194 protein-coding genes and 4 pseudogenes (2 of these 198 running past the window's edge) are annotated in these 230,686 nt (G+C 52.6%); 158 read left to right on the top strand and 40 right to left on the bottom strand.

The genetic code is table 11. From position 1 onward, the window contains the following. On the bottom strand, positions 1-840 hold the start of the coding sequence (locus RAC89_RS08580) for an HD domain-containing protein (RefSeq protein ID WP_306613023.1). It extends 1,581 nt beyond the left edge of the window; the window shows 840 of its 2,421 coding nt (coding positions 1-840); the start codon lies at positions 838-840; the stop codon falls past the left edge of the window. 119 nt (positions 841-959) lie between these two features. On the opposite strand from RAC89_RS08580, the gene RAC89_RS08575 reads away from it, so the two are divergent. Both RAC89_RS08575 and RAC89_RS08570 read left to right on the top strand, forming a co-directional pair. Then, positions 960-2,987, top strand: coding sequence for a Z1 domain-containing protein (locus RAC89_RS08575; RefSeq protein WP_306613022.1), 2,028 nt, complete (start codon positions 960-962; stop codon positions 2,985-2,987). Positions 2,988-3,589: 602 nt separating this feature from the next. After that, positions 3,590-4,459, top strand: a complete 870-nt coding sequence (locus RAC89_RS08570; RefSeq protein WP_306613021.1) for a phosphorothioated DNA-binding restriction endonuclease — start codon at positions 3,590-3,592, stop codon at positions 4,457-4,459. 122 nt (positions 4,460-4,581) lie between these two features. Here RAC89_RS08570 and RAC89_RS08565 read toward each other — a convergent pair. The 3 genes and pseudogenes from RAC89_RS08565 to RAC89_RS08555 all read right to left on the bottom strand — a co-directional run. Then, positions 4,582-5,688: pseudogene (locus RAC89_RS08565) on the bottom strand (site-specific integrase); the annotation flags it as partial. A gap of 18 nt (positions 5,689-5,706) precedes the next feature. Continuing rightward, positions 5,707-5,964 carry a helix-turn-helix domain-containing protein gene (locus RAC89_RS08560; RefSeq protein ID WP_306613018.1) on the bottom strand — a complete coding sequence of 86 codons (258 nt, stop codon included), beginning with the start codon at positions 5,962-5,964 and terminating at the stop codon, positions 5,707-5,709. Positions 5,965-6,419: 455 nt separating this feature from the next. Beyond that, positions 6,420-6,791, bottom strand: a complete 372-nt coding sequence (locus tag RAC89_RS08555; protein ID WP_306613017.1) for a helix-turn-helix domain-containing protein — start codon at positions 6,789-6,791, stop codon at positions 6,420-6,422. 153 nt (positions 6,792-6,944) lie between these two features. Here RAC89_RS08555 and RAC89_RS08550 point away from each other — a divergent pair, with 153 nt between their 5' ends. From RAC89_RS08550 to RAC89_RS08540, 3 genes are all read left to right on the top strand, one after another. Beyond that, the gene (locus RAC89_RS08550; RefSeq protein ID WP_306613016.1) at positions 6,945-7,262 is read left to right on the top strand and encodes a hypothetical protein; all 318 of its coding nucleotides are present in this window, start codon (positions 6,945-6,947) and stop codon (positions 7,260-7,262) included. A gap of 66 nt (positions 7,263-7,328) precedes the next feature. Next, on the top strand, positions 7,329-7,841 hold the full coding sequence (locus RAC89_RS08545) for a hypothetical protein (RefSeq protein ID WP_306613014.1): 513 nt from the start codon (positions 7,329-7,331) through the stop codon (positions 7,839-7,841). Between the two features lie 44 nt (positions 7,842-7,885). Next, positions 7,886-8,077 carry a hypothetical protein gene (locus RAC89_RS08540; protein WP_306613012.1) on the top strand — a complete coding sequence of 64 codons (192 nt, stop codon included), beginning with the start codon at positions 7,886-7,888 and terminating at the stop codon, positions 8,075-8,077. Positions 8,078-8,183: 106 nt separating this feature from the next. On the opposite strand, the gene RAC89_RS08535 is transcribed toward RAC89_RS08540, so the two are convergent. Further along, the gene (locus RAC89_RS08535) at positions 8,184-8,630 is read right to left on the bottom strand and encodes a helix-turn-helix domain-containing protein (RefSeq protein WP_306613011.1); all 447 of its coding nucleotides are present in this window, start codon (positions 8,628-8,630) and stop codon (positions 8,184-8,186) included. Between the two features lie 961 nt (positions 8,631-9,591). Here RAC89_RS08535 and RAC89_RS08530 point away from each other — a divergent pair. The 17 genes from RAC89_RS08530 to RAC89_RS08450 all read left to right on the top strand — a co-directional run bounded on the left by RAC89_RS08530 (position 9,592) and on the right by RAC89_RS08450 (position 38,278). Beyond that, complete coding sequence (locus RAC89_RS08530; protein ID WP_306613010.1) at positions 9,592-11,337, top strand: AIPR family protein; 1,746 nt, start codon at positions 9,592-9,594, stop codon at positions 11,335-11,337. Between the two features lie 14 nt (positions 11,338-11,351). Next, positions 11,352-13,817 carry a UvrD-helicase domain-containing protein gene (locus tag RAC89_RS08525; RefSeq protein ID WP_306613009.1) on the top strand — a complete coding sequence of 822 codons (2,466 nt, stop codon included), beginning with the start codon at positions 11,352-11,354 and terminating at the stop codon, positions 13,815-13,817. 9 nt (positions 13,818-13,826) lie between these two features. Beyond that, positions 13,827-16,469: a PD-(D/E)XK nuclease family protein gene (locus tag RAC89_RS08520; RefSeq protein WP_306613008.1), complete on the top strand. Its 2,643-nt coding sequence runs from the start codon at positions 13,827-13,829 to the stop codon at positions 16,467-16,469. Between the two features lie 15 nt (positions 16,470-16,484). Next, entirely contained in the window at positions 16,485-18,149 is a 1,665-nt protein-coding gene (locus RAC89_RS08515) for a UvrD-helicase domain-containing protein (RefSeq protein ID WP_306613007.1), read from the top strand. Positions 18,150-18,265: 116 nt separating this feature from the next. Further along, entirely contained in the window at positions 18,266-19,399 is a 1,134-nt protein-coding gene (locus RAC89_RS08510) for a restriction endonuclease PLD domain-containing protein (RefSeq protein WP_306613005.1), read from the top strand. Then, complete coding sequence (locus tag RAC89_RS08505) at positions 19,396-21,255, top strand: Z1 domain-containing protein (RefSeq protein WP_306613004.1); 1,860 nt, start codon at positions 19,396-19,398, stop codon at positions 21,253-21,255. The genes RAC89_RS08510 and RAC89_RS08505 overlap by 4 nt, the downstream gene beginning before the upstream one ends. A 181-nt stretch (positions 21,256-21,436) precedes the next feature. Further along, the gene (locus tag RAC89_RS08500) at positions 21,437-22,567 is read left to right on the top strand and encodes a DNA cytosine methyltransferase (protein WP_306613003.1); all 1,131 of its coding nucleotides are present in this window, start codon (positions 21,437-21,439) and stop codon (positions 22,565-22,567) included. Positions 22,568-22,683: 116 nt separating this feature from the next. Next, a complete protein-coding gene (locus tag RAC89_RS08495; protein WP_306613002.1) occupies positions 22,684-23,115 on the top strand; it encodes a very short patch repair endonuclease in 432 nt (143 codons plus the stop codon). Positions 23,116-23,554: 439 nt separating this feature from the next. Beyond that, positions 23,555-26,932, top strand: coding sequence for a UvrD-helicase domain-containing protein (locus RAC89_RS08490; protein ID WP_306613001.1), 3,378 nt, complete (start codon positions 23,555-23,557; stop codon positions 26,930-26,932). A 2-nt stretch (positions 26,933-26,934) separates the two neighbouring features. Then, positions 26,935-29,604 carry a hypothetical protein gene (locus tag RAC89_RS08485; protein ID WP_306613000.1) on the top strand — a complete coding sequence of 890 codons (2,670 nt, stop codon included), beginning with the start codon at positions 26,935-26,937 and terminating at the stop codon, positions 29,602-29,604. A 5-nt stretch (positions 29,605-29,609) separates the two neighbouring features. Then, positions 29,610-29,819, top strand: coding sequence for a hypothetical protein (locus RAC89_RS08480; RefSeq protein ID WP_306612999.1), 210 nt, complete (start codon positions 29,610-29,612; stop codon positions 29,817-29,819). 12 nt (positions 29,820-29,831) lie between these two features. Further along, complete coding sequence (locus RAC89_RS08475) at positions 29,832-31,250, top strand: 3'-5' exonuclease (RefSeq protein ID WP_306612998.1); 1,419 nt, start codon at positions 29,832-29,834, stop codon at positions 31,248-31,250. 150 nt (positions 31,251-31,400) lie between these two features. Beyond that, entirely contained in the window at positions 31,401-33,296 is a 1,896-nt protein-coding gene (locus RAC89_RS08470) for a hypothetical protein (RefSeq protein ID WP_306612997.1), read from the top strand. Positions 33,297-34,115: 819 nt separating this feature from the next. After that, entirely contained in the window at positions 34,116-35,039 is a 924-nt protein-coding gene (cysD, locus tag RAC89_RS08465; protein ID WP_306612996.1) for a sulfate adenylyltransferase subunit CysD, read from the top strand. A 1-nt stretch (position 35,040) separates the two neighbouring features. Next, on the top strand, positions 35,041-36,762 hold the full coding sequence (locus RAC89_RS08460) for a GTP-binding protein (RefSeq protein WP_306612995.1): 1,722 nt from the start codon (positions 35,041-35,043) through the stop codon (positions 36,760-36,762). Between the two features lie 300 nt (positions 36,763-37,062). Next, complete coding sequence (locus tag RAC89_RS08455; protein WP_306612994.1) at positions 37,063-37,419, top strand: MmcQ/YjbR family DNA-binding protein; 357 nt, start codon at positions 37,063-37,065, stop codon at positions 37,417-37,419. Between the two features lie 73 nt (positions 37,420-37,492). Next, positions 37,493-38,278, top strand: coding sequence for an adenosylcobinamide amidohydrolase (locus RAC89_RS08450; protein WP_306612993.1), 786 nt, complete (start codon positions 37,493-37,495; stop codon positions 38,276-38,278). Positions 38,279-38,325: 47 nt separating this feature from the next. On the opposite strand, the gene RAC89_RS08445 is transcribed toward RAC89_RS08450, so the two are convergent. Continuing rightward, a complete protein-coding gene (locus RAC89_RS08445; protein ID WP_306612992.1) occupies positions 38,326-38,853 on the bottom strand; it encodes a helix-turn-helix domain-containing protein in 528 nt (175 codons plus the stop codon). Positions 38,854-39,304: 451 nt separating this feature from the next. Here RAC89_RS08445 and RAC89_RS08440 point away from each other — a divergent pair, with 451 nt between their 5' ends. The 3 genes from RAC89_RS08440 to RAC89_RS08430 are packed head-to-tail and all read left to right on the top strand — an operon-like array spanning position 39,305 to position 48,181. Continuing rightward, positions 39,305-41,089 (top strand): right-handed parallel beta-helix repeat-containing protein, encoded by a 1,785-nt coding sequence (locus tag RAC89_RS08440; protein ID WP_306612990.1) that lies wholly within the window; start codon positions 39,305-39,307, stop codon positions 41,087-41,089. Between the two features lie 28 nt (positions 41,090-41,117). Then, the gene (locus RAC89_RS08435) at positions 41,118-47,081 is read left to right on the top strand and encodes a golvesin C-terminal-like domain-containing protein (protein WP_306612988.1); all 5,964 of its coding nucleotides are present in this window, start codon (positions 41,118-41,120) and stop codon (positions 47,079-47,081) included. Next, a complete protein-coding gene (locus tag RAC89_RS08430) occupies positions 47,078-48,181 on the top strand; it encodes an SGNH/GDSL hydrolase family protein (protein WP_306612986.1) in 1,104 nt (367 codons plus the stop codon). The genes RAC89_RS08435 and RAC89_RS08430 overlap by 4 nt, the downstream gene beginning before the upstream one ends. 63 nt (positions 48,182-48,244) lie before the next feature. Here the strand turns inward: RAC89_RS08430 and RAC89_RS08425 are convergent, their stop codons facing one another. Then, on the bottom strand, positions 48,245-48,436 hold the full coding sequence (locus RAC89_RS08425; protein WP_306612984.1) for a hypothetical protein: 192 nt from the start codon (positions 48,434-48,436) through the stop codon (positions 48,245-48,247). Between the two features lie 133 nt (positions 48,437-48,569). Here RAC89_RS08425 and RAC89_RS08420 point away from each other — a divergent pair, with 133 nt between their 5' ends. The 5 genes from RAC89_RS08420 to RAC89_RS08400 are packed head-to-tail and all read left to right on the top strand — an operon-like array spanning position 48,570 to position 56,308. Then, positions 48,570-49,526 carry an ABC transporter permease gene (locus tag RAC89_RS08420; protein WP_306612982.1) on the top strand — a complete coding sequence of 319 codons (957 nt, stop codon included), beginning with the start codon at positions 48,570-48,572 and terminating at the stop codon, positions 49,524-49,526. 9 nt (positions 49,527-49,535) lie between these two features. Then, positions 49,536-50,414 (top strand): carbohydrate ABC transporter permease, encoded by an 879-nt coding sequence (locus tag RAC89_RS08415; protein ID WP_284641964.1) that lies wholly within the window; start codon positions 49,536-49,538, stop codon positions 50,412-50,414. Between the two features lie 57 nt (positions 50,415-50,471). Beyond that, the gene (locus RAC89_RS08410; RefSeq protein WP_306612981.1) at positions 50,472-52,028 is read left to right on the top strand and encodes an extracellular solute-binding protein; all 1,557 of its coding nucleotides are present in this window, start codon (positions 50,472-50,474) and stop codon (positions 52,026-52,028) included. A 60-nt stretch (positions 52,029-52,088) separates the two neighbouring features. Further along, entirely contained in the window at positions 52,089-53,954 is a 1,866-nt protein-coding gene (locus RAC89_RS08405; RefSeq protein WP_306612979.1) for a glycoside hydrolase family 97 protein, read from the top strand. Continuing rightward, complete coding sequence (locus RAC89_RS08400; RefSeq protein WP_306612978.1) at positions 53,951-56,308, top strand: TIM-barrel domain-containing protein; 2,358 nt, start codon at positions 53,951-53,953, stop codon at positions 56,306-56,308. Before RAC89_RS08405 ends, RAC89_RS08400 begins: the two co-directional genes overlap by 4 nt. A 964-nt stretch (positions 56,309-57,272) precedes the next feature. On the opposite strand, the gene RAC89_RS08395 is transcribed toward RAC89_RS08400, so the two are convergent. The 3 genes from RAC89_RS08395 to RAC89_RS08385 all read right to left on the bottom strand — a co-directional run bounded on the left by RAC89_RS08395 (position 57,273) and on the right by RAC89_RS08385 (position 62,038). Continuing rightward, entirely contained in the window at positions 57,273-58,400 is a 1,128-nt protein-coding gene (locus tag RAC89_RS08395; protein WP_306612462.1) for an IS110 family RNA-guided transposase, read from the bottom strand. Positions 58,401-58,680: 280 nt separating this feature from the next. Further along, positions 58,681-60,264 carry a response regulator gene (locus tag RAC89_RS08390; protein ID WP_306612977.1) on the bottom strand — a complete coding sequence of 528 codons (1,584 nt, stop codon included), beginning with the start codon at positions 60,262-60,264 and terminating at the stop codon, positions 58,681-58,683. Between the two features lie 16 nt (positions 60,265-60,280). Further along, positions 60,281-62,038: a sensor histidine kinase gene (locus RAC89_RS08385; protein ID WP_306612976.1), complete on the bottom strand. Its 1,758-nt coding sequence runs from the start codon at positions 62,036-62,038 to the stop codon at positions 60,281-60,283. A 180-nt stretch (positions 62,039-62,218) separates the two neighbouring features. Here RAC89_RS08385 and RAC89_RS08380 point away from each other — a divergent pair, with 180 nt between their 5' ends. The 10 genes from RAC89_RS08380 to RAC89_RS08335 all read left to right on the top strand — a co-directional run bounded on the left by RAC89_RS08380 (position 62,219) and on the right by RAC89_RS08335 (position 76,935). After that, complete coding sequence (locus RAC89_RS08380) at positions 62,219-63,706, top strand: extracellular solute-binding protein (RefSeq protein ID WP_306612975.1); 1,488 nt, start codon at positions 62,219-62,221, stop codon at positions 63,704-63,706. Further along, positions 63,639-64,385, top strand: coding sequence for a hypothetical protein (locus RAC89_RS08375; RefSeq protein WP_306616172.1), 747 nt, complete (start codon positions 63,639-63,641; stop codon positions 64,383-64,385). The genes RAC89_RS08380 and RAC89_RS08375 overlap by 68 nt, the downstream gene beginning before the upstream one ends. A gap of 42 nt (positions 64,386-64,427) precedes the next feature. Further along, entirely contained in the window at positions 64,428-64,976 is a 549-nt protein-coding gene (locus RAC89_RS08370) for a glutathione peroxidase (protein WP_306612974.1), read from the top strand. Positions 64,977-65,265: 289 nt separating this feature from the next. After that, positions 65,266-66,606 carry a histidinol dehydrogenase gene (gene hisD / locus RAC89_RS08365; protein ID WP_306612973.1) on the top strand — a complete coding sequence of 447 codons (1,341 nt, stop codon included), beginning with the start codon at positions 65,266-65,268 and terminating at the stop codon, positions 66,604-66,606. Positions 66,607-66,717: 111 nt separating this feature from the next. Then, complete coding sequence (locus RAC89_RS08360; protein WP_306612972.1) at positions 66,718-68,241, top strand: ATP-binding protein; 1,524 nt, start codon at positions 66,718-66,720, stop codon at positions 68,239-68,241. A gap of 270 nt (positions 68,242-68,511) precedes the next feature. Next, positions 68,512-71,376, top strand: coding sequence for a SpoIID/LytB domain-containing protein (locus RAC89_RS08355; protein ID WP_306612971.1), 2,865 nt, complete (start codon positions 68,512-68,514; stop codon positions 71,374-71,376). A 160-nt stretch (positions 71,377-71,536) separates the two neighbouring features. After that, positions 71,537-71,683, top strand: a complete 147-nt coding sequence (locus RAC89_RS08350; protein ID WP_306612970.1) for a hypothetical protein — start codon at positions 71,537-71,539, stop codon at positions 71,681-71,683. Then, positions 71,664-72,881: an ATP-binding protein gene (locus tag RAC89_RS08345; protein ID WP_306612969.1), complete on the top strand. Its 1,218-nt coding sequence runs from the start codon at positions 71,664-71,666 to the stop codon at positions 72,879-72,881. Before RAC89_RS08350 ends, RAC89_RS08345 begins: the two co-directional genes overlap by 20 nt. A 139-nt stretch (positions 72,882-73,020) precedes the next feature. Continuing rightward, on the top strand, positions 73,021-73,830 hold the full coding sequence (locus RAC89_RS08340) for a hypothetical protein (protein ID WP_306612968.1): 810 nt from the start codon (positions 73,021-73,023) through the stop codon (positions 73,828-73,830). 168 nt (positions 73,831-73,998) lie between these two features. Continuing rightward, positions 73,999-76,935 (top strand): cadherin-like beta sandwich domain-containing protein, encoded by a 2,937-nt coding sequence (locus tag RAC89_RS08335; protein ID WP_306612967.1) that lies wholly within the window; start codon positions 73,999-74,001, stop codon positions 76,933-76,935. Between the two features lie 49 nt (positions 76,936-76,984). Here the strand turns inward: RAC89_RS08335 and RAC89_RS08330 are convergent, their stop codons facing one another. Together RAC89_RS08330 and queC are read right to left on the bottom strand one after the other, a co-directional pair. Beyond that, a complete protein-coding gene (locus tag RAC89_RS08330; RefSeq protein ID WP_306612966.1) occupies positions 76,985-77,917 on the bottom strand; it encodes a methyl-accepting chemotaxis protein in 933 nt (310 codons plus the stop codon). Between the two features lie 96 nt (positions 77,918-78,013). After that, positions 78,014-78,670, bottom strand: a complete 657-nt coding sequence (gene queC, locus RAC89_RS08325; protein WP_306612965.1) for a 7-cyano-7-deazaguanine synthase QueC — start codon at positions 78,668-78,670, stop codon at positions 78,014-78,016. A gap of 159 nt (positions 78,671-78,829) precedes the next feature. Here queC and RAC89_RS08320 point away from each other — a divergent pair, with 159 nt between their 5' ends. From RAC89_RS08320 to yjcZ (RAC89_RS08290), 7 genes are all read left to right on the top strand, one after another. Continuing rightward, complete coding sequence (locus RAC89_RS08320; RefSeq protein ID WP_306612964.1) at positions 78,830-79,444, top strand: hypothetical protein; 615 nt, start codon at positions 78,830-78,832, stop codon at positions 79,442-79,444. A gap of 60 nt (positions 79,445-79,504) precedes the next feature. Continuing rightward, positions 79,505-80,026 (top strand): hypothetical protein, encoded by a 522-nt coding sequence (locus RAC89_RS08315; protein ID WP_306612963.1) that lies wholly within the window; start codon positions 79,505-79,507, stop codon positions 80,024-80,026. Between the two features lie 413 nt (positions 80,027-80,439). Next, on the top strand, positions 80,440-80,529 hold the full coding sequence (locus RAC89_RS08310) for a YjcZ family sporulation protein (protein WP_284641929.1): 90 nt from the start codon (positions 80,440-80,442) through the stop codon (positions 80,527-80,529). 144 nt (positions 80,530-80,673) lie between these two features. Continuing rightward, entirely contained in the window at positions 80,674-80,763 is a 90-nt protein-coding gene (locus RAC89_RS08305; protein WP_284641927.1) for a YjcZ family sporulation protein, read from the top strand. A gap of 149 nt (positions 80,764-80,912) precedes the next feature. Beyond that, positions 80,913-81,485: a TetR/AcrR family transcriptional regulator gene (locus RAC89_RS08300; protein ID WP_306612961.1), complete on the top strand. Its 573-nt coding sequence runs from the start codon at positions 80,913-80,915 to the stop codon at positions 81,483-81,485. Between the two features lie 48 nt (positions 81,486-81,533). Beyond that, the gene (locus RAC89_RS08295; protein WP_373429899.1) at positions 81,534-82,583 is read left to right on the top strand and encodes a flavin-containing monooxygenase; all 1,050 of its coding nucleotides are present in this window, start codon (positions 81,534-81,536) and stop codon (positions 82,581-82,583) included. 135 nt (positions 82,584-82,718) lie between these two features. Continuing rightward, positions 82,719-82,808: a sporulation protein YjcZ gene (gene yjcZ, locus RAC89_RS08290; RefSeq protein ID WP_284641922.1), complete on the top strand. Its 90-nt coding sequence runs from the start codon at positions 82,719-82,721 to the stop codon at positions 82,806-82,808. Between the two features lie 94 nt (positions 82,809-82,902). On the opposite strand, the gene RAC89_RS08285 is transcribed toward yjcZ (RAC89_RS08290), so the two are convergent. The 3 genes from RAC89_RS08285 to RAC89_RS08275 are packed head-to-tail and all read right to left on the bottom strand — an operon-like array spanning position 82,903 to position 84,014. Further along, the gene (locus RAC89_RS08285; RefSeq protein ID WP_306612960.1) at positions 82,903-83,184 is read right to left on the bottom strand and encodes a hypothetical protein; all 282 of its coding nucleotides are present in this window, start codon (positions 83,182-83,184) and stop codon (positions 82,903-82,905) included. Positions 83,185-83,192: 8 nt separating this feature from the next. Continuing rightward, a complete protein-coding gene (locus RAC89_RS08280; protein WP_306612959.1) occupies positions 83,193-83,630 on the bottom strand; it encodes a hypothetical protein in 438 nt (145 codons plus the stop codon). A gap of 57 nt (positions 83,631-83,687) precedes the next feature. Beyond that, positions 83,688-84,014 carry an antibiotic biosynthesis monooxygenase gene (locus tag RAC89_RS08275; RefSeq protein WP_306612958.1) on the bottom strand — a complete coding sequence of 109 codons (327 nt, stop codon included), beginning with the start codon at positions 84,012-84,014 and terminating at the stop codon, positions 83,688-83,690. Between the two features lie 95 nt (positions 84,015-84,109). Between RAC89_RS08275 and RAC89_RS08270 the strand changes: the two genes are divergently transcribed. From RAC89_RS08270 to RAC89_RS08225, 10 genes are all read left to right on the top strand, one after another. Then, positions 84,110-85,666 (top strand): helix-turn-helix domain-containing protein, encoded by a 1,557-nt coding sequence (locus tag RAC89_RS08270; protein WP_306612957.1) that lies wholly within the window; start codon positions 84,110-84,112, stop codon positions 85,664-85,666. Between the two features lie 112 nt (positions 85,667-85,778). Further along, positions 85,779-86,345, top strand: coding sequence for a nitroreductase family protein (locus RAC89_RS08265; protein ID WP_306612955.1), 567 nt, complete (start codon positions 85,779-85,781; stop codon positions 86,343-86,345). Positions 86,346-86,354: 9 nt separating this feature from the next. Further along, positions 86,355-87,308 carry an ABC transporter permease gene (locus tag RAC89_RS08260; RefSeq protein WP_306612954.1) on the top strand — a complete coding sequence of 318 codons (954 nt, stop codon included), beginning with the start codon at positions 86,355-86,357 and terminating at the stop codon, positions 87,306-87,308. Continuing rightward, entirely contained in the window at positions 87,298-88,245 is a 948-nt protein-coding gene (locus RAC89_RS08255; protein ID WP_306612952.1) for an iron chelate uptake ABC transporter family permease subunit, read from the top strand. Before RAC89_RS08260 ends, RAC89_RS08255 begins: the two co-directional genes overlap by 11 nt. After that, positions 88,242-89,000 carry an iron ABC transporter ATP-binding protein gene (locus RAC89_RS08250; protein ID WP_306612950.1) on the top strand — a complete coding sequence of 253 codons (759 nt, stop codon included), beginning with the start codon at positions 88,242-88,244 and terminating at the stop codon, positions 88,998-89,000. The genes RAC89_RS08255 and RAC89_RS08250 overlap by 4 nt, the downstream gene beginning before the upstream one ends. A gap of 21 nt (positions 89,001-89,021) precedes the next feature. Continuing rightward, positions 89,022-89,987, top strand: a complete 966-nt coding sequence (locus tag RAC89_RS08245) for a siderophore ABC transporter substrate-binding protein (RefSeq protein ID WP_306612949.1) — start codon at positions 89,022-89,024, stop codon at positions 89,985-89,987. 117 nt (positions 89,988-90,104) lie between these two features. Next, positions 90,105-90,956: a pentapeptide repeat-containing protein gene (locus RAC89_RS08240; RefSeq protein ID WP_306612948.1), complete on the top strand. Its 852-nt coding sequence runs from the start codon at positions 90,105-90,107 to the stop codon at positions 90,954-90,956. A 154-nt stretch (positions 90,957-91,110) separates the two neighbouring features. Next, a complete protein-coding gene (gene yjcZ / locus RAC89_RS08235; RefSeq protein WP_306612947.1) occupies positions 91,111-91,200 on the top strand; it encodes a sporulation protein YjcZ in 90 nt (29 codons plus the stop codon). Between the two features lie 366 nt (positions 91,201-91,566). Further along, a complete protein-coding gene (locus RAC89_RS08230) occupies positions 91,567-97,098 on the top strand; it encodes a lamin tail domain-containing protein (RefSeq protein WP_306612946.1) in 5,532 nt (1,843 codons plus the stop codon). A 199-nt stretch (positions 97,099-97,297) separates the two neighbouring features. Continuing rightward, positions 97,298-97,387, top strand: coding sequence for a YjcZ family sporulation protein (locus RAC89_RS08225; RefSeq protein WP_306612945.1), 90 nt, complete (start codon positions 97,298-97,300; stop codon positions 97,385-97,387). A gap of 28 nt (positions 97,388-97,415) precedes the next feature. Here the strand turns inward: RAC89_RS08225 and RAC89_RS08220 are convergent, their stop codons facing one another. Further along, the gene (locus RAC89_RS08220) at positions 97,416-98,075 is read right to left on the bottom strand and encodes a hypothetical protein (protein ID WP_306612944.1); all 660 of its coding nucleotides are present in this window, start codon (positions 98,073-98,075) and stop codon (positions 97,416-97,418) included. 203 nt (positions 98,076-98,278) lie between these two features. Here RAC89_RS08220 and RAC89_RS08215 point away from each other — a divergent pair, with 203 nt between their 5' ends. From RAC89_RS08215 to RAC89_RS08190, 6 genes are all read left to right on the top strand, one after another. Continuing rightward, positions 98,279-98,749 carry a low molecular weight protein-tyrosine-phosphatase gene (locus tag RAC89_RS08215; RefSeq protein WP_306612943.1) on the top strand — a complete coding sequence of 157 codons (471 nt, stop codon included), beginning with the start codon at positions 98,279-98,281 and terminating at the stop codon, positions 98,747-98,749. A 96-nt stretch (positions 98,750-98,845) separates the two neighbouring features. Then, positions 98,846-100,066 (top strand): ornithine--oxo-acid transaminase, encoded by a 1,221-nt coding sequence (locus RAC89_RS08210; protein ID WP_306612941.1) that lies wholly within the window; start codon positions 98,846-98,848, stop codon positions 100,064-100,066. A gap of 41 nt (positions 100,067-100,107) precedes the next feature. After that, positions 100,108-101,658, top strand: coding sequence for an L-glutamate gamma-semialdehyde dehydrogenase (gene pruA / locus RAC89_RS08205; RefSeq protein WP_373429898.1), 1,551 nt, complete (start codon positions 100,108-100,110; stop codon positions 101,656-101,658). 47 nt (positions 101,659-101,705) lie between these two features. Then, positions 101,706-102,635, top strand: a complete 930-nt coding sequence (locus RAC89_RS08200) for a proline dehydrogenase family protein (protein ID WP_306612937.1) — start codon at positions 101,706-101,708, stop codon at positions 102,633-102,635. A gap of 16 nt (positions 102,636-102,651) precedes the next feature. Then, on the top strand, positions 102,652-103,566 hold the full coding sequence (gene rocF / locus RAC89_RS08195; protein WP_306612936.1) for an arginase: 915 nt from the start codon (positions 102,652-102,654) through the stop codon (positions 103,564-103,566). A gap of 613 nt (positions 103,567-104,179) precedes the next feature. Further along, positions 104,180-105,166, top strand: coding sequence for a Gfo/Idh/MocA family protein (locus RAC89_RS08190; protein WP_306612935.1), 987 nt, complete (start codon positions 104,180-104,182; stop codon positions 105,164-105,166). A gap of 60 nt (positions 105,167-105,226) precedes the next feature. On the opposite strand, the gene RAC89_RS08185 is transcribed toward RAC89_RS08190, so the two are convergent. Beyond that, positions 105,227-105,991: an SDR family oxidoreductase gene (locus RAC89_RS08185; protein WP_306612934.1), complete on the bottom strand. Its 765-nt coding sequence runs from the start codon at positions 105,989-105,991 to the stop codon at positions 105,227-105,229. Positions 105,992-106,183: 192 nt separating this feature from the next. Here RAC89_RS08185 and RAC89_RS08180 point away from each other — a divergent pair, with 192 nt between their 5' ends. The 8 genes from RAC89_RS08180 to RAC89_RS08145 all read left to right on the top strand — a co-directional run bounded on the left by RAC89_RS08180 (position 106,184) and on the right by RAC89_RS08145 (position 113,323). Further along, the gene (locus tag RAC89_RS08180; protein ID WP_306612933.1) at positions 106,184-106,768 is read left to right on the top strand and encodes a bifunctional transcriptional activator/DNA repair enzyme AdaA; all 585 of its coding nucleotides are present in this window, start codon (positions 106,184-106,186) and stop codon (positions 106,766-106,768) included. A gap of 136 nt (positions 106,769-106,904) precedes the next feature. Then, positions 106,905-107,132, top strand: a complete 228-nt coding sequence (locus tag RAC89_RS08175) for a cation transporter (protein WP_306612932.1) — start codon at positions 106,905-106,907, stop codon at positions 107,130-107,132. A 9-nt stretch (positions 107,133-107,141) separates the two neighbouring features. After that, positions 107,142-107,966 carry a hypothetical protein gene (locus RAC89_RS08170; RefSeq protein ID WP_306612931.1) on the top strand — a complete coding sequence of 275 codons (825 nt, stop codon included), beginning with the start codon at positions 107,142-107,144 and terminating at the stop codon, positions 107,964-107,966. Next, positions 107,967-108,593: a TVP38/TMEM64 family protein gene (locus tag RAC89_RS08165; protein WP_306612930.1), complete on the top strand. Its 627-nt coding sequence runs from the start codon at positions 107,967-107,969 to the stop codon at positions 108,591-108,593. Positions 108,594-108,606: 13 nt separating this feature from the next. Then, positions 108,607-109,965, top strand: a complete 1,359-nt coding sequence (locus tag RAC89_RS08160; RefSeq protein ID WP_306612929.1) for an MFS transporter — start codon at positions 108,607-108,609, stop codon at positions 109,963-109,965. Between the two features lie 63 nt (positions 109,966-110,028). Next, entirely contained in the window at positions 110,029-110,349 is a 321-nt protein-coding gene (locus RAC89_RS08155; RefSeq protein ID WP_306612928.1) for a metal-sensitive transcriptional regulator, read from the top strand. A gap of 22 nt (positions 110,350-110,371) precedes the next feature. Beyond that, positions 110,372-110,572, top strand: a complete 201-nt coding sequence (locus RAC89_RS08150) for a copper ion binding protein (protein WP_284641863.1) — start codon at positions 110,372-110,374, stop codon at positions 110,570-110,572. Between the two features lie 315 nt (positions 110,573-110,887). Further along, on the top strand, positions 110,888-113,323 hold the full coding sequence (locus RAC89_RS08145; protein ID WP_306612927.1) for a heavy metal translocating P-type ATPase: 2,436 nt from the start codon (positions 110,888-110,890) through the stop codon (positions 113,321-113,323). An 80-nt stretch (positions 113,324-113,403) separates the two neighbouring features. Here the strand turns inward: RAC89_RS08145 and RAC89_RS08140 are convergent, their stop codons facing one another. Continuing rightward, positions 113,404-113,640, bottom strand: a complete 237-nt coding sequence (locus RAC89_RS08140; RefSeq protein ID WP_306612926.1) for a DUF6953 family protein — start codon at positions 113,638-113,640, stop codon at positions 113,404-113,406. Positions 113,641-113,716: 76 nt separating this feature from the next. On the opposite strand from RAC89_RS08140, the gene RAC89_RS08135 reads away from it, so the two are divergent. Further along, positions 113,717-114,685: a Gfo/Idh/MocA family protein gene (locus RAC89_RS08135; RefSeq protein WP_306612925.1), complete on the top strand. Its 969-nt coding sequence runs from the start codon at positions 113,717-113,719 to the stop codon at positions 114,683-114,685. Between the two features lie 432 nt (positions 114,686-115,117). Next, positions 115,118-115,546 (top strand): NUDIX domain-containing protein, encoded by a 429-nt coding sequence (locus RAC89_RS08130; RefSeq protein ID WP_306612924.1) that lies wholly within the window; start codon positions 115,118-115,120, stop codon positions 115,544-115,546. Positions 115,547-115,590: 44 nt separating this feature from the next. On the opposite strand, the gene RAC89_RS08125 is transcribed toward RAC89_RS08130, so the two are convergent. Next, positions 115,591-116,880 carry a glycoside hydrolase family 18 protein gene (locus RAC89_RS08125; protein WP_306612923.1) on the bottom strand — a complete coding sequence of 430 codons (1,290 nt, stop codon included), beginning with the start codon at positions 116,878-116,880 and terminating at the stop codon, positions 115,591-115,593. 175 nt (positions 116,881-117,055) lie between these two features. Here RAC89_RS08125 and RAC89_RS08120 point away from each other — a divergent pair, with 175 nt between their 5' ends. The 12 genes and pseudogenes from RAC89_RS08120 (at position 117,056) to RAC89_RS08060 (ending at position 131,910) form a co-directional block, all read left to right on the top strand. Further along, complete coding sequence (locus tag RAC89_RS08120; protein ID WP_306612922.1) at positions 117,056-117,313, top strand: DUF7667 family protein; 258 nt, start codon at positions 117,056-117,058, stop codon at positions 117,311-117,313. Positions 117,314-117,403: 90 nt separating this feature from the next. Further along, positions 117,404-118,342: a TRM11 family SAM-dependent methyltransferase gene (locus RAC89_RS08115; protein ID WP_306612921.1), complete on the top strand. Its 939-nt coding sequence runs from the start codon at positions 117,404-117,406 to the stop codon at positions 118,340-118,342. A 173-nt stretch (positions 118,343-118,515) separates the two neighbouring features. Further along, positions 118,516-119,097, top strand: a complete 582-nt coding sequence (locus tag RAC89_RS08110; RefSeq protein ID WP_306612920.1) for a hypothetical protein — start codon at positions 118,516-118,518, stop codon at positions 119,095-119,097. A gap of 50 nt (positions 119,098-119,147) precedes the next feature. After that, the gene (locus RAC89_RS08105; protein ID WP_306612919.1) at positions 119,148-119,918 is read left to right on the top strand and encodes an NUDIX domain-containing protein; all 771 of its coding nucleotides are present in this window, start codon (positions 119,148-119,150) and stop codon (positions 119,916-119,918) included. A 61-nt stretch (positions 119,919-119,979) separates the two neighbouring features. Next, positions 119,980-120,645, top strand: a complete 666-nt coding sequence (pnuC, locus tag RAC89_RS08100; RefSeq protein ID WP_306616070.1) for a nicotinamide riboside transporter PnuC — start codon at positions 119,980-119,982, stop codon at positions 120,643-120,645. Next, positions 120,645-121,661, top strand: coding sequence for an AAA family ATPase (locus RAC89_RS08095; RefSeq protein WP_306612918.1), 1,017 nt, complete (start codon positions 120,645-120,647; stop codon positions 121,659-121,661). Before pnuC ends, RAC89_RS08095 begins: the two co-directional genes overlap by 1 nt. 103 nt (positions 121,662-121,764) lie before the next feature. Continuing rightward, positions 121,765-122,583 (top strand): copper amine oxidase N-terminal domain-containing protein, encoded by an 819-nt coding sequence (locus RAC89_RS08090; RefSeq protein WP_306612917.1) that lies wholly within the window; start codon positions 121,765-121,767, stop codon positions 122,581-122,583. A 75-nt stretch (positions 122,584-122,658) separates the two neighbouring features. Continuing rightward, on the top strand, positions 122,659-123,345 hold the full coding sequence (locus RAC89_RS08085) for a DNA alkylation repair protein (protein WP_306612916.1): 687 nt from the start codon (positions 122,659-122,661) through the stop codon (positions 123,343-123,345). A gap of 119 nt (positions 123,346-123,464) precedes the next feature. Further along, the gene (locus tag RAC89_RS08080) at positions 123,465-127,358 is read left to right on the top strand and encodes a chitobiase/beta-hexosaminidase C-terminal domain-containing protein (protein WP_306612915.1); all 3,894 of its coding nucleotides are present in this window, start codon (positions 123,465-123,467) and stop codon (positions 127,356-127,358) included. Between the two features lie 71 nt (positions 127,359-127,429). After that, the gene (locus RAC89_RS08075; protein ID WP_306612914.1) at positions 127,430-128,623 is read left to right on the top strand and encodes an MFS transporter; all 1,194 of its coding nucleotides are present in this window, start codon (positions 127,430-127,432) and stop codon (positions 128,621-128,623) included. Positions 128,624-128,832: 209 nt separating this feature from the next. Further along, positions 128,833-129,906: a ribosome small subunit-dependent GTPase A gene (rsgA, locus tag RAC89_RS08070; RefSeq protein WP_306612913.1), complete on the top strand. Its 1,074-nt coding sequence runs from the start codon at positions 128,833-128,835 to the stop codon at positions 129,904-129,906. Positions 129,907-130,765: 859 nt separating this feature from the next. Continuing rightward, a pseudogene (locus RAC89_RS08060) lies at positions 130,766-131,910 on the top strand (IS3 family transposase). Between the two features lie 189 nt (positions 131,911-132,099). Here RAC89_RS08060 and murQ read toward each other — a convergent pair. Then, a complete protein-coding gene (gene murQ, locus RAC89_RS08055) occupies positions 132,100-133,008 on the bottom strand; it encodes an N-acetylmuramic acid 6-phosphate etherase (protein WP_306616068.1) in 909 nt (302 codons plus the stop codon). A gap of 42 nt (positions 133,009-133,050) precedes the next feature. Further along, a complete protein-coding gene (locus RAC89_RS08050) occupies positions 133,051-133,980 on the bottom strand; it encodes a BadF/BadG/BcrA/BcrD ATPase family protein (protein WP_306612910.1) in 930 nt (309 codons plus the stop codon). A 198-nt stretch (positions 133,981-134,178) separates the two neighbouring features. Between RAC89_RS08050 and RAC89_RS08045 the strand changes: the two genes are divergently transcribed. From RAC89_RS08045 to RAC89_RS08005, 9 genes are all read left to right on the top strand, one after another. After that, positions 134,179-135,033, top strand: coding sequence for a MurR/RpiR family transcriptional regulator (locus RAC89_RS08045; protein WP_306612909.1), 855 nt, complete (start codon positions 134,179-134,181; stop codon positions 135,031-135,033). 50 nt (positions 135,034-135,083) lie between these two features. After that, a complete protein-coding gene (locus RAC89_RS08040) occupies positions 135,084-136,463 on the top strand; it encodes an ABC transporter substrate-binding protein (RefSeq protein WP_306612908.1) in 1,380 nt (459 codons plus the stop codon). Positions 136,464-136,679: 216 nt separating this feature from the next. After that, entirely contained in the window at positions 136,680-137,597 is a 918-nt protein-coding gene (locus RAC89_RS08035) for a carbohydrate ABC transporter permease (protein WP_306612907.1), read from the top strand. A gap of 15 nt (positions 137,598-137,612) precedes the next feature. Beyond that, positions 137,613-138,446, top strand: a complete 834-nt coding sequence (locus tag RAC89_RS08030; RefSeq protein WP_306612906.1) for a carbohydrate ABC transporter permease — start codon at positions 137,613-137,615, stop codon at positions 138,444-138,446. Positions 138,447-138,458: 12 nt separating this feature from the next. Beyond that, a complete protein-coding gene (locus tag RAC89_RS08025) occupies positions 138,459-139,568 on the top strand; it encodes an ABC transporter ATP-binding protein (protein WP_306612904.1) in 1,110 nt (369 codons plus the stop codon). A gap of 29 nt (positions 139,569-139,597) precedes the next feature. Further along, positions 139,598-140,335, top strand: a complete 738-nt coding sequence (locus RAC89_RS08020; RefSeq protein ID WP_306612902.1) for a DUF2189 domain-containing protein — start codon at positions 139,598-139,600, stop codon at positions 140,333-140,335. Positions 140,336-140,365: 30 nt separating this feature from the next. Further along, complete coding sequence (locus RAC89_RS08015; protein ID WP_306612901.1) at positions 140,366-141,535, top strand: exo-beta-N-acetylmuramidase NamZ family protein; 1,170 nt, start codon at positions 140,366-140,368, stop codon at positions 141,533-141,535. A gap of 35 nt (positions 141,536-141,570) precedes the next feature. Further along, positions 141,571-143,190 carry a beta-N-acetylhexosaminidase gene (gene nagZ, locus RAC89_RS08010; RefSeq protein ID WP_306612900.1) on the top strand — a complete coding sequence of 540 codons (1,620 nt, stop codon included), beginning with the start codon at positions 141,571-141,573 and terminating at the stop codon, positions 143,188-143,190. Further along, entirely contained in the window at positions 143,190-144,380 is a 1,191-nt protein-coding gene (locus RAC89_RS08005; protein WP_306616067.1) for an anhydro-N-acetylmuramic acid kinase, read from the top strand. Before nagZ ends, RAC89_RS08005 begins: the two co-directional genes overlap by 1 nt. Before the next feature lie 52 nt (positions 144,381-144,432). On the opposite strand, the gene RAC89_RS08000 is transcribed toward RAC89_RS08005, so the two are convergent. The 5 genes from RAC89_RS08000 to RAC89_RS07980 form a co-directional block, all read right to left on the bottom strand. After that, on the bottom strand, positions 144,433-145,263 hold the full coding sequence (locus RAC89_RS08000) for a YitT family protein (RefSeq protein ID WP_306612898.1): 831 nt from the start codon (positions 145,261-145,263) through the stop codon (positions 144,433-144,435). A gap of 29 nt (positions 145,264-145,292) precedes the next feature. Further along, complete coding sequence (locus tag RAC89_RS07995) at positions 145,293-146,129, bottom strand: YitT family protein (RefSeq protein WP_306616066.1); 837 nt, start codon at positions 146,127-146,129, stop codon at positions 145,293-145,295. A gap of 109 nt (positions 146,130-146,238) precedes the next feature. Then, positions 146,239-147,483, bottom strand: coding sequence for a cation:proton antiporter (locus RAC89_RS07990; RefSeq protein WP_306612896.1), 1,245 nt, complete (start codon positions 147,481-147,483; stop codon positions 146,239-146,241). Between the two features lie 2 nt (positions 147,484-147,485). Further along, on the bottom strand, positions 147,486-147,980 hold the full coding sequence (locus RAC89_RS07985) for a cation:proton antiporter regulatory subunit (RefSeq protein ID WP_284641809.1): 495 nt from the start codon (positions 147,978-147,980) through the stop codon (positions 147,486-147,488). Positions 147,981-148,096: 116 nt separating this feature from the next. Further along, entirely contained in the window at positions 148,097-148,459 is a 363-nt protein-coding gene (locus tag RAC89_RS07980; RefSeq protein WP_306612893.1) for a hypothetical protein, read from the bottom strand. A gap of 203 nt (positions 148,460-148,662) precedes the next feature. Between RAC89_RS07980 and RAC89_RS07975 the strand changes: the two genes are divergently transcribed. Next, positions 148,663-149,376 (top strand): HAD family hydrolase, encoded by a 714-nt coding sequence (locus RAC89_RS07975; RefSeq protein WP_306612891.1) that lies wholly within the window; start codon positions 148,663-148,665, stop codon positions 149,374-149,376. 73 nt (positions 149,377-149,449) lie between these two features. On the opposite strand, the gene RAC89_RS07970 is transcribed toward RAC89_RS07975, so the two are convergent. Further along, positions 149,450-150,493 (bottom strand): BMP family protein, encoded by a 1,044-nt coding sequence (locus RAC89_RS07970; RefSeq protein ID WP_306612890.1) that lies wholly within the window; start codon positions 150,491-150,493, stop codon positions 149,450-149,452. Between the two features lie 257 nt (positions 150,494-150,750). Between RAC89_RS07970 and RAC89_RS07965 the strand changes: the two genes are divergently transcribed. Then, positions 150,751-152,478 (top strand): methyl-accepting chemotaxis protein, encoded by a 1,728-nt coding sequence (locus RAC89_RS07965; protein WP_306612889.1) that lies wholly within the window; start codon positions 150,751-150,753, stop codon positions 152,476-152,478. Positions 152,479-152,630: 152 nt separating this feature from the next. Then, entirely contained in the window at positions 152,631-153,095 is a 465-nt protein-coding gene (locus RAC89_RS07960; protein WP_306612887.1) for a YhfM domain-containing protein, read from the top strand. Positions 153,096-153,369: 274 nt separating this feature from the next. Here RAC89_RS07960 and RAC89_RS07955 read toward each other — a convergent pair whose 3' ends face one another. Then, the gene (locus RAC89_RS07955) at positions 153,370-154,242 is read right to left on the bottom strand and encodes an SDR family oxidoreductase (protein ID WP_306612886.1); all 873 of its coding nucleotides are present in this window, start codon (positions 154,240-154,242) and stop codon (positions 153,370-153,372) included. 141 nt (positions 154,243-154,383) lie between these two features. Between RAC89_RS07955 and RAC89_RS07950 the strand changes: the two genes are divergently transcribed. Continuing rightward, entirely contained in the window at positions 154,384-156,267 is a 1,884-nt protein-coding gene (locus tag RAC89_RS07950; protein ID WP_306612885.1) for an MHYT domain-containing protein, read from the top strand. Positions 156,268-156,329: 62 nt separating this feature from the next. On the opposite strand, the gene RAC89_RS07945 is transcribed toward RAC89_RS07950, so the two are convergent. Then, a complete protein-coding gene (locus RAC89_RS07945; RefSeq protein ID WP_306612883.1) occupies positions 156,330-156,851 on the bottom strand; it encodes a Gmad2 immunoglobulin-like domain-containing protein in 522 nt (173 codons plus the stop codon). Positions 156,852-157,006: 155 nt separating this feature from the next. On the opposite strand from RAC89_RS07945, the gene RAC89_RS07940 reads away from it, so the two are divergent. Next, positions 157,007-157,588 (top strand): DNA-3-methyladenine glycosylase, encoded by a 582-nt coding sequence (locus tag RAC89_RS07940; RefSeq protein WP_306612881.1) that lies wholly within the window; start codon positions 157,007-157,009, stop codon positions 157,586-157,588. 276 nt (positions 157,589-157,864) lie between these two features. Next, positions 157,865-158,083: a helix-turn-helix transcriptional regulator gene (locus RAC89_RS07935; RefSeq protein WP_284641790.1), complete on the top strand. Its 219-nt coding sequence runs from the start codon at positions 157,865-157,867 to the stop codon at positions 158,081-158,083. Positions 158,084-158,117: 34 nt separating this feature from the next. On the opposite strand, the gene RAC89_RS07930 is transcribed toward RAC89_RS07935, so the two are convergent. Continuing rightward, positions 158,118-158,495, bottom strand: a complete 378-nt coding sequence (locus RAC89_RS07930; protein WP_306612878.1) for a helix-turn-helix domain-containing protein — start codon at positions 158,493-158,495, stop codon at positions 158,118-158,120. Positions 158,496-158,632: 137 nt separating this feature from the next. Here RAC89_RS07930 and RAC89_RS07925 point away from each other — a divergent pair, with 137 nt between their 5' ends. From RAC89_RS07925 to RAC89_RS07885, 9 genes are all read left to right on the top strand, one after another. Further along, entirely contained in the window at positions 158,633-159,079 is a 447-nt protein-coding gene (locus tag RAC89_RS07925; protein ID WP_306612877.1) for a hypothetical protein, read from the top strand. Between the two features lie 57 nt (positions 159,080-159,136). Next, positions 159,137-159,295: a hypothetical protein gene (locus RAC89_RS07920; RefSeq protein ID WP_284641786.1), complete on the top strand. Its 159-nt coding sequence runs from the start codon at positions 159,137-159,139 to the stop codon at positions 159,293-159,295. A gap of 87 nt (positions 159,296-159,382) precedes the next feature. Continuing rightward, positions 159,383-160,342: a nucleotidyltransferase family protein gene (locus tag RAC89_RS07915; RefSeq protein ID WP_306612875.1), complete on the top strand. Its 960-nt coding sequence runs from the start codon at positions 159,383-159,385 to the stop codon at positions 160,340-160,342. A gap of 20 nt (positions 160,343-160,362) precedes the next feature. After that, positions 160,363-161,154, top strand: coding sequence for a hypothetical protein (locus tag RAC89_RS07910; RefSeq protein WP_306612874.1), 792 nt, complete (start codon positions 160,363-160,365; stop codon positions 161,152-161,154). Next, on the top strand, positions 161,151-161,429 hold the full coding sequence (locus RAC89_RS07905) for a PqqD family protein (protein ID WP_306612873.1): 279 nt from the start codon (positions 161,151-161,153) through the stop codon (positions 161,427-161,429). The genes RAC89_RS07910 and RAC89_RS07905 overlap by 4 nt, the downstream gene beginning before the upstream one ends. Beyond that, positions 161,374-161,889, top strand: coding sequence for a signal peptidase I (locus RAC89_RS07900; RefSeq protein WP_306612871.1), 516 nt, complete (start codon positions 161,374-161,376; stop codon positions 161,887-161,889). Before RAC89_RS07905 ends, RAC89_RS07900 begins: the two co-directional genes overlap by 56 nt. After that, positions 161,883-163,697 carry an ABC transporter ATP-binding protein gene (locus RAC89_RS07895; RefSeq protein ID WP_306612870.1) on the top strand — a complete coding sequence of 605 codons (1,815 nt, stop codon included), beginning with the start codon at positions 161,883-161,885 and terminating at the stop codon, positions 163,695-163,697. Before RAC89_RS07900 ends, RAC89_RS07895 begins: the two co-directional genes overlap by 7 nt. Positions 163,698-163,808: 111 nt before the next feature. Next, positions 163,809-164,528 (top strand): 3-ketoacyl-ACP reductase, encoded by a 720-nt coding sequence (locus RAC89_RS07890; protein ID WP_306612869.1) that lies wholly within the window; start codon positions 163,809-163,811, stop codon positions 164,526-164,528. A 45-nt stretch (positions 164,529-164,573) separates the two neighbouring features. Next, positions 164,574-165,635: an LLM class flavin-dependent oxidoreductase gene (locus RAC89_RS07885; RefSeq protein WP_306612868.1), complete on the top strand. Its 1,062-nt coding sequence runs from the start codon at positions 164,574-164,576 to the stop codon at positions 165,633-165,635. A gap of 62 nt (positions 165,636-165,697) precedes the next feature. Here the strand turns inward: RAC89_RS07885 and RAC89_RS07880 are convergent, their stop codons facing one another. Then, positions 165,698-167,266 carry a methyl-accepting chemotaxis protein gene (locus RAC89_RS07880; RefSeq protein WP_306612866.1) on the bottom strand — a complete coding sequence of 523 codons (1,569 nt, stop codon included), beginning with the start codon at positions 167,264-167,266 and terminating at the stop codon, positions 165,698-165,700. Positions 167,267-167,718: 452 nt separating this feature from the next. On the opposite strand from RAC89_RS07880, the gene RAC89_RS07875 reads away from it, so the two are divergent. From RAC89_RS07875 to RAC89_RS07735, 29 genes are all read left to right on the top strand, one after another. Then, positions 167,719-168,465 carry a YveK family protein gene (locus RAC89_RS07875; protein ID WP_306612864.1) on the top strand — a complete coding sequence of 249 codons (747 nt, stop codon included), beginning with the start codon at positions 167,719-167,721 and terminating at the stop codon, positions 168,463-168,465. Then, complete coding sequence (locus RAC89_RS07870) at positions 168,449-169,117, top strand: CpsD/CapB family tyrosine-protein kinase (protein WP_306612862.1); 669 nt, start codon at positions 168,449-168,451, stop codon at positions 169,115-169,117. Before RAC89_RS07875 ends, RAC89_RS07870 begins: the two co-directional genes overlap by 17 nt. A gap of 269 nt (positions 169,118-169,386) precedes the next feature. After that, positions 169,387-170,277: a UTP--glucose-1-phosphate uridylyltransferase GalU gene (galU, locus tag RAC89_RS07865; protein ID WP_306612860.1), complete on the top strand. Its 891-nt coding sequence runs from the start codon at positions 169,387-169,389 to the stop codon at positions 170,275-170,277. Between the two features lie 14 nt (positions 170,278-170,291). Further along, positions 170,292-170,987, top strand: a complete 696-nt coding sequence (locus RAC89_RS07860) for a sugar transferase (protein ID WP_306612858.1) — start codon at positions 170,292-170,294, stop codon at positions 170,985-170,987. A 29-nt stretch (positions 170,988-171,016) separates the two neighbouring features. Then, a complete protein-coding gene (locus RAC89_RS07855; RefSeq protein ID WP_306612856.1) occupies positions 171,017-172,393 on the top strand; it encodes a UDP-glucose dehydrogenase family protein in 1,377 nt (458 codons plus the stop codon). Between the two features lie 29 nt (positions 172,394-172,422). Then, positions 172,423-173,742 (top strand): efflux RND transporter periplasmic adaptor subunit, encoded by a 1,320-nt coding sequence (locus tag RAC89_RS07850; protein ID WP_306612855.1) that lies wholly within the window; start codon positions 172,423-172,425, stop codon positions 173,740-173,742. Positions 173,743-173,763: 21 nt separating this feature from the next. Continuing rightward, positions 173,764-175,485 (top strand): hypothetical protein, encoded by a 1,722-nt coding sequence (locus RAC89_RS07845; protein ID WP_306612853.1) that lies wholly within the window; start codon positions 173,764-173,766, stop codon positions 175,483-175,485. Positions 175,486-175,494: 9 nt separating this feature from the next. After that, positions 175,495-176,475: a glycosyltransferase family 2 protein gene (locus RAC89_RS07840; protein ID WP_306612851.1), complete on the top strand. Its 981-nt coding sequence runs from the start codon at positions 175,495-175,497 to the stop codon at positions 176,473-176,475. Next, positions 176,472-177,617: a glycosyltransferase family 4 protein gene (locus tag RAC89_RS07835; protein WP_306612849.1), complete on the top strand. Its 1,146-nt coding sequence runs from the start codon at positions 176,472-176,474 to the stop codon at positions 177,615-177,617. Before RAC89_RS07840 ends, RAC89_RS07835 begins: the two co-directional genes overlap by 4 nt. Beyond that, positions 177,598-179,043: a hypothetical protein gene (locus RAC89_RS07830; RefSeq protein WP_306612846.1), complete on the top strand. Its 1,446-nt coding sequence runs from the start codon at positions 177,598-177,600 to the stop codon at positions 179,041-179,043. The genes RAC89_RS07835 and RAC89_RS07830 overlap by 20 nt, the downstream gene beginning before the upstream one ends. Beyond that, positions 179,009-180,334 (top strand): glycosyltransferase family 4 protein, encoded by a 1,326-nt coding sequence (locus RAC89_RS07825; RefSeq protein ID WP_306612844.1) that lies wholly within the window; start codon positions 179,009-179,011, stop codon positions 180,332-180,334. The genes RAC89_RS07830 and RAC89_RS07825 overlap by 35 nt, the downstream gene beginning before the upstream one ends. Continuing rightward, positions 180,334-181,707, top strand: coding sequence for a lipopolysaccharide biosynthesis protein (locus RAC89_RS07820; protein WP_306612842.1), 1,374 nt, complete (start codon positions 180,334-180,336; stop codon positions 181,705-181,707). Before RAC89_RS07825 ends, RAC89_RS07820 begins: the two co-directional genes overlap by 1 nt. A 17-nt stretch (positions 181,708-181,724) precedes the next feature. Further along, on the top strand, positions 181,725-182,594 hold the full coding sequence (locus tag RAC89_RS07815; protein ID WP_306612841.1) for a glycosyltransferase family 2 protein: 870 nt from the start codon (positions 181,725-181,727) through the stop codon (positions 182,592-182,594). 24 nt (positions 182,595-182,618) lie between these two features. Next, positions 182,619-183,761: a glycosyltransferase family 4 protein gene (locus RAC89_RS07810; RefSeq protein ID WP_306612839.1), complete on the top strand. Its 1,143-nt coding sequence runs from the start codon at positions 182,619-182,621 to the stop codon at positions 183,759-183,761. Between the two features lie 13 nt (positions 183,762-183,774). Beyond that, the gene (locus RAC89_RS07805; protein ID WP_306612838.1) at positions 183,775-184,383 is read left to right on the top strand and encodes a serine O-acetyltransferase; all 609 of its coding nucleotides are present in this window, start codon (positions 183,775-183,777) and stop codon (positions 184,381-184,383) included. Beyond that, a complete protein-coding gene (locus RAC89_RS07800; RefSeq protein ID WP_306612837.1) occupies positions 184,380-185,576 on the top strand; it encodes a glycosyltransferase family 4 protein in 1,197 nt (398 codons plus the stop codon). Before RAC89_RS07805 ends, RAC89_RS07800 begins: the two co-directional genes overlap by 4 nt. Next, entirely contained in the window at positions 185,551-186,546 is a 996-nt protein-coding gene (locus RAC89_RS07795; protein WP_306612836.1) for a glycosyltransferase family 2 protein, read from the top strand. The genes RAC89_RS07800 and RAC89_RS07795 overlap by 26 nt, the downstream gene beginning before the upstream one ends. Positions 186,547-186,549: 3 nt before the next feature. Further along, positions 186,550-187,734: a glycosyltransferase gene (locus RAC89_RS07790; protein WP_306612834.1), complete on the top strand. Its 1,185-nt coding sequence runs from the start codon at positions 186,550-186,552 to the stop codon at positions 187,732-187,734. After that, positions 187,689-188,762: an acyltransferase family protein gene (locus RAC89_RS07785; protein ID WP_306612832.1), complete on the top strand. Its 1,074-nt coding sequence runs from the start codon at positions 187,689-187,691 to the stop codon at positions 188,760-188,762. The genes RAC89_RS07790 and RAC89_RS07785 overlap by 46 nt, the downstream gene beginning before the upstream one ends. Before the next feature lie 26 nt (positions 188,763-188,788). Next, positions 188,789-189,814 (top strand): NAD-dependent epimerase/dehydratase family protein, encoded by a 1,026-nt coding sequence (locus tag RAC89_RS07780; protein ID WP_306612831.1) that lies wholly within the window; start codon positions 188,789-188,791, stop codon positions 189,812-189,814. 54 nt (positions 189,815-189,868) lie between these two features. Further along, positions 189,869-191,779, top strand: a complete 1,911-nt coding sequence (gene asnB, locus RAC89_RS07775) for an asparagine synthase (glutamine-hydrolyzing) (RefSeq protein ID WP_306612830.1) — start codon at positions 189,869-189,871, stop codon at positions 191,777-191,779. A 30-nt stretch (positions 191,780-191,809) separates the two neighbouring features. After that, positions 191,810-193,015: a glycosyltransferase family 4 protein gene (locus tag RAC89_RS07770; protein ID WP_306612829.1), complete on the top strand. Its 1,206-nt coding sequence runs from the start codon at positions 191,810-191,812 to the stop codon at positions 193,013-193,015. Beyond that, a complete protein-coding gene (locus RAC89_RS07765; RefSeq protein ID WP_306612827.1) occupies positions 192,996-194,195 on the top strand; it encodes a glycosyltransferase family 4 protein in 1,200 nt (399 codons plus the stop codon). The genes RAC89_RS07770 and RAC89_RS07765 overlap by 20 nt, the downstream gene beginning before the upstream one ends. Further along, entirely contained in the window at positions 194,195-195,358 is a 1,164-nt protein-coding gene (locus tag RAC89_RS07760) for a glycosyltransferase (RefSeq protein ID WP_306612825.1), read from the top strand. Before RAC89_RS07765 ends, RAC89_RS07760 begins: the two co-directional genes overlap by 1 nt. Further along, on the top strand, positions 195,355-196,722 hold the full coding sequence (locus tag RAC89_RS07755) for a sugar phosphate nucleotidyltransferase (protein ID WP_306612823.1): 1,368 nt from the start codon (positions 195,355-195,357) through the stop codon (positions 196,720-196,722). Before RAC89_RS07760 ends, RAC89_RS07755 begins: the two co-directional genes overlap by 4 nt. Positions 196,723-196,748: 26 nt before the next feature. Continuing rightward, positions 196,749-196,937, top strand: a complete 189-nt coding sequence (locus RAC89_RS07750; RefSeq protein WP_284641717.1) for a hypothetical protein — start codon at positions 196,749-196,751, stop codon at positions 196,935-196,937. A gap of 7 nt (positions 196,938-196,944) precedes the next feature. Further along, positions 196,945-197,445, top strand: a complete 501-nt coding sequence (locus tag RAC89_RS07745; RefSeq protein ID WP_306612820.1) for a VanZ family protein — start codon at positions 196,945-196,947, stop codon at positions 197,443-197,445. Between the two features lie 160 nt (positions 197,446-197,605). Continuing rightward, positions 197,606-198,376 (top strand): metallophosphoesterase, encoded by a 771-nt coding sequence (locus tag RAC89_RS07740; protein WP_306612818.1) that lies wholly within the window; start codon positions 197,606-197,608, stop codon positions 198,374-198,376. Positions 198,377-198,508: 132 nt separating this feature from the next. After that, positions 198,509-198,694, top strand: a complete 186-nt coding sequence (locus tag RAC89_RS07735; protein ID WP_306612816.1) for a hypothetical protein — start codon at positions 198,509-198,511, stop codon at positions 198,692-198,694. 36 nt (positions 198,695-198,730) lie between these two features. Here the strand turns inward: RAC89_RS07735 and RAC89_RS07730 are convergent, their stop codons facing one another. Continuing rightward, positions 198,731-199,105 carry a helix-turn-helix domain-containing protein gene (locus RAC89_RS07730; RefSeq protein ID WP_284641709.1) on the bottom strand — a complete coding sequence of 125 codons (375 nt, stop codon included), beginning with the start codon at positions 199,103-199,105 and terminating at the stop codon, positions 198,731-198,733. Between the two features lie 407 nt (positions 199,106-199,512). On the opposite strand from RAC89_RS07730, the gene RAC89_RS07725 reads away from it, so the two are divergent. The 5 genes from RAC89_RS07725 to RAC89_RS07705 all read left to right on the top strand — a co-directional run bounded on the left by RAC89_RS07725 (position 199,513) and on the right by RAC89_RS07705 (position 203,215). Further along, a complete protein-coding gene (locus RAC89_RS07725) occupies positions 199,513-200,385 on the top strand; it encodes a metal-dependent hydrolase (RefSeq protein ID WP_306612813.1) in 873 nt (290 codons plus the stop codon). A 109-nt stretch (positions 200,386-200,494) separates the two neighbouring features. Continuing rightward, positions 200,495-201,499, top strand: a complete 1,005-nt coding sequence (locus RAC89_RS07720) for a phosphatidylinositol-specific phospholipase C/glycerophosphodiester phosphodiesterase family protein (protein WP_306612812.1) — start codon at positions 200,495-200,497, stop codon at positions 201,497-201,499. A 59-nt stretch (positions 201,500-201,558) separates the two neighbouring features. Then, positions 201,559-201,759 carry a DUF6199 family natural product biosynthesis protein gene (locus RAC89_RS07715; protein WP_306612810.1) on the top strand — a complete coding sequence of 67 codons (201 nt, stop codon included), beginning with the start codon at positions 201,559-201,561 and terminating at the stop codon, positions 201,757-201,759. A gap of 11 nt (positions 201,760-201,770) precedes the next feature. Continuing rightward, positions 201,771-202,058 (top strand): hypothetical protein, encoded by a 288-nt coding sequence (locus tag RAC89_RS07710; protein WP_284641701.1) that lies wholly within the window; start codon positions 201,771-201,773, stop codon positions 202,056-202,058. 158 nt (positions 202,059-202,216) lie between these two features. After that, a complete protein-coding gene (locus tag RAC89_RS07705) occupies positions 202,217-203,215 on the top strand; it encodes a globin-coupled sensor protein (RefSeq protein WP_306612807.1) in 999 nt (332 codons plus the stop codon). Between the two features lie 45 nt (positions 203,216-203,260). On the opposite strand, the gene RAC89_RS07700 is transcribed toward RAC89_RS07705, so the two are convergent. After that, on the bottom strand, positions 203,261-205,927 hold the full coding sequence (locus tag RAC89_RS07700; protein WP_306612806.1) for an alpha-L-rhamnosidase: 2,667 nt from the start codon (positions 205,925-205,927) through the stop codon (positions 203,261-203,263). Positions 205,928-206,097: 170 nt separating this feature from the next. Between RAC89_RS07700 and RAC89_RS07695 the strand changes: the two genes are divergently transcribed. Then, positions 206,098-206,955, top strand: coding sequence for an AraC family transcriptional regulator (locus RAC89_RS07695; protein WP_306612804.1), 858 nt, complete (start codon positions 206,098-206,100; stop codon positions 206,953-206,955). 49 nt (positions 206,956-207,004) lie between these two features. Here RAC89_RS07695 and RAC89_RS07690 read toward each other — a convergent pair whose 3' ends face one another. After that, positions 207,005-208,504 (bottom strand): CAP-associated domain-containing protein, encoded by a 1,500-nt coding sequence (locus tag RAC89_RS07690; RefSeq protein WP_306612802.1) that lies wholly within the window; start codon positions 208,502-208,504, stop codon positions 207,005-207,007. Positions 208,505-208,889: 385 nt separating this feature from the next. Between RAC89_RS07690 and RAC89_RS07685 the strand changes: the two genes are divergently transcribed. The 4 genes from RAC89_RS07685 to RAC89_RS07670 are packed head-to-tail and all read left to right on the top strand — an operon-like array spanning position 208,890 to position 211,869. Beyond that, the gene (locus RAC89_RS07685; RefSeq protein WP_306612800.1) at positions 208,890-209,618 is read left to right on the top strand and encodes an amino acid ABC transporter ATP-binding protein; all 729 of its coding nucleotides are present in this window, start codon (positions 208,890-208,892) and stop codon (positions 209,616-209,618) included. A 25-nt stretch (positions 209,619-209,643) separates the two neighbouring features. Continuing rightward, on the top strand, positions 209,644-210,489 hold the full coding sequence (locus tag RAC89_RS07680; protein WP_306616065.1) for a glutamate ABC transporter substrate-binding protein: 846 nt from the start codon (positions 209,644-209,646) through the stop codon (positions 210,487-210,489). 33 nt (positions 210,490-210,522) lie between these two features. Further along, positions 210,523-211,179 carry an amino acid ABC transporter permease gene (locus RAC89_RS07675; protein WP_284641688.1) on the top strand — a complete coding sequence of 219 codons (657 nt, stop codon included), beginning with the start codon at positions 210,523-210,525 and terminating at the stop codon, positions 211,177-211,179. 36 nt (positions 211,180-211,215) lie between these two features. Continuing rightward, positions 211,216-211,869, top strand: coding sequence for an amino acid ABC transporter permease (locus RAC89_RS07670; protein ID WP_284641686.1), 654 nt, complete (start codon positions 211,216-211,218; stop codon positions 211,867-211,869). Between the two features lie 94 nt (positions 211,870-211,963). Here RAC89_RS07670 and RAC89_RS07665 read toward each other — a convergent pair whose 3' ends face one another. Next, positions 211,964-212,104 carry a hypothetical protein gene (locus tag RAC89_RS07665; RefSeq protein ID WP_284641684.1) on the bottom strand — a complete coding sequence of 47 codons (141 nt, stop codon included), beginning with the start codon at positions 212,102-212,104 and terminating at the stop codon, positions 211,964-211,966. 51 nt (positions 212,105-212,155) lie between these two features. Next, positions 212,156-212,929, bottom strand: a complete 774-nt coding sequence (locus tag RAC89_RS07660) for a hypothetical protein (protein WP_306612798.1) — start codon at positions 212,927-212,929, stop codon at positions 212,156-212,158. A gap of 191 nt (positions 212,930-213,120) precedes the next feature. On the opposite strand from RAC89_RS07660, the gene RAC89_RS07655 reads away from it, so the two are divergent. Beyond that, entirely contained in the window at positions 213,121-213,396 is a 276-nt protein-coding gene (locus RAC89_RS07655; protein ID WP_306612796.1) for a hypothetical protein, read from the top strand. Positions 213,397-213,436: 40 nt separating this feature from the next. Here RAC89_RS07655 and RAC89_RS07650 read toward each other — a convergent pair whose 3' ends face one another. From RAC89_RS07650 to RAC89_RS07635, 4 genes are all read right to left on the bottom strand, one after another. Then, the gene (locus RAC89_RS07650; RefSeq protein ID WP_284641677.1) at positions 213,437-214,423 is read right to left on the bottom strand and encodes an ABC transporter permease; all 987 of its coding nucleotides are present in this window, start codon (positions 214,421-214,423) and stop codon (positions 213,437-213,439) included. A 6-nt stretch (positions 214,424-214,429) separates the two neighbouring features. Continuing rightward, positions 214,430-215,944, bottom strand: coding sequence for a sugar ABC transporter ATP-binding protein (locus RAC89_RS07645; RefSeq protein WP_306612794.1), 1,515 nt, complete (start codon positions 215,942-215,944; stop codon positions 214,430-214,432). A gap of 76 nt (positions 215,945-216,020) precedes the next feature. Beyond that, positions 216,021-217,118 (bottom strand): sugar ABC transporter substrate-binding protein, encoded by a 1,098-nt coding sequence (locus tag RAC89_RS07640; protein WP_284641672.1) that lies wholly within the window; start codon positions 217,116-217,118, stop codon positions 216,021-216,023. Positions 217,119-217,375: 257 nt separating this feature from the next. Then, positions 217,376-217,531: a hypothetical protein gene (locus RAC89_RS07635; protein WP_284641670.1), complete on the bottom strand. Its 156-nt coding sequence runs from the start codon at positions 217,529-217,531 to the stop codon at positions 217,376-217,378. 173 nt (positions 217,532-217,704) lie between these two features. On the opposite strand from RAC89_RS07635, the gene RAC89_RS07630 reads away from it, so the two are divergent. The 9 genes and pseudogenes from RAC89_RS07630 to RAC89_RS07590 form a co-directional block, all read left to right on the top strand. After that, positions 217,705-218,601, top strand: coding sequence for an S-layer homology domain-containing protein (locus tag RAC89_RS07630; protein WP_306612792.1), 897 nt, complete (start codon positions 217,705-217,707; stop codon positions 218,599-218,601). A gap of 141 nt (positions 218,602-218,742) precedes the next feature. Then, positions 218,743-219,531, top strand: coding sequence for an alpha/beta fold hydrolase (locus RAC89_RS07625; protein ID WP_306612790.1), 789 nt, complete (start codon positions 218,743-218,745; stop codon positions 219,529-219,531). A gap of 772 nt (positions 219,532-220,303) precedes the next feature. Continuing rightward, on the top strand, positions 220,304-221,626 hold the full coding sequence (locus tag RAC89_RS07620) for a hemolysin family protein (protein WP_306612788.1): 1,323 nt from the start codon (positions 220,304-220,306) through the stop codon (positions 221,624-221,626). 155 nt (positions 221,627-221,781) lie between these two features. Continuing rightward, positions 221,782-222,870, top strand: a pseudogene (locus tag RAC89_RS07615) (serine hydrolase domain-containing protein). 18 nt (positions 222,871-222,888) lie between these two features. Beyond that, a complete protein-coding gene (locus RAC89_RS07610) occupies positions 222,889-223,362 on the top strand; it encodes a GNAT family N-acetyltransferase (RefSeq protein WP_284641661.1) in 474 nt (157 codons plus the stop codon). A gap of 243 nt (positions 223,363-223,605) precedes the next feature. Next, on the top strand, positions 223,606-224,025 hold the full coding sequence (locus tag RAC89_RS07605; protein WP_306612786.1) for an HIT family protein: 420 nt from the start codon (positions 223,606-223,608) through the stop codon (positions 224,023-224,025). Continuing rightward, the gene (locus tag RAC89_RS07600) at positions 224,015-224,575 is read left to right on the top strand and encodes a GNAT family N-acetyltransferase (RefSeq protein WP_306612784.1); all 561 of its coding nucleotides are present in this window, start codon (positions 224,015-224,017) and stop codon (positions 224,573-224,575) included. Before RAC89_RS07605 ends, RAC89_RS07600 begins: the two co-directional genes overlap by 11 nt. Positions 224,576-225,203: 628 nt before the next feature. Beyond that, positions 225,204-226,931 (top strand): annotated as a pseudogene (gene thrS / locus RAC89_RS07595) (threonine--tRNA ligase); the annotation flags it as partial. A gap of 195 nt (positions 226,932-227,126) precedes the next feature. Continuing rightward, a protein-coding gene (locus tag RAC89_RS07590; protein WP_306612783.1) for an S-layer homology domain-containing protein crosses the window boundary here: on the top strand, positions 227,127-230,686 show its 5' portion. 517 nt of this gene lie beyond the right edge of the window; 3,560 of the gene's 4,077 nt are visible here — the first part of the coding sequence; it begins with the start codon at positions 227,127-227,129; its stop codon lies off the right edge, out of view.

The raw sequence follows: 230,686 nt of genomic DNA, 5'->3' as shown, positions 1-230,686 counted from the left end.
CTGAATAGAGCGATGTTTTTGCCATTCCTTTAAACTTATAGGATTGCTAATTCCTAGGTGATCAAACAAAACTTTTGGAGTTCTCTTTGAATCAAAATCTAATATATCAGCTAGTCTTAAGATAATACATATGTACGCAACATTGACATACTGATTAGCCGCAACTAAAACACAGGTTTGTTTATTGATGATGTGATCATTGCTTTCATTATGACTTAAACAAATATCACTTAATATCTCTGCAAAATCAAAATTGCTATATTTAAAGAGCTCTTTTTTAGATAGAACCACCTGCTTTGAACGTGAAGCGTGCGTTTTCCTAATCCACTCTGATAATCTATGCTCTTCTAAAATCTGTGCTTCATCATGTTTATTCTCAGAATGAAATGCTTCAATCTTTTTCTGAAGACTTGGATTACCAGCACAGTATCTCTCGAATGCTCTTTTTTGGGTCTCTTGATTTGTATTGGAGGGATTTTTTCCGCCAGTCCATATATCTACGTCATCTTTACTTGGAGCCATACCAATATCATGGTAAAATGCACTTAGAATTAATAAACCTATCTCCAGAGGGCTGAGTGTATTATCAATAAGATCATTTGGTATTAATAAATCCATGATTTGTAGTACACGAAATAAATGATCTCCGTCATGTAATGTGTACTGTTTCATGTACACCATAATAGTTTTGGTTACCTGGTATGCTTCGCTACAGGCATTGTCAATTAGAGCGAGCAACTCTTTGATAGAATGATCATTTTCTGATTTCTTAACTAAACTTTTATATAATGCTGATTCTTTTAATTGTAGAATTACTTCTTGTTTGGGGTCAATAGTCATGAACAGCACTCCTCGATCGGGTTTCCAATTTATTCATAAGTATTGTACCATATACACTGTATAAATAAAGTCAAATTAGTAAATGCTAGAATATTGAGCTTACCTATGAGGTGATCTATTTGGAATTTCAATCATTGCAAAATGGTATAAATGTATCTTATTTATTAGAAGATCTTACTGAAGAAATTGGTGAAAAAGGTGCTGCTACAGTATTAAGACATGCTCAAAATATTCTAGATAAAGCTCCAGAACCAAAATTGGGCCCTAATCAATCACTTGGTCTCTTATATGGATTAATTCAAAGTGGAAAAACAAATATTATTAATATGATAATTTCATTAGCGGCTGATAATGGGTATAAGTTATTTATACTATTAACTGACAATAATAATGCATTACAAAAACAAACATACGATCGTTTGCATGATTCTATTGAGACGGTTTTTCCATACACCATAAGTTCTTTGAAAAAAGAATCTCTGAATATGTTACAAGCTGTTGTGCAAAATGAAGGTATTGCTATTGTATGCAAAAAAAATGTTAGTGATTTACAGGGTCTAATAGAATACATTAAGTTGCTCAACGCTCAAAACTTGCCGACTATCATAATCGATGATGAGGCTGATGTGGTAGGACTAAATACCAATCAGCGTCTGGAGAATACTTCTCCTAGTTCAATTAATAAGTATCTAGTTAATTTGAAGAGTACTTTTTTGTTGCATCTTTATTTGCAAGTCACTGCGACCCCGCAAGCAATACTACTTCAAGATAATGGGAATGAATTATCACCGAGTTTTATTGAAGTTAGCGAAGCAGGTGATGGTTACGTAGGAATAGATACATTATTCTCTGACCACAAAAAAAACGAGTATGTTAAATATATAAATTCAAAAGAAATTGATATTTTAACGGATGAAACAAATTTATTCATGGATGGGTATCCAGAAACTCTTTTAGAAGCATTGTGTTATTTTTTAATAGGAGCATCAATTAAAATTACTAAAGAAGAAAGATTTCGTAGAAGAAGGTCAAAAAACGAGTTGCAATTCTCCTTTTTAATCCACATCAGTCCATTACAAACCATACATGAAAAGCTTAATAGTCTTTTGTTAAGATTTAAAAGTGACGTCTATGAAGCACTTTCTGATACAACTGACAATGAAATAAAATCTAAATTGCACGCAGCTTTCCTTGAGTTGTCTCAATTTTCTGATGAAAAGATTCATTATCCTGATCTAATTGCAACACTTAAACGTTATGTCAAGGATTATGATGTTAAAATGCTAAATTCCTCTTCAGAAACTACATTGACTGACAGCAAAGCCAAATTCCTTTTCATTATTGGCGGTAATAAACTAGGAAGGGGACTAACTATTCCAAGATTATTAACTACATATTATGGAAGATATACCTCGGCCCCCAAGATCGATACAATATCTCAACATGCAAGAATGTGTGGTTATAGGGAAAAAGATCTTGATGTCACTAGGGTATTCGTCACAGAAGAGATTGCAGATTGGTTACGAGTAATATCTGATCATGATAAAGCTCAAAGGAAAATTCTGAAAAAGAAAGAAAGTCATAAGGTATTATATTTTGACTACAATAAAATAGACCCAACAAGACCAGCGGTAATTCCAAATTTTGTTGGAGTGTATTCTACCGGACAAATTTATATGCCCAAATTACCACAATATGAAAAAGTAAATGGTATTCAGACTGTTACCAGTAATATAGATACTGAGTTATCGAATTATTGTCAAGAATCATTTGAGGTAGTTGATATAAAAACGATAATAAAGCTTATTGAACTAATTCCAATTAAAGAAGAAGGCAGTTGGAAAAAGGATGTAATAGTTTCTTATTTAGATTGGTATGTAAATCATTATAATAAACAGCAAGGATATTTGTTTTATAATATAAAGGGAAGTAAAATCACCAGGAATCTAAACAGAGGGATACCATCTCTACTTTCGGAACAAATGTATGCAAAAGTAAAAAATTTCAATGATAGTGCACCTATATTAGTGTTGTATAAAATAATAGGCTTGAAAGAGAAACACTGGGATGGTGTGGATTTTTGGATGCCGGCTCTACGTTTTCCAACTGACGGAATGCATCTATTATTCAACTTAAATAATGTTTAACAAAGGACTTTGATGGTGCTCTTGCAACCATGACCCGGAGTGTGAACACTCTGAAAATAGTTTTCACACTCCGGGTTATTTGCATTTTATAACTGATGTTATTAAAGAGGAAGGTCTAAAATTACAAAATAGCAATAAGTCCCCAATGAACTAACGTCGAATTACGGTTTATGAAATCATTTGTTAACAGCCAAAAGAAAACCAGGTGTTAATCTCATTTTTCATAAGCCGGGGCACTGTTCATAAAAGCCGCTTAATTGCTTTCTTCATAAACATGTTCACATTTTATGAGTTTCGGATTATCCCATTTGATATAAATTTGTTACTTTTGGGACACCCTTCTCATTTCTGAACACGTAAGGTTAGGACATGCGGATGACATATTCGATTAATACCCTTTGTGAGGTAAGTTTGGTTGTAGTATGATAATTGTAACGGGTGCCGGACCGTTATAAGTAAATAGTTGTGGGCTATCCCACAGAGATGCTGCAATGTTTCGAATGAGAAGAAAGCGGACCCAACGTAAGGCGGTCAACCTTTTTGGCGGTGGGCGACCGCTTTTTTCTTTTTAATATGATCATTTGTAGTGTGAGGTGAAGACAGTGGAGGCATCCGAGTTAAAAGAGAAGATATTAAATCTAACTATATGGAAAAAGAACGGACAACGGGCTCCACATAAACCGTTATTAATTCTTTTGGGTCTAGCTCAACTCCAACAAAATCAAACGATTTTACCATATGATCAAATTAGGGAAAAGTTGGAAAAGTTGTTAGTTGAGTTTGGCCCATCTAGAAAGTCATATCATCCTGAAGAACCTTTTGTCAGGTTAACTACTGACGGAATTTGGACTTTATCCCATTCTATTGATAAAAGAAATTTTTCTGATAAGCAGCTCCTTGGAGAACAAGTGGCAGGAGGGTTTAATAATGAAGTATTAACACTTCTTAAGAATAATGATTTACTTATTCAAGAACTGACTGAACTGCTGTTAAATGAGCATTTCCCGGATAGTATTCATCAGGATATTATTGAGGAAGTGGGACTTGATTTTTCAATAAGACAAAAACGAAAACGCGATCCTAATTTCAGGGACAGAATTCTAAAAGCATATGAGTACAGCTGTGCAGTATGTGGTTTTAATGTCAGGCTAGGAAATAATTTGGTGGCCATCGACGCGGCCCATATTCAGTGGCATCAAGCCGGCGGACCCGACACGGAGGAGAATGGGATTGCGCTTTGCTCACTTCATCATAAATTGTTTGACCGCGGTGTTTTTACTATAACGGAGGAGCGGGAATTGCTAGTAGCTGAACAGGCCCATGGGACAAATGGTTTTGATGAGTGGCTCATGAAATATCATGGTAAGAAGGTCCGGACTCCTATACACCCGTTATATACGCCGAAAGATAATTTTTTAAACTGGCACATAAGAGAGGTCTTTAGAGGGCCGGCAAGATATCTAATTGTATGAGTATAAATATACTGACCGTACTGGAATATACCCAGCACGGTCAGTATCTAACCATTCTTCCTTTCTTTCGTTGGTGGTACCAATGAATCAAGTTTATTCGCAGCATCCCTGTCAGCTGACTATAGGGCATGTCCGTAGACGTTCATTGTAGTAGAAATATTGGAGTGTCCCAAGCGCTCCGATATAAGTTTGGCATGGACGCCTTTATTTATCAATAATGTGGCACTCGTATGACGGAGATCATGGAATCTAATGTATTTTAAGCTGTGTTTTTTTAGGAAACCTCGAAACCATAGATAAGGTGTCTCAGGATAATAGGCCATTCCTTCGTCACTAGAAAAGACAAAAAAATGATCTCCACCTTTCCATGCATCCCCTAGCGCCAAACGTTTTTTTCGTGCCTCCAAGTAATATTCTTTAAGGTGTTCAACTACAGTATCTGGTAAGCTTACCTTTCTTTTAGACTTCACCGTTTTGGGCTCGGAAATGATCCTTTGTCCATTAATTGAGTGGGATATACTTTGCCTTACCTCAAGGATACCCTTATCCAAGTCGATATGCTTCCATTCTAAACCGACAAGTTCCCCTCGGCGAAGTGCTGTAGTTATTGCGAGCATGATCATCATACGCCATTTTAAAGGTTCCTTTTCAAGGAGTTCAAACAGTAAAGCAACTTCTTCTTCATCGTATACTTCTATTTCTTTCCGATTGACCTTGGGCTTTTTGATATCTGCCGCGGGATTATTCCTTATAAGCCTCCACTCCACCGCCCGGGAGAAAATATTTTTAAGTATCCGGTGATTATACTGTATTGTACCTGAAGAAAGCTGGCCAATTTTGCCGTCCTGCCGGTTGCCGTCTTTGCCAAGATCAGCGATAAAATTGACTACATGGAATGGCTGAATCTTATCTAGCCTCATATGACCAAACACTGGAAGGATCCGGTTTTTTAGGAACCGCAAATAGATATCCAATGTCTTGATCCCAAGTTCTGACTCGGCATATTTTTCCCTCCATTCTTCTACAAATGCTGCAAAGGTCATTTTTTCAGGTGCGATGTAGTGGCCAGCCTCGACCTCTGTTTCGAATTCTGCGAGCAGCTTTCTTGCTTCACGAATCCCTTTCGCTTTGACTGTCTTTGTTCGTCTAATCCTTTTCCCATCTGCCCCAATACCAGCTTCCACTACTAAAAGCCATGAATCATTGCCGCGTTTTTGTAAGCTTGCCATATATAGCACCCCTCATTTTCAATGTGTTTCAATGTCCTCTGGACAATAATTTTTTGTCTCCTGTTCTTGGAACCAAGACAGCAAAGTATCTCTTCTAAAGAGGATTTTTGTTCCAACGCGGGTGTGAGGAATTCTTTTAGCTCTGACTTCTGCGTAAAGCTTGTCTTTTGATATCTGGCATTCAAATACCTCTTCCCAAGCCTCTTTAAGGGTTAAGGTATTACGTTTAGCAGCTGGAATATATTCGATGGATAGCTGTCTTGTGGATTCGTTCATATGAAGATACCTCCTTAATAAGAGAGTAAGGCTTCTATAGTAGATCATCAAATTTTGAACAACCCAAATTACTAGGTAAATGGAAGGGTACCGTTGCTGTTTTCATCAACCTCCAATAATTAATAAAATGATTGTTCCCTTGTGTATATGCCTCCGATCGATTGATGGGGGAACCAGGCTAATTATCGTTAAAACAAATTGAAAAGCACAAAAAAGCCCTTTTCAGTAGGATTAAAGCTTACTACCTGAAAAGGGCTTTACTATTATGACGAAAATGTTCGCCAATTTAAATTAAGCATGGAATTAGTCTTAGAATGATTCCCATCCGCCTGGCGGGAACAAGAAATAAAAGGGTGTTGACTGCGTGGTATATCTTAATAATAGAGATAAAAATGAGGCTTGTCAAGAATCAGTGATTATGAGCACTTAGTAAGAAAATGAAAACATGAGCTAAGCTAAGTTTGTATATTAGCAGGTAAAATTTTTAATATCTCCTCAGTAATTTTGTGAATTGCCCGTATCTCTTGTACAGAACGGGGTTTTAATAAGTGATTATGGATAGTTAGAATATAGCCTTTGTTGTGTTCATCCTCCGAGATCGGATTTTTGGTTACTTCTTTCAGATTCAAAAGTTGATCGAATTCAACTCCCAGTGCACAGATAATGCGTTCTAAAGAATCCATCGAAATATTCCGGGCCCCACGCTCAACAGCCCCCACATATTGGTACGTTAGCTGGGCTTTGTCAGCTAGTTTTTCCTGCGTTAGTCCCTTTTCCTTTCGAAGGGTTTTAATTCTTTGACCAATTAGCTTCCTGAAAGTATCCATTGTTCCCCTCCCTAAATAGAGCAGCAATAAATCTCTTAAGATTCATGTGCGATGTTTAAAACTAATTTGGACCTTTTTTTAAATTGGTGATTTATATACTTTTATTATAAGGAGCAGTCGTTACTGTTTCGAATTTTGAGATAGGGAGATTTTATGATGCTAGGAGAACAGTTACAGACGTTAGTATTGATAAAAAGAAACGGAGATAAGAATAGTTTTAAATTTCATAAACTTTGGAGAGAGGACACACAAGAACAACTGTTTCTAGAATTAGAAAAGGGTAATAAAACTTTTCGATTTGCTGTTACTCAAAGTAAAGAAGGGATAACAGATTTAGTTGATGACAAGGGAGAAAACTTCAGGGTTCTGGGCGTATGTCGAAATGTTCCAGCTGTAACACATGAAAAAGAGTACAGGTTTCAAATCGCTGACTCCTATCATAATGCGCTCGATTTAATTAAATTCATCTAATTTCTAGATACAAATTGATATCAGAATTGCATGTTAAACCACTGTTGATAGAAGGGAAGGGTTATAATGTCTTCGTTTGAATCAAAGGCCATAAATTTTATGACCAATGGACCTATCAGGGTCAGAGACCTCTCGGAACTTGGTTTGATACCAACAGGACAAACGGCTTTTCCTACCCAATTTCATGAGATGGGTTGGGCGTCTTGGCTGCCAATGCCATGTATTATGTTATTACCGTTCTTTAGTGATGGAATCGCAAAAGGACTTAACGGAGAAGAACTGTTGTGCTATCTAAAAGGAAAGGTAAGACCGGATACTTTTCTCCTGAATGATCAAGAATTGGGTGCTGCTTCGAGCAAACTTAATGAAGATACTTTACTTATTGAGAGGGAAAACAGGGTTAAAGAAAGATTAGAGTTGAATGGTTTTCGGTATCCGCTGCGTGTAGAGGATGTGGTAGGGCTCTATCTAGAAGTTGGTCTATCAACAAAAATCATTGAACAGACGTGTGGTGCTATTAGTTACGATCTGGTAATTCGCCCACTATCTCATGTGGACTCGATATTATTGTTGAAATAATAAGTTCAAAGTTTACTACAGTGGGGAGAATGGGGGACTGTTGATTGGAAAAAGAAATTGATTTCCTGATAGATTACTTTGTAGACTATATTTCTGAGCTGCAAAAGGAACTTGAATTAGATCCAGATAGCGAATTTATTAAAGGTCAGATTAAAGGTATGAACCAAGCATTAAGAATCGCGAGAATATATAATAAACCTGAACCACCACATTATGTTGATGTAATCATTGAGTGAGTACCGCCAAATTAAGTGCTTCACAATGCATAGCAGTTACAAATATGGCGGTTTAAACAAGGATGTCTTCTCGGCATCCTTGTTAGTTTTGCATAAGATGTTGAGTTTAACGACCAATACGAGATTCAAACCGATCGATTTTTAACCAAAGGGCATCTAGTTTATCTTGAACATTGGACAGCTTCCTTGAAAGATCCCAGTTCATTTCCTCGGCTTTCTTCAAGGCGTCAGACACTGAAGCATACTGGATTAACATCTCGTTGGTAATGCCGACAATTACGCTTATTAACTTAGCCAATCCGTCTCGAGGTGTGTTTGTAATATTTTTATTTGAAAGTAAATCTATCAGCTTGCGTTCCGAGGGAACCATCCCGTAGCAGGCATCTAGAATTTCAACGACCTTCAAATCTGTCTCAGAATATTTGTATCGCCCCCCCTGTTTTTCTGCCTGGATAAATCCCAGATCAATTGCTAGTTGGATCCGTCTGTGAGCCGTTGATTCGGGCAAAGCTAACTTTCTTGCAATTTCTGCTGCGCTGTAAACTGTCCTCATGTTAAAAACCCCATCTTTCTTAGATTTATGCCAGTTTTTTCAGTGGAACGGGCAAACCAAAAAAAGAGTAGGGAAGCTCCGATGTTCGGAGATTGCCTACTCTTGGCTCTCGTTTGAGAGGATTGATATCATAACCCGTGGGTAATTAAGACAATAGGAAACCAGGCATCTGGTCTAATTAACGTTAGAATGGTTCCTGCCGTCTGGCTGGAACAGATAGGGGCAAATCTACAAGATATAAGGATAGTATATTAAATTTCAACTCAGTTGTCTACATCCTGTCCTATAGCAATTCCTACTGAAAATCCAGGTTCATGATCTCATGAAAGAAATGAAATGGAAGCTTGGGATGGTGATTAACCCAGTGACAAAGTGGGTGACAAAGCAGGTGATTGAATCACCGAGATAATCACCTGCTTTGTCACCGTAATAATCACTAGAAATATAAACGAAAAAGGCTTATGCAGCAAGGTTTTCTTAATCGCAGTCTTTAGTGACAAGCGGAAGCCTGCTGGAAAGGTGAATAAATACGTATCATTTTCAAGAGAGGAGAATGAGTTAATGGGCTGTGTCTCTATTGCTGTAAAGTTGGGGGAAAATAAATCTGAAGATGTTTTTTTATTGTTTTAGCCAAGTAAGGGTAGTTAGAATTATTCAAAGATCACCCGGAGATCACCTCAAGGTCACCTCAAGGTCACCTCAAGGTCACCTCAAGGTCACCTCAAGGTCACCCAAATCTCACCGAAAGGTCACCCGAAGGTCATCCAAAGGTCACGTACCGTCATTTAAAAGAAGTTCTAAAAAAAGATTCAGAGGATATATCATATTTAATGTAGAATAGATATATATTTATTCTTTTTAGGCTATAGGAACTACGGCTTGGTGTCGAAAGATAAAAATAACTTCACATAAATGAGTGAAGTTCATTCATTAAAAATTCTAATTGTTCGGGGTCATAAGGATGAGTAAAATCAACACGTATTTTACAGAACTAACAGAGCATGTGGACAATCATGCTGCACTCAACTTTAATCAAAAAATAGTATCATTTGCCACGATCGCCAGTGATCGTCTTGTAGAAGGTGAGGTATTGTCTTCACCACAGGTTTGTGCTTTTCAAAGTGCACGCGACGGCATATCCATTCATGGATACGAGCTCAGCGATGAAATGAACACACTGCAAGTATTTGCAGTTGATTACCATGAAGGGCCAGTACCGAGTGTAATCAGCCGCGAGGAAATAAAAGGATTAATTCAACAGACAGAAACCTTTATATTCGCCGCCGTTTCCGATTTGCTCGGGACTATAATTAACCAGAATAAGTATCCGGAGATTTTCGACTTAAGCCAAACAATAAAACAAAATATTGGCCATATTCGGCATGCCTCCATACATATTATAACGAATCGAATCAGTGAGCTGGATGCGAACCCTGACGACACCATGATTGAGAATGCGAAAGTGACATTTCACATCTGGGATTTGAAAAAGCTTTACGGTTTTGATGTAGAAAATGTTCAGATGGATGAACTGCATATAAAGCTGGATGAGCAGTTTGCTGAACCAATGTGTCTAATTGAAGTTCCCGTAGAAAACGATACGTACAGCTGCTACATAGGGTATGTCTCCGGCAACCTGCTGGCAAAGGCATATGAATTTTATGGTAATCGATTGATGGAGAGAAATGTGCGCTCCTACCTGCAAGCACGGGGGAAAATAAATAAAGGCATCATCATGACGGCTAAGAAAAGCCCGACCATGTTTATGGCCTATAATAACGGCCTGACAACGATTGCTGAACAGGCAGTCTTCTCCAAAAAAGAGGTAACAGGTTTTGTTGAAATCAGTGAACTGATCGGCTGGCAGATCGTTAACGGCGGCCAGACGACGGCTTCACTTTACCGTGCATATAAAGAGGGAGAGTCGTTAGACGAACTGTTCGTACAAATTAAGTTGAATGTGATTAAAGATATGAGCCGGAAAGATGAAATTATTTCAAGCATTTCCGAGTATGCAAACAGCCAGAACAAGATATCCATTTCTGATCTTCGTTCTAACGACGCCTATCAGGCGGAACTTGAGCGCCTCTCTTACGCTGTTACGGTTCCGGATACAAATCCTGCAACCAAGTGGTTTTATGAACGCACCCGCGGTCAATATATGGTGGAGGTTAACCGACAGGGATCGACCTCGGCTAAAAAGAGGGCGTATCAAGTGGAATTCCCAAAAGAACAAGTTATTACGAAAACGGAAGCGGCTAAATATATCATGAGCTGGAATCAGTATCCGAATATTGTCAGCAAAGGTTCGGAAGCCAACTTTCTAGAATTCTGTAACTTCGTCAGAGAAGATAAAATTAAGCCGGACGAAAACTACTATCAAGATATGATAGCTAAAGGAATTCTCTTCCGTGATACAGATAAGCTGATTCAGACTCTGAATTATAAAGGGTATAAAGCCAATCTGGTTACTTATTCAATAGCTGCATTATCGTTATTGAATCCAAAGTTCGACTTCAAACAGATTTGGGCTGCGCAGTCAATCAGTAAGGAACAGAAAGATGAAATGGAAAAAATTATTGAAGTGGTATGGGACCACATTACGGATCCGCCGGTAAAAGGAACAAATGTCACCCAGTATTGTAAGCGCGAAGCGTGCTGGACATCACTGCAGCATAAATTGCAAAGATTGGCCATCATGAAATAGAAAGAGGAAACAAGATGGAAGAGCTGTACTCAGAGCTTCTCATAGCACGAGGGATCGATATTCATATAGATGAAGTTTACAGCAAGGTGATTTCAGGAACCAAAATGATTTTACTTACTGACTGTGAAGTCACATTAAGAGGTCAGTCAAACAGCACTATGTTGAAAGAAAGCATGCTGTATCAGGTTCACATCGATCCGAAATTTCCGTTCACCTCAGCCGCTACATCGATAAAGAACGGGCTTGATTTTAATACGATTAAATCAGAATTGGCCGGTTATTTTCCAACCTTTAATCAAGAGCAGTACGAGGTGGAACACGCAGATCCCGAAGGATCCATCCTTATTACGGCTGGGGCAGGTTCCGGAAAGACTACAGTCATGGTCCAGCGCATTTTGTTCCTGTTAAAGCATGTGAAGGTTGAGCCATCTTCGGTGGCAATGATAACCTTTACGCGGGAAGCAGCTAAAAATATGTTCGAAAAACTAAGAGAAGCCTTGTATTTCCGTTTTCAAATTACGGGCGATGCCGCGTATCTTAAAGATATCGAACATCTAAATGAGCTGCAGATCAGTACTATCGATTCTTTCCTTTACCGGATGTTTAAGAACCTGGGGGGAGAAGTCGGATTGGGTTCTAATTTTACAATCAAAAATTTCAAGTTAGAGCGCAGGGAACTTATTGAACGTGAGATTGATGCGTTTCTCAATAGTTACCAAATTGCCAACCGGATTACATCTGCATTTAAACAGTTTTTAACAGAAATACGGGATTATGAGCTGATTCGGCTCATCGATCAGTTTTGGGCTGACTTTGAGAAAAGGGGTGTAATACCCAGCAGCAAGGAGGTGGTTCAGAAACTGTTTGGACCGGCAGATGAATATTATAAACCATTGCAAGATTTAATAGTCTCTGTCATCACAGCCTGTCACAGTGCTTTTCTAGAAGAACAGCTGAATGAGAATGCTGTCACCTTAAGTTATTTATCAAGCATGCTGGATCAGGCAGTTATGGAACGCCCCGAATTGATGCAGCAGATTCAATTAGACTATGATTATCTATTTATTGACGAATTTCAAGACAGCAGCGATTTCCAAATTCGTCTGGCTCAAAGGCTGGCTGTCCAATTCCAAATGAAATTATTTGTTGTTGGAGATGTCAAACAATCGATCTACCGGTTCCGCGGAGCGGATGATTCCGCCTTCGAAAAATTGCTGGGAGCTGATTATGGGGGCAATAAGTGGCTTCCTGCATATTCACTGCAACAGAACTACCGCTCCTCAAAGAAACTTCTTGAAGTTATGGATCAAAAGTATTTCTCTTTTTGGGGAAGCAGCTTCAGTTATACGGAAAAGGACCGCCTCATTTCTAATAAACCAAAAGAAAACGGCGTGATCCCGCTGAAGGTAACTCCGCTGGCCTATGAAGAGAAGCAGGAATGTAAAGGTACGATTATATCGTGGATGAAGCGCGCCATGCAGCAAGCCGAGGGGAAACAGCCCAAAAAGCACCGAGTGGCAGTATTGACGCGAACTCGAAAAGAAGCGCGGTTAGTGGCCGAATGGTGTGCATCTGAAAAAATTCCATTTCACCTGGATATTGGAGGCACACTGTTTGAGAGTCCATCAGCACGAGATTTGAATCGGTTGCTTCATGCGCTGTTGTTTACAAATGAGCCGGCTTATGCCTGTGAATATTTAATGAGTCCATATAGTTCATATCAGTTAGATCCTTCCTTTTTATTTGAAGCGGACGGGAATCCTGATGCTGTCCGTAAAATAATAGATCCTTATCTTACAGACTTGAAAAGATATCAAAAAGAGATAAGAAGGCTTCCGATTCTGTCTTTGCTTCGGTTAATTATTAACGAAAGTGAACCGGTTAACCGATACTACGAATTATTGATTCTAAAAGGTGCTGAACCGGAAGAGGCCAAACGCCGCGCAACAGCTTACGAACTAAATTTAACCAGAATTATGGACTTGATGGTGCAGAGTCAGGGAGGAGATCATGTCTCATTGCCCTCGATACTGAACTGGCTTCAGATCCAGATTAAAAGCAATCGGGAAGAAGACGAACCAAAGGACGATATTTTTACTTACCACGCCGTGAATATTCTTACCGTCCACCGAGCTAAGGGGCTGGAATACCATACGGTTGTCATTCCATTTACGGATCGTTTCTTTCATGCGTCGGTTTTATATAACAGCGGCATCATTTTTAATAAAGATAAAGCGCAGGCAGGATGGAAGATTCGCTTAAAAGTGGGAAGAGAACAAAGCCAAGATGATAAGGAGTATACCAGCCCGAACTTTAACAGTCTTCAGACCTCGGAACAAAATGCGATTAAAGCGGAAGAGCTGCGATTATTGTATGTTGCGATGACAAGAGCAGAGCAGCAGTTATGGATTGTTAAATGCACATTCAAACCCGGCAAGGAATGCTGGGCAAAATATCTGCCAGTATATGAAAGCGAGTGACAACTCGACATGGAACAAGTTACGGTTTTTACGTATACACATCCCGATGATCCTGTTATTTCGGACATCTGTGACCGGGATCAAGTGCTCCATATATGTGCTACAGCAAGCTTGACTCAGGCGATGACTGTCTGGGACGGCGGCAAACGGAAAAATATTATCTCTGCAAAATGGTTTACTGACGCTGTCCTCGGTAATTGGATGGATTCGTATGTCAAACTGGAACAGTATATTCATCTTTCGGAACTCCTTCGAAAGGGTTCTGCAGATAACCCTGAAGATACACCGATGAAAAAATCCTTTCGAAGAAATAAACAGGGAGTCCTTCTTGCCATACGGACACTTGCTGAGTTAGGGGTAAAACCTCAAGATCTGGAACAATATGCATATACTGCGAATGAGAAAGAGCTGGCCGCCATCTGGGTGAATATGCTTAAGCAGGATGAGGGAGCGAATCACTTTAAGAAGTTAGGACAGGTCATGTTTGCTTTTCGTCATCCAGCGGCTTTTAAAATAATGACGGCTGCCAGACTTAAGGAAAAGTATGCGAAGGATCTGGAATCGGGACAATCATTAGCAGTAAGCGAAGAGAACCTGCATCTGGATGGAGAAGTCATACTTCATGGATTTTATTTCCTTACTCCGCTTCAGCAGCAAATGTTTCAGTCACTTCGCCAAGCAGGAGTGAAAATTACGTTTCTTCAGTACTATCAACCTGATTTTCCGCATACGTTTCGTTTTCTTGAAGAGGTGCTTGGAACATCGAATGATTGGGTTCCGGCTAAAGAATGGAAAGTTAGCCGGTTTTCACAAGAAGCACCTGCTAGCCGTTATTTTGCGGGTTTATTTGAAAATATAAAAGAATCTGCTGAACCATTGTGGACAGACCGGTTCATTATTCAGCATTATCGAAACGTTTACCAATGGATCGCGGAGTTTGGGAACACCGAGATCCAGACTCATCATTTAACGCCTAATTATAATGATTTACAAGCCCGGCTGAAAGAGTTTTTTCCAGAGAGATTTCAAGAAGAACGCAATTTCTTGTACTATCCTGTAGGGCAGTATCTGCTTCATCTGCACAAGATGTGGGACCAGGAAAGGAAACAGCAGTTGGTCAGCATCGAGATGTTAACCGAATGTTTTATTTCCCCTTGGCTCTCTGCAGTCAATCCTCGTACAGGTAAAAAGCAGCCTGCTTCTGATTATGTTCATTTTCTTTATTTACTTAAAGATTTCTTCCCAAGAATGATGTCATTGGAGGAATGGAGAACAGGTATAGGGAAACTGATTGATGAGATTGAAAACGGCGAATTTTTGATCAGAGGGATTGAAGCTTCACCAGAACATTACCGGTTTGTTGATGAAATTCAAAATCCAATCAAAAAAATTGCTCCATATGCGATCCCGCCAGAAGAATTGGCGGGTGTATTAACGATATTGGAGAGTATTTCTGCTCATGTTCAGCTGTTTTTCAAAGATATGAACGAGGGACTTTCGCTGTTTGATTACTTCCAATTGATTCTTTCCTTCATCTACAAACAACAGTCCGAAGTTCAATTTCTAAAGCATGAAGAGATTCTGGTTGATAAAATATGGGAGTTTGCTGATTCCAGCCAGAGTCATCCTAAAGATAAGAAATATCAGATAGAAGATATTTCTGAAGCGCTGCATGTGCTTCTTGCTGCTCATTTGGAAGAAGAGGAAAACCTCCCGCTTGCCAAAACAAATGAGCTTCATGATCTGGCTGAGATCGATGGGATCATCTTTCGTGAGGGAGCTGTACATGTTACAGGCCTTGACGAATTTTCATTTCCGAATGCAGAATCGTCATTGACCTGGCCGCTGACGAAACAGACTGTAGAGAAATTAAGTGAGCGGGTTCCGGCCATGAAGGCCGCGGTATTGAGAGAAAAACATAAAGATGCCATACCACGGTATTTATTTAATATCCTGCTGTCCGGAAAGCAGCAGGTTACATTATCCTGGTTCATGGACTGGAAGGAACAGAATAATTTAGAACCATCTATTTATCTTCGATTACTGATAGATCAGATACCTCAGGTAAATGATCATAGACTGCTTCCTGCCCTTCCCGCTTCAGCGGCGCAAACATTGGCAGGAAATACGAAGGATCTCAGCAAGGTTTTCGGGCATTACTCGGATTATGCATTATCTGAAATTCACATGTGCCCCCGGAGGTTTTTCAGCAGTTATTTGATACGCCCATACAGCGTATATCATTCAGAGTTTCACTACAGTTTCTTTTATCAAAATTTGTATTCTGTACTGGCTCATTTTACGGATACGCCCGGCATGATACTTCAAGATGTATTTCCATACTGGAGCAGCTTTAAGCACATATCAAAAGGGATGACGGCCAACCGGCACGCTTTATCACCCCAAGCTTTCAAAAGTTACGCTTATGCCGGATTAGAGTATCATTGTTTAAGCGGTTTGAAGTATCTCGCCAATCCATCCGGCAGTTCAGCAGGCTGGAAAAAAGCATGGAGTAACAGCGGATATAAATTCACTCAAACAGCGCCTGATTTTACGTTGACACGGCCGAGTTCAAACTGCAAGTATTGTCCTCATTTGAATGTTTGTCCGGACGGACGGCACTCTGTTGATGATGAACAGTATGCAAACTAAGGAGGATCAAGACCGATGACGACGAACAAAGGGAATCTGAGAAAGAACGCTTTGGTCTGGGATTCCTTTTTGAAATGGTCAGCTTCGTCAAAAAGCATTGTTCAAGCAGCCATTAGTTATGAAGCAGACAAGATACTACATAACGTCACGCTGACCAAAAAACAAGTTGAAATTGTTCTCAGTAAGAGTAAGCATATGTTAATTCGCGGCGCGGCAGGAAGCGGCAAAAGTCTGGCTCTTCTCTCCAGAATGGCCGGGAGGATGATCGAAGAAGATAAAGGGCGTTATTTGTATGTATCCTATAATAACAAATTAGTCCAGGATATGAATCATCGTTTCAAGCGGTCTCCTTATTATAAGGAAATGGATGATAAGCACGGTAAATATGACAATATTCATTTTTTCACGTTTCATGATTTAGTGAAGAGGGTTTTAGATGACGCTGGCTTTTCGATACCCAGATTTGAGACAACGCCTCAAGAACTTAGAAGGCGCAATGGCATGATGATCCGGCAAATGCATAGAGTATTGCAATGGTTAGATTCAGAGGAATTTAAGGATCTCCCTCCTATCCATAAAATAAAGAAAGAGCAGAATGTCGATTTTCTGCGGGATGAATTTTTATGGATGAAGGCTAATAACTACATTACTGAAGAACGGTACACTGACCGTAACTTGGAACGTACAGGCCGGGGAAATCTTCCGAATATTTCAAGAGAGCAAAGAAGAACGATCTTTCGGCTTTTTGAAAAGTACAGGGAAGATCAGGTTCATGCATTTCATAACCGACTGGATGCGGAAGACTATGCCTTAAAGCTTATCGAATTGATTGATCAAATTCCTAATTCATTAAAATATGATCATGTCTTTATAGATGAGGCTCAGGATCTACAGCCGATGCAGCTCTATGCACTGACTCTGCTCACGAGGAAGAGCCTTACTGTTTGCGGCGATGATAAACAACGAATCTATAAGAGCAGCCCATACTCTTATCGCAAGTTAGGGATTGAGATTGACCGGGGAAATAATTATATGCTCGAGGGTATTTTTAGGTCTACTCGCCAGATTATGGCTTTAGCCAATGCACTTCAGTTTACTCGTGAAGATGATGATAAGCAGGATAAGGAAATTTACAATAAAGAAGGAACTAAACCAAGGATTCTTCATTTCAGAACCTATAAAGATGAAATTAATTATTTAATTGAGGAAATCTTACGTTTGAAAAATAGGAATCCAGAGGAATCTGTTGCAGTGGTGCACCGCATAAAGGATGAGATACAAGAAAATGATTTAAAGACCAGATTGGGCCGATATTTTTCCGTAAAGAAAGCAGATGATCCCAGTTCAGCCGGATCAGGCAGTCATGTATATGTAACCGATGCTCATCCGATAAAAGGTCTTGAGTTTGATCATGTATTTATCATTAATTTTGACCGTAAAAACTACCCCTTAGAGGATGAGTTCAAGGCATTGGAAAGATATAATGCGGAAGACGTCACGACAAAGATGTATCTCGATGATAAGCGGCAAATCACCGACAGAGAAAAGAGGGTATTATATGTTGCGTTAACAAGGGCTAAAAAGACACTGACCCTCATGTATTATGGCGACTATTTCCAAGATGTTTCCCCATTCAAGTCTGACTTTTATCCAACTGACTTCTTGCATGAAACACATTAAAGAGCCAGAGGATTCTAGATCTTACAGGAATACCTTTTATATAAGAGTTAAGAGAGCTAAAATGTATACGAAGAGTCCATTAACTCAACTCACTTTGCTATGGGAGCTAACATGAGATGCGATTACTATATTCAAATATTTTACCGCTTCGACTGGAAGAGGGACAGCAATCATTTATTGACTATTTCAAAGAAGCAGCCGGAAACTCTGATAGTTTGGAAATAGCGGTTGGTTATGTTTCGAAGGCATCATTAATGGAGCTTCAAAACATTGTTGAAGATAGCGGCATCAACAATGTATGCCTTAATATTGGCATGTACTATTTGGAAGGTATGCCTGAGGGTACATACAATGCAGCTTTATCACTTAATGAGGCATGGAAGCAAGCGGGCATTGGTGAGGTAAGAATTGTAAAAGCGTTTAAATATCACGGAAAGCTTTATACCTTTTACAAAAAGGGGAACCCAGTAGCAGGGATTATTGGATCAAACAACTTGGGTGCTTTAAAACTTGAAGCATCTAATCTGCGGCAGTATGAAATTTCAGCTGTTACTGAAACTCCGGAAGAAATCGAAGAAGTGTCAAATATTATCAGGAAACTAAAGGAGCCGAGGTGCTCTGCTAACATTCAAGAAGTAAGAGTCCCGCTGGTTCGAGAAGTTAATACTGCATTGGTGGGCCAAGAATTTGTGACAAGAATCACCTCGGACGAGGTGGCCGCTTATCAAAGAAACGTAACAGACATCTCATTTGAAATACCTTTGAAAGTTCCAGAAAACCACGCTGATCCAAGGATGAGAGGTTCTAACATAAATGTTTGTTATGCAAGCGGCCGTAAAAGAGTATGGTGGGAAATCGAAATGGTGGTAGGTAAAGAAATTCGAGATTTACCAGGTTATCCTGAACATAATAAACCTTTTATGGCTGTTACTGACGATGGATGGAAGTTTAAGGCATGGACCTGTGGTCAAAACAATAAGAATCTTTACTCAAAAGATGATCTGAAAATTATGGGGCGCTGGATAAAAGGACGTCTTGTTGCTTCGGGTCTAGTGGAACCGGTAAATCAAGTTGAAACTGATAAAGCATTTAAGGGAATGATAACAGAAGAAATTCTTGAGAAATACGGTAGAAATAGTATTACTCTCACTAAAACAACAGTGAAGACAATCGCAGAAGACGGCACGGAAATGGATGTTTGGATGCTTTCGTTTTTACCTAACACAGATGTACAGGAGGTAACAGTTTGAAGTATTTAGACTCATATCTCAAGACTATAATAGATAGAGGGAACCTCCAGCTTGCAGAATCTATAAAAAAAACTGTAAATGATGTTGCGCCTGCGTATTTGGAAAAATTCTCGTTTAGCGATCATGAAATAGGTTTGCTATTTGGCAATGTGCAGTCTGGAAAAACCGGTCAGATGTTTGGAATTATTTCTGCTGCAACGGATTTAGGGTTTCCTGCGTTTATTATTCTAACAACCGATAATGTTGTACTTCAGCAGCAAACCATTGACAGGGTACGAGCGGATTTAAAAGGCTATTGTGTCTGCGACGAATATGATTCGGAGATATTTGCCCAAAACTGCTTGATGAAACCTACAATTATTGTGTTGAAGAAAAATGTTAACACATTGAAGCAATGGTCAAACATCTTATCATCGACCGGTTTTATGAAAGGAAATCCCCTGTTTATTATTGATGACGAAGCTGATGCAGCTTCTTTAAATACCCTAGTTAATAGAAATCAAAGATCCTCTATCAACAGGTATTTGGAAGAAATAAAAACGAAAGCGGCATGCAGCATTTACCTCCAGGTTACCGGCACACCTCAATCTATACTCTTACAAACAATGGCTTCAGGATGGCATCCCTATTTTACTTACTATTTTCGCCCAGGTACTGGTTATCTTGGAGGTGATTTTTTCTTTAAGAAAAACGGATTATCATCATGTATCGCGATCACTGACACGCTTGAAAACCCGTTAAAATCTGCAATTATTCATCATCTTGTGGCATCGGGTCAAATATTGGTATCCAACGGTAAGGTTTGCAATTGCTTGATTCATCCAAGTGTTCGCAAAGCGGTTCACAGCCAATTTCAGAACGATGTGGAGAAAGAGCTCCAATATTGTAAGAACAACATTGATGATCCTGCTTTCATAATAGAGTTGAAGAACGTTTATGAACGTACGTATCCGCAGAAGTTCGAACGAGCAGCATTTGAAGATGTATATACCAAAATAAAAGAACTTTTAACGAGCGGCCAGGTAGAGGTGCTTGTTTTGAATGGTTCTTCAACCGTTACCAGTGATCAATACGAAACAGGCTCAAATATTCTAATTGGCGGAAATACATTGGGGAGAGGTGTCACCTTCCCTGGCTTACAGACAATTTATTATACTCGCACTGCTAAAAAGCCACAGGCCGATACGATGTGGCAGCATAGCCGGATGTTTGGATATGATCGAGATGAAGGTTTAATGCGAGTGTTTATTGATGAAAACCTATATAAATTATTTTCAGATATTAATGCCACGAATAATTCTATTATTTCTCAGGTAGAGCGGGGCCTAAGTAATATTAAAATTTACTACCCGGAAGGTATCTACCCTACCAGAAAAAATGTGTTGGACAATAAAAAAGTGGGTATTATCTCAGGCGGAACAAACTACTATCCATTTTCACCAGAAAATGATTCTATAGAAGAGTTAGATCAACTTCTTGCACGTTTTAATGATACAGAGGAATGCTATCAAGTTAACTTGCGATTCATGATTGAAATCCTCAATCATATTACTTCAGCAGCAGATTTTCGAATCAACACTTTTGTTTCCATTATCAAATCATTATTAACCGAGCAGCCTACAGCGCAGGGAATTCTTATTGTTCGCAGAAATAGAAATGTTGCAAAAGGTACCGGTGCGCTTTTGTCTGCGAACGATTGGCAGCTAGGCGCATCAATACAGGACAAAATTGTTTTGACTGTTTACAAGATGACGGGCGAAAAGGGCTGGGGCGGGAGAAAACTATGGGTGCCTAATATCAAACTGCCAAGTAATATTGTGTACTATGATGTAAATGATGATGATTCGGAAGATTAATTAGTGAAAACATGAGGGGCAGCTCTCCTTCTAGCTGCTATTACGATTTCCGTCAGTTTGCAACGTCGATATACATCGAATCAACCTCTCACTCAGAACAATTGTTCGCAAAAGCTGGTGGAAATCTAGTAAAGATGTTATAATAGAAGAGTAATATCACAGGCAAGAGGGGAGAAACACCATGATTTTTAAAAAGGGTGAGCTTTTCAATGGTCCCGGCGGTTTTGCCTGGGGTGCAAAACATGCAAAGGTTAAACATCCGGTGACTAACGAAGAATTTACTATAGAGCATACATGGTCAAATGACTATTGTGATAGTGCGTGTGATACATATATTCACAATATTTGTCCTGATCGTCCTGATACGGTGCACCGGGGTGATGTACGCTCTCTAAAGATTAATGAACTTGATAAGATCGACGCATTTATATATGGGTTTCCTTGTAATGACTTTAGTCTGGTTGGCGAGAAAAAGGGGTTTGACGGTACTTTTGGTCCCCTGTATTCCTACGGCATTCAAGTGCTGAATCACCATAACCCAAAGTGGTTTATTGCGGAAAATGTTGGCGGTCTGCAGAGTGCGAACGACGGAAAGGCATTTATTAAAATACTTACTGAAATGTCTGAGGCCGGTGAGTTTGGCGGTTACAGATTGACGCCGCATCTATATAATTTTGCTGATTATGGTGTGCCTCAGTCTAGGCAGCGGATCCTAATTGTGGGAATACGTAAAGATTTAAATAAGGAATTCAAAGTCCCTGCTCCTACACATGGACCTGGAAGAGAGTTTCCTTATGAGACAGCATTTGATGCGCTGATGAAGGACCCCTTAGTGGCAGATGCACCTAATCATTATATTCCGGTTCATAAGCCTCGTGTTGTTGAGTTCCTGAAACATATCCCTGAAGGACAGAATGCTTGGTACGAAGGGATTCCGGAAGAGTTGCGATTGAAAGTAAAAGGAGCCAGAATGAGCCAGATCTATCGCCGGCTTGACCGTAATTCGCCCTCGTATACTGTTACGGGAAGCGGCGGCGGGGGGACTCATATGTACCACTGGGAAGAACCAAGAGCTCTATCTAACAGAGAGCGTGCACGTTTGCAAACATTCCCTGACGATTTTGTGTTCAAGGGGACAAAAGAGAAGGTGCGTCAGCAGGTTGGGATGGCGGTTCCGCCAAAGGGCGCTAAAATCATTCTCGAGGCTGTTTTAAAAACTTATGCTGGAATAGACTATGATCATATTCCTTCTAAATGGAATATAGATGAAATGCTTCAAAAACCTAATATGGAAGAGCTTGTTCTTTTGTAAGCTTTCGTGCGTCCCTGAATACGTCCAGGGACGCTTTTTATTTAGGATTGAACTTCCACAGATTTGTCCATCCTTTTATTATAAATATTGGATTTGGTTCGGGGGGCTGCAAATAAATGGATAATCTAACACCGGAAGACCGAAGAAAGAATATGCAGAATATCCGTTCTACGGGAACGAAGTTGGAAGAGCGGATCTCAAAGGCGCTTTGGAAACGAGGTGTGCGTTTTAGAAAAAACGTAAAGAGTCTCCCAGGGAAACCGGACTTGTCTATTAAAAAATATAAGCTTGTGGTCTTTTTGGACTCCTGCTTCTTTCATGGATGCCCCGAACATTATACCGTTCCTAAAACTAACGCAGATTATTGGGTGCCCAAAATAGATCGGAATAGAAGACGGGACCAGGAAATTAATGATCTGTATCGTGAGATGGGGTGGAGGGTAATGCGATTCTGGGAGCATGAGGCAAAGAAAAGCTTGGACGATGTAGTAGATTCTATTGTTAAGACTATAGAAGAACATAAAGCGGCAAAACAAAGAAAAGACTGAAAATGAGTTCGTTAATTGTATGATTAGTGCGGATCTTTTACCGGCAAGTAAATAGAAGTTTATCATCATGCCAATAGAGAGAAGCATGAGGTCGGTATTCTTGTCCCGTTGTTAAGGTGGAGCAGCAATACCTGTAAGCCTTAATTCGGGAAACCGAACATGATAACTATATTATTTTCTATTACGGTCGTCTTCAAACTTCTTTGCTCCCTCATTTTAGTAAACCTCATCATCATAACAATTTCTCCTCAAAATTTCTAAGCCTAATATCTATCGCAACCTACAAAATTCGAGTAAAATCGATATTAAGTCACATGGATTAATCGGAAACGGCAGAGCAATGTTCTGTATTTTCCTAGAATATAGGTCATATCATTCTTCTATAGTTATACGGTAATCAATTAAACTCTTTTACTATTGATGCGCTAAGGAGACACACATGAATCAGGAGCGAGAAAATCAAAAGACGCGTCATATCTCAGAGTATTTTCGGGGCTTGCTCTCGCAGCTTTTGGATGAAGATATTAAAGAAGAACTTACTAATAAAAATCTTACAGAGGCAACCAAAAAGCTGTATAAGAATATTAGTGCGGTTCTAAGGGATTTAGGGCTGCCATACCTCTCTGCTTTCGAAGCAAACGTTAAGTATTCTAAAGAGTTTGTAGATGAGCTTGAACAATATTTTATGAGGCATTCATCCACATTATCTACCCTGTACTCATATTTAGACCGTGCACCTGAACTCGAGGTAAAGGAACCGCTCCTAACGCAGCTGAAAGAGCTGCCTGATCGAAAAGAAAAGGTTTTCCGATTACATACAATAGATTTCGCCGAACGAGATAAACAGAATAAAAAACTTGGTGAAAGAGGCGAAGAGTTTGTCTTAGCTTTTGAAAGGGAGAGACTTACTACGGCGGGAAGACTAGATTTAGCCAAAAGAATTATCTGGACGTCAAAAGTAGTTGGAGACGGTGCTGGATTCGATATTCAATCTTTTGAAACAGATGGTTCCATCCGATATATTGAAGTGAAGACTACAAATGGGGGTATGTTTCTTCCCTTTTATTTTTCACAAAATGAGCTTTCTTTTTCCGAAATTAATGACGCTAACTACTACCTTTATCGTGTATTTGAATATGCTTCAGGGGCGAAGCTATTTATCGCTCAAGGATCTCTGTCAAAAATATCAAATTATTACGTACCCGTTTCGTATAAAGCCGTCATAGATCAACAAAGTAACCGGGACCAAGAGGCAGAAGAGATGAATGAAAAGCAGTCGTCTTTTTCTATTTTGCAAAAGCAAGCGGTGTATTCTGTACTTGCGGTGTGCAAAGCATCCGAGCTTACATCTGCCGATGTACATGTAATAGAATCGGGGTTGCGAAGCGGCATTAAACATATACTATTCTTTGATGATGAGGTTCCGCTGCTTTGGAACAATGAGAAGCTGACCCAGCATCGGAAAAATAACTTTTTGCAGCTGTATCGTATGGATAACCCGAACACAGTATCCATAGGATTCTCGGTGATCGATGGTAAACTGACAGTAGAAGATGAAAAAAAACTTTCTTCTGCAGCACCCAGATTTAATGTTGAGCAATTCGTGATAGAACATGCTGATCCGCATATTCATGTTGCTGTGCGGGCCGGAGCCGGCACCGGAAAAACGACGGTAATGGTGCAGCGCATTATGTATCTGCTGCAAACAGGGGCAGCAGAACTGGATGATATTGCAATGATTACCTTTACTCGAGACGCGTCTCAAGTTATGCTTCGTAAACTGCGCGAGGAATGCTATAAACGGTTCTACATTACTCAGAATGTCCGATATCTTCAATATATTGAACAGCTTCCCTTTTTGCGTGTGAAGACAATTCATTCATTCGCAAAAACCATTCTGCAGGAATTAGGTTCGGTGCTCGGATACGGAAGCACAGTGCAAATTCGTTCCTTTACGATGGAGCGCCGGCGCATTATCGAAGCTTACTTAAACAAAAGCTTAGAGAAATGGCTGGAGAAAAGATCTTTTGCAGGGAAGTTTAAAAGCATCAGGTTGTATGAACTGGTGGGGATAATTGAGAAATATTGGGATGAGCTAGAAAAGAAAGGGTATACCCTTGACGATATTAAGGATATCGAATGGGGGGGAGCCGAGGGTAATAATAAAGCTTTCCATGAAGTTTTTGAAGAAGTATTCACAAAATGCGAAAAAATATTTCAGGAAGAAAAACAGCGGTCAAATGCAGTATCCATCAGTGACATTACCCGTCAAATCGATCTGATCAGCAAGCAAGGCGCTTCTTTCCAAAACATATCAAGAACAATTAAATATTTGTTTATAGATGAATTCCAGGACACTGACGATGCTCAAATCCGTCTTGCTGCGGCCATTCAGAATGCCTATCAAGCGAAACTTTTTGCTGTGGGTGATATTAAGCAGAGTATTTACCGGTTCAGGGGGGCCACAGATACTGCGTTTGAGCAGCTTAATAAAGTACTAAAGAAACAAGGGGAGAAACTACAATTCTTTCCATTGAAGAAAAACTACCGGACTTCGGCTGCAATATTGGAAGAATTGGATCGAAGTTTTTCCAATTGGGGTAGAAAGAAATGGCTGTCGTATGACAACGACGACCGTTTGGTCGGAATGCAAACACTAGATCACTCATTTAAGGCTATAGTTGTAAAAGAGCGGAAGGACAGTTCCAAAATTAAAGAACTAACTATTGAAATGATCCGCGCTGCACGAGATACACTAAAGCAGGATAAAGAAGGGCACACACACAGAATTGCAGTTCTGGTTCGGACTAATGCGCAAGCACGTATGTTGAAAGAATGGTGTGAGCCGGAGGGGATCTATACAGAACTCAAGATCGGAGGAACATTCTTTAGATCCACTGCTGTAAAAGACTTCATTTATCTTGTTGAAGCACTTCTTTTTCCTAATCAACCCAAAGCTAGGGTTAATGTCCTTCAATCTCCTTATTCAGGTATAGAGATCAACTGGCCGTTATTATTATCTTTCCATGGTAACATGAACAGTATGATTCAGTTTCTTGATCAGGACAATCACTTGCCGCATCCAAAGTGGCATGAATATAGAGAAAAACTTCGAACGGAGCCGGTGTTATCTGTCCTTCGGAAAATAATTAATGAAACCGACGTGTTTGACGGGTATTATAGCCAAACTGCTGCGTTGCTTAGGATGAACGACAAGAACCAAAATATTGAGAATGAAGCTCGGTTGAGAACTTTACAGTATGAAAAAAACTTAAATCATCTCTTAGAACTTATACATCAACATTTTAATACTGATTTCATTACATTGTACTCATTGCATGAGTGGTTGCTTATAAACCAGGCAACGAATATTGAAGAAGATGAACCAGAATTGGATGAAGAAGCTGAAGGGGATTCAAATGAAGACCCCGCTTCTCGCCGCATACAGATTGTGACCGTACATAAGTCTAAGGGACTTGAATATCACACAGTCATCATACCTTGTACGGAACGGCCTTATCGATTTACATCGCACGAATTGCTCTTTCAACGAGAAGACAGCGGGCCTGTACAGGCGTCTTGGGCAATCGCGTCAGGTAGAAAAATTATTTATCAATCAAACGAATACGATAGCATGAGCAAGAACGAAGTAGAAGAAGTAAATAAGGAAGAGGCCCGTCTTTTATATGTTGCATTGACAAGGTGCGAACAACGTCTTTGGATTATTCAGAATAACTATCCTTTATATCCAAAAGAAAACTCAAACTGGGCTAAAATTATGCCCTATAAAGAATTGAGGGAACACGGATGCCTGTAAACATGATAACGTATACCAACCCGCTTAACCTCCATGAGCATCCGGAACTAAAAAAACACAGTGAAGTCCTTCATCTTTGCGCCACTAGGTCTTTGACTGATGGTATGAAAGCTAAGTACCAGCCGAAGAAGGGAAATACCACTCTAAATTCCCCATTATTAGGTGCGGGGCTTCTTATCTCTCATATTTTGGGCAGCTGGTCATCTGCGAGAACTAAGGTTAAACAGTTTGCACAGCTCTCTGAGGTGATTAGGAATACTGAGCGTCAGGAGCGGAATGATTTAAGGAAATACTACTATACGTCCTTTCGTCGTAATCAGGCTGAAGTACTGCAGTCGATGCGGATTTTTACCGAAATTGGGATGAAACCGGAGGATATACGCGCACGTACTCCCGAAGAGACACTCTTTTTGCAGCTGTGGACTGAAATGGAAAAAGAAAATTCAAGCTTTAAGCGCCTTCGGGACATATTTTCAAGAATGGACAAAGAACCAGCCAGGATTTTGGAACGGTTACATCAGTCATTAAAGAGTGCCGCCAAAGCTCTGGCAAAGGACGATCCTAACACTTCAGAACGAATTGATAAAATATTACATAAATCTCGATTGGGAGAAATCATCCTCCACGGATTTTACTTTATTACACCGATTCAGCACAGAATATTTACCTTATTGGAAAAGGCAGGTATGACCCTTACATTTCTTAATCTCTACGATGTACGATACCGTCAAACGTTTAAAGCCGTAGAAGCATTTATCAGCGGAGAATATGGGTGGGTTGATTATCAACATTTGTTCAATAGCAGTTCAGAAAATGTCACTTCCAATGGGTTGTCAGATCGTTTTGCCTCTTTTTTTGAAGGAAATTTGATATCCGCGGAGGGGATCCCCTCTATTAGGCAATACGATGATTTTTATGGCATGCTTGCAGAATTGACGGGAGTAGATGGAAAGCTATGTCCAGACGTACATTACTATTCGCCTAATGAATCACCGCTAAACGAGCGGCTAAAAGAATATTTTCCTGAAAAATATATTCAAGACAGGCATTTTCTTTCCTACCCGGTTGGACAGTTTTTATTCCATCTTCACCGCATGTGGGATGAAAATAATAATCAGCTGATTTTAAATGATAAGAGTCTTTTCGAGTGTTTCTCTTCTGGATGGCTCAGGGTCGGTGATCATGACAGCAGAAATTATACCCGAGTCTTAAAGGACCTGCTGCCCTATTTCAACGGGTGCAGCGATTTACCTTCTTGGCGAAAACGAATTGAACATTTGAAGTTGTTAAAATTCGAAGCCGCTGCGTCATTTAAACAAGAAGAAAGCGGTGGAATTAATCAGAGATTCCATAAAATGATGGAGAGCCCTTTTTCCAGGTTCTCATTTTTTAATGTAACTGAGCACGAGGCGAAAATAGTCCTTCAATTTATTGAAAGATTAATGGAAGTCTCTGAATTCCTGTTTGATTCTGAAGCTGATGAGCGAATTTCGCTAGCAGACCACTTTGCCAAAATCGAACGAATCCTGCTTGAAGGCATGGATATCAGCCAGCTGAAAGGAACCGAACGTAAAATTATCCAAACTCTAAAGGATCGCTTGAGCGATACGGATGAGCTTGAGGAACAATTCCTAATTCAAGATCTTGCTTATGCGCTGTCTTTGTTCTTAGGTGGAAATTTTCGTGGTGACCCTGACGAAGAGGATAAGCTCATTAAAAGGTTTGAAGACGTGGACGGTGCTGTTTTGCTGCAATCGGTGGAACCCAATTACGAAATGCATATTGCCTGTGTGGATGAGTACTCGCTGCCATTCCGAGTTTCATCGATGCCTTGGCCGTTTACCAAAAATTCACTAGAAACGATGACGGATTTTCCATCGATTCAGATGCTGGTTTTACGTGATCAAATGGCACCGGAAATTTCACGTTATTTGTTCTATCAGGTTCTTGCATTCTCAAACCGGCTAACGTTCTCATGGATGCGGACATGGGAAGACAAAACTAAAATTGAAAAGTCTCCCTACTTAACTTTGCTAAGCGATAGGACCGAAAAACGCTCTGCTAATGCACGTATATTTCAGGAGAAACCAAAGCACACCATAGCGCCTTCTAAACCTAGGGAGGAAATTGTTCAAGAAGTGGCACTGTATCCGCTGGACGCGGCAGCAGAGCACACTTTCTGCCCCCGAAGATTTTTTTACAGTTTTGTCGCCGAAGAGTACGCAGATTATGACAGCGACTTTCATCATCAGTTTCTTTTGTCGAATCTAGCTACAGTTTTGTCAAGATCAGCAACTAAGCAACAGATATTAGAAGAAATGCGTATTCTATTCCCTCAATGGGAGGAGATACGCCGACAAGAAATTATAGAGAATGGTTTAAATAAAGGAAAGTATGAAGATGATCAAGAGCTTATTGACGGCAGGCTCTACACGAAAAATCGCAGAAAGTTTCAATTTCTCATCAACTCACGGCGTCAGGGTTATGAATCATTTATTCAGGCTTACCAGTTATTTGATGCTGATAATGCAAGGGAAAACTTTGTTCAGTCTTTGTTAGAAGACTCCCATCCATTGCTCGCATCAAAACCTTCAACGGCTTGCAGGTATTGTCCGCATCTAGCCGTTTGCAGAGACGGCTACTACCCGATTGATGACCATATGAGGGAGTAGAGATTATGGTAAGGATAAACTTTGAGCTATGGGTAAAAACTGCTGCTCTCTGGACACAGACTGTATCAACAGAAAGAGCACAGCAGGTTTTCCAGTCCGCGGATCTCGCAGTCCATAGAGCCCAACAAGAGACACTAAAACATCAAACAGATCTTAAAATTCCCTCTGCCATTGACGCCATTTTTGGGGAAAGTGATGAAGAGGATGAATTGTAAGGAGGAACTACAATGTTGTCAGCTTTGTTTGAACATCCGTTGACACCCAAACAACAAGAAGTGCTTGATTACCGGGGGGATCATCTGCTTATTAAAGGGATCGCCGGCAGCGGAAAAACAACAGTATTACTTCGAAAGGCAAAAAAAATCGTAGAAGAAGAGCATGGAAGTACCATTGCTGTATTTACTTATAATACAACTTTAGCGAGCTATGCAGAAATGCTGGCTAAAATGATAAGCCCGAATCGAATTAAGGTGTTTACCTTTCATAGTTGGGCGTTTCAGCAGCTCCGTACAATGAGAGTCCGTGTATCGCCTGTTGATGATAGGGAAAAACAACATTTAATCATACAAGCGGCGGCAGCTGTGGCTCAAGGAAAACAGAATCGTTTGCTGGATATGAGGAAATACCTCGAGTTTATGGAGGACGAAATCAGCTGGATTAAAGGCAAGGGAATGACAACCTTGCCTGAATATTTAAATTCCCCGCGTACTGGCCGAGGTGGGAAGGTTCGTGTATTGGAGATAGACAAGGCTGCTATTTTTGAAGTCTATGTGATGTATCAGCAGCTCTTACGGGCTGCTAGGAAAAACGATTATGATGATTTTGCATTAATGATTCTTAACGATCTTGGTAACTTTCCCCTTAGCGGTCAATACGATCATATATTTATTGATGAGGCTCAGGATCTACAGCAAACACAACTTAATCTCCTTAGAATAGCTGCCCGTAAGAGTTTGTTTATTGCCGCGGATAAGGGACAAAAAATATACAAGACCTCTTTTGCGTGGAAAGATGTGGGGATCAATATTCTTGGGGGTAGAACCAAGATACTTCAGAATACCTTCCGATCTACGAAACAAATAATCTCGCTAGCACATAGTCTCCAGAAGCATGATCCTGTATGTCGTAATAGAGATGAAGACTATGTTGAACCCGTCTATCCCGACATTGAGGGAGCAACTCCGCAGATGCTTGTATGTTCGGGCGAGCTGGAGGAGAAAAGGGTCATTAATAGGTTGGCATCTTCTATTTATAAGGCTAATCCAGAATACACTGTGGGTATACTATGCAGGTTTTGGTCAGACATCCGCGATATTAAATATAGCTTAGAAGAGTACGGTTTAAAGCCTGAGATTATACAAAAGGACAAAGGGAATTGTCATGCCCCTGGAATTAAACTTACTACGTTTCACTCTGCAAAAGGACTGGAATTTGACGCAGTCATTATTGCCAGGTTCAACGACGGTATTGTTCCATTTATTGAAGAAGACACACAGGAGATTGAAGAGCACATAGCCGTTGAGAGAAGGCTTCTGTATGTTTCATTAACACGTGCGAAAAAACAGCTTTACATGGTGTGTTCAGGTGCTCAATCTACATTTGCTAAGGAATTTGATGCATCCCTTTTTAACATGGTAAAGGCTTAAATAAGAAATGAAAATATGACTGATGTTTCGCTGTTGAAGCAAAATTACTCGCTAGGCCCCGGTTCTCGGGGCTGTTGTTATCATTTCTATTAAATAATGATTGTTATAGGAATTTTCGGTTGATTTTTAACAAGCAAGACAGGAGAAGTTATGCTGCCTATTTCACCAAAAGAGTTAAAAGAACTCAAAAAAAAATTAAATAAGTTACAGGATCATAAGGAGAGCTTGCTTTTATATATTTTAGATAAATACGAAACTAATAGTATTGATTTTCACAAGCTTTTTTTACATAGCGGTTTCATAATGGGACTCGATTTATATGATATTAGATATATTGGGGATAGATTACTTAATGCTGACTTTATTCCTCATGTGATAAAACAAGATTGGATTTTTATCACTCATCTTGTTAATAAGAAATCGTCCTATGATCTTGCTTTAACAGCTTTACTTGAAAAAGAGGCCAAAGTTAGTGTGTTAAGCTTGTGCGAATATTTGGGGAAATTGGAGGAAATGGCACAGAGATCCACTAGCCCTGACGGGAGTAAGGGACCGAAGGCGATAACTATATCTCAGTATAATCATATTTTAGATTGTTTTTCAGAAGTAATTCAATTTATGAATGATAATAATTTACCACTTGAACAAAATACATCCTCCGAATTAGTTTCCGAAATATATAGAATAATTACTTATAAGAATATTATTCTTTATTTTCTTATTAGCATGTGTGCGGAGCACTACAGCCCCGAAGTATTCGAAAATGTAAATGGTCCAACTGGTGTATTATTTGACAAGTGTTATTTAGCGAACCATCTGCCACTATATTGGCCTTTTATGGAGTTATATAGGGATTTAAATAATTCATGGTTTTATGAAGATTTTGAATCGCAAGAGATTGATAAATATTTATATGATAGTGGAGTAGTAACAGAATATAATACATATAGGGGAAATTTGTTGTATATTAATGGGGATCATACTGGTGCGTATGATACGGCCCGTTATAAACAAAAGTCATTAGATTTACTTCAATTGATATATGGTAATGAAGAAACGAGTTTCATGTACGATAATAAGCAGTGGAGTATTAAGGATTTAGCGAATTGTATCTCAAGTCTTAATGTATTCGCACATACGCTTAAAAATAATGCACATCATTCATCTATTTTTGGCGAGAATCAGTTAATTAATAAATTAAATATTCCAAGAGAATGGCGTAGTTTGCTTCATTTAATTTCTTATGAAATAGAATCAAATAGTCCGACCCACTTAATAAACTACAAACCTTTGATTAGGAAAGATAATGTTTATATCGTTGTACCTTCCTGGATAGAACACGTTGAAATTCCAAGTATAATAGACAAGATATTATCCGAAGATGGAATTAAAAAAACTATCAAAATAGAAAAAGGAATAACATTTGAACGAATGATTGAGGATTTTTTTTGCAAAGAAAACATACCCTTCTTTAGGATTGATAGAAACGAAAGGAAAAATATTCCCGAGATTGATGGCCTATTTTTAATAGATCAATATTTATTTTTATTTGAAGCAAAAGCATCTATTAAACCATCAAATTTAATAGAGGCAAATTTTTTTTTACAAGACAAACTTATAGATGCACAAGAACAGTTGAATATAAGAATGCAACTATTAAACTCCCCAGACTTTTTAGAGATGTTAGAAAATAGAACGGGCATTTCTATTAATGAAAAAGAAATCTTTCCTTTTATTCTTGTAAATCACCATTTTTTTAATGGTTATAAAGAACTTCAAAAATATGAACATAAAGATGGATTTTATCCAATAATTGATTTTATGACATTAAAAACTATTATTAAAAGTAAAAAGATCCCCGTGTGGGAGTATAGAAAACGTAAAAATAGTTATAAACGAAGAATGGTAGATTGGAGCGATGGTAAAGAATTGGCAATGTTTTTGAATAACCAATTTCATGGGTTTATTAGTATTGAGGAACCGACATATCAGATACTTGAGGACCAAATTATGTTTCGTATAATTAAACCATTTTCTTTCATTTAGTGTGTTGATTGAAAATCAGAATTTGAATATTTTTTCGGATAAAAGCTGAGCTGCCCAACATACTTTTTGCCCTGTTGAGGGCTAGCCAATAATCTTTATAATGGGAGTATTGGATTGAGATAAGGAAGATCCCATAGAAATTGGCGGAAGCAGAACGGTCTTAGTAAAAAAATTAATATGTAGTGATTTGAATTGGTATAAAAGTATGAAATTGTTGACGACTTGTTGACAAACATCGTCAACAACATATAAACATCAAACAAATAGAACAATATGCCATGGATAAAACCCTTATATATCAAGGGTTTTATCCAACTAACACAGACCCCAGCCAACCCCCACATGTTCCCGCATACGGTACATGTGGGACCGGTAAGTGCTTATGCGGAATGTTATAACAAACAATTTCTTTCCAAAATCAAATAAACTCCTGCTATTCCCTATCGAGAGCCGGAGTAAGAGCAGATAAACCATCCCACTTCTCTTCCCGATCTTTATCCCAATCCGAGCGTTACTCAGGCTTAATTTCCTGGTCGCTCGGCTTTTTTATCCCCTTGAAGAGTCCCCGCGGCTCCTGAAAACCCTCCATATTCCAACGTTCTACCCAGGCTTACCCCACCCCAAAGCCTTTCCCATTCACTCCCTCTCTTTATGTCAGTCCTTTTCGGATCACTTCTCTAAAAAATTACTACATTATTCAATGAAAAGTATAGAAATATAAAGAATTTACATTCTTCCACTTTGCATAAAAGCCACAATCTGTTAGAATATGATGTAATACCGATAGATTTAGTGAGGATTAAAAGGGAGGACCTTTCCATGGAGAAATTAACGCTTGATTCCATAGATGAAATGACACATCTGGATCAACTTGAGGCTGAAGCGATCTATATTATACGAGAAGTAGCGGCGGAGTGTGAAAAGCCCGTGATGTTGTATTCGATCGGTAAGGACAGCTCCGTGATGCTGCATTTGGCGTTGAAGGCTTTTTATCCTGAGAAACCGCCATTTCCTTTCATGCACATAGATACAACGTGGAAATTTAAAGAAATGATCGAATTCCGCGATCGCAAAGCGAAAGAATTTGGGATCGAAATGATTGTTCACTCGAACCAGGAAGGTATTGAGCAAGGGATTAATCCGTTTGACCATGGTGCAGCGTACACCGATATTATGAAAACCCAAGCGTTAAAGCAGGGATTGGACAAATACGGATTTACGGCTGCGTTTGGCGGCGGAAGACGGGACGAGGAGAAGTCGCGTGCGAAAGAGCGGATTTTTTCATTCCGGAATAAAAATCATGCTTGGGATCCGAAAAACCAACGGCCGGAAATGTGGAAGCTTTTCAACACAAGAATCAATAAAGGCGAAAGCATGCGCGTCTTCCCTATATCCAATTGGACGGAAAAAGATATATGGCAATACATTCGAAGAGAAAACATTGATATTGTGCCTCTCTATTTTGCGAAGGAAAGACCCGTCCTCGAACGCGATGGGCATCTCATCATGGTGGATGATGACCGGCTGAAGCTCGAACCCCATGAGAAGATTGAGATGAAGAAGATGCGGTTCCGCACACTAGGCTGCTATCCGCTTACCGGCGGTGCCGAGTCGGAGGCAGATACGCTGGATGCCATTATCGAAGAAACGCTTGGTGCGGTTTCATCCGAACGGACAACTCGGGTAATTGACCAGGAAGCGGCCGGAAGTATGGAAAGACGGAAACGGGAGGGCTATTTCTAAGATGAAGAGTCTGCTTAAATTTATTACATGCGGAAGTGTAGACGACGGTAAATCCACCTTAATCGGACATATGCTTTATGATGCAAAGCTGTTGTTCGCTGACCAGGAAAAAGCATTGGAGCTGGACAGCAGACTTGGCAGCCGCGGCGGAAAAATTGACTACTCGTTGCTTCTTGACGGCTTGCTGGCCGAGCGTGAGCAAGGGATCACGATTGATGTGGCGTACCGGTATTTTACGACGGATCACCGCTCTTTTATCGTAGCGGACACGCCGGGACATGAAGAATATACACGTAACATGGCGGTGGGCGCATCCTTTGCAGACCTTGCGGTCATTCTTGTGGACGCTAAGAAGGGTGTCATTACCCAAACCAAGCGACATACCCGGATTTGCGCACTTATGGGAATTAAACATCTTGTTTTAGCTGTGAACAAAATGGATTTAGTGGGCTTCGATCAAAAAATATTTGATGAGATCAAGGAAGCTTTTTCCCTTACGACCGCTGAATTTAACTTTCAAAGCATACAGGTGATTCCCGTTTCTGCTACAGAAGGGGATAATATTACGAAAAAATCAGACAATACGCCTTGGTATAAGGGCCTTCCGTTGTTGTCGTATTTAGAAAATGTGGATGTTCATCAAACCGACAATACGAAACAATTCATGATGCCCATTCAGCGTGTATGCCGGCCTGACCATACGTTCCGCGGCTTCCAAGGCCAGATTGAGGCTGGAAGTATCGCGGTCGGCGATGAGCTGACGACGCTGCCTAGCCATGAAAAAGCAAAAGTGAAACGTATCTTAGTGACGGACCAAGATCGGGATATAGCTTATGCAGGACAACCTGTAACGATACAATTGGACCGAGAAGTCGACGTTTCGCGGGGCTGCGTATTTACGAAAGACGATCAAATCCACGAGGCGGACAGCTTCAGTGCAACGATTCTTTGGATGGATGATTCCGTACTGACACCGGGTAAAAATTATTTGGTCAAAGTAGGAACGAAAATCCTGCCGGGTACTGTGACGGCCATTACTCATAAAATCGATATTAATACCGGAAAAACGGTTTCAGCAGATCATGTGGTTAAAAATGAGTTGGCGAAATGTGAATTTTCTTTATCGGATGACATTGTTTTCGATTCCTTTGAACAAAATAAAAGCATTGGCGGATTTATTCTGATTGATCGCGTAACCAATATGACATCCGCTTGCGGGGTCATTGACCAGGCACTCCAAAGCTCCGATAAATTGGTACGGCTGGATGCAGAAGTCACCAGAGATGTACGTGCCCAGCTAAAAGGACAGAATCCATTCACCCTTTGGTTCACCGGTTCATCTTCGGATAAATCCAGCATTGCCAAAGAGGTCGAAAAGCGTTTGGTATCGTCAGGCTACCATACCATGCTGCTCACGAATGGCCAAGGAGAATCGCCGCGGCGATTGATGGAACTGGCCAAATGGATGAACGATGCAGGACTTATTGCATTGGTAGCGAATGATTCCCCGTACGATAATGACCGGGAAATCGCGCAAGACATCATTGGGAAAGAATACATTGAGGTTTATGTAAACGGACCTGCAGGCAACGGACCCGGGAACTCGGAAATTGAAATCGACACAAGCAAGTTTACAATCGAAGAAGCTGCAGATTATGTAGTGAAGCGAATTATCAAATATTTAATCAATGAGAGTAGTCATGGACAATTCCTTAATTTCTAATGCGAACATAACCCGTGTTTGGTAGCCCAGTCGAGCAAGAAGTGAAAGTCTCCCGGACACATGCTTAAACCAATCGACGCAACGAAATTGTCAAATAGTATCCCTACATCAGCGTAAAAAGTGATGTAGGGATATTTTCTTATTTCCGCGACATGGGCTCCGCCAAAAAATGAGAGGCATACGTCCGAAATCATTACAATGAAATAGGAATCGATATAGTGTAAAATTGTTTATTAATAAAATGGTATTCCAATCATAAGAAAGGCGGACACTTTATTGAAATCTCAACAAGGTATAAACATGTTGGACCGGGTAAGAACCATCTGCGGCTCATGGCCGGAGGTAGAAGAGCTGGTCGATGGCTTCGGTCATAATGTCTTCAAAGTAAAGGGAAAATCCTTCGTCATCATGGGAGAAAATGAAGGCCCTCCGGGACTATCCTTCAAGTCGGATAAAGAACATCAATATTTGCTACTCCAAAAGGGCGGCTATGTCAAAACGCCGTATATCGGACATCACGGATGGGTTTCGCTTGATGCAGCGGCAGCTGCCGATTGGGACGAGATGGCTAGTCTGATCAAGGAAGCGTATCTGCGGGCCGCGCCGAAAAGGCTTGTGAAGCAGATACTTGAAAGTGGAGGTAAGAGAACAGACTAGCGTTGGTACGGAAGTGCAGGGCAGTCTTTTGGTATGTCATACAACTTGGCGTAAATAAGCCGCACATGGCATAATGGGTTTTATCCGACTTCAGTGGAGGAAACCAACGGAAAACAGCGAAGGAGCCCCCGAAATGCAAAGCAAAGCATATCCCAACCGCGTGCCGCTTCCAACGCAACTAGACGGCGTCCAAGCATGGCTCGTGCCAGACACAGGCAACCCATATCTTCTCGTGGAGCTGGACAAGCCTGCACGGACGTTGAATTCATCCCCTTGGGGCGGCGGCCTAGGCTACCACAAATACTTACTTAACAGGCAGGTGGACCTGACGTACAACTGCAACGACCCCATCGCGGAGATGGAGGCGTTCCTCCAGGCGCAGCGGCTGGAGCCGCGGGAGACGGCCTGCCTGATGACGGCTGCGCAGGTTGCGGAAGCGGCGGTGGAGAGCGCGGCCTACGGCGAAGCGCGGGTGACCGGCATCGTGACGGTCGGCCTCAGCAACAAGGCACGGGCGGGGCTGGCGCTGCCGAGCCCGCAGTTGTATCCGGGCACGATCAACACGATCGTGCTGGTGCGCGGCATCATGACGGATGCAGCCATGGTGAACGCCGTGATGACAGCGACGGAGGCGAAAGCGGCGGCGCTGCAGGCGTTGGACGAGCGGGTCGAGGGGAAGCTTCACGCAACAGGGACGACGTCGGATGCCGTGCTGGTCGCGGCACTAGGCAGCGGACCACTTCACCGCTATGCCGGAACGGTCACGGAGGTCGGCTATCTCATCGGCAGAACGGTCTACGAATCCACCATGACTGCAGGGCGGCGTTACCAAGCCTATCGGAAAGCAAAGCAGGGATAAAGGAACCCCCGTTCCTCTATCCCTGCTTTTTTTCGCCGCTACGTATTCTACTTGGTGATTTCCGAAGAGGCGGTGGCGGCCCCAACGAGCGTAAGGCTATCGTCAAATAGAGGGTGGGCGAACACTTGATAGGAAATATTGCCGTTGGAGAGAGGAAACGTGATGACGCGGTTCATAGGAATTTTGGCTTCAAGCACATCCTGTTTTAATTGCTGCAGGGCCTGGGTGCCGGGGTTGTCATGAATTTCTCTATCGGTTTTGCCGATGACCTCGTAAGTCTGAAAATCGCAATGCGGGTTAAAAATCCAAGTATATCGCAAATCTACATCGCATTGAGCGAGAATGAAAGGCGCTTGGTTCAAAGCATAGTAAAAGGGATTGGTTCCTTGTTCAAAAATGGAATAGTGAAAGCCGAGGGCTCTGGCGATTTCTTTCGAAACCTCGAGGCTCGGGTTACGCTCCCCTGTCTCAATCTGAGCATAATAGGATCGGTCGATGAAGGCACGTTCGGCCACTTGCTTTTGGGTCAACTGCTTGTTTTCTCTTATTTGTATTAACCAAACCCGTCTTAGCATACTTCTGTGTTATGCTCCTCTGCTGAGTCATTATTCTTCTACTATAAAGAAAATTCTAGAAAAAGAAAAAGCCATAAACCCCTAGTGGCTCGTTAGCCACCATTAAATATTGGTAAAGTTAAGGTAAATATTTCCATAAAAAGGGCAAGAATCCATCTTTGTTATGTACTTAGGATGCTTGTAAGGCCTGTTACAGGAAAATGAAGTAATCCGACAGCCACTTCTTGCTACGTACGAGGGCGGTCTGGCTGTAGATTCCGACCACTAGTGCTTATTACCCAATTCATAGGCAATAGAATCTCTTTGGAATGATTCCTTCCGCTCTCGCAAAGGTGAGGGCTTTTTTGCACATTCCGCACATTCGTGAAATACCGAACAATTTCCTCAGATATTGTAATGTTTTCCTTCCGATCCCTCCTGATAATAGAAACTAGAGAGGAGGATCCATGACATGAAAGCAACGATTCCTGCGGTAATAGAAGTGACCCAATACGGCGCGAGGCCGGACTCTGGGGAGGATGCGACATTGGCTGTCTTCCGTGCGCTGCAGCAGTGCAGGGAGATGGAGGCGGCGGTGCTCCGGTTTGCTCCGGGCCGATATGATTTTTGGCCGGAGCTGGCTTATGAGAAGGAGGTGGTGATCTCAAATCATGACAATGACGGGAGGAGGAAAATAGCTTTTCCCCTGATCGGCATGAAGCAGCTCTCCATTGAGGCGCCTCAGGCGGAGTTCGTCTTCCACGGCCTCATCATTCCCTTCCTGCTGGATAACTCCAGCAATATTCGGCTGAGCGGCTTCTCTATCGACTGGGAGGTGCCGATGATGGCACAGGGCTCCATTACCGAAGTGTTCGAAGAAGGGTTCGAGATTCGTGTAGACGAGGGCTATGCGTACGAGCTCACAGATGGAAAGCTGTCGTTCCAAGGCGAAGGCTGGAGCCGGGAAGTATGGGGGCTGATCGAATACGACCCGGCCACACAGGCGACGGCTTATGGCAGCGCGGACCAATGGAGCTGGGGGCATTACAAGGAGCTTCAAGTGACGGAGCCTGAGCCCGGGGTTTTGCGGTTCAGCGGCAATCGCACAAGGAGAAAGCCGATCCTGGGCAACAAGCTGATCTTCCGATTCGGGCGGAGGGATCATCCGGCTATTGTCGTCTCCGGCTGTACGGATACCGTCATCGAGGAGGTTACGGTCCGTCATGCCCTAGGGATGGGAGTCATTGCGCAGAACAGCAGAGATACCCGTCTGAACCGGTTCCACGTAACCGGAAGGGAAGACACGGAGCGGGTCTTTACGACGATGGCGGATGCGACGCATTTTGTTTATTGCACGGGCCTCATCGAGCTGAAGGATTGCCTGCTGGAGCATCAGATGGACGATCCCTGCAACGTGCACGGGATTTATGGCCGAATCGCCCGCCGTGTTACTCCCGATACGCTGCTCGTACAGCTGATGAACCGTCAGCAAAAAGGGGTGAACATCGCGTCACCTGGGGAGAGGATGGGCTTCGTGAGCGGTCAATCGCTGCTGACCTACGGAGCTGCCGAGCTTACGTCCGTTCATCCAATCAACATGGATTATATGCTCTTGACGTTCAAGGATGAGCTTTCTGAAACGCTGCAGCCTGGCGATGCGGTGGAAAATATAAGCCGGACGGCCAAGGTAGTGATTCAAGGGTGCACGGTTCGCCGGAACCGGGCACGGGGCTTTCTAATTACGGCCGCCGGGGAGGTGCTGTTAGAAGGCAACACGATCAGCAGTCCGGGGGCAGGGGTGAAAATTTCGGGAGACGCGAACTTCTGGTTCGAATCCGGAGGAACGCAGAGCATCGTGATCAGGGGCAACACCTTCCTCGATTGCAACTATGCTTACCCGAGCTGGGGAAAGGCCGTCATCGACATTGACCCTGAAATTCAAGATCCGGAGTCCGCAGGCGGCTATTATCACGGACGGATTCGTATCGAGGATAATGTCTTCCGAACCTATGACAAACCTTTGGTAAAGGGCCATTCGGTAGCGCAGCTTGCTTTTACCGGCAATCGAATCGAGCGATCCGCCACTTATCCTCCTCATGGCGGGGCGGAACATGCGCTTGAGCTGAAGGCATGCGGAACGGTGGAGCTTGAAGGGAATACCACCACAGAAAATCAAACTGCATCGCTTCTTATCGGAGGTCGGCCGATCTCATGGAAAGTAGAGGAACGACTGGTTATTGAAGCAAACCATAACTAGGAAAGGTTGGGGTGTGATGTACAGCTTGATGGTTCGAATACGAAGACAAACGGCGTTATGGCTGACGATGCTGCTGGTCGTCGGGATGCTGCCGCTGCAAGGTCTGTGGCTTCCTGAAGCGACGGTTCAAGCTGCGGAGGCGGAGGAAACGATCATCCTCGACAATGGGGATACGGGCTACTCGGAGTCCCCGGCCTGGGGAGCCAGCAGCGTGAAGGGCTACAATGGCACGACCACTAGAGTGACCGGGGGCGTCGGGCATACGGCGTCATGGAAGCCGTCGCTTCAGAAGGGAACGTACCGGGTATCCTTCTACAAGGTCGTGCGTCCTACGCCTAGCACCGGGGATCCTCAGATGAAGGTGGAGGTATTGCACGGCAGTGCAGTGCACACGGCTTCGATCAACGCAACGGAGGGTACATCCGGCTGGGTGGAGCTCGGGACGTTCGCTTTCGAAGGCAGCGGCAATGAGCTGGTGAGGCTGACCCGCACTACAACGCTTAGCGGAACGTTTACGCATGCGGATGCAGTCCGATTCGAGCGGGTGCAGGATGCTCCGACAGCGGCTTTGTCAGGATTAACGGTGCAGGGAGCTGCACTCAGCCCGGCTTTTGATCCGGCAGTATTCCAATATGAGGCGCAAGTATCCGCTTCTGTGCAAGCGGTAACATTGACGGCTGCGGCGTCGGAAACGTCGGCGGTCATTCAAGTGAACGGGCAGACGGCGGCGAGCGGCGTTCCCTTCGGTCCCGTGCCGCTTACCGGAGCGGAAACGAACGTAACGATCGCCGTAACCGGCAGTAACGGCATTTCGCAGTCCTACGTCGTCAAAGTCCTTCGCCAGGCAACGACGGCCTTTGTGATTGATTTTGGCGACTATGGCTACACCGAGAGCGGCAGCTGGACCGGGTCGACGACGGTGAAGGGCTACAATCAGTCCTCCACCCGATACACGACGACGCAGAACTCCTCCGTCCTGTATCGCCCGAATATTGAAGCGGGCACAGCGGCCATCTCTCTTTACAAGCCGGATTGGCCGGATAAGGCGGATCCGAATATCCGGGTGGACATCGTGCATAACGGCCGTACGGATACGGTATATGTGGATTTCACCAAGCCCGGTGCCGGTTGGCTGGAGCTGGGCACGTATGATTTTGCCGGAGATCCGATCCATGAGTATGTTCAAGTGACACGGACGGCGGCGAGCGGGTCGACCATTTATACCCGTGTGGATGCCGTCAAGTTCGAGGGGGACATCGTCCGCAAGGATCCTCCGCCGGGCGCTTTGAGAACCCGCCAGCTGAACAACCTGACCTATACGGAGAAGGCGGCCATCGAGAATGCCGATTACCGGGTCGTTTTCTATGAAGCGGCTTGGGACGGGGGCAAAACGATCGTGAAGGATCTGTTCCTCCGAAAGAACGGAGCTTGGGTTCCGGTTCACGGGCAGGCGGAGCGTCTGGAGGAGCAATGGGTTGTGCTTAGCGGAGCTTCGGGCAGCCGCTTGAACTATTACGAAACGATGAACACCGCGTGGGTGCTCCCCGGGCACATCCGGCAGGTGGATGCCCAAACGGTGGAGCTGACCGATACGGAGCATGCGGATCAGTTTGACTTTAAAGTGAATTGGTCACTGGCGTCCCAAACGCCGCAAATTTCCTTGGAGTTCGTGCCGAAGACCACCGGCGATTATGTCGTGGGCTATCAGTCTTTCACGGAGGAGAAGCTCGAGACGGTTACCGAGGTGCTGAGCGGGGGACGCAACCGGGCTAAAGCGGTGGGCACTGTCGAATCGACCGGTCTCTGGGAGCTGACGGCTCCGATGGGCTTGGTGGAGAAGCCGGGCACGGATGGACCACTCACGTACGGCGTGTACATTCCTGCTTCCGAGCTGCCGCTCCGCTTCGAGCCGGCAGGTACAGGGGCCAATCAGCCGGTCGGGATCAGTCTCGTAAACAACGAGAATACGGTGCAGCCGATTCTGTATGCCCCGCAGCTCGGCAATTATTCGAAGCTGACGGCCGGTCAGCCATACAGGTTCAAGCTCGGCCTTTATGCGGGCGAAGGTACGATCTATGAAGCTTACACCAGCCTTCTGCGGGAGGAATACGGCTACAGCGCCTATCGCCAGAACGTCAAAGGCCAATCGCTGACGGATGCGATGTTCAATATGATCGACCTGCTCAAAATCGATCCGGCCGGAGACGATACGGTCAATTATGTGCCGAGTGCCAGCGGCTGGTGGAGCCGGGCCAAGGGCTTCATCGACATCGAGAACGATCAGGCGATCCGAACCGCGGCGAGCAGTACGCTGATGGGTGCCTATTATGTGACGAACGATGGAGAGCTCTATGATAAAAGGGCGCTGCCGATGCTGGAGCATGGGGTCTCCCGCAATGAGCGCGGCTGGTCGCCCAAGCAGAAGCCGGTTTACGGAGATCCTTCCCTGTGGAAAATGACGTCCGTCGCCTTCGACGTGACGACGCTGTCGACCTTTTATCAGATGACGAAAGGGTACAACGCCGGACTGTACCGTATGGGGCAGGACGATTTCAAGGTGCGCAATGAGGGGCAATATGCCCGGGGTCCGGTCATTCAGCCGCTGATGATGTACCGGATGACGAAGGATGCGTCTTACCTTGAGCAGGCGAAGGCGGCCGCGGATAAATACATCGCGGAGGAGATTGACACTCCGACGACGAGGAACGGCGACCGGAACAGCTTTTTCTACCAGTACGGCAAGCTGTGGGTGGAGATTCTGGAGCTGTATGAGGAGACGAAGGATCCGAAATACCTTGCCGCCGCCCATAAGGAAGCGCAGAGATATGTCAGTATTTTTACCGTAAGGCCGGTGCCGGAAGGAACGATCCCGATCCCCGATCCGTCTCCGTTCCGTTATTATTTGGCCAACAACTGGGAGGATCAAGGGAAGTACCAGTATCCTCGGGCGAAGCTGCCGGAGGATGAGCCGGGGGCTGCGATGCAGGCGGAAGCCTGGATGGTGTCGCCGAACGGATTGACGTATGAGGCAGGCAATACGAATTCGGCCTACCGCATGAATGCGCAGGAAGCACCGTTCCTGCTGAGGCTGGCGGAGTATACAGGGGATACGCTGATGGCCGATATTGCGCACAACGCCGTCGTCGGCCGTTATTCGAACTATCCCGGCTATTATTACAGAGGCTTCATCACAAGCCAGCTTGATCCGGATTTCCCGATCCTCGGTCCGACGGAGGGAACGTCGATCTATTACCATCACGCCCCGGCACAGCTCGGGCAGACGATCGACTATCTCATCACGGAGCAGATGGCTCGCTCGAACGGGCAAATCTCGTTCCCGTCGGTTTTTGAAACGGACTTCCTGTGGTTTAAGTATCATGTGTTCGGGGCGAAGCCAGGCACCTTCTACGGCCATCCGAATGCATGGCTCTGGATGCCGAAAGGCATTCTGAAGTCCAGCAATCCGCAAATCAACTGGATTACGGCGGAAAGCGGCGATAAGCTGTTTATCTCCTTAGCTAACGAAGCCAAGTCGGAGGAGCAGGTCAAGCTGACGCTGAACGCAACGTTGATCGGATTCGATCCGGCGAAGTCGTATCCGGTCACGATCATCCGGGACGGCGGGAATCCGGAAACATCGGTGCTTACGGGCGGGGAGCTGAACGTTACCGTAACGGCGAGAGGTCTCACGGCCGTCATCGTCGGCGGAATGAACATCCAGGTGCCTCTGCATCAGGCGGCACCGGAGCAGGACACGTCGGACGCGAGCTACTTCTTCGATACGCACAGCCCGATTGACGCCATGAAGGGAATGCTGCTCGTGAAGCCGGATAAATCCTCTTATCAGGCTTATGTTCAGGCCAAGACGACGGACCCGGCGACGCTGCATTATTCGCTGGACGGCGGACGAACGTATCAGTCCAGTCCGGATGCCGTCTATCCGATGGAATGGTCCATACGGGTGGATGAGCTAAGCACGACCTTTACGTATTATGTGGAATCGAACGGCAAGCGCACTAGTGCGCGTACGTTGTATTTACCTTATGCAGTTACAAGTGTGCCGGAACAGCCTGCATATGAAGAGCAGCCGGGCGTAGTCCGTGTAGATAATGTCGAAGCGGAGCTCAGCGGCACTTGGATGCGGAATACGGCCGCAAACGGCTATTATTATGACAATTATTTGGTGGCGAATACCGTACCGGGAGCACCTGCTGCCAAGGTGGCATGGGTACCTGAGCTGCAGCTGGCAGGCAAGTACCGCGTGTATGTCAATGTACCGGTCGGGCGGACGGAGTGGTCTCCTGACGCCAAGTATACGGTGTACGACGCGGCCGGGACCAAGACGTACACGGTGGATCAATCGGCCTCTACAGGCCGATGGCAGCTGCTCGGGACGCACGAGTTCGCAGCAGGCACGAGCGGACGCGTGGAGCTGGCCAATACCGGCAGCAAGCCACAAGTGGCTGCCGATGCGATCATGCTGATTCACGAATCGGTAGCCGATGAGTGGAGCAGCATCACCATCGAGGCCGATAAGCAAGCGTTAGGCAGGTTCGAGTCAACCCAGCTGAAGGTGCGAGGCACCTTAACAACGGGAGTGGACGGCGATCTGTCGCAGGCGACGGTGACGTACCATACGTATCATCCGGAGCTGGTTCGCATCGATGCGGCCGGAAGGCTGACGCTGGAGACGTACAACCCGGACGTGCCGGAGCTGGACGTATGGGCTGAGGTCGTTACGGCGGACGGACAGAAGCATGTGACGGAGCCGATCCGCCTTGCGCTGAAGGAGCTGGAGATCATTGTGGACTCCTCGCAGCCGGGCTATCTGGAGACCGGCAGGTGGTCCGCCAGCGGTTTGACCGGCTACAATAAAGCCGTCAAAAGCCGCTACACTGAAGAACAAGGCGCTACAGCCACATGGACGCCGGTGCTGCATGCCGGAGAATATGAGGTCTCCTTCTACAAAATCGTTCACACCTCAGGGAACGATGCTTCCGTCCAGGTGGAGGTGCGGTATGGGGACCGGACGGAAACCCGCACGGTCAATGCTACCGAGGCACCTTCGGGCTGGGTCAGCCTCGGGCAGTTCAAGTTCACCGGCAGCGGAGCGGAATACGTGAAGCTGACGCGCACGGCACCGACGCTGCCGCCGGAAGTGCTCGACCGGATCTATACGCGGGCGGATGCCGTGAAGTTCCGCTGGGTTCCGGTGGAAGCGAAGCTGGTGCAGCCGAGCGACCCTGCGAGCGCATCCGTCACCGAGCCGCTGGTGCTGCAGTTTACAGCGCCGATGGCTCCCGAAACCTTCACCGCCACCGCGGTGAGGGTAACGGAAGCGGTGTATGGCACCGTGGTACCGACGACGCTGCAATGGGACGACGCCACTCGCCGCTTGACGCTTACACCGGCAGCACCGCTGGCCTACGCTACGAAGTATGCGGTTCTTTTATCGGACGAAGTCCGATCGAAGCTCGGAACGATGCTGGATACGCACAGCCGTTCTTTTGAGCTTCACACCGTCAAGGATGAGGCTCCGCCGGTTATTACGTTGACCGCTCCTGAGCGGATCTCACCGGCGCAGGCCTTTACGGCGAACATTACGTTCGCCGATACGGTCAGCGGTGTGGTCTACAGCAGCGTCCAGCTGGACGGCAGGCCGCTCCCGGCGCCTTACCGAGCTGAGGCGTTCTCCCTTGCTTCCGGCAGCCACGAGCTGCTGGTTCGGGCGGTCGACGGGGCGGGCAATGAAGCCGTGCAGCGTCATGAGTTTGCTGTGCAGCTGCAGGCCCAGGGCATCGGGGAAGCGCTGAGCTACGCCTACGCCCAGGGCTGGATTGAAGGCCAGGGCTTGCTGCGAAGCCTCTTGGCGAAGCAGGACCGGGTACAGCCGCTGATGAACGAGCTTCGCGCCCAGCGGGGCAAAGGAGTCCAGGCGGCCTTTGCGGATCGGATGCTGCTTGATTTAGGCTTGATAGGGGCAGCGGAATGATCCATATGTTGCGCTACGGGCTGCCATATACAGAGGAGCGGGTCCGAACGACGGGACGCCTCCAGGTGCTGTACCTGGGGGGCTCCGTCACGGTTGGCGCCAGCTCCTCCGATCATGAACGGTTCAGCTGGCGGGCGCTTACGTCCGCCAGGCTGTCGACGCGCTATCCGGAAGCGGAGTGCGTCTTCACTAACGGCGGAATTAGCGGGACCAACTCGACCTATGGCGTATACCGCTTGGAGCCGCTGTTGCTGCCGAAGCCGCCGGATCTGGTTTTCATCGAATTCGCCGTGAACGATGCAGGTAATCGCGATGAGACCGTAAGAGCTGTCGAGGGAATGATGCGTAAGCTGAGGCTGTCCGAGCCGGAGACGGGCATTGTCCTGGTGTATGGTGCTACAAGGCAGGGTATGGAGCTGTACCGGCAGGGAGAGGTGCCGCCCAACATACGGCATATGGAGGAAGTGGCGGAACACTATGGTCTGCCTTCCGTTAATCTGTGCCTGGATATCGCCCGGTGTATAGATGGCGGCACGCTGGCGTGGGACGATTTTGCCGGGGATACGGTTCATCCGTACGATGGAGGCCACCTGATCTATGCGAATCGTGTGGCGGAGCTGCTGGAAGCATCCTTGTTGCAAGGGGTGTGTCGGACCGTTGTCGAGCCCTATGACTCCTTTCATTACGGAGGAGCCGCGTACGCGGGCATAGGGGAGGCTGATCCCGTAGGCAGCTGCCGACATATCGTAGAAGAGGCTACGGGGGTCAACCGGAATTACAAGGAACCTGTAGAGATTCTGCATATGCAGGGGCTGGATGCGGGACTTCGGCTTCCGTTCCGAGGTACAGCCGTCGGGTTGTTATACTTGGCGAACCAGCATACGGGAGCGGTGCGCTACTCAATTGACGGCAGCCCGTGGAAGCTGCAGGAGCTTCACGACGGGTACCGAGACGGGTTTTCGCGCATCAGGGCTCGCATGCTGGAGGATGAGCTGGAGCCGGGGGACCATGTTCTGGAGCTGCGGCTCACGGCAGGGGAGGGAGCGGAGCCGGAGTCCCCACTGGAATTAAGAATCGTGCAATTTTTAGTCAACCGTTGAATCGGTGTGGCAAAGGCCTGAGGAGCTCGAGCTCCTCAGGCCTTTTATCTGTATTTCCTTCATCTAATGCAAGATGATCATGGCGATCCCAGTCTTTAGCTGCAGGAAATGCAGGTAACCGCCCTTCGGGAGAGGGCTTGTGCGTACGAGAGCCGTCCAAGGAAGCCTGCGGTAGCCGATAGTTGCGCGGGCCGCGGGATCCCCTCGCGCAAGGCTGAGCGGCAGCGGGCGGACCCGCTCATTCTCCCCGCCCAAGGCGGCCCGGCAACTCCACGATATAGTGAAACATTTCGCCAGATTCTGAACTTTTTTCACCCGGCGGCCGTGGTTTAATAAAGGTACGACAAGAGACCTACCCCAGCAGCAGATAAGAAAGGATGTGACAACGATGGAAATAACGGCCTCCTCCAAGGCTGCGAAGCAAGCCGCAGCCGTTCCCAAGCGCAAATCATTGTTCACCTACATGAGGCAGAATAAATGGCTGTATTTGTTTTTGATCCCGGGATTCACGTATCTCCTGGTCTTCAAATATATCCCCATGTTCGGCATTGTTATTGCCTTCAAGGATTTCAGCCTCGTGCGTGGCATCTGGGGCAGCGAGTGGATCGGCTTCGAGAACTTCGAGTATTTGTTCCAATCGGCTGAGTTCTACAAGGTGCTGCGGAACTCACTTGTGCTCAGCATGTATCAAATTTTATTCGGCTTTCCGGCACCCATCCTTTTGGCGGTGATGCTCAATGAGGTCCGGCACATGCTGTTCAAGCGAGTGTCCCAGACGATTCTGTACCTGCCGCATTTTATTTCATGGGTTGTACTTGCGGGTATGATTATGAACTTCCTGTCCCCCTCCACCGGAGCGGTGAACCACGTAATCAAGGAATTCGGGGGCGAGCCGATCAATTTCCTGCTCAAGCCGGAGTTTTTCCGAAGCATTATCGTTACCGCAGAGGTGTGGAAGGGCGTCGGCTGGGGCACGATCATCTACCTGGCGGCCATGACCAGCATCGATCCTACGCTATACGAATCGGCCAAAATGGACGGCGCCAACCGCTTCCAGCAAATTCGGCACATTACCCTTCCCGGCATCACGGGTACGATTATCGTGCTGTTCATTCTGCAGCTGGGCAATATTCTCGACAACGGCTTCGAGCAAATCTTCCTCCTCTACAGTCCGATGACGTACGATGTGGCGGATGTGTTCGAAACGTATACGTACCGAATCGGCTTAATTGACGGCCGGATGTCGTTCGCTGCTGCGGTAGGGCTGTTCAAAGCGGCTGTCGGCTTCGTGCTGATCGTAGGGGCAAACCGCCTCTCCCGCCTGTTCGGCAAACAAATCTGGTAGGTGAAGCTCATGAGATGGAAACGGATCGAACTGTTCGACTTGATTAACTACGTGCTGATTGTCCTCGCCTGTATTTGCATGCTGTATCCGTTCATTAACGTTGCAGCGGTTTCGCTCAGCTCCTATACGGCGTTTGTTGCGAACCCGATGCTGATCTGGCCGCAGGATTTCACCCTGGGAGCCTATGAGGAAATTTTAAGTCACCCGATTCTCTGGAAAAGCTATCTGAACACGATCATCGTCACCGTATCTGGGGTCATCATCGGCGTCTTTCTGTATCTGATCACGGCCTACCCGTTATCCAAAACCCATCTGCGCGGCCGCAGACTGTTCATGCTGCTGATCGTGTTCACGATGCTGTTCAACGGAGGGCTCATTCCGAACTTCTACCTGATGCGCTCTTTAGGGCTGCTGGATACGCTGGCGTCGCTGATTCTTCCGGCATTATTGTCCGGCTTCAGCCTGATTCTGATGAAAAATTTCATGGAGAGCCTGCCCGAGGAACTTGAGGAAGCGGCTCGCATCGACGGAGCTTCGGAGCCGTACATTTTGTTCCGCGTCGTGTTCCCGCTGTCCATGCCGATCATAGCGACCTTAGGCTTGTTCGCCGCGGTAGGGTACTGGAACAATTTCTTCAACGGCATCGTGTATATCCGAAGCGTGGAGAAGTGGCCGCTGATGCTCTTCCTCCGGGAGATTATCGAGGGCTCCAAGATGATGGAAATTTCCACCGGAGGCAACGCCGCCGAGCTCGGGGCCGGCACCGTACCGACGGAGACGCTGAAGTATGCGACGCTGATGATCGTCATGCTGCCGATCCTGTGTGTGTATCCGTTCCTGCAAAAATACTTCGTCAAGGGCTTGATGCTCGGCTCCGTGAAAGGGTAACCTGTAAGGGGGCCGATGCTTTATCCATATCATCCTAACATCATTGGAGGAATGAAAATGAAAAACAAGTTCAGAGGGGTCTGGACCGTATCGGTCGCTGCGGCTTTGCTATTCACTTCCGCATGCGGAGGAGGAACGGAGCCGGCAAAAACACCGGCAGCGGACGGCAATTCGTCCGCAAGCAAGGAGCCGGTCAAGCTGAAGATGATGGCGAACCACGAGCAGGCCAACCTGTCCGAAACGGACAAGAAATTCGTGGAGATGCTGGAGAAGAAAACAAACACCAAGCTGGAATTTGAAATCCCTCCGACGACAGGATACAAGGAGCGTCTGCAGCTGATGCTGGCCTCCGGCGATTATCCGGACATCGTTTTTTTCCCGGCTACAAGCGAGCAGGCTTTCATCAATGCGGTGAAGGACGGCATCGTAATCCCGGTCAACGACTACCTGAGCTCGGCCAAGAACCTGACTAAATATTCGTATCAAGCCTCCTGGGATGCGCTCAAGGTCAACCAGGACGGCAAGATTTATGGGATTCCGCGTACCTCGGTGACGCGTAACGACGCCTTCTGGGTGCGCAAGGACTGGCTCGCAAACGTGGGCATCACCATTCCTGCCGACAGCCAGGTGACCATCGATCAATTTACGGACATCCTGCGCAAATTCACCCTGAATGACCCGGACAAAAACGGCAAGAACGATACTTACGGCTACGCGGGCTTCGTAGACGGCAACAAGGTGCTGCAGCCGATCCTGACCAGCCAGTTCGGGCTCTTCCAATGGCAGAAGGCACCGGCCGGCAGCAAGTATGAGTATATGGATGCAACGTACGATCCTTCAGGCGCGGCATTTAAGAAGGCGCTTACTTACACGGCCAACCTGCAGAAGGAAAAGCTCCTTGACCCGGATTCGGCGACGAATGACGGCGTCAAGGCAAGAGAACGCTTCTGGCGCGGCATCGCGGGCGTATATCCTGGCTTCGCAGGCCACTACACCTGGCATACGGAAGAAATGCGGAAGCTGAACCCGAACGTGGACCTGACGTATGTGTTCGTGAAGAATGAGGACGGCAAGGTAAGCGGTATCGGCTACGGAACCGGGCTGTGGGGCTTCTGGGGCATTACCAAGGCGAGCAAAAATCCGCAAAAGGCGGTCGAACTGCTGGATGCGTGGCTCGCGGATGATATTTGGAAAACGGTTGTCGAAGGCTTCGAGGGCATGGACTATAACAAGGTTAACGGAGAAATCACGCCGATCATGGACGCCCCGAAAAGCCCGATTCGCCGCAACTCGATGCGCCGCAATAATGACCCTGAGTTCTTCATAACTGCCGGAACGAAAAAAGAAATTCGCGATCTGATTAAGCCTTGGATGGATCTGTCCTTCACCTCGGTAGTCAATTCGAAGCATCTGGATTATGTCCCCGAAGCGGCCAAGAAGCCGAACTACATGGATTATCAGAAGGTATGGAGCCAGACGATCATGAAGATCATCATGAACGAGCAGCCGGTATCCAAATTCGATGAGCTGCTGGCAGGCTGGTACAAGGCCGGGGGCGAGGATTTCGTCAAGCAAATGAACGATTATATCAAAAAAGTGGAAACCAGCAAGTAAATAAGCCGTGGGTGAAGAGCTGACCTTCTTCACCCACTTTTTATAGGAGATGAATGTCAAATGATTAATCCATCGATTCCATTATCGCGTTATCAGCTGCAAAGCCCGGAGGGAGCCGTAAGCGGAGATCTTCTCATCAACGCACAGGGGCAGCTTCAATATGAGGTGAAGTTCAGGGGAACCTCCGTCGTGGGCTTATCGGACCTCGGGGTCCTCGTCGACGGACACCACCTCGGCGACGGAGTAGAGGCGGAAGCGCCTGTTTATTTGGAGGTAGACGAAACGTATCCGGCCCGGGGGGTGCACACGGTGGCCGTTAATCGCTGCCGCGAGATGAGGATAGCCGTCACCCATAAAGGCTCGGGCATCAAGTATACGGTGGAAGCGCGTGCTTACGAGGACGGCTTTGCGATCCGTTACGTCCTCCCGGACCGGGGGACGGTTACGATTCAGGGGGAAGCCTCCTCTTGGAAGCTTCCTGCTCAGGCGGGCGTGTGGTTCTTCGAACGGAATAACGGCTGGAAGCTCAAAAGCTACGCGGGAGAATGGATTCGTACCGGGGCAGAGGAGCTGCATACGGTATCCTCACAAGGACCCGTTCAGGGGACTCCGCTGGTTGTGGAGCTTCCGGATGGGCGGGGCTACGCTGTCGTCTGCGAAGCGGCGCTGTACAATTACAGCGGCATGCGTCTTGAGGCAGTAGGCGACGGCATCGTGAAGGCCCATTTCACCGAGGGGGCGGACGGCTTTCAGCTGACAGGGGAGGTGGTGACGCCCTGGAGAGTCACCATGCTGAGCCCCGACCTGAACGGGCTGGTGAATAGCGACCTGCTCACGAACCTCAATCCGCAGCCGGACCCGGCGTTGTTCCCGGGTCAGGACTACATTCGTCCCGGACGCTCCGTCTGGCGCTGGTGGAGCCGGGGGACGGGCAGCTTCGAGGAAGAGAAGGCGATGATCGATCATGCCGAAGATTTAGGCTATGAATTTACGACGGTGGATGAGGGCTGGGAACTGTGGGAGGACAAGTGGGCCGCACTGAAGGCGTTGACCGATTACGCGTCCGCGAAGGGAGTCGGGGTGTTCGTCTGGAAGCGGTCGAAGGAAATGAACGATCCCGCGGATCAGTACCGGGCTATGCGCGAATTCATGGATCATGTGAAGGCGGCCGGCGCGGTAGGGCTCAAGATTGATTTTATTGACTGCGAGGATCTGGTCTCCATTGCCTTCGAAACGGCGGCCCTCCGGATTGCCGCGGAGCGCAGACTGATGGTCAACTTCCACGGCATTTCAAAGCCGACGGGAGAATCCCGCACGTATCCGAACGAGATCAGCCGGGAAGGCATCCGGGGGCTGGAGCTGAACAAGATGAAGGAAGGCCCGATCCCCGCCTGGCACAATGCGGCGCTGCCGTTCACCCGGTTCTTGACAGGACATGGGGATTATACGCCGATCGGTTTCTCCAACCCGGGGGATACGACCTTCGCTCATCAGCTGGCGACGGGAATTCTTTTTACTTCCCCGCTGCAGGTCATTGCAGAGCATCCTGAGTATTTACTTCAGGAGCCGTCATGCCGTCCCGCTCTGGACTTGATTAAGGAGCTGCCTTCGGTATGGGAGGAGACGGTCGTGCTGAAAGAGAGCCGGATCGGCGAGCTCGCCGCCATGGCAAGAAGGAAAGGCGATGTCTGGTACGTGGCGGTGCTGAACGGTAACGCTGAAGCGGTCACGCTTGAATTGGAGGAGCTCACGTTCCTGCCGGCGGATAAGAACTACCGGGCTGTCATGTTATCGGATGCTGGCCCTGCCGCCTTTGCTCGTGAGGAGTCGGCTCTGGAGAATGGCGAGCGCCGTCTCAAAATCCAAATGCCGCCTAACGGGGGCTATGTCGCGGTGCTGCGGCCTGCCGATGAGGTGAGCCCATGACTGTGAAGGCCGAAGGAATCGCTGCCGTCGATATCTTGGAATCCCCGGAGGAGATCGTACTCACCGCGCCGGACTATACGGTTCGGATTCGCAGGAAAGGCTTCGGGTTTTCCCTCCTCCACAAGGATGGCAGGCTGGCGGCGGGAGCGCACCCCGTGTCCGGCATTCGGCTGTCGGAGGCGGGAGGCGGCGACGCGGTGGATGCGGAGGAAACCCGGTATGTGGGGCTCACCGGCCTGAACACCGCCGAATTTCGCATTACGACGAGCCGGGGGACGGAGGCTGCGGTTGCGCTTCGACTGGACCCCCACGCGGTGCGCATGAATGTAATTCCTGCAGTGGAAGGCAGCTACACGCTGGAGGTGCGAACGGCGTCGCAGCGGCCGGTGTTTGGCATGGGAGACTTCGGGGCCCATGTCGATCGGGTGCCGACCGAGGATGCCCCGGAACGCGGGAAGCTCGATATACCGGCTAGGGATACGGCGGACGTGTTCGGGCTCGTCCGTAACGATGTGGTGAATCAAGGCACGAACATGCGCTTTATCAGCACCTTCTGCGTCTTCCCTGCGCACGGCTTCGCCCAGGTGCTGTTCGAGGAGGGCTCGAAGCGGGTCGCCCTAACGGAAGAGCACAATTTGCTCGGTGCCGCGGGTGTTCGTTCCGTGAAGGGGCTGTATTATTTTATCGGGGATATGAAGACCATCTATGCCGATTACCGCGATGCCCGGGAGGCGGAAGGATATCCCGACCGGAAGCCCAAGTACGAGATGTTCCGCGTAGGCTGGGAGGCTTACGGCTCGTTAGGCTGGAACTCGTACCAGAGTGCAGTGGAGCAAGCGTTGAGCGAATATGCGGAGCGCGGCTACGAACTGGCGTGGGGCGTCATCGGCTCCGGCTTCTGGAAGGGCGACAGGAAGCTGCCGGAGCAGGGTTCGACGGTCAGCTTCGGCATCTGGGACGACGAGCGGGAGGAGCATCGCACGGACGAGCTGCCGAACCCGCGGTATCCGGACCCGGAGGGGATCAAGCGTTTTTTTGCCGAGCGGGGGATGAAGCTGCTGATCGGCATTCGCAACCATTTCAAGGCTCCGGCAGAGGACGGCGGCTATCATCATGGGATTAACAACGGCCCTTATGTCCATGAAGCGATGGAAAAGGGGTATTTACTGAAGGATGCCGAAGGCCAGCTGGTCCGTATTACCAATGCGGAATTTCCAAGGGGCACGCTGTACATGCTGGATGCCCGGAATCCCGGGGCGCTATCGTGGTTTCTGGAGGGCTGCGAGAAGTGGGAAGCGGACGGATATAAGGAAGATGCGATGGTGTACACGAAGCATTATCGCGACGGGAATTGGAATCCGCTGAACGAGGCCTTCATGGACCGGGGCTGTCCGACGATTGTGCGGAGCACCGCGTATTCGGCGCCTGGGGATGTGCTGCGGATCAATGACACGTACTACGGCAAAGGAGAAGGCTTCCACTTCGATCAGGATCGGGTGCCGATCAATCTGCTGAACTATGCGGCCAGCGGGGTATCGAATTTGTATCCCGACATTACCGGGGGAACGCCCAAGACGGATCCAACGCTCCCTTCGTATCAGGATTACTTTGTGCGCAATGCGACGTTCAACGCGTTATGCCCTGCGATGTCGATGGGGAGGAAGCCTTGGGAGATGCAGCGACCGGAGTACGAGGCTCATGTCAAAAAGGCGGCGGACTGGCACAACCGCTATGCGCCTTATATTTATAGCGCCGTGATTACGGCCTATGAGACGGGCTTCCCGGCGGCCATGACGCCGCTGCCGCTTGCCTACCCGGACGATCCGGCCACTTACGGGCTGGCCAACCGGACGACTCGGCAGTATGAGTGGCTGCTGGGTCCTTCGCTGCTGGCGGCGCCGCTGTTCGGCAACGATTTCGATACCGCCGAAACCAGGGATGTGTACCTTCCGGAAGGCAGCTGGATCGAATACGAAACCGGCAAGCGGTACGAGGGACCGGCCTTCCTGCGGAATCACCCGATTCCGAAGGGAGCGATCCCTGTGTTTGTCGGAGGCGCAGGAGTAACCGTATGCCTGGAGGACGGCGCTGCGGTGATGGAGGTGTATCCGGTAGCTCCCGCGGGGACGGAATACCGGCATGTGTGGAACGACGGGGTACAGGTGTCCGTGCTGCAGCTGCGGCATGAGGGATGGGAACCCGCTCGCTTCGTAGTGGAAAGCACAGCGGACCTGGCTGCCGATGGGGAGAAGGAGTGGCTTCCGCTCGCGACGGCTCCCCGTGTATCGGACGTAACCGGCGCCCTTCGGTTTGTTATCGAACCGGGTCGAAGCTACAGGCTGAGGAATGAATAACAAGGAGCAGCCTGAGCGCTGCTCCTTCTTTCTCATTTTGTGTCGGGCAAGGGATGGCAATGCTGCCAAAAAAGGCAGCAATCCGCGATCTTAAGCGAGGTTCGGTAAGCGATTTGTGAGAAGTTGATATACGCAGCAATAATCTGGGCTTAGTGGGAAAATGTTGGGGAAACTGCATTTTAAGTCAATTTCATAATTAGAAAGCCCATGTGGAATAAGGTTTTTCGGCAAACAAAAAGGAGTATTTCCCCACATTAAGTTTGCCGAATTGTTTAAGCAGCGAACGGCTATTGAACGTGTCTTTGCTTATCTGAAATTTGACCAAACAAGCCGCGTAACTTTTTGAAAATGTACACCCCGAAATTGGTTACCTGCGGCATATAGATCGTGTTACAGGGCTTCTGGCGCTTATCACGGCCCTGTAACGCTCCTTGTAACGTTATGAAATCACCTGATATGAACGAAACCGTCAAGTGCTCAGCACGTACCCTTGATTTGGAGTGCTCTAAAGTAAGCCTGTCAAATGCCTTTTTTGACAGGCGGTTCACTCTGCCCATACTTTTTTACTTCGGTCTGGCTGATCAAGCCAGACCCTGCCCTACGGCGAGTAACGGGGTGCAGGGGGCGTGCTCCCTGCTGTCTTTCTTTAATTTGAGCTTGTGGTTCGAATGAGTTTCATTCCTTGGCACGAGGGCAAAATGGTTCTTTGCGCCGGTTGGCAACCTGATATTCGTGGGTTATCACAAGTGAATTGTATACGACCAGAGAGCTTACCTGCTAAACTTACGACGCGCATGAAGCCGCACTACCTGAAAGATTGACTTTGCGCAGGTGATTTCCGCGGATTATTACTCTCTGCCTTGCTTTAGTACTTTGCCCTCGAGCCAAAGAATGTAACGTAACGCATTGCCTAACTCACTAAGCCGGAATCACTTCCTTTTTCATTCAATCATACCCTTATTTTTTATGCTGTGATGCTGTTTTTTTGCTTATCTACTTCCTTGGCTATGGCCCATATGAAACCTATAAGCTCTCGGGCTACTGCGGCGATGATGGTTCCTTTGTGCTTTCCTTTGAAAAGGAGCTTCTTGTATTTGTGGTGTAATCGCTTTTGTGCTTTCCAGGAGATATTGACAATTTCCGAACTCAGTCCTTTTTGCCTATCTCGCAGCGTTTTCCGTATGGCAGGTGAGCTCCGATAGCTCCAGGCGGCTTCAACCAATACCCTACGTATATGGGCATTTCCAGCTTTCGTTATCCCACCTTGCCAACGACTCCCCCCGCTAGAACGTTCTGATGGCACCAGCCCCACATAACTCATGAGCTGCTGAGGGGATGCGAATCTTCCTGCAATGTGGCCAAGTTCCGAAGCTACAGTAACGGCTGTAATTAGGGCAACGCCATGGAGCCCCTGCAATGCTTGGATCATGGTCGCTTGGCATCCTTCACTCGTTTGCTTCTCCATCTCCGCTTCATATCTTCGGATCCGGTTCGTAGCTTCTTGGATGCTGTTTCGGTATTCTTGGAATACCATATCCTCACAACACCGAGAAAACCGTAAAGTATCTAACCAATTTTCATATGGCTGAGTCCACACTCGAACGCCCTTGGGCGGGTGGATCTGATGGCGAAGCAGAAACTTGGTTAAACGCTGTTTATGCCGATTCCTGTCTTGTACGGCATCTTCCCTGGCCCGAACCAAATCTCGCAAGGCTTCATCCTCGGGACGTGGTACATAGATCTCTGTCAATTCATTTGCTCTCCAGAGCTGCGCTAGACGTACAGCATCTCTCTTATCTGTTTTTATTCGAGTATTCCCCTCTAAGTCTGTTGGTGCGATGACGCTGCATTCCACATACATCTCCAAAAGCCATCGATACAAGACGAACCCCGTAGGGCCAGCCTCATAGCATATACTTAACTTTACGTCATCATCTTTCATTAACTGATTAACTAGTTTACGAACAGCCTCCTTCGTATGCGAGATGACACCATGGAACCTGACGGGTTCATTTCTATTTTCGGGGGCGATGGCTACAGCTATTTTTTCTTTGGATACGTCTAGACCAACATATTTTATGGTTATACTCATTACTAAACCGACTCCTTTTGTTTGTAGCTCTGTTTTGGATTATTTGATTGATTACTCAATTCAATTGATTTCCAAAATCAACCTACGTAATGCAAAATGGTAGTCGGTTTCGTTCATTTTAACTTACTGTACCAAATATATGTTCATCTGCCACTGTAAGATGAAAAAATCGCGTTACAGGGTGTCTGGTGCTTATCACGTCCCGGTAACGCTCCTTATAACATTATGAATTCACCTTTTTTTGCAGAATTCTAGACGGTACAAGGCGTTTTCTCATGATCTACTTCCCGCCCCTGGCCGCATTCTTAAATTCGTTGGGCGTCATGCCGGTATGCTTTTTGAACATCGTGCAGAAGTAGGAGTAGCTGTTGAAGCCGATGCGGTCCACCAGCTCGTAGTTTCGGTACTGTCCGTCCAAGAGATACTTCTTGGCCATCTCGATTCGCCGGGACAGGATGTAGTCGAATACCGTCATGCCGACCTCCTTCTTGAACATATGTCCGAGATGGGAGGGGCTGAACTGGATTTCCCTTGCAATGTCCTCCAAGGAAAGGTCGTCCCCCAGATGCTGGTCGATGTACTGCTTCGCAAGCGCCACCTCGGGACGCAGCCGCTTCTGCTGATGCTTCCGGTGCTGCTCCTCGCAAATCCGGCTTAGGCTTGCTGCAGTGAGCGGGAAGGAAGGCTCCTCCAGAGCGGCCTCGTACGGCTGAGCCATCCGGTCTGGGAGCTGCTGAAGCATTTCCTTCAGGAAGCTCTGCGCCGCCGCAGGCTCCGGCCGGTATTCGCCGAATACCTGCTCCAGCTGCTGCAGCCAGGTCTTGAAGGCTTGCGGGTCGTCCCCTTCCGACAGTGCCTCCTTCGGAAAAGCTGCCGACAGCTGCTCTAGATAGCCCGGCGGCACCGGCTGAAACGGGATCTCCTTCTCCGCGAAGATCGGATACGGATTCCCTTGATAATACCGGTAGAGCAGGTGGTGCTCCGCACGGGAATACATCCTCCTAAGCAAATGCAGGTACTCGAAGGAAGGACTGACCGACATGCAGAGGCGCACCGACATAAACTGCAGCAAGGGCTTCTCCAGCTGAATCAGCCGCTCCCGGAGGAGCTCCTCGCTTAGGGCGGGCTCCGAGGCGTGAATCAGCAGGGTGAACTGCCCGAACCGGTTCGGGAAGAGCTCAAAGCCGGCCGGCAGCTTCTCCGCCAGCGTCTCTCTGACGATCTCCAGCATGGAGAATTCAAGCAGCGGCTTATCCTTCTCCGAGTAACGGGCCGCATACCGCGCCAAATCGTCCACTCGGCATACGATGAGCCGATAAGGCGGCATTTCGAGATCGATATCGAGCTCGGCTCCGATTCGGATCATTTCCTGCCGCTCGGCCAGCACGCCGGAGATGATTTTGTCAAAGTAATCCTTGCGGAGGGAATACTGATAGTTTTGCACAATCTTGCGGCGGGCGCGTTTGTTGTTCTCCAGGTCGAGCTCCTTGTCGAGATCGGCCGAAGCCCGGTCCAGCGCGGAGCGGGTGGCCTCCATGTCGATCGGCGATTTGAGGATGTACCCCATCGCCCCGCTTTGGATGGCCTGCTGGGCAAAGTCGAAATCCCGATGCGCCGTAAGCATAATGCACCTGACTGCCGGGTAACGGACTCTCATTTCCTTAAGCATGCGCAGCCCGTCCATGACCGGCATGGTTATGTCCACCAGGGCAATGTGGGGCTGCAGCTCGGCGATCATGCCGAGTGCCTCCTCCCCGTTCCCGGCTTCTCCGACGATCTCATACCCCCATTCCTTCCAAGGGTAGGTATGGCGGATGTGCTTCAGCGCCAGCGGTTCGTCATCGACCAGCAGTATTTTTTTCATGATGCGGTGCCTCCTCTTAGGGTTGGATAACTACGGGCATTCGAATCAGGATCCGCGTGCCGAAGTCCGCGGAGGAATCGAGACTCATCGAATAGGCGGGACCATAGAGCGTCCGCAAGCGGTAATGCACGTTCGCGAAGCCGATCCCTTCCTCTTCGTCCGCTTCTTCGACGGAGTCGCGAAGCAGAACCGCCCGCAGCTTCCCGAGCATGTCCTCCGGGATGCCGATGCCGTTGTCCTCGATGAGCAGCTCCCAGTCGTCGCCGTCGCGAGTGGAGCCGATAAACAGCGTCCCGGAGCCCTGCATCGGCGACAAGCCGTGGAAGATGCAATTTTCCACAATCGGCTGCAGCGTGAACTTGGGGAGTCTGTAGCTGAGCGTGGCCGGATCGATATCGGTTTCATAATCAAAGCGGCCTTCGTACCGAACCTGCATCAGCTGGATGTAGTGCTCCACCGCGTTCAATTCATCCTTCAGGCTGACATCCTCCATCGTCTGCGTCAGGCTGTAGTCGAGCTGCCGGGTGAGTGAGGAAATAAGCAGGTCCACCTTCGACAAATCCCCCTCGCGGGATTTCATACTGATTGCATTAAGCGTGTTAAAAAGAAAATGCGGCTTGATCTGGGCCTGCAGCATGCGGATTTCGAAGGCCTTCTTCTTCGCTTCCGTGGTCTTCAGGTCCTCGATCAGCAGACCGATCTGCTTCGTCATCCGGTTGAAATGGCGGGCCAAATTGCCGATCTCATCCCGGCGGTTGACGGGGATCTTGGCATTCAGGTTGCCGGAGCTGATCTCGTCGAGCGACAGGGCGAACTGCCGGATCGGCTGACCGATCATTTTGGACATAATCCAGGCTATGACCAGAGCCAGAATCAGAGACGCGACGGCAAGCGCCGCGGTGAACCGAACCGTAGCCTCCAGCGGCCTCAGCAGCTCGGTCTTGTCCATCATCCACATGACCTGCCAATTCATGACGTTATTGCTGCTGCGGGTTAGAAAGTAATCGGTTCGGGTCGCCGACTCCGGCAGCGACAAGGAATACTCGTTCCAAGGAGCTTCCAGGATCGCTTCCGGGAAGTCGGTCCACTCCACCTGGTTGGTGTACACGTTATAGCGGGTATGCGAGCCCTTGCCGTAAATCGGGCGGTTCGCCGCGTCCAGCAGGATCAGCTCCCCGTGCAGAAGGTCGGGTGCATCCGGCAGCAGGGCTTCATACAGCTTCTCGAAGCCGATGTCGAGCGCCAGCATCATGCGTGAATTTTCCTTACCGGGAACGAGCATAAAAAAGGTAACCGTATATTGGGACGCCTCCGACCAATACGGCTCGGTCCAGTACAGCTTATTCGCCTCCAGCACGCGAACGCGGTTCCATTTGAAGGTTTCGTTATTCATCAGCATCCAGCCGATGCTGGAGGTGCTGGCCGTCACTCTGCCGTCCTGAATGTAATGAATATTATTGACCGTCGGGAGCAAATACAGCAAATTATCGTGAAACCAGCGGTTGATTTCGGTGGGACTGTCCTCAAGCAGCCGGCTGTCCCCGACGATCGATGCGGCGAAATTACGGATCGACCGGAGCTGGGTTTCCAAGTAGTTATTGGTTTTGGCGTTCATATCAATCGCATACTTGGTTTGCGCGGAGACGAGGATATTGGAAGAATAGTTGTAGTACGAATAGCCGAGCAGCAGAATGATGACTTCCGTCAGCAGGAAGGTAAGCAGGAAGGTTTTGGTCGAGAGCTTCCAATTCATGTAATATCGCAGCCGATGCATGCTTCATCCTCCTAACAAGCGGCCCAGGTACTCTCATTGTACCAAAGTTGGACGCAGTCCTGATTAAAAGTACGGGGAATTTTTACGAAAAAAATCGTGATATTGTTAAACTTCCTATCCATTCGTTGTACACTAGTAGTATACCGAACGATATAACGACAGCAGAAGGGGACGAGCCTATTGGAGCGAGCATTGACCCGCAGAGTGTATAGCCCGATCGCATTGCTTTTGGCCGCTGCCTGTTTGACCGCATCCTGCAGCAAGGAATCGGAACCGAAGCCGGTGCAGGAACGGGTGAAGATTACGGTCCATATGATCGGTACCAGACCCCTTCCCGACCCGAAGGAGGATCCCATCAAGCAGGAGCTCGATAAGAAGCTGGGCATCGATTTGACGATCCGCACGTTTCTTCCAGAGGATTATGCGAACCAGCTGAAGATGGGGATGGCGACAGGCTCCAATGCGGATTTGTTCAGCATCGGAAACCGTCAGGAATTCGTTCAGTATAGCAAACAGCAGTTACTGCTCGACCTGTCGCCGTATTTGGATTTGCTTGAGCCGGCCATGCAGATGGTCGGCAAGGAGAGGCTGCAGCTGGCGGAGGCCGGAGGCGGTGTCTACGGCTTGCCCAGAACGGAAACCGCCTATCAATACAGCTTTTGGATCCGGCAGGATTGGCTGGAGAAGCTGAAGCTGAACGTTCCCCGGACGACAGAAGAGTTCCTCGCGGTGGTTAAGGCGATGGCCGAGAGGGATCCCGACGGCAACGGCCAGAAGGACACGTACGGGTTCAGCGGAAGGCCGAATCAGGCGCTGGGGCCCCTTTTCGGTGCCTTTGGCACGACGTATCCGGGCTCCTTCTATATAAAAGGCAATAAGCTAATCAATTCGCTGTACGATCCGGCCACGCCCCAAGCACTTTCTTACATCCGCTCGATCTTCGAGACGAAGGGAGTGGATCCCGGCATTGTCTCCAATACGAGCCTGCAGCACAAGGAGAAGGCGCTGCAGGGGCAGCTCGGCCTGTTTTATTTCAATTGGCCGAACTGGTACCAGGAAGAGTATCTTAAGGTGAACGCGAACGCGCATTGGATTCCGATCGATCCTCCGCAGGGGCCAAACGGCGACAGGTATGCGTATGCGAAGGACGTCTCCGATAGTATTCTTGTCATTCCCAAGTCCGTCGGCAACGACAAGGTGAAGCTGAACAAGATCATTCAGCTCCTGAATTACGTCTCCACCCCGGAGGGGAATAAGCTCGTGATGTACGGTCTGCCGGGCAAGCACTATACCGAGACGAACGGGAAGATTGTCTTGCACGAAATTTTGAAGGAAACGCTGGGATACGCCTATCAGTTGACGGGACGGGACGAGATGGGCTATCTTAGAACGAAGTTTCCGGAACGTGAAGCGGATTTCACGATGGCGGCGAGGCAGCCGTTCATTTCCATCTATGACGGCTTGATCCAGCCCCCCGACGGGTTTCGCTTGGACGACGCCAAGCGGTATATCGAGCAGGAGCTGTGGAGATTCATCTATGGTCAGCGGCCGCTGGAAAGCTATGGCGGGTTCTTGAAGGAGCTCGAGGAGCAGTTCCACTATGAAAGCAGATACGTCGCCTCGGCCCGGCAGCAGATTAGCGAGCTGGGAGCGACCGAAGGGCCTTAACGAGCGGTGTGCGGGTATCTGGAAAGGAGTGGGTGAAATGTGGGTGAAGGTGTGCCTGCCGATTGTACTCTCCGCGCTGGAGATCCTAAGTATGTTCGCGCTTATGCTGGCTGTGTTTCGCTTTAAGTTTGTAAGATACGGACGGCCGCTGCTGCTGCTATCGATTCCGATGAGCGTCGCTTCTTTCTTTATCCGCAGCGCGCCTGTGCTGGAGCCCTTTAAGCCGCTGCTGATGTACGTTTTATTTTTTCTCGCAATCAAAATACTGTTCGGTCTTCGCTACACACAAGTGTTGATGGTTACGCTGATCGGCTACATCGGGTACGGCCTGCTGCAAACGTTGATGGCTTGGGGGGGCGTCGCCTCCGGGCTGACGACGATGGCGGACATCATGGCAATGGGTCCGGTCAACTATGTCCTTCAGGCCGTCTCCATTGTCATTACTTCAGGAATCGTGGCGTTGATCGTACGGTTCCGCTGGGGGTTCTCCTTCATTTCGCAGCATGTGCGTTTTACCATGAGCTCATCGCATATCTGGATCACGCTCATCGTCATGGGCTCCGGTGTGATAACGTTCTTCTCCCTGCGGACGGTGAACCTGATCATGGTTGTGGCGTTGGCGGCGGATTTTTATTTGCTGATGCAGCTTGCGAGGACTAAGGAGCTGCAGGAGGCGTAGGGTTTGTTAAAGGGATTCAATTACATAAGAAGAGGTGACATCATGAGTATTTATGATTTTACGGTTCGCAAGTCCAATGGTGTAAGATGGCCTTTGTATGAATTGGAAGGAAAGCCGCTTGTTATTATCAATACAGCCAGTAAATGTACGTTTACTCCGCAATTTGCCGATTTGCAGCGTCTTTACGAGCAGTTCCGCAACCATGTTGAATTTATCGGTTTTCCATGTAATCAATTCGGGGAACAGGAGCCTGGGAGCAATCAGGAAGCGGAATCCTTCTGCCAGATCAACTATGGAGTTACCTTTCCCATCTTCTCCAAAATCGAAGTGAACGGCGAGCACGCGCATCCGTTGTTCGATTACTTAAAAAAGGCTGCTCCGTTCAGAGGATTCGATGAGACCAATGTTAACGAAAAATTGTTGAAAATGATGATCACCGAGAAAAGTCCGGAATGGTTGTTAGGGAGCTCCATCAAATGGAATTTTACGAAGTTCCTGATTGATAAGAACGGGGAAGTTGTCGCGCGATTCGAGCCCACTGACGAAATGGACCTGCTTCGGCAAGCGATTGAAAGCCAATTGAATAATTAGTTTGTATGGAAGCTATTTACAATCCTCCTTCGGATCTATATAATAGCCTACAACTTACACAAAGGAGGCTGACACGAATGGTCGCCGTTACCTCACGCAAGTGGATCGACATGTTGTTCAGCTCCTGCAGGCATCATCATACGTAAGCGTTCGTACCGCGGATATTCCGCAGGGATGAACGCTTCTTGGCGTTGTACCTGCGGACTTGAAGGAAGAGTCATGTGGGTATTTTTTCTACCTGCATGGCTCTTTTTGTTTTTCAATCCTACTGAATGGAGGCAAGAGATCAATGAATCAACTAAGTTATGTTTGGCCGTCGGAGCAGGAGGCCCTGGAGCAGCGGCTGCAGGATCATAAGGTGCTGTTTGGCAGAGAGGTGCTGGCGGGGGTGCTGGACATCTTCGACGAGGTAGTCCGGGACGGGGATGCGGCCGTTCGCTGCCGAACGCTTCGGCATGATCAGGTCGGACTTACGGACCTGCGGGTTTCGGACGCCTATGTGGAGGAGTGCCTTGCTTCACTCTCGCCGGCTATGCGGTCGGCGGTCGAGCGCGCGATCCTGCATATTCGGCAGGTGAATGAGGAGCTGCTTCCGGTGTCTTGGGAAAAGGAGCTCCGTCCCGGGACCATTGTCGGGGAAAAGGTTACGCCGCTTGGCCGTGTTGGCATTTGGATCCCTGCGAGGAAGGGGCCGCTTGTCTCTACGGCGCTCATGCTTGTCGCTGCGGCCAAGGTCGCCGGGGTCGGCAGCATTGTGGTCGGCATGCCGCCGTTGGCGAACGGCCTGCCGGATCCGGGGACGGTCGCCGGGGCCAAGCTGGCGGGTGCCGACGCGTTTGTGGTCGGCAATGGCGTCGCGGTCATAGCCGGCTTCGCCGTAGGCACCGAGACGATTCCCGAGGCGGACGGCATCTTCGGGCCGGGACCGGGCGGCATTGCGGCGGCGATGAGCGTAGCGATGACCTACGGGAAGAAGAGCGCTCTCGGCCTCGGACCGACGGAATGCGCGATCATCGCCGATGAAACGGCGGATCCGTTGAAGCTCGCCTGCGACCTGATCAGTGAAGCGGAGCATGGAGCGGATTCGGCAGCTCTGCTGGTTACGACATCGATGGAGCAGGCGAAACGGGTCGAGGAGGCGCTGCGGCTTCGGATAGCGGAGATCGAGGAGCCCAGGCGCAGCTACCTGCAGCAGGTGTTCGGCCCGGCGGGCAAGGGAGCGATGGTCGTTGCACCGGACGTGCACAGCGGCTGCGGCATCGTGGATACGTTCGCACCGGAGCATTTGATGATAGCCGGTCAGGATTCGTTTCAGCGGCAGGTGCTCGGGCTCATTCAGCATGCCGGTGAGATTCTGCTCGGCGGGCACACGCCGTTCTCCGCAGCCAATTACGCCATCGGCATTACGGCGGTGCTGCCAACGAACCGGTATGCCAAAGCATTCTCCGGCGTCACGGCAAGAGACATGGTGAAAACCTCCATGCTCGGCAAGCTGTCGGAGGGGGCTCTGCAGGAGCTGTATCCGATCATCGAGACGCTGGGGGCTTATGAGCAGCTCCCCTGCCACATCGCCGCGGCCGGCATTCGAGTGAAAGTCCCTCGGGAGTCCGGTCCGGATTTCGGCGCATAGCCTCGGAAAAGCCCAAGCTGTGATCCCTGTTTCAGAGGAGCGATATTCGGGTAATAACCTAGGTTAGTTAGGTAGAAGCTTACTAGATCCAGCTAAGCGGGTGAACGAATCGTGAAGACGGACAACAACCGGGATGAAACAAATCACAGATTGGCTACGATAGGCCAAATGTCTGCTGGGATCGCACATGAAATTAGGAATCCGCTGACGGCAGTCAAAGGATTTATGCAGCTGCTGCAAAAGGAGCATGAAAGCCGTTATTGGGACATCATCAACACGGAATTGGATCAAGCCATCAATACGGTCCAAAATCTGCTTACGGTCGCCAAGCCCAACTTAGTGGAAGAAAGAGAAAGTTATTTATCCGTATGCGTATTGGTAGAGAACACGCTTTCTCTTTTCCAGAATGAAATGTATCGTGTACAAGTTGAAAAAAAATTTCACAATACGAGTGCCAAAATTCGCGGCAAAAGCAACCAGCTGAAGAGGGCTTTTTTTAATTTGATCAAGAATGCCTTTGAGGCCATTGACGGGGATGGACGCATTTGTCTTGAACATTATGAAAAAGACGGATTTGTACATTTCATTATTAGAGATACAGGGAAAGGAATTCCCAAAGAGAAGCTGGGGTTGTTAGGGACCCCCTTCTTTACGACAAAAGGCGATGTTGGCAATGGTCTTGGCTTGGCTCAAGTGTATGCAACCTTTCACGAGCATGGCGGACAAGTTCTAGCTGACAGTACGGAAGGCATAGGAACGGAATTTACTTTAAGACTACCCGTCTCTACACCGGATTTGGAGGAACATTTCACGATGACTGAATTGAAATTAGCGGATGATGTGCAGCAATTTTTTGAGCTGAATCGAGAATCGTTCAATAAGCAATTGGAGCTTGCAGCGAGCAATACCTTTCGAGTGGTGTCTCAATCGAAGCTGGTTTCGGCAAAGGATTTGCTGGACCACGCCAATCAAATATTAAATTTAATTCACAAAGGCTTGACGCAGGAAATTATTCAGCTTGCACAAGAACGAGGAATCGCATGGGCCAAATCGGACATTCCCATCATTTCAAAAATGGAGTGGTTCTACTCGCTTCGAAAAGTCATGTGGTCCTTTCTCCGATACTATCATGTAAACAAGAACATTTCCGCAATAGAGGTATTCGAATTATCGGATCGGATCAGCGAAGCGTTGGATAATTTCATCATTCATTTTAACGTGAGTTTTACGAAATATAGAGATGAAACCTTGCAAACGCAGCGGCAGATTATTGATGAGTTGACGGTACCCTTAATTCCTATTCTCAGCCAAGTGGCCGTTCTTCCGCTCATAGGCACGCTTGACGAAGAAAGGCTAACCAAAATTGAAGACCGGGTCTTTGCAGAGGTCGAGTACAAAGCCATACAAAAAATTGTTATCGATTTGTCGGGAGCTTTGATCTTTGCCCCTGAAGCCATCGGCCATTTGGTTCGGATTCATGACGGTCTCACTCTGCTCGGATGCACGGTCATTCTTACCGGAATCAAAGCTTCTCTGACGAAGCTGATGTTGAATTGCAAAGTAGAGATCGGCAATAAATTCAAAATCGAAAGCACGCTGCAGCAGGCAATCTATAAAGAATTACATCCTCTTTGAAGAGATTTGAATTATAACCTTACTACCCCCGGCTGTTTTCAGATCGGGGGTATTCGTATGGGGGTGAAATTGTCTGTGAAATAAAATTTCAAATAATACATATTTACTAAAATAATATTTTAAAGTATGATTAGCCTTAATGAGGGGAGGGAAATGTTGGATGAGGTTCCGGTTCCTCGGAAAGGGGACCAAACAATTCCGGTACATAACGAACTTTCATTGCGGGAGAGTGACAGGAGATCGATGATAAGAGCTAATGGAATGCACCCTTTGTTACGTAAGTGGTTGTCTGTTGTCCTTGTGGCGGTTCTTTGTGCAGTACCGATTGAAGGCGTTTTCAAAATAGCGGCGGCTGAATCAACCGGCGGTTATGGAGTAGAAGTCCCCGGTGCGTTAGGGACCGCGGTCACAGCTTCCGTATACGACGTACAGCTTAACGGTCCCGCCTCGGTTCCGGCCGGTGAAGCTGCGCAGACCGCGCTTAAGGTGAACGGCCAGCCGGTGCCGGGCGCAACAGCCGGCATCGCCTACGCCAGCTCGAACGAGCAGGTGGCGAAGGTAACGGCTGACGGCCTGGTGGAGGGACGAAGCGCCGGTGAAACGGTAATTAGCGCTACGTATGGCGGTGGTAAGGGGCAATTCGTCCTGACGGTAACCCCGTCCCAGGCTGTACCGGTGCAGGACCGCCTCCTGGCGAAGTCGGCGTCCAGCCGGACGCTGGAGCTGGAGGAGCGGGGCGTCGTCCAGCTGACGGATTTTTATACCGTGGAGCAGCAGCTTGGCGACCGGACGGTTCTGAAGTCGCTCAGCGACGTCATGGTGGGCGCGCGGAATGTGAAGCTTGCTTTTAACAGTGCGGGCAAGGTGTTCCGGATTGTCATCGAGGGAGAGACTCCGGTTGATGTCATGCGGGTAGGGATTCGCAGAAGCATTGCCGATATTTCGGACCTGAAGCAGCTGGATCATCCTCAGATCGATCTGAAGTCGGCCGGCGGCCTCCGAGTCACCGATAAGAAAGCCGGCACCGCGCTTGCCGTTCCTGCCGGGACGACGGCGACCTTCAAGACCGCGAACGGGCAAATCATACTTACGCAGGGAGGCTCGGAGGTATATCGAACGGCGAATCGGCTTTATGTTGAATCGGCCCAGCCGGGAGAGCTGATGCAGGCGATGAGCTTCACGCGCGCTTACGGCAACCCGAAGTACCGCGGGATGTTCGAGATTTCCCTAGCCTCGTCGCAGACGGCGCTGAAGCTGATCAACGAAGTGAACATGGAACAGTACCTGTATCAGGTCGTTCCGAGCGAAATGCCGGCTTCCTTCGGACTGGAGGCGTTACGGGCACAGGCGATTGCAGCGAGAACGTACGCACTGACGGATTACGTGAGCAACCGCTTCGCCGATCGAGGCTTTCATATTGATGACAGCACCTTGAGCCAGGTATACAACAACAGCGCGGAGCATGTGCTGACTACCCAAGCGGTCAACGATACGTCCGGCATGATCATGCTGAGCAATGGCGAACTTGTGGATGCAAGGTTCTACTCGACTTCGGGCGGCTACGGGGCATCGAAGCATGAAGTATGGTCGGACACGGGCACGAATCAGTTCCCGGGCACTCCGATCCCTTATCTTGTAGCGCAAAGCTACACCTATGATCCGGCTGACCCGACTCGGATGCTGCAGATCAACACGCAGGATGAACAGCAGGTGAACGCTTTTTACAAAAATTTGAGCCTTACCGGTTATGACTCCGAATCGTATTATTTCCGCTGGAAGGTAGCCCTAAGCAGGACGGAGCTGGAGAACACGGTCAATGCCAACCTGGCCGGACGCCAGGCGGCGGATCCGCTCTTTGTTTTGACGAAGCAGCCGGACGGAAGCTACGCCAGCAAGCCGATTCCCGCCGGGGGCATCGGTACGCTCAAGAATATGTACGCAGCGAAGCGCGGAGCCGGCGGCAACATGACGGAGCTGGTCATCGAAGGCACGACAGGCACTTATAAAATTATTAAAGAGTACAACATCCGCTTCACCATCCGTCCTTCAAAAACGTACACACTGGGAGCAGACGTTATTCTGCACCGCGCCAAGGGCGGCTCGACCGGTTATGACGCCTCGATGCAGGTGAAGAATCCGACGATTTTGACCTCCGCTTTCGCCGCGTTCGATCTGGAAAAGGATGCGAACGGCCAGCCGGTCCGCGTCACCTTCTACGGCGGGGGGAACGGGCACGGCGTCGGAATGAGCCAATACGGCGCTTCGATGCTGGGCAGCAAGGGCTGGAGCTACGACCGCATTCTTAACAGCTATTACGCCAATATGAATATCGTGAAGCTGAACGGCACGGTACTGACGCTGACCGGTCTTCGCCTTGAAGGACTGCCGGGGGCGCTGAACGCAGGCGAAACGCGGAAGCTGACCGTCGTCGGCACGTATTCCGACGGCTCGGAGGCTCAGCTGACGGCAGGGGTTGCCTTCAGCAGCTCGCGGGAAAGCGTAGCTGCTGTGGCAGCGGACGGGACGGTGAAAGCACTTGCCGGAGGCAGTGCGAAGCTGACAGCCAAGTACGGCGGGCAGCAGGCGGAGGCGACGTTGAACGTCGCGGGACCGGCGGCGCTTGAACGGCTGGAGCTCGGGGCTCCGGCGGAGCTGTGGGCCGGCGATACGGCGCAGCTGAGTGTGACGGCGGTCTACTCCGACGACAGCACGACCCTTCTGCGGGAGGGCGTAAGCTTCGCCAGCTCCGATCCGGGGGTAGCGGCGGTAACCGCTGAAGGGGTTCTAACAGCGGCTGCACCCGGCGAAGCCACGGTAACGGCGAGCTACGGCGGCAAGCAGGCGGCTGCAGCCGTTAAGGTCGTACCGGTACCGGCATTAGAGCGGATTGCGATTACCGGCAAGAAGTACATGGCCGAAGGGGAGACCGACCAGCTCGTGGTGACGGGCTACTACGCGGGCGGAGCGGAGCGTGTACTGACGAAAGGCGTAACGTTCGAGAGTAAGCATGAGAAGATGGCCGTGGTAACGGATACCGGCACGGTGAAGGCCTTGAAGAACGGCTCGACCTTCATCTCGGTAACCGCAGGAGGTTTGACGGAGACGTATCATTTGGTCATCAGCAATCGGAAGTAAGGCAGGAAGCACCGGGGCTCACGCAGGTTACGTGGGCAACGGTGCTTTTTTTTGTACCATGCCAATTCCGACGATTTTATCGTGGAAATAATTGACTATTGATTAATTCATAGGTAGTGAATATGATAAAGGAATATTTAGGAAGGGGGTTGACGACCTCTTGTCTGTAACCCGTACGATCTCCTTGACACAGCACACTCATATTAACAACGGCAGTCATGTGTTGTATTTTTATGGAGATGACCAGAGCTACATCGATAATGCCGCATCCTTCATTAAGGCGGGCTTTGACCTGCATCAACAATGAGGAACGTTTTCTTCGGGTTCAAGCCAAGCTGGCCGAGATGGGTATCGGGGAAGGCGAAGGAAAGGAAATACAATATATCAACAATTATGAATTTTATCGGGTGTATGAGGATTTTCATTTCGATAAAGTGCTCAGCAATTTAAGTGAGGCGATCGAGCCGTATTTGGAGCAGAAATCGGAAGTGAGGCTGTGGGGGCATGTAGACTGGAGTCCGCAGGAGGGCATTCAAGGAAAGCTGCATACCTATGAATGCGAATGCGACATCACCATTGCCGAGCTCGGATTTTTAACGGTTTGTGCTTATCCGGCCGCAACGGTGCCGGCCGCCGTTCAGCTTGAGATGATGCGGACCCACGAATATTTAATGACGGATCAGGAGCTCACGCTCTCCGGCCTTTACCGCAAAAATAAGAAGAGCAGCTGGGGCAGCTCTTTCCCTTCGCTCTCCGCACAATCCGAGCTGGAAGACGAAATGGATCTGTACAAGCAAAAGCTGGATTTTGTCCACGTGGTTTCGCATGAAGTACGCAATCCCTTGACGGTCATTAAGGCTTACGCCACCCTGCTGCAGGACCGCACGGGTCATTCCGCGGATAGGGATAAGCTTAGATCCATTTGCGACTATGTCGATCTGATTGATAACGAAATCTCTCATATTATTATGACGGAGCAAATGCTGTCTACCGAGGCTTTATGGCGGAGAAAATTGATCACTCCAAAGCCGCATCTGACGGAAGTCATCGAGATGATGAAAATCAAGGGGAGAACGCAGAACATCACGGTAGAAGACCGACTGCAGCTGGCGGGAACGGAAATGATCCTTAGCAATGCAATCGGCTTTAAGCTTATCGTGTCCAACCTGGTCAGCAATGCCATTAAATACAGCGACGAAGGTGCCTCGGTTCAGGTAGCGGCAAGCTGCACCGGCGGGATGCTGGAGATTGTGGTTGAAGACGCAGGCGCAGGGATGAGCGAAGAGCAGGTAAAGCGGTTATTTCGCAAATATGAGAAAATGAATGAGGAGAAATCCGGTCAAGGGATCGGATTGTTCATGGTCCACAAGCTGCTCGAGCATTTCGAGGGGAGCATCCGGATGGAGAGCTGGTTGAACGAAGGAACTCGCGCATACGTGTGCCTTCCGCTGCATAGTTCCGGGAATGTACAAGGATTATGCGAGGTGGAATACGAGAGAGCATAGTCTACTAGATGAGCGCCAAAGCCGGGAACACCGGTTTTGGTTTTTTCATGTCTGCATGCAGAACGACGATTCTTCTAGACCCGATCTTCTTTTATAAGGTAAACTAGACTTATTAACGAATCGGAGGGTATTCATTGTCATGACTACGAAGAAGAACGGCGGCAAGACGCCTATTTTGACAACGGCTGAGGTGAAAAGAAAGCTGCAGAAGCTCTCGAAGGAGGAAATTATCGAGCTGTTCACCGATACGATCAAAAGCAGCAAGGATATCCGAGCGATCGTCACGGTGAAGCTTGAGGGCGAGCGTGCCGTAGCGGGAATGCTGCAGGCGTTCATCGATCAGATCGAGAAGGAGTTCTTCCCTGCCAAAGGAAGAGCGAGGCAGCGAGTATCCGTAGCGGAGCAGCTGCTATCCAGTATGAAATCGCTTGGCGGCGGTACGCCTTACCCGTTTCAATTGCAGCTGTATATTATCGAGACGGCGTTCCGATTTTTGGAGGAAAACGGCGATCTCGACGAGGACATGTGTCTGTTCATCGGCGAGCTGTTCGAGGAGCTGATGCAGGAGCTTAGCGGGGATGATTCCGATGAGAGGTATCGTCTGTATCAGGCACGGTTAGAGGCAATCGTTCGCAAGTCCGAGGGGGAGCTGCCGGATCTCCACTATATCCTTCAGCAGTCGTATTCCCGCCTGAAGTGGGCCGAACAGGGCTCGCGGAATGAGGCTGCTGGCAGCGGCGAGAAACCGGCGATTTCCTTTGCGGCGATGAAGCAGTGGCTGGAGCTTCCCGAGCTGCTTCGCAAACGGCTGCTGAGCAATGTTTTTTGCGGCAAATGCCTCGGGGAAGTAACAATGAAGGATTACACGGTGGAGGTAGACCGGTTCGGGCTGCTGCTGCAGGGCACCTGTGCGACCTGCGGACATGCAGTAGCGAGGGTGGTGGATTGACTTAAGAGCTTACAAGCGTAGGCGGCACCGCACCATCCCGCCCACAAGCTTTTTACATTCCTATGATGTGAGGAAAACGAGTGCATGGTATAATAGTACTATGTCGACGGAAATTGACAAATTTCCACAGTTTCTCAACCGCGCTTAGGAATGGAGTGAATTAGTGAGATGAAACGAATAGGATGGCTGCTGCTGCTGCTTTTGCCGGTATTTGCATTACTGGGGAAGCCCGTAGGGGCGGTGAGCTCCAATGCGGATTTGGCGGGAATTTCAACTCCTTATCCGTTTACAACAGAGTTCTCCCCGAATGTTACCGAGTATCATGCTTATGCACCAAGCGGTACGACAACCTATTACTTTGCCGCAAGATTTAGTGACGCGACGGCCACGATGCAATATCGAATAAATGGGCTCCTATCGTGGCTTGGATTGCCGGATTGGACCTCATCGGGAGAATTCGGCATTTCAACCGGTATCAATACGATTGAAATCAAGGTGATCGCTCAAGATGGGACGACCAAAACCTATACCGTCTACATACACGTCCCCCTGTCGAACGATGCGTCCTTGAGAGGGCTAACCCTTTCCACAGGTGCGCTAAGTCCGGCATTTACTCCCGGGGTGTATTACTACACCCAGAACGTACCAAACGAGGTAACCTCTGTGAAGGTTACACCGGTGCTAACCGATAGTAAAGCAACATTGACGTTGAACGGGGCTGCACTTACTAACGGAACGGCCTCAACGGTCAATCTGCCTGTCGGTCCGACGACAGCTACCATTGTGGCGACATCGGCGAATGCTGCGGTTACCCATACGTATCAAATCATTATCAACCGGGCGGGGAGCTCCAATAATGACTTGAGCAGTCTGACGTTATCTAGCGGAACGCTGTCTCCGGCCTTCACATCAACAACGACCTCTTATACGGCTTCCGTACCTTTCTCCGCAGGCAGCCTGCAGGTAACGCCGGTGAAAACGCACCCTGACGCATCCGTAGCCGTGGCTGTGAACGGGAGTCCCTATACCTCACCGATGAGCTACTTTACGTTGAATCTAGGGATGAACACAGTCAATGTGAAGGTAACCGCCCAGGACGGCACTCCTAAGATTTACACGATCATGGTCCTTAGAAAAAGCAATAATGCGAACCTAAGCTCGCTAAGTCTCTCATCAGGGGAGCTTTCACCAAGCTTTTCTTCGGGCATTTCTTCCTACAATGCGACCGTTGCCAACGAGAGTATCACAGTAACACCGACGAAGGCGGATTCGAACGCCAATGTTCTTGTGCGGGTGAACGGCGGGGAATATCAGGCCGCATCTTCACCGCTGCCGCTTGAGGTCGGCGCCAATACAGTGGAACTTCAAGTGACGGCGGAAGACGGCACCATTAAGATCTACAGCATTGAAGTGGAACGCCTAAGCGGCATTGCCGACCTGAGTACACTCAGCTTGTCAGCTGGGGAGCTGAACCCGTTATTCGACCGGGATACGATCGCCTATTCCGCTATTGTGCCGAATGAGACGGACACGCTGACCGTGTATGCACCGGCTTATGATGAAATGGCTGTGACTGAAATCCGGATGAACGGCGGAGTGTATGCTCCTGTCGATACACCTCTCTTGCTGCAAGTGGGCACCAATACCCTGGAGGTGAAGGTTACCGCGCCGAACGGGAACACCAAGGTATACACCGTCGCGGTGACTCGCACCAGCAATGACGCAAGCCTTAGCGGCCTGTCGATTCCAGGTGTTGAGCTTAGTCCGGGATTCAACAGCTCCACCATCTCTTATGTTGGAACAGTAGGGAGTGACATAGACCGGATTAGCCTGGAACTATCGGCAGCACATCCCCAAGCAACCTTGGAAGTTCAGATTAACGGCGGAGACTACATCGGCGGGCTAAGCCCGATACCGCTGCAGGTCGGCAGCAACACCGTACGTATTAAGGTCAAGGCTCAAGATGGGACGGAACGCATTTATACGATTCATATTCTTCGTCAGAGCAGTAACGCGGCCTTAAGCACACTTGGTCTTTCGGTTCCGACAGTAAGCCCAAGCTTTCAGCGGGATATTTACAGCTACCAGGCAACCGTCAGCAGTGTAGTGAACAGCGTATATGCATGGCCACAGCCGGAGGATCCGCATGCTTATGCGATGGTTCGTGTGAATCAAGGTACGTACTTGCCGCCGGGGACCGAGCTGCCTCTACAGAACGGCAATAATTTGGTAGAAATCAAGGTACAAGCACAGGACGGTACGGAACGCCTGTATACCGTGCAGCTGACCAAACTCGGAGGAGAAGGCTACCTTTCCGGATTGTCCTTGTCGACGGGCACACTCAGTCCAGCGTTTCATCCTGAGATTTATCAGTACAGCTCTGCTGTGAATAGCTCGGTGGAACAGCTGCGTGTGCATGCCTACGGGACGGCCCCAGGCTCTATGGTCACGGTAAGGGTCGGCCACGGGGAGTGGATGCCTCTGGAGTCGGAGCTTCCGCTCGCGGACGGCAGCAATCTCGTAGAGGTTCGGCTGCAGCCGGAGGACCCTGCCGTTCCTGCACGGACCTACTCCATCCTTGTAACCAGGCAGCAGCTCTCTGGCGTTGCGCTATCGTCCGCTCATACGGATGCGACCGGGTATTACACTTACTTAACGTTTGACCAGCCCATTGCCCATCAGGCTGCTTACGGCGGAGGGATCACACTAGCTGTGAACGGTCGCCAAGTGACTGTAAGCGGGGCAACGTATACGGACCCCACTACCATTAAGCTTTGGGTTAGCGGGCTTATCTACAAATGGGATAAGGTCACGATCAGTCTGGAGCAGGGGGCATTCCGTGGAACTAACGGAGCGGGGAGCTATGCGGTAACGGCTTATCCTGTTATGAATGAATCCGGTGTCGTTCGCCCGGTCTCCGAAGTGAAACATTCGCTGGAGGAGCTCAGAAACGCGAGCGGGAGTGCTGTTATCAGTATGAAGGAGATTATGCAGTGGATGGGGCAGGGAAAGACAGCCAACATTGATGTCGACGGCGACGGAGTGTTTACCAGGTCCGATGCCACCCTTCTGCTGGAGTTCGTGGAGCCTGTCTATGTGAAGTAAACAAAAGAAGTCCGCTGCCGAAAACATGCAGCGGACTTTATCTTTTTTTCTAGAGCAGCAATAACTCGCTAAGCGCCTTAGCCTGCCCCTCCAGCTTACCGGCCGCCTCACTGATGCCTGTGAACTCGGCGACCGCCTGCTGAATCTGCCGTTCGCTGCTAATGATAGTCTGCTGGGAACTCTTCGTGCCCTTGTCCACCTGGCTGACCTGCTTGGCAATCCCCTCCACGGTGGCTTGAATCTCATCCGCCGCCAGCTGCACCTGATTAGCCAGCTTGCGAACCTCCGTAGCTACCACATTGAAGCCGCGCCCGTGCTCGCCGGCATGAGCTGCTTCGATCGCCGCATTCAATGCCAGCAGATTCGTCTGCGAAGCAAAATCGCGAATCGTTTGCACGATGCCGCCGATCTCCTTTGTCCGCTTCTCCAGCTCCTGCAAAGCCCGCAGATTCACCTCATTCTCTCCCAGCACGCGTTCAATCGCCGAGACTACCTGCCGGCTGCGTTCAATGCCTTCCTCCGTACGCTGCAGTAAATCCTCAGCCATCTGCTGCAATGCCGTCGTTACTTCAGCTGCTGCGGCTTCTCTTGCTGTGATATCTGTCGCGACCTTCAGAACGGCTTTAACCTCCCCGCGCTCATCCCGAATGGGCATATAAGTAGCCTCGAGTGAGAGGAGGGCTCCGCTCTTCGCGACACGTACGATTTTTTCCTGAAACAGCTTACCGCTTTGCAAATTCCGCCATAGGTTACCGTATTCCGCACTCGTCGCATATTCCGACGTACAGAACTGCCGATGATGAATACCGCGGAGCTCGGCTGCGGAATACCCCATTGCTCGGGCAAAAAGATCATTAGCCCACAGGACCGTTCCATCCGGATGAAACTGAATCATGGCAAGCGATTTCTCAAGTGCGGCGAGAACGGCTTTTTCCTCTAATACCTGTGTGCTTTCGTAGATCGGCGGCTTCTCTTGGATCATGTGGCACTCCCTTTATTGAACAATGGTTTACAAATAACCATTTTACAGGAAAAAGGCCGGTGTATATGTTAAGTTTTTGTCAAAAGGAGGACGCGCTTAGCTGCGCTCCGCCAAGTACAGATCCAATCCTTTTTGTCTCAGGTGGCAAGCCGGACACGTACCGCAGCCGGAGCCGATCACCCCGTTATAACAGGTAAGCGTCTGCTCTCGAACAAGATCGAAATATCCGAGCTCGTCGGCAAGCGCCCAGGTTTCTTTTTTGTCCAGCCACATGAGCGGGGTGTGTATGACGAAAGGGTAATCCATCGCCAGATTCAGCGTAACGCCAAGTGACTTTACGAATACATCGCGGCAATCCGGGTACCCGCTGAAATCCGTCTGGCACACGCCGGTCACCAGATGATGATAGTCCAGCTGCTTTGCCAAAATGGCGGCGAAGGTCAGGAACAGCATGTTCCTGCCGTCCACGAACGTATTCGGCACTCCGCCGTCCGCCGGCGTCTCGATTTCCATATCGCTTCGCGTCAGCGCATTCGGTGCAATCTGGCTCAGCAAGGAAAGATCCAGAATGTGATGCGGGATGCCGAGCTGCTTCGTGATATCCACCGCACAGTCGATTTCGGCTTTATGCCGCTGCCCGTAAGCGAACGTCACGGCCTGCACCTCGTCGAACTGCTTCATAGCCCATGCTAAGCATGTCGTGCTATCCTGTCCCCCGCTGAATATAACCAAGGCTTTATTGTTCAATTTCATCACCCTACTTCTTCATGGTCAAAAAGCTCTAACTTCCATTATAGCATTGAAATCCATAGTATAGCCAAGTGCGATTGATGGGAATGCTTGGTCCTTTTGTGGAGGAAGGATGTGGTACAATAGATACTACTCTATGCAAAAAATCGGGGGGGCGCACGGATGCGGCTTTTTGGAGTAAAAGCTATTGGCGAGGGTGGCGAACGACTATCCGAGTTTTTGAAGGAGCATTATATCAGTATCGGCTGGCCGGAAGTCGGTGATCTTGAGGGAGTATCTTTGGAAGAGCTCAACGCGCGATGCTCCGCTGTGTATCCCGTTCATCCGGAGGCACAGGAGCAGCTCCACACCTTTGTCTATACCATGCAGGATGGCGACTATGTGCTTCTCCACGGGCACGGTCATGAAGCGTATTTGGGGGATGTAGGGGACTACTTTTACGTTGAAGACACGGAGAAGGAAGCGGAAGGAGCTTGTCATCGCCGCGGTGTCACGTGGTTGCATCGGATCCCGGTCGCCGAGCTGAGCCCGGCTGTACAGCTGCTCCTGCAGGATCCGCGTCCGATTGTCCGGTTCGAGGCGCCGTTTGAGAAAGCGCAGCTGGAGCGGTGGCTTACACCTGCAGGCGCTCCCGATAGTACCGCACCTTTGGTCGACGGGGAAACGATCGCTGAAGCCATCCGTGTGCTGAAGGAAGCGCTGCGAAGCGACGACCCGGAGCGGCGGGAGCGGGCGGCGGCGGCTCTTTTGCAGTATGCCAAAGGAGGCGGAGCCTAGCATCATTGCCGGGCTCGGCCCTCCGATGATATACTATTTTTAGGAGGGAGGTGAGTAGGGATGGAAGAGATGCTTAAGCTGATTCTGGCTAAGATGGATGAAATGAACCAGCAAATCGGCGGGTTGCGTAACGAAATGCACGAGCAAATTGGCGGGCTGCGTAACGAAATGCAAGAGCAAATCGGCGGACTGCGCAACGAAATGCATGAGCAAATCGGCGGACTGCGCAACGAAATGAACCAGCAAATCGGCGGACTGCGTAACGAAATGCATGAGCAAATCGGCGGACTGCGTAACGAAATGCATGAGCAAATCGGCGGGTTGCGTAATGAAATGCACGAGCAAATTGGCGGACTGCGCAACGAAATGCATGAGCGTTTCACCAAATTGGAACAAGACATTCGGGTAAGGCATGTGGAGAACATAGAGGCAGACAATCGGTTGATTGAGGCCGTTCGTATGATGAATGATCGCGTAGAGTTCATTAAGAAGGAACTGAATCATCACGATCATAGTATGGACGTACTGAACAAGCGGTTATTTCATGTGGAATCCGAGATTAGCAAGATAAAACAAGATTAATAGAATAGTCATTGAAGGGCAACAACGATCCTATTCCTCTGCGAAACAACAGGATGCAGGCCCTCTCATGATGCTCCCCCAGCACCCCGTAATTCGCAAAACTCCAAGAGCAGCAGCCCACCTTGTTCAGCAGCCTCCCAAAGCTTATCACAGCAATCGAAGCTTCGATACCGAAATAGATTTGTAGTATACAAACGACAAATCACACGCCGATTCGGCTTTAAACCCCAATCGGGTATAAGCACCGGTTCCGTGTCCCAAGCATCCATTTCCTTTTACGTTTGACGAACTGATAAGGAATTGAATAGGCTGCGCCCGTTTCTAATCCCCCCGGGCATCCACCCATTCCCAAACCCTAAATAGGGCATAGGATATAGCGTAAGTTGAAACACAGCCAAGGGAGGACGATAACTATGACATACGCAGGCGGGTTTACTTCCACAGGGGCGATCTTGGTACTGTTCATTCTTCTGGTGATCATCACCCAAACGATACTTGTATAAAAAAGAGTCCTTTGGTTTTATTACTGCACTGAAGCTAGGCCGGCGCACAATTTCGTGCAGGCAAGGCAGGAACCCAATCGATGCTCATCCGCACGGCATAAAATATAGTGTAAGTCCAAACCACAACAGAGGAGGACGATAACTATGACATATGCAGGCGGATTTACTTCCACAGGTGCGATCTTGGTTCTGTTCATTCTTCTGGTGATTATCAGCCGGACATTGCTTGTATAAAATGGAGCGGCAGCCTCCGTGCTGCCGATGTACATAGGGTGACCTTCGCTTCTGTAGAGCGGAGGTCTTTTTGCACGACGGCCGGCTTGACATTCAGCCTGCACTTATTTTAAAATGCAAGCAAGTACTTGCACGGGTGGGTGGGTTCGATGGAAGAGACGCGGGACCGAATACTTCAAGCGACAGCCTCCTTAATGAGGAAGAAAGGCTTCAAAGCGGTGACTACGCGGGCGATTGCAGAAGAAGCGGGTGTGAATGAAACGACCCTGTTTCGGCACTTTGGGAGCAAGAAAGGCATTGTCAGCGCTTTGGTGGATAAGTACTCCTACGTTCCGGTGTTTCGCCAAATCCTGAACCGGGCCCAGTGGGAGCTGGAGAAGGACTTGCTCGCCGTAGCCGAAGCCTACCAGCAGTTTATGCGGGACCACGGGGACATGGTCATGATCGCACTTAGAGAAGCGGGCGCTTTCGAAGAGCTGGACGAGAAGGCTGCCCTGGTGCCTAAGGAATTCAGGGACAGCCTGATGGAATATTTTGCGACGATGGAACAGAAGGGCTTACTGCGAAAGACGAATATCGAATCGCAAGCGATGACCTTTATTTGGATGAATCTAGGCTTTTACGTTTCCAAATCGGTCTACGGAGACCGGGTCACGAAGCTTGATGCGCAGTCGTTTCTGCACCATAGCGTTGTCACTTTCGCTAGGGGTTTAGCTCCCTAGCTTTCCTTTTGATATGGGTGCAAGCAAGTACTTGCATGAGAGGTGAGAATGATGAAAAAAGATATCGTCATTATAGGCGGCGGCCAAGCGGGCTTGGCCATGGGTTATTTTTTGAAACAAGAGAACATGGACTTTGTCATTTTGGATGCGGGCTCGCGGGTGGGGGACACTTGGCGGAATCGGTACGATTCATTGGTTCTTTTTACACCGAGAAGGTATAGCGAATTGCCTGGTTACAGCTTTCCCGGCAAGCCGGACGGTCTCCCCACCAAGGATGAGGCAGCCGATTATTTAGAAAGCTACGCAAGGAATTTCGATTTGCCGATTCAGTTCCATACGAAGGTTACCCGATTGCAGCAAACGTCACAAGGCTTTCGAATAGGGACGGACCAAGGAGAGATTGAGGCGAAGCAAGTAGTGATTGCGACAGGACCTTTCCAAAGGCCTGCGATTCCCGTCTTCGCCAAGGAGCTTTCTCCTGCAGTTTATCAGGTGCATTCATCCGCTTACCGCAACTCGTCGCAGCTGAAGGACGGTCCGGTTGTGGTGGTAGGAGCAGGCAATTCGGGCGCCCAAATCGCTGCCGAGCTGGCCAAGGATCGCCAAGTGTTCATTTCCGTCGGACACGACATGAGCTTTAAGCCGCTTTACGTGCTGGGACAAAGTATTTTTTGGTATTTTGATAAGCTGGGCCTGCTGCGTGCGGGGGAAACCACGAGGAGAGGGGCTTGGCTGAAAAACCGGCCGGAGCTTATTTATGGTCTGGAGTTGAAGCATTTGCTCGAAGCGGGGACCGTACGGCGTAAGCCGCGTGCTGTCCGGGTTCAGGGAGATGCCCTATGGTTTGCGGACGGTACGTCGGTGCAAGCCCCGAATGTAATCTGGTCGACGGGCTTTCGCTCCGAATACAGCTGGATTGACGTACCCGGTGCGCTTGACTCGCAAGGACTGCCGTTCCATGATAAGGGGATCGGGCCGGTACAGGGAATGTACTTTCTGGGCCTGCCATGGCAAACGTGCCGCGGCTCGGCGCTGCTGGGCTGGGTTGGCCGTGATGCGGAACGGATTATGCATGCCATGATTGGGGGAAGAGCATAAGCACATGGAACGACTGCCGGCGGCGCTTAGGCGGAAGCACATATTCCGGCGGCAGGATACGAACCCATCCGCATGGCACCAAACCTGCATAGGATATAGCGTAAGACCAAAACACAACTGAGGAGGACGATAGCTATGACATACGTAGGCGGGTACACTTCCACAGGTGCGATCTTGGTTTTGTTCATTCTTCTGGTGATCATCAGCCGGACATTGCTGGTATAAAAGGATACGGCGGCCTTCAGCTGCCGAAACAGCAGGACCTCGCCTTTTATAGGGCGGGGTCCTTATTTATGTTAGCGGACAAGGGGCAGGCCCACTAATGGCACAATTGCCATTGCGCTCCGAAAGTGCCGGAATCCCGCTCAGCAGTGGCAAAAATGCGATTAATCGCACTAACTTGCCCGTTGCAAAGCGGTAGAGGTCGAAATAATGGCACATTTGCCATTGCGACCTCCATCAGCGCCAAAGCCCGCATCAGCAGTGGCAAAAAAGCGATTAATCGCACCAGCTTGCCCGTTGCAAAGCGGTAGAGGTCGAAATAATGGCACAATTGCCATTGCGCGCTCCAAAAATGCCGGAACTTCGCCAGCAGTGGCAAAAATGCGATTAATCGCACCAGCTTGCCCGTTGCAAAGCGGTAGATGGCGAAATAATGGCACAATTGCCATTGCGCGCTCCAACAGCGCCGAAGCCCGCATCAGCAGTGGCAAAAATGCGATTAATCGCACCAGCTTGCCCGTTGCAAGGCGGTAGAGGTCGAAATAATGGCACAATTGCCATTGCGACCGCCGAAAGTGCCGAAGCCCGCATCAGCAGTGGCAAAAATGCGATTAATGGCACCAGCTTGCCTGTTGCAAAGCGGTAGAGGGCGAAATAATGGCACAATTGCCATTGCGCGCTCCAAAAATGCCGGAACTTCGCCAGCAGTGGCAAAAATGCGATTAACGTACCAGCTTGCCTGTTGCAAAGCGGTAGAGGTCGAAATAATGGCACAATTGCCATTGCGACCACCAACAGCGCCAAAGCCCGCATCATCAGTGGCAAAAATGCGATTAACCCCCTCAGCCTACTCGTCACAAAGCGGGAAGAGTCGCTCCCCGCTCACTTCACCGGCGCCGGGTGCTTGACGGCCCTCACCTCATAAACCCGGCTTGCCGAGCCGAGCACCCATTCGGGCTTGCCCTGCTGACGCTCTCGTCGGTGGCCCTCCAGATGCGGTTCGCTGAGCTCCCATTGCTTCCAGTGCGCTTCGGACGCCCAACGAATCAGGACCATGACTTCTTCCTCTTCCCGACCGGCACTCCGCACCATAACGCTTAAATCAACGAACCCCTCCGCCTTTTCCACCGCTGCCTCTTGTCCAAAACGGTGGACCACTTGGTCCGCGAACCCCGGCTTTACTGTAATCGTTAGTGTCTCAATGTACATAAAAAAAAACGTCCCCCAAAAATTAATAATTGACGATGATAATCATTATCATTTATTATACGAATAATTCATTGGTTGGGCAAGGAGAAGGAAGCATGGTTTCGAAAGCAGGGCTTCATTCGGTAATTTTACAATATGTGGATACCCATCAGTATACAGTGGACCCCCACACGAGCTTGGACGTACACAACAAGCAAGCTCATGCCTTCGCTTTGGTCATGAAGGGTACGATTCAGCTGCGCCAAAGCACGGCCGCCCGTCAAATCGTGAAGGCCTCGTATGGGGATATGGTATACCTTCCTGCCGATTCTCCGTGCACGTTTCGCAACCCGGAGAAGGCCTCCGCCTCCGTCCTGATGATTCGATTCACTATGGACGCGCCGGAGAAGGTACGATACCCCGAGCCCCTAAGCAAAGGAAGAGGAGAGGAGCCGAAGCTGAACCGGATTCGTATGCTTCGTGCACGAGGTTGGGCACAGGAGCTGCTCTTGGACACCGGAGAGAAGCCTTCCCGCTACTATCTCCTCCAGTCCTATTTATACGCAATTGCGGCCGAGTTTATCGAAGCAGCGGCAAAGCCCCGGACGGAAGACGAGCTAATGGGGTATGTCGTACAGGTCAAGAGCAGCATGCTCGAGCAGTGCCAGGAAGACATGGACATGGAAGAGCTGGCCCGCATGTCGGGGGCGAGTCCGACCCGATTTTATCAGGCGTTTCGAAGGTATACCGGGCTCAGTCCGCTCCAATTCGTCACAACGGCGCGGTTAAACGAGTCCTTGCGCCTGCTGTCCAGCCAGGCTTCGACAGTGATGGAGGCTGCCTATGCGGTAGGCTATTCGGATGAGCTGTATTTCAGCCGGCTGTTCAAGAAGCACATGGGCATCTCTCCTACGGATTATGTAGCGGCTACCCGGCTGCAGGCAGCGTGCTTGACACCTGTGTTCACAGGGGATTTCAGCGTTCTGGGAATCACCCCTGTCATTGCCTTTCCGCGAGGCTGGTGGGAGGGGGACCAAAGGGAAGCCTTCCTGCAAAAGCTGGAGTACACCGCGCCGGAGGTAATCTTTACTTCCCCTGTACCGGACGAGGTATACCAGAGGCTTGCAAGGATAGCACCGGTTGTCATGATCAAGTGGAAGGGATATCCCTGGAGGGATCGGCTTAGAGACATCAGCAGAAGGGTGCGGCTGGAGACGGTGGGGGAACGGTGGCTGACGCTTTTTGACCGCAAGGTGGAAAATGCGCGGCTCCTCACCCGGCAGCAGCTTAAGGAAGAGGCGTTCCTTGTGGTTAGCGTGTACCCGAGCCTGTACCGGGTCTACGGAATGCAAAGAAAGAAAATGCAGGACTTATTCTACGGCGAGCTTGGCGTACAGCCTCCGGATTCAGTCCGGGAAGCGAGCTTCCTGGATGTCACCGGCTTGGACGAGATAGCGCGTTTGCAGTGCAGCCGGGTCATCTTCCTGGTTCCGCAGACGCTGCCTGACGAAAGCTGCTTGCAGCTTGAGGAGGAGTGGCACTTGCTCCACCGGAAGCAGGCGGGCACATCGTGCATGTTTCTCAAGCATGAGGATCCGCTGCTCTATAACGCACTGTTTTACGAGGGCTTGGTAGATGCCTATGTGGATGTATTGCTGTCCTATCGCCTATAGAAATGTCCATGACCTATAAAGAAATATCCATTTTCACGCAAGGCAACATGTGTAAAATAGTTAATGTTGATAATGATTCTCAATATCGTTTTGATATAGGAGGCTTATGCCCATGTCTTTGGCACAGATCATTAAAGAAAGGCGCTCGATCCATCAGTTCGAGGACCGGCCTGTCTCCATCGAGTTAATTCAGGAGCTGCTCGAAACCGCCGTATGGGTTCCCAACCACAAGCTGACGGAGCCGTGGAGGTTCGTTCTCATCCATGGGGAGGGGCGCAGAAGATTGGCGGACATTGCAAGGGCCGGCGCCGAGAAGCGGGAGAAGGACCCGGAGAAGAGCAAGGAGCTTGGGCAGAAATTTTACGACCGATTCATGAGGGTACCGGTGTTTCTTGCCGTCGTGATGAAAGAGGATTCTCACCCGGTCGTGAGAGAGGAGGATTATGCCTCCACCAGCTGCTTGATCCATAACTTCAGCCTGCTCGCCTGGGAGCACGGGATCGGGCTGGTATGGGAGACGTATCCTCTGCTGCATGTGCCGGAGTTTCGCAGCGCCTTGGGCATCCAGCCCGGAGAGAAGCTGGTGGGCTCTCTTCACATCGGATATCCTGCACAAATTCCGCCGGCCCGGCCGAGAAGCTCGGCTTCCAGCCTGCTGACGGTCATCGATCAAGGGTAGACGCGGCTCATGAAGCTTCGATATTTGCTTATCGCTCTCGTCGTACTCTCCATCGCATCGGTGTTTATCGGAGTGAAAAATATTTCCCCGGCCGATCTGTTCAGGCTCCATGAGGATCAAATCCAGGTATTGCTCATCAGCCGGCTGCCGAGGCTGGCCAGTATTCTGATCGCGGGAGCCAGCATGGGCATCGCCGGGCTGATCATGCAGCAGCTGAGCAGGAACAAATTCGTTTCCCCGACGACGGGAGGAACGGACGATTCCGCCCGGCTCGGTATCCTTGTGGCGCTGCTGCTGTTTCCGGCGGCGACTTCGCTGCAAAAAATGCTGGTAGCCTTCGTCTTCGCGCTAGCCGGCACCTACATCTTCATGAAAATACTCGACAAGGTGAAATACAAGGATGCCATCTTCATCCCCTTGGTAGGCATCATGTTCGGCGGGATTGTGGCGTCGTTCACGACCTTCTTCGCCTACAAGTATGACCTGATCCAAAGCCTGTCGACATGGCTTCAGGGTAATTTTGCCTTAACGATGAAAGGCCGTTACGAGCTGTTATACATTAGTATTCCCGTCGTGCTGCTGGCTTATCTGTACGCTAACAAGTTTACTATCGCAGGGATGGGCGAGCAGTTCGCCGTGAATTTGGGGCTGAATTACAACAAAGTAGTGAATCTCGGCTTGATTATCGTCGCCCTGGTTTCGTCGGTCGTGATGCTGACGGTGGGCACGATTCCTTTTCTCGGGCTGATCATTCCGAATATCGTGACGATGTACCGTGGGGATCACCTGCAAAAAAATCTTCCGCATACCGCCGTACTAGGAGCGGTATTCGTACTGATCTGCGATATTCTGGGACGCGTAGTCATTTATCCGTATGAAATTCCGATCGGGCTGACCGTCGGCGTCATCGGAAGCGCGATATTTCTTTATCTGCTAATGAGGAGAAGGGCATATGACATCTAAAGCCAAGCTGGTGACCTTATCCCTGGCCTCGCTAGCGGCCATATTGATTTTTCTGCTGGTGGATGTCGGCAGCAACTGGAGCTATGTGCTTCCCCGCAGGGGCTGGAAGATCGCTTCGATCGTCTTGACGGGCGGCTGTATCGCCTTCTCGACCGTCATTTTTCAGACGATAACGAATAACCGGATTTTGACCCCGAATATTATCGGGATGGACTCCATGTATATGCTGTCGCAAACGGCCGTCGTATATTTATTCGGTTCGGCCAGCAAGCTCCTGGTGGACAACAACCTGAACTTCGCGATGACCCTCGGGCTCATGCTGCTTTTTACCGGGCTGCTGTACAAGGTGATGTTCAAGAAGGAGGGCAAGCATCTTTACTATTTGCTCCTCGTAGGCTTGATTCTGGGTACGCTGCTCGGGAGCTTGACGACGTTCATGCAGGTGCTGATCGACCCGAACGAATATCTCGTGCTGCAGGGAAGAATGTTTGCCAGCTATAACAAAATTCAGGAAAAGCTGATCGTTATTTGCACGATAGTGGTCCTTCTGATCGCCGTGTATTATTCCCGGTTTGCCAAGTATATGGATGTCCTTTCCTTAGGGAGAGAGCATGCGATTAATCTGGGGATCAATTACCAATTCGTCGTAAAGCGCATGCTGTTGGTCATTGCCGCTCTCATCTCGGTAGCTACGGCGTTGGTTGGTCCGATCACCTTCCTGGGACTGCTGGTGGCCAATGTCGCTTACCAGTTAATGAAAACCCATCGGCACGCCCTGCTGATTCCCGCCTCCATTCTGATCAGCGTTCTGGCCCTGGTGGGCGGGCAGCTGATCGTGGAGAGAGTGTTTACGTTCAACACGACGTTATCCGTCATCATCAATCTGGTCGGCGGAGTGTACTTCTTATATCTATTGCTCAAGGAGAACAAGGCATGATTGAGGTCAAGCAGCTAACTAAAGCATATGGAGACAAGCGCGTCATCGACGATGTATCGGTCCGGATCGCCAAAGGACAAATTACTTCCTTTATCGGACCCAACGGTGCGGGGAAAAGCACGCTGCTTTCCATGATCAGCCGCTTAACCGCGAAGGATGCGGGTGAGGTTCGCATTGACGGTAAGGAGGTCGGCCAGTGGGCGAGCACGGAGCTGGCCCAAAAAATCTCCATCCTGAAGCAATCGAACCACATCAATGTTCGGCTAACGGTAAGGGACCTGGTTTCCTTCGGGAGATTTCCTTACTCCCAGGGGAGGCTGACGGCGGAGGACTGGAGCCATGTCGATCAGGCGATCGCCTACATGGAGCTGCAGGAGCTGCAGCATCAGTACCTGGACCAACTGAGCGGCGGGCAAAACCAGCGGGCCTTCATCACCATGGTCATTGCGCAGGGCACGGAATACGTGCTGCTCGATGAACCGCTGAACAATCTCGATATGCGGCATTCCGTGCAGATTATGAAGGTGCTTCGCCGATTGGTGGAGGAGCTGGGCAAGACGGTGGTTATCGTCATTCACGATATTAACTTTGCCTCTTGCTATTCGGACTACATCGTGGCGCTGAAGGGCGGCAGGGTCGTGAAAGAAGGACCGGTCGAACAAATCATTGATACCGACGTGCTCCGGGAAGTTTACGATATGGAGATTCCGGTGCAGACCATTGATGGCAACAGAGTATGTATTTATTTTAAATAAAAAATAAAGGATGGGTAGAAAATGAAAAAACACGTATCAATGCTGTTACTCTTGTTATGTTTGGCCGTGCTGACGGCTGCTTGCGGCACAAGCGGCACCGGAACGAATGGGGCTGCTCCTGTTCAAGGAAACGCTCAGCCGGCGGAGGAGCTGACGATTAAACATCAGCTGGGCGAGACGAAGGTGAAAAAGAATCCGCAGAAGGTGCTTGTGTTCGACTTCGGCGCGCTGGATACGCTCGATAAGCTTGGCGTGGAAGTGACCGGGGTGGCGCAGGCCAGCATCCCTCCGTATTTGGCTAAGTATAAGGATAAAAAATATCAAAACATCGGCTCGCTGCAGGAACCGGATTATGAGAAAATCAGCTCGATCCAGCCCGACCTGATTCTGATTTCCGGACGCCAGTCGGCTGCCTATCCGGAGCTTAGCAAGCTGGGTCCGACCGTATTCGTCGGCGTGGATACGAAGAAATACATGGAGTCGTTCCAAAGCAATATGAAGCTGATCGGTCAGATTTTCGGGAAAGAGTCCGCAGTGGACGCCGAGCTGAAGCAGATTGACCAGAAGGTGAAAGAGGTACAGGGCAAGGTGGCTTCCGGCAATAAGAATGCGCTTATCATTCTGGCGAACGAGGGCGCAATCAGCGCTTACGGACCGGGCTCCCGTTTCGGACTGATCCATGACGTGCTGAACATTCCGGCTGTGGAGAAAAATCTTGAGGTATCCACGCACGGCCAAAGCATTTCGTTCGAGTTTATTGCCGAGAAGAATCCGGAATACCTGTTCGTGGTGGACCGCGGTGCCGTAGTGGCGGGTGCGGGGCAAACCGGAGCCAAGGCTCTCGTGGAGAACGAGCTGGTGAAGAAAACGAAGGCCTTCGCGAACAACGGCATTGTGTATCTTGATCCGAACTACTGGTATTTGTCGGGCGGCGGACTGGTGTCGGTCTCCGAGATGATCGGCCAGGTGGCCAAAGCGTATAAATAATAGAGTGGTGACTCTCGTCCCTCCGAAGGGGCGGGAGTCTTTTTTTCCTATGCGGGAGTTGACGTGAGGCGGGGTTCGGTACTACCATGGATGAAAAAACAGAAGGAGACTCGTATCATGTCTCATGAACATACTTTATCCGGGCAGAGGCACTTGCAGGCGGACTGCGAGCGCTGCTTCGGGCTTTGCTGTGTCGCGCTGCCTTTTGCGGCTTCGACCGATTTTGCGGCGGACAAGGCGGCCGGCCAGCCTTGCTCTAATCTGAAGTCTGACTTCCGCTGCAGCGTTCATAGCAGCCTCAGGCAAATCGGCTATCGGGGCTGCACCGTGTATGACTGCTTCGGCGCCGGGCAGAAGGTTTCCCAAGAGACCTACGCGGGCCGGGACTGGAGGCAAGCGCCGGAAACGGCGAAACCGATGTACGAGGTGTTCCCGGTCATGCGGCAGCTTCATGAGCTGCTGTGGTATTTGAGCGAAGCTTTGACGCTGCAGCCTGCTCAGTCGATCCGCGAAGCTCTGGCCTCCGCGCTGGAAGAGACGGAACGGCTTACCGGGCTAAGTGCCGAGGCGATTCTGGAGCTGGATGTGGCTTCGCATCGGGCCAAGGTGAATGAACTGCTTCTTCGGACGAGCGAGCTGGTAAGGGAGGGGGCGCTGCGCACCTTGAAAGGCTCGTCAGGACGGCGAAGGACCTTCAGCCGGGGTGCCGACCTCATCGGAGCCAAGCTGAAGGGCGCGGACCTTCGAGGGGCGAACCTGCGGGGGGCTTACCTGATCGCGGCCGATCTGCGTGGTGCCGATTTGCGCTGCGCAGACCTCATCGGCGCTGATATGCGGGACACGGATCTTCGGGGTGCCGATCTCTCGACCGCTATGTTTCTCACACAGTTCCAGGTTAATGCCGCCAAGGGCGATGCAGTCACCAAGCTGCCCCCGCTGGTTGCTCGTCCGCCCCATTGGTCTGCCTAAACTTGGGCGCAATATAGGTTGTATCGCAGGCTGGGGAAATACAATAGGCTGGAGCACATTGTTGCAGGGTCGAGGCATTCACCCATCCGCGGGAACCCTTCTTGGCATAGGATATAGCGTAAGATACAAACTACCACCAAGGAGGACGATCAGCATGACACATGTAGGCGGATATACTTCGACAGGGGCGATCTTGGTACTGTTCATTCTGCTGGTGATCATCAGCCGGACACTGCTCGTGTAATGAGCTTAGGCAGCCTTCGGGCTGCCTTTTCTAGTGGGTTGGTTGAGGAGGGCAGCGGGAGTGGACGGATTGCATAATCTGTTATGAAATCGCGGAGAGCCCTGTAGAAAAAAGTACTTGCATTTCTCCTCGGCACCATTGATAATAGAGGATAGATGCAAACGGTTTCACTTTCGACAAGCTACAACTGAATGATGTTGGGTTGGAGACGATGAGATAACCCAGGATCTGACACTTGCTTTAACGGATCGCATAGGAATGCGATGCTTACGTTGCTGCAGGCGGAGTCCTGAGTTTTTTTATTTGTCTCCTTTTTTGCGTTTGCAAGAAGGAAAGGAAGCCATGAGCTCATACTGGAGGAGGAATATGATGAAACGCAAGCTGAAACAAGCTGTTGCCCGCTCGTTAGCCATTTCCATGCTCGCGGCGTCGGCAGCGAACGGATTGTTACCTGCGCAGGAGGTTAGAGCGAATGCTCAGGCACCGTCTATTTTGATTACGGAGCTCGTACCGGACTCAGAGAACATAGACACCAACGACGGCTATGAGTATATCGAGCTTTACAATGCGACGGATCAAGTCATGGATTTGACAGGACATAAAATTCGTGTCGCTACCAACAATGGAGCTACATTTAAATGGGAGAGCGTTCTGCCGGGGGCGGTTATGGTTCCTCCGCGAGGAACCATTCTGATCTGGACGCAATTGAAAGCGATCTCGTCTTCACCGTTGGCAACCAAGGATAAATTCAGAGCGAATTACGGGGTGACTGCAGCCGAGCTCAGTGATGACCAAATGATAGTGCTGCCGAATGTTTCCGGACTATACAACGGAACCTCCACCGATAAGGATATTGTCGTATCCCTAGTAAGTCCTCAGGATCAAGTGATGGTTAATGCAACCTATTATGTGAACGGAATTGATGATACCTTCAAAAATAACGGGATATCTTTTAAACAGCCTGCTTCCGGTTTGGCCATGATCCATAACGGCGGCAATAAAACGGCCACGCCGGGGACTCTTATCTCCGAGGAAGTAGCGGGTACAAGACCTTCCGGACTGACCATCGACGGGGCGGATCGAAGCCTTACACTCTCGTGGCCGCCTGTCAGCGACCCGAACGTAAGCGGTTATCGCATTTATTCCCGAGACGGCCTTGGGCCGGTAACGGTGAGCGGGTCGACCTATTCGCATACCTTTACGAACTTGACGAACGGTACCCCGTATTCGTTCTCTCTCTCATCGGTTTACGCCGACGGCAACGTATCTCCCGCCTCCGCGGTGGTAACGGCGAAGCCGGGCATTCCTCCGGCAATCCCTTCGGCGCCGATCGGCTTACGGGCTTTGCCCCGCGACGGAGCGGTTCGTCTGAGCTGGGATGCATCCACGGAGCTTGGAGTGGCGGGCTACCGCGTGTTCAAGAATGGTGCATTGCTGGAAAATCTGACGGCTAGCAATACCTATACCGCTTCAGGCCTGCCGAACGGACAAACCGTGACCTTCTCCGTTTATACCGTCAACGAGCTGGGTCAAACCTCTACATTACCGTCTGTCGTTACAGCGAAGCCGCAGGCAGCGCCGGCGGTTCTGGTTACGGAAATGGCCCCGAACACGAAGAACTCGGACTACAAAACAGGCGGGACGGATGCCTTTGAATTCATCGAGCTGCATAATACGACGGATGCCCCGTTAAACCTGAAGGGCTTTACGTTGAAATATATCGCAGGTTCGACCATTTATCCTTATCTCATTGAACAGGACAAGGTCATTGCACCGCAGGGAACTTTCATCATCTGGTTTAAAAATACCGCTCTACAGCATTTGGGCCTATCCGAATTCAATACTGCGTATGGGACGAGCATCACCGAAGAGCAGCTCCACTTCGTCGTCAACGGCGGCATGTCCAATACCGCTGCACGGCGTGTGCAACTGTTAGACCCGGACAATATCGTGCTGACGGACACGACCTACCAGCCGGAGGACGTCGGAGAGAGCATCACCGCCAACTTCGTGCCGGACCGCAATAACGGCGTCGTATCGGCGGAGCGCTTCTCCAAGCCGGCGAATCCGGGTTACCTCTATCCGGTTCAGAAGGCGGCGGATCCCTTCGACCTGGCCCCGCCTGCGGCTCCTTCGGGCGTACAGGTAATCGCGGGAGTCGGCGGCGTGAAGGCTGCTTGGAGCGATGCACTGGAGACGGATGTCGCTTACGTGAAAGTGTATGTTGACGGCAGCGAGCGCGCCAAGCTGCTGATGCCGGAGACGGAAGCGGTCATCGAGGGGCTGGACAACGGGAAAGCCGTATCGGTTCAGCTATCGACAGTGGATACGGCAGGCCGCGAATCTGCTCGTACCGCACCGGTCACGGTCACGCCTACCATGGATTCGCTTCCGGCGCTGATGATTACCGAGGTCGTGCCGGATACGTGGAACACGGAGCCGTTGGAAGCACGCGATGTTTACGATGCATATGAATATATCGAGCTGTATAACCAGAGCTCGCAGCCGATCGATATGAACGGCAAAACCGTTCGATTCACCCAGCCGGACGATGCTACGAAGAGCTGGTCCTGGACCTTTAGCCAGTCTACGGTGATCAAGCCGAAGCAGACGGTGGTCTTCTGGGTGCGTCCGAATGGGCTGGGCTACCTGAAGCCGGATGGCTTTAACTTCTTCTACAACGGATTCCAGGAAGCCAAATACGTTCCGGAAACGGAGATCGTTCTGGCCGACGGTGCAGCCGGACTGAATAACAGCGGCGGCATTATCGACATCGTGGAGCCGGATGGAACGGTAGTGGTGACAGCCCAATATAAGGCAGGCCAATTCCAAGAGAAAAAGGGCATTTCCTTCGCCTACCCTATGTTCGGGGGCAAGGACATGCGGACGTATGCAACGATTGAAACGGGAACGCCGGGAACCGTAACTACGGCGCAGATCCCGCGGGTAACCTCCGATGACAAGACGGCGCCTGCTGCTCCTCAGGGCTTCCAGGCGGTAGCCGGAGCAGGCGAAGCGACCCTCAGCTGGCAGCCGAGTCCTGACGCCGATGTGGCCGGATATCGTGTCTACATGAACGGACAGCTGGAGCTGACGCTTCCATCAACTGCGTCCTCCTATCGTGTGCCGGGGCTGAATGGCGCCATGACCGTCAGCTTCGAGCTGAGCGCAATCGATACATCCGGCAACGAGTCGCAGCGGGTGACCGCATCGGCCAAGCCGACCTACGCCATCATGACGCAGGAGGAACGGCAGTCAAGCCCTGCCAATGCGCTTACCGAATCAAGATATCAAGCCGCATGGGATGTCGGCGGGAAAGGCCCGATCATTCCGGGACTGGTCCAGGGCCATGTTCCGCAGGGAATGTCCTACTATAAGGACGATACCCGCGAATGGATTCTCATGGCAGCCTACCACTTCTCGGGGGACCCGAGTACAATGGCGGTTGTCGATGCGAAGACAGGAGAGCTGGTGAAATATGTTCATCTGAAAAATGCCGACGGCTCCGTCTACATAGGCCATGCCGGCGGTGTAGCGGTAAGCAAGGAGAACGTATGGCTTTCCTCCGGGAAAAAGATGCACCGACTGCCGATTCAGGCACTAATCGATGCCCAGGACGGGGGCTTCGCTACCTTCGCCGATGCGTTCGATGTCGTGACGAATTCTTCTTTTGCCGCATATCATGACGGAATTCTGTGGGTGGGAGAGTATAGCAACCCGCCTTCCTACACGACGAATCCTGAGCATAAGCTGGACAACCGTCAAGGGGAGGCGCATTTGGCCTGGATTGCAGGGTATCCGCTAGGGCAAGACGATCTGCTGCCTGCAAACACACCGACGGTGCTGGAAGAGAAAGTGAATAAGGCCGTACCGACCTACATCATGAGTATCGGGGATAAAATCCAAGGTGTAGAATTCCACGGAGATGAAGTCCTGCTAACGTACAATCACGGTCGTCCGTATAATCGAATTTTGCGTTATGCGATGCCGAAATTGAATGAACTTGCTTCGAAGCAGACGGAGGTAGCCCTTGGGGGAGTGAATGTCCCGGTATGGATGCTGGACGCACAGAACTTTACCGGCTCCATCGACGTTCCGACGGGCTCGGAGAACCTGTTTATCCGGACAGAGGATGGAAGAGATCAGCTGTATGTGAACTTTGAGTCCGGAGCTAACCACATGAGGCACATGTCCTCTTACTCCATGGATCGCTTGCTTCGCCTGGATCTGGCCATGATGCGCGCTTATGACAGCCGTACCCTGCAGGGAATTCCGGCCGAGCTGAACGTCGGCGCGGAAGCGCAGGCGACCGTCCTGGCTGACAGAGGCAAGCGCGATGCCGAGAACGTGACCTTAGCTTATACATGGACCAGCAGCGATCCGTCCGTTGTACAGGTAACGGCAGACGGACGCGTGAAGGGATTGAAGTCCGGGACGGCCACCATTACGGCGCAGTCCGGAACCAGTGTACTGACGGCTTCCGTTCAGGTGGCTAAGCCGGATGCCATTCGCGTCGTGCTGCCGGAAAACGGCCGGATGACGGAAGGCACGACCTATCAGCTGGCCGTGAAGGCTGTATATAACGGCGGCTTCGAGGGAGATGCCACGGCTCAGGCGGCTTACGCCGTTAAGGAAGGCTCGGGCTCGCTTGAAGTGAGCGGCACGGGACTGGTTCGCGCCAAGAAGCCGGGTGCGGGCATACTGCTCGTTACGTTTGAAGGATATACGCTGGAGCTCAAGGTGATTGTGAGCCCGGAGGAAGCCGGAGGCGGCGATGACAGCGGCAGCATGGTGCCTGGCAACAGCGGCGCAGTCGGCCCGGCTGCCCTGACCGCTCCAAGCCAGCCTGCGCAGCAGGTGCTTACGGCGGAGGCGTTGAAGCCGGAAGCGGGTGTTATCGCGGTCAAGCTGGACGAGCGGCAAACTGAACTGGCTATTACCCGGGACATTTTGCAGCAGCTAAGCACGACCCCGCTCGTTGTGGAGCAGGGGAATACACGGTTGACACTGCCTGCAGCTTCATTAAAGGATGCAGCAGAAGGAACGGCGGTGACCAAGCTGCATATTGAGCTCAAGCCTACGGATGCCCCGGCTCTCTCTAAGGAGATGAAGCCTGCGGCAAAAGCCTTTACCTTCGGCTTATCTTTTGCCCAAGAGGATGGTACGAAAACAGCCTTGAAGCCGCTCGATCGACCGGCAAAGGTTAGCGTTCCCGTGGAAAGCCAGGGTGATTCGCGCCTGTTAGGACTGTATGCGATCCAGCCGGACGGCTCGGCTGTCTATGTGGGCGGCAACGTGAAGGACAACGTATTAACGGCTGAGCTGAATGCAGCGGGAACCTATGCCGTGCTTGAATTCAACAAGTCGTACACCGACGTTCAGGACGGACACTGGGCTAACGAGGCCTTGAAGGTATTGGCAGCCAAGCATGTGGTCCAAGGGGTTTCCCAGGATGCGTTCGCACCGAATGCGCCGGTGACCCGGGCGGAATTCACGGCGCTGCTCGTACGTGCCTTCGGCCTTACTGCGCAAGGAACAAGCAGCTTCACGGACGTAAGCGGCGATGCATGGTACAGCGGAGCTATTCAGGCCGCTGCGGCCAGCGGACTGATTGAAGGCGTCGAAGCCGGTCGCTTCGCGCCGAATGAGCCGGTCACCCGCGAGCAGATGGCCGTGCTGCTGGTACGCGCATGGGAGAAGAGTGTAGGCAACCTGGAGCCCGGGGACGCCGGATTGTTCCAGGACGCGTCGAGCCTCTCCGGCTGGGCGTCCGAGGCGGTAGCCAAAGCGCGTCAGGCGGGCTTACTCAGCGGGAAGGACGGAGACCGCTTCGACCCGTCGGCAGTAGCTACCCGTGCCGAGAGTTCGCAGGCCATTTTCAACGCGTTGTTTAAATAAGGCAGATTGCTTGAGCGGCCCTTCGGGGCCGTTTTTTCATGCACGAATCTGAGTCTTGGGGATAAGCTCGCAAGGCCTCGCGAACAGACAATAGGCCCCTGCACATATTCGGGCGGACGGGATATCCACCCATCCCAAAACCTCCCGCTAGGCATAGGATATAGCGTAAGGTACAAACAAAAAAAGGGAGGACGATAGCATGACACACGTAGGCGGCTGGACATCGACAGGGGCGATCCTGGTTCTGTTCATACTTTTGGTAATCATCACTCGCACGATTCTTGTGTAATGAAAAAGGCAGCCGGAAGGCTGCCGTTTTACATAAGGTAATTTCGGATATAACGGAGACGACCGTTTTCGTATCGAAAGATCTCAGGCTTCTTCTCACGGGATAGGTAATCAACAGCAAAAACTTGCGTTTCCGGCATAAAGGTTACCGCCATAGCGTCCAGTTCCCGGTTTAGCGATGCGACAAGAAGCTGGCCCTGTTCCATGCGAAGTATGCTCGTCTCCGCAAGCGTCCCTACAGAGGTGACAAGCTCTGCAACGCCATCGCCGTCCAGATCCGTTTCCACGGCGTGGGCTTCGAGGTTCAGCCATACGCTTGGGATATGGTGCTCTACAGTTAGATAACGGGTTAGGGGGCAGTTTGCACCGCAGGCACCGGTCAGCCGTATGGTACTCTTTCCCAGAGCGCCGCTTGAAGTGACGTCTACAGGGGAGCTGGCAAGGTCCCCGTAAGAAACCGGTCCGACATCATACAGAACGGGATCTCCTTCGGACTGAAAGCCTGCGTATACCCATGGCTCAGTATCGTTCTGTTTTTTGAAGAGGATCATTTTTCCTGTAGCAATAGGTGTTTCGGAAAGGAACATAAGAGAATCCGCTGAAGCAACCGGCGTAACGGCTTGGGGCACAGATGCTTCATAAGGCCGGAAGGTGAGGGCAATCACCCGGTTCTCAGCGGCGGGAGTCATCCGTATTAGGACAAGCAAGCACACCATACAGAGAAAGCAACAGGCGGCCGATAGGATCAACCAACGAGAAACATACGGACGAATATACCGCCGACGGTGTGAAGTAAGTCCCATACTGCATCGTCTCCTCTGGAAGTTTGTTTGTTTTTATTCTAAATTAGTAGCAATACAACAATCAATAAACCAGGAGGCCATGATATCGCATGATCAACATCCTATTCGTATGCCTAGGCAACATTTGCCGTTCACCAATGGCGGAGGCGGTGTTTCGTAAGAAGGTCCGGGAGGCGGGGCTGGAAGATCGCATCCGGATCGATTCTGCGGGGACAGGGAGCTGGCATATCGGCAAGCCGCCGCATGAGGGGACAAGGAGGATTCTGAAGCAATACGGTATCGACACGACGGGGATGAAGGCGCGTCAGGTAGGTGCCGAGGACTTTCGGGATTATCAGTACATCATCGCGATGGACAGCAGCAATGTGAGGAATCTGGAGGCAATTGCTCCTTCCGGACACGGGGCGGAAGTGAGGAAGCTGCTGGATTGGGCTCCCAATGCGGGTGTCACGGATGTTCCCGATCCGTACTATACCGGCAACTTCGAGGAGGTATACAAGCTGGTCGATGAGGCGTGTGATACGCTGCTCAGCTATATTCGCGAACGAGAAAAGGTGTAGCCATGTCAGCTTGCAGCGAATATAATGAAATTATAAATAGTCGAAAAAATCTGAAAATTCAACAAGCGTACCGATCGATCAAAGGGGGCCGGGGGCATGAGCCAAAAATCCTCAAAAGACGTGATTCGGCAAACGCAGCAGTACGGCGCACACAATTATCATCCGCTGCCGCTAGTCATTGCCAAGGCAGAGGGGGTGTGGGTGGAGGATCTGGAAGGGAAACGGTATATGGATTTCCTCAGCTCCTATTCCGCGCTGAATCACGGCCATCGGCATCCGAAAATTATCGATGCTTTAGCCCGGCAGGCGGCTAAGGTGACATTAACTTCCCGCGCCTTTCATAATGAATATTTAGGAGAGCTTTATGAGAAGCTTCATAAACTGACCGGCAAAACGCACTTTCTCCCCATGAATACCGGTGCCGAAGCTGTTGAGACGGCGATCAAGGCAGCTCGGCGCTGGGCCTATCGAAAGAAAGGCGTACCGAAGGATCAAGCTCAGATCATCGTATGTGAGAACAACTTTCACGGACGCACCACTACCATTACCTCATTTTCCACGAATTCTTCCTACCAGGACGGCTTTGGGCCGTTCACGCCCGGCTTCACCGCTGTTCCCTATGGGGATGCGGAGGCGCTGCGGCAAGCCATCACTCCACACACAGCAGCATTTCTGGTCGAGCCGGTGCAAGGGGAGGCGGGCATCGTGCTCCCCCCCGACGGTTACTTGAAAGATGTATCCCGCATTTGCCGGGATAACGGCATCTTGCTTATCGCCGATGAAATTCAGACCGGCCTGGGCCGAACCGGGGCTCTCTTTGCCTGTGACCATGAGCAGGTGGTGCCCGACATGTACATTCTCGGCAAATCGCTCGGTGGCGGTGTGCTGCCGGTGTCGATGGTCGCTGCAGATCATGACGTTCTGCAGGTGTTCGATCCGGGGTCGCACGGCTCCACGTTCGGAGGCAATCCCCTTGCCTGTGCCGTTGCCCTAGCTTCCCTGGAAGTGCTGGAGGATGAAAAGCTCCCTCAGAACTCCCGTACGCTAGGTGCTTATTTGTTAGCTCAGCTGCAGGCAAAAGGAGTAGCCGGACTGCCTTGGGTCAAGGACATCAGGGGACGGGGATTGTTTGTCGGAATCGAGCTGGATCGCCCGGCGAGACCGTTTTGCGAGAAGCTGATGCAGCAAGGGCTTCTCTGCAAGGAAACGCATGACACGATCATCCGGTTAGCACCGCCGCTCATCATCACGAAGCAGGAGCTGGATTTTGCTTTGGAACGCATTGTAGAAGTGCTCTCTGAACAACCGGTATGGTGATAGCGAGGCAAAAGGCATACAGAGACGGAGGGACTATGCTTATGATCGATTATCGTCCGGAACCGCTAACGAATTTTAAAGCCGCACGGGAGGAGGAGGCGCTTGCCAAGGCGCTGGCGGGAGTGCAAGCTCAGCTCGGTCGGGACTATCCGATTGTGCTCGGTGGCCGAGCCTGCGAGACGGGGGAATGGATCGTATCGCGCAACCCCTCCCGGCATTCGGAGGTCGTGGGCCGCGCAGCTAAGGCGAACTTGGCGCTTGCGGAGCAGGCGATACAGGAGGCACATCGCACGTTTGCAGCCTGGTCGCAGGTGAAAGCGGAGGTGCGCGCGGATGTTCTCTTCAAAGCGGCGGCTATCCTGCGTAGGAGAAAGCATGAATTTTCCGCTTGGATGATGCTTGAGGCGGGCAAGAACCGGGTCGAGGCTGATGCGGACACGGCGGAAGCGATCGATTTCATGGAATATTACGCGCGGCAAATGCTCGAGCTGGACGGCAGAGGAGCGGCGAAGCTGGTGCATGTGCCGGGCGAACGGAGCCAGCTCGTGTACCTGCCGCTCGGTGTCGGTATTGTCATTCCGCCGTGGAACTTCCCGCTGGCGATTCTGGTAGGCATGACTACTGCTGCAGTGGTAGCGGGGAACACGGTGGTGGTGAAGCCCTCCAGCCAAACGCCGATCATTGCCGCAAGGTTCGTGTCCCTGCTGGCGGAGGCCGGGCTGCCGGATGGCGTTGTGCAATTTCTGCCGGGGAGCGGCGCAGAGATCGGGGATTATCTCGTGGCGCACAAGCTGACGCGGTTCGTTTCGTTCACCGGCTCCCGTGAAGTCGGTGTGCACCTGCATAAGCTGTCGGCCGAGGTACAGCCGGGGCAAATATGGCTCAAGCGTTACGTCGGGGAGCTTGGAGGCAAGGACGCGATCATCGTCGACGAGGACGCGGATCTTGAGGAGGCTTCGGCCGGGATCATCGCCTCCGCTTTCGGCTTCTCCGGGCAGAAATGCTCCGCCTGCTCCAGGGCTATTATTCACCATGCGGTGTACGACGAAGTGTTGGAACGGTGCCGAGTGCTGTCGGAGCAGCTCAAGCTGGGGCCGGCGACGGATGCGGCGAGTGATCTTGGGCCGGTGATCGACCGGGCCGCTTACCGCAAAATCGTCGGCTATATCGAAGCAGGCCGGCAGGAAGGACGATTACTTACCGGCGGGACCTATGCGGACGATATCGGCTACTATATCGCACCTACCATTTTCGCCGATGTGGCTCCGGGCGCTAGGCTGATGCAGGAGGAAATTTTCGGGCCGGTGCTCGCGTTCACTAGCGCAGGTTCCTTCGAAGAAGCGCTGCAGATCGCCAATTTCTCCGATTACGGGCTTACCGGTGCCGTGTATACGAACAACCGGGAGAACATAGAACGGGCGAAGGCCGCTTTTCACGTGGGAAATCTGTATATCAATCGGAAATGTACAGGGGCTACTGTCGGCGTCCATCCATTTGGCGGGTTCAACATGTCGGGCACCGATTCCAAGGCCGGCGGTCCGGACTATTTGCTGTTATTCACTCAACCCAAGCTGATCGCTGAGCGTTTATAGCCGCTCGCCGCAGCCCATGTTTGTTTCACACGAGGAGGCAGACGTTTATGGGAATCGAGCTTTTGTATCGACAAATGGTACTGTCCGTGGCAGGTCATCCCCGCATTCGCGGCTGGATGGAGAAGCGTGGGATGGCTTGGGGCGTGCGGCGGTTTGTGGCGGGCAATACGCTCGCAGAGGCACTGGAGCAGGTCCAGCGGTTAAACAAGGCAGGGCTGATGGCGACGCTGGATTATCTTGGAGAGAGCGTGTATGAACGGGAGCAGGTCACGGTCGTTCGTGAAGAAATCCTAAGGATGCTGGAGGAGCTCGATCGGCTGAAGCTTCAGGCTAATGTATCGCTCAAGCTGTCGCAGCTGGGGCTCATGATCGACGAATCGTTATGTCTAGAGCAGATGGAGGTCATTGTGGGGCGGGCGCGGCAATACGGGGGCTTTGTTCGGATCGACATGGAGGATTCCTCGCTTACGGATGCGACGCTTCGGGTGTTCACGCGGCTGCTGGCTGAGTACGGCAGGGAGCATGTAGGAACGGTGATTCAATCCTATCTTTACCGGTCCTATGCGGATGTGGACTGCTTGAGCTCCCTGCGGGCGAATCTGCGCATTGTGAAGGGGGCCTACAAGGAGCCGCGGGAAATCGCCTATGCTAGCAAGAAGGACGTCGACGACAATTATTTTGAGCTGGTGCGGCTGTGTCTCGACCGCAAAAGGTATGTTGCGGTAGCGACGCATGACCGCAAGCTGATCGAACGAGTGATCCGGTATGCGAAGGACAAAGGAGTTGCGCCGGATCGTTTCGAGTTTCAAATGCTATACGGCATCGCCGGTCAGCTGCAGCTGGAGCTGGCCGCCAAGGGCTATCGCGTTCGGGTATACACCCCTTATGGAGAGCAGTGGTATCCGTATTTCTCCCGCCGCATTGCGGAAAGGCCCGCCAACCTGTGGTTTGTGATCAAAGGACTTCTGCGGAGATAGAAGGGGGTGGGGACCAATGAATCCAGGCCGGAACCGAAGCGTTACCGTTCTTGGCGTTCCGATGGACCTCGGCGCGGATCGCCGCGGCGTAGATATGGGACCGAGCGCGATCCGATGTGCCGGACTTGAGCAGCGTCTTGCGGAGCTGGGGTATCAGGTACGCGATGAGGGCGATTTGATCGTCCGAAGAGCGAAGTCTCAGCCGGCGCAGGGTACGAACCTCAAATATTTATACGAAATCGCCCGAGTCAATGGAGAACTGTGCGAGCGCGTATCGCAAACCGTAGCTGGACAAAACTTCCCGCTGGTGATCGGGGGAGACCACAGCATTGCCATCGGCACGCTGGCCGGGCTGTCGCAGCACTACCCTCGGCTTGGCGTCATCTGGTACGATACGCACGGCGATGTCAACACGGCGGAGACATCTCCCTCCGGCAACATCCACGGGATGGCGCTGGCGGTTGCGATGGGCTACGGACACGAGCTGCTGACATCGATCGGCGGTCACATGAAATCGCCGATGGATCCGTCTCGCGTCGTTATCATCGGGGCGCGGTCGCTGGATCCGGGGGAGAAGCTGTTCCTGCGGAAGCTCGGGGTGAAGGTGTTCACCATGCACGAGATCGACCGGATCGGCATGACCCGCGTGATGGAGCAGGCGCTGCGCATCGTGACGAACGGAACGGACGGCGTCCACCTGAGCCTCGATCTGGACGCGCTGGACCCGTCGTTCGCCCCGGGCGTCGGCACTCCGGTGCCGGGCGGGCTCAGCTTCCGCGAGAGCCAGCTGGCGATGGAGATGATCGCCGAGGCCAATGTGCTCGTCGGCGCGGAGTTTGTCGAGGTCAATCCGATCCTCGACCATTTGAACTCCACCGCGAAGGTGGCGGTGGAGCTGGTCGGCTCGCTGTTCGGCGAGACGATTTTGTAGGGAGCCGGGGGCTCCCTTTTTTCGTTGAAGGCATGGATGTGGATGAACCTGGAGACATGAGCGCGCAATAATCGCACGAATGCAATTACATGCGCGCAAGACACCCAATTCGGCGCCGGCAATGGCAAAAATGCGATAAACGGGTGGATTCGGCCTGCGGAGAGAAGAAAGCGTGGGAATAATTGCACAGATGCGATTACATGCGAGCAAGACACCCCAATCGGCACCGGCAATGGCAAAAATGCGATAAACGGGAGGTTTCGGCCTGCGGAGAGAAGAAAACGTGGGAATAATTGCACAGATGCGATTACATGCGCGCAAGACACCCCAATCGGCACCGGCAATGGCAAAAATGCGATAAACGGGTGGATTCGGCCTGCGGAGAGAAGAAAGCGTGGGAATAATTGCACAGATGCGATTACATGCGAGCAAGACACCCCAATCGGCACCGGCAATGGCAAAAATGCAATGAAACGCGGCGTATGCTTACATTTAATAAACATTGCGTAAACCAACCGCCCCAAGGCCGGTTGGTTTTTTCATTCACATGAGCGGTTCACAATTGTATGGTAAAATGATGCAAAGCATACATTCGTGAATGGAGAGGGTCATCGTGATACGTTTGGCAGTCATTGGTACGAACTGGATTACAGAAGAATTTGTGAAGGCGGCGGAGGAAACCGGAAGGTTCGAGCTCACAGCGGTATACTCCCGTACGGAGGAGAAGGCGCGTGAATTTGCAGAGAAGCACCGGGCGCAGCACTTGTACTCAGATCTCGACGGGTTTGTACGGAGCGAGCACTTTGATGCAGTATATATAGCAAGTCCGAATTCCTTCCACGCTCAGCAGGCTGTTGCCTGCATGAAGCAAGGGAAGCACGTGCTGTGCGAGAAGCCTATCGCTTCGAATGCGGACGAGCTCAAGGCGATGATAGCGGCGGCGCGACAGAACGGCGTGCTGCTGATGGAAGCGATGAAGTCCACGCTGATGCCGGGCTTCGGGGCGATCCGCGAGCATCTGCCGAAGCTTGGCCGGATCAGGCGGTATTTTGCAAGCTATTGCCAGTATTCGTCACGGTACGATGCTTACAAGCAGGGGACCGTGCTGAATGCCTTTAATCCGGTGTTCTCCAACGGCTCGCTGATGGATCTCGGAATTTACTGCCTGTACCCGCTTGCCGTGCTGTTCGGGAAACCGGAGACGGTGAAGGCGAGCGGACTGCTGCTGGAATCCGGCGTGGACGGCGAAGGGAGCCTGCTGCTTGAGTACAAGGACATGGATGCCGTGATTATGCATTCGAAGATCAGCCATTCGTATCTCCCTGCCGAGATTCAAGGAGAGAACGGCACGATGCTGATCGACCGGATCAATCAGCCGAACAAGGTGGAAATCCGCTATCGTGACGGCAGGGCGGAGGAGCTGACCGTGCCGGTGGAGCATCATTCGATGTATTACGAGGCGCTTGAATTTGCCCGGTTAATCGGCGAAGGGCGGACGGAGTCCCAAGTGAACTCCCATACCAGTTCGTTGATTACGATGGAAATGATGGATGAAGCACGCAGGCAAATGGGGCTGGTATTTCCTGCGGACGCACGCTAGACTTTGACAAAAAAGTCCGGACCTCTTCGTAAAAGAGGAGCCGGACTTTCCCTTTTCCGCCTATAGATAAGAGCCGCCGCTTGCATCAATCAACTGCCCGGTGATCCAGCGGCTATCCGGGGAGGCCAGGTAGCCGGCAATGTCGGCAATGTCCTCCGGCTCTCCCCATCTCCCGAAGATGGAGAATTCCGCACCGAACTTTCTTGACGCCGGATCCTGCAGCATGGCGGCATTCATATCCGTAGCGACGAATCCCGGCAGGATCGCATTGACCGTAATGCCGCGGGGTCCCAGCTGCTTGGCTAACGTGAGGGTCAGCGTATTGATAGCCCCTTTCGTCATGCTATACGCGGCAATATCCGGTATGGCGATTCTCGTGACGGCGGAGGACAGGTTGATGATGCGCCCCTCCTCCCGCATCCGCGGCAATGCGTTCTGAATCAAATAGAAAGGAGCTTTCACATTTACCGAAAAAATTGTATCAAAAGCAGCCTCCGGAGTATTCTCTACCGAGCCGTAAAGGGCTATGCCCGCATTGTTTACGAGAATATCCAGGTGATGGCTGCCCACCCTTCCGCCCAGCTCCGCATCCATTGCTTCGAACAGCGTCTCCACTCCGCTTAACGTCTCCAGGTCGGCCCCCACTGCAAAGGCAGTCCCCCCGCTGTTTTCCAGCTCGCGCACCGTTTCCAGCGCAGCATCCCGGCTTTTGCCATAGTGAACGGCAACGATGGCCCCTTCCTGCGCCAATTTCCGTGCAATGGCTCGCCCTATGCCTCGTCCTGCTCCGGTAACTAAAGCAATCTTTCCTTTCAGCTTGCCCATTTCGTCATCTCCTCAAGGTTTGTTTTGGCCTTACCCCTTTGTTGTATCACGGTGCGACATTTGAAATGTTGCGCTCTCTTTCCAGAGCCCCAATCAGCACTCGCCTGGGAGCTTTCGAGATCTTGCTCTCTTATGGTTCGGGTCTTACGCGAGATACGGGGGTCAGGTATACTCCAAGATGAGGTGAAGAACATGAAGATACGTATGAAAAATCACGAGGCCCCTGTGTCTGAAAAGCAGTGGCGAGCGATCATCGATTGTGATTCGAGCTATGACGGCCTATTTATTTACGCTGTGCTGACGACAGGCATCTTTTGCAAGCCATCCTGCAGGTCCAGAGTGCCGAATCGAGGGAACGTGATTGTATTCGGGCATGCGGAAGAAGCACGGACTGCCGGATTTCGCCCGTGCAAGCGATGCAAGCCTACGGACCGCCTGGGCCCTATAGAGGACTGGGTTGCCCGAATTACGCAATATATCGATGACCACTACAAGGACCCGCTAACCTTAGAAGCCCTATCGTACCATTGCCATGGAAGCCCGTATCATCTTCAGCGCACCTTTAAGCGATGGAAGGGGATGACTCCAGGTGAATATATTCAAAGAACCAGAATTCGTAAGGCAAAGGAGCTGCTGGCCGGCTCGGATAAGCCCGTTGCGGAGATCGGAACCGCGGTAGGTATGCCGAGCGCCCCTTATTTCATCACACTGTTCAAGAGAAAAACGGGGTATACCCCTGCCGATTTCCGCAAGCTGCTTAGGGAAAAAACAAGGTAGGCACGTAATGAAACGATTGTAACATAGCGCTTGACATACCCTATTGGGGTATATTATGATAAACACATCGAAAACATACCCCGCAGGGGTATAAAACGATATCCAATAACCTATCCTAGAGAAGGAGTCGATGATCATGAATCAACACAAAGTAGATTTTCGTATAGAGGGTATGGGGTGCCAATCCTGTGTCGGCAAAATTGAAAGCAAATTGGGCACGCTGGACGGTGTCAGCTGCAAAGTGAATTTTGCCGAGAAGACAGCCCAAGTAACCATCACGGAAGGCGGGGCTTCGGAAGAGACCGTCCTCCAAACGATTCAAAGCATGGGCTACCAGGCCTCCCCTACCGATCGAAAGGAGTAAACATTCCCAATGAAGAAGCTCGGTAAAATAGCCGCAGTCACCCTGCTGTCCGCTGCGCTGCTTGCAGCATGCACGCCGAAGAAAGAGGAAGGGCATGACGCGCACGGGGCACACGCCGATCATGGTGCGGCAGGCCAGGCTATCGAAACGAAAGCAAGCTGGAAGCTGTCCGCGGCTCAGCCGCAGGCGAACCAGCCGACGAATATTGCAATCCAAATCAACGATGCCAAGGGGGCTCCTATCGAGAAGTTCGATGTAAGCCACGAGAAGCAGATGCACCTGATTGTGGTGAGCAAGGACTTGAGCTATTTTGACCACATTCATCCGGAATATAAGCAAAAGGGGCTCTTCGAGGTCGGCACGACGTTCCCGAAGAACGGGGAGTATAAGCTCATTGCCGACTTCGTTCCATCCGGAGGACAGCCGAGAACCGAAACGAACTGGATTCAAGTCGGCGCAGAGAAGCCGGCGGCCCCGGCTCCCATCAAGCCTGACAGCGGCATGACTCAGACGGCTCAAGGTATCGAGGTTACGTTAAGCTTCGATAAGCTTCAAGCGGGTCAGCCGGTACAAATGAATTTCTCGTTTAAGGATGCGAAGACGAAGGAGCCGATCAAGAACCTGCAGCCTTATCTCGGGGCGGTAGGCCATGTAGTCATCATCAGCGGCGATGTGGAGCAGTACATCCACAACCATCCGATTGATGAAAAGGCGACAGGTCCGGATGCCAGGTTCAGCACGAGCTTCCCGAAGAGCGGCGTCTACAAAATTTGGGGACAGTTTCAGCATAACGGCAAAGTATTCACTGTGCCTTACGTCGTCCAGGTGCCGTAAATGAAGGCTGTCGGAGTTGTCCTGTTCTATGGGGCCCTGCTGAGCCTCGCATACATACAGCAGGATCCTATCCTGCAATGGCTTCACAACGGCGAAAGGGGAGAGTGGCCGCTGGCACTGGCGCTAGCCACCTTCCTTGCCTTCGTGCCTGTCGTTCCGTTCGGCGTGGTCGGCGGAATCATGGGAGCCAAATACGGCCCGCTGCTCGGGGGCTTCATTAATACGGCGAGCTCTACCGCGGCGGCGGTGCTCATGTTCCTTTTCGTACGTTATGCGTTCAGGGAGCAGGGGCGCGTTTACCTGAGCCGATTCAAGCAGCTGGAGCGGTTTACCGTCCTTTTTGAACGAAATCCCTTCATGAGTATTCTCTTCGCCCGCTTAATACCTTTTATACCGGCAGCGGCCGTCAATATTTATTCCGCCATTAGCCGGACGCCGCTGATCACCTTCTTCACGGCCACGCTGATGGGCAAGGTGCCCGTCATGCTCGTTTTCGCCCTTGTAGGCGATCAGATGTTCACGAGCGCAGCCCGGACGCTGACGGTTGTGCTGATCTATGGAGCTTTCCTAGCTGTCGTATACGGCGGGTACCGGCTTTGGCACAAGACCAACAACGCAACTTCGTAAGGAGAGAATCACTATGTCTACGCCAGCAACCTCAACAACACGGCTTGGCCCGGGTAAGCAGACTGCCAAAGGGCTGTCGAAGCCGATGGTCATTTTTACATTCTTATTAGGTATCTTTATGGGAGCGCTTGACCACGGGATCGTCGGCCCGGCGCTCAGCTCCATTATGGCGGCCTACCAATTGAACTCCTCCTGGGGCGTATGGAGCTTCACGATCTACACTCTGCTGTTCGCCGTCAGCATTCCGGTACTCGGCAAGCTTTCGGACCGTTTCGGCCGCAAACAGATTTTTACCTTCGGCATCAGCACCTTCGCCATCGGCTCCGTCATTGCAGCCTTGGCTCCAAACTTTATCGTGTTTCTGCTGGGCCGGGCGGTACAGGCGATAGGTACCGGGGGGATCTTCCCGATTACCGCAGTTCAGATCGCGGTGTCGTACCCGCCTGACAAAAGAGGCAAGGCCATGGGCCTGATCGGGGTATTCTTCGGCATCGGCACGATTCTGGGACCGGTTCTCGGCGGCGTCATCATCACGTTCATGCAATGGCAATGGATTTTCCTGATCAATGTTCCGATTTCGCTGATCATCCTGGCGATGATCTCCCGGTTCCGTTCGGAGCAGCAGACGGTTCAAAAGCCGATCGATCTGGCCGGCATCGTCCTGCTGACACTGCTCATTCTTTCCTTGATGCTGGGCATCACACAAGCCAACGTCCGGTATCTTCTCGCGGCCGCAGTACTGCTGCCGGTCTTCCTGCTGATTGAACGGAAGCATCAGGATCCGGTGATGAATTTGAGCTATTTCACCCGGGCTAGAACGCTGACGTTGCTGCTGGCCTCGCTGCTTTCGGGCTTCGTTATGGCAACGGCTACGAACCTGCTTCCGTTGTATGGAGAAACGCTGCTCGGCCTGACCAAAGGGAATTCCGGCTTGACCGTAGCGCCTATGGCGGTATCTTCCATGATCGCCTCCTTAATTGCGGGATATATGGTAGATAAAATGGGCCCGCGCAGGGTGCTTCTCCTCGGGTTCGCGGTTTCGCTGTTAGGCGCAGGATCGCTGGCCTTCGCAGTCACTTCGGTTGCCTCCTTCGTTCTGACGATCATCGTGATGGGCTTCGGTGTCGGCATCATCATAGGCGCGCCACTGAATATGATGATACTGCAAGCGGTGGAGCCGAAGGAAACGGGATCGGCCGTCGGGTACTTAAGCTTGTTCCGTTCGGTAGGCTCGACCCTGGGCCCGACGATTGCCGGTCCGATGATCGCCTCGATGGCGCAAGGCTTCGCCGGGCTTTACTCTATTAGTGCTGCGGCTTCCATTGCGAGCATTGCGATGATTCTTATTTTCGTGAAGAAAAAAGTTTCGTAAAGCTATTTACATACGGGTGGGGGGTATGGTATATTGATGTTGCAAGGCTGGGAGGTGACATCGATGAGCGATGCAGGCGAGCATTGCTGCACAGCTTCTACGGAAGCCAGGCAGAGCCATCACTCCGATAAGATCAAGTCGAATTTGGCGACAAGGCTGAATCGGATCGAAGGACAAATTCGCGGTCTGAAGGGTTTGATTGAGAAGGATACCTATTGCGACGATGTGCTGAATCAGATCGCGGCCGTACAGTCGGCACTCACGAGTGTCGGGAGAATTTTGCTGGAGGGGCACATGCGAAGCTGTGTCGTGGAACGCATCCAAGCGGGAGATCGCGAGGTCGTCGACGAATTGATGATTACGATGAACAAATTAATGAAATAATACAATCATGGAGGGATTTGCTATGGAAAAGGTAACATTACAAGTAGAAGGCATGTCTTGCGATCATTGCGTTCGTGCTATTGAGGGAGCGTTGAAGGAAATCGGGGCGGCCGGGAAGGTCAATCTTGCGGCAAAAACCGTGGATGTGCAGTTTGATGCTGGGAAGGTAACGCTGGCTGCGGTGAAAGAAGCAATCGAGGATCAGGGCTACGATGTAGCGTAAGCCGGATTCCCGGCCTGGATAGCTGCGGTGAGGTTTAAGGTGATTTTATAACGTTACCGTCAGAATGCGATGAGAACTTTACTACGTAAGGTGATTAAATCATCTTTCAGTGGTTAGTCTGGGGCTTTGGCGGCGGATTAGCTTTGGATAAAGTTACTTTATAACGTTACGAGCATCAGCGGATTTGGAATTGACATATGTAAGATGAAGAAATAGCGTTAAGGTTTGAATAAAGAGATAGAGTGAGATTCAAGAAATTTTTTTTGCCGATTTGTATACCCCCCGCGGGTATTGGTTCAAGAGGAGGACAACGAGATGGAAAAACAGCTTACAGCAGAGGCGGAGCAGCAGCAATCGACGCTGCAGATTACGGGAATGACTTGCGCCGCATGCGCCAATCGAATCGAAAAGGGCTTGAATAAGGTGGAGGGCGTATCCCAGGCGACGGTGAACTTCGCTTTAGAGCAGGCATCCGTCACATTCGACCCTGCGAGAACGAATCTCGGTCAGGTTGAGCAGAAGATTCAAGCGCTTGGTTACGGTGTGGTTCGCGAGACGGCCGATTTTACCATAACGGGAATGACCTGTGCGGCCTGTGCGACCCGGATCGAGAAGGGCCTGAACAAGCTCGAAGGCGTAAAAGCAACCGTGAATCTGGCGCTGGAAACGGCTCATGTTGAATATAACCCGGCTGTGGTCTCTGTGAGCGATATGATCGCACGCGTGGAGAAAATCGGCTATAAAGCCGCTTTGAAGCAGGATCAGCTGGATACGGGCGACCGCCGTCAGAAAGAAATTCGCCGCCAGAAGCTCAAGCTGTTCGTTTCGGCACTGCTTTCGTTCCCGCTGCTGTGGGCGATGGTGAGCCATTTTTCCTTCACGTCGTTCATCTGGCTTCCGGATTTGTTCATGAACCCTTGGTTTCAATTCGCTCTGGCCACGCCCGTACAGTTCATTATCGGCAGACAGTTCTATATAGGCGCCTATAAGGCGCTTCGGAACGGCAGTGCCAACATGGATGTGCTGGTTGCGCTGGGAACGTCGGCCGCATACTTCTACAGCCTGTATCAGACGGTAGAGTTCAGCCGCGGCGGCAGCCACCACATGGTGGAGTTGTACTACGAAACAAGCGCAGTGCTGATTACGTTGATTTTGCTTGGCAAGTTGTTCGAGGCTCTCGCAAAGGGACGTTCCTCGGAAGCTATCAAAACGCTGATGGGTCTGCAGGCGAAGACAGCGGTTGTTATTCGGGACGGTCAAGAGCTGATCGTACCGGTGGAGCAGGTGCTGGCCGGTGACGTCGTAGTCGTCAAGCCGGGCGAGAAAATCCCGGTGGACGGCGAGGTGCTTCGCGGCGTATCCACGGTGGATGAATCGATGCTGACGGGAGAAAGCATCCCGGTTGAGAAGCGTGAGGGAGACTCCGTCATCGGTGCTACGATCAACAAGAACGGTATGCTGCAGGTGAAAGCGACGAAGGTCGGTAAGGAAACGGCCTTGGCACAGATCATTAAGGTGGTGGAGGAAGCCCAAGGCTCGAAGGCCCCGATTCAGCGGGTAGCGGACGTCATTTCCGGCATTTTCGTTCCGATTGTGGTAGGGATCGCTTTGGTCACATTCCTCATTTGGTACTTTATCGTAGAACCGGGCCATTTCTCAAGCGCATTGGAAAAAGCCATCGCCGTACTGGTCATCGCCTGCCCATGTGCATTGGGCCTAGCGACTCCGACGTCGATCATGGCGGGCTCGGGCCGCTCGGCGGAGCTGGGCGTACTGTTTAAGGGCGGGGAGCATCTGGAGGCTACGCACAAGATCGATGCCATTATTCTTGATAAAACAGGTACGGTAACGAAAGGCAAACCGGAGCTGACGGATGTGCTGGTGGAGCCTGATATCGAGGAAACAGCCTTCCTGCGACTGGTAGGCTCGGCCGAGAAAAATTCCGAGCACCCGCTGGCGGAAGCCATCGTTGCCGGAATTAAGGAGCAAGGCGTGGACCTGCCGGATTCGGAGCAGTTCGAGGCGATTCCCGGCTACGGCATTCGCGCTGTAGCGGAAGGCCGGGAGCTGCTGGTCGGCACCCGCAAGCTGATGGCCCGTTACGAGGTGGCCTTGCCTGAAGCCGCAGCTCAGCGGATGAGCGGGCTGGAGGAGTCGGGGAAGACGGCTATGCTCGTGGCTGTGGATGGGCGCTACGCCGGTATGGTAGCTGTGGCCGATACGATCAAGGAGACGTCCAAGGAAGCGGTAGCCCGATTGAAGCAGCTTGGCATCGAGGTCATCATGATTACCGGGGATAATGAGCGCACGGCCAAGGCGATCGCTGCCGAGGTCGGCATCGACCGGGTGCTGGCCGAGGTTTTGCCGGAAGGCAAAGCGGCGGAAGTCAAGAAGCTGCAGAATGCGGGCAAGAAGGTAGCGATGGTCGGCGACGGGATCAACGATGCTCCTGCGCTGGCTACGGCGGATATCGGGATGGCTATCGGAACTGGGACGGATGTGGCGATGGAGGCGGCCGACGTGACGCTGATGCGCGGCGATCTGAACAGCATCCCGGATGCGATCTTCATGAGCCGCAGGACGATGGTGAACATTAAGCAGAACCTGTTCTGGGCGCTGGCCTACAATGTCATCGGTATTCCGATTGCCGCGCTCGGGTTCTTGGCCCCTTGGCTTGCCGGAGCGGCGATGGCGCTCAGCTCGGTCTCGGTCGTATTGAACGCGCTGCGACTGCAGCGGGTGAAGCTGTAAAGCAAAGAGCCGTCATGGAAGTGCGTTTGCTTCCGTGGCGGCTCTTCGAGTTTGCATGGGTGGCTGTAGGGCTGCGGGATCTACGTCCAGCCCCAGAAGAAGCCGTCGCGGTCCCAGGCGGCCTTGCCGCCGTGCAGCTTTTTGAATCTCTTTTTTACCTCTTTATCAATGGATACGTTCCCGTTCTCCCCTGTGTAGATGAATTGCTCCCCGTAATGACGGCGTATGTACTCCACGGCTTCCGTCTGGTAGAGAATCCCTGCGAACCTCAACTGCTGCAGCATCCACTGGGCTACATCCTCTGCTGTTGCTTCCACTTGCCGCACGCTCCCTTTTCTCTTTGCATGAAAATAGTATAAACTAAGATGGAAAGAAAATGAAAGGACGTGCACCATGACTAGTCAGACCATCAAGTGGGGCGTGCTTGGGTATGCCCGAATCGCCAAAAACTCGCTGATTCCAGCGATTCAGGAAGCTCCGAATTCGGAGCTGTATGCAGTGGCTTCGCGGGACCCGGAGAAGCTGAAGGAATGCCGGGAGCTGTTTGCTTGTCCGAAGCTGTACGAAGACTATGATGCTATGCTGGAGGATCCTGAGCTTCAGGCCGTATACATTCCGCTGCCGAATTCGATGCATAAGGAATGGGCAATCAAGGCGATGCGGAAGGGAAAGCACGTGCTTTGCGAAAAGCCGATTGCTTTGAATGCTGCGGAATGCCGCGAAATGATCGAGGCGGCCGAGCAGTCGGGCGTGCTGCTTATGGAAGCGTTCATGTACCGTTTTACCGAGCTGGCCCTAAGGGTTAAGGAAATCATCGGCAGCGGGGAGCTTGGCGAGCTCAAATACATTCACTCGACATTCCGTTTTCTGCTGGACCGTCCGAATACGATCAAGGTCCGCCCCGAGCTCGGCGGCGGCTCGCTATATGATGTGGGCTGTTATCCGGTCAGCTTCGTGAACATGATTACCGGACGGGCGCCGGTCTCCTGTGTTTCGCAGAGCGTCCTGGAGGGAGGGGTCGATGTGATCTTCTCGGCGCTTATGAAGTACGAGGATGGCTTGATTGCCGCGGTCAACAGCGGCTTCAACGCTCAGAAGGACACCCGCACGGAGATCATCGGCACCAAAGGCAAGCTGGAGATCCCGGATACGTTCTCGGGTATGGACGGTGCTATCACGGTCATTACAGACACCGGGGCACGGGAGGTACCGGTACGAGATACCGGGCGTTACACTCTCGAGGTGACGGATTTTGCCGAGGCAATCCTGCAAAAACGCCCTCCGGGCATGAGTCTGGAGGACAGCTTGTTGAACATGCAGGTGCTGGACATGCTGTTCGCGTCCATAGATGCCGCTAGGTAGCAGTATGGGTGCGGCATGGTTTTAATCGCACATTTGCGATTGTAGACCCCGATACGCGCCTAATACGCGTCGATAGTTGCAAATGTGCCGTTAGTAGGTTCGGCGGGCCAGCTGGGGTTGGTGCAGCAGGGTTTTAATAGCAAATATGCTATGGAGGTCCCGATGCGTGCTCGAGCGCACCAATAGCTGCAAAAGTGCCATTAGGAGGTCCGGCGGTCAGCTGGAGTCCGTGTTTCAGGGCTTTTATCGCACATTTGCGATTGGAGGTCCCGGTATGTGCCTCATGCGTTCCAAGCACAACAAGCCAAATCCTACTTACCCAAGCTGCCGCCGTCAAGCGGAGCGGCTTGGGTTCTTTTATGGCGTTGATTATTGACGTGATAAAGAATTAAGCGGGTAAACGATATTAGAACAAGGTAAGGAGCGATAACGATGCCATATGATATTCCCCGAATCGGCGTGGGCGCTGTCATTGTGAATGAACGGCAGGAGGTGCTGCTCGTCCTGAGAAACCGCCAGCCGGAGAAGGGGACCTGGAGCATTCCCGGCGGGAAAGTGGATTTGTATGAACGGCTGGAGGATGCGGTGAAGCGGGAAATCCTTGAGGAGGTCGATCTGAAGATTGAAGTCGTAAGACTGCTCTGCATGGCAGAGACGATTCGCCCGGAATCGGAGGAGCACTGGGTCTCTGCCCTATATGAAGCCAAGGTGCTGTCCGGCACGGCCCGGAATATGGAGGAGGGCGGGGCCATCGGCGAGGTCCGCTGGTTTCCGCTGTCCGCCCTGCCGGCTGAGCTTGCCTGCTTTACGATCCCCGGAATCGAAGCATTTCGCAGGCTGAATGGGCCGTCCCGCAGTTAGCAGCCGCCACAGCGCGGGACGAGCCCTTTATTAGTATCAGCCAATCAGCCGCGCTTTACCACATCGAAATTATCCTCAATCAGCAGCCAATTTTGCGGAAAAGGCAGCCCCAGCTTCCAATAGCTGACCCCGCGCAGGCCGAGCTCCTTCACGAGATCGAACTTGGCCTGGATCGACCGGGCATCCTCGAACCAAACCTTATGCTGGCGGCCGCGGTCATCCCAATAGTCAAAATGCGGAGCCTGCGCCTCATAGTCATACTCAATGGCGGCTTGCTCCCGGCGCGCCAAGGCGATGGCCGCCTGCGGACTCAAGGCCCTCGCGTATCGTCCCCCCGGGACGAAGGGGAGTGTCCAGTCGTAGCCGTACAGATTTTGCCCCATCATGATTTTATTCCCAGGCATTTCGGTGAGCGCATATTCCAGTACCCGTCGCACAGGACCGATCGGGGAAACCGGCATGGGCGGACCGCCGCTGTAGCCCCACTCGTAGGTCATGATCACCACGAAGTCGGCGATTTCCCCGTGGGCGCGGTAATCGTGAGCCGTATACCACTCACCCGTCTGGGTGGCGCTGGTCTTGGGTGCGAGTGCGGTGGACATCAGGTAGCCCTGCCGATGAAGCCGATCTGCAGCTTTTCGCAGGAACCGATTATAGGCCTCGCGGTCTGACGGATGCAGGTGCTCGATGTCAAAATGGATGTCCCGGAAGCCGTATTGCTCCGCCGTGCTGATAATGTTGTCGAGCAGCGTATTCTGCAGCGACTCGCTGTTCAAGATCAGCCCTCCGAGCTCGGCGCTGAACTGGTCTTTCTCCAGGTTCGTGACCACCAGCATGAGCGTCACGGCATCTTCGCGCGCGATAGCGGGCAGGTTGCCGAGCGGGGGCGCCGCGAGCGAGCCGTCGCGCTGAATGCGGAAGCTGAACGGGGCCAGATAGGTCAGCTGGGGGGCCGCTTCTCTGGACGCTCTCTGAAGCTCTTCCGATACCTCATTCCCCCGCGGTTCGACGTAGGCGTTGATCTCTGCGCGTCGCTTCGGCCTCGGTGGAATATAGAGCCGTGTGCCGACGCGCAGCGGACCTCCGACAGGGATACGGTTCACCGAGGCGAGCTGGGCGGCCGTTAACCCGAACCTTTGCGCAACTGAGAACAAGCTGTCTCCGGACCGCACCCAATAATAAGAGCCCACGATCGGAATCACCAGCGTCTGGCCGACGACCAGCGAGTCGGACGCCGAGATTTGATTGGCCTCCGTAATGCTTTCTACCGATATGCCATAGGCCTGTGACAGCCCGTACAGTGTATTTCCCCGCTGCACCACATGAATTTGCATGTCTTTCATCTCCTCCCGTATTCCACCCATCTCTACATCGTATGTAGCGGGAAAGCGACCTTATGCCAATTGTTCCCATAGGCTTGCCCCGGGGGGCTTGGAATCAACGTCTAAAGCAAGGTGAAATCGTCAACAATGGAAAGGTAAGCAATCGATTCCGGGGAGAGTGGATAGTGTGCTGCCTTATCATTGGAAATTGGCCGAGCTTTGGACGTTAAGCCACGCCAGAGAGCTGACGGCGGAGGAACAAAATGAGCTGACGATGTGCCTTCAGGCGAATGCGAATTTCGCCAGAAAGCTCGCGCAGCTGTACAATTGCGCCTACGCTGCGTCCTTAGTGGCTGACAAGGCTTGGCAAGAGGAGATTGCACGGAGAATAGAGAAAATCGAGCACGAATTTCCGATCCAGCTGCCGGACTTGAAATCCAAGTAACCTTGCAGCGGCATCCCGGTTCATGCCTCAGAACAAAAGTAAGCCGTCTATGATATGATATAGGAAGCTTACAAGGATGGAGCGGAATGCATGTCTTATTTATACACATTTGCCTGCCATGAGGATGAAGAAGAGCTGTGCCGGTTGGAGCTGAAGTCGCTGCTCGGGCAGGAGCCGCCGGTAGCCTCGGAAGGCCGCTATCTATGGAGCGCACGCTGCCTGGATCCTAGCCGCAGCCCCTTTGTTAAGGTGCGGATGCACGCCCGGCTGGAAGCGGCAAGTTTGGCGGAGCTCTGTGAGCAGGCGCAAGGTCTGGAGCTGGAGGGAAGCACCTTCAAGGTCGTCTTCCTGGAAACGGACAAGCCCTACCCGGATTACCAGGAGCAGCGGTCCATAGAGCGCAAGCTCGGTGCTCATATCCGGGGGAAGGCGGAGATGCGCACGCCGGAACGGGTCTATAGCGTCGCTTGCATAAAGGGGCGCTGGCTGCTCGGAGAGAGCGAGAGCCAGAAGGCGGTTTGGCTCCGGCATGTAGACAAGCCGCAGCAGTATTCCACGGCGCTGAGCACCCGGGTGGCTCGGGCGGTTGTCAACATTGCTGTACCGGAGCCCCGCGGAGTGAGGACGATCGACCCCTGCTGCGGCATCGGTACCGTGCTCATCGAAGCCTTGTCGATGGGGATAGAAATGGTTGGATATGATATCAATCCTTTGGCTATAAGGGGAGCGCGAATTAATCTGGAATATTTCGGCTTCCCGAATGTCGTGAAGCTGGCTGATATGACATCGTTAGGACCGGAGACTTACGATGCGGCCGTTCTGGATATGCCTTACAACCTATGCTCAAAGCTGCCGACGGAGGAGCAGAAGAAAATGCTCGGCAGTGTCAGGAGGCTGGCGTCCCGTGTTGTCATTCTCACGATCGAGGAGATCGACGAGGCGTTATCCGCAAGCGGGCTTCGGATTCTGGAACGCTGCAGCATCCGCAAAGGAAGCTTCAGCAGGCAGCTCCTGGTCTGCCAAAGCTAATCATATACCAGCGGCTTTCTTTAAGCTTCGCCTACTCGGGTGAGGCTTATTAAGCTATTACTTAAAATTTTTTTAATGAACGAAGATACAGGAAAATTATGTATTTAGTAGAACTATATACTTAGCATCGGACGTTGTATTAATATGACGAATCATGAAAGGAGGGGTTTCTAATGGCGCTCCTACAAACCAATTCATTCCGGAACGGAGAGCAGGAGATTATCGATTTTTCCTACGAACGGCCTATCGGGGTCAGTATTTTGGCCGCGCTGCTTTTTGTTACCGGGGCGGTTACCTTGATCATTGAACTGACGCAAGCCCGGGCGATAACCGCTCTCTCGGGGTTGATGGGGATGGAAGCGATGCTGCTGATGATCGCGCTATATTTACAGTCGGCCGTAGGGCTGGCTGCAGGGGCAGGCATGTGGCTCGGTAAGCAGTGGGGATGGTATTTGGCAGTGTTTTATATGGCCTATGGCATCCTTAAGAACGGCAATGCCATCTGGCCTGTTTCCCAATTCTTCGCTGCCTTGGACTCGGTACACAAGAATATGCCGGTGTTCTACATAAAGCATGGGGCAGGAATGATTGGAGAACTGGCGATCCTGCTCTACTTGATGAGGGCCAATCCATTGATTTACTTTTGCTTGCCCGACACGACAGGATTTCGGATGAAGTCGGCTGCCGTTGTCTTCGGCATCGGGATGGTAATTTTCGTTGTGTTCACTTGGTTCCATATAACTATTGACTCCTGATAACCAATATGTCAAAATGAAAATATCATAACGAAACATGGTGATGCAGCATGATGAACGAACAAGACGGTCAGTACAACTCAAGCAAATACCGGACTCCGGACGGAGCACCCGCGGACATCGTGATATTTACCATTACATCGGAGGCGCAGCCAAGAATGACGAAGGCGCTACCTAAGCGGGAGCTGAAGGTGCTTCTGATCCGGCGGAAGGTGTGGCCGTTTGAGGGGATGTGGGCGCTTCCCGGCGGCTTCTCCAGGGAGACGGAGTCGATGGAGCAGACGGCGCGGCGCGAGCTTCAGGAAGAAACGGGGGTAGCCGATGTGCACATCGATTACCTAGGGGTTTACAGCAAGCCCGGACGCGATCCGCGCGGGTGGATCCTCTCGCACGCGTATGTGGCGCTCGTACAGGAGAGACTGCTTGCAGGGCGGCGTGCCGCCGACGATGCGGCGGAGGTAGGGCTTTTTCCGGTAGAGGATGCCCTGAATCGGCTGCAGTTGGCTTTCGATCACAAAGAGATCGTAGCCGATGCATTGGAGAGAATTCGGGAGCAGATGCTGATTACAACGATTGCGAAGGAATTTTTGCCGGAGGAATTCACCCTGAGCGAGCTGTATCAGGTGATCACAACCGTAGTCCCGGATTTTCAAGAGGCCAATTTTATCCGCAAAATGAAATCGACCCAAAGCCGCAGCGGACTGCTGGAGGAAGTAACCGACAGGGATGGCAGGCCGAAGAAGTCCAATGAATTTTCCCAACGGGCAGCCCAGCTGTACCGGTTTGCGGGGGAGACGCCGAAGCTGTCTCTGTACAGCTAGGCTCATTTTTTTAAAGTCCAATACTGTCATTATGAGAATATCATTAGGAGGATGATGAGTGATGAGGCCTTGGGATCGATTGGACCATCCTGTTGTGATGGCAGCCTTGATGGGGTGCATGCTGCTTGTAGCGTACTTTACTTCCTCGTCACCGGTGGAGATCGCAGCTACGACAACCGGGTTGCTCAGTGTATGGCTAACGGCACGGGAAAATCTATGGTGCTGGCCGATTGGTTTGGTCAATGTAGCCTGCTTTTTCTATATGTTCTACGATGTGAAGCTGTACGCCGATATGACATTGCAGGTATTCTTCTTTGTCCTAAGTCTGTATGGCTGGTATGTATGGGTAACGAATCGGGGAAGCGCGAAGGTGCGTCCATCCGCGAGGCTACAGAGAAAAGAAGGGCTGGTTCTCTTATTTGTACTGGTCCTCGCTGCCGTCGGCTGGGGCTACCTGCTGGCACGTTATACGGATGCTTCGATCCCATACGCCGATGCCTTAATCGCAACGCTGAGCGTCATCGCCCAATATTTGCTGTCGCGCCGGGTAGTGGAGAGCTGGTACGTATGGATTGTTGTCGATGTGTTGTCAATCGGCATGTATGCCTATAAGGAGCTTTATATGCTGGCGTTCTTGTATGTCATATTACTGGGGATTGCGACGGCGGGGCTGTTCAGCTGGAAGCATGGGTATCGTATGCAGCAGAGCGGGGAGGTCAGAGGCTAATGGAACGGATCGTTCGGAAAAAGGTGGGACTCACGCTGGGCAAATTTGCTCCGCTTCACCGCGGACATCAATATATGATCGAGACGGCGCTGAAGGAAACGGATGAGGTCATCGTGGTCATTTACGATAGCCCGGAGGTGACCGCGATCCCTCTCCCTGTAAGATCAGGGTGGATTCGGGAGCTGTACCCGGAGGTGACGGTGCTGGAGGCATGGGACGGACCGGCGGAGGTTGGGTATACCCCGGAGATCAAACGCAGGCACGAGGAGTATATATTGGGTTTGTTGGGGGGACGCCGGGTGACCCATTTTTATTCCAGTGAGCCGTATGGGGAACACATGAGCGCTGCACTGGGGGCTGTGAACCGGCAAGTGGATCCGGAGCGGTTGCAGTATGCCGTGTCCGGTACGGCCGTCCGGGGCGGAGCCTATGCGTATCGTCATCTCGTCGAGCCCCTGGTTTACCGGGATCTTATTACCAAAGTGGTTCTGCTCGGAGCTCCCTCTACCGGCAAAACCACACTGGCTGCCAAGCTTGCCGAGGTGTACCGTACGACCTGGATGCCGGAGTACGGGCGGGAATATTGGGAGCGGCATCAGGTGGAACGGCGGCTTACACCGCAACAGCTTGTGGAGATTGCCGAAGGCCATCTGGAGCGTGAGGACCGGCTCGCGGAACAAGCGCAGGATGTGTTGTTCGTGGATACCAATGCACTGACCACGTGTCTGTTCGCGCGATATTATCATGGCGAGGCGGACCCTCACCTGGAGCTGCTTGCCGACCGGGCCGCGTCGCGGTATGATCTGGTCTTTGTCTGCTCCGACGATATTCCGTATGACGACACTTGGGACCGTTCGGGTGAGGTGCATCGCCATGTGTTTCAGAGGCAGCTGCTGGCCGAGCTGGCCATGCGCCGAATCCCTTACCGGCTGCTGTCCGGAAGCCTTGAGGAGCGAGTGGACCAGGTGCGGCTAGTACTTCGGAAATTTGAAAAATACCGAAATCCGTTGGAATAATTTTCTGAAGGTGAACCTGCAACCCTCTTAAACACGAAACCTCCCAAGAATGATATAGTATAAATCGGGCCTAGACGCTCTGACACCAAGGAGGAATTATTTAATGAAAAAATCTATGGTAACCATTATGTCCGCTGTCCTATCATTCTCTCTCGTTGCCGGTTCGGCCCTGGCTGCGCCAAAGGAAGATAAGGGCGGGCACGGCAACGCTCCGGAGAACAAGCCTGCAGTAACCGAAACGAAGAAAGAAACCGATGTGAAAGTAAAAACGGAAGGCTCCGCCACGGTAACCTCCGTTACTTACGATACATACGGCAATGGCTACAAAGGGTTGGAGCGCGCTTACCAGAATGTGAAGGATAAGCCGGCCGGCGCCGTGATCGCCGATCTGCTGAGCAGCAAATACGGCATTGATGTTACGGCTTCCGCTGCATTGTCGGAAAAGGCTGAAGAGCTGGAAGCAACCGGCGAAGTTGAGGTAGCGGCTGATGTGCAGAAGGAAGCGATCAAGCTGGATCCGGCGAACCTGGAGCTGTACAAGAAGCTGGGCAAGTTCCTCGACAAGCTGGGCAAGAAAGGCGTGAAAGCCTTCGTGAACGGGGAAGAGCCGAATTTCGAGGTAGCCCCATTCATTAAAGACGGCAGCACACTGGTTCCTTTCCGTGCCATCGCGGAATCTCTAAAAGCGGAAGTAAGCTGGGATGAGGAAACTCGCACGGTTACCGTTGTGAAGAACGGCATTACCGTAAAGCTGGAGATCGGCAACACAACAGCAACCGTTGACGGCAAAGAAGTAACGCTGGAAGTGCCGGGCGAAATTTACGACGGCAGCACGATGGTGCCTGTTCGTTTTATCAGCGAGTCGCTGAAGGCGAAAGTGGATTGGGAAGCCGAGTCCCAGTCGGTTGTAGTAACAGAATAAGGTAACGAGCGAAAGAGCAGTCGACATGGCTGCTCTTTTTGTGTTTTTATGGTAGGTATAAGGAGGCTGTTACCAATGCGTCAATATACGGAACTATTGGTGGAACGAATGCGAGCCAGTGCATGCGCGGAGAAAGCAGGGCCGATGGAAGCTTATATGAAGCATCACTTCCCTTTCTTGGGGCTCAAGACACCGGAACGCAAGGTATTGATGGGCGAGTTTGTTAAGGAGTACGGCATTCCGAAGGGGGAAAAGCTGCTTGGCGTGGCGGAGGAGCTATGGTCACTGCCGGAGCGGGAATTTCAGTATATCGCGCAGGGGCTGCTGGAAAAGCACGTGAAGAAGGCGGAACGGGAGCATCTTGACTATTTGGAAAAGCTGATTGTCACCAAGTCCTGGTGGGATACGGTTGATTTACTTGCCTCGAAGCTGGTCGGCGGGCATCTGCTGCGCTTTCCCGAGCTGATTCCTGCCTATACGGAGCGTTGGATCGGCTCGGACAACCTATGGCTTCGGCGTACGGCCCTGCTGTTTCAGCTCGGCTACAAGGAGAAGACCGACGAGGAGCTGCTTTTCCGGTTGATTCGCCGCTGTGCTCATGAGCAGGAGTTTTTCATTCGCAAGGGCATCGGCTGGGCGCTTCGGGAATATGCGAAGACATCGCCGGAGGCGGTGCAGCGCTTCGTGGCGGATACACCGCTGTCCCCGCTGAGCGTCAGGGAGGCGCTGAAGCATGTGGGTGAGGGGGAAAGATGTGAATAATTTAACCGTTTGAAATGAAAAAAGAACTAGGAATGCTTCCAAAAGCTAGATATAATTAACTATAGTGTCATTAGGCGCGAGGAATCGTGTCGAATTTTATGTCTAACGGAGGGAAATACATGGAATTTTTCAATGTCCGGGTTTCACGGTCATACGATTCCGGGACGTTAAGGATGATCGGTCGTTTAATACTGTTTGTTTTCATGTTATGTCTATTCACTACTGCAAGCGCTACGGCTTCATCAAGCGCGATATCCGGACTTACAGTAAATCCCTGGAATACCAATGTGGGAGCAAGTGAAGTAAAGTATGAAATTAGTTTTAAGCCAAATCAGACGATTGCCGCGAACAGCAAGTTTTATGTAGACTTCGATAGCCGGTATTATCTATATGATACCAGTGATCACGTGTTCGCTGATTTGAACTCGGTCACCTATCCTGTGTCGGTAACACCACAGTATGATCCTAACAGACCTAATAAATTTGAATTGTCCATAGCACAGGAGATTCCAAGCGGAACAACGGTCAAGCTGGTGTTCGAGCCAGGCTTCGGTATCAATCATCCGTCATATTATGACAGCCTCTCTGAAAGAGGGCAAGGAGCCTATAGCATTGGAGTTAGCTTGGATGATATTTCTTACACCACTACTACCATCTTCTTAGGCGGGACTCTTGCCATTCCGGCGGGTGCCGTGGAAATTAACGGTGGCGCAGCAACAGCGTATTCAAAGCAAATACAATTGAATATTACAGATATGAACTCGGCAAATCCGATCAAATTCGTAAGAGTTACAACCGACCCGGACGACTGGCCGTATAACCTGATTGAATATATACCGGGACAACCGATACATACCTTTCTTCCAGGATACGCAGAAGGCATATCTAAAGTGTTTGTCGAAATCCTCGACGCGAACGGTCATGTTGCAAACGTTCTGACCGATGAGATTTTTTATAGTACGGAATTGGATTTCCTGACGCTGGATGTAAAGTACAACGGGGCAATCCAAGCCCTTGTACCTACACTAAATGATGTGCAGAGCCATTACTCTGTTGTGGTTCCGAAGGAAGCTGAATCGGTAACGATTGACTCCAGCTTCTATGGAGAAGGGGTAGCTTTATCGGCGAGATCGTTAGACGGAAGCGTAACCGTAAGCCCGAACAGCGATACCGCACTTACATTATCCGGATTAACAAATAAACCGACTCCCATCGAGCTGAAGGTTTCGAAAGGCAGCGGTGAAAGGATTTATCTGCTGACGATCTATAAGGATTTGGCAAGTGTGGAGTGGGAGAAGCAATATCCGCTCTATGCTTCGCAGATGGGCTTTGTACGCGAGGTGTCTGGCGGGTATTTGTATCATACGTACTCTGATGGGGCTGGAGAGGGAGACCCTGACGAGTCGTTAATCAAAGTAGACAAGCAAGGCAATAAGCTATGGTCTAAGGATTTCCCAAGCACCCACGAAATGTGGTGGAGTGATTTTTTAAGTATCGCTGATACTCGGGAGCTCAGTCCGGGAGCTTATTTGGTTCTGGGGCGTGAGGAGGAGTCAGGCACCAGTCGTTTATTTGCTGCCAAATACCAAGAACAAGTAGACACGGTAACAGGCAATGTGTATATCGTAGAGAAATGGAGATACACGGGCTTTGATAATCCATATGAAGACGACATGTATGGAGTGAAGCTTGAGCTGGTGAACAATGGATTTGCCGCGATAGCAAATGTAGGCGGAGAAACCATCTTTTATCGCGGCTACTTCGGTTTTAACGGTGAAGTTACGGACATGGTGTCGCATCGTCTCGGTGATGAATACAACTGGTTCCATGCTACGGATCTCAAGCGACTTCCGGTGGAAGGGCAAGAGTTGTACGTCGTAGCCGGAGAGCGGGCCTTGGTTGAAAGTGATCCAGATATTTTTGCAGCAAAGCTGGAGGTTAAGGATAGCAACGGGACCAAAGCAGTTGAAAGGTTATGGTCTAAAAAATTTGGCGCCTACGATATATCGGAATATGCTAATGCTATTGCCGTCTCTTCCGATGGTCATATCGTTTTGGCGGGCAGCACTGATGCTTTTTCTTATCGCGAGGATATGGAAACTTACCTGATTAAATTGGATCAAGCGAACGGGAACAAGCTGTGGGAGAAATCCTTCGGCGGCTCGGGGGACGATGGAGCGTTATCGATCGTTTCGGACGGTACTTCAGGATTTATGGTCGCTGGTTACACTTCGAATGTGGTCGACGGATATGGCCATAATCCGCAATTAGTCCAAGTTGATGCGTACGGTAATCCGGTATGGTTTCATACTCGAGGATCGGACAGCACATTTTCAGATATTGCTCGAACGAGTGATAACGGATTTATCCTGGCTCATTTAGAATATGATTCTGCCAGATTAATTAAGCTGACGGGAGTGACAGTGCCTCAATCGATCATCGTAAATGGCGAAACGATTGAACTGCCGGAGGAGGCGACCACTCTCAGTAAGTCTGTTCCTTATTTGACTTCGGAAGTTACCATTACCCCCATCTTGGCCAACGGAAACACGATAGTGATCAACGGGAACGCGGTTGCCAACGGAGGAGCAGTAAACGTTATTTTACATTCGGGTGAGTTGACCGAATTCCCAATGATCATTACTGCAACGAATGGATCGACAAAAACCTTCACTCTGGCGATTCATCGAAAGCCTATTACAGATGCCGAGGCAGTTACACTCGACCACAACTCTCTTACGGGAGTAGTAAGCTCTGTAGTAACCTATTCGTTAAACCTGCCTACGACGGGCAGCAACGGTACCACGATTACTTGGCTATCAAGTAATCCGTCTATCATCAGTAATAACGGAGAGGTATCAAGACCTCCCTATGAAGCCGGGGATGCGGCAGTAACGCTTACAGCTATCGTCAGCAAAGGCAATGCTTCGTTGTCTAGAACGTTTAATGTTATTGTGAAAAAGCAAGAGCCGACGGGCGGTGACGCTATCGTCGTCAAGCATGACGGCATACAGCTTTCCCCTATTCCGGGTACAACTGTATGGGAATATAGGACAACGGCTGAATCCGTGACGCTTTCGGTATACACCGTTTATCCTAATGCGCAGCTTAGCATCGGCACCGTAACTGGGGCGACCTACTCTGTAACCGGCGGCAACCCAAGCTTAGTAACTGTAAGCGGAATGACCTTTGGAGGCAGTGCCGTAATTCCTGTAAAAGTTACGCAGGGAGACAACGTATTGTACTTCGATATCCATGTCATCCGTGATGCTCCGCTTGGGCAACCAGTCGTATTGCAGCCTAATCAGCCGACTCGATTTGAGAATGGGGTGAAGGTTGACTTTACAGGACTGTCGATTCCAGCCGGGGCCACGATTCGAGCTTCTGCGGTAAATCCGCCTTTGACAGGGCCGACCTTTAAGGCTTCCGGGCCAGTAATGGATTTCACCTTGTCCGGGGTTACTCTTAGCCCAGGCCAAACTGTTGATCTATCGTTTCCGGTGAACTCCGGGTCAGATTTGTCCCGCGTAGGTGTGTTCTACTACAATGAAACGGAGAACCGATGGGAATACCAGAAGACATCCATCACATCGGACGGTAAGGTTCTGGCCAAAGTATCTCACTTCTCGATCTACGGCGTGTTTGAGGCGGACCGAACGGTTACGGTAGAACCTAGTATCCGCTATATTTCCACTACGGAAATGGAAGTAACTCTGACCTCGGCTACGCCGTGGGCCACGATCTTCTATACCGTGGATGGAAGCGAGCCTACGAATGCCAGCATGATGTATGATCCTGACAATAAGCCGCGCATTGCAGTCGGGCAGACGCTTAAGGCCTATGCCATTAGCGCCGGAATGTTGGATAGCTGGGTAATGAGCTTGATAGGGCCGGAGCAGCACGGTTTAAGCTATGTTGTCAAACAAATCGTAAATGGCAACGGAGTAACGAAAGCTTTAGTCCTTGATTTGCTTAGAAGTCTGCACCCTGTTCGAATAAAGGAATTGAATTAATAGAATAAGCTCCTGTTAACAAAGCAAATTGCTGCTTGTTAGCGGGAGCTTTTTTCTGTATCATAAACGCCATGAAAACTTTCTTATGGTGTGGCTACGGCTCTTATTTGTTAATCGGATTAGCGCATGTCATCGTAGGCTCTTTGCTGCCGGAAATGCTGAGTTATTATGCTGTAGATTACAGCTCCGGGGGACAGCTCATCGCCTTACAGTTCGCCGGCTTTCTGGTAGGGGTGCTCTCCGGTCCTTGGTGGTCGGCCCGGTTAGGCAAAAGGGGAGCGCTGCTGCTCTCACTAACCTGCTTAACGGCTGCAGAACTGGTGTTTGCACTTTTGCCACCATGGACTATCGTTATGACGGTTGCCCCGCTTGCGGGCTTCGGTTTCGGTATGGTGGAGACGGTGATCGGCGCATTGGTCATTCAGTATTTGGAGGAGCAGCAGAAAACCAAAGTGATGACCCGGCTTGAGGTGTTCTTCGGTGTCGGGGCGCTCGTCATGCCGCTCATTTCGTCGCTTATGATCGCTCTTGGCATGTGGCGCGGCGCCTTCATCATGCTGGCAACGTCATCAGCGGCCCTGCTGCTGATGTGGCTGTTCCTGCCTCTCGGCAGCATGACTTCGCTCATGAGCCGGACAGAGGGAGGGAACGGGGGCACGGAGGCTGTTTCGCCCCAACCGTCGAAAGGCGCTCCTGTGTTATATCTGGCTGTTTTCTTGCTCATTTTCCTGGTGTACGTAGGCACAGAGATGAGCATCGCCAATTTCCTGCCTTCGATGTTTATCGAGACACTGCATGTCAAGCCGGAGATTGGGGCGCTTAGCGCGACTTGCTTCTGGGGAGCCATGGCGATCGGAAGGCTGTTTGCGGCGAATGTAGTGGAGCGGGTCGGGACATCCAGATACTTGCTCTGGAGCATAGCGGGGGCAACGCTTCTGTTGGGGGCTTTTGCGATGAATACCGGTCCGTGGGGAAGCTTCGCCTTGGTCCTGTTGATAGGGCTGATGCTTTCCGGCATGTTTGCGATTTTACTGATTTATGCGAATGGATTTTTTCCTGGAAGGGAGGAACGAATTACCAGCTTGTTAATTGCCTCAGGCGGGGTCGGCGGCGCGCTGCTGCCGCTGCTTACCGGATGGAGCATGGACCGCTTCACGGTAGAGCAAACCCTGCTGGTGCCGGTGATGTTCTCAGCTCTGTTGCTGCTTTTGATAGGCTGGGCATCCCGGTTCCCCAAGACTTCGGCAGTGGGAAAGAATGTATAAAGTTATTTTCTCCCTGTTAGAACAAGGTAGCACGGGGTAGAATAAACGTATCATGAGTGAAAGGAGTGAGGTGTTATGAGGTTCGTTCAAGCCGGAATGGTTACTAGCCTCACTCCAGGGACGGATAAGTAATGGTAAGCCCTGGAGCTTCGATCGGAAGACTTCAGGGCATTTTTATGCCCTCATATGAACCTATGGAGGGTACTACATTGAGAGAAAAGCATAATCAGTTGCAAGAACTAGGTTGGAACCGGGCTTGGGAAGAGCAAAGGGAGTCCAAGGGTCTTCCGGGCTATCCCGCCAGGGTGATTGCGGAGTTTCAAGGGCTGTACCGGGTAATGACGGCGCAAGCGACGCTCCTGGCTAGGGTCAGCGGCAAGATGATGCACGAAGCGACAGGACGAGGGGACTTCCCGGCGGTGGGGGATTGGGTCATCCTTGACAGAGAGACGGAGGAACAAGGCGAAGGCGTCATTCATGCCGTGCTGGAGCGCAAAAGTGCTTTTGTCAGGAAGGTAGCGGGAGCGCAAACGGAGGAGCAGATCGTTGCCGCCAATGCCGACGTGGTCATGGTGTGTATGGCGCTCGACGATGACTTTAATCGTAACCGGCTGGAGCGGTATATGCTGCTGGCTTGGAATAGCGGCGCGATGCCGCTCGTCGTCCTCACGAAAGCAGATCAGGCCGGCGAGCTGGCCGAGGAGCGGATAAGCGAAGCGGAGCGGGCCGCGGTCGGTGCGGAGGTTATAGCCGTTAGCTCGGTGACAGGCGAGGGGCTACATGCGGTTAGGGAGCGGATCGGTACGGGGGTAACAGCAGTGTTCCTCGGCTCCTCCGGCATCGGAAAGTCTACGCTGATCAATAGGCTGCTTGGCGAAGAGAAGCAGGACACGCAGGGCGTTCGCAAAGGGGACGGCAAAGGCCGGCATACGACGACGCATCGGGAGCTTTTTCTTGTGCCGAGCGGCGGCATTGTGATCGATACCCCGGGGATGCGCGAGCTGCAGCTGCTGGAAGGCGAGGGGCTGAAGGAAGCGTTCGCGGATATTGCCGAGCTTGCCGACGGCTGCCGCTTCGGGGACTGTACTCATGAGGCGGAGCCTGGCTGTGCCGTGAAGCAGGCGATTCGGGAAGGGACGCTTCAGGAGAGCAGGCTTGAGCACTACCGGAAGCTGGAGCGGGAAGCTGCCTATGCGGAGCGCAAGGTGAGCGAACGGGCGGCGAGGGAGTACAAGACCCAGATGAAGCAGCTTCATAAGCAGATGCGACCGAAGCATAGATAAGTGGGCGGGACCTCTTAGGAGGTCTCGTTTTTTTGTTTGGGCGTGCGGCTTGGCGATGGAAGCGATCGTGGAGAAATTGCAGAAATGCGATTACAGAGGGCTGAGGAGATGGGACGGCATAAGTAGTGTCAAAAGTGCGATTACGTTCGGTGAAGAGGGGGAGTTTGCGAGGAAAACGTTCGTGCAATTGCATAAGTGCGATTGTAGAGGGCTGAGAAGGATGGGGTGGCATGAATAGTGTCAAAAGTGCGATTACGTTCGGCGTAGAGGGGGAGTTCGCGAGGAAAACGTTCGTGCAATTGCAAAAGTGCGATTGTAGAGGGCTGAGGAGGATGGGACGGCATAAGTAGTGTCAAAAGTGCAATTACGTTCGGCGTAGGGGGGAGTTTGAGAGGAAAACGTTCATGCAATTGCAAAAGTGCGATTGTAGAGGGCTGAGAAGGATGGGGTGGCATGAATAGTGTCAAAAGTGCGATTACGTTCGGTGTAGAGGGGAGTTCGCGAGGAAACGTTCGTGCAATTGCAAAAGTGCGATTGCAGAGGGCTGAGTGGGATAGGATGGCATGAATAGTTTCAAAAGTGCGATTACGTTCGGCGTAGAGGGGGAGTTCGCGAGGAAAACGTTCGTGCAATTGCAAAAGTGCGATTGCAAAGGGTTGAGTGGAATAGGATGGCATGAATAGTGTCAAAAGTGCGATTACGTTCGGCGTAGAGGGGGAGTTCGCAAGGAAAACGTTCGTGCAATTGCAAAAGTGCGATTGCAGAGGGCTGAGTGGAGCTAGACTAGAAAGTAGACACACTCTATCAGCGACCTGGTACAATAAAATAAACTAAAAGGTCGAGGTGTGTCATGGGAGATATTCGTCAGCATTTTGATGAAGAGTTCAAGCGTCAAACCGTAAAACACATGCAAGAGAGTGGGAAAACCCCAGCCGAAGTGTCCAAAGAATTGGATATCCCTGTAAGCGGCATTCGAGCGTGGAGAAAGCAGTTTACCAACACGGGTGAAAAGTCGCAACTGTTTGTCGATTACGAACGACTCAAAAAGCTCGAAGAGATGAATCGAGAACTTCAAGAGGAGAACGAGATTCTAAAAAAGGCGATGCACTTCTTCACGAAAAACCGAGACTGATTTACGCGTTTATCCGTAAATTCCGCTTCCAGTTTCGTGTTGAGAAGATGTGCTCTGTGATGGGCGTTTCCCGAAGCGGTTACTACAAGTGGCTGAACCGAAAGCCAAGCGAACAGGAAAAGCTTCGCAAGAAACGGATGAAGCGAATCCAGCATCATTTCTATGCCTACAAGCGTCGTTACGGCAGTGATAAGATTGCGACCAAATTGCGTGAAGAAGGCGATACCATCTCGACGAAAACAGTGGCTCGCCTGATGAAAGAGATGGGGTCGCGCTCTTGCACAGTGAAGAAATACAAAGCAACCACCAACTCGAAACATAATCAACCGGTGTATGACAATGTGTTAAACCGCGGCTTTAACGTACTTGCACCGAACAAGGTATGGGTAACAGATATTACGTACATTGGGACATCTAAGGGCTGGGTTTACCTAGCGAGCGTGATGGACCTGTACTCTCGCAAAATCGTCGGTTGGGCGCTTGGGGAGCGAATGACCAAAGAACTAGTGTTGGAAGCGTTTGACCAGGCTTGTGAACGGCAAAAGCCTCCTCCAGGTCTAATTCACCATTCTGATCGAGGCTCACAGTATGCCTCAAACGAATACCGCGAGCGGCTGACGAAGCATGAGATGATTGGCGACATGAGTCGTAAGGGCAACTGCTACGACAATGCATGTATCGAGTCCTTCCACAGCGTAATGAAGAAAGAGCTCGTGTACCAAACAAAGTTTCACACCCGAAAACAGGCGTATGATGCAATTTACCGGTACATTGAGTTCGACTACAACCGGATCCGCATCCACTCGACGATTGGTTATCTCACCCCGCATCAGTGCGAGAAGAGGTACTATGAACAACACCAGGTTTCATAGTTTCTGTGTCTACTTTCTTGACAGAGGTCCAGAGAAGGATGGGGTGGCATGAATAGTGGCAAAATTGCGATTACGCTCGGTGTAGAGATAGAGTTTGTGAGCGGGGCCTGAATGCAGCGGTACGGATGTGCCAGCAAAAAGGGCCGGTCGCCAGATCCCTACGGATCACGTGACCAGCCCTTCCAATACTTAACCCCGCAGCTTCTCCAGCGCCTTACGGACAAAGCCGTCGGTCGCTGCCAGCGCCTCCGTCGCTTTGTGGCAGTCGACCTCGCCGAGAATCATGACGATGGCTGTCTTCACTTGGCCGCCGGCCTCGTTGAAGGCCTTCTCGACTACGTCCTCGCTGGCGCCGGTCGCCATCGTAATGATCCGCTTCGCGCGATGGACGAGCTTGACGTTCGACGGCTGCAGGTCCACCATCAGGTTGCCATACACCTTGCCCATGCGGATCATGGACGCCGTAGTCAGCATATTCAGGATGAGCTTCTGTGAAGTGCCGGCCTTCATTCGCGTGGAGCCGAGCACGACCTCCGGACCGACGACGGCTTCCAGCTTGATATCGGCCAGCGCAGACATCGGCGTGTCGTGGTTGTTGCAAATTCCCACGACGCCGGCACCCAACGCCTTCGCGCGCTTCATAGCGCCCAGCACATAAGGGGTCCGGCCGCTGGCAGCGATGCCGACAACGACGTCGTTCGCATCCACGCCATGCTTATCGATGTCGGAGGCGCCGAGCTCCTCGCTGTCTTCTGCGCCCTCAACCGGATCCTTGATCGCCTGGAACCCTCCGGCGATGATCCCCTGCACCATGGACGGCGGCGTGCCGTAGGTGGGGGGGCATTCGGACGCATCAAGGATCCCTATGCGTCCGCTGGTGCCCGCGCCGATGTAAAACAGACGGCCGCCCTTGCGGAAGGACTCGACGATGCGATCCACCGCCTGAGTGAGCTGAGGAATCAAGCCGCGAACGGCATCGGCAATTAATCGGTCCTCATCATTAATCAGCGTCAGGATCTGCTCGGTAGGGAGCTGATCAATCTGCTTCGTGCGTTCATTCGGTTGTTCGGTAATCAGCGATTGAATTAATTGCTGTATGTTCATGGAGTCGGCTCCTTCTTCTGTCTAGTCTCTATTTCTCTAATCTCGTGCCTTAGCCAAACGGGCGGCGCCATAAGCGGGAGAACGCTTCGCTTCGTGAATGCGCACGTGCGGATAAGCGGAAGCCAGGTGCTGCCGGAACGTATCCCGAAACAGCTCGCTGTGGCTGAAGATCGAGCCGCTAAGGACCAGATCCGCTTGGGCGAACCAAGGATGCTTGCCGATGAGTGTATATGTATGCCCGGCGAGCTCCAAGCTGTTGCGTTCGATCAGCTGGACAGCCAGCTCATCGTTCGCCTTGGAGGCGATAATGGCATATTTGGCGAAATCGGCGATGTCCTGCTTTCTTACCTCGGGTCGATAAATATAGCCCTTGAGCTCCGTAATGGAAGAAAAGCCGTAAGCGTCAATAATCAGCTGCGTCATCATGGTTTCGGGAAGAACGCCGTCGTAGCTGCGCATCACCGTCTGAAGCGTATCGAGGCCAACCTTATAACCGCTGCCCTCATCCCCCAGCAAATGGCCCCAGCCGCCGACGCGATACTGTATTCCATCGGGAGTGCGGCCAAAGACGATCGAGCCCGTGCCCGAAATCACCAGGACGCCGTGCTCTCGTTCCAGCGTTGCGGCCAGAGCAATTTCCGCATCATTCATAACATGTACTTTCGTGCCAGCCTCTGCCAGAAGACCTGGAAGAGCGTCCGTCACAGCGGCCGACATAGCGGCTTGCTCCTCGGGGGTTCCGACGCCGGCCATGCCGAGTCCGATGCTCCAGTGCATCTCCTTCGCTCCATAAGCTTCGACAGCTTGCTTCAATAATGCCGACAGCTCGGTAACAGCTGCCTCGAACCCCATCGAATGAGGATTCGTTGAACCCCCGATCAGGCTTCCCAGCTGGATACCGGCTTCATCGGTGATGACTAGCTCGGTCTTTGTCCCTCCGCCGTCTACACCTATATAACGTTTCACAAGGGTCACCTTCTTGCCGGAATTGTAGTTTGAGTATAAACGATAAAGCCTGTCCATGTAAAATAAAATTTTATTGTAAAAATAACTATTGAAATTTTGTTTCAGCGGATTTATAATGAATCTCGTCTGGAAGCGATACCATGAAAGCCTATGCATCGCTTCAGGATACATAGAGAGAAGAGCGGGGTGAGATGCTTTATGAATGGTGGGCTCGTCCGGATCAGGGAAGCGATGAATCAGCTGAACCCTTCGGAGCGGAAGGTCGCGGAATATATTTTAACCGACCCGAAGCAGACCGTCGAGCTGTCGGTTTCACAGCTGGCGGAGTATAGCGGAGCAAGTCAGGCGGCCATCGTTCGCTTATGCAAGTCACTCGGGCTGAAGGGATTTCCCGACCTGAAGCTGAAGATTGCGGGAGACTTGCAGGAGACGGTAGCATCGCAGGGCAAGCAAGGGTATCAGGAAATTCAACCGCACGATTCCATCACGACCATCATCGAGAATGTATCGGCGAACAATATCCAGTCGATTCGCGATACGGTCAAGATTTTGGATGCATCGAAGGTGGAGGAAGCGGTAGAGGCGCTGGACCAGGCCGCTCGCATTTACTTTTTCGGAGTCGGGGCATCCAACCTCATAGCGCAGGACGCTCAGCAGAAGTTTTTACGAATCAATAAGACATGTTTCGCCTTCTTCGATCCTCATGTGCAGCTAACGACAGCCGTGACGTTGACACCTAGGGATGTTGCCGTAGGAATATCGTATTCCGGAGAGACGCGCGAGGTTATCGCCACCCTCCGATCGGCTAAGGAGCAAGGAGCGACAACCATCAGCATCACCAAGTACGGAACGACCTCACTGCATGCACATTCGGACATTCCACTCTGCATTTCTTCTACAGAGAATGAAATTCGCAGCGGTGCGATGGCCTCTCGTATTACCCAGCTGAATGTCATTGACATTCTGTATCTTGGGGTGGCGAGCCGCAACTATGACAAATCGGTCGAGTATTTGGACAGAAGCCGGGCGGCCATTAAGGACCTGAGCAGATAATGCAAGGCATGCAAGGCACCAACACTATGATCATATGGGGGACGAAGCGAATGAAATCAGTAAAGATCATGTCCATCATGCTTGCCGGCGCAATGGCGCTTACAGCCTGCAGCGGCGGTTCCACACCTGCACCTGCCGACAACAAAGGAGCAGCGCCTGCGGCTGACGACAAGAAGCCGGATACCGTTAAGGTTTGGACTTACCCGGTGCATGCCACGTATGAAGATGATTTGAAGCAGCTGATTGCCGATTTTAATAAAACCAATCCACATATTAAGGTAGAGTACGAAATGCTCTCCTGGGCGGAAGGTCCGAAAAAATTCGACGTTGCCCTGAACGCAGGCGACCCGCCGGATCTGTACTTCCACTCCGTAGCAGGCCAATACGTCAATACGGGTTTGGCTTTGCAGCTGGATAAGTACATGACCAAGGAAATTAAGGACGATTACCTGCCGGGCACTTTGGAGCTCGGACAAATCCAAGGCAAGCAGTATGGCCTGCCGATCTACCAATTCCAATGGGCATGGGGCGGTAACAAGCGTATTCTTGAGGAAGCGGGCATCGACTGGAAGAAGATCCAGGAGAAGGGCTGGACTTGGGAAGAGTTTAACGATGCGGCGAAGAAGCTGACCAAGAAGCTGCCTGACGGCTCCCAGCAATACGGTCTGGTTACGGACGGCACAAGCCTTGATTTCATTCAAATGCTCTCCCGCAATGCCGGCATGCCGGATGTACTCGACAAGGACGGCAAGTTCCAGTGGAACGACGGCCGCATCCTGGATACGCTCAAGTTCATGGAGAACATGATCAAGGACGGCATTATGCCGAAGGAAAGCGCGGCGCTGCAGCCGGCGAAGCGTACGGAAATGTTCTACGACAGCAAAGCGGCGATCATCAGTAAGGCGATTCCTTACTATGATGTTATCATCCAAAACCGCAACAAGGACATCGACGCAGGCAAGGTGAAGGGCGAGAAGATCGAATTCATCCTGCTGCCGGTTCCTCATCATAAAGACCACCCAGCGAAAACAACCATGGGCGGCGAAGGTTATGTAGCCTTTAAGCAAAAGAACGACAAGGGCGAGCAGCACGCGAAGAACACGTTCCTCGTGATGGAAGCGCTGAGCGGCGCCAAGGCCGGTAACTCCGCTAACGAGCTGTGTCTGCCGTTCGTGCGTAAGTCGCAAGCGAAGGAATTCGAAGGCAAAGGCAAGGCTAGCAAGACGAACCTGGCTGCAGCTGAGATCATGGCGAAGAACATGGTTGCTCCAGTAGAGCTGAACTTAGACGTAGACAAAGCTGCGAAGATGAAGCAGTTCAACGAGCAAGTAGTGAAGCCGAACTTCCAAGCGGTGCTCGCCGGCGAGAAGAAGGCGGAGCAAGCGGCTGATGACTTCAAAAATAAAGGAAAGCAAATGTTCGGTCAGTAAGTTGAACTTACAGTAACGCTGCAAAGTACAAACGGGAAGCAGTCCGGCGTCAGCAGCTCGGTATCGAGACAGCCTGGAAGGCCGGGCTTCCCGGCTTGTACTTTCTTTTTACCCTTTATCAGCAGCCTAGCCATTCCCAACAACGGGTGCTCCCGCAAAAGCTTCGGAGTTCACTTAACTACTTTTGGGGGATTTGTTTAAGGAGGTAAGACCTACATGCAACCATCAATCGCACAATCGACACCAACGCGGAGCCGGTTCACCCAATTTTGGCGGGAGTACGGCTGGGCCTATCTCTTTATTTCCGTGCCGGTGATTCTGTTTCTCCTCTTCACGCTGTACCCGGTGCTCTCGGCGTTCGTTATGAGCTTTCAGGAATACGGCATTATGAAGTCCAAATGGATTGGCGGGGCCAACTACTCCCGGCTGTTCACGGACGATGTGTTCTGGAAGTCGATGAAGAACACGGCTGTGTTTACGCTTTTTACCGTACCGGTCAATATTATCATTACCTTCGTGCTGGCTTATCTGATTTATCAGATGAAAACCAAGTGGCAAACCTTCTTCAAAGCGGCGCTATACTTGCCCTCCGTGGCCTCCGGCGTTACGCTGTCCCTCGTGTGGCTGGCCATGTTCGATCCGACGTCAGGCGGCTTGTTCAACCGGGTGCTCGGCCTGTTCGGTCTTGAGCCGGTCATTTGGCTGGGACAGTCCAGCACGGCGTTATTTTCGCTAATGCTGATGACGTATCTGGGCTCGCACGGGAGCGGCATTATTCTGTACCTCGCGGCGATGGGCGGGATTCCGAAGTCCTTGTATGAGGCGGCGGATATCGACCATGCCAGCGCATGGACGCAGTTCAGCAAAATCACTTGGCCGCTGCTGAAGCCGACGACACTGTATCTTCTCGTAACGGGCGTGATCATGTCGTTCCAGGTGTTTATCAGCGTGTATTTGATGACACAGGGCGGTCCGAACTTTGCGACGACGACCATCGCTTATCTGATCTACGAAACGGCGTTCGTCTTCTACGAATTCGGTCTTGCTTCCGCGCAATCGTTCGTTTTGGCGGCTGTCATTATCATCATTTCCATTATTCAGTTCAAATACTTCTCGACGGACATCGAGTACTAAAGGGGGGATCCGTTCATGACAAGCACTAGCAAAAAAACGTTTATCGGCATCTCCGTCCTTGTGCTGCTCTTCTGGGCGTTCATCACGGTGATCCCTCTGTACTGGATGTTCATCGGATCCTTCCAGGATTCGCTGGCGGCAGCGTCCTTCAAGCCGCAGATGATCCCGGAAATATGGTCGGTGGCTCCATACGAGCGCTTCTTCGGCAAAACCGCCGCACTCCGCTGGCTGTTCAACTCCTTGTTCGTATCCGCGGTATTGACGCTGACGAACGTATTCTTCGCCTCCCTGGCGGGCTACGCCTTCGCGAAGCTGAAATTCCCGGGCAACAAGTCGATCTTCTGGGTGCTGCTCAGCACCATGATGATCCCGTCTCAGGTAACCTTGATCCCGCTGTACGTGCTCGTCATCAATACGTTTAACCTGGGCGATACGTATACGGCGATGATTTTGCCGGCACTGGTTGGAGTAGGGAACATCTTCTTAATGAAGCAGTACATGTCCACGCTGCCGACGTCTCTCATTCATGCAGCGAGAATCGATGCTTGCAGTGAGTTCGGTATTTTTTATAAAATCATTCTGCCTATGGCCAAGCCCGGCTTGGCGGTGCTTGCGATTTTCACATTCGTGGCGCATTGGAACGATTTCTTCTGGCCTTTGCTCGTAACGCGAAGCAATGAAATGCGGACGATTCAGGTCGGTCTCGCCAGCTTCCGCTTCGCTGAGTCGACGGATTACGGCGCGATTATGGCCGGTGCGACAATCGGCGCGCTGCCTATGATTATTTTGTTCTTCGCTTTGCAGAAGTACTTCCTGCAGGGTATCACCATTGGAGCCGTTAAGGGCTAGGAGGTAAGGGATATGGCTCAAGTCGTATTTAAGAATGTGCGCAAGGAATATGAGGATGAAAAACGGGGCAAATTCACGGCGGTAGCCGGTTCGGATTTTGTCATTAATGATAAAGAGTTCGTCGTGTTCGTCGGCCCGTCCGGCTGCGGCAAAACCACATCGCTTCGCATGTTAGCCGGTCTCGAAACCGTATCGGGCGGAGAAATCCTTATCGGCAACCGCGTGGTGAACGATCTGCATCCGAAGGATCGGGATATCGCTATGGTGTTCCAGGACTATGCGCTGTACCCGCATATGACGATCCGCGAGAACCTGTCGTTCGGACTGAAGAACCTGAAGAAGAGCAAGGCGGAGATCGAGGAAAAGGTGAAGTCGGCCTCGGCGATTCTGGGCTTGAGCGAGATGCTTGACCGCAAGCCGCGGGAGCTCTCCGGCGGTCAACGCCAGCGGGTGGCCGTAGGCCGCGCGATCGTACGCGACCCGCAGGTGTTCCTGTTCGACGAGCCGTTGTCGAACCTTGATGCGAAGCTGCGCATCCAGATGCGCGTGGAGCTGTCGGAGCTGCACAAGCGCCTCGGCGCGACGATCGTGTACGTAACGCACGATCAGGTGGAGGCGATGACGCTGGGCGAGCGTATCGTCGTGATGAACAACGGCGTGATTCAGCAGATTGCGGCGCCGACCGAGCTGTATAACAACCCGAGCAATATGTTCGTAGCGGGCTTCATCGGTTCGCCGGCGATGAACTTCATGGATGCCCGCGTAGAAGGCGGCCGTGTTCATGTGGAGGGCGCATCGTTCGTGCTGCCGGAGAAGGCGGCTCGCGGGTTGAAGGCGTACGAAGGCCGGAGCGTAGTGCTGGGCATTCGTCCGGAGAATATTTACGGAGAAGATTTCGCGCTGCATGTGGCGCATGATCATAAGATGAACGCTGTCGTACAAGTGGTCGAGAACCTTGGCTCCGAGAACCTGCTGTACTTCCGCGTAGGTTCGCGGATGGTGACGGCGAAGGTGCATCCGGAGACATCCGCCAGCATAGGTGTGGCGAAGACGTTCGTGCTGGACCTGAACAAGGCGCACTTCTTCGATCCGAAGACGGAAGCGCGGATTGAGCTGGGATAACTAAAATCAGTATGTTGGAGGGCGATACCATGCGTAAGCTGAATGAAATGATCGTGAAGTCGGGCGGGTACGTATACCGGGAGATGATCTCGGTGTTCCTGTTCAGCGCCGTGAGCTCGCTCGTGCTCGTCCCGGTCATCTTCCTGCTGCCGATCGGGGTAGCGCTGGCGGTGCTCCCGCTCATCTACGCGCCGCTCGTCGCGGGCGTATTTCACGCCTGCTACCGGGTCGTGTCCGGAGAGCGGCCGCGGCTGAAGGACGTGTTCGAAGGAGCGTTGCGCTTTTTCCTGCCGGCCGTAGGCTTTGGCTTGCTGTGCGCCCTCTTCGTGCTGATTCTGGCTTCAACCTGGTGGTTCTACGGCAGCAAGGACAGCATGTGGAGCTGGGCGCTGGCGATTTTCCAATCGTATTTCGTCGCGATGTTCTTTGTCTCCCAGGTATATACGCTGCCCTTGATCGTTCAGGAGCGGGAGAGTCTGTTCCGGGCGGTGGGACGCAGCGTGAAGCTGACCGTAACCCATCCGGGCTACACCTTTGGTGCATTCGTACAGGTGATTGCATTGACCGTACTGCTCGGCTTGACGGTCGTTGGCTTTGCTTTCCTGTTTACCGGAACGCTCGGGATCTACGCAAACCTCATTACCCGTAACCTGCTGCAAGGACCGGAAGAGGAACAAGACGACCGGAAGGAGCTGCAGGACAGCTGGACTTTGCAAGGTCGTCAATGGCCGGAAGATAAGCATGAGCTGCAAGGGGCACAAGGATAAAAAAATATATCCACAATGGAGTGATTAGCGATGGCAGGACAAATCGCAGTCGGCGCAGACCGATTACATTCGATGGAACCGAAGCTATCCGGCAAACGCGTAGGGCTGCTGACCAACCCTACCGGTGTGAACCGGCAGTTCGTCACTACCGTGGAGCAATGCGCGGCGCTGCCCTCGGGGCGGTTGGCCGCGCTCTTTGCGTGCGAGCACGGACTGCGCGGTGAGTTTCAGGCAGGAGAGCGGTTCGAGGATGCGGTGCATCCGGAGCTGAACATCCCGGTTTACAGCCTTTATGGCACCAGAAAGAAACCGGAAGCGGAAATGCTGAAGGACATCGACATCGTCCTGTTCGATATCCAGGACACCGGCAACCGGTTCTATACGTATCTCTCGACCATGGTCTACCTCATGGAAGCCTGCGCGGAGGCGGGGAAGGAGTTGATCGTATTGGATCGGCCCAATCCGCTCGGAGGCTGGCGGGTGGAAGGGAGCTTGCTGCGGCCCGGCTATGAGTCAATGGTCGGCGCCGTGGCCGGGACGCCTTATGCAACCGGAATGACGATCGGCGAATACGCCTTGTGGGTGAATGACAGGCTGCCAAAGTCTTGCCATTTGTCCGTCGTACCTATGGAGGGCTGGGATCGGCGCATGGAATATGATCAGACGGGCCTGCCTTGGATGCTGCCGTCACCCAACATGCCGTCCCTAAATACGGTAAGAGTTTACGCGGGCACCTGCCTGTTCGAAGGAACGAATGTATCCGAGGGACGGGGGACGACGCTGCCTTTTGAAATGATCGGGGCTCCCTGGATCAACGCGGAGCAATTGGCCAAGGAGCTGCGCGCCCTGAGCCTTCCTGGCGTCCATGCGCAGCCGGTGTACTACACGCCGACCTTTTCCAAGCATCAAGGGACGCTGTGCGGCGGGGTAAGGCTGTTCGTGACCGGACCGGAAGCATTCCGTGCCGTAGAAACCGGACTGACGCTGCTTGATACGATCGCTAAGCTGTATCCGGAGTCCTTCGAGTGGCTGCCGCCGGTCCGGGAGGGCGGACGATCCTTTATCGACCTGTTATCGGGCGGGGATGAGGTAAGAATGTTATTAGGTACGGGCAACGGGCTCCAGAGCTTAAAGGAAGCGTACCTCGAAGCGGAACTACAATGGAAGGAAGCTAGAAAGCCGTATTTGCTATATTCGTGATTCAATCGAAAGAGAGGAAAGGGGAATAGCGGTTGATGAGAAAAGTAGAGCAAATGACCCTAGAGCAAAAAATCGGCCAGCTGGTCATGTGCGGCTTCGAGGGGACGGAGCCGTCGGAGGAAGTGCTGCGGCTGATCCGGGAGAAGGCGATCGGGGGCGTTATTTATTTTGCCCGCAATGTGAGAAATGTGGAACAGGTTGTTAGCCTTAGCGCCGCGCTGCAGGAAGCTGCCGCGGCGAGCGGGCAGGAGCCGCTCTTCATCGGGATCGATCAGGAAGGCGGCATGGTGGCGCGTATCACCGACGGCGTGGCGCTCATGCCGGGTGCGATGGCGATTGCGGCGGCCGGAAGCCTGGAGGAGGCTTATCAGGCGGCCCTCATCTGCGGACAGGAGCTGAAGGCGCTGGGGATCAACCTGAACTATGCGCCGGTGCTGGATGTAAATAACAATGCGGCGAATCCCGTGATCGGCGTCCGCTCGTTCGGCGAAGACCCGGCGAAGGTGGCGGAGTACGGCGTGAAGACACTGCAAGGCCTGCAGTCTGCCGGGGTCATCGCGACGGCGAAGCATTTTCCGGGGCATGGAGATACGAATGTGGATTCGCACTTGGATCTCCCGACGGTGCCGCATGCCCGCGAGCGGATCGAGCAGGTGGAGCTGCGCCCGTTCCGGGAAGCCATCGCTGCCGGGGTGGACTCCATCATGTCTTCGCATGTCGTGTTCCCGGCGTTCGAGTCTCAGAAGCTGCCGGTTACCTTGTCTAAGGCCGTGCTGACGGGACTTCTTCGTGAGGAGCTGGGCTACGAAGGCGTCATTATGACGGACTGCATGGAAATGAACGCGATTGCCGAGCATTTCGGCACGGTGGAGGCTGCCGTGATGGCCGTGGAGGCCGGAGCGGATCTTGTACTGATCAGTCACAGCCATGACCGCCAGCAGGGTGCCATCAATGCACTGCTCCAGGCTGTGCGCAGCGGACGTCTCTCTGAGGAGCGGATTAACCGGTCGGTGAATCGACTGCTGGCATTAAAGGAGAAGCGCGGCCTGTATGAGCCCGCCGCAGCTGTGGAAGTGAAAGCCGTTGTAGGAACGGCGGAGCATAAAGCGGTTGCCCGTCGCATCAGCGAGTCCTCGATCACGTTGGTGAAGGACGAAGCGGGACTGCTGCCGTTTCGCACGGAGGATTCGCTCTTCCTGATTTCCATCGAAGGCGCTGTATTGACGCAGGTGGATGAAGCAGTGGATGCACAGCTGACGCTCGGCTCGGCTCTTCGGGAGCTGGGCGCTCAGGTGACGGAGCTGGTGGTGCCTCTGACCAAGGTGGAGGAGCTGAAGAAGGAGCTGCTGAGTGCGGTCCGCTACGAGCGTCAAGTCATCATCGCTACCTACAATGCCTATCTTGATCCCGCTCAGGCTGAGCTCATTCGCGAACTGCTTGCGCTGGGCAAGGAGATTACCGTCGTAGCGCAGCGCAGTCCGTACGACCTGCTGGCGTTCCCTGCCGTTTCGACGTACGTTGTTGCCTACGAGAACCGTCCGCTTGCCCTCCGCAGCACGGCGAAGGTGTTGATGGGCGATAGCAAGGCAAGAGGCAAGCTGCCGATTACCTTGAGCGAAGGCGAGACGGTTTTGGCGGGAGGCGGCAGCCGATGATGGGGCTGAGTGCTGCTATGAGCAAGCCGGCAAGACTCATTGTCGGTCTGATGTCGGGAACGTCGCTGGACGGAATCGATGCGGCCGTGGTCCGCATTGCCGGCTCCGGGCTGACCTCCAAGGTGGAGCTCGTCTACTTTCACAGCGTAGCCTATGACTCGGAGCTAAGAGAGCGGTTGAAGGATCTCTGCAGTCTCGACCGCTCGAACACGGCGGGGGTATGCTCGATGAACTTCGAGCTCGGACAGCGGTTCGCGGCCGCGGCGGCCGAGGCTGTTACAGCCGCAGGCCTTCAGATGAGCGATATCGACCTGATCAGCTCTCACGGTCAGACCGTATGGCATATCCCTGAGCTTGATACAGCTCATCCGGATTGGGTGCGCTCGACGCTCCAGATCGGGGATATATCCGTCATTGCGAAGCTGACCGGAACGCCGGTCGTCGGCGATTTCCGGACAGCCGATATGGCCGTGGGCGGGCAGGGAGCGCCGCTGACGCCTTACGGCGATCTGATTCTGTTCCGCGACGAGCAAAAGGGCCGCATCGTGCAGAACATCGGCGGCATCGGCAACTGTGCGGCCATTCCGGCCGACGGGCAGCCGGAGCAGATCATTGCCTTCGATACCGGTCCGGGGAACATGCTGATCGACCAAGCGGTTATCGAGCTGTCCGGCGGGCGCCTATCCTACGATGAGGACGGCCGCTGGGGAGCGCAGGGCCGGCCGCATGCCGAGCTGCTTGCCTCCATGCTCAGCCATCCGTACTTCTCGATGCCGCCGGTGAAGACGACGGGCCGCGAAATGTTCGGCAAGGCTTACGCCGCCGAATGGCTGAGCCGCATGAACGCCGCAGGCTTAAGCGCCGAGGACATCGTCGTTACCTTCACGGCGTTCACCGCTCAGAGCATCGCCTCGGGCTATCGTAATTTCGTGCTGCCGCACTACGCTATGCACGAGGTGATCGTCAGCGGGGGCGGAGCCCACAACGGCACACTGATGCGTATGCTCGGCGAGCTGCTCCCGGAGCAGCGCATTCTTAGCTCCGATGAGCTGGGCGTCTCCAGCGATGCGAAGGAAGCGATCTGCTTCGCGATTTTCGGCAACAACATGCTGCACGGTGTGCCGAACAATCTTCCGGCTGCCACAGGGGCCGCAGCTCATACCATCATGGGCAAGCTGGCCTTGCCTTAAAAGAAACACCCCCTCCCGTCCACATGAAGCAATGTGGCAAGGAGGGGGTGTTTTATGCAATATGCGAGGCGGTTGAATAGGACACGACGACCTGCGCGTATGGATCAATCCGAAGCACCGTCGACCGCAGCCGTTTGACCTCTTTCCCGGCGATGACCAGGAATAATTGCTGATGCTCTTGCTGGCCGCCCCGCGTCTGCTCCTTCTCCAGCAGCTGGATGTCCCCTCGGAATTCCTGCAATAAAGTTTGCGCGACTTCTCTCCGGCAGGAGGAATGGATCAGCACCATTTTCCTGCTGCGGAAGTCCAAGGTGAAATCGACCGCTCGAAACGCAGCATAGTAAGCGAAGATCGAGTGGATCGCTTGATCCCAGCCGAAGAGGAAGCCTCCGCTCGCCAGCAGCAAAATATTCAAGATCATGATGACTTCGCTTAACGTTAGTTTTGTTTTTTGCTGAAGGTAGAAAGCGACATCATGTACGCCGTCCACATACCAGCCAAAGCGGATGATAAGACCGATTCCGATCCCCAGCGTAAGCCCTCCTGCAATGGAGGCCGGAAGCGGGTTTTGAAACAATGGCGGGAACGGGTACATGAATACCGAGCAAATCGCAACAATGAGCAAAGTGATAAGGGAGGAGAGAATGGTTCTCCAGCTCCTCCTCCGACTGAACAGGACAAAAGGCAAATTGATAAACAATAAAATCAGACCCATTTTCATTTCCGTCAGATGAGAGAGGAGAATCGCGACCCCTTTCACGCCTCCGGGAATGATTTTATGCGGAGTGAGAAACATTTCCAGACCGACCGATATCAAACCAACACCAAGCAGGATAGCGCCAAGGCGCAGGATTCGTGCTTTCAACCCGAGATGAGCCTCCATGTGCCTTCCCCTCCGGTGATACATTCCATTTAGTGAATGTCTTTTTTCTTGAAGCGGCCTCCCTTAACATCGTGAATGTTGCCGACAGCCAGAAAGGCAGTGGGGTCCGTTTCCTCGACGATGGACTTCATCTTCGCTTCCTCCAGCCTTGTAATGACGCAGAAGATGACCCGTTTGCTGCCGCCGCTGTAGCCGCCTTCGCCGTTGAGGTACGTCACGCCGCGGCCCAATCGATTCAGGATGGCGTTGCCGATCTCTTTATTTTTGTCGCTGATAATCCATACGGATTTGGATTCGTCGAACCCTTCGATCGTGATGTCGATCATTTTGTAGGCAATATAGTAAGCGATCAGCGAATACATGGCGTGATCCCATCCGAAGACAAAGCCCGCGGAGCCTAGAATAAAAATATTCAGGAACATCACGATTTCGCCCACGGAAAAGGGAAGCTTCTTCTGGAACAGGATGGCGACAATCTCGGTTCCGTCGAGCGAACCTCCGAAGCGGATGACCATCCCGACTCCGACACCGAGAATGATGCCTCCGAATACCGCCGCAAGCAGCGGATCGATGGTGAGCGGCTGGACGGAATGAAGCAAGCTGGTGCCTACGGACATGATAAGAACACCGAACAAGGTGGATAAGGCAAAGGTTTTGCCAATTTGCTTGTACCCTATCAATAAGAAGGGCAAATTCAGAACGGTAAGAAAGATCCCGAGAGGAAGTCCGGTTAAGTGTGAAGTGATAATCGAAATGCCTACAATCCCTCCGTCAATAATGCGGTTAGGGACCAAGAAAATTTCCAGACCAACGGATACTAGGGAAGCGCCTAGAAAAATAAAAACGATGCGCCGGATTAATTTCATTATGGACAGCTTGGAATGCTGCTGCGGCGCCGCTGTGCTGGCTTGCAAGGATACAGGCTCCAATTTGAATCATCCTTTCTATGAACAGCTAGTTTATCTATAAGCAGCGCTAGGCTCCTCCGTCCTTTTGAACGGCTTGTTCTGCGAGCGGATCCTTGGTTTTTCCTCCCTTGAACCGGAAGATGGAGTCAAGCAGCTTATATACGATTTTGGATTCCTTCGTCAATAGAGGCCCCAGTATGGCCAATATGAGTACATATAGGGCGGCAAAGGGCTGGATAATGGCCAGCAGTCCGCCTGCTTTGCCCAGATTCGCCATGATGATGGAGAATTCTCCGCGCGATACGATCGTCAAGCCGATATTCGTCGAGGCTTTCGGGGACAGCCCAGCGCTTCGTCCTGCGAGCATGCCCGCCAGAACGTTGCCAAAGAGCGTTAGTATTACGGCACCGAGGGACAGCCACACGGCTCCGCCGAGCGAGAACGGGTCAATGGTAAGACCGAAGCTGAAGAAGAAAATGGCGCCGAAGAAATCGCGGAACGGAAGAATGAGATGCTCGATCCGCTTCATATGCTCGGTTTCCGCAAGCACCAAGCCTACCAGCAGGGCCCCGATCGCCTCAGCGACATGAATCGTTTCCGAGAAGCCTGCTACCAGGAACAGGGCGCCGAACACGACAAGAACAAACAATTCATTCGAACGAATATTCAGCAGCCGGTTCAGCAGGGGGACGGCTTTTCGCCCCAGAATAATGATGAACAGCATAAAGCCTAGTGCGAACAAGGCGGATAGAAGCACGCCGCCAACCGAGGTGGAGCCGCTGAGGACAAGACCCGAAAGGATAGAGATATACACCGCCAGAAATACATCCTCAAACAAGGTAATGCCTAGAACCATTTCGGTTTCCGGATTGGCCGTCCGCTTGAGGTCCACTAATACCTTCGCGACGATAGCGCTGGAGGAGATGGTCGTGATCCCGGCAATGACGAGAATTTCCTTAAACGGGAAGCCGGTAACTAAGCCGAAGAGCAAACCCAAGGTAAAATTAATTAAAATATAGATGGTTCCGCCGACAACGATGGAGCGTCCTGATTTGATCAAGCGGCCCACGGAAAACTCCAGCCCGAGATAGAACAGCAGGAAGAGGACGCCGAGTCTGCCCATGAACTCGATGAGAGGCGCGCTTTCTATGAACCGGAAATCAAAGTGCCATAGCTCCGGCGCGTGGGGCCCGACCGCCATTCCCATAAGAATATAGAAGGGAATGACGGAAAACCGCAATTTGGCTGACAGCAGCCCCGCCAAAGCAATCAATGCAACCGCTAAGCCTACCTCCAGAATGATGTGATCCAAGATCAATCACCACCATTCTGTAAGATGTCTTTAAGCAATTTGAGGTTTCGGCGCTCACCGGCTACGACAAGTGTGGATTCCGCACCGACCCTGAAGTCCGGCCCCGGATTGATATGCTTGGAGCCATCCTTCCCCACAACGGCTATAATACTTGCTCCTGTTTTTTGTCGGACCTGCAGCTCTCCGATGGTTTGACCGATGGACTTGGCGTGAGGCTCCACTTTGTACCATTCGATAATCAAGTCGTCCAGGGCTACCTCGATCGTTTCCAATGCTTTCGGTTTATACGTCATGCCGCCGATAATTCCGGCTACCTGTCTCGCCTCATCGTCGTCCAGCGACACCATGGAGATGCTGTCATCCGGGTCATCGTGTTCAAAATGGTACATCTCGCGCCGACCGTCATCGTGGATAATAATGACCAGCCGTTCTCCGCTGCGTGTATCGATCAAGTATTTTTTGCCAATTCCAGGCAAGTCTGTTTCTCGTATATTCATCTAGGTAAGTTCCTCCCGTGTGATCCGTTTCTTAAACATGCAGCACAAATACAACCATGCAATGTGCGAAATAAAAACTCGCCATCGGGTTTTCTGCGTCAAGTTTAAGCTACGGCTTACACGTAATTGGAGGTACGTTGGATAGGAAATAAGAACCGTCCTGTTAAACGGTTAGAAATGAGGGGTTCAAAGGGCACATGTGTGCTGCGAAGAGTACGGCAAAGCAAGCTCATCATAGCGCATAAGAGCAATGAGAACAGCGGGGCAGCTTTCGCAAATTCCAGACTGTCATCGAACGTGGAGACGTGGGGGCGCGTGGTTGATTTCGCTTCGAAGTAATCAATTCCGATCGAAGAGGAGCTTTTGCCGGTTTCCTGCGGCTTCACTTCAAGGCTCGGAGTAGGCGATGCGAAGAGCATGAACACGACAATCAGAAGCAAAGATAACCAGCGATTATTTGAGAAAGCACGACGAATCATACGTTTACACCCCCTTTTCTTTGAAAAATAAGCGAAATCAATTCAATTATACCTGAAAAACGCCTTTTTTTCAAACCTTTTGATGTCCATGACGGTAACTAAACGTCGCCATTCGGTCGTTCAAAGACTTGACCGCCATTTCATCGAACGTGAACCGGAAGGTTCGGCTGGCTGCCGCGAAAGCATAGGGGGGTTCCTTGCAGATGGCCGATGTTGTACAATGGGCTCAAGTGAGGAGGCGGATGGCGACGATGAAAGGGTTTCGGTCGATCGGGGGCACAGTTCAGGGCATTATTTTCGATATGGATAATACGCTGCTGCAATCCAGAATTGATTTTCCTTCAATGAAAAAGGAGACTTATGAGTATCTGCTGGAACAGCGGCTGCTGCAGGAGCCCTTTCCTCTTGAAGAGCACACCTGCGCTACGCTGATTGAGCATGCGAAGCGGCAGGGTGCCGAGGAGGAGCAGGTCCGCCGCATCATGGATATCGCCACGAAGCATGAGCTGGAAGGGATGGCCGATGCCGGGCTGGAGCCTGGCGTGGTAGAGCTGCTTGAGATGCTGCAGGGCCGCTATCTGCTCGCGATCGTAACGAACAATGCCTATCCGGCCGCAGTTCGGGCTCTGGAAGCTACAAGCATCGCGCACTGCTTCGACTTGATTGTCGGACGTGAGCAGATGACGGCGCTGAAGCCGTCGCCCTCCGGCTATGAGCTTGTGCTGAGCCGGTTTGGTAAGGTGCCTCCTAAGGCGTGGCTGTCGGTCGGAGATTCCTGGATCGACGGCAAGGGCTCAGAAACGGCCGGCATTCGATTCGTCAGCTACCGGACCTCGATGGAAACGATGAGAAAGCGCGGTGTGCAGCCCGTAGGCTGTATAGAGGATTTAGGCCAGTTAATTAACTATTTACGTTGAAACAGATAAAAAGCAGGGGTAGCGGAAAGGAATTCTCCGTTATCCCTGCTCTTTTTTTGTTATTACTTCCGAATTAATAGTTCGTAAATTCCGGACCGGTATAGTTCAAATTAATGACGATTTCGCCGGAGCGTATTTTTTGCGACAGCTCTTCAATCTTATCCTTCACTTCTTGCGGCACTTCCGGGGAAAGCGCCAAGCGGACCGCTTCCGAATCTTCGAGTCCGATCAGCACAACGGAACCGGCTTTCCAATCGCGCTCGACTAGATCCTGAATGGCGCTGTACACGGTGCGGCTTGCATCGGAGACAGCGGAGCCGATGAAGACATCCGGAGCGTCGTTGTAATAATCGCGTACGTTGCCGAATTGATGTGTGCCCGTTTCACGATTCGCATCGATTACTCCTTGGCGGGCCATATTCAGCATGGTAAAAATCATATCGGCACCGGATTCGATTTGCGCCAGGGCTACCCTTTTGGCGAGCTCAGCGTTGTCCTGGTTTCCGGTAAAGGTGGTCAAAAAGGTTGCGTTCGGATTCGTATATTTCAAGCCATCGGCAAAGGCGGCGCGGCCCTTGAAGCCAGGGGTAACCTTTGCTCCGGAAATATGTCCGACTGTGTTCGTTTTTGTTAATAATCCGGCTGCAGCTCCGGCCAGCCATGCCGATTCCTCTTGAAGCACCTGGTAGCTGGATACGTTCTCGCCGGTCAAATTTGTTTGCGTATTCACGAACTTAATTTTAGGAAATTCCTTCGATACGATGTTCACGGCTTCCATGCTTTGACCGGCGTGCCCTATGATCATATCAGGGTTCGTCTTGGCCAGCTCGCGAAGCGCTTCGGACAGCTTCTCCGTATCATGCGGAACCTTATCTTTGTATGTAACCTGCACTCCGAAATCTTGCTGTGCTCTCATAAGGCCTTGGTAAGCGGATTCCATGAAACCGCCATCCTGAGCATTGCCCGGGAGCAAAAGGGCCACCTTAAATGCTTTATTGCTTTGCGCAGGAAGCGAAGAGTGCTCTTGTTGCGGTTCTTTCCACGAAAATGCTGTAGAGAACATCATAACGGTTGCTGCCAAACCTGCCAAAGTAAGCTTTTTTAGTCCTTTTTTCATGCGTCCAATCTCCTTATGTCAGTGTCATCGTTGTGTCCGGACAAAACCGAGAATAATCCATGGCCAGTTCATTTGTCAATCTTTTCCGTGAAAAATGTGAATAATTTAACAGAATTCGACAGTATTCTTGAAAAATACGGTAATGTTGTACTATAATCGGGACTGTATTCCCGAAACACATGGGAAAAATGACACATTATAACATATTTTGACAAACGAGAGAGGGAAGTAACGAAATGAACCTTGGGTTATCACCGATGAAATTTGTACAAAACTTAAAAACCCGTACCAAAATTTTCAGCATCTTGGGAATAGCGATTGCGTCTCTTCTCTTGGTCGGTATCACCGGCTACATTGCTATGAATGCGATGGGTACGAAGGCTCGTGCCATGTACGAGGAAAAGCTAAAACCGAACAGCTTGATCGAAGGTCTCCTGTTCGGCAATTCCCAGATGGATTCCTTGCAGCTTGAATTGCTGCTCGCACGGGACGAAGCCTTAATTCAGCAGATACAAAAGCAAATTACAGATCAGCGGAACTCGAATCAAGCGATCCGCAAGGAGCTGGAATCCATCGCTCTTTCCCCGCGAGCGCAGGAGGAGTATAAGAAGTTTGTTGATCTGATTCCGAAAAACAACGAAGCCAAGAAGCAGGTGGACGCATTCGCGGTCGCAAACCAGAAGGAGGCGGCCCACAAGGAATACGTCGCATCCTTCAAGCCGATCCGGGCGGAAATGATAAAGAGCTTGGAGAATGCCGTGAAATACAACGAAGAGGATGCGAAGGCTTTTTATGAAGAGAGCATTCAAAACTCCCGTACGGCGAATGTCATTACGATTATTGTCACTCTGGTTGCCATTCTCCTGTGTAGCGTCTTCGGATACGGCATCTCGGAGATGATCACAAGACCGATTCGCAGCATTCAGAAGCTCATGGCGAGGGCGCAGGAAGGCGACTTAACCGTTCGGGGCGATTACGATTCCAAGGATGAAATCGGTTTGCTTACCGGCGACTTTAACCGCATGGTTTCGGGGCTGCAGTCCATCATTGTGAAAATAACCGAGGAATCTCAAAATCTTTCTGCCAGCACGGAGCAGCTTCTCGCAAGCTCCGAGCAGTCAAGCCAGGCGGTTAATCAAGTAGTGATGTCCATTCAGGAGATTGCAGGCGGGGCGGAAACACAGCTGAAGAGTACGAACGAGAGCGTACGGGCGATGGAGGAGATGGCCGCAGGGGTCAAGCGGATCGCAGAGTTCTCGGGCAATGTGACCGAAACCTCCGTCGGGGCTTCGAGGCAAGCCGATGAAGGAAATCGCTCCATTCAAAGCGCGGTAGACCAGATGAGCCTGATCCGCAGCTCGGTATCATCGTCCACGCAAATGGTGAAGCGGCTTGGAGAACGTTCCAAGGAAATCGGTCAAATCGTCGATGTGATTACGGACATCTCGAACCAGACCAATCTGTTGGCTTTGAATGCGGCTATTGAAGCTGCGAGAGCCGGAGAGCACGGGCGCGGATTCTCGGTTGTTGCGGATGAGGTACGTAAGCTGGCCGAGCAATCCAGGCAATCGGCGGATCAGATTGTTCAAATCGTAAGACAGATTCATACGGAGACGACTCAAGCGATTGTGGCTATGGAAAAAGGGGATCGTGAAGTGGAGGGCGGAATGATCCTGATGAAGGAAGCGGGGGATGCCTTTACTTCCATTCTCCACGCCATTCAGGAAGTAGCCTCCCAAATCCATGAGGTATCCGCTGCATCGGAGGAAATGTCGGCAAGCGCGGACCAGATTACGGCGTCACTGCATCACATGGAGAGCATCGCTAAGTCAGCTTTCGAAAATACGGAGAATGTATTCGCCTCTTCCGAGGAGCAGCTGGCTACGATGGAGGAAATTTCCGATGCTGTCAAGGCATTGACAGACATGGCTCAAGAATTGCACGATATTACGCTTCGTTTTACATCGGTTCCCAGAAAATCATGAAACATGGCATCGCTGTTAATAAGGCCACTACCCTCTAGTGAGGCTTCGGCAAGCGCAGAGCAGAATGGTAGCAAGCCTTTTGCCGTGGAGCGTATAAAGGACTTGTCCTGTGTGGTAAAATAAGGGCAACCGTTCTATGCTGGGAGTGCTGTATGAGATACGAGGTCATGAGGTTGCTGCTGTTCGTCTCGCTAGTGTTTGCACTTGTAACGGCGGGATGCGAGTCGGATCCTAGTCCAGGGGGAGAAACCCGTCCGTTAACCCGGGATCAGATCGTGCGCCTTCTGGAGGAGCAGGGGGTCGCAGAGATTTATGTCTACCGGTCCAAGGCACATGGGGACATCGGTACAGAGCTGGTGCGCAAGCTGACGATGAAGGAGCAGCATGATGTGGTGCTGCAGGCGATCAAGACGGGGGAGCAAATTCCGGGTGTTCTGGATACCCGAGTACCGGACTATGATTTCGTCATCAAAGGTAAAAATAACGACAGCATGTCCTTCCATTTCTGGCTGCGGCCGGATGCCGAGCAGGGTATGTGGGTCAGTGTCCGCAATACAGGCGTCGGTTATACACTATCTAAATCATTAACACAGCAACTTATTGAGTATGTAAAATAAATCAGAAGCGTCTGCCGATCCCTTTCGGCAGGTGCTTATTTATTTTTGGGGGGAGTAGAGCTGCAGGTGTTGAGAAGGCTTGAGGTCTGCAATGGCAGATTTGCAATTACAGGTGGGGGAATAGTGTGAAATGGCGGAAATAGTTGCAGATGTGCGATTGCGCGGGGGATGGGAGGTACACAACTGCACGAGGAGGCGTACAAGGTGCCGAGCAGGCCGGTTTAAGCTCCGACATGCCCGGCAAGAAGGCCTCAGCGGCCCGCCGGCCCGAGCCCTACCGCAGCAGCCGCTGCACCAGCCGCTCGAATCGCCGCCACGGCAGCAGCGCCTTCGCCGCAAGCGTCAGCCGCGTACCGCGCCCGAGCGGATAGCGCAGCGCCGGCCGCATATCCCGCGCGATGCGAACCACGGCCTCGGCGACCTCCCGAGGGTCCGGCGCCTGTGCCGCGGAGCGCTGCGAGTACCGCAGCACCGCGTCAAGGGAGGGTTCGTACGCCGAGTCAGGCGAACGCTGGATGGCGGCGAAGCCCTTATTCCATATCTCTGTGCGGTAGGCACCCGGCTCCAGGAGTACAACATTAACGCCATAAGGCTGCATCTCCAGCCGAAGCGATTCGCTGAAGCCCTCCACCGCGAACTTGGAGGCTGCGTACGGTGCATAAGCCGGGAAGCCTACCCGGCCGCTGATGCTGCTCATATTCACGATACACCCGCTGCGCTGGGCGCGCATGATCGGCAGCACCTCCCTTGTCATGGAAACAAGCGCGAAGAAATTCGTCTCCATGATACGCCGCCATTCTTCCATCGGGACCTCTTCCACGAACCCGCCCAAGGCGAAGCCGGCATTGTTGACAAGCAGGTCGATTCGGCCGTACCGTCCTATTGTCTCTTGAATGACCCGCCGCACGGCGGCCTCATCGGTCACATCCGCTTCCAGCAGGTCCGCTTCGCCGGACAAGCCTTCTTTCTGAAGGGATTCCCGCAAGGCATCGCCCCGGCTTAGGTCGCGGAGGACCGCAGCTACGCGATATCCGTCTTTGGCCAGCGCTAACGTGATCAGCAGGCCGAATCCGCTCGAAGCCCCCGTAACGACGGCAAAAGGCTTGTCCTTGCTTGTTCCCTGTTGCCTTCCATAACTTGACTGCAACAGCAATCGCCTCCCACTCGTCCATATTGTGTAATCCAATGGACCCATTTTACATGAAAAGGGTCAAGGAATGAAAAGGGATATGTTATAATTACCCAGATAAAGCAGGGAATTCAACCTTGAACAGGCGGGGAGGAACCTATGGAACATTTGGAAGGCACCTACAGCTGGCCGCTGGTCATCTTGTCCGTCATGATCTCGGTGTTCTCTTCCTATTGTGCTCTTGAGCTGATTGAGCGGATGCACAGGCTGGAGGGCCGGTCCCGGACGTTATGGCTGATCATCGGATCGATTGCCATGGGAATCGGAATTTGGTCCATGCATTTTATCGGCATGCTGGCGTTTCATCTACCGGTGGACGTTCATTATGATATCGGCTTGGTTGTTGTTTCGGCAGTCTTTCCAATCATCGCCGCGCTTGCCGCCTTATACGTCATTACGGGCAAAGCCCGCAACCTCCGGAGCCTTCTTGCAGGGGGACTGCTGATGGGCGTAGCCATATCGGGGATGCACTACACGGGGATGGCCTCGATTCAATGGGCCGGAACAATCACCTACGATCCGCTGTATTTGGTCTTATCCATCCTTGTCGCCATTGGGATATCCTTCATGGCGATGCGGCTTTCCTTCTTTTATCGTAACCAGCGCCATCAGGAACGTCACCTGCGCGAGGCAGCCGTTACGGCAAAAATCGGCGCCTCACTGCTGCTCGGCTGCGGTATTGCCGCCATGCATTATATCGGCATGCTCGCTGCACAGTTCTCGGTGGATCCTCTCCGCCATGATGTCAGCTTTGCCCGTTCGTCCATCCATCCGATGCTGCTCGCCGTTCTTATTGGGGCCGCCTCGCTTTTGCTGCTGATCGTATTCACGGTCAGCCTGCTCCTGGATCGCCGGTTTGCCCTGCGGCTTGCCGAGTGGAACCAGCGCAGGTACGATTCGATATTCGAGCACCATCCGGATATCGTATGTCTATATGACGCCAAGGGCAGGCTGCAGCGGGTGAACCCTTCGGCCGAACGAATTACAGGCTATACCCAAGAGGAGCTTTTGGGTCGCCCGCTATCCGATTTTGTGGACAAGACCCAGCTGGGACGGCTTCGCAAGCGGTTCGAGCAGGTGCTGAAGGGACAGCCGCAGACAATCGAATTCGTTTTTCACCACAGGGAAGGCTATGGGATTCACTTAAATACAACGTTGGTGCCGTCCAAGGCCCAGGGAAAAATCGTCGACATTTATACGATATCGAAGGATGTCACCGAGCAGAAGAATACCGAGCAGGCCATGCTGCAGGCCAAGCTGGAGGCGGAGCGTGCGGCGCGCATCAAGAGCGAATTTCTGGCCGTCATGAGCCATGAAATTCGGACTCCGCTGAACGGGGTGATCAGCATGAGCGAGCTGCTGGAGGAGTCCGAGCTGAGCGAGGAACAGCGGGAGTATGCCGGGATTATCGGAAGCAGCGGCAGGGCACTGCTCTCTGTCATTAACGATTTGCTGGATTTCTCCAAAATGGATTCCGGCAAGGTAAACCTGGCGGAGCAGCCCTTTGATTTGATCGGCAGCCTGGAGGAAACCGTACGCTTCTTCCAAGCACAGCTGCAGGAGGAGAGGCTTGCCATCCGGGTCAGTGCGGATCCTTCGATTCCCGAAGTGCTGATCGGGGATATCGTCCGCCTTCGGCAGGTGTGGATTAACCTGATCGGCAACGCGGTCAAGTTCACCGCTCAAGGTGTCATTGTAATAGAGGTTCGGGAACGGCAAAGGACGCCTGGACATATTGATCTGGAATTTACGGTAAAAGACTCCGGAATCGGCATCCCGGAAGCGGAGATCCCGCACCTATTTCAGCCGTTTCACCAGCTGGACTCTTCCATGGCTCGCAAGCATGGCGGGACCGGTCTGGGGCTGGCCATCTGCAAGCGAATTGTTGAGATGATGGGCGGCAGCATTTATGTAGCACGGCCCCTAGGCAGTGAGCAAGGGACCACTATGGTATTTACGGTCAAGCTGGGGCTTGCGGATTGAGTTCGGAACCTACAACAAGCCGACGGCTCTCCTGAAGTGGAGAACCGTCGGCTTTGCTGCATTTAATCGAATTTGACGGGAATGTGGAGCTCGTTCACCCATGAACCGTCCTTGGCGCTAATTTCGTATAACGTAAGTACACCGTTCGGGCTGGTCGGCTTCCGGAGCTCCTTAATGACAAATTCGAAATCTCCCCACTCGGGCGCTCCTTGCTTTGCCATGACATGGCCTTCGGCAAGGATATTGTGTCCATCTTCAAGAGAGTAGCTGAAAGAGGCCTCGAAAACGCGGGCCTTCCCCTTTACCGTCATACCTGCAGCGGCTTTTGTTCCGGGCGCCGGGCTTATCAGCCGGAAGGCGTTGTTTTCCAGCAAAGGCTTCGCTTCTTGGGGGGCCTGCTTCGGATCGGATGGCTGGGAAGGAGCTGACTTCTGCGGCTCCGGCTGGGGCTGCGGCGTTACGGCCGGTGGCGGCGAAGCCTGTGGAGTTTGGCCGGCCGGCGCCTGCTTCCCGCAGGCGGACGCCACGGCTGCGATCAACGACAAGCTGATGATAAGCGAACATGTCCGATACCGTGCTTTCATGGATCTGCCTCCTTTTTCGCATCGTGTACTATTTCAGACGCGTGCGCGGCGGCAGATGTTTCAATACGATTACATTTGGGCTGATTTCACCGGGTAAAGGTAATAATGTTTTGAAGGGAGCAAGAACAAAAGGGCAAGTGAAGGAGGGGAATCCTATGGACCCAAGACTTCTGGAACAGGACACGGTAGAGGTGGCAAGGCAGCTAATCGGCTGTCATTTGGTACGAAGAACGCTGCAGGGTAACATCCGTGTCAAGCTTACCGAAACAGAAGCCTACCGCGGCTCCGATGATCCTGCAAGCCATGCGTATCGCGGAAGAACGCCGCGCAATCACTTGATGTTCGGGGAAGCGGGAAGGCTGTATGTTTACTTCATTTACGGCATGCACCATTGCATGAATATCGTGGCGCACCGAAGCGGCGAGGTTGGGGCTGTGCTGCTAAGGGGAGGGTGGCCCATCGAGGGGATCGAGCTGCTGCGGGCGAACCGTCCCGGGGTACCTGACCGTCAACTGGTTAATGGCCCGGGGAAGCTGGCCAAGGCGATGGGAATCGGGATGGAGTGGAACGGCTACGATCTTCTTCAGCAGCCGGAAGGGGAGCTTTTTTTGGAATGGCATACTTCAAGCGAACCCACTCGAAGCACGCCCCGTATCGGTATATCGAAGGGGAAGGAGCTGCTGTGGAGATTTGTGAATGAAGACGGGCCGGAGGCAGGCCATCCCAAGCGTTCGTAGGTATTCAAGCGGAAGTTGTACGGAGGCGGTGTTGGATCTTATCACAATTTGCAGCATTGTGCCGGTTCCGATCCTACAGCTCGCAGAAGAACCGGAACCCGGCATAGGCCATAAAGCCTGATCTGCAAAGGCGCAGACAGGCTTTATGACTATTTTGTTGATACAAATTGTATCTTGGTCATAGACGATGTATAATACAGCTAGGCCGTAAGCGATTACAGGTGGAGCGTTTGACGGGCAGCAGAAACCAGCTGAAGAAAGGAAAGATAAAGTCGCATGAAGCTTGGAAAAAGAATATCGGAGCTTAGAGAGCAGCGACAGATTACGCAGGGCGAGCTGGCGCGGGTTCTTGGAGTCACCCGGGCGGCGATGTCTCACTACGAGAACGACCGGAGACAGCCGGACTATGAGACGCTAATGAAGCTGGCAAAGTATTTTGCCGTCAGTGTGGAGTATGTGATCGAAGGAAGAACGGAGCAGCAATCCATCGGATAGAGGCGCGCGGCGCGCCTCTTTGGGTCGAAAAAGGCTAGCGCTGATTCCTTTGGCGCTCTTTGCGGATCATCGCGATAAAACGGGTGGCCTCCTCGCGGGTCAATTCCCGCCCATCCACGGTAAGGGTGAATTCCTGAAGAATCCGCTCATCCGACAGCTCCAGGCTTCGCTCGAAGCTGCCGACGTGCTGGGCAACCTGCTGCTGCTCTCCCGGCAGCCGCCCCATTAAATAATCGACGGATACGCGGTAAAAATCGGCGAATTTCTTGAGCGTATCGTAATCAGGCTCTCTGCGGTCCGTTTCGTAATGCGAAAGGGAGGAACGGGATATTCCAAGCCGGGAGGCTACGTCCTCTTGTGTAAAACCGTACTTCTCGCGCAGCAGGGAAATACGGCTGCCCAAGTGCTTCATCCCATGATCACCTCCGGAATACAAGAAAAAACTGCTTGACACGATACGTATTGTAACATAAATTGTTGTAAATGGTGTTATTTTATACAAATCGTATCCACGCGAAATGAAAAACAGGATATCAAGGGGGATGCCGATTGAATGAGGGGCTGCTCCACTACAAGACGGCCTGCCTGCAGCATCTGCTGTCCTCTCTGGAGTGCCGTCTGCGTATCATCGAAGTGAATTCTCGTACGGTCCGGTCCAATGAATCCATCATCCGCCTACTGGAGCTTCATTCCGGCCAAATCCGCTTTCTTAGCGGTCTGAGACTGCCTTGTCTAGCCGGAGTGACCTATTCGCTACAGCTTCAACTGGATGCTGAGCTGCTTGAGGTGAGGGGAGAGCTGACGGACAGTAAGGAGCTTTGCGGCGAATTGCGGCAGTACGCGCTGAAGTGCGCACTGCCCGAGGACGATCATCTCCGCCTGTATCAATGGGTGAACGGGAGAATGGGGGAGCTCATGCACCGGTGGTACGGTCCCTATGGTTTGTGCAAAAAAGTTGCATCATCCGCTAGACTTTCTGTAGCGGTAAAGCTATAATTTGTTTTGTGATACAAAACGTATCAAAAACCACAAAAGGAAAGGAAGCCATTCCCCATGCAAAAGAAGCAGTACGCCAAGCCGGCTATTCTCAGCGAGGAAAGGATTGCCTTCGAAACGCTGATCTCGTGCAACGATCCGAATCAGCCGGGAGAAATTTATAACGGCCAGATTCCTATCTGCGTTCGTCCGGACAACACCTGGTTCCCGCGTTAATTCGCTGCGGAGCCAAGATGACGGGAGAGAGCTGTCAGACAGCCTCTCCCCCATTGTCCAACAAGAAACGGGGGTTCAGTTGATTCTATGGTGATTCCTTTACTTCGCTCACTCTACGATACGGAACGGCCTTGTCCCGGCTCTTGGTGGGAAAGTGCCCAGACGATGCACGATATGGAGCTCTTTGCCATTCATGCCCAGGTGTATCATCTGCTGCAGACCACGCATCGTCTCGATCCGCTACCGGAGGAGGTTCTATCCAAGCTCAAAGCTAGGCACACGCAGGGAATGTATCAGAATCTTGTGATGAAGCATAAGGAAACGGAAGCCTTGGAGCTTTTGGATAAGCATGGCCTGGAAGTGATCCCGCTCAAAGGAGTACGGTTCGCAGAAAGGTATTTCGGTCATTATGCCGCCAGAATCACGAGCGATATGGATCTGCTGGTTCGTGCCGAGCGGCTTCAGGAAGCCATCGCTTGTCTCGTCGTCCATGGCTATGACTTCGAGATTATCAAGGATCATCACGCCAGGCTGCATAAGGACGGGATGATGGTGGAGCTGCACTGGACACTTGATAAGCGGGACTGGTCGGACCTTGATCCCGAATCCTTTTGGCACTCGGCAACTGCGGTGAATGGGTATCGGCATGTGAAAGAGCTCACGCCTCTGCACACCTTTTACTTCATCTGCCTTCATGGCGCGAGGCATCAAATGGATTCGGTCCGTTATTTGATCGATATCGTCCAAATGCTTCATACGCACAGCCGGCACATTGATTATGGCCGGTTGATGGAGCTCACCTCTGTCGATAAAACCTCGAAGCGCATCCAAGCCGTACTCTCCATTGTATACCAGCAGTTCCCCCACCTTCAGACCTTCAAGCCGCTTCCTTTTGATCTGCTGGACACCCACTGGGACTACGACACCGTACGAGGTGGGCGTCTTGGCCGCAAGACGAAGGGGTATTATCAATATAAGCTGTTTTTTCGCCATTTTCTTTTCGATACGCTCAAGCATCAGATCAGGTCCATCCGCAAGGCCTATTAATAGAAGGAAGGTTTCCGGACATGAGCTTATTCAAGGTATGTATCGCCGAGCATGTCATCGGCTTTTCCACGGAATCGGAGATGGCGGCGCAGTATATTATGAAGCATTTCAGGCCGCTGCTGCTGGAGGCAAGCGATCCCTGCACACCGGATCTGTATGTCATGATCGAAGAGGGCTATGGCGTCCCTTTCGTCGATTATGAGGTCGAAATCTTATCCGGGCCCGAAACCGTTGTGTATGTCCGCAAGGATTATCGGATTAAGGCGGATCCGACGTACTATAAAGCTTTGATCGAGGTGTTCGATGAGTTTGCCCTGAAGCATGCGCTGCTGAACCTGTATAGTGCATTCCTCACTTCACGGGAGTGGGGGCTTGTCATTCATTCCTCCTGCCTTGTGCAAGGGGACGAAGCGTACTTGTTCGCCGGTCATTCGGGGGCAGGGAAGTCTACGGTAGCGCGGCTTTCCCGTCCGAGACCGATTCTCTCCGATGAGGCGACGATAATAAGGCTGGATGCTCAGGGCGTGCTGGTCTACAATTCTCCTTTCCGCAGCGATACCGATATGCCTTCCTTGACGGAGCCTTATCGACTGCAGGCGGTACATCTGCTGCATCAGGCGAGCTATAACAAGAGGTTCCCGCTGGCGAAGATGGACGCCGTCCTGAAGCTTCTGCAGAGGGTGTTCTACTGGGCGCATGATCCGAAGGAAACGAAGAAGCTCATGACGATGTGCAAAACGCTGGTAGAGAGAGTACCCGTTTACGAGCTGTCTTTTCAAAAAAACGATACATTCTGGGAGGAAATTTCATGATTGAGGTATCGAGAGGTTATAAACGCAATACGCAGGCGGAGACGCTTGAAGTCGACGGCGAATGGGTCATTCTGCATACCGCCAAATATACCGTGACCCGGTTGAATGAGGTGGGCGGGCTTTGCTGGGAGCTGCTGCAGCAGCACAGGACAGTTCAGGAGCTGACAGAGGAGGTTATGAAGAGCTACGACATTACGGCGCAGGAGGCCGAGCGGGATATTGAAGGCTTTATCGAGGAGCTTCGCCGCATGGATTTGGTTGAGCATGCAGATTAATGCGAAGGCCTTAAAGCAGCTTGTAAGGGAGAGGGGCTATATCGAGCTTCCTTCGATCGGAACCAGCATGTCTCCTGCCATACGTGAAGGATATGTATGCCGCTTTACGGACATCGAGGCAAGGTCCCTGAAGGTCGGCGATATTGTGCTCTTCGTCGGCGTTACCGGGGAGCTTGTCGGGCATCGGCTGATCGGCACCTTAGTGAAAGAGGGCAAAGCTTATTATGTATGCAAGGGCGATTCCAACCGCACATCGGACCGCCCTGTCCCTGAGGAGCAGCTGATCGGCCGTATGGTGTCGGTCCGCGCCGGACAAAGGCTGATCCGGGCGGATGCACTGTCGATGCGAATGTGGGGCTGGCTCGTTTCGAGGCTTCCTTTCGTTTCCTTGTGCGTTCATTACAGCGTGCGGCTCCACAACAAGACGCGCGGCCGGAGGGCAGGCTCCTATATATGCTGAGATCATACAAACAACGGCTGAAAGGCTTGCTCGAGCTGGGGGAGCTTCGAAAGCCCATGCGACTGCTTCTCATTTATGTCGGGCGCTATTGGAAGGCGTATGCCGGTCTCGGAATCCTGTTGTTTGCAGGAATCGGGACGACACTCTTTTTTACATGGTTCTTGCAGCATATGACCGACGCAGCGGTGCAGGGAAATCTTGCCGGCGTAGGTCATTATTTGCTTTTGGGGGCGGGAGGTACGCTCGTTAGCTCTCTGGTAGTGTTTTGTAACATTTATTTGTCCACGACGGCGGTACAGAAGGTGAAGGCCGATCTGAAAAATGATTTATTCGAGCATATGCTGCGGCTGCCGGCCGGCTACTATGGCAATCACCATACGGGAGAGCTTGTTGCGCATCTGACACATGATGTGGACAGCATTGACGGGGCGATCGGCTCCAATCTGCTGGGGCTGCTGCGCCTGCCTCTCATGGCGGCCGCTACCTTCATCTACCTGGTTCAAGTGAATTGGCAGCTTTCCTTTCTTTGCCTATTCCTGGTTCCACTGGCGCTGGGATCGGGGGCGCTGCTGGGCAAGCTTCTGAGAAAGCACAGCAAGGCTCTGCATGAATTTGTGGGCCGTATGCACAGCTTCCTCGGAGATGTCTTCTCAGGCCATACCGTCTTTCGTTCCTATATGCTGGAGAATATGTTTCACTCCCGCTATATGGAGCAAAACCGGGAGCTGCTGCGCATGGAATCGAGGCTTGCCCTGCTCCGCGGCTGGTTCAGTGTCGGCTCGGGTGCGGCAGGGTCACTTGCTTATTTGTTCAGCATGGGGCTCGGGGCATACTTCGTGGCGCAAGGTAACATGACCGTCGGTTCGCTGCTCGCGTTCGTTAGCCTGATGCAGTACCTGATCTCGCCTTTAAGCGGTCTTGCAGGACTGTGGGGAGGCTTCCAGCGTTCGATTGCCGCGGTGGAGCGGATTCAACGGGTGCTCGAGGAGCCGGCGGAGATGAAGCGTTGGCCGTTGGGGAAAGCGGACACGCCTGCTCTTCGCTGGGGCTTGGAGCTGCGGCAGGTGACCTTTCGTTACGAGGCCGGCAAGGAAGCGGCGGTGGAGGGGCTGCAGCTGCTCGTGCCCGCGGGCTCGGTTGTGGCCGTAGTAGGTCCGAGCGGCGCGGGCAAAAGTACGCTGTTCAGCCTGGTGCAGGGCTTTTATCGGCCGACGCAAGGTGAGATCCTGCTCGACGGCGTGGCGCTCGATTTCGGCGCACGGCCCGAGCTCCGGGGCTATATGGCCTATGTGCCCCAAGAGACGAGCTTGTTCTCCGGGACGCTGCGGGATAACCTGCTCATGGGCCGGAGGGAGGCGACCGGAGAGGAGCTTGTGCAGGCGGCCAAGGATGCCAACCTGCATGAGTTTATTCTCACGCTGCCGCAGGGCTACGACACCGAGATCGGAGAGCGCGGAGTGAAGCTGTCCGGCGGACAGAAGCAGCGTCTTGCGATCGCGCGGGCCATCTTGAAGAATGCGCCTATCCTGCTGCTCGACGAGGCGACCTCGGCTCTCGACAGCGAGACGGAGCATGCCGTTCAAGAGGCGCTGGAGAGGCTGATGCGGGGACGGACGACGATGGTCATTGCCCATCGGCTGTCGACGATCCAGAACGCCGATCTCATCGTCGTGATGGATCAGGGGCGCATCGCCGAGCAGGGCACCCACAGCGAGCTGCTGGCCGCGGGGGGCTTATATGCACGGCTGCACCGGCTGCAGCATGAGCAGCGGGAAGGCGAAGCGGAGGCCGCGACAGCCGCGGGATAAACAGGGCTACGGGAAGCTTGGCTTCCTATAGCCCTGTTTTGATTGTACCCGATGAAAATGGGGAACAATCAAAGCGTTGTTCAAATTTAGGGAAGTAAGGAGAATTGTGGGATGAAACTGCAAAATCAAACGGCTATCATAACGGGAGCAGGTAAGGGAATCGGAGCGGCGACTGCTGCAGCGCTGGCGAAGGAGGGCGTCCATCTGGGCTTAATGGCCAGAAGCACCTCGGATCTGGAGGCTCTTCAGAGTTCATTGGCAAGCACGTACGGAGTCAAGGTGTACCATGCCGCAGCGGATGTTTCCAAGCGGGATTCGGCGGAGCAGGCAGTCGCCGAGCTTGCGGACAAGCTTGGAGCGATAAACATTTTGATCAATAATGCCGGGGTCGCAACCTTCGGCACTGTACTGGATATGGAGCCTGCCGAGTGGGAACGCATCGTTCAGACGAACTTGATGGGGACGTATTATGTAACCCGGGCAGCACTGCCGATCATGCTCAAGCAAAACGAGGGAAGCATTCTCAACGTTGCCTCCACTGCCGGTGAGCGCGGATTTGCAACCGGCTCCGCTTACTGTGCATCGAAGTTCGGAGTGATCGGGTTCACGGAAGCCTTACTGCATGAAGTGAGAAAATCCAATATCCGCGTTACGGCGCTTACGCCCAGCACCGTGAATACGAACCTTGCCGCTCAAGCCGGCTTAAAGATCGGCGATGAGGATCGCATGATGCAGCCGGAGGATGTGGCGGAGCTCATTTTGGCCACCCTGAAGCTCCCGCAGCGGGTATTTGTCAAGGCGGCGGGCATTTGGACAACAAACCCTCAATAATGCTACCATAGGGGCAAGGAACTGAATACAGGGGAGGAACAATCGATGGAGATCGGAATAAGCACGTTCGTTGAGACGACGCCGGACGAGCGGACAGGGGAAGTGATAAGTCATGCGCAGCGGCTGCGCGAGGTGGTTGAGGAAATCGTGCTGGCGGATCGGGTAGGACTGGATGTATACGGCGTAGGGGAGCATCATCGCAAGGACTATGCGGCATCCTCTCCGGCTGTCGTACTGGCGGCAGCGGCCTCGCAGACAGAGCGCATCCGCCTGACCAGCGCGGTGACGGTGCTGTCCTCCGCAGACCCGGTCCGTGTGTTTCAGGATTTCGCCACCCTGGACGGGATCTCGAACGGACGCGCTGAGATTATGGCCGGCCGGGGTTCCTTTATTGAGTCCTTTCCGCTGTTTGGCTACGATCTGAACGATTACGACGAGCTCTTCGAGGAGAAGCTGGAGCTGCTGCTGAAGCTGCGGGAGTCGGAGAAGGTGACATGGAAGGGCGGACATCGGCCGGCATTTCAGGAGCTTGGCGTTTATCCGCGTCCGGTGCAAAATCCGCTTCCGGTGTGGGTCGGCAGCGGAGGCAATACCGAATCGGTGATCCGCGCAGGGCTGCTGGGACTGCCGCTCGTGCTCGCGATCATCGGCGGCAGTCCGAGGCAGTTTGCCCCTCTGGTGCAGCTTTATAAGAAAGCGGCCGCCCATGCAGGACATGATGCTTCGAAGCTGCCGGTCGCTTCCCACTCGCACGGCTTTGTCGGGGAGGATACGGAGGCCGCGGCCGACAAGTTTTTCCCTTCCACGCAGGCCAGTATGAATGTGATCGGCAGGGAGCGGGGCTGGGGGCACTATGACCGTGCCCAATTCGATGCCGCGCGCAGCTTGGAAGGGGCACTGTATGTTGGCAACCCCGAGACGGTGGCGCGCAAAATCATTTATCTTCGCAAGGAGGTCGGCATCACGCGCTTCCTGCTGCATGTTCCGTTAGGTACGATGCCCCATGAGGACGTCATGCGAGCCATCGAGCTGCTGGGCACGGAGGTAGCGCCGCGCGTCCGGGAGGAAGTGGCCCGGTGGGAAGCGGAGAACGTAGCGGCGAAGTAAAAGAAACGCCTCTTGCTTAGAGGGCTACATCCCCAAGCAGGAGGCGTTATTGCATAGAGAGCTTAAACCTTGAAGGCCGAAACGGAATGGTTCAGCTCTTCGGCAAGGACGGCCAAATTTTGCGAGGAGGCGGCTGTTTCCTCCGTTGCAGCGGCTGTCTGTTCGCTGCCGGAGGCGATGATCCCTACGTAATGCAGCGCCTGATTGGATTGGGCGTACTGCTCCTCCGTTGCAGCGGCGATTTCGGCTATCGTTCCGGAGGTTTCCCGGATCAAACGATGAATCATCTCGAACGCTTCCCCGCTTTGCCGTGAATACGCCTCCGATTCCTGCGCCGCTTGAGCGCTTAATCGCATTTTCTCCTGCATGGATCTTATGATAGCGGTAATTTCTCGAGTCGCCGCTCCGCTCCGCTCGGCAAGCTTGCGCACCTCGTCCGCCACGACGGCGAAGCCTCGTCCCTGATCGCCTGCCCGTGCCGCTTCAATCGCCGCATTCAAGGCAAGCAGATTCGTCTGACTGGCAATGTCGTCGATAACCTCGATAATTTGGCCCACTTTATCGGAATCCGACACCAATACCTCCACCTGATCCTTTAACCGCTCCATACCGCTGACAGATTGCTTCATCACCTCGCCGCCCTCGGTGGCCACCTTCACTGTTCGGGTGGATAGCTCGGCTGCGGAGTCGGCGCTGGAGGAAACGGTTTCCATTCCTATCGTCAGCTCCTTAAGCAGATCATTAATTTGGGACGATGACCTGGCCTGTTCTTGGCTTCCGCCAGCCACCTCTTGCGTTGCTGCCGAGATTTGCTGCGACGCGGCGGCAACCAGCTGGGCGGAGTCGGCTATACTGCGAATGAAAACCTGATAGTTATCGAGCATGGTGTTGAAAGAAACGGCCAGCTCGCCGATTTCATCCTTGGACGTTACCGGCAGCCGGCTCCGAAGATCACCTTCGTTGCTGGAGAGCTCCCGCAGTTTTTCGTTCACCAGCTTAAGAGGTCTGAGCTTTCTGTTAAGGAGAATGAGAACGGCAATCATGGTAACGGTGACAAGGGCGATCAGCACGATAGTAATATAAAGGAATTTGTACATTTCGGCTTGCCGTGCGTCAGCCTCCGTCTTGGCACGTGTGTTCATCTTCTTTTGAAACTCCGTGACGGGTTCCGCGATGACCTTTTTATTGGACTCGTATTTATCGTCAAACATCAGCGTCCTGGCAAGCGTAAAGTTACCTTCCTGTACCGCTTTCATTGCGGCTTCCTCGGTTTTCACCAGCGCATCCGAGTTTTTCTTGGCTTTATCGATCAAATCAAGCTCCTCTTGAGGAGCATTCAGCTCCTTCAATCGGGATACGACCTTGTCCCGCGTTTTGGTATCGTTCACTTCTTTCCAATAGTTGTCATAGTGCTTCTTATCGCCGAACTGAACGTAGGCTCGGGCTTCATTCGTTAAGTAATCGGACGCATTGGCGAGATCGAAACCCAACTGCTTGAACTCGGCTTGTCTCTGTACGGCTTCCAGCACCAGAATATAATTTGTCCGAAGCATAAAAGCAGATCCGATGGATAAGACAGCCAGAAAACTAAAGATAACGCCTACAATTTTAAGCCACTTTGAGATTTTCATTCTTCTTTCCGCCTCCTGTGTTATACGGACTGTACAAATAGCTTCATGACACGACAGCAAAGTCATCATTCGACACGATCCCAATAGCCAATAACATTCGGCAGCCTGCTTCTGATGACGCTTTCAGCGTTGTAAACACTCGGCTTTGTATCCATGACTCGGCAAGCTTGCCCTCGGCGAGGAATTGTTGAAATATGTCGCATAATGACGAATTGGTACTATTATACTATGAAAAGCTTAAGGAGGATATATGTAATTTCTCATGAGCCGCTTTTGTCGCATTTGCCGTTAGCATCAGAAATACGATTCATGGTTTTGTGAATTATGATACAGAACGTGTCTATGATACGACAAATTTAAGGAATACCCGTTGACAAGATACACTTTGTATCCTAAGATAAGGTATGTACCGCATGATACACAATGTATCAGGGAGTGACTGGAGGGTAATCATGGAACTGAAAGAGTACCTACGCATCATCAAGAAGCGACTATGGTTCATCCTGCTCTGCGTCATCGTCTCTACCGTAACGACAGCGCTCTATAGCTTTCTCTACTACAAGCCGGTGTACATGGCTCATACGAAGCTGATCGTGAACAAGACCATCGAGCAGGAGCAGCTCGGCAAGGAACAGATGGATTTCGGGGCCATCGCCGTGAACATCCGCCTCATCGAAACGTACAAGGAAATCATCAAAACCCCGGCAATCACCGATAAGGTCGTCCAGCGCTATCCGGATCTTCAGCTTTCCTCAGACCAGCTCAGCCGCATCATCAACGTTTCCGCATTGAACAACACACAGGTGATGACGCTCTCCGCCGCAGACTACTCTTACGAACGGGCCGCCAAGATTGTCAATGCCGTCTCTGAGGTGTTCAAGTCCGAAATTCCCAAAATCATGAAGGTCGACAACGTCGCGGTGCTCACCCTGGCTAAGATCACCGATAAGCCTCTGCCGGTCGATTACAAAAGAACCCAATACATCATCATCAGCTTTGCCGTTTCATTGATGTTCGCCATAGGCTTGATCTTCCTGCTTGAGTTTTTGGACGATACGATCAAATCCGAGGACGATATTCAAGCGGTGCTCGGGCTGACGACCCTCTCCGCGATCCCGGCTTCCAAGAAGGAGTTCCAACCCAAGAAACAACCATCCCGAAAAAAGGTGAGTGAACCCAGCTATGCCGCCAAGCACTAAAACGACGATTGTGATGCTGTCCCAGCCGGAATCTCCCGCCTCCGAGGCGTATCGAACCTTACGAATCAATCTTGAATTCTCCGCCATCGACCGGGAAATTCAAACGATAGCCATTACTTCAGCCATCCGGGATGAGGGAAAGACCACAACGGCGCTGAATCTGGCCATAGCCTATGCCAAGGCAGGGAAAAAGGTGCTGCTCGTGGACGCCGATTTGCGCAAGCCGTCGATCCACCATGCCTTTTATACAGACAACAGTGTCGGATTAACGAATCTGGTGACACGAAAGCACGAGATGAACGAGGTTGCTGTGGAGACGCACATTGACAATTTGACGGTGGTTACTTCCGGACCGCTTCCTCCGTCCCCATCCGAGCTGCTTGCCTCCCAGAGGCTGGAGACACTGCTTGCCGAGTGGAAGCAAAGCTACGAAATCATTCTGATCGATACGCCGCCGGCCTTTACTCTGATGGACGCGAAGATTGTAGCCTCCAAGTGCGACGGTACGCTGCTTGTGATGGAATACGGCAAGGTGAAGCGGGCGATCGCGAAGCGCGTGAAGGACGAATTGACGCAGGTGAAGGCGAACGTGCTCGGCGTTGTGCTTAACAAGATCAACGAGAAAGAGACGGAGGCCATTCACTACCCTTAAGGCTCTTGAAGTTTCGTGACTCCATATATCCCGGTAGGCCTGCCGAACGCAGCCCCCCGGTAGGTAATGTCTACTGCACCTGTATCACTGTAGGCACTCGGCCATGCTGTGGGCTTTCAAGACCTTAGACATTCATTGTCGAGGGTGTGGCGTGAGGGGGGGTTCGATGCCCCATTTCTAATTTTCTTAAAAGCTCTAGTTATACTGTTTTCTATGAGACAAGACAGTATAATTAGTGTTTTTATTTATGATTTGGAGGGAACGTGCCAATGAAAAAGGTGAGAAAAGCAATCATTCCCGCAGCGGGTCTCGGAACCAGATTCCTGCCGGCTACGAAAGCAATGCCAAAGGAAATGCTGCCGATTATCGACAAGCCGACCATTCAATACATCGTAGAAGAAGCGGTAGAGTCGGGGATTGAGGACATTATTATCGTTACAGGGAAGGGCAAACGGGCCATCGAGGACCACTTTGACCACGCGTTCGAGCTGGAAACCAACCTTGCGGAGAAGGGGAAGCTGAAGCTGCTGGAGGAGGTACGACGTTCCTCCAAGGTCGAGATTCACTACATCCGCCAGAAGGAGCCCAAAGGCCTCGGTCACGCCGTATGGTGCGCAAGACGCTTCATCGGAGATGAACCGTTCGCAGTGCTGCTGGGAGATGACATCGTGCAGGCGGAAGTGCCCTGCTTGAAGCAGCTGATGATGCAGTACGAGCAGACCGGCGCTTCAGTGATCGGGGTGAAGCCGGTTGCGGACAACGAAACGAACCGGTACGGCATCATCGATCCCGTAGCGAAGGAAGGCAAGCTGTATCAGGTGCGCAATTTTGTCGAGAAGCCGCCTGCGGGGCAGGCCCCGTCGAACCTTGCCATTATGGGACGATACATATTAACGCCTGAGATATACCAGTTCCTGGAGCTGCAGGAGCAGGGAGCCGGCGGCGAAATTCAGCTGACGGATGCCATTCAGAGGCTGAATCAGATTCAGAGCGTTTACGCTTATCACTTCCAGGGCGTGCGCTACGATGTGGGGGAGAAGCTGGGCTTCATCCTGACGACGCTGGACTTTGCCATCCGCAATGACGAGCTTCGTACGCCGCTGCTGTACGCTGTGGAGAAACTGCTGGAAGACCAAAGGATGCCTCGCGTAATCGGTTAGAAGGAGTACGTACGATGGAAGGCTATTCGAATGAAGGCAAACCGCTGATCACCGGACGTTACTATGCGGATGCCCGGGCGCGGCAAAGAGCGGAGCAGCAGCAGCGAGCGTATTTATTCGTCAAGCGATGCTTGGATATCCTCGGCGCGGCTGCGGGTATCTTTTTTTGTTCGCCGATCTTCCTGATCATTGCGATTGTTATTAAATGGGAGGATCCCAAGGGGGCCGTCTTGTTTAAGCAAATTCGCGTCGGCAAGGACGGCAAGCCGTTCTACATGTATAAGTTCCGCTCGATGATTTCGGGCTCGGAGGAGCTGCTCAAGCAGCTGCTGGAGCAAAATGAGATTCACGGCGCCATGTTTAAAATGAAGGACGATCCCCGGATTACCCGAACGGGCAAATTCATTCGAAGAACGAGTCTCGATGAGCTGCCGCAGCTGTGGAATGTGCTCAGGAACGATATGAGCCTGGTGGGCCCGAGACCGCCGCTTCCGAGAGAGGTCGAGCAGTACAGCGCGTATGATAAACAGCGCCTGACGGTAACCCCCGGCTGCACCGGCCTGTGGCAGGTCAGCGGAAGGAACGGCCTCAGCTTCGAGCAGATGGTGGAGCTCGATTTGACCTACATTAAGGACCGCAGTTTATGGCTGGATCTAAAGCTCATTCTGAAGACGGTGTGGATCATCTTTTTTCCGAAAAACTCGTATTAGTCCATTATTCTAAAGGTTAGGAGATCGCTATGAAGGTTACTGTGATTGGAACAGGATATGTCGGCCTTACAACAGGGATTACACTAGGCTTTCTTGGCCATGAGGTGACTTGTGTGGATGTCGATGAGAATAAAATCAATCGTCTGCAAGGAGGCAGCCTGCCGATTCATGAACCGCTCTTGGATCAGCTGCTCACAGCCGCCCGGGAGAACATGGCCTTCACCACCTCTTATGAAGAAGCCGTTCGTGAAGCGGACGTCATCTTCTTTGCTGTTGGAACGCCTGCGAACGAAGACGGGTCGCCGAACCTCAGCTACTTGTTTTGTGCACTCGATGATACAATTCGTTTCATAACTGAGAAAGAAACGCCAACGGTGTTGGTGAATAAGAGTACGGTCCCGGTCGGCACCGGCGATCAGATGCAGGAGCAAATCCGCAGCGCCGGTTTGGAGGGGCGGGTCACCGTCGTCTCGAATCCTGAATTTTTGCGCCAGGGCCGCGCCGTGAAGGATACGCTGTACCCCGACCGTATTGTGGTTGGCGGGGATGAGCACGGGGTACGTACCCTGAGACAGCTGTACTTTCCGATCCTGGACCAGAGCTTCCTTGCACCTAAGGGAGCTCCTCGCCCGCAAAGCTTCGCCGGCGTCGCGTTCTTGACCGTCGACCGGCGGAGCGCGGAGCTGGCCAAGTATGCGGCGAACGCTTTTCTGGCCATGAAGGTAAGCTTCATTAATGAAATCGCCAACGTATGCGACGGTGTGGGCGCCAGCGTGGAGCACGTGGCCGACATTATCGGAACGGACCCGCGCATCGGCGCAGCCTTCCTCCAAGCGGGGATCGGGTACGGCGGAAGCTGCTTCCCTAAGGACACCCAAGCATTGCAATATATCGCCGGCACGAGCGGTTATGATTTCAAGCTGCTGTCGTCGGTCATCGAAGTGAATAATGAGCAAAAATTCCGCATGCTGCACAAGCTCCAGGAAGAGCTGAACGACCTGAGGGGAAGAAAAATTACGGTTCTAGGGCTAACCTTCAAGCCGGGAACGGACGATCTTCGCGAGGCGCCGAGCCTGCCGATCATTGCCCGGCTCCTGGAGCTGGGCGCCGAGGTGCATGCGCACGATCCGATCGCCGTCGAGAAGGCGAGGCAGGCGCTGCCTATGGAGGTTCAGCTGCACGAGGATCTGTACGAAGCGCTCTATCAAGCGGAGGGAGCCTTGCTGGTTACCGAATGGCCTGTTTACGCGAAGCTGAAGGCGGCCTTTCTCCTGTCGGCCATGAAGAATCCCTTGCTTATCGATGGACGTAACGCGCTCGCCGAGGAAGAGAGGCAGCTGCTGGATTACCGGGGCATCGGGCTCGGCGAGCAGGCCGTTCGCCGCTGGCAGCATGAGCTGGTGTAAGAGCAAATGATAATCAGAGGAGCCAGACGATGAGACGAAAACGAAGGAAACGGCACAGTCTTCTTCTTCCCATTCGGCGCAGGTCGATGGCGATCGGTGTGATTGCCCTCAGCACGTTGTTCACAGCCTCCTGCTCCGGGGTGGATGCGCTGATTGCTAATTCTACGGGCTCCGCACAGGAGCAGCAAGTGAAGACAGTCCGGACGGAGAAGGTCACGAAACAGAAAATCGGTGATCCGGTCGAGCAAAACGGCGAGGTGTTATCCTCCGTTCAGATTGGAGCTCTAGCCAAGGTCGGCGGCGATGTGGAGCAGATCGTCAAGAAGCGAGGCGATGCGGTGCAGGAGGGAGATGTGATTCTGCGGCTCTCCTCCCCCGACCTGAAGCTTGCGAGAGACCGGGCGGCGCTTGCGCTGCAGGCGGCGCAGGACAATCTGGCCAAGGCCCGAAGCGAGCAGGAGAAGGCTCGTAAGGAGCAGGAGGATCAGAAGTCGGAGCTGCGCAAGAGTATCACTCGTCTGGAGCAGAGCCTCACCGACCTGCGCAAAGGCTACAATAAAACGCGCAATGAATACGATCGCGGCCAAGCGACGAAGGCTCAGCTGGATCAGGCGGAGAAGGCGCTGCAAAGCGGAGAGCTGGAGCTGGGGCTGCTCAAGGAGCAGCAGCGGACGTCAAGCGCATTCGGCGCGCCGCCGGTATCTACGGTGGAGCAGAATCAGGCGGAGATGACGCTGCAGCAAGCGGAGCAGGCCCTGCAGCAGCTGGAAGTGAAGGCACCGGCGAGCGGTGTCTTAACGGAGATGCCGATCGAGCTCGGCATGACGGTCGCCGGCGGTGCCCAGATCGGACTGATTGAGAAGCTCGATCCGATTAAGATCAAAGTGAATTTATCGGTGGATGCGGCGAAGTTTGTCCGCAGCAAGAAGGAGCTCACTTATTATATTCCCGAAACGCCTCAGCGGACGAAGGCCGAGGTAAGCTACCTGGCCAGTGTGATTGACCCGCAGACGAAGGCCTACGAGCTGAATCTGTCCGTGCCGAATAAAGATATGCAGCTGAAGCCGGGGATGCGGGTGCGGGTCGAGCTGACGGAGGAGGCGGAGCAGATCGTGCTGGCGGTACCGACGCATGCCGTCCTGAAAGAGGGCGACAACGCCTACATATACGTGCTTAAAGGCGATACGGCGGAGAAGCGGCGGGTAGAGCTCGGACGGTTGAACGAGCCGCTGCAGGAGGTGCTCTCCGGAGTGCAGGAGGGTGAGGAACTGATCGTTTCAGGGCTCAGTGAGCTGAAGCCGGGCGAGAAGGTAACGAAGACGAATGCTGGCCAAGTCAGCGGCAAATAAGAAAGCAACGGAGGTACGCAAGTGAACAGAAGCTGGAGAAGGAGACTGGGGGCTGCCGCTGTCGCAGCCGCACTGCTTATGCTGGAATCGCCCGCGGCTACGATTGCGGAGAACCTGCCTGCGAGCTCCGCAGCGGCATCGACCTACATGCTGACCCATGCCATTACGGCTGAAGTCAAAAGCGTGCTGAATGAACGGGAAGCGGGCGGAACCCGCCTGGGGGCCGTTGTCCGGCTGACGAACCAGGGAACGAGCGTGGTGCGGGTGCCCGATTATGAGGTCAGACTCAGCACCGCGGATGGCGTAAAGTATACGCTGAATCCGAGCGCAGCGAATGCGAAGGCGATTCAGCCGAAGGAAAGGGTCGAGCTGAGCTATCTCGTTACGGTCGACCGTCAGGATGAGTTCTCGATCTCGGAGCTGTCATGGATCAGCGCGGATGATAACGAATATCCGCGGAAGGAAACGACGATCGCGACCATCCCGGTAGTTTCCGTGGAGTGGAAGGGCGACGGTTCGGGCACAGCGCTGCCTGTGAACTCTTGGGGAGCGCCCTTTGCCTTGTCGGTGCTCTCCCCGAGCTTGGAATATACGCCCGTCAGCACGGTACGCCAGAGCACCCCTCAAGGACCTGCGACCGTGGTGGTGCTGCTTGTGGAGAACAAAGGGGAGCTGCGGGAGACGGTGCCGGATTTTCGCGTGGACGGCCGCACAGAGCAGAAGGTGTATCCAGGCAAGCGGGTCGAGCAGGACCCGATCGTGCTGGAGCCGGGGGAGAGACGGTATATCCATTACGCCATTGTCAGTGAACAGAAGATTTCCTTTCAGGGCTTTACCGTGTTGACTCCCGAGAGCTTCGTGCATACGGATCTGGTGAAAACGGTCTACAGCATCGGCAGGCTCCGCATCGGGCGGCCGGAGCTGGCGAGCGCATCGGGGGGAACCGCTGCGCCTGCGGCAGCTTACGAGCTTGGGAAGCCGATCGGATTCGATCCGCTGAATAAGCTGGTACGTTCGGATGTCCAAGTATCGCTGGTGGAGCTGCATCTGCATGAAGCGGAAGGAGCGGGCTACCAGACGGCCATCGCCAAGTTCCGCCTCGACAATTTGAGCGACCAGCCGGTGCCGGTGCCGTCGTTCGCAACGGAGCTGATAAGCAGCGACGGCTTCAGCTACTCGGGAGCCAGACAGAAGACGGCTGTGGAGACGCTGGCTCCCAAATTAAGCTATCTCGTCAGCTATTCCTATAATGTGCCGGATTCGGAGAAGGGCGATAAGCTGACTTTGAAGATTTTGGATAGTCAAACGGCTGCGCCGTACGGCATTCCGATTGCAGCGGTTCCGGCCAAAGCGGTGAAGGGCAGCTCGGAGGAGGCGGCCTTCAGCATGTATCCGTTCCGGGTGAAGGTGGACGATTGGACCATCAACGCGCAATATGCCTTGGGCTCGGGATACTCCTATAAGCTGCGGCTCAATCTGGACATCACGCGGGAAGGCAATATCGTGGTGGACTCCAACTTTTCCAAAATGCGAGTGGAGATTGTCGATCAGCTGGGCCGGATGCTGTCCTCGAAGGTCGTGCCGTTCACAGGGGCGAACCGACTCGTCAGCGGCTGGCAAAATATCGATTTCGACGATTCCCGCTCACAGCAGCTGGAATATCCGCTCTCGGTCTACATCTATGAAACGATGGAGACTCCTTTCGGCGAAGCGAAGCGGCTTGTGAAGAAGATGAAGCAATAGGTGGTTGGCATGATGGTGATTACCGTAATGATTCCTACATATCGAAGAGTACGGGATTTGGACCGCTGCTTGCAGGCACTGAAGGTCCAGGAGCGGCAGGCTGACGAAATTCTGGTGGTCGTGCGTAACACGGATGAAGAGACGCAGCTTTATCTCCAGGAGGCCGATGTCACCCCTTCGCGGCTTACGCGGGTCATCGTGGATGTACCCGGTCAGGTAGCGGCGCTCAATGCCGGCGCGAAGGCCTCTTCCGGTGAGGTGCTAGCCATTACCGACGACGATACGGCCCCGAGGGCCGACTGGCTTCGCCGGATTGAGGAGCATTTCCTGGCTGATCCGAGGCTGGGCGGCTTGGGCGGACGCGACTGGGTGCATCAAAGCGGGCGGACCGAGACGGGCTCCAGGCAGGTGGTTGGGAAAATCCAGTGGTTCGGCCGGGTTATCGGCAATCATCACCTGGGGGCAGGGAGTGCCCGTGAGGTTGATTTGCTCAAGGGAGCGAATATGACCTACCGTCGCAGCGCCATCCGGCAGCTGCAATTCGATTCGCTGCTTAAGGGCAGCGGAGCCCAGGTCTATAACGACATGGACTTCAGCATGGCGGTGAAGAAGGCCGGCTGGAGATTGGTTTACGACCCGCAGGTCGCCATCGATCACTACCCGGCGCAGCGGTTCGACGAGGACCTGCGCAACAGCTTCAATCCCCTGGCGGGAAGCAACGCCGTACATAACGAAACGTACGTTTTGCTGAAGCATCTGGCGGCGTGGCAGCGGTTGATTTTCCTCCTATGGGCGGTGTGTATCGGATCTTCCTCCTCCCCCGGCTGGCTACAGTGGGTGAGGCTGGTGCTGAAGGAGGGAACGCTGGCGAACCGGAAGTGGCGGGCGGCGGCTCAAGGAAGAAGAGACGGCTGGCGTACCTGGAGAGCTTACTGCAAGCGGGGTGACGGAGCCGGGACAAAGTCCAGAACAGGTGAGGTGAGCTTATGAGAATAGCCATTGTGATGCCGCTTGCGGACCTCCGGGGCGGTGCGGAGATCATGCTCCTGCACTTGCTGCGGGCGAACCGGCAAGCAGCGCTCATCGATTATTCGCTTGCCTTCTTCGAGGACGGTCCTCTGGCTCGCGAAGCCGAGGCGCTCGGGTACCGCGTTCAGGTGTTCGAGGCGGGGAAGCTTCGTCAGGCGGGCCGTTATGCGAGAACGGTTAAGCTCCTGTACGCGTGGCTGAAGCAGGAAGGGGCGGATGCCGTCTTATCGTGGATGAGCAAGGCGCATCTCTACGCAGGACCTGCCGCTGTGCTGGCCAAGGTGCCGGCATTGTGGTATCAGCACGGGATTGCGGGGGAGGACCTGCTGGAGAAGTGCTACGGCTATATCCCCTCCAAAGCGGTGTTGTGTCCCTCAACAGCTGCTTTGAAGCACCAAAAGCGTGTAACACCGAGGCTGTCGGCAGCGGTCATTCATCCCTCCGTCGACCTGCAGGCGTACTTCCGGGTAAGTCATGCGGCCATGCAGAAGACGAGGAAAGAGCTGGGTCTGCCGGAAGGCAAACGAATTCTCGGTTTGGTCGCAAGACTGCAGCGCTGGAAAGGGGTGCATACGTTTCTGGATGCGGCGGCGAAGCTGGCACGGCGGCATGAGGATGTGCATTTCGTCGTGGTGGGCGGGGAGCATTATTCGGAGCCGGATTATCCGACGGAGCTGCGGCGTCAAGCACAGCAGGCCGGAATGGAGTCACGGATCACCTTCGCCGGCCATCAGCCGGACAGCGCCCGATGGGTGCGAGCCTTCGACGTGCTGGTGCACGCTTCCCTCGAGGAGCCCTTCGGAATGGTAATCATCGAGGGCATGGCGTCCGGCAAGCCGGTGATCGCTTCCAAGGCAGGGGGACCGCTGGAGACGATCACGCACGGCGTCAACGGGCTGCTGGTGCCTCCGGGCGATGCCGCAGGGCTGGCATCGTCGATGGAGCGGCTGATCGCGGACCCGGAGGAGTACCGCCGGCTTAGCGAGGCCGGGTACATGCGGGCGCAGGACTTCGGGACGGAGCGGCTGGCTAAGGAAGTGGCGGCTTTATGCCAAACGATATGCGGAAGTAGGGAGATGAGCATTGATTACGAGCGTCCTTAAGCTTCCCAGGCAGCCCTGGGTAACCACGCTGCTGCTTGCACTATTTTGCCTGGCGGCAGCTGTTGTCCTGGGCCGGATGGCGGCGGACCCGAGCAAGCTGCGCCTGCTGGTCGCCGGCTCCATGATCATGGTGCTGTTCGCGTTCAGCCAAAGAAAGCCGACCGTCGTGATCTACCTGCTGCTGATGTATTTGCCGTTTCTAGGCTTCATCCGTAGGCTTCTTATTCCGGTTGCCGGCTGGAACTCGATGGATCCCTTCGTCGTTGTCGGTCCCTTCATGATTCTTGTACTGGTCTCCAAGTGGGTGTTCGACACCTATAAGAATAAGCTTCCGATTGAATACGATACCCGGCTGTTTCAGCTTGTGCGCTGGATGCTGCTGGTCGATCTCCTTCAGGTGTTCAACCCGATGCAGGGGAGCCTGTTTACCGGCTTCGCGGGCGTGATGTTCTATATTGTCCCTGTCTGCTACATGATCCTCGGCAGGCAATACATGGATGAGAAGAAGCTGAAATTCATCGCAGCCAGCGTATACGCGGTGGGCTTGATCTCCGCGGTGTACGGGTATAAGCAGTTTTTCTTAGGGTATTCGGATTTCGAGGATATGTGGATCGATCTTTCCGGCTATACGGCCTTGAAGGTGTACAGCGTGTTTCGGCCGATCTCTTTCTTTACGAGCGCCTCGGAGTATGCGCATTACCTAGGCATTGCCAGCATCATCGGCTGGGTGTATTTTCTGCGCAGCAAGAGCAAATCCGGCAAGCTGCTGTCCCTGCTCGGATTGGCCCTGCTGCTAAGCGCGATGTTCATCGAGTCGGCCCGGGGGATCATCGTGACCTCAGCCGCCGCCATGATGGCTATCGCCCTAATGAATGTACGAAAGGCTTCGCAGAAGCTGCTCGTCGGGCTGATGGCCGTGGTCGTCACCGCCGGGCTGGGGGTAGGCATGACCAAGCTCAACATGGAGAACGACCTGATCTACCATTCGGTCATCGGTTTGACGGATCCCTTCGGGGAGGAAGCGACGACGGTCGGGCATTTGGTGATGATGGTCGAAGGCTTTGCCAAAGGCATCGCGAATCCGCTTGGCCACGGTCTCGGCAGCACAACGATCGCCGCAGGCAAGTTCAATTCCATGACGGTCAGCTCGGAGGTCGATCTGAGCAACAAGTTTCTGGCGACCGGCGTGGTCGGCGGGGTCTTGTATACGATCATCATGATCAAAACGCTGACGCTGGCCTTTCGCGAGTCGCATCGAAGCAGTCTGCACCTGATGATTCTCGGCGTGCTCATCGCAGAAGGAGGCCAGTGGCTGAACGGAGGCCATTACTCCACGGCGGGCCTCATCTGGCTCATGATCGGATATATCGATAGGGAAAAGGGGAAATCAAGTGCGAATCGCGTGGATCGGCCCGATGCCGAATAACGGCGGAGGGGCTTCGGGAGTGGGCAGGCAGCTGCTGATGGAGCTGGCCAGGCAAGGGGTCGAAATCGACTGCTTCTTCCCCGGTGAAATCAAATATTTGCCGGAGGTGCTGCTGCGGCAGCCGAAGCTGCGCTTCTTCTGCCAGTCGTCCGGCTGGCAGTGGAACCGCTGGTACAGCCGGAACAATTATATGGCGTTTGTTACGGGCCAATACGCCAACCTGAAGTGCGAGATGAAGCTGGCGAGGAGGCTGATGCAGCAGCATGAGCTGAAGCCATATGATCTTGTCTACCAGTTCTCTCATATCGAGATGCACGCGCTGCGCAAATACAAGCGCAGGCTGCCGCCCATCGTGCTGCATCCGAGCGTCCATTCCGCAGGCGAGCTGCGGTGGCACCGGCGGGAGGCGCATCTGGCGAAGAGCTCCGAATCGCTGCTCACGAGAGCGGCGGTTCGCTGCATGCTGATGGCCCGGGCCAGCGTACAGAAGCGACACATCCGCAGCGCCGACTACGTGCTGAGCATCAGCCGCAATTTCGCGGCGGACCTGAGCACGGATTACCGGCTTCCATCCGAGAAGACGGATTACATCGTACCGAACCCGATCGATCTCGAGCGGTTCCGGCCCCCGGCCGCACCGCTTGCACAGCGGCTGGCCGGGCGGAAGGACGACCGGATCACGTTCCTGTTCGTGTCGCGGATTTCCGTCAGGAAGGGCACGGAGATGATCGTCGAGCTCTCGCACCGTCTGCAGGATCTGGGCGGGAAGGTACGAATTCTCGTGGTCGGCAACCATTCGCTCTGGTCCGATTACCGGGGCCTGCTGAACGGCCTGAATCCGGAGACGGCTCAATATATCGGCGAGGTGTCCGGCCAAGAGATGATGAATTTGTACCACACCGTGGATGCGCTCATTCAGCCAAGCCATTACGAGCCCTTCGGATTGACGGTCGGGGAGGCGCTGGCTTGCGGCATTCCGGTTATCTCGAGCGACAAGGTCGGGGCATCGGAGGGAGTAGACGAGACGTGCTGCCGGGTTTTCCCGGTCGGCGATATGGCGGAGCTGGAGCGCCATGCGCGCGCACTGTTCGAGGAGCTGCAGACGGAGAAGCGGGAGGAGATCGCCAAGATCGCCCGTACCGAAGCGGTCCGTTTATTTTCCCACACGACGATCGTAACGGATTTGATCTCCAAGCTGAAGGGCATGACGATGTCGCCGGACCGCGGTCAAGGCAGCGCCCGGCATCGAAGCAAACAAATCCATGATAAGCATGCTGCCGTGAGGTATTAATGGACGCACAAAGCACGACGGCAGCCCCCCGGGGGCAAGCCCGATTACTGATGCAAACCTTGCAGACTTTCCTGAGCATGTTCGGCGTACTGGCTATCAACGTGTTCTCGGCGATAATTTTATCCCGCGGATTGACTCCTGACGACCGGGGTGTCTACCTAGGGACTACGATGTGGAGCGGTTTTGTTGTCGGTATGTGCGACATCGGGATTTATATGGCCACCATTTATTTGTGGGGCAAATGTACGGATTCACAGCGCAAGAAGGACGTATTCGCCACGATGCTGGGCTGGGCTCTCGGCACCGGTGTGATCTGTGTCGGCATCGTTGCCGTGCTGGCGGACTACATGATCAAGGGGCATCTGAGCGAGCAGGAGCGAATCATGGCCTACGTCTACTTCGCTTCTTCGTTCGGAGGACCGGTCATCAGCATGCTGTCGGGCGTGCTGGCGGCGGAGCAGCGCTTTTCCCTGATCAATCTGGTGCGCATCGGGGTGCCGGCCGTGCTGACCTCTCTCTGGCTGGCGTATTTTCTGACCGGTGCCCTAAGCGTCAGCTTGTGTCTATTGACGAGCTCAGTCATCGCTACGGCGGGTATGGTTCCTTTCCTGTGGCAGGCGCGGGCGTATCTTCGGTCGCTTGGAAGGTTTCGCTGGGACATCTTTAAGGACGGTGCCTGGTACGGTCTGCGGGGCTACGGCGGCTCGGTAATCAATGTGCTTGGGGGAAGCGGGGCGCAAATCATGCTGTTCGCACTCACTCCAGCGTCGCTGGCCTTCTTCCAGACGGCCACCAGCGCTACCGGGGTGTTATGGGCGATACCGAAGGCGATCGGCATTACGAGCTTTCCGGATATGGTCAAGGAGCAGCCGCATTTGCTTCACGCCAAGCTATGCCGGTTTTTCCGGCTTGCGGCGCTGGCCACGGCTTGCTCCGCCTTGCTCCTGGGGCTTGCGGAGCCCATAGTCATCCCCTTTTTCTTCGGAGCGGCTTATACGGCTGCGGTGCTGCCGGCGCTCATCCTGCTGCCGAATGCGCTCTTCGGCGGGCTCTCCGATCTGCTTGGGGATGCGCTCAGCAGCACGGGCCGGACGCTGCACAATACGGTAGCCACCGGGGCCTATACGGGAGCGACGCTCGGAAGCATGCTCTTTACGCTGGATGCCTGGGGCATCGCCGGTGCGGCGTTATCCACGCTGATCGGGTTCATGATGAGCTTTCTGGTCCGCTTCGTGTGGTATCAGGTGGCGATCGAGCGGATCCGTCTGCGGGACATCGTTCCCGGTCCGGCCGATCTGCAGGAAATCACAAGCCTGGGGCTCGGAATTTGGCGCAAGGTTAGTGTGAAATGGAGAGGCAAGCTATCCGTCTAGAAGGGAGAACGCAGCTCATGCAATTCAGCGTGTGCATTTGTACCCGCAACCGGCCGCAAGATCTGTACAAGGCGCTCAAGTCGCTGGAGCAGTCGGAGGTGCCGGTCTATCAGATCGTCGTGTCGGACGACAGTACGGATCTGCGGACGAAGCAGCTGCTGGAGGCGTATTTTCCGGCGGTTCGTTATGTACCGGGTCCGAAAAAGGGGTTGTCCGCCAACCGGAATAACGCCCTTCGGGCGGTGACCGGAACCCATGTTCTTTTTATCGACGATGATGTCGTGCTGGCCAGGGACTTCTTCACCAGGATGAAGCAGGCGTTCCAGGAGCAGAAGGAGCCATACGGCGGCAAGCTCATTCTGACCGGGCTGGAGAATAAGAACGGCGTTATCATTTATCCGCACGATCAGACGTTCCTCGGCTTCCAGAACCGCAAGTACAAGGACGGCGAGGCGCTGAATACGATCGTCATCAACAGCACGGTGTTTCCGGCGCAGCTGTTTCGCGAGGAGCTTTTCGACGAGCAGTTGATTTACGGCTATGAGGAGGTCGATATGGCCACTCGAGCCGTGCGAAGGGGGTACCCGATCCGGCTGCTGGAAGGGGCGGTGAACTACCATTACCCGTCGGAGGTCAATCGGGACTACTACAAGCCCCATGTCGAAACGTCGAGGCTGTATGCGACCTTCAAGCGGTATTTATACACGGAGCGCAAGCGGCTGAAGGCCGTTGCTTTTCTAATGGTCGCCTTCCTCCATACGCTTCAGTATGGAGTCCGGTCGGAAGGGAAGAAGGGATTTGCCGGGGCGATGCGCTCCGTGCTCGGCTCGATGGGATACATCCGGATTCACCGGAAGCAGGGCAAGCACTCGGGCATGTCCGCATAAATGCTGCTCAGGAGGGTTCAAGTCATGCGCATATGCATGGTAAGTGAAGAGGAGATCGTCGGACCTTCGGCGATCATCCCGGGAGGCATCGGCCAGTACATACTGCGGTATACCCGCATGCTGGCGGAGAAGGGGCATGAGGTTACGATTTTGTGCCAATCGAAAAGCGCCTTCCAAAGCGGCGGCAGCGGCATCCGTTGGGTAGGGCTGCCGCGGAAGGGCAAGCTCCCTTGGGACGTTACGGTGTTTTTCTGGCTGCGGAAGCAGCGGTTCGATATCGTGGAATTCCCGGAGTGGGGCGGTCACGGGGCGATTCCCGCAATGCTGCTGCCGAAGAAGGCCGGCCGCATCATCACCCGCGGTCACGGCCACAACCTCTGGGTGCAGCGGGTGCACGGCCAACAGCAGGCCAAGGGCAAGCAGCATTATAAGGAATGGCTGCAGGTGCACTTCAGCTCGGGCGTGCTGGCGAACTCGGAATTCCTGAAGGAGGAATTCGTGCGCGACTTCGGCCTGCAGGCCTCCCGCATCGACGTATGCCATATCGGCATCGACCCCCATGCGATCGGTCATACGGAGGCGGTGAGGAAGAGCTTCCAGGGACCGACGCTCATCTATGTCGGGGGCATGGATCGCCGCAAGGGGGCGATCGATCTGGTGCGGATTCTCCCTATGCTGAAGGAACGGCTGCCGGAGCTGAGGCTCATCCTGCTCGGTCAGGACACACCGACCGGGCCGAACCGCACCTCCTACCGCGAGTACCTGATGGATACGGCCCGGCAGCTCGGCGTATTCGAGCAGATCGAGTTTATCCCGGCGACGCCGCGAACGCAGCTGCATCAGTACTACGGCCGGGCGAGCGTCTTCGTCTCCGCCTCCAGGGCCGAGACGCTCGGCATCCCGTTCCTGGAGGCGATGAGCACAGGGCTGCCGGTCGTCACTTGGCGGACGGGAGCGGCTCCGGAGCTCGTACGACACGGGGAGGACGGCTTCCTCTATGAGTTGGACGACAAGGAAGGCTTCGCTGCAGGCTTGCTGACGCTCCTGACGGATCCGAAGCAGTGGAGCCGCATGTCGGAGCAGGCGGTGGAGAATGTTAGGAGCCGCTTCATGGAGAAGGATATCTTGGAGCGGCAGGTGGCCTGGTACCACCAAATCTCGGGGTAAAGTAGGGTTCGTCATGACATTTGGACATTTACGGGAGCTCATTGCAGCAGATCTGTACCGATATGAGGGCAAGGTGAACCGGAAGCTGCTTCTTGCCAACCTCAGAAGCACGCCTGGGTTTCAGTATACGTTTTGGATGCGGGTGTGCCGTTATTTCGGGGAAGCCCGGCCGCATATCCTGAACAAGACCCTCTTCTTCGCCGCAAGGCAGATGCTCAAGCATTACCGCTACAAGCTGACGATAGATATCCCTTTCGGAACGGAGATCGGCAAGGGCTTCTATATCAGCCACTTCGGCGGAATCTTCATCAATCCGGAGGCGAAGCTCGGAAGGAATGTGAACGTCAGCCAGGGCGTCACGATCGGTCAGGCGAGCCGCGGTGAGCGGGCCGGCTGCCCGGTGATCGGCGACCATGTGTATATCGGCCCGGGAGCGAAGCTCATCGGCGCGATTCGCGTCGGGGATTACGCGGCTATCGGTGCGAACTGCGTTGTGACCAAGGATGTTCCGAGTCACGGCGTGGTTGTCGGCATTCCGGGCAAGGTGATCTCCTTGTGCGGCTCGGCGGGCTACATTCTGAACGACTGCGATGAGCTTAGAAGGCAGGTGGGCGGCGGGTGAGAATCGGCATTGTTACGCATAAGCTGCTGAAGGGCGACGGGCAGGCGAGAGTCAACTACGAGCTGGTAAAGGAGCTTCAGCGGAGAGGGCATCAGGTGACGCTGTTCTCCAGCAGCGTGACGCCCGAGCTGCTGGACCATGCCGGGACATCGTGGATTCCCGTGCCTGTGAAGGGCTGGCCCTCGCAGCTGCTCAAGAATCTGGTCTTCTCGGTCGTCAGCACAGCCCGGCTGCTTCCGCGCCGGCGCGAGCTCGATCTGCTGATGGTCAACGGCTTCATTACCTGGGTCAAAAGCGACGTGAACGCGGTGCATTATGTGCACGGCTCCTGGCTGCGATCGAAGGCACATCCCTTCCATCAGCGGAGGAATGCCTCCGGCTGGTACCAGCTGCTGTTCACCGGCGTGAATGCGCTGCTGGAGAAGGTGGCGTTCGCCCGCACTGACTACTTGGTTCCGGTGTCGGCCAAGGTGAAGGACGAGATCGAGGCGATGGGCTTCCGCAGGCCGGAAAGCACGAGGGTGATCTCCAACGGGGTGGATACGGATGAATTCACACCCCTCCGACGCGTAAGCCGGGCGCAGCTGGGTTTGCCGGAGCAAGTGCCTCTGGCCCTGTTCGCGGGGGATATCAAGTCGAGCCGCAAGAACCTCGACTCCGTGCTGAGGGCGATGACGGACGTCCCCGGGCTTCATCTGGCCGTGGCGGGACGAACGAAGGGCAGCCCGTTCCCGCAGCTGGCCGCGGAGCTGGGCCTCAAGGAGCGGGTCCATTTCCTGGACTTTCGCCGGGACATGGCCGATCTGATGAACAACGCCGATTTCTTCGTATTTCCTTCCCGGTATGAAGCCTGCACGCTGGCGGTGATCGAGGCGCTGGCCTCCGGGCTGCCCGTCATTACGACGTATCAGTCCGGCGTCTCCGAGCTGGTGGATACGGCTCCGAGCGCGGGGATTGTGCTGGAGGACGCCGAGGATGTCCGGGGACTGCGCGAGGCGATGAGACTGCTGACGGAGGATGCCGCGCTCCGCGAGCGCATGGGGGGCCAAGCGAGAAGCATCGCGGAGCGGCAGCGCTGGGAATCGGTTGCGGGCAAGTACATCGAGCTCTTCGAGGAGCTGCACGGGAACAAAACCGCCGGTCAAGCGGCAGCAAAGGGTGAGTGGGTTGAGCTTTACGAAAGAGGCCGGTAAATCCGGCGAGCTGCTGCATACGATTGTCATCTGCACGGCCGGGAGGCCCGAGGTGCTGAAGCGGACGCTGGAGCTGTTGCCCGGCAAGCTTACGCTTCCCGGGCGGACCGAGCTGCTGATTGTCAACAACGGACGCAGGGAGGAAACGCCCCTCATCCGCCATCACGTCCGTACAGCCGGTATCCCTTGCCGGGTAACCGTCGCGCACGAGCCGAAGCCCGGCTTGTCCAGCGCCCGGAACAAGGCGCTCCAGCTGGCCAAAGGTGGGATCATTACGATGCTGGATGACGATGCCTCTCCCGTCGACACCGCATGGCAGGAACGGCTGCTGCGGGTATTCCGGGAGCAGCCGGAGGTAGGCCTCTGCGGCGGGCCCTCGCATCTGGTCGTGCCGGAGGGCACCAAGCCGCAGCCCTGGTGGAGGTCGCCGCTCACGGATGAGCTTATGAGCTGCTTCCCCGGGCCGGAAAGCGGTCCTTGCGGGATCGATATGATCATCGGGGTGAACGCCTCATACCGGCGCACGGCGGTCCAAGGACTGCAGTTCGATGAACAGCTGGGCTGGAATGACGCGGCCTCGTCTCCGTTAGCCGGAGAGGAAACGCTGTTTAACAAGAGACTGCTGCAGAACGGCTGGAAGGCTTGGTTCGAACGGGAGGCACCGGTCCTTCACCGTATCGGCCGTAGCCGTTATCAAGCGGGATGGCCGCTTCGCCGCTCCTACATCGGGGGCCGGACCGCAGCCATGTTCGACATGATCACCAGCGAAGGTGCACAAGGCTCTCCGTTCAAGCAGCAGCCCGTATCCGATATGATGAAATGCTTAGTCCGAATGACCGTAAGGGCGCTGCAGGGCAAGCTGCCGCAGGCGTTTTCCCATGCTTGCCGGTTCGCAGCTTCCTGGGGCTACCTCTCCTTCCGCCGCGAATGGAGCCGCAGCAAAACGATGACTCCAATAGAGAGCAGGTGACGAATGACAAAGCAAAGTAATGCAAGCCATCCCCGCGTGATCGGCTTCGCTACACAGGGGGCCGGAGGCGATGACGAGCAACGGCTGCGGTCGCTGCTGTCGCAGATCCCGGACGCCGAGCTGTACGCCTTCGATAAGGGAAGCAAGCTGAGCAACACCCGGAGGCTGATCCGGCTTATGCTGGAGGAGCGTCCGGATTTGGTCGTCATGGAAGGCACGGGCATCGCCGGAGGGCTGGCTCTGCTCATAGGCAGCCTATTATCCAAGGTGCCCTATGTGGTGAGCAGCGGCGATGCCGTCGGACCGTTCGTGGCGGGCCAATATCCAATACTTGGTCCGCTGTTCACGATGTATGAGCGGCTGCTGTACCGCAGGGCCCTTGGCTTCATCGGGTGGACGCCTTATTTGGCCGGGAGGGCGCTGACCTATGGCACGCCGTTCAGCATGACGGCGGCCGGCTGGGCACCGTTCGCCTTCACGGAGGAAGAGCGTCAGGCCGCGAGAAGCCGTATCCGCAGCCGATACGGCATACCGGAGCATCACATTGTCGTCGGCATCGTCGGCTCACTTAGCTGGAACCGCCGTGTAGGCTACTGCTACGGCTTCGAGCTGGTGAAGGCGATGCGGCAGCTCCAGCGCCAGGACGTCACCGTGCTGATCGTCGGCGACGGCAGCGGACGGTCAAGACTGCAGGAGCTGGCTGCAGGCCATCCCGGCATCATCCTGACGGGACGTGTTCCGCGGGAGCAGGTGGCCGCTTACTTATCGGCGATGGATCTGGCCAGCCTGCCGCAAAGCGTCGATCAGGTCGGCAGCTTCCGCTATACAACGAAGGTCAGCGAGTACTGGGCGGCGCAGCTGCCTATCGTGACCGGCAAAATCCCCATGGCCTACGACTTGGGTCAGGATTGGATGATCCGTCTGAACGGGGCGAGGCCTTGGGAGGACACCTATATCCACGATATGAGGGGGCTGCTGGAGCAGCTGACGGATGAGCACATACAGGCATGGAAAGCCCGGGTACCCGCATATGTATCGGTATTCGATCAAGAACGGCAGATACGAAATGTTACCGAATTTGTATACGATATTCTAGAGGAAGCCCAAAGCACGTCAAGTAAACAAGAGGGACGGCGAGAGGTATGGACAGCAGCAACGCGCAAGGCGGCAAGCGAATCGAATGGATAGACACGGCGAAGGGGATCGGCATCGTGCTGGTCGTCCTTGCCCATACGTCGCTTGATTTTACATGGATCGGCAGCTTTATTAATTCGTTTCATATGCCGCTGTTTTTTTTCCTTTCAGGCTATTTGTTCTCGATGGATAAGTATGCAGGCTTCCCGGATTTCCTGAGCCGCAAGGCTCGAACGCTGCTGCTGCCCTATTTCGTTTTTGCTTGTTTGTCCTACGGCTATTTTCTCGCCAGATATCACTTCGGCAGCGCCGAGTATTATCAGGATTTGAATATCGTCCAGCAGCTGGTTGGGATCGTTTATTCGGCGGGAACGAGAGAGTGGATGGATTTCAACCTGCCGCTTTGGTTTCTCACGTGCTTGTTCGTGGTAGAGGTGCTCTTTTATACGATGAAAAAGGCATTCCGCTCCCCCGCCGCCTTGGCGTTCGTTCTGTTGATCTGCTCCGCTGCCGGATATGCCGACGGCCTGTGGAACCCGGTAAAGCTTCCCTGGGGCGCGGATGTGGCTCTGACGGCCATCGTTTTTTTCGGGATGGGCCATTTGCTCAAGAATGGATATAGCAAGCTGTTAACGATGTCCTTGACGATACGAATCGTATCAACAGTACTATTTCTTCTAATCAACCTTCTCATTATCGATCAACGCATGAACCTGAATATGAAGGTTCACGGACACTATTTCGACTTCTATCTCGGAGCGCTCGCGGGTCTCACGGGCTGCTTGCTGCTCTCCAGCATGCTCCGGTCGGGGCTGCTGCGTTACTTTGGAAATAACGCCTTATTATTAATGGCTTTACATATGCCGCTGCTCAATATTTCCACCAAGCTGCTGTCGCGTCTTCCTTTCAGCGCTTCAGGCTATAAGCTTGAGCTGCTGCGAGTGCTGCTTACTCTTGTCCTGGCTTCTCCTGTCATGTATGGAATAAACCGCTTCTTTCCGTTTCTGCTCGGAAGAAGGCTGCGGCATCCTTTCCCTTGGAAGCATGCTGCCGGATGGTTTGTACGTGCAACGCATAAATAAATCCTGACAAACAAAGGAGACATCGTATGAAAACGATTCTAGTCACCGGCGCAGGGGGATACATCGGATCCACTTTGGTGCCGAAGCTGCTGCTCAAAGGCTATCGGGTGCTCGCGGTCGACCGGTATTTCTTCGGGACGGATAAGCTGGAGGCGCATGAGCATCTTACTTTGATTAAAGAGGACACGCGCAGGCTCGGCACGCAGTATTTTGAAGGTGTGGACGCGGTGATCGATCTGGTGGCGATATCGAACGATCCGAGCGGAGACCTGTTCCCGGTAGCGACTTACGAAATCAATCACATGTCGCGCTTGAATACGGCCCAAACCGCCAAGAGGATGGGGGTCAAGCGATATATTCTTCCCTCCTCCTGCAGCATTTACGGCTTTGTCGAAGGGGATCGCGTCGTCGATGAACGCTCCGGTACGAATCCGCTGACCACCTATGCCAGGGCGAACGAACGGGCGGAGCAGGATATTCTTCCGCTCGCGGATGATGATTTCACCGTCGTCGTGCTTCGGCAATCGACGGTGTACGGCTATTCCCCCCGCATGCGGTTCGATCTTGCTATTAACTCGATGACCATGGGGGCTTGGGAGGACGGCGTCATCCCGCTGAACCGGTCGGGAGAGCAGTGGCGCCCGTTCGTGCATGTGCAGGATACGGCGGAGGTGATGTGCCTGATGCTGGAGGCCGAGCAGGAGCGGATCAACGGCCACATTTTCAACGTGGGCTCGAACGGGAGCAATTACCAGCTGGGACCGCTGGCCGAAGAGATTGCTGCGGCTCTTCCGGTTCAAGTGCGGATCGAATGGTACGGGGATCCGGACCACCGCTCCTACCGGGTCAATTTCGATAAAATCGAACGTACGCTGGGCTGGAAGGCACAACGTACCGTGGCGGACGGGGCAAGGGAGATTTACGATGCCTTGTTCTCGGGACGCATCAGCAAGCGCGAGCAGACAATCACGCTGAAATGGTACCAAGAGCTGACGAAGTGGCACAAGATTGTAAAGGAATGCGAAATGTACGGCGGAATTGTCGAGATCTAGCTAATGGCGGCGGCACTAGGAGAACTATAAAACAATGAAGGTTGGGATAGCGGTATGTGCGGAATCGTAGGAGGCATCAATTACAGCCTGGAGACCTTGTACAAGGGCTTGCAGCTTATGGAGCATCGCGGACCGGACGATTACGGTCTGGAGGAGGTGGCGCCCGGTCTTGTTCTCGGTCATCGGCGGCTTGCGATCGTCGATCTCAGCCGCAACGGCAGACAGCCGATGCAGACGGAGGACGGCCTTGTTTCCATTACCTTCAATGGAGAGATTTACAATTATCCGGAGCTGAAAAAGGAGCTGGCCCCGCGATACCCGTTCCGCTCTACGACCGATACGGAGGTGCTCTTGTACGGCTATGTCGAGTGGGGGATGGAGGGGCTGCTGGAGCGGGCTCAGGGCATGTTTGCCTTCGCGTTATACGATCAACGGAAGGAAACGCTGTATCTGGCCCGGGACCGCTTCGGCAAGAAGCCGTTGTTCTATACCCATGAGGGCGGCAGGCTGCTGTTCTCCTCCACGCTTCCAAGCTTGCTCGGCTGTAACGGCCGGGTACCGGAGATCAACCCCCTCGCGTTGGACGATTATTTGACGTACATGTGCGTGCCGGGGGAGAAGACGATATTCCAAGGCGTGCACAAGCTGCCCCCGGCCAGCTTCCTTACTTACCGGAGGGGCAGCTGCAGCATCCGTCCCTACTGGAACTTGTCCTTTGCGAGCAAGGTGAAGATGTCGGAGGAGGAGGTGCTGGACGAACTGGACCGCCTGGTCCGCTCGGCCGTCCGGCGCCGCATGATCAGCGATGTGCCTCTTGGCGCCTTCCTTAGCGGCGGTGTGGACTCCAGCCTCGTTGTAGGCGTGATGGCAACGCTGTCGGATAAGCCGGTGAAGACCATTACGATGGGCTTCGACGAGGCGCAATTCGACGAACGGGCCGAGGCGCGCCTGGTCAGCGAGCGGTGGGGCACGGCGCATCATGAAGAGGTCATCCGGCCGCAAACGTCCGCGATTTTGCCGGAGCTGATCTACCATGCCGGCGAGCCGCTGGGCGACTCCTCGATGCTGCCGACCTATTACGTCGCCAAGCTGGCACGCAAGCATCTGACCGTCGTTCTGAACGGCGACGGGGGCGACGAGCTGTTCGCCGGCTACGCCCGCCCGATGGTGGAGCGGCTCGCATCGCCATACCGCAGCCTCGTGCCTGCTCCGATCCGCAGGCAGCTGCATGCCTTGCTGGAGGGCGGCGGCAAGCCGAGATTACGGTCGCTTAGCGCAATGAAGCAGGTCATCCGGGCCGGAGCCCGGTCCGCGCGGGATTCGTTTATCTTTGACCGGGCTTTGCGATCCAGCCGCAGCGAGCTGTACACCGCCGAATACCGCAGCCAGCTGGCCGGGTACCATCCCGACCAGGTGTACCAGGCGGTCTGGGATCGTGCCGAGGCCAAGGACAACGTCGACCAGGCGATGTATGGCGACCTGATGACTTACTTGCCTGATGAGCTGCTCGTCAAGATGGATACGATGACGATGGCGCACTCGCTGGAAGCGAGGTCACCGCTGCTGGATACGGAGCTTGCAGAGTTTTCCGCGCGGATCCCGTCGCCGCTTAAGACGAAACATTTTCAAACGAAGTATTTGCTCAAGAAGCTCTCGGAGCGGTATGTGCCCAAGGAGGTGCTGTACCGGCCGAAAAAGGGCTTCAATATGCCGATGTCGGCGTGGCTTCGCGGCGAGCTGAACGGTCTCGTGCGCGAGACGCTGTTATCGGAGAAGCTGAATGCCAGAGGCTACTTCAACCGCGCGGTTATCCGGAGATGGCTTGAAGAGCATGAGCAGGGCAAGGCGGATCACGGCCAGAAGCTGTGGTCCCTTTTTATTCTGGAGCTGTGGTTCCTGATGTTTGTAGACGGCAAGCTGAAGCGATCGGATGCGCTGGTCTCGGCGAGTCCGGTGACGGTGTAATCCAAGCGGGATGCGGGAGTGAAGCAGACAATGAAAATTTTAGCGACCGGTATGGAATGGTTCGAGCATATCCCCGGCGGATTGAATCAATATTATGCCGATTATTTGAAGGCCATGGCCGCTTACGGTCATGAGGTGGAGGGGCTGCTGACAGGAGAAGGCCAAGCGCTGCCTCCTGCGCCGGCTTACATCAGGGATGTGATGCACGGCGATGCCAAGCTGACGACCTTAAACCGGATCCGATCGTTTTACCGGGCGGGGAAGGAGAGGGCCGCCGCGTTCCGGCCGCAGGTGTTCAATCCGCATTTTGCCCTGTATGCTTCGCTTCTGTCCCGTTCGGCCATCCCAAGCCATATCCCTATCGTGACCCACTTCCACGGTCCTTGGGCGCATGAGTCGATGGTGGAGGATATGGGCGGAGCCAAGCTGCCGAATCTCCTTCGGTTTGCTGTGAAAAAGAGCATCGAGCAAAATGTCTACCGGCGCTCGGACGCGTTTATCGTGCTGAGCGTTTACTTTCGGGACGTACTGTCCCGCGAGTTCGGCATTGACGAAAGCAGGATCCATGTGATCCCGGGAGCGGCGGATATCCATCGGTTCAGGCCGGCTGAGGACCGTGAGGGTGTTAGGCGGCGGCTCGGGCTCGCGCCGAATGCCCGTGTGCTGTTCAGCGCAAGAAGGCTGGTGCGTAGGATGGGCATCGATCAACTCATTCGAGCGATGCGTCAAGTGTGCGCAGCCGTACCGGACACCGTGCTTCTTGTAGCCGGGGCAGGACCGCTGGAGGAGGAGCTGAAGGCGTTGATCGCGGAGCAGAGCTTGCAGGGCAGCGTCCGCATGCTGGGCCGCGTCTCGAACGAGGAGCTGGTGGACTGGTACCAGGCGGCTGATCTCAGCATCGTCCCGACCCTTACGCTGGAGGGCTTCGGCTTGGTCACCACCGAAGCGTTAGCTTGCGGTACCCCCGTGCTGGGTACGCCCTACGGCGGAACCAAGGAAATTCTGGAGGGCCTGTCCGAGCAGCTGTTGTTTGCGGACCACTCGCCGGAGGCGATGGCCCAGAAGCTGGTGTCCGTTCTGACGGGGGAGTGCCCGATTCCGTCGCGGGAGGCATGCCGCGATTATGTGCTGCAGCACTATACCTGGCCCCGTATTGCGGCTTGCGTAACGGAAGTGCTCGAGCAAGCTATTCAATTGCGAAAGGAGCATGCAGGCTATGAAGGTAGCGTTCTATAACCATACCAGCACCGTTAGCGGAGCGGAGATCAGCCTTCTGCTTACCGCGCGGAACATGATGAAGGCGGAGCCGGTCATCTTCGCCCCGGAGGGGGAGCTGCTTCAGCGGGCTCGTGAATCGGGCGTGCAGGCCGTGGCGATCCCAAGCTACCGGGCAAGGCTGTCGAAGAATCCGTTTAAGCTCCTCCTCCACATGCTGGGAATGCTGTGGGCAGGCTTACAGCTGGCCGTCATCCTGCGCAAGCATAAGGTTGAGCTGATCCATGCCAATTCCTTACGGGCCGGCATTATGGCGGCGCTGTTCGTCTGGCTGCACCGGTGTCCGCTCGTCTGGCACGTTCGGGATATTCCGCCGTCAGGGTTGATCGGTAAGGCGATCAACCGGTTGGCGAGTCTTACCGTAACGGCGATCATCGGCATCTCCCAGCCGGTGCTGAACGGCTTCGACCGAAGCCGGCTTCACGGCCGGATGTTCCTCGTCCACAACGGTGTGGAGCTGCAGGAGCTCACCGAAATGGAGCGCCGACGCAACCGCAGGCAGCTGCGTGAAGAGTTCCAAACACCGATGAAGAGCAAGGTGATGATCATCGTTGGGCAGATTACCCCTTGGAAGCGCCAATCCGATGCGGTGCTTGCCGCCAAACAGCTGCTTGAGCAGGGGCAGGACGTGTATTTGTGGGTTGTCGGCGAAGCGAAGTTCCGCAAAGAAAATACGGACTATTATCTTGGCTTGCGCAGGCTGGCGGCAGACCTCGGCATCGAGGAGCGCGTCCGCTTTACCGGCTTTCGACAGGATGTAACGGAGATCTGCTGTGCGGCGGATCTCCTTTTATTATGCTCGGATAACGAGCCGTTCGGCCGGGTGATTATTGAGGCGATGGCCCAATCCGTGCCGGTTGTCGCTACCGATGCCGGGGGCGTTCCGGAGATTATCGACCATGAGTATTGCGGCCTGCTCTACGAGGTGGGCGATATCGACGGGCTGGCGCGATGCGCCGGCCAGCTGCTGCAAAGCCATGAGCTTCGGCAGCGCTTGGGGGGTCTTGCCAAGGAGCGGGCGAAGGAACGGTTTACGATTCAGAGCACAGTGGCCAAGGTGGAGAGCGTCTATCAAGCGATCACCGCACCGGCCGGCCGATACCCACTGCCGCTGGAGCGCAAAGGAAAGGAGATTTCCTGATGAAGCAGCCGCTAAAGGTGGCCATCGTGCATGATTACCTCAACCAGATGGGAGGAGCGGAGCGCGTTGTGGGGGTGCTGCACCGGATGTTTCCCGAAGCGCCGATCTACACCACGATTGCCGATCGCCGGAAGCTGCTTCCGGAGCTGCAGGGGGCGGACATCCGCACGACCTGGATGCAGAGCATCCCCGGCATACTGCGGCGATTCAAGCACTTCTTCTGGCTGTACCCGTTCGGTGTCCGCTCCATGGATCTGAGAGGCTATGACCTTGTGATCAGCTCCAGCAGCGCTTATGCCAAAGGGATTACCGTGAAGGGGGATACGCGGCATATTTGCTACTGCCACACACCGATGCGGTTCGCCTGGGATTTCGCCACATACATGGAAGGCAATGAAGCATCGCCCGTGCTCAAGGCGGCGGCCCGCCTGCTGATCAAGCCGCTGCGCTGGTGGGATCGCGCCACCTCCGCCCGGGTTCATCAGCTTGTGGCTAACTCGACGATTGTGCAGGAGCGCATTCAGCAGCATTACGGCCGAAGCGCGCCGGTCATTTATCCTCCCGTCAACGTCTCGCGCTTCGAGGTGTCCAAGGAGCCTCCGGGCGATTATCTTCTTGTCGTCTCCCGGCTTGTCTCATATAAGCGGATCGATCTCGCAGTGGAGGCCTGCACCCGTATGGGCAAGCGGCTGATCGTCATCGGAGACGGGCCCGACCGGGACCGATTGAAGAGGCTTGCGGGTCCGACGGTACAGTTTCTCGGACGCCTGCCGGACGGGGAGGTGGTGCGCTACATGCAGCATTGCGAGGCGTTCTTGTTCCCGGGGCTGGAGGATTTCGGCATCACGCCGCTGGAGATCAACGCCTGCGGCCGCCCGGTGGTGGCTTACCGGGGAGGAGGGGCACTGGACACGGTCATCCCTCAGGTTAACGGCCTCTTTTTCTCAGAGCAAACGGTAGAGTCGCTGGAGCATGCGCTGCGAAGCCTCACGCATTACGCTTGGGATTCCGCGCAAATCCGCAAGCATGCGGAGCAGTTCAGCGAGGAGGTTTTCATCCGGAACCTCGCCTCCTTGATCGAGGGGCAGCTAAGCTCGCGCAATCCGGCGGCACGCCCCGCGGTTCCTGCGCTGGCACATAAGAAAAAAGGAGCGGTGTTATGAAGCTGGTACTGTTATCCGGAGGCTCAGGCAAGCGGCTGTGGCCCTTGTCCAATGATATGCGATCCAAGCAGTTTCTGAAGGTGTTACGGGGGAAGCACGGCCGGCTGGAGTCCATGGTGCAGCGTGTGTGGGGGCAGCTGAGCGATGCGGGGCTCGCCCGGGACGCTTATATTGCTACCGGCAGGGGGCAGGCTGACATGCTGCAGAGTCAAATCGGCAGTGAGGTGCCTGTCATCATCGAGCCGGATCGGCGCGATACGTTTCCGGCCATTGCACTCGCTGCCACCTATCTATACTCCATGGAGGGCGTGAGCTTAAACGAGGTCATTACCATTTTGCCGGTAGATCCCTATGTGGAGGACTCCTTTTTCGAAAAAATGAAGGATTTGGAGCAAATCATCCGGGATACCGGGGCGGAAGTAGCGTTGATGGGAGTAAGGCCGACCTGTCCGTCGGAGAAATACGGCTATATCGTACCGGAGGAAGGAGCTGTTCGGGATGCGGCTTGGAAACGGGTGAGCCATTTTGCCGAGAAGCCTTGCGAGGAGAAGGCGGAGGAGCTGATCGGGCAGCAGGCGTTATGGAACTGCGGCGTATTCGCCTTCAAGCTGGATTATCTCATCAATCTGCTGATAGCCAAAGGATTGCCGATTCAGTACGAGGCCATGGCCAAGGTGTATGACAGCCTGCCGTCGATCAGCTTCGACTATGAGGTGCTGGAAAAGGCGAAGCGGCTTGTCGTCACTTCGTATGAGGGCTGCTGGAAGGATCTCGGCACCTGGAATACCTTGACGGAAGAGGTGCAGGTGGACGTGATCGGCAAAGGGACCATCAGCCCCGATTCACATGGGACGCATGTCATTAATGAGCTCGACATTCCCGTAGCGGTGCTCGGCGTGTCGAACGTCATCGTTTCCGTTAGCCCTGACGGGATTCTGGTGTCCGATAAGCATGCGAGTCCGAGAGTGAAGGAGCTGATCAAGAACCTCGATCAGCGTCCGATGTACGAGGAGCGCCGCTGGGGCTCCTACCGGGTGCTGGACTACAAGCGTTTTCCTGACGGTCAGGAGGTGCTGACCAAGCGTATCGTCATCTCGGCAGGACGGAATTTGAGCTACCAGCTGCATGAGAAGCGAAGCGAGGTGTGGACCGTCATTTCCGGGTATGGGCAGGTTGTCCTGAACGAGCGAATTCATCCGGTTCGAGCGGGCGACGTGCTCAAGATCCCCGTAGGCACAAGACACAGCATTCGGGCTACGGAAGACCTGGAGATCATTGAGGTGCAGTCCGGAAGCGAGCTGACGGAGGAGGACATTGTCCGGCTCAGCAGCTCATGGGATGAAATCATCCTGATGCTGCCTTAGATCGGAGCGGAAGCTCGGAATAGGAGATGAGCCAGATTGAAGCGATGAAGTACCCGATCAAATGGGGGATCCGTTATGGAGACCGTACCTACTTGGAAGTATACGGAAAAAAGAGGGCTTATGACCTTCTATACAGTCTAAGCAGCTGCGTGAACGGACTTACGGTCGTGCCTCTGCATCCGAAGAAAAAATGGAACAAATACAGCAGGAAGTGAGACTCGCATGAGAAAAATACGCTATGCTTTACCGCTGCTTTGCTGGGTGCTTTTGCTTGCTGTGTTATCCTCTCAATCGTATCATAAACAAACGATTATTCCTTATCTTAAGGGAAAAGTGACGAAGCAGGAGCTTAGCGCGAAGGTACCCGATCTTCGCTTCCGCTACGGAAGGGATATGATTCTGGCCAAGCAGTCGCCCTATGAGTTCGTAGAATTCGTCTTTCGCAAGGCGGCCCATCTGTTCGTCTATGCCATGCTGGGAGGCTTAGGGTACATCGCGCTGCTTCCCTATCGGCTGCCCAAGGGACTGCGATTTCTGCTCGCCTTCCTGCTTGTGGCGTTTCCGGCCTTCCTGGATGAGCTGAACCAGACTCACAGCACCATGCGTAAAGGGACGCTGCAGGATGTTGGTCTGGACTGCGTAGGAGGACTCATCGGGCTGTTGTTATGTAAGTCGGCGGCTGTGTTTTGGCAGAGAACAAAAAGCAAGGCCGTCTCCTCCTAGGGGACGACCGGACGCTTTTGGGAAGCAGTAAATAATATTTAATAAGAATCGACACATTCAACTGAAACTTTTTCCATTCGACATACACAAAACTACAACGAGGAACCGCGAGAACGGTTATAATGTGATTTATTCTTACATATATAAAGGAAGATTGCCGTTGACCTTATTGCTTCTTCTTGCGCTGCTACTTGCCTCTCTCGTCGTCTATTGCTTGTTCATCCTCCCGACACAATGGCTGAAGATCGAGCGTGTCCGACATCCGTTGAACCTGCAATTGACCATTCTGCAGATCAGCGACCTGCATGTGGAAATGCTCAGAGTTTCGCCTGAACGCCTGCTGAAGCTCATTCACAAGGAAACACCCGACCTGATTGTTCTTACCGGCGATTTTACCCGCAAGGAACGTTACCTCCCGCGAGTAGAGCAGTTCTTGACACGGCTCAAAGCATGCGGAATTCCCATGTATGCCGTACTCGGCAACCATGATTATAAAATGAACGATGTTCGTATGCTGCTTCGGCTGCTTGCCCGGCTGGACATTCGCGTGCTGCGGAACGAATCGCTTCAGATGGATGGCTTCCAGCTGGTGGGCATCGACGATTACGGCAGCGGCCACAGTCGTTTACCGGCTGCATTTCGCAAGGTAAAGCCGAATGTGCCCGCCATCATCCTGACCCATGATCCGAACGTAGTTTGCGAGCTGAGAAAGCCGTACAGCTATTTGATGTCAGGTCATTTGCATGGCAAGCAGTTTAACCTGCCCTTTTTCTTTGCAATCAAACGGAAAGGAGCTCTGCCTTCGAAAGGAATTTACAAGGGGCTTCACCAGGGGAACTTCGGGACCTTTTATATTTCGAAGGGAATCGGTCAGGCGGGATTGAATTGCAGATTCATGGTAAGAAGTGAAGTAACACTTCATTATCTTTAAGAAGAATTTATTTTAACTTAGCTGTATTCGACAAAACGAACGGGAATAACTGACAGTCTTTTCCACCATCTTTATATATAATACATACGGAATGAGTAAGTATTCGCCAGAGTAAAGGATGGAGAGTGCTAAATGATGGAAGTTTCAAAAAAGACGATCGATATTCGCAATATATTGACAGGTCTTAACATCAGCATGGAGAAGCTTCTTGAATCGGATGTACTGGATCAACACAGGATCGAGAATCGGATGGCTTACTCTTCCGCAGAATTGCCCCCTCCGTACGAATCCGAGACCTCCTCTGCCGTACCCTCCTGACGAATTCGGTAACGTTCCGTTCCCCGCACAGGCGGTTTACTTCGAATTCAAAGAACGCTCCGCACGAATGAAAGCGATGAAACGTTTGGTTTCTTCCGGCGTCAGGACGTATCCGTCAATCTTCAAGTTCAATTTCTCCATGATCGCCTCGTCGGAAAGCTCCAAATCGTTGACAAAGCCGAGCACATCCTTATCCAAACTGCTTCCTGTTTCGTCGCTGCGCCCCATTAAATAATCAATCGATACTCCAAAAAAATCGGCGATTTTCCGAATCGTATCATAGTCCGGCTCTCTGCGATTATTCTCGTAATGAGATAAGGCAGCACGAGTAATTCCAACTTTGCTCGCCAGTTCCTCTTGTGTCAGCTTTCTGTCATCCCGCAGGCTCGCGATGCGATGTCCGTATTTCATCTGATCCAAATCCTCCCGTGTTAGCTGACTAGTAATGGAAATATTATACCTTATGAAAGTCCTACACGTAAAACAACTCAATGATACAGTTCGTATAATATTAATTGTTTTGTGGGGTAGTTAACCGAATTTTCACTTGATATAGTAACAATATGTATAATTTATATGGTTAAAAATGTAAGATATGTTAGTTCATATAGGTCCTACATCCCAAATCTAGAGGCATCCGGTAGGCTCTCTTTCATTAATTACCCTCTATTTCTTACTGCGAAACAATATATTTTTGATACAAAAAGTATCTTAATCTTAGGTATATTTTCGTGTCGTTACGGTTACTTTTCGCGCTATCCTTCCTTGCGTTATACTGGAATGAGTGTTCATTCTTAGGAATTGCGGAGGGGAAACGATTGGATACCGTTACACATACGTTATTCGGCTTAACCTTATATGGAGCTGTCGATAAAAGCCGAATGTCCAGGAAGGAAAAGCAATCCTTGCTCTTCACGGCGCTTGCGGGCTCGCAAATTCCCGATATTGACGTGATCTCCGCTTGGTGGGATACGGCAGGGAGATATCAAATGTGGCACCGCGGATTAACCCATTCCGTGTTTCTGGTGCCGGTGTGGGCTGCGCTACTGTCCGGCTTGTCCCATCTCTTCTGGAGAACGGGGATGCGGCGTTGGTTTTTGTTCACGATGCTGGCTGTATTTATTCACGATTCCAGCGATCTGTTCAATGCCTGGGGAACAGGCTATTTCGAGCCGTTGTCAAACATGAGAATTACCTTTGGAACGATTCCTATAGTCGATTTGGTATTCTGGGCGCTGATGCTGGGCGGATTACTTGTCGTTCGCTTCGGACGCGGACGTATGAAATCTCATCAGGTATATCGCGCTGTATGGGGGCTCATGCTGCTGCACGTTGTGCTGCAGTCGGTTCAAGGCTCTGTGCTCTATGAGCAGGCCAAGGGCCAGTATGAGCAGGTCGCGCTGTCTGCCGATTTTGTTCCGGGCGTGTTCACGGTGGTAGGGAAGAGCGGGGAGCAGGTGGTCCTGTCGAAGGGGTCGGTCTGGAGCAAGCCGCAGCCTGTAGTCGAGCTGAGGTCTGCAGAGAACGCGGAGCTGGGGCCGCTATTTGCGCAGAATCCTAAGGCGGCTACACTTCTCGAGTGGTCCCCGTTTGTAGTCATCGTAGATGACGAGCAGCGGCTCGGTCTGTACGATCCGCGATTTTACCGTAACGGAGAGTCGTTCTTGTTCGAATATATAGGGAAGAAATAATGAGTGAAAAGCCGGATAGCCGAAAACCAACAATTTCAGCATAGCTTCAGCTTCTCTTCAGCGTATTTTCAGGCAAGCCGCTTACTATTGTAGGGGGAATTTCCTACAGATGGGAGTGGTAGTGTTGAAACGCCTGATGCTGATCACGCTGGTGACCATCTTTTGTATGTGTACCGCACTGCAGCCCAGTAGGGCTGCGGCTGAGCCGCCGCAATGGACGCAGCATCGAATAATCGCCCATGCCATGGGCGGGATTAGCGGAGCTGAATATACGAATTCCTATGAAGCCTTTGTGGTCAATTACGAGAAGGGACATAGGGTATTTGAAGTCGATCTGATTTTGACGGGGGACGGAAAGCTGGCCGCCAGACACGACTGGCTTCCCTATACGGCCGATCTTTTGAAGCAAAGTCTGCCGGAAGACCGAATCGGAGAATCGCTTAATCTAAGGGAATTCAAAAGCGCCCAAATTTTGGAGAAGTATAAACCGCTGTCGTTTCGGGATGTAGCCAAATTAATGCAGCAGTACCCGGATGTATATATTGTTACCGATACGAAGGAAACGGACGTTGAGCTGGTCCGCAAGCAATTTGAATATATCAGGCAGATTGCGAATGAAGTGGAGCCATCCATTTTGGAGCGGTTGATCCCGGAGATTTATACTCCCCAGATGTATGATGCCGTGATGGAAATTTATTCTTTTCCGAACCTGCTGTACTCGCTCTATTTAAGTGATGAGCCGGTAGCGCAGACGGTACAATTCGTAACCGATCATCAGATTCGGACAGTAGCCATGCCTGTGGAGCGAGTCTCCCTCATTCCAGAGCTGGTCTCCGCTCTGCACAAGGCCGGAGTGAAAATATACACTCACACCGTAAACACCCAGGAAGAGATTCAAACGCTAAGCGAGAAGGGTGTTTACGGCGTGTACACGGACTTCTTGCCGAACCGAAGCCGGTATTTTACGGGGGCCGTCCAAGCGTTGTCGTCCATAGAATCGGAGACATCCGAGTTTACGGATTTCTGGAAGGATAGCCGGATGTTTATCATGGTATTTTTCATGATGCTGGCATTCTTCATGTACCGCAACCGGCAGATGGAAAGGCTCCACTGAAACGCGAACACAGCATAAATCGTATATATCCTTAATGAATTCATGTTGTGGGGTGAGCTATGGCGGCGATAGGAGTTTTGCTTGTTCTAATCGGGCTGCTCATGATGATCAAACCGTCAGTCCTGTGGGCTGTTACGGAAAGCTGGAAGTCCGGTGATGCCACGGAGCCTTCTGTTTTGTATTTGTGGTCTACCCGACTGGGTGGGGCGTTAATGACCGTAGCTGGCGCAGCGGCAGTCGCTGCCGGGCTCTTGGAATAAGGAGGAGCTGCGTGAATTGGATAGCCAAACAGCCCTACTATAAGGTGGAGAGGAAAGTGGAGGGCTCCGAGCAAACCACGGTCACCGATCATCGTGAAATGGTTCTATATCCCGATAAGCTCGTAACCCGGAACCGGGCTTTTCCGGTTGCGGAAGTGTTCGACGCCTCCTACCGGCACATGGGTGGAACGGACGGGATGTTATATTTATACACGAGCCAAGGCGTATTCTCCTATACGTTGAAGGATCGTCCGGACGCCTTCATTGCTGCATTCAAACAATTAAAAACGCAATGGTAAGGTACGATGGCAGCCCTAGGGCTGCTTTTTTCTGCTGGCCTGCTTGCAATAGCGCGAACGGTCGAAACAGGGTAAAATGAAAGGGAGTCTGGGTTAGGGGCTGCAGATTGCAGCCGTACTGCCAATTCACATTATTATGAAGCAGCATGGGGGATCGAATGAAGCATTTATCTGAAGCGCGAAAAGAGCAGCTGGAGTATACCGGCATTACGGACGAAGATTTATCACTTTTGCAAAAGCAAGAACCGGTATTCCAAGCGGTGGTTGACAAGCTGGTGGACGAGCTGTATGACCGAATCATGAAGAAGCCGCAGCTCAGGCAAATCATAGAAAAGCACAGCACAGTAGATCGGCTGAAGGAAACCCAGCGGTGGTACTTTTTATCGCTAACGGCGGGAATCATTGATGAGGAGTTTATTAACAAGCGGATCTTTATCGGGCAAGTCCATTCCCGAATCGGGCTGGACACGCAATGGTACTTAGGGACTTATATGCTGTATTTGGAATTGGCTACGCGATATTTCAAGCAGGCGGCACCGGAGGCATGGCTGCAGATCATTCACTCGCTGACCAAAATGTTCAATCTGGACTCTCAGCTTGTGCTTGAGGCTTATGAAATAGAAGAGAAGAAGAAGATTCAAACCCTGGCCGATGACCAGGCCCGCCTGCTTAAGGGTATCAACGCAGCCGTACAGGATCTTGCTTCGATGATGGTGCAGCTGAGCGGCAGCAGCCAGTCCGTAGCCGATTCCGCCATCCGGACCGCCGAATCGCAGGAAATTGCCAACGGCATGGTACATTCGCTGTCGAAGGAAGTTGATCACATTGAAGAGATGGGTACGCTGATTAAGGAAATTTCGGATCAGACGCACCTTCTTGGCTTAAACGCTGCAATTGAAGCGGCAAGGGCCGGTGAACAGGGCCGCGGCTTTCAGGTGGTCGCCAATGAAGTGCGCAAGCTTGCCGGGGGCTCCAAGGAAGCGCTCTCTCAAATACAAGAGAAGGTTAGCGTGATCTCTAAGCTCCTTAGGGAACTTGAACGCGAATCGGAGAAGACCACGGCGCAATCGCAGACACAGGCAGCCAGTGCGGAGGAGCTTTCTTCTTTCGTTCAAATGATCGAGAAGGTAACTGCCGACCTGGAGCAGCTGCAATAAAGATAAGCCGCCCCCCGAACGTATCGGCAGGGCGGCTTCGGTATGTTACTTGGCTATAATGGTGTAACGTCCGGAGCCCACCTCGAGCTCAACCTGATTGTTGAAGGTGTTTACGCTGAGTACGCCATCGGCTGCAGATGCACTTCGCCCGTTCACAAGAGGAGTTGGGGTTCCGGTAGACGAGAATCGAATGAGGGCGGTAGTGTTGGCAGGGACTTCGAAAGAGTAGGTTATGGAGCCGTCCCCCGCTTTGCTCCATTCGCTGCGAATGACTCCGTATAAGGAATCCAAGGCTGCCCGGGCATACGTTAGTCCGGAGTTCGGGTTCGGCTGAAGCACGATCCTTTTGTAGCCGGGGAGCCTTTCATCCAGCTCAATTCCGCATACGACGCGGTACAGCCAGTCTCCGATCGCCCCATAAGCATAATGATTGTAGGAATTCATGTTGTCGCTCCAGAAAGAACCGTCCTCCTTGATTCCGTCCCAATGCTCCCAGATGGTGGTAGCTCCCTGACGCACCGTATACAGCCAAGACGGATAATCCTCCTGCTGCATCAGCTTGACGGCCAGCTCGTGATATCCGTTTGAAGACAAAACATGGCAGAGATAAGGCGTTCCGACGAAGCCTGTAGTCAGATGCACCTTCTGCTCCTCCACATAGGAGGCCAGTGTTGCCGCCAACCGGGCTTTCGTTTCCCCCTGCACCAGATCGAACATCAGCGCAAGGACGTGGGAGGTCTGGGTATGTCCTGCCAATCGACCGTTCGGCGTAATGAATTCGCGGGCGAATTCCTCGACGATGCGTTCATGAAGCTTGCCGTATTGCTCAGCCTCCTGCTCATGGCCCAGTACGACCGCAGTCTTGGCTACAAGAGAGGTGGAGTAGGCATAGAACGCTGTTGCTATGAGGTCCTTCGGCGTCGCCCCGATATAGCTGTTCTCTTTGGCGTCCAGGCCTAACCAATCCCCGAAGTGGAAGCCTGTGTTCCATAACAGCTCGTTATCCCCCTGGCTTCGAATGTATTCCACCCAGCTCTTCATGCTGTCATACTGCTCTTCAAGAATTCTCCGATCCCCGTAACACAAGTAGATCGTCCACGGACAGATGACCGCTGCGTCCCCCCACGCGGCAGAGGAATGGGAGGTTTCTCCCAGTACGTTAGGGATGACGAAGGGAACTCCGCCGTCCGGCCTTTGGTCGGCCATCAGATCCTTAAGCCACTTGGTGAAGAAAGGGGCGACTCCATAGTTGAAGGCAGCCGTTCGGATAAACACTTGGGCGTCTCCGGTCCAGCCAAGACGCTCGTCACGCTGAGGGCAATCGGTAGGGACATCGAGGAAGTTGCCCCGCTGGCCCCAGACAATGTTGCTTTGCAGCTTGTTGATCAGCTCATTTGAGCATTCGAAGAAGCCTGCGGGCTCCATATCCGTATGGATGACGCTGCCTACGAACCGCTCCGGATCGATCGGCTCGGGGAAGCCCTCCAGCTTGACATACCGGAAGCCTTGGAAGGAAAAGGTGGGCTCGTAGGTTTCCTCTACGCCTCCCTTACACACATAAGTTACGGTTTGCTTCGCGCTGCGCAGATTGCCCGTATAGAAATTACCTTCCTTGTCTAAGACCTCGGCGTGTTGGAGGGTAACCTTTGCTCCTGCAGGAGCCTCAACGGTAAAACGCATGCGTCCGACCATGTTCTGGCCCATATCCAGTACGGTCTCGCCGCTAGGAGTGCGAAGCACCGCAACAGGCTTCAGCTGTCCGGTAACCCGAATCCGCTCGCTTTGCTCTCCGACCAGCAGATCCTTCGGATGAGATACCGAAGCCACGGACGCCCAACGCGTCTCATCGAAGCCGGGCAAGCTCCAGCCGGGATGCTCCAGCCTAGCATCGTATGATTCGCCGTGGTACAGCTCCGACATCAGAATCGGTCCCGCAGCCGCACGCCAGGAGGCATCGCTTACGAGCATTTCCTGCGATCCGTCCTCGTACCAGACCTGCAGCTGGAGCAGCAGCGCACGTGTGTCCCCGAAGAGCTCCGACTTTCCCTGCCAGCCCAAATTCCCCTTATACCAGCCGTTAGCCAATGTTGCTCCGATGGCATTCGTTTCCTTCAGCTGATCTGTGACGTCATAAGCCTGCACCTGAAGCCGATGGCGATAGCTGGTCCAGCCCGGGGTGAAAAGGCTATCGCCGACCTTGGCTCCGTTCAGCTGCAGCTCGTAGAGGCCAAGGCTCGTGGCGAACAAGGCTGCGCGGCGAATGCCCGGCTGTAAGGCAAATTCCTTGCGCAGCAGGAAGGCCGCTTCGGATTTCGGATCGAGAACCGCCGGGTCCGGCGTAATCCATTCTGCTTGCCAATCCTCCGGTGTTAACAGCCCCATCTCCCAGTGGGCGACTTCGCTCCAGTCTGTGGAATGATGCGAGCGGTCCCATACCTGTACCCGATAGTAATATCTTGTCATGGCTTCAAGCGGTTCTCCCGCATATTCCACATGAACGCTTTGGTCTGAAGCGACGACGCCGCTGTCCCATACGAGGGACGACGGAGCGAAGCCGGCATCCTCCTTTGACACCTGAATGCGATAAGCTCCTTGCAGCACATGGAAAAGGTCGGATGAGAGCTTCCAACTAAAGCGCGGCGCTTTTACCGTCACCCCTAACGGGTTTTGCAGATACTCGCAGCGAAGGCCGGCAACATGTAAGGTACTCATGGTTTCATTCCTCCCGGTATGATGGATATTCGTAAGATTACCTTCATTGTAAGCGGTTTGAAGCATTCGAAGAGGGGGTGAAACGGACATTCCTATAGGTCGCTATGGACAATAATAGGGGAAATGCACTACGATAAGGAAAAGATCCATGCTGGCAGGAGGCGGTGAGGTTGGGGATTAAGCGCAAGGTGGAGGAGCTTCAGGGGACGTCTTTATTCTCGCCGGGGGTTTCGTTGTACGTAAACCGCGCACTGGAAACGTTCCAGCTGACGGAGCACCGGCATGACTTCATCGAGCTGACCTACGTCAGTGAAGGCTCGGGAACCCACTATATCGGCGGTGAAGTGATCCCGGTCACGCAGGGGGATGTATTTTTTATCCCGGTTGGTGTGTCCCACGTATTTCGTCCGTCTACGCCGGAGCGGGATAAGAAGCTGGTTGTCTATAACTGTGTTTTCCCGCCGGAATATGTGAAGCAGCTGCAGTCGATGTTCCCGGATGCGGAGAGACTGCTGGCTGTCTATGCGGAGCCGTCTTCCTCGTGGCGGCAGGCTCGCGACCCCGGCGAGTTTCACGGCTGGTTCAAGGAGCTGTACCGGGAATATGCAGCCATGCTCCCCGGCGGCAAGGCGGTGCTGACATCCATTGTACTTCGCATCTTGATCGGATTTCATCGGCTTCAGCATTCAGCGGAGGGACCGGCGGCTTCCTCTGGCTGGTACCCTTTGGATCAGGCTATAGCTTACATTGACGCGAATTATGCGGGGGATGTGACATTGAAGGAGCTTGCGTCCCAGATGAAGCTGAGCGAGCGGCAATTCAGCCGCTTATTTCAGAAGCAGACCGGTATGAACTATTCCACGTATTTGCAAAATGTCCGCATGGACGCAGCCTGCCGCTTGCTCCGGTCGTCCGACCGCAGCATCCGGGATATTGCGTCCGCCGTAGGCTATGCGGATTTGAAGTTTTTTCACAGGCTGTTCAAGCGGAAAACAGGGGTAACGCCGACAAGTTACCGCAAGAAATGAAACAAAGGACCTGACTGCGCCGATTCAAAGGCCGTCAGGTCCTTCTCTGTTAAGGACTCAAGAAATTTTGCGTGTAGTAAATGTGCATGTCGCCGCCGAAGTGTACGCCGACGCCAAGCCGCTGATTGTCGCTTAGCAGATTCACCCGATGGCCTTCGGAGTTCATCCAGCCATGGTGCGCCTGAATGGCGCTTTGCTGTCCCGCTGCGATGTTCTCTGCCGCCGAACGGTACTCGATACCGTCCCGGTCCATCCGGTCGAAGGGGCTCAGCCCTTGCAGATTCGTATGGTCGAAGTAACCCTTGGCCGCCATATCCTGGCTGTGCCTGCGGGCGGTCGCTGCGGCGGCATCATCCCAGGCGAAGGCCGGAAGACCGAGCTTTACCCGGTGTGCATTGGCAAGGTCCAAGCTTTGGCGCTCGAAGGCGGAAGCCAGCTCGCTGCTGCCTTTCGGGTAGAATGCTTTGAGCGATTGCTCGGTTCCTTTTTCAACCACCTGGATGCCTGTCACCGTTTGATCCTTATGAAGATCATAGAAGAACGTTACATAAGCCCCGTCTGCCTCGTAGGTGGCAAACTCCCCGCCGCTTTTTCCATAATTGATGATAAATTGCGTATTCCCCTTCAGTATGAACTTCAGCGGAGTGCCGTAGGACTGCGTCACCTCGGCCTTGCCCGAGCCGTCCTTAATGCCGCGATCGGTCGACCAATTGCTCGAAGGCGTATACAGGGCGACAACTTTGCCCCCCTCGCTGACCCCGATCTGAGCGTAGGAAGCGTAATCCTGATCGTAAATGTACCAGGTCATGCCCGGATACTCTGCGGCGTCCTTCCGTGCAGGCTGACCGAGGCGGGCAATGACGGCATCCGCGGAATCTCCGATCGCAACTCCCTTAACCGTAACCGAAGCTTTGGTAGATGCCGGCTCTGCCGGAGGTGCGGGAGTCGCGGGCACTGTGCCTGACCCCGCCGGACTTTGGCCCGGAAGCAGATGAAACTGCTTTTGCTTCAGGTTGCTGATGAACTGTACGGCCTCTGCACGAGTAAGCTTGTCCGCCGCTTCGTAGCCTTCGACGGTTGCTGCCGACTTGCCTTGGGACAAGCCTTGCTCAAGCAGGAAGCGCACGGAATCGCTGACGTTAAGCTGCGTTCCCTTCTGTGAGGCGGCAATCACCCGGGCGACCTCACCGCGGTTATACTTGGCCCGGTCGGTGGAGCGGATCACAGGCCAACGGTGTGCGTCAGCGAAGCTGTAGTAAGGCTCGTACCACGAGGCTCCGTTTTGCGCCTCGGGGAGCTTAGCCTCCGGGTAGGCACGCAGCAGCATAGCCAAAAATTCCGGCTCCGATACCGCTTGGTCCGGACGGAACGTAGCATCCTCGTAGCCATCCACAATATGCTGGTCCACCGCCCAGCCGATCGCCGGAGCGGCCCAGTGCTTCGCCGTGTCGGTAAAGCTGCCTGCAGCAGCCGCATCTTGAGGTGCGGCACAGGCCAGGGACGATATCCCCATAACGATGGGGAGCGCGTAAGTGAGAAGTCGTTTCATGTGATGCCTCCTCGTATATTCGTAATAGGGTGAAAGAATCACTTTAAAGCTGCGAACCACTGCCGATACCACACGATTAGAGTGAAAATATCGCTTTAAGAGGACACTCTTCCTGCAAGAAGAGTACTAGCGCTCGCTGTAACGCTAAAAAATCACGTTATCCTTGTGCTCCCGGTCCTGATCCTCGCTCTAAGCTGAAAAAATCACTTTACCAGAACCCAACTACGGTTACTCCTCGATAATATTCGTATCTATTTCATGATATGGGTCTCCCCACCTGCTTGTCTATGACAAATTATGACAGATTTAATAAAGAGAAAGTCATATTTTCAATGCAAAGGGTATATATCTGTAAGAACCGACGCCGCATAAAGGAGGTACCCGAATGATTCGGTTCAGGAAGGTAAACAAGCACTACGGCGCGTTTCATGTACTTAAAGACATTGACTTATCGGTGAAGCAAGGGGAGGTCGTGGTCGTGATCGGACCTTCCGGCTCGGGCAAAAGCACCCTGCTTCGCTGCATCAACCGGCTTGAGACGGTTACGGACGGCGAGCTGAACGTGCTGGGGGTGGAAGTGAACGACAGGAAGACCGATATGAACAAGCTTCGCCGGGAGATCGGCATGGTGTTCCAGCACTTCAACCTGTACCCTCACATGACGGTGCTTCAGAACATTACCCTCGCTCCGATCAAGGTGTGCGGCATTAAGCGCGAGGAGGCAGAGAAGACCGCCTTGTATTTTTTGAAAAAGGTAGGTATCCCGGAGAAGGCGGATTCCTATCCCTCGGAGCTGTCCGGGGGACAGCAGCAGCGGGTGGCGATAGCACGCGGACTTGCCATGAAGCCGAAGATCATGCTGTTCGACGAGCCGACGTCGGCACTCGACCCGGAGATGATCGGCGAGGTGCTGGACGTCATGCGCAGCCTGGCCAAGGAGGGCATGACGATGGTCGTCGTCACTCACGAGATGGGCTTTGCCCGTGAGGTGGCGGACCGGGTGATCTTCATGGACCAGGGGCTGATCGTGGAGGAAGGGCCTCCGTCGGAGTTTTTCACGAGACCTGCGGAAGAGCGGGCGAGGCTGTTCCTGAGCCGGCTGCTTCAGCACTAAACCAAAGGAGAGGGGATAGATGACGATGGTCAAAAGGATACAGGCTTGGTGGAAGGCGGGCTTAGCTCTGCTTGTAGCGCTGTCCGTATTGGCGGGCTGTTCGGGCAGCAAGGAGACCCAGCCGGGAGCTACGCCCGTGCAGGGAGCGGCGCCGGGCAAGACGCTCGAGGAGATTAAAAAGCGCGGCAAGCTGGTCGTCGGAGTCAAACATGATACGAAGCTGTTTGGCCTGAAGGATCCCGCGACGGGGAAAGTGGAGGGCTTCGATATCGACATTGCCAAGGCGCTCGCGAAGAAGATTCTGGGCGATGAGAATAAGCTGGAGCTGAAGGAAGTGACGTCGAAGACGCGCATCCCGATGCTGAAGAACGGGGAGATCGACATGATCATCGCCACCATGACGATTTCTGAGGAACGCAAGCAGGAGGTCGATTTCTCCGATGTGTATTTTAAGGCGGGGCAGTCGCTGCTGGTAAAGAAAGGAAGTAAAATTCAGTCCATCGCCGACTTGACCAAAGGGACGAAGGTGCTTGCCGTGAAGGGCTCCACCTCCGCCGCGAACATTCGCGCGAAGGCGCCGGAGGCAACGACGCTGGAATTCGAGAACTATCAGGAAGCGTTTACGGCGCTTAAAGCGGGACAGGGGGATGCGCTGACCACGGATAACGCGATATTGTACGGTATGACGAAGCAGGATCCGAACTACCAGCTGGTTGGGGGCACGTTTACGGATGAGCCTTACGGCATGGCCATTCGCAAGGGAGATTCGGAATTCGTAAGCTTCGTGAATACGTTCCTGAAGGACATGAAGGCCAGCGGAGAATACGATAAGACGTACGAGAAGTGGATCGGCGAGAAGCCAAGCAAGTAACGAAGGCTCTTCGGGGTTACGAAGGAGGTGATCATGCGGGTGAAATGGGACATCATGGTTAAATACTGGGATACGTATTTGCTGGGCTTCGGCAACACCGTTCAAACGAGCTTGATCGCCCTGGCGGCCAGCTTCGTTCTCGGAACCGTGATCGCTGTGCTCCGCATCGCTCCGTTGAAGCCGCTCCAGTGGCTTAGCACCGCGTACGTCGAATTTATCCGTAATATTCCGCTGCTGCTCATCGTGATGCTGTTTTTCTTAGGCTCCCCTGCGCTGGGGATCCCGCTCGACGGCTTTGCGGCAGGCACCATCGGGCTTACCGTGTATACCTCCGCGTTTATCGCAGAGGCGGTAAGAGCCGGCATTCAGTCCGTGCCTAGGGGGCAGACGGAGGCGGCCCGGGCCTCGGGCCTGACCTACATTCAGACCATGCGTTATGTCGTGCTTCCGCAGGCCATCAAGATTGTGATCCCGCCGATCGGCAACCAGTTTCTGAACCTGGTCAAAAACTCCTCCGTTCTCGGCGTCGTTGCGGGTCTCGATCTGATGTATTACGCGGACATCATCTCATCGAAGTCGTTCGTGACGTTCGAGGTTTATATTTTTGTGGCGATGTTTTATCTGGTGCTCACCATACCGCTCAGTATCGGCGTAAGGTATTTGGAGAAGCGGCTGGCAGGACCGGCTTAACGGACAACGGATACACGGAAGGAAGGGGGGATAGGGATGGAACACCTGCTTGAGGCGTATTCTCCGGCAAATCTGCGGTTTCTGCTGGAAGGCTTATGGATGACGCTTACGGTGGCAGCGGCGGCAATTGTCGCCAGCTTCTTCATCGGGGCGCTGATCGGGACCCTCCGGTTTGCCAAGGTTCCCGTCGTTTCCCCAGTGCTTGCCGTTTTGGTGGAGGTCGTGCGGAATTTGCCGCTGCTGCTGATAATTTTCTTTACGAAGTTCGCCCTGCCGGAGATAGGGATCAAGCTGGATCTCGTGACCGGCGTCATCGTCGCCCTCACGGTTTTCGAGGCGGCCATGGTGTCCGAAATCGTGCGCAGCGGGCTCATGTCGATCGACAAAGGCCAGCTGGAGGCGGCCCGTTCGTCCGGACTGTCCTACGTGCAGGCGCTGCGCTATGTGCTGCTTCCCCAAGCGCTGCGCCGGATGGTGCCGCCGATGGTAAGCCAGTTCATCTCGCTGCTCAAGGACACCTCCTTGGCCGTCGTGGTATCGCTGCCGGAGCTGATGCATAACGCGCAGATCATTTCCGGGCAAAATATCAACTTCGTTATCCCGATTCTGCTCCTCGCCGCGCTCATCTACTTCGTCGTGAACTATTCGTTGTCGCTGGTGGCGGGAAGGCTGGAGGCGAGGCAAGTATAGCGGGTCATCGGGCTTGCAAACGGCAGCGCACATAACAAAGGCTGAACCCCGGACAGCCAATCCGGGTGTTCAGCCTTGTTTGAGTCATGTATGATTAGCGCTTTTCATTGTTGTCGCAAGCTTCCGCTTGACTTGCGGACACCGTGTCCTCCGCCAGCTTGTCGCCGAACTGATCCAGACGTGACGGCTCGCTGGCCGGTCCGTCGTTCTTGGGCTTGTTATTTCTGCCTGACATGGAAATCACCTCCCGGATTATAGGTTGCCATCAACGGGAGGAGAATATCCATTACGCAGCCGCAGAGGTACGGGCCCGCCTGTTCGAGAGCAGCAGCCACAGGGCGAAGCCGAGCAGAAGCAGGGCAGCCGCCCAAGCGGCATATGCGACGATCGGTTCCAGCCGCAGGTTCGCTGCGCCGATAGCGACGAAGGCCCAGACGAAGACCAGTACGTACGCCGGATCGTGATAACGGGAGCCGATCAGCAGTGCGAGAACCGTGGCCACAGCGAGCAGGATGAGCGTCCAGACTGTACCGGACCAGCCAAAGCCGTTCCAGTCCGCCGCGGACAAGGCAACCGTAGTATTGACGATCGTCGCCACCGAGATCCAGCCCAAGTAAACGCTGAACGGCAGCTGGACAAGCAGCCGGATCACAGGATCGCCGGAATTGCCTTGGGGCCGTGTGCCGAGATAGCAGCCGATCAGGGAGAAGAGCAGACCGAGCATAGCGAACACGGACGCGGCAATCTGCAGCTGGTGCCAAAGCAGCAGCCATCCGATGTTGAAGAAGCAGCTGATCAGGAACCAAGGGTTCGCTCCCAGCACCTCCCGACAGCTGCGTCTTGCGGAGAACGCCTGCACCCAGCCGTAGGCGATCAAGAGAGCATAGATCAGGCCCCAGATCGAGAAGGCATAAGGGGCCGGTGTGATCTGCACGGGAAACATAGCGGATATTTCTCCCGTCGTCCTGCCTCCAAGCGGAAGCGCATTCGCAAGTCCGTTCATCACAAGCACGGCAGCCAGCCCTAATAGGTTCAGCCACCGGAATATACCTGCAGTCATGTAACCTTCCTCCCCGATACCGTATGGAAGTATAAAGTGAATCGGACAACTCCACTACCTCAGTATATGACACTGCAGAGAGCGCCATGCTGCTTTGGTTCAGGGGTACTAAAGAAACATAGTACTGTTTCCCGTTTGGCAATGATGTTACATTGATCTTACACGCACGATAAAGAATGGAGGCTCCTACGATGAAAATATCCCGAACCTTCACCTTCTGGCTTCTGCTGTTCTCTTCGCTGATTTGTCTAAACCACCTGTCTGGCCATGATGACAAAAATATTCTCATTTTCATGACGAACCCTCTAAATATGGCACTCGAAGGAACAGTCGCAAGGCTGCATGAGACTATGGGGAATGAAGAAGCTTGGCATGCCCTGCTGTATGCTTTGCATTTGGGGTTCTGGTTCGCGGCGGGTCTGCTCGTTGATCTGATCGCCTTCAAGGTGAGAGCAGCCAAAAAATAGCCCCACCCGGCGACAGCGCCGAATGGGGCTATATATGGGTTTATGCTCTCCTGCGGTTCAAGTGAATGAACGTAATCGCCAGCGCTAGCACGAGCACGGTTCCTTTGATGATATCGAAGGCATAGTAAGGCAGGTTCAGCATCGTCAGGCCGTTCAGCAGAACGCCGATCAGCACCGCTCCGAAGAACGTTCCGATCACGTTCGGCTTGCCGGCGCCGAGGACGGAGAAGCCGACGAACACGGCGGCGACCGCCTCCATGAGAAGCGGAGCGCCGGCGTCGATCTGGCCGGAGCCGACCCGTGCGGCGAACAAAATTCCGCCAACCGCAGCGAAGATCCCGGACAGCACATACGCTATCGTTCGAACCTTGTTGACCTGAATCCCTGAGAGACGCGCCGCCTCCTGGTTGCCGCCGGTTACATACAGCTGGCGGCCGAAGCGGGTATAGGTCAGGAAAATATGCACGGCCACGACCGCAACGATCATTAGGACGACCGGTACAGGCAGGCCTAGCAGCTCTCCTTTGCCGATCCAGAGGAACGACTCGGTGAATTTACCGGGGGCCTTCGTCCCGTCGGTCATTTGCATGTTGTTATAGATCGAGAAGCCCTTGGTATACGTCTTATGAACGCCCCCGATGATATACATGACGGCCAGCGTGGCAAGCAGATCGGGTATACGCACCTTCACGATAAGGAAAGCGTTCAGCAAACCGATAACGATACCGATGAGCAGCGGAACCGTCAATACCACGATTAGCGGCAGCTGGTACCAAACCATCATCGTCGCTACCACCACCGTTGTTAGAGAGACGGTAGAGCCAACCGACAGGTCGAAGCCGTCGACGATCTGAGAGAAAGTTACACCAATCGCGACGAACGTAACGATAGAAATGGAACGTAATATGTCCGCCAAATTATCGTACGAAAGAAAGTGCTCATTAAGCAGGGTAAATGCAACAAAAACAGCGGCGATAATGACCAAAGCACCGTATTTATAGGAATAGTCCAGAAACTTGTCTTTCATGACGAATCACACAGCCTCCCCGCTGCTGGCATAATACAAAATCAGCTCCTGCGTCGCTTCCTCACGAGTCAGCTCCTTCACAATCCTGCCGTAGCTCATGACAAGAATCCGGTCCGCAATGCCCAGAATTTCTGCGATTTCACAGGAAAAATAAACAATGCCCTTGCCTTCCTGAGCGAGCCTGCCGATCAGTCGGAAAATATCGCTCTTCGCCCCGACATCGACGCCCTTGGTCGGCTCATCGAACAAGTACACCTGCGCGTTCGTCGGAAGCCACTTGCCCACCGCCACCTTCTGCTGATTGCCGCCGCTCAGGTACTTCACAAGCTGCAGCGCGGACGGCGGCTGAATGCCGAGCTCGCGAATGCGCTCCTCCGCATTCTCCGCCTCCCGGCGGCGGCTCACGAAGCTGAGCTTGCTCAGCTGCTTCAGCAGCGGCAGCGCCAGGTTCGCCTTCACCGACTGCTCCACGAGAATGCCCTGCTTGCGGCGTTCCTCCGGAACGAGCGCAAGCCCGGCATCCACGGCGTCGGAAGGCTCACGCAGCTGCAGCTGCTGCCCGCTGAGCCGCAGCTCGCCCGCGTCCAGCCGGTCCGCGCCGAACAGCACGCGCGACAGCTCCGTCTTGCCGGCGCCGACCAGACCTACGACGCCGACGATCTCGCCGCGCCGCACGGTCAGGTCCACGCCGCGCACCTTCGTGCCGCTGGTCAGCCCGCGAGCCTCCAGCAGCGGCTCGCCGATCGAAGCCGCCGCCTTCGGGAATTCCTCCTCGAACGGCTTGCCAAGCATTTCCTCCACGACGGCTTTCGCGTCGGTGTCCGCGGCGGGCTTCGTCGAGATGCGCCGCCCGTCCCGCATGACCGTGATGCGGTCGCAGATGCGGAACACCTCGGACAGCCGGTGGGAAATGAAGACGCAGCCGACGCCTTCGGCCTTCAAGCGCTCAAGAATGCGGAACAGCTGCTCGGTTTCCTCGCCGGACAGAGGGGCGGTCGGCTCGTCAAAAATGATCAGCAGAGCCTTCTGCACCAGCGCCCGGGCGATCAGCACCAGCTGCTTCTGAGCAATGGTCAGCTCGGCGGCCGGCCGATCGACATCGAAGCCGCCGAGGCCGATTCCCTCCAGCGCTCGAGCGGCTTCCTGCTTGAGTACTCGCCACTGAATCCAGCCGCTGCCGGAGGTAAGCTTGTCGAGCATAATGTTCTCCGCTACCGACAAAGTAGGAACGAGCGCGGTATCCACCTCCTGATAAACGCACTGGATTCCGCTGCGAATGGCATCGAGCGGGCTGCCGATCGACAGCTCCTGCCCCTCCAGCAGGATCCGGCCCCCATCGGGCCGGTAAGCGCCGGACAAAATCTTCATCAGCGTGCTCTTCCCGGCGCCGTTCGCTCCGAGGAGCGCGTGGATCTCGCCGCGACGGACCTCAAAGTCCACCTCCTGCAGGGCGCGCACGCCTGGGAACGATTTCACAATCGCCTTCATTTGCAAAAGAGATGCGGCATCTGCATTCTTCATAAACGTTCCTCGCTCCTTCGCCCATAATCTGAAAATCCCACCGGCAGCATAGCGCCGATGGGATCATAACTCAAATTTACTTCTGCACAGGCTTCTCGGCTTGCTTCAACCAATCGGTATAACCCTGCTGGCTGTTGCCCCAGCCCTTCACATGCTCGCTAAGCTGAGCAGTGGAGATTTGCGTTTGCGGCAGCTGGTCGCGGGAGACGAACACCGGATCCAGTACAACCTTCTCAGGCGTTTGCTCGCCCTTGATCTTTTGATAAGCGTAACGCACTTGAATGCGGCCGATATCCTTCGGATCTACGGCAGCGGAAGCGATCCAAGGGTTTTTCGGGTTTTGGATCATTTGCAGATCCTCATCGCTCATGTCGATGCCGTATACTTTAATTTCCGTACGTCCGGCTTGCTCGATCGCGCGGGCAGCGCCCTTGGCGAATTCATCCCAGGAAGCCCAAACGGCAGCGATATCGCCTTTGTTCGGATACTTCTTCAGGATCGCTTCCATTTGCGCTTGCGTGTCCAGCGCCGTGTTCTGGGAAGCGGCACCGAAAGCGGCGATTTCTTTAATGTCCTTGTTCTTTTCAAGGAAAGACTTGTAAGCAATTTGACGACGCTCCATCGGGGCGAAGCCGGCTACCCAGATCTTCACGATGTTCCCTTTACCGCCGATATCCTTCGCAAGACGGTCCAGCGTCAGTTCCGCCATCTTCTGGTCACCTTGCTCCAATACGGTAACGCCCGGAACCTTCAGGTCCGCATCGAAGGCTACAACCGGAATTTTACGCTCGATCGCTTTCTTCACACCTGCATCCAGCGCTTCAGCCGTACCGTGGTCGATCAGAATCGCGTCGAACTTCTGGTTAATGGCGGCATCCAGGTTGGAGGACATCTTGGCGAGGTCGCCGTCCGCTGTAAATACAGTGACCTTTCCGCCCAGCTTTTCCGTCTGCTCCTTCACGCCTTCAATGTATTGCGCGGAGAAGGTACCGAGGTTAATCTGCATAATGAGTGCGATTTTCTTGCCGTCAAGACTTGCGGCTCCGCCTGCCGCGGCATTGCCCTCCGGCTTACTTGCTTGCTCTGTCGTTGCCGGCTTGGCGCCGCAGGCGAGCAGTCCGATGGACAGCACCAGCACGAGAAGCATGACAACGGATTGTTTCCACTTGCTCATAATTAATAATTCCTCCCCTATGTATGTGTATCTGATAAACCCAATGGGTTTACTTGGTTATCCGTATTCTACCACCGTTCATGGGAAGCGGTCAATATGTAAGTAAGATTTTTCAAGGAAATTCGTCATTGATCGACAAATCTATGGAATAATTGTACATTTTATCACAAGGGGTAATAAATGAAAATAGCCCTCCGTCATCCAAAGTATGGATTCATGGAGAGCTTTTTGTTATATATGCCTTATACTACTATGGATTAACGGATCAGAAAGCCTAGCGCTACTACGGCCACCGATATATAATGCAGCAAATCAAGCCAAGGCTTACGCAGCTTCTGCATGCAAGTAAACGCACGGTAACCGGAACGGGCAATAATCAAAATCAAAGCAATCTGAATCAAGGATTGAGGCATTCGGCATCCCTCCTATAAGATGGATGAATCGGGTGTATTTCTAGGTATATGCCCGGATTTGGCGCACATGCCGATTTTATTTGCCACTGCTGCAACCTTTGAAGCGGAGCCGGCGTCTTGAAGGTAACTCCGGAGTACTTCCCATTTTCGTGATAAAGGTGATGATGATCCTAATGAAAAAAGTAGTAACTCTTCTTACGACGGCCGCGCTGTTATGCTCTGTAACGGCCGGCTCGGTGTTTGCTTTTAACGACATAGACAGCCCCGAGCAGAAGGAATCGATTATGACCTTGAAATCCCGCGGGATCGTAAGCGGCGTCGATGCGGAGAGATACGCTCCGAAGAACAAGATCAGCTTCGCTCAAAGCATACAGCTGCTTGTGAAGGGTCTGGACCTGAATATCGATCACATCCGGTTTATTAAGAAGCCTGAAGCCTCCGACTATTTTACGACGGTCGCCAATGACGCTTGGTATGCCGAAGCTTTTATTATTGCTCACCTTAATGGTTTGTCGATTCCGAAGGATGTGGATCCGAACGGCACCATTACGAGAGAGCAGTTTGCGCATCTGCTGATTCAGGCTATCGATACGAAGGGCAGCTTCCCGGTGATCAAGATGCTTATCAACCTGAAGGACGCCGATCAGGTGGATCCTCAATATAACTACAGCCTGCAGCGGCTGTTCCTGCACAAGCTCTCGACGCCGATTGACGGAATGGCGTATCCGAAGCGCGAGATCACCCGCGGTGAAGCAGCCGTATGGGTGCACAATGCGATCAAGTTCGTGGAATCCCACACCGAGAAGCCTGCCCCGGCGGAAGAGGTTCAGGTTACCGTGGAGAAGGTGAGCGAGGAGGTCAATAAGGTGACGCTCTCCCGCGGGGAGAAGCCGAGCTCAGGGTATACCATCGCCATCACCGGCATTCGCTTCGAGGACGACAAGGCCTATGTGCAGTATACCGTGACGGATCCGAAGCCCGACATGAGCTATTTGACCGTTATTACGGAGCCTAAGGCCGTAACGTACGTTTCGGCTAAGTATCAACCGGTGGCAGAGGCGGGAAAATAATAGGCTTCACGCGGCCCGGCAGGCTGCACCTTTTCGCTCGGTGCATACTGCCGGGCTTTTTTCATCATTTTGGCTAGGCTGGGGGAGAAGAGATATAATAGGAGTAAGCATGAAGATTAAGCGGAAGGTTGTGATCAGAGGATGGATAAGCGATATGCCGATGTAAACGGAGCGAGGCTTGCTTATTATGAAGCGGGAAGCGGTCAGCCGGTTGTGCTGCTGCACGGATTTTGCGGCAGCTCGGCGTATTGGGACGAGATCGTGCCGCTGCTGCAGACGGAGCTCCGGGTGATTGTCCCCGACCTGAGGGGTCACGGGGCTTCGTCGGCTCCCGATACGGGTTCCTCTATGGAGGAGATGGCTGCTGACATTGCAGGTTTGCTTGATACGCTGGAGCTGAAGCAGGCGAGTGTCTTAGGGCATTCGCTGGGTGGTTACATTACGCTGGCTCTTGCGGAGCGGCATGCCGATCGGCTGACGGCCTTTGGATTGGTGCATTCCACCGCGTTCCCCGATGATGAGAAGGGTAAGGAAGGCCGTTTGAAGGGAATGCAAACGATAGGGGAGCAGGGACTGCCTGTGTTCTTGGAAGGTTTGATTCCCCGGCTGTTCGCCCCCAAGCATGTGGAGTCGATGCCGGAGGCCGTGAACAAAGCGCGGCAGATCGGTCTCGGGACTTCCCCCGGCGGGGCGATTCGGACGCTGGAGGGCATGCGGACGCGCCCGGACCGGAATCAGGTGCTGTCCGAGGCGAAGGTGCCGGTCCTGCTGGTTGCCGGGGAGGAAGACCAAATCGTGGCTCCGGTTCGCACGTTCTCCGCATCGGGCGGACACATCCGGCAGGCGCTCATCGCAGGAGCCGGGCATATGAGCATGATGGAAGCGCCGCGGCAGCTGGCGGACGAGATTCTGGCGTTCTTCAAGGGGTAATGGAGTTGAAAGCTGCATTTTCCAGAATGGTGTTCAAGGTTTTGGGGGCTGGATACGGGGGAGGCCATAAGGTATCGCCGTGTGTTTAAACAGACTGAACGGCCAAACGCCCACTGTAACGTTGTGAAATCACCTTAACTTGCCAAACATGAGTTCGATTGGGTCAGTAAGGTGAAAAAATAACGTTAGGGGGCACCCTATGGCCTATCAAGGTCAGGAAACGGCCGTGTAACGTTATAAAATCACCTTAACTTGCCAAACATGAGTTCAACTAGGCCAGTAAGGTGAAAAAATAATGTTACCGCGCGTCCGGTGCCTATCACGGCCCGGAATATTGGGCCAGTAACAACAAAAGTTGCTTAATGGATGTTGACGCTGCTCCCAAAAGTTGCTCCGGCATCAAATAAAGCCTCGAAACGGGCATTATTGATTGGAAAGGCTAATGCTTAGCCATCCCCCCAGACTTAATGAACCTAGCCGCCCTCGCAGGCTAGGTTTTTGGTGTCTGCGGAATTTTTCTCAAGACTCATCGAAATTCCTTCGCTATCGTCCAAATTGACGCAAATTGACCCGTAAGAAGCGAAAAAGTTCACAAATGTAGGCCGTACATTCCCGTTCCATCCCCTTATCGCCGGGGAAGACCCGGACGGTTCCTTGTGATTGCTCGTTATTGCTTTATAATGATATATAAGCGATACGACTCTGTATGGCTATCTAAACATACTTCAAGGAGGTGTACCTATTCGCTCAAGAGGAGTGGATAGGAAACTAATTGGGTGATCCTTTACCTGCCTTATGGAACATTGCATTAATACTTGCTTTGGTGCTTGTGAACGGTTTCTTTGTCGCCGCGGAATTCGCGATGGTGAAGGTCCGCAATACCCGGATCGAAGCATTGGTTCTGGAAGGCAACAACAGCGCGAAGTTTGCGCAAAACATTCTTACCAACATTAACGCGTATTTATCGGCATGTCAGTTGGGTATCACTTTGACGTCACTAGGCTTAGGCTGGGTCGGCGAACCCGCCATTGCCCAAATGCTTGAACCGCTCTTAATCGATTATTTCGGATTAAATGATGTAGCACTGCATACCATATCATTTATTATCGCTTTTTCCATTATGACCACGCTGCATATTACCTTGGGTGAGCAGTTCCCGAAGACATACGCCATTCGTAAGTCGGAGGAAGTGACGCTGTGGTCGTCGATTCCGCTGCTTGTTTTTTACAAAATTATGTTTCCGTTTATCTGGGTCCTGAACGGACTGTCCAACTGGATGCTGCGCATTGTCGGGATTGAGCCTGCTCAGGAGCACGAAGCGGCGCATACGGAAGAAGAGATTCGCGTTCTGATGAAAGAAAGCCACAAAAGCGGTCTGATCGACAATACGGAGATCGCGCTGGTCGACAATATATTTGAGTTTACGGAAACGAATGCCCGTGAGATCATGATTCCCCGTAAAGAGATGAGCTGCTTGTATGCGAATCTTGATTTTAAGGAGAACATGGACATTGCGATGCGGGAGATGCGTACACGGTATCCGGTATGCGATCCTGATAAGGACAATATTATCGGCTTCGTTCATATAAAGGATTTGCTAAAAGCACAGTTTAATGTATCCGACTTGCGAAAAATGCTTCGTCCGATCATGAAGGTTCCGGACTCCATGCCGATCAGTAATCTGCTGAAGATGATGCAGAAGAAAAAGGTGCAGATGGCGCTCCTGATCGATGAATATGGCGGAACGGCGGGACTTGTTACTCTTGAGGATATTCTGGAGGAAATCGTCGGGGAAATTCAGGACGAATTCGATACGGAAGAGCGCCAAAGCATTGAGAAGAAGGACGACAGAACCTTCTCGATTGACGGCCGCTTGCTGATTGACGAGTTTAACGTTCACTTCGGCTTGAATATTACCTCTGAGGATTACGATACGCTGGGCGGATGGATTTACTCTCAGATTGAGATTCCTCCGAAGAAGGGCCAAGCGATCATGTACAATGACGAGTATGAATTCATCGTGGAAGAAACGGACGATCTGCGAATCTCCCGGATTTTGCTGAGACAGCTGGATCCGCAGGTCCAGACGGCGTAACATAGATAAAGACTGTACCCTGGGTGAAGGGTACGGTCTTTTTTAGTATTAGCAGGAATATTTGACCAGGGGATAGAAATAAAGATCTAGGGAAAGACCGGCAATCGGCACGGAACTACGATTGGATTATTGCGCTGTTTTGGGGGAACTAAGGGATGAGCTTATTGGTGATGAATGAGGAAAGGCTTGCCGCCGCCTTCCGTTTGCTTGACCGGGAAACGGAGCGCAAGGTGACGCCGGGAGCGGTAGCCGTCGTCAGCTTGGCGGGACGTAAATATTTCCATGTTGCGGGACGGGCTGTGGATACGGAGAAGACCAAGATCCCGGCGACGCTCGGAACGATCTATGATACGGCTTCCCTTACCAAGGCCGCAAGCACGCTGCCGCTTATCCTGATGCTGCTGGAGCAAGGCGAGCTTCGCTTGAAGGATCCCGTTGTTTACCATTTGGCGGAATTTGGAGTCAACGGGAAGGAGGGGGTCACGATTCGGCAGCTGCTGACCCATACGTCGGGCTTGCGGTCCCATGTGAATCTGCACTCCCACGGCTGGTCGGCCGAGCAGATCCTGGCGCATGTGTACGAGCAGGAGCTGGCAGCTAAGCCCGGAGAGCGCATTGAATATAGCGACCTTGGCTATATCGTGCTGGGGGAGCTGGCAGCGTCACGGTTCGGCATGCCGCTCGATGCGGCGGCTCGAAGGTATGTTTACGAGCCGCTGGGGATGAGCGATACGATGTTTGTACCTCCAGTGGAAGTCAGGGGACGCATAGCGGCGACGGAGTAGGATGACCAGACTGGGGCTCCGCTTTGGGGCGTAGTTCACGACGAGAATGCCAGGGCAATGGGAGGCGTGTGCGGACATGCAGGACTGTTCTCGACGGCTCATGACCTGTCGCGTTATGCCGACCTATGGGCAGGGGGCGGTTCGGTGAACGGCAGGAGGCTGCTTTCCGAGGCTACGGTGCAGACGGCAGCCCGTTCCTGGACGGACGGTCTTCCGGGAGGCCGGCGCGGACTCGGCTGGTCTCTCAAGGGGGACTACTGGGATGCGTCGGGAGACCTGCTGTCCGAGCGATGCTACGGTCATACCGGGTTCACGGGAACAAGCTTGTATGTCGATCCGGAACGGGAGCTTAGCGTGGTGCTGCTGACGAACCGTGTGCATTACGGGCGCGGAGTGTCTGTCGTGAGGCTGCGGGATTGCTTCCATAACGCCGTCGCGGCGTGTATTGAACAACAATAGGGAAGGAAGTGGACGGTTATGTCCGATATGTTAGTTAAGCTGTACGAGCTTCCGGCAGTGGAGCCTGTCCTTGCGGAGCTGGCGGAGCAAGGGGTCGACATTCGCCGCGCGATTGCGCCGGAGAAGCATGTTGTCGTGGCTTGGGTCCGCGAGCATTTCAACGAGGCGTGGGCAAGCGAGTGCGAGGCGGCGTTCGCGAATCAGCCGGTGTCCTGTTACATCGCGGTGAAGGACGGAGCGCTGATCGGCTTCGGCTGTTATGATGCTACGTGCCGTAACTTCTTCGGACCCACCGGCGTAGCCTCGGACGCGCGCAAGCAGGGTGCGGGCAAAGGGCTGCTCTTGGCCTGCCTGCAGGCGATGAAGCTGTCCGGCTACGCCTACGCGGTGATCGGAAGCGCCGGACCAAAGGAGTACTACAGCCGTATAGTCGGCGCTACGGTGATTGAAGGCTCCACCCCTGGGATCTATAGGGGCATGCTGCGTAAATAATACGGAGAAACCTGGCGGCGGCTAGGTTTTCTTTTTCAGGCCGCTGCTTGACGTCTGTGCTGCAGGATGCGCAATCAAAACAGGGATTTAGACTGATGTGAGGCCGATTGGCCGGATTTACGTTGCAAACCGTGCAATAGAGGCGGCTTGATGGGATTGTTTTGAGCGGTTTCGTTGCAAAAACTGCAGTCAGTGGTGGCTTCGCCCGCCGAGAAACGAACCGAACAGGAGGTCCGAAGGATTATGGAATGTTTAGGCTGCCGGTTAGCAAACCGGACCATCGAGGCACAGATCATCTACGAGGATGAACATATAACTTGTTTATTGGACATCGCTCCGTTAAACGAAGGACATACGTTAATCCTGCCCAAAAGGCACTACCTGGACTTGGAAGAGCTCGACGAGCAGACCGTTCAATCGGTCTATCAAGCGTCGATCGTTGTCAGTAAGGCGTTAAAGCGGCTTTATGAGCCGGACGGCATCACCGTGATGCAAAATGGCGGGCGGTTTAATGACCTCGGTCATTATCATATGCATGTGTTTCCCAGGTACAAGGAGGATGGGTTTGGGTGGCTGGAGCCGGTAAACGATGCTGCGGACAGGTTGAAGGAAACCTGCCTCGCTATGACTGCCGCGGTAAAAGAAGTATCGCATGGGAACTAACATGACCGTGAACAGCATCCGCGGAAAACGTGTTCTGCTGAGGAAACCGACTCCCCGAGACTTCGTCGATTATGTCTCTTACGACTGTGGCAGCGAGCTCATGAGAATGCTTGGACGTGACCACACACAGCCCTTGATGAACACACATGAAGCTGCCGTTACCTACTTCGAGAACATCCGTTCAGCCGAGCACAAATGGTGTATCGAATATGAGGGACGTTTTATCGGCAAGGCGGGACTTCGGCATCAGGCTGCAGACCATCGTGCGAGATACTCAATTAGCATTCTGGATACTTCCTGCTGGGGCAAGGGGATCGGCACGGAAGTGACGGAACTCATTCTGCAGTATGCCTTCGAGAAGCTGAGGCTGCATAGAGTGGATCTGCGTGTTTTGGAATATAATCGCAGGGCGAGAGCTTGCTACGAAAAGTGCGGCTTTGTCGTGGAGGGAGTAGAGCGAGAAGGGGCGTTCATCGACGGGCGTTATGAAACGGACGTTATCATGAGCATACTGGACCGCGAATACAACGCCCTAAACAAGCTGCGATGATTTGTGCTTGACAACTGACTCGTCACCTCGATATAATCGTGAACAATCAAAAGCTTCGATCAAGGACATGAAGCCTTACTGACGCTGTACAGAGAGAGGGGACCTGGCGCTGCAAGCCCCTTCGGCGATCTTGAGGACTTTACCCCCTTGTAGCTGCTGGCTGGAAATCATGAGGTACCCATGAGAGTATAGTTCGCCGGGCGCTCCCGTTATAGAGACTGATGAGGATTCGCATAGCGGTTAAGCACATGCGGATTGAATTAGGGTGGAACCACGAGCGCGCTCGTCCCTTTGCGGGATGGAGTGTGTTTTTTTTTTATATACGTAACAATAATCATCAAGCGTTGACCAAGGACATGAAGCCTTATGCGATGCCGCACAGAGAGAGGGAACCCGAGCTGAAATTTCCTCCGGCGATCCTGAGGACTTTACCCCCTTGCAGCTGCGGGCTGGAAATCATGACATGTCATTGAGAGTATAGTCTGCCGGGTGCTCCCGTTACAGAGCTGATGAGGATTCGCCTGTCATGCAAGCTAGGCAAATCGAAGTAGGGTGGAACCACGAGCGCACTCGTCCCTTTCCGGGAGGACGTGCGCTTTTTGCTGTTCATTTTAAACATATGGAGTGAGTACACATGAATTCGATAAATGATTTGTCTATCCTGCGGCACAGCGCCGCCCATCTGCTGGCACAAGCGCTGAGGCGCTTATACCCGGACGTACAATTGGGCATCGGTCCGGCGATCGAGAATGGATTTTACTACGATTTCGATACTTCGGCGGCCGTATCCGCGGACGACCTCCCGCGCATAGAGGAGGCTATGAGGCAGATCGCACGGGAGAATCATCCGATACGTCGCCGGGTCGTAGAGAGAGAGGAGGCGGCGCGGCTGTTCGCGGAGCTGGGAGACGGTTTAAAGCTGGAGCTGCTGGAGGGCATTCCGGCTGGCGAAGAGGTATCCCTGTATGAGCAGGGGGAATTCGTAGATCTATGCCGAGGACCCCACGTAAGCTCGACGGGGGATCTGCAAGCCTTCAAGCTGCTCAGCCTGGCAGGGGCGTACTGGCGCGGGGACAGCAGCAACAAGATGCTGAAGCGAATCTACGGGACGGCCTTTGCCGGGCAAGCCGAGCTGGATGCGCACCTGCACTTCCTGGAGGAGGCGCAGCAGAGAGACCACCGGAAGCTCGGCAAGCAGCTGGAGCTGTTCATGTTCTCGGAGGAAGCGCCGGGAATGCCGTTCTATTTGCCGAAGGGGCAAATTGTGCGAAACGAGCTGGAGAGCTTCTCGAGAGAACTGCTGCGGCAGTACGGGTACGATGAGGTGCGGACTCCGCTGATGATGAACCAAAGGCTATGGGAGGAATCGGGGCACTGGGAGCATTATCATGAGAATATGTATTTCACGGAGGTGGACGACCGCAGCTTTGCGCTTAAGCCGATGAATTGCCCCGGACATATGCTGATCTTCAAAAATCGGCTGCGCTCCTACCGAGAGCTTCCGATCCGGATAGCCGAATTCGGACAGGTGCACCGCCATGAATTCAGCGGAGCGTTAAACGGTATGCTGCGCGTCCGCACCTTCTGCCAGGATGACGCCCATATCTTCGTGACGCCAAGTCAGGTAGGCGAGGAGATCAAGAAGGTTATTCAGCTGATCGACCGGATGTATTCGGTGTTCGGCTTCTCCTATGCGGTCGAGCTGTCGACAAGACCGGAGAAGTCGCTCGGCGACGATGCACTGTGGGAGCAGGCGGAAGGGGCGCTACGTCAAGTACTGGAGGAGCTCGGCATCGATTACAAGCTGAACCCCGGCGACGGCGCGTTCTACGGGCCGAAGATTGATTTTCATATCCGGGACGCGCTTCAGCGGAGCCACCAATGCGCTACGGTGCAGCTGGATTTCCAAATGCCGCTCAAGTTCGAGCTTTCCTATGTAGATGAGGAGAACCGGAAGGCGCATCCTATCGTCATTCACCGGGCTGTTTACGGCTCGATCGACCGCTTTCTGGCCATTCTGATCGAGCACTATGCCGGGGCTTTCCCAACATGGCTTGCACCGGTCCAGGTGAAGCTCATACCGGTATCCGAGAACAACGGCGAGTACGCCCGAGAGGTGCAGGAGGAGCTGCTGCAGGCCGGAGTCCGGGTGGAGCTGGATGCCCGCAGCGAAAAGCTTGGCTACAAAATCCGCGAAGCCCAGAAAGACAAGATCCCGTATATCCTCGTTGTGGGAGACCGCGAGCAGGAGCGGAAGCAGGCTTCGGTGCGAAAATACGGGGAAGCCGATGCCGCAGCTATGGATGTCAGCGATTTTATAAGAAGGGTAATAGAGCAAATTCGCAGCCGCAGCTAATCGAATAACAAATCCAAAATGTATCATTCTATTAGAATGGTACATTTTTTTGTCAAAATAAGAAACATATTGTATCAATCTAGCGTCTATACTATGATGTCTGCCTTTTTATGGAGGTGAAGAGAAGGATTGGCAGGCAAGGAAGAGTGAAGCTCGAATTCAGACATAGAAACTATATTCGTTCGGAGGGAAAACATGAAATCGAAGTCAAGGTGGATGACGGTCTTATCGCTGCTCCTTGCGGTCACGTCATGGCCGGTCGGCAGCGTCTTCGCATCCACAGAGGAAAAGCTGGGCAAGGTAGGCGAACGCGATGGAACGGCAAAAGCGGCGCTAAGCGGTCCGTATGTCAGCCAGCGGGAGCAGGAGGTTCCCTACGGATATCGTTCCTTCTTCCATGCGCCTTGGCGAAGCTATATGGATACTTGGGACGGAAGCCGGTTCCTGGAAGCGCTCGGAGTGAACTATAACATGGAGCGCGACGAGGCGGAGGCAACCGCAACGCTGCTGCAGGAGGCGGGCGTTCGTTCCGCGAGGATCGAGATCGGCTGGGACAACCTGGATTACTACGATGATTCGAAATTTCGGGAATACAACCGCGAGAGCATGCGGCTGATGCTGGGAGCTCTGAAGCGCCATAACATTCGGCCGATCATTCTGCTCAACATGAATTCCGGCATGCCGAACCCGAATACGGATGCAAAGGTGGAGCTGACAAGGCTGGCATCGAAGGGCGCAAGAGAAATTTATGTGAAGGATCCTTCGGGCATTCGTCCGAAGTATACGGGCTTCCAGCTGGGAGGCGGCCGGCCGGCCATGTTCCCTATCATTACCGATATCGATGCCACCACGGGCCGATGCACGCTTTCCGCCCCTTTGCCTCAGGATGTGCCTGCGGGGGAGGTAGTGCTCATTAAGCTGAAGTATCAGCCTTTCTCGGGCTTGGAATATAAGGACGGGACGCCGAATCCGGCTGCGATGGAGACGGTGAACGGCTGGCTCCGCTATGTGAAAACCGTCACAGAGGTAGCCAAGGAGGAGCTGGGCACTCAGAATAACGAAGTCGACGCCGGTTTTGACCTGGAGATTTATAACGAGTACACCTTTGGCTATCATTATCTCGGTATCGAGCATTATTATGATCCGAAGCCGGAATTCCGCAAGCCCATCAGCTTTACCAAGGACGGCAAGACGGTGGAGGGCCACGAGATGCTGCTGCCGCTGACAGCCGATTACGTGAAAAATCCGGAGAACAAGCTGCCCGGCGTGAACGTCGTCAGCGGCTTCTCCAATCAGCGTCCGTTCGATAACGGCAGTACCATGGGGGTGGATGAGGCGGGATTTAGCCGGCATTACTACTCCGGCTACGATAAGGTCAAATCTCTGATTACGCCGGAGTCGGCATCGGATTTTAAAGAATCAACCAAATTGTATTTGAACGCGCTGGAGGGGCTGGACGGGACGAAGGTTCCCGATAAGGATCATTCCGTTCCCGGCAGCTTTTATATACCTCCACACGTTGCCGCACTGCCGGAAGAATGGTCCTTCCCCTACCAAACCGAGATGATGATTCGCGATCTGCAGCCTTTCCCGGGGCTGTATCCCGACCATTACCGCTATTCAAGTCCGGGGGGCGGCCGAATTGCCCAGCTTTGGAACACGGAGACGAACTATTCGCGTAACGGCTTCTCCGAGGTGCTGAAGGATCAGGGGGTGGATATGAAGGATCCCCGCTTTCTTCGTCTTATGCAGCAGATCGGGGCGAAGTCGCTTCTGCGCATGTTTACCTTCTATGCCCATAAGGGCGTTCATACGATCAACGCCTATGCTATCAAAAGCGAGGATGTCGGCTTCGGGATCTTGCCGGAGGCCTTCTATGAGGAGCTCCGCAAAAATAAGTACGTGCTGAACGAAGCCGTTCGGGCAAATGCCGGCTTGCAGCTGCAAGGTCTTAAGGAAGTGTCCGATCTGATGCGGAGCGGCAAGCGCATCGATTCACCGAGGCCGCTGCAGGTAACGGAGCTGATCGAATATGAGCCGCGTTATGTCTATGAAGGCGATGGAAGCTTGCAGCATCCGAGCCGTTATCATCGGGATGATTTTGCTATTCTACCTTATCAGCTGGATACCGGAACCTTCGCCATCGGCTATTATGTGGTCACCCGAAACGCCGCGCATGCCTGGGACCCGACTAAGGATTTGCTGGATCCTGAGCGCTACCGCATGCCTCCGCAGACCTTCGAGTTTACCTTGAACAATATTTACGGTACAGGCGCCAAGGTTTCCGCGATGGATCCGCTCACCAAGGAGCGCATCTCTGTCGAAACGGTCCGGGCCGACAAGGACAGCATTACAGTGAAGCTCGATTCGGTGGATTATCCGCGCTTTCTGCTGATTGAAGAAGCCGTGGAGGGACCTGTCATCGGAGCTCCTCTGCTGGAGAAGGCGCCGGGCGGCGCCAGACTGGCGTTCACGCCCAGCGTGACGGGGATCGTCTATATCACCTACGGCGATTATCCCGTAAGGTCCGGCGGCCGTTTCCGCGAGGAGAGCTTTACCGATCCCCGGTTCCGGCACCGTAAAGGGGACAAAGAGGTCGAATCGATCAGCTATAAGCTTGGGACTCAGCCGGGCTCCTGGCGATGGACCGGTGTGATTGTGCCGGAATTTACGGAAGATTACACATTCTCCGCCTTTGCTGTAGACCGCAACAATTTCAGTCTGAAGCTGGACGGACAGGAGCTGTTCCCTAACGGCAGCAAAGGAGTGGGTACCGCGTCGCTTACGGCAGGAACCGCCTATTCGTTCGAGCTGACGTATTATAATGAGCATCCGGTGGACAGCGGGCTGGATACGGTCAGTCTTTTCTGGTCGAGTGCAAGCCAGCCGAAAACGATCGTACCGGCACAAATACCCGAGCAGAAGAAGCTTCGGCTGGAAGCGGTAAAGGGGCAGCGCGCAGAGGTGTCGCTTCCCGGGATGACCGTAGGTGACGGTGTGCGGATTACGCTTGTGAGCGAAACGGGGACCCGGACACGGTATCCGTTCTGGGACTATGATACGAAGGCGGTTCTCTATGAACATACGCCGTCTTATATTCCGCCGACGCCTATTCCGCCCCCTCCTCCGCCCCCTCCACCCCCGGTAAAGGGTCCGGTTTTTGCAGGCGGAGGAGGAGGGTTCATCGCGGCCGCCGAGATCGAGTATAAAGAGGGAAGGCTGCTCTTGGAGAATGGCAAGGGGATGGAGGTTCGACAGTCGGGCGAATCTACAACGATCACCTTGCTCGCGGACAAAATCCTGGAAGCCTTGAATAAGCATACCGAAACGAAGGAGCTTGTCCTGCCGCTCGGAAGTGAGTTATCTGATGTGGAAGCAAGTAAAGAGCTGGCACAAGAATTGACCCGGCGTAAGATCCGGCTGGTGCTGCAGCAGGGGGAAGAACGGGTTCAGGTCACGCTTCCCGTCAAGGAAGACAAGGTGCTCCTACGCGTGAAGCTGGCTGCCGGGCTGCTTCCGCCGCCGGCAGGCTTCACAGCGGCAGGCCCGCAGCTGTCGATTCGGGGCCAGCTGGAAGCGTCATTCCGGCCTGCCGGAGGAAGCGACGGAGCATACTTATATAAATATGATCATGGAAATAAAACATGGGTATATCAACAATCCCCAATTCTTCGGGAGCCGGGGGACTACACTTGGCTGAAGTCCGGTCTCAGCTTCTCGGACATTTCGTCTCATTGGGCGAAGCAGATCATCGA

It is taken from the genome of Paenibacillus sp. GD4 (assembly GCF_030846225.1).
GTDB lineage: Bacteria > Bacillota > Bacilli > Paenibacillales > NBRC-103111 > Paenibacillus_G > Paenibacillus_G silviterrae.
This window is presented reverse-complemented; position numbering and strand designations above follow the sequence as displayed.

Coding starts and splice junctions, on each gene's coding strand:
- RAC89_RS08560 (WP_306613018.1), bottom strand. CDS start 5,964: ATGAACGAATCCACAAGACAGCTATCCATCGAATATATTCCAGCTGCT.
- RAC89_RS08555 (WP_306613017.1), bottom strand. CDS start 6,791: ATGGATACTTTCAGGAAGCTAATTGGTCAAAGAATTAAAACCCTTCGA.
- RAC89_RS08550 (WP_306613016.1), top strand. CDS start 6,945: ATGATGCTAGGAGAACAGTTACAGACGTTAGTATTGATAAAAAGAAAC.
- RAC89_RS08545 (WP_306613014.1), top strand. CDS start 7,329: ATGTCTTCGTTTGAATCAAAGGCCATAAATTTTATGACCAATGGACCT.
- RAC89_RS08535 (WP_306613011.1), bottom strand. CDS start 8,630: ATGAGGACAGTTTACAGCGCAGCAGAAATTGCAAGAAAGTTAGCTTTG.
- RAC89_RS08530 (WP_306613010.1), top strand. CDS start 9,592: ATGAGTAAAATCAACACGTATTTTACAGAACTAACAGAGCATGTGGAC.
- RAC89_RS08525 (WP_306613009.1), top strand. CDS start 11,352: ATGGAAGAGCTGTACTCAGAGCTTCTCATAGCACGAGGGATCGATATT.
- RAC89_RS08520 (WP_306613008.1), top strand. CDS start 13,827: ATGGAACAAGTTACGGTTTTTACGTATACACATCCCGATGATCCTGTT.
- RAC89_RS08515 (WP_306613007.1), top strand. CDS start 16,485: ATGACGACGAACAAAGGGAATCTGAGAAAGAACGCTTTGGTCTGGGAT.
- RAC89_RS08510 (WP_306613005.1), top strand. CDS start 18,266: ATGCGATTACTATATTCAAATATTTTACCGCTTCGACTGGAAGAGGGA.
- RAC89_RS08500 (WP_306613003.1), top strand. CDS start 21,437: ATGATTTTTAAAAAGGGTGAGCTTTTCAATGGTCCCGGCGGTTTTGCC.
- RAC89_RS08495 (WP_306613002.1), top strand. CDS start 22,684: ATGGATAATCTAACACCGGAAGACCGAAGAAAGAATATGCAGAATATC.
- RAC89_RS08490 (WP_306613001.1), top strand. CDS start 23,555: ATGAATCAGGAGCGAGAAAATCAAAAGACGCGTCATATCTCAGAGTAT.
- RAC89_RS08485 (WP_306613000.1), top strand. CDS start 26,935: ATGATAACGTATACCAACCCGCTTAACCTCCATGAGCATCCGGAACTA.
- RAC89_RS08480 (WP_306612999.1), top strand. CDS start 29,610: ATGGTAAGGATAAACTTTGAGCTATGGGTAAAAACTGCTGCTCTCTGG.
- RAC89_RS08475 (WP_306612998.1), top strand. CDS start 29,832: ATGTTGTCAGCTTTGTTTGAACATCCGTTGACACCCAAACAACAAGAA.
- RAC89_RS08470 (WP_306612997.1), top strand. CDS start 31,401: ATGCTGCCTATTTCACCAAAAGAGTTAAAAGAACTCAAAAAAAAATTA.
- cysD (WP_306612996.1), top strand. CDS start 34,116: ATGGAGAAATTAACGCTTGATTCCATAGATGAAATGACACATCTGGAT.
- RAC89_RS08460 (WP_306612995.1), top strand. CDS start 35,041: ATGAAGAGTCTGCTTAAATTTATTACATGCGGAAGTGTAGACGACGGT.
- RAC89_RS08455 (WP_306612994.1), top strand. CDS start 37,063: ATGTTGGACCGGGTAAGAACCATCTGCGGCTCATGGCCGGAGGTAGAA.
- RAC89_RS08450 (WP_306612993.1), top strand. CDS start 37,493: ATGGGTTTTATCCGACTTCAGTGGAGGAAACCAACGGAAAACAGCGAA.
- RAC89_RS08445 (WP_306612992.1), bottom strand. CDS start 38,853: ATGCTAAGACGGGTTTGGTTAATACAAATAAGAGAAAACAAGCAGTTG.
- RAC89_RS08440 (WP_306612990.1), top strand. CDS start 39,305: ATGAAAGCAACGATTCCTGCGGTAATAGAAGTGACCCAATACGGCGCG.
- RAC89_RS08435 (WP_306612988.1), top strand. CDS start 41,118: ATGGTTCGAATACGAAGACAAACGGCGTTATGGCTGACGATGCTGCTG.
- RAC89_RS08430 (WP_306612986.1), top strand. CDS start 47,078: ATGATCCATATGTTGCGCTACGGGCTGCCATATACAGAGGAGCGGGTC.
- RAC89_RS08420 (WP_306612982.1), top strand. CDS start 48,570: ATGGAAATAACGGCCTCCTCCAAGGCTGCGAAGCAAGCCGCAGCCGTT.
- RAC89_RS08415 (WP_284641964.1), top strand. CDS start 49,536: ATGAGATGGAAACGGATCGAACTGTTCGACTTGATTAACTACGTGCTG.
- RAC89_RS08410 (WP_306612981.1), top strand. CDS start 50,472: ATGAAAAACAAGTTCAGAGGGGTCTGGACCGTATCGGTCGCTGCGGCT.
- RAC89_RS08405 (WP_306612979.1), top strand. CDS start 52,089: ATGATTAATCCATCGATTCCATTATCGCGTTATCAGCTGCAAAGCCCG.
- RAC89_RS08400 (WP_306612978.1), top strand. CDS start 53,951: ATGACTGTGAAGGCCGAAGGAATCGCTGCCGTCGATATCTTGGAATCC.
- RAC89_RS08395 (WP_306612462.1), bottom strand. CDS start 58,400: ATGAGTATAACCATAAAATATGTTGGTCTAGACGTATCCAAAGAAAAA.
- RAC89_RS08390 (WP_306612977.1), bottom strand. CDS start 60,264: ATGAAAAAAATACTGCTGGTCGATGACGAACCGCTGGCGCTGAAGCAC.
- RAC89_RS08385 (WP_306612976.1), bottom strand. CDS start 62,038: ATGCATCGGCTGCGATATTACATGAATTGGAAGCTCTCGACCAAAACC.
- RAC89_RS08375 (WP_306616172.1), top strand. CDS start 63,639: ATGAAAGCAGATACGTCGCCTCGGCCCGGCAGCAGATTAGCGAGCTGG.
- RAC89_RS08370 (WP_306612974.1), top strand. CDS start 64,428: ATGAGTATTTATGATTTTACGGTTCGCAAGTCCAATGGTGTAAGATGG.
- hisD (WP_306612973.1), top strand. CDS start 65,266: ATGAATCAACTAAGTTATGTTTGGCCGTCGGAGCAGGAGGCCCTGGAG.
- RAC89_RS08340 (WP_306612968.1), top strand. CDS start 73,021: ATGACTACGAAGAAGAACGGCGGCAAGACGCCTATTTTGACAACGGCT.
- RAC89_RS08335 (WP_306612967.1), top strand. CDS start 73,999: ATGAAACGAATAGGATGGCTGCTGCTGCTGCTTTTGCCGGTATTTGCA.
- RAC89_RS08330 (WP_306612966.1), bottom strand. CDS start 77,917: ATGATCCAAGAGAAGCCGCCGATCTACGAAAGCACACAGGTATTAGAG.
- queC (WP_306612965.1), bottom strand. CDS start 78,670: ATGAAATTGAACAATAAAGCCTTGGTTATATTCAGCGGGGGACAGGAT.
- RAC89_RS08320 (WP_306612964.1), top strand. CDS start 78,830: ATGCGGCTTTTTGGAGTAAAAGCTATTGGCGAGGGTGGCGAACGACTA.
- RAC89_RS08315 (WP_306612963.1), top strand. CDS start 79,505: ATGGAAGAGATGCTTAAGCTGATTCTGGCTAAGATGGATGAAATGAAC.
- RAC89_RS08310 (WP_284641929.1), top strand. CDS start 80,440: ATGACATACGCAGGCGGGTTTACTTCCACAGGGGCGATCTTGGTACTG.
- RAC89_RS08305 (WP_284641927.1), top strand. CDS start 80,674: ATGACATATGCAGGCGGATTTACTTCCACAGGTGCGATCTTGGTTCTG.
- RAC89_RS08300 (WP_306612961.1), top strand. CDS start 80,913: ATGGAAGAGACGCGGGACCGAATACTTCAAGCGACAGCCTCCTTAATG.
- RAC89_RS08295 (WP_373429899.1), top strand. CDS start 81,534: ATGATGAAAAAAGATATCGTCATTATAGGCGGCGGCCAAGCGGGCTTG.
- yjcZ (WP_284641922.1), top strand. CDS start 82,719: ATGACATACGTAGGCGGGTACACTTCCACAGGTGCGATCTTGGTTTTG.
- RAC89_RS08275 (WP_306612958.1), bottom strand. CDS start 84,014: ATGTACATTGAGACACTAACGATTACAGTAAAGCCGGGGTTCGCGGAC.
- RAC89_RS08270 (WP_306612957.1), top strand. CDS start 84,110: ATGGTTTCGAAAGCAGGGCTTCATTCGGTAATTTTACAATATGTGGAT.
- RAC89_RS08265 (WP_306612955.1), top strand. CDS start 85,779: ATGTCTTTGGCACAGATCATTAAAGAAAGGCGCTCGATCCATCAGTTC.
- RAC89_RS08260 (WP_306612954.1), top strand. CDS start 86,355: ATGAAGCTTCGATATTTGCTTATCGCTCTCGTCGTACTCTCCATCGCA.
- RAC89_RS08255 (WP_306612952.1), top strand. CDS start 87,298: ATGACATCTAAAGCCAAGCTGGTGACCTTATCCCTGGCCTCGCTAGCG.
- RAC89_RS08250 (WP_306612950.1), top strand. CDS start 88,242: ATGATTGAGGTCAAGCAGCTAACTAAAGCATATGGAGACAAGCGCGTC.
- RAC89_RS08245 (WP_306612949.1), top strand. CDS start 89,022: ATGAAAAAACACGTATCAATGCTGTTACTCTTGTTATGTTTGGCCGTG.
- RAC89_RS08240 (WP_306612948.1), top strand. CDS start 90,105: ATGTCTCATGAACATACTTTATCCGGGCAGAGGCACTTGCAGGCGGAC.
- yjcZ (WP_306612947.1), top strand. CDS start 91,111: ATGACACATGTAGGCGGATATACTTCGACAGGGGCGATCTTGGTACTG.
- RAC89_RS08230 (WP_306612946.1), top strand. CDS start 91,567: ATGATGAAACGCAAGCTGAAACAAGCTGTTGCCCGCTCGTTAGCCATT.
- RAC89_RS08225 (WP_306612945.1), top strand. CDS start 97,298: ATGACACACGTAGGCGGCTGGACATCGACAGGGGCGATCCTGGTTCTG.
- RAC89_RS08220 (WP_306612944.1), bottom strand. CDS start 98,075: ATGACTCCCGCCGCTGAGAACCGGGTGATTGCCCTCACCTTCCGGCCT.
- RAC89_RS08215 (WP_306612943.1), top strand. CDS start 98,279: ATGATCAACATCCTATTCGTATGCCTAGGCAACATTTGCCGTTCACCA.
- RAC89_RS08210 (WP_306612941.1), top strand. CDS start 98,846: ATGAGCCAAAAATCCTCAAAAGACGTGATTCGGCAAACGCAGCAGTAC.
- pruA (WP_373429898.1), top strand. CDS start 100,108: ATGATCGATTATCGTCCGGAACCGCTAACGAATTTTAAAGCCGCACGG.
- RAC89_RS08200 (WP_306612937.1), top strand. CDS start 101,706: ATGGGAATCGAGCTTTTGTATCGACAAATGGTACTGTCCGTGGCAGGT.
- rocF (WP_306612936.1), top strand. CDS start 102,652: ATGAATCCAGGCCGGAACCGAAGCGTTACCGTTCTTGGCGTTCCGATG.
- RAC89_RS08185 (WP_306612934.1), bottom strand. CDS start 105,991: ATGGGCAAGCTGAAAGGAAAGATTGCTTTAGTTACCGGAGCAGGACGA.
- RAC89_RS08180 (WP_306612933.1), top strand. CDS start 106,184: ATGAAGATACGTATGAAAAATCACGAGGCCCCTGTGTCTGAAAAGCAG.
- RAC89_RS08175 (WP_306612932.1), top strand. CDS start 106,905: ATGAATCAACACAAAGTAGATTTTCGTATAGAGGGTATGGGGTGCCAA.
- RAC89_RS08170 (WP_306612931.1), top strand. CDS start 107,142: ATGAAGAAGCTCGGTAAAATAGCCGCAGTCACCCTGCTGTCCGCTGCG.
- RAC89_RS08165 (WP_306612930.1), top strand. CDS start 107,967: ATGAAGGCTGTCGGAGTTGTCCTGTTCTATGGGGCCCTGCTGAGCCTC.
- RAC89_RS08160 (WP_306612929.1), top strand. CDS start 108,607: ATGTCTACGCCAGCAACCTCAACAACACGGCTTGGCCCGGGTAAGCAG.
- RAC89_RS08155 (WP_306612928.1), top strand. CDS start 110,029: ATGAGCGATGCAGGCGAGCATTGCTGCACAGCTTCTACGGAAGCCAGG.
- RAC89_RS08150 (WP_284641863.1), top strand. CDS start 110,372: ATGGAAAAGGTAACATTACAAGTAGAAGGCATGTCTTGCGATCATTGC.
- RAC89_RS08145 (WP_306612927.1), top strand. CDS start 110,888: ATGGAAAAACAGCTTACAGCAGAGGCGGAGCAGCAGCAATCGACGCTG.
- RAC89_RS08135 (WP_306612925.1), top strand. CDS start 113,717: ATGACTAGTCAGACCATCAAGTGGGGCGTGCTTGGGTATGCCCGAATC.
- RAC89_RS08130 (WP_306612924.1), top strand. CDS start 115,118: ATGCCATATGATATTCCCCGAATCGGCGTGGGCGCTGTCATTGTGAAT.
- RAC89_RS08125 (WP_306612923.1), bottom strand. CDS start 116,880: ATGCAAATTCATGTGGTGCAGCGGGGAAATACACTGTACGGGCTGTCA.
- RAC89_RS08115 (WP_306612921.1), top strand. CDS start 117,404: ATGTCTTATTTATACACATTTGCCTGCCATGAGGATGAAGAAGAGCTG.
- RAC89_RS08110 (WP_306612920.1), top strand. CDS start 118,516: ATGGCGCTCCTACAAACCAATTCATTCCGGAACGGAGAGCAGGAGATT.
- RAC89_RS08105 (WP_306612919.1), top strand. CDS start 119,148: ATGATGAACGAACAAGACGGTCAGTACAACTCAAGCAAATACCGGACT.
- pnuC (WP_306616070.1), top strand. CDS start 119,980: ATGAGGCCTTGGGATCGATTGGACCATCCTGTTGTGATGGCAGCCTTG.
- RAC89_RS08095 (WP_306612918.1), top strand. CDS start 120,645: ATGGAACGGATCGTTCGGAAAAAGGTGGGACTCACGCTGGGCAAATTT.
- RAC89_RS08090 (WP_306612917.1), top strand. CDS start 121,765: ATGAAAAAATCTATGGTAACCATTATGTCCGCTGTCCTATCATTCTCT.
- RAC89_RS08085 (WP_306612916.1), top strand. CDS start 122,659: ATGCGTCAATATACGGAACTATTGGTGGAACGAATGCGAGCCAGTGCA.
- RAC89_RS08080 (WP_306612915.1), top strand. CDS start 123,465: ATGGAATTTTTCAATGTCCGGGTTTCACGGTCATACGATTCCGGGACG.
- RAC89_RS08075 (WP_306612914.1), top strand. CDS start 127,430: ATGAAAACTTTCTTATGGTGTGGCTACGGCTCTTATTTGTTAATCGGA.
- RAC89_RS08045 (WP_306612909.1), top strand. CDS start 134,179: ATGAATGGTGGGCTCGTCCGGATCAGGGAAGCGATGAATCAGCTGAAC.
- RAC89_RS08040 (WP_306612908.1), top strand. CDS start 135,084: ATGAAATCAGTAAAGATCATGTCCATCATGCTTGCCGGCGCAATGGCG.
- RAC89_RS08035 (WP_306612907.1), top strand. CDS start 136,680: ATGCAACCATCAATCGCACAATCGACACCAACGCGGAGCCGGTTCACC.
- RAC89_RS08030 (WP_306612906.1), top strand. CDS start 137,613: ATGACAAGCACTAGCAAAAAAACGTTTATCGGCATCTCCGTCCTTGTG.
- RAC89_RS08025 (WP_306612904.1), top strand. CDS start 138,459: ATGGCTCAAGTCGTATTTAAGAATGTGCGCAAGGAATATGAGGATGAA.
- RAC89_RS08020 (WP_306612902.1), top strand. CDS start 139,598: ATGCGTAAGCTGAATGAAATGATCGTGAAGTCGGGCGGGTACGTATAC.
- RAC89_RS08015 (WP_306612901.1), top strand. CDS start 140,366: ATGGCAGGACAAATCGCAGTCGGCGCAGACCGATTACATTCGATGGAA.
- nagZ (WP_306612900.1), top strand. CDS start 141,571: ATGAGAAAAGTAGAGCAAATGACCCTAGAGCAAAAAATCGGCCAGCTG.
- RAC89_RS08005 (WP_306616067.1), top strand. CDS start 143,190: ATGGGGCTGAGTGCTGCTATGAGCAAGCCGGCAAGACTCATTGTCGGT.
- RAC89_RS08000 (WP_306612898.1), bottom strand. CDS start 145,263: ATGGAGGCTCATCTCGGGTTGAAAGCACGAATCCTGCGCCTTGGCGCT.
- RAC89_RS07995 (WP_306616066.1), bottom strand. CDS start 146,129: ATGAAATTAATCCGGCGCATCGTTTTTATTTTTCTAGGCGCTTCCCTA.
- RAC89_RS07985 (WP_284641809.1), bottom strand. CDS start 147,980: ATGAATATACGAGAAACAGACTTGCCTGGAATTGGCAAAAAATACTTG.
- RAC89_RS07980 (WP_306612893.1), bottom strand. CDS start 148,459: ATGATTCGTCGTGCTTTCTCAAATAATCGCTGGTTATCTTTGCTTCTG.
- RAC89_RS07975 (WP_306612891.1), top strand. CDS start 148,663: ATGGCCGATGTTGTACAATGGGCTCAAGTGAGGAGGCGGATGGCGACG.
- RAC89_RS07970 (WP_306612890.1), bottom strand. CDS start 150,493: ATGAAAAAAGGACTAAAAAAGCTTACTTTGGCAGGTTTGGCAGCAACC.
- RAC89_RS07965 (WP_306612889.1), top strand. CDS start 150,751: ATGAAATTTGTACAAAACTTAAAAACCCGTACCAAAATTTTCAGCATC.
- RAC89_RS07960 (WP_306612887.1), top strand. CDS start 152,631: ATGAGATACGAGGTCATGAGGTTGCTGCTGTTCGTCTCGCTAGTGTTT.
- RAC89_RS07950 (WP_306612885.1), top strand. CDS start 154,384: ATGGAACATTTGGAAGGCACCTACAGCTGGCCGCTGGTCATCTTGTCC.
- RAC89_RS07945 (WP_306612883.1), bottom strand. CDS start 156,851: ATGAAAGCACGGTATCGGACATGTTCGCTTATCATCAGCTTGTCGTTG.
- RAC89_RS07940 (WP_306612881.1), top strand. CDS start 157,007: ATGGACCCAAGACTTCTGGAACAGGACACGGTAGAGGTGGCAAGGCAG.
- RAC89_RS07935 (WP_284641790.1), top strand. CDS start 157,865: ATGAAGCTTGGAAAAAGAATATCGGAGCTTAGAGAGCAGCGACAGATT.
- RAC89_RS07930 (WP_306612878.1), bottom strand. CDS start 158,495: ATGAAGCACTTGGGCAGCCGTATTTCCCTGCTGCGCGAGAAGTACGGT.
- RAC89_RS07920 (WP_284641786.1), top strand. CDS start 159,137: ATGCAAAAGAAGCAGTACGCCAAGCCGGCTATTCTCAGCGAGGAAAGG.
- RAC89_RS07915 (WP_306612875.1), top strand. CDS start 159,383: ATGGTGATTCCTTTACTTCGCTCACTCTACGATACGGAACGGCCTTGT.
- RAC89_RS07910 (WP_306612874.1), top strand. CDS start 160,363: ATGAGCTTATTCAAGGTATGTATCGCCGAGCATGTCATCGGCTTTTCC.
- RAC89_RS07905 (WP_306612873.1), top strand. CDS start 161,151: ATGATTGAGGTATCGAGAGGTTATAAACGCAATACGCAGGCGGAGACG.
- RAC89_RS07895 (WP_306612870.1), top strand. CDS start 161,883: ATGCTGAGATCATACAAACAACGGCTGAAAGGCTTGCTCGAGCTGGGG.
- RAC89_RS07890 (WP_306612869.1), top strand. CDS start 163,809: ATGAAACTGCAAAATCAAACGGCTATCATAACGGGAGCAGGTAAGGGA.
- RAC89_RS07885 (WP_306612868.1), top strand. CDS start 164,574: ATGGAGATCGGAATAAGCACGTTCGTTGAGACGACGCCGGACGAGCGG.
- RAC89_RS07880 (WP_306612866.1), bottom strand. CDS start 167,266: ATGAAAATCTCAAAGTGGCTTAAAATTGTAGGCGTTATCTTTAGTTTT.
- RAC89_RS07875 (WP_306612864.1), top strand. CDS start 167,719: ATGGAACTGAAAGAGTACCTACGCATCATCAAGAAGCGACTATGGTTC.
- RAC89_RS07870 (WP_306612862.1), top strand. CDS start 168,449: ATGCCGCCAAGCACTAAAACGACGATTGTGATGCTGTCCCAGCCGGAA.
- galU (WP_306612860.1), top strand. CDS start 169,387: ATGAAAAAGGTGAGAAAAGCAATCATTCCCGCAGCGGGTCTCGGAACC.
- RAC89_RS07860 (WP_306612858.1), top strand. CDS start 170,292: ATGGAAGGCTATTCGAATGAAGGCAAACCGCTGATCACCGGACGTTAC.
- RAC89_RS07855 (WP_306612856.1), top strand. CDS start 171,017: ATGAAGGTTACTGTGATTGGAACAGGATATGTCGGCCTTACAACAGGG.
- RAC89_RS07850 (WP_306612855.1), top strand. CDS start 172,423: ATGAGACGAAAACGAAGGAAACGGCACAGTCTTCTTCTTCCCATTCGG.
- RAC89_RS07840 (WP_306612851.1), top strand. CDS start 175,495: ATGATGGTGATTACCGTAATGATTCCTACATATCGAAGAGTACGGGAT.
- RAC89_RS07835 (WP_306612849.1), top strand. CDS start 176,472: ATGAGAATAGCCATTGTGATGCCGCTTGCGGACCTCCGGGGCGGTGCG.
- RAC89_RS07820 (WP_306612842.1), top strand. CDS start 180,334: ATGGACGCACAAAGCACGACGGCAGCCCCCCGGGGGCAAGCCCGATTA.
- RAC89_RS07815 (WP_306612841.1), top strand. CDS start 181,725: ATGCAATTCAGCGTGTGCATTTGTACCCGCAACCGGCCGCAAGATCTG.
- RAC89_RS07810 (WP_306612839.1), top strand. CDS start 182,619: ATGCGCATATGCATGGTAAGTGAAGAGGAGATCGTCGGACCTTCGGCG.
- RAC89_RS07805 (WP_306612838.1), top strand. CDS start 183,775: ATGACATTTGGACATTTACGGGAGCTCATTGCAGCAGATCTGTACCGA.
- RAC89_RS07790 (WP_306612834.1), top strand. CDS start 186,550: ATGACAAAGCAAAGTAATGCAAGCCATCCCCGCGTGATCGGCTTCGCT.
- RAC89_RS07785 (WP_306612832.1), top strand. CDS start 187,689: ATGGACAGCAGCAACGCGCAAGGCGGCAAGCGAATCGAATGGATAGAC.
- RAC89_RS07780 (WP_306612831.1), top strand. CDS start 188,789: ATGAAAACGATTCTAGTCACCGGCGCAGGGGGATACATCGGATCCACT.
- asnB (WP_306612830.1), top strand. CDS start 189,869: ATGTGCGGAATCGTAGGAGGCATCAATTACAGCCTGGAGACCTTGTAC.
- RAC89_RS07770 (WP_306612829.1), top strand. CDS start 191,810: ATGAAAATTTTAGCGACCGGTATGGAATGGTTCGAGCATATCCCCGGC.
- RAC89_RS07765 (WP_306612827.1), top strand. CDS start 192,996: ATGAAGGTAGCGTTCTATAACCATACCAGCACCGTTAGCGGAGCGGAG.
- RAC89_RS07760 (WP_306612825.1), top strand. CDS start 194,195: ATGAAGCAGCCGCTAAAGGTGGCCATCGTGCATGATTACCTCAACCAG.
- RAC89_RS07755 (WP_306612823.1), top strand. CDS start 195,355: ATGAAGCTGGTACTGTTATCCGGAGGCTCAGGCAAGCGGCTGTGGCCC.
- RAC89_RS07750 (WP_284641717.1), top strand. CDS start 196,749: ATGAGCCAGATTGAAGCGATGAAGTACCCGATCAAATGGGGGATCCGT.
- RAC89_RS07745 (WP_306612820.1), top strand. CDS start 196,945: ATGAGAAAAATACGCTATGCTTTACCGCTGCTTTGCTGGGTGCTTTTG.
- RAC89_RS07735 (WP_306612816.1), top strand. CDS start 198,509: ATGATGGAAGTTTCAAAAAAGACGATCGATATTCGCAATATATTGACA.
- RAC89_RS07730 (WP_284641709.1), bottom strand. CDS start 199,105: ATGAAATACGGACATCGCATCGCGAGCCTGCGGGATGACAGAAAGCTG.
- RAC89_RS07720 (WP_306612812.1), top strand. CDS start 200,495: ATGGGAGTGGTAGTGTTGAAACGCCTGATGCTGATCACGCTGGTGACC.
- RAC89_RS07715 (WP_306612810.1), top strand. CDS start 201,559: ATGGCGGCGATAGGAGTTTTGCTTGTTCTAATCGGGCTGCTCATGATG.
- RAC89_RS07705 (WP_306612807.1), top strand. CDS start 202,217: ATGAAGCATTTATCTGAAGCGCGAAAAGAGCAGCTGGAGTATACCGGC.
- RAC89_RS07700 (WP_306612806.1), bottom strand. CDS start 205,927: ATGAGTACCTTACATGTTGCCGGCCTTCGCTGCGAGTATCTGCAAAAC.
- RAC89_RS07690 (WP_306612802.1), bottom strand. CDS start 208,504: ATGAAACGACTTCTCACTTACGCGCTCCCCATCGTTATGGGGATATCG.
- RAC89_RS07685 (WP_306612800.1), top strand. CDS start 208,890: ATGATTCGGTTCAGGAAGGTAAACAAGCACTACGGCGCGTTTCATGTA.
- RAC89_RS07680 (WP_306616065.1), top strand. CDS start 209,644: ATGGTCAAAAGGATACAGGCTTGGTGGAAGGCGGGCTTAGCTCTGCTT.
- RAC89_RS07675 (WP_284641688.1), top strand. CDS start 210,523: ATGCGGGTGAAATGGGACATCATGGTTAAATACTGGGATACGTATTTG.
- RAC89_RS07670 (WP_284641686.1), top strand. CDS start 211,216: ATGGAACACCTGCTTGAGGCGTATTCTCCGGCAAATCTGCGGTTTCTG.
- RAC89_RS07665 (WP_284641684.1), bottom strand. CDS start 212,104: ATGTCAGGCAGAAATAACAAGCCCAAGAACGACGGACCGGCCAGCGAG.
- RAC89_RS07660 (WP_306612798.1), bottom strand. CDS start 212,929: ATGACTGCAGGTATATTCCGGTGGCTGAACCTATTAGGGCTGGCTGCC.
- RAC89_RS07655 (WP_306612796.1), top strand. CDS start 213,121: ATGAAAATATCCCGAACCTTCACCTTCTGGCTTCTGCTGTTCTCTTCG.
- RAC89_RS07650 (WP_284641677.1), bottom strand. CDS start 214,423: ATGAAAGACAAGTTTCTGGACTATTCCTATAAATACGGTGCTTTGGTC.
- RAC89_RS07645 (WP_306612794.1), bottom strand. CDS start 215,944: ATGAAGAATGCAGATGCCGCATCTCTTTTGCAAATGAAGGCGATTGTG.
- RAC89_RS07640 (WP_284641672.1), bottom strand. CDS start 217,118: ATGAGCAAGTGGAAACAATCCGTTGTCATGCTTCTCGTGCTGGTGCTG.
- RAC89_RS07635 (WP_284641670.1), bottom strand. CDS start 217,531: ATGCCTCAATCCTTGATTCAGATTGCTTTGATTTTGATTATTGCCCGT.
- RAC89_RS07630 (WP_306612792.1), top strand. CDS start 217,705: ATGAAAAAAGTAGTAACTCTTCTTACGACGGCCGCGCTGTTATGCTCT.
- RAC89_RS07625 (WP_306612790.1), top strand. CDS start 218,743: ATGGATAAGCGATATGCCGATGTAAACGGAGCGAGGCTTGCTTATTAT.
- RAC89_RS07610 (WP_284641661.1), top strand. CDS start 222,889: ATGTCCGATATGTTAGTTAAGCTGTACGAGCTTCCGGCAGTGGAGCCT.
- RAC89_RS07605 (WP_306612786.1), top strand. CDS start 223,606: ATGGAATGTTTAGGCTGCCGGTTAGCAAACCGGACCATCGAGGCACAG.
- RAC89_RS07600 (WP_306612784.1), top strand. CDS start 224,015: ATGGGAACTAACATGACCGTGAACAGCATCCGCGGAAAACGTGTTCTG.